212 protein-coding genes, 5 tRNA genes, 2 rRNA genes, 1 pseudogene, 2 riboswitches and 1 other annotated feature (2 of these 223 only partly in view) are annotated in these 228,262 nt (G+C 57.3%); of the genes and pseudogenes, 120 read left to right on the top strand and 100 right to left on the bottom strand.

All coding sequences use genetic code 11. The annotated features are described in order from the left end of the window. On the top strand, positions 1-503 hold the final stretch of the coding sequence (locus tag KI614_RS11870; RefSeq protein ID WP_226405938.1) for a type IV pili methyl-accepting chemotaxis transducer N-terminal domain-containing protein. 1,438 nt of this gene lie to the left of the window's left edge; the window shows 503 of its 1,941 coding nt (coding positions 1,439-1,941); its start codon lies off the left edge, out of view; it ends in the stop codon at positions 501-503. A gap of 2 nt (positions 504-505) precedes the next feature. Beyond that, positions 506-1,171 (top strand): response regulator, encoded by a 666-nt coding sequence (locus tag KI614_RS11865; RefSeq protein WP_226405937.1) that lies wholly within the window; start codon positions 506-508, stop codon positions 1,169-1,171. 118 nt (positions 1,172-1,289) lie between these two features. Here the strand turns inward: KI614_RS11865 and KI614_RS11860 are convergent, their stop codons facing one another. From KI614_RS11860 to KI614_RS11825, 8 genes are all read right to left on the bottom strand, one after another. Beyond that, positions 1,290-1,556 carry a hypothetical protein gene (locus tag KI614_RS11860; protein WP_203467235.1) on the bottom strand — a complete coding sequence of 89 codons (267 nt, stop codon included), beginning with the start codon at positions 1,554-1,556 and terminating at the stop codon, positions 1,290-1,292. Positions 1,557-1,703: 147 nt separating this feature from the next. Next, positions 1,704-2,480: a spermidine synthase gene (locus KI614_RS11855; RefSeq protein WP_226405936.1), complete on the bottom strand. Its 777-nt coding sequence runs from the start codon at positions 2,478-2,480 to the stop codon at positions 1,704-1,706. A gap of 160 nt (positions 2,481-2,640) precedes the next feature. Next, positions 2,641-4,668: a bacteriohemerythrin gene (locus KI614_RS11850; RefSeq protein ID WP_226405935.1), complete on the bottom strand. Its 2,028-nt coding sequence runs from the start codon at positions 4,666-4,668 to the stop codon at positions 2,641-2,643. A 2-nt stretch (positions 4,669-4,670) separates the two neighbouring features. Beyond that, on the bottom strand, positions 4,671-5,246 hold the full coding sequence (locus KI614_RS11845; protein WP_226405934.1) for a response regulator: 576 nt from the start codon (positions 5,244-5,246) through the stop codon (positions 4,671-4,673). After that, positions 5,243-6,559: an HD domain-containing phosphohydrolase gene (locus tag KI614_RS11840; protein WP_226405933.1), complete on the bottom strand. Its 1,317-nt coding sequence runs from the start codon at positions 6,557-6,559 to the stop codon at positions 5,243-5,245. The genes KI614_RS11845 and KI614_RS11840 overlap by 4 nt, the downstream gene beginning before the upstream one ends. Further along, on the bottom strand, positions 6,556-9,243 hold the full coding sequence (locus KI614_RS11835; RefSeq protein WP_226405932.1) for a PAS domain S-box protein: 2,688 nt from the start codon (positions 9,241-9,243) through the stop codon (positions 6,556-6,558). Before KI614_RS11835 ends, KI614_RS11840 begins: the two co-directional genes overlap by 4 nt. Continuing rightward, positions 9,240-12,191, bottom strand: a complete 2,952-nt coding sequence (locus KI614_RS11830) for an EAL domain-containing protein (protein ID WP_226405931.1) — start codon at positions 12,189-12,191, stop codon at positions 9,240-9,242. The genes KI614_RS11835 and KI614_RS11830 overlap by 4 nt, the downstream gene beginning before the upstream one ends. Before the next feature lie 202 nt (positions 12,192-12,393). Beyond that, a tRNA-Arg gene (locus KI614_RS11825) sits at positions 12,394-12,468 on the bottom strand. Between the two features lie 87 nt (positions 12,469-12,555). On the opposite strand from KI614_RS11825, the gene KI614_RS11820 reads away from it, so the two are divergent. From KI614_RS11820 to KI614_RS16380, 4 genes are all read left to right on the top strand, one after another. Continuing rightward, positions 12,556-14,598 carry a methyl-accepting chemotaxis protein gene (locus tag KI614_RS11820; RefSeq protein WP_226405930.1) on the top strand — a complete coding sequence of 681 codons (2,043 nt, stop codon included), beginning with the start codon at positions 12,556-12,558 and terminating at the stop codon, positions 14,596-14,598. A gap of 66 nt (positions 14,599-14,664) precedes the next feature. Next, positions 14,665-16,587, top strand: a complete 1,923-nt coding sequence (locus KI614_RS11815; RefSeq protein WP_226405929.1) for an ATP-binding cassette domain-containing protein — start codon at positions 14,665-14,667, stop codon at positions 16,585-16,587. Between the two features lie 38 nt (positions 16,588-16,625). After that, complete coding sequence (locus KI614_RS11810) at positions 16,626-17,831, top strand: MFS transporter (protein WP_226405928.1); 1,206 nt, start codon at positions 16,626-16,628, stop codon at positions 17,829-17,831. Next, on the top strand, positions 17,828-17,962 hold the full coding sequence (locus KI614_RS16380; RefSeq protein ID WP_264178066.1) for a hypothetical protein: 135 nt from the start codon (positions 17,828-17,830) through the stop codon (positions 17,960-17,962). The genes KI614_RS11810 and KI614_RS16380 overlap by 4 nt, the downstream gene beginning before the upstream one ends. Here KI614_RS16380 and KI614_RS11805 read toward each other — a convergent pair. Next, the gene (locus KI614_RS11805; RefSeq protein ID WP_226405927.1) at positions 17,950-18,891 is read right to left on the bottom strand and encodes an HDOD domain-containing protein; all 942 of its coding nucleotides are present in this window, start codon (positions 18,889-18,891) and stop codon (positions 17,950-17,952) included. The two genes, KI614_RS16380 and KI614_RS11805, sit on opposite strands and share 13 nt — an antisense overlap. A gap of 39 nt (positions 18,892-18,930) precedes the next feature. Between KI614_RS11805 and KI614_RS11800 the strand changes: the two genes are divergently transcribed. After that, positions 18,931-19,572, top strand: a complete 642-nt coding sequence (locus KI614_RS11800) for an MBL fold metallo-hydrolase (protein ID WP_226405926.1) — start codon at positions 18,931-18,933, stop codon at positions 19,570-19,572. On the opposite strand, the gene KI614_RS11795 is transcribed toward KI614_RS11800, so the two are convergent. Beyond that, positions 19,569-20,753, bottom strand: a complete 1,185-nt coding sequence (locus KI614_RS11795; protein ID WP_226405925.1) for an EAL and HDOD domain-containing protein — start codon at positions 20,751-20,753, stop codon at positions 19,569-19,571. The genes KI614_RS11800 and KI614_RS11795 overlap by 4 nt on opposite strands. A 122-nt stretch (positions 20,754-20,875) precedes the next feature. Between KI614_RS11795 and KI614_RS11790 the strand changes: the two genes are divergently transcribed. The 5 genes from KI614_RS11790 (at position 20,876) to bamC (ending at position 25,565) form a co-directional block, all read left to right on the top strand. Continuing rightward, positions 20,876-21,493, top strand: coding sequence for a DNA-3-methyladenine glycosylase family protein (locus KI614_RS11790; RefSeq protein ID WP_226405924.1), 618 nt, complete (start codon positions 20,876-20,878; stop codon positions 21,491-21,493). A 60-nt stretch (positions 21,494-21,553) separates the two neighbouring features. Then, entirely contained in the window at positions 21,554-22,522 is a 969-nt protein-coding gene (locus KI614_RS11785; RefSeq protein WP_203467222.1) for an acetyl-CoA carboxylase carboxyltransferase subunit alpha, read from the top strand. Continuing rightward, positions 22,491-23,462: a tRNA lysidine(34) synthetase TilS gene (gene tilS, locus KI614_RS11780; protein WP_226405923.1), complete on the top strand. Its 972-nt coding sequence runs from the start codon at positions 22,491-22,493 to the stop codon at positions 23,460-23,462. Before KI614_RS11785 ends, tilS begins: the two co-directional genes overlap by 32 nt. Positions 23,463-23,540: 78 nt before the next feature. Further along, positions 23,541-24,419: a 4-hydroxy-tetrahydrodipicolinate synthase gene (gene dapA / locus KI614_RS11775; protein WP_226405922.1), complete on the top strand. Its 879-nt coding sequence runs from the start codon at positions 23,541-23,543 to the stop codon at positions 24,417-24,419. A 15-nt stretch (positions 24,420-24,434) separates the two neighbouring features. Next, on the top strand, positions 24,435-25,565 hold the full coding sequence (gene bamC, locus KI614_RS11770) for an outer membrane protein assembly factor BamC (RefSeq protein WP_226405921.1): 1,131 nt from the start codon (positions 24,435-24,437) through the stop codon (positions 25,563-25,565). Positions 25,566-25,642: 77 nt separating this feature from the next. Here bamC and KI614_RS11765 read toward each other — a convergent pair. From KI614_RS11765 to KI614_RS11755, 3 genes are all read right to left on the bottom strand, one after another. Continuing rightward, a protein-coding gene (locus KI614_RS11765) for an IS3 family transposase (protein ID WP_226405920.1) occupies positions 25,643-26,886 on the bottom strand; the annotation gives its coding sequence in 2 pieces (ribosomal slippage) (positions 25,643-26,530 and positions 26,533-26,886; 1,242 coding nt in all). Between the two features lie 178 nt (positions 26,887-27,064). Beyond that, positions 27,065-27,319 (bottom strand): hypothetical protein, encoded by a 255-nt coding sequence (locus tag KI614_RS11760; RefSeq protein ID WP_226405919.1) that lies wholly within the window; start codon positions 27,317-27,319, stop codon positions 27,065-27,067. 139 nt (positions 27,320-27,458) lie between these two features. Further along, positions 27,459-27,935 (bottom strand): hypothetical protein, encoded by a 477-nt coding sequence (locus tag KI614_RS11755; protein WP_226405918.1) that lies wholly within the window; start codon positions 27,933-27,935, stop codon positions 27,459-27,461. Positions 27,936-27,985: 50 nt separating this feature from the next. Here KI614_RS11755 and rlmD point away from each other — a divergent pair, with 50 nt between their 5' ends. Beyond that, the gene (gene rlmD / locus KI614_RS11750) at positions 27,986-29,284 is read left to right on the top strand and encodes a 23S rRNA (uracil(1939)-C(5))-methyltransferase RlmD (RefSeq protein WP_226405917.1); all 1,299 of its coding nucleotides are present in this window, start codon (positions 27,986-27,988) and stop codon (positions 29,282-29,284) included. Positions 29,285-29,316: 32 nt separating this feature from the next. Here the strand turns inward: rlmD and KI614_RS11745 are convergent, their stop codons facing one another. Both KI614_RS11745 and KI614_RS11740 read right to left on the bottom strand, forming a co-directional pair. After that, positions 29,317-30,636 carry an IS4 family transposase gene (locus KI614_RS11745; protein WP_226405684.1) on the bottom strand — a complete coding sequence of 440 codons (1,320 nt, stop codon included), beginning with the start codon at positions 30,634-30,636 and terminating at the stop codon, positions 29,317-29,319. Between the two features lie 118 nt (positions 30,637-30,754). Next, positions 30,755-31,447 (bottom strand): Bax inhibitor-1/YccA family protein, encoded by a 693-nt coding sequence (locus tag KI614_RS11740; protein WP_226405916.1) that lies wholly within the window; start codon positions 31,445-31,447, stop codon positions 30,755-30,757. Positions 31,448-31,620: 173 nt separating this feature from the next. Between KI614_RS11740 and KI614_RS11735 the strand changes: the two genes are divergently transcribed. Beyond that, a tRNA-Ser gene (locus KI614_RS11735) sits at positions 31,621-31,708 on the top strand. A gap of 72 nt (positions 31,709-31,780) precedes the next feature. Next, positions 31,781-32,005 (top strand): type II toxin-antitoxin system HicB family antitoxin, encoded by a 225-nt coding sequence (locus tag KI614_RS11730; protein ID WP_226405915.1) that lies wholly within the window; start codon positions 31,781-31,783, stop codon positions 32,003-32,005. Positions 32,006-33,058: 1,053 nt separating this feature from the next. Here KI614_RS11730 and KI614_RS11725 read toward each other — a convergent pair. Beyond that, the gene (locus KI614_RS11725) at positions 33,059-34,585 is read right to left on the bottom strand and encodes an IS1182 family transposase (protein ID WP_226405325.1); all 1,527 of its coding nucleotides are present in this window, start codon (positions 34,583-34,585) and stop codon (positions 33,059-33,061) included. A 107-nt stretch (positions 34,586-34,692) separates the two neighbouring features. On the opposite strand from KI614_RS11725, the gene KI614_RS11720 reads away from it, so the two are divergent. Both KI614_RS11720 and KI614_RS11715 read left to right on the top strand, forming a co-directional pair. Beyond that, positions 34,693-35,283 (top strand): hypothetical protein, encoded by a 591-nt coding sequence (locus tag KI614_RS11720; RefSeq protein ID WP_226405914.1) that lies wholly within the window; start codon positions 34,693-34,695, stop codon positions 35,281-35,283. A gap of 798 nt (positions 35,284-36,081) precedes the next feature. Next, complete coding sequence (locus tag KI614_RS11715) at positions 36,082-36,891, top strand: NYN domain-containing protein (protein WP_226405913.1); 810 nt, start codon at positions 36,082-36,084, stop codon at positions 36,889-36,891. 380 nt (positions 36,892-37,271) lie between these two features. Here KI614_RS11715 and KI614_RS11710 read toward each other — a convergent pair. From KI614_RS11710 to KI614_RS11650, 13 genes are all read right to left on the bottom strand, one after another. After that, a protein-coding gene (locus KI614_RS11710; RefSeq protein WP_226405912.1) for an IS3 family transposase occupies positions 37,272-38,494 on the bottom strand; the annotation gives its coding sequence in 2 pieces (ribosomal slippage) (positions 37,272-38,206 and positions 38,206-38,494; 1,224 coding nt in all). Continuing rightward, positions 38,100-38,216, bottom strand: a sequence feature (AL1L pseudoknot). It overlaps the preceding gene by 117 nt. A 50-nt stretch (positions 38,495-38,544) precedes the next feature. After that, positions 38,545-38,757, bottom strand: coding sequence for a hypothetical protein (locus KI614_RS11705; RefSeq protein WP_226405911.1), 213 nt, complete (start codon positions 38,755-38,757; stop codon positions 38,545-38,547). A gap of 85 nt (positions 38,758-38,842) precedes the next feature. After that, a complete protein-coding gene (locus tag KI614_RS11700; protein WP_226405910.1) occupies positions 38,843-40,306 on the bottom strand; it encodes a virulence-associated E family protein in 1,464 nt (487 codons plus the stop codon). Positions 40,307-40,459: 153 nt separating this feature from the next. Continuing rightward, positions 40,460-41,233: a hypothetical protein gene (locus KI614_RS11695; RefSeq protein WP_226405909.1), complete on the bottom strand. Its 774-nt coding sequence runs from the start codon at positions 41,231-41,233 to the stop codon at positions 40,460-40,462. A gap of 120 nt (positions 41,234-41,353) precedes the next feature. Next, positions 41,354-41,773 carry an antirestriction protein gene (locus tag KI614_RS11690; protein ID WP_226405908.1) on the bottom strand — a complete coding sequence of 140 codons (420 nt, stop codon included), beginning with the start codon at positions 41,771-41,773 and terminating at the stop codon, positions 41,354-41,356. A 338-nt stretch (positions 41,774-42,111) separates the two neighbouring features. Then, complete coding sequence (locus tag KI614_RS11685; protein ID WP_226405907.1) at positions 42,112-42,279, bottom strand: hypothetical protein; 168 nt, start codon at positions 42,277-42,279, stop codon at positions 42,112-42,114. Next, complete coding sequence (locus tag KI614_RS11680; protein ID WP_226405906.1) at positions 42,276-42,755, bottom strand: hypothetical protein; 480 nt, start codon at positions 42,753-42,755, stop codon at positions 42,276-42,278. Before KI614_RS11680 ends, KI614_RS11685 begins: the two co-directional genes overlap by 4 nt. Before the next feature lie 70 nt (positions 42,756-42,825). Beyond that, complete coding sequence (locus KI614_RS11675; protein ID WP_226405905.1) at positions 42,826-43,008, bottom strand: hypothetical protein; 183 nt, start codon at positions 43,006-43,008, stop codon at positions 42,826-42,828. Positions 43,009-43,078: 70 nt separating this feature from the next. After that, positions 43,079-43,489, bottom strand: coding sequence for a hypothetical protein (locus KI614_RS11670; RefSeq protein ID WP_226405904.1), 411 nt, complete (start codon positions 43,487-43,489; stop codon positions 43,079-43,081). A gap of 196 nt (positions 43,490-43,685) precedes the next feature. Continuing rightward, positions 43,686-44,795, bottom strand: coding sequence for a ribosomal protein L7/L12 (locus KI614_RS11665; RefSeq protein ID WP_226405903.1), 1,110 nt, complete (start codon positions 44,793-44,795; stop codon positions 43,686-43,688). 426 nt (positions 44,796-45,221) lie between these two features. Then, entirely contained in the window at positions 45,222-45,536 is a 315-nt protein-coding gene (locus KI614_RS11660; protein ID WP_226405902.1) for a hypothetical protein, read from the bottom strand. A gap of 193 nt (positions 45,537-45,729) precedes the next feature. Then, positions 45,730-46,188: a hypothetical protein gene (locus KI614_RS11655; protein ID WP_226405901.1), complete on the bottom strand. Its 459-nt coding sequence runs from the start codon at positions 46,186-46,188 to the stop codon at positions 45,730-45,732. Positions 46,189-46,727: 539 nt separating this feature from the next. After that, positions 46,728-47,702, bottom strand: coding sequence for an integrase (locus KI614_RS11650; protein ID WP_226405900.1), 975 nt, complete (start codon positions 47,700-47,702; stop codon positions 46,728-46,730). 218 nt (positions 47,703-47,920) lie between these two features. Between KI614_RS11650 and KI614_RS11645 the strand changes: the two genes are divergently transcribed. Continuing rightward, a complete protein-coding gene (locus tag KI614_RS11645) occupies positions 47,921-48,172 on the top strand; it encodes a type II toxin-antitoxin system HicB family antitoxin (RefSeq protein WP_226405899.1) in 252 nt (83 codons plus the stop codon). A 35-nt stretch (positions 48,173-48,207) separates the two neighbouring features. On the opposite strand, the gene KI614_RS11640 is transcribed toward KI614_RS11645, so the two are convergent. The 4 genes from KI614_RS11640 to queD all read right to left on the bottom strand — a co-directional run bounded on the left by KI614_RS11640 (position 48,208) and on the right by queD (position 53,450). Continuing rightward, positions 48,208-49,359 carry a patatin-like phospholipase family protein gene (locus KI614_RS11640; protein ID WP_226405898.1) on the bottom strand — a complete coding sequence of 384 codons (1,152 nt, stop codon included), beginning with the start codon at positions 49,357-49,359 and terminating at the stop codon, positions 48,208-48,210. Continuing rightward, the gene (locus tag KI614_RS11635) at positions 49,338-52,082 is read right to left on the bottom strand and encodes an EAL domain-containing protein (protein ID WP_226405897.1); all 2,745 of its coding nucleotides are present in this window, start codon (positions 52,080-52,082) and stop codon (positions 49,338-49,340) included. The genes KI614_RS11640 and KI614_RS11635 overlap by 22 nt, the downstream gene beginning before the upstream one ends. Positions 52,083-52,102: 20 nt before the next feature. Then, positions 52,103-52,933, bottom strand: coding sequence for a phosphate/phosphite/phosphonate ABC transporter substrate-binding protein (locus tag KI614_RS11630; protein ID WP_226405896.1), 831 nt, complete (start codon positions 52,931-52,933; stop codon positions 52,103-52,105). 64 nt (positions 52,934-52,997) lie between these two features. After that, positions 52,998-53,450, bottom strand: a complete 453-nt coding sequence (gene queD / locus KI614_RS11625) for a 6-carboxytetrahydropterin synthase QueD (protein WP_226405895.1) — start codon at positions 53,448-53,450, stop codon at positions 52,998-53,000. Between the two features lie 41 nt (positions 53,451-53,491). On the opposite strand from queD, the gene KI614_RS11620 reads away from it, so the two are divergent. Then, entirely contained in the window at positions 53,492-54,328 is an 837-nt protein-coding gene (locus KI614_RS11620; protein WP_226405894.1) for a radical SAM protein, read from the top strand. Between the two features lie 39 nt (positions 54,329-54,367). On the opposite strand, the gene KI614_RS11615 is transcribed toward KI614_RS11620, so the two are convergent. Continuing rightward, entirely contained in the window at positions 54,368-54,673 is a 306-nt protein-coding gene (locus KI614_RS11615; protein WP_203467208.1) for a helix-turn-helix domain-containing protein, read from the bottom strand. 278 nt (positions 54,674-54,951) lie between these two features. Here KI614_RS11615 and KI614_RS11610 point away from each other — a divergent pair, with 278 nt between their 5' ends. From KI614_RS11610 to hflX, 23 genes are all read left to right on the top strand, one after another. Then, positions 54,952-55,398 carry a CBS domain-containing protein gene (locus tag KI614_RS11610; protein WP_226405893.1) on the top strand — a complete coding sequence of 149 codons (447 nt, stop codon included), beginning with the start codon at positions 54,952-54,954 and terminating at the stop codon, positions 55,396-55,398. A 245-nt stretch (positions 55,399-55,643) separates the two neighbouring features. Further along, positions 55,644-56,744 carry a chorismate synthase gene (gene aroC / locus KI614_RS11605; protein ID WP_226405892.1) on the top strand — a complete coding sequence of 367 codons (1,101 nt, stop codon included), beginning with the start codon at positions 55,644-55,646 and terminating at the stop codon, positions 56,742-56,744. A 55-nt stretch (positions 56,745-56,799) separates the two neighbouring features. Next, positions 56,800-57,066: a YdcH family protein gene (locus KI614_RS11600; RefSeq protein ID WP_226405891.1), complete on the top strand. Its 267-nt coding sequence runs from the start codon at positions 56,800-56,802 to the stop codon at positions 57,064-57,066. A 42-nt stretch (positions 57,067-57,108) separates the two neighbouring features. Continuing rightward, positions 57,109-58,296: an MFS transporter gene (locus KI614_RS11595; protein WP_226405890.1), complete on the top strand. Its 1,188-nt coding sequence runs from the start codon at positions 57,109-57,111 to the stop codon at positions 58,294-58,296. Positions 58,297-58,328: 32 nt separating this feature from the next. Next, complete coding sequence (gene leuC, locus KI614_RS11590) at positions 58,329-59,735, top strand: 3-isopropylmalate dehydratase large subunit (RefSeq protein WP_226405889.1); 1,407 nt, start codon at positions 58,329-58,331, stop codon at positions 59,733-59,735. 12 nt (positions 59,736-59,747) lie between these two features. Beyond that, positions 59,748-59,996, top strand: coding sequence for an entericidin EcnAB (locus KI614_RS11585; protein WP_203467202.1), 249 nt, complete (start codon positions 59,748-59,750; stop codon positions 59,994-59,996). Continuing rightward, positions 59,996-60,634: a 3-isopropylmalate dehydratase small subunit gene (gene leuD / locus KI614_RS11580; RefSeq protein WP_203467201.1), complete on the top strand. Its 639-nt coding sequence runs from the start codon at positions 59,996-59,998 to the stop codon at positions 60,632-60,634. The genes KI614_RS11585 and leuD overlap by 1 nt, the downstream gene beginning before the upstream one ends. A gap of 12 nt (positions 60,635-60,646) precedes the next feature. After that, positions 60,647-61,705 (top strand): 3-isopropylmalate dehydrogenase, encoded by a 1,059-nt coding sequence (leuB, locus tag KI614_RS11575; protein WP_226405888.1) that lies wholly within the window; start codon positions 60,647-60,649, stop codon positions 61,703-61,705. A gap of 52 nt (positions 61,706-61,757) precedes the next feature. Then, positions 61,758-62,891, top strand: a complete 1,134-nt coding sequence (asd, locus tag KI614_RS11570) for an aspartate-semialdehyde dehydrogenase (protein ID WP_226405887.1) — start codon at positions 61,758-61,760, stop codon at positions 62,889-62,891. A 272-nt stretch (positions 62,892-63,163) separates the two neighbouring features. Continuing rightward, the gene (locus KI614_RS11565) at positions 63,164-66,127 is read left to right on the top strand and encodes a FimV/HubP family polar landmark protein (RefSeq protein WP_226405886.1); all 2,964 of its coding nucleotides are present in this window, start codon (positions 63,164-63,166) and stop codon (positions 66,125-66,127) included. Between the two features lie 65 nt (positions 66,128-66,192). Continuing rightward, positions 66,193-66,786 (top strand): hypothetical protein, encoded by a 594-nt coding sequence (locus KI614_RS11560; protein WP_226405885.1) that lies wholly within the window; start codon positions 66,193-66,195, stop codon positions 66,784-66,786. Next, positions 66,783-67,571, top strand: a complete 789-nt coding sequence (gene truA / locus KI614_RS11555) for a tRNA pseudouridine(38-40) synthase TruA (protein WP_226405884.1) — start codon at positions 66,783-66,785, stop codon at positions 67,569-67,571. Before KI614_RS11560 ends, truA begins: the two co-directional genes overlap by 4 nt. Further along, on the top strand, positions 67,568-68,194 hold the full coding sequence (locus tag KI614_RS11550; protein ID WP_226405883.1) for a phosphoribosylanthranilate isomerase: 627 nt from the start codon (positions 67,568-67,570) through the stop codon (positions 68,192-68,194). Before truA ends, KI614_RS11550 begins: the two co-directional genes overlap by 4 nt. Then, positions 68,181-69,380: a tryptophan synthase subunit beta gene (trpB, locus tag KI614_RS11545; RefSeq protein WP_226405882.1), complete on the top strand. Its 1,200-nt coding sequence runs from the start codon at positions 68,181-68,183 to the stop codon at positions 69,378-69,380. Before KI614_RS11550 ends, trpB begins: the two co-directional genes overlap by 14 nt. After that, positions 69,380-70,186, top strand: coding sequence for a tryptophan synthase subunit alpha (gene trpA / locus KI614_RS11540; protein ID WP_226405881.1), 807 nt, complete (start codon positions 69,380-69,382; stop codon positions 70,184-70,186). Before trpB ends, trpA begins: the two co-directional genes overlap by 1 nt. Continuing rightward, positions 70,183-71,052, top strand: coding sequence for an acetyl-CoA carboxylase, carboxyltransferase subunit beta (accD, locus tag KI614_RS11535; protein ID WP_226405880.1), 870 nt, complete (start codon positions 70,183-70,185; stop codon positions 71,050-71,052). The genes trpA and accD overlap by 4 nt, the downstream gene beginning before the upstream one ends. 65 nt (positions 71,053-71,117) lie before the next feature. After that, the gene (gene folC / locus KI614_RS11530) at positions 71,118-72,425 is read left to right on the top strand and encodes a bifunctional tetrahydrofolate synthase/dihydrofolate synthase (protein WP_226405879.1); all 1,308 of its coding nucleotides are present in this window, start codon (positions 71,118-71,120) and stop codon (positions 72,423-72,425) included. 2 nt (positions 72,426-72,427) lie between these two features. Next, complete coding sequence (locus KI614_RS16375) at positions 72,428-73,171, top strand: SPOR domain-containing protein (protein ID WP_264178065.1); 744 nt, start codon at positions 72,428-72,430, stop codon at positions 73,169-73,171. Continuing rightward, entirely contained in the window at positions 73,168-73,659 is a 492-nt protein-coding gene (locus KI614_RS11520) for a CvpA family protein (protein ID WP_226405878.1), read from the top strand. The genes KI614_RS16375 and KI614_RS11520 overlap by 4 nt, the downstream gene beginning before the upstream one ends. Positions 73,660-73,671: 12 nt before the next feature. Beyond that, positions 73,672-75,213, top strand: a complete 1,542-nt coding sequence (gene purF, locus KI614_RS11515) for an amidophosphoribosyltransferase (protein ID WP_203467188.1) — start codon at positions 73,672-73,674, stop codon at positions 75,211-75,213. Position 75,214: 1 nt separating this feature from the next. After that, on the top strand, positions 75,215-76,396 hold the full coding sequence (locus tag KI614_RS11510) for an O-succinylhomoserine sulfhydrylase (RefSeq protein WP_203467187.1): 1,182 nt from the start codon (positions 75,215-75,217) through the stop codon (positions 76,394-76,396). Positions 76,397-76,447: 51 nt separating this feature from the next. After that, complete coding sequence (locus KI614_RS11505) at positions 76,448-77,725, top strand: DEAD/DEAH box helicase (RefSeq protein ID WP_203467186.1); 1,278 nt, start codon at positions 76,448-76,450, stop codon at positions 77,723-77,725. 3 nt (positions 77,726-77,728) lie between these two features. Beyond that, positions 77,729-79,060, top strand: coding sequence for a GTPase HflX (gene hflX / locus KI614_RS11500; protein WP_226405877.1), 1,332 nt, complete (start codon positions 77,729-77,731; stop codon positions 79,058-79,060). A 60-nt stretch (positions 79,061-79,120) separates the two neighbouring features. On the opposite strand, the gene KI614_RS11495 is transcribed toward hflX, so the two are convergent. The 8 genes from KI614_RS11495 to KI614_RS11455 form a co-directional block, all read right to left on the bottom strand. Then, the gene (locus tag KI614_RS11495) at positions 79,121-80,242 is read right to left on the bottom strand and encodes a GGDEF domain-containing protein (protein ID WP_226405876.1); all 1,122 of its coding nucleotides are present in this window, start codon (positions 80,240-80,242) and stop codon (positions 79,121-79,123) included. 112 nt (positions 80,243-80,354) lie between these two features. Continuing rightward, positions 80,355-81,989 (bottom strand): DUF2238 domain-containing protein, encoded by a 1,635-nt coding sequence (locus KI614_RS16415; RefSeq protein WP_319002656.1) that lies wholly within the window; start codon positions 81,987-81,989, stop codon positions 80,355-80,357. A gap of 2 nt (positions 81,990-81,991) precedes the next feature. Next, entirely contained in the window at positions 81,992-83,812 is a 1,821-nt protein-coding gene (gene recQ, locus KI614_RS11480) for a DNA helicase RecQ (protein ID WP_226405875.1), read from the bottom strand. Positions 83,813-83,834: 22 nt separating this feature from the next. Further along, the gene (locus tag KI614_RS11475; RefSeq protein WP_413464150.1) at positions 83,835-84,515 is read right to left on the bottom strand and encodes a UDP-2,3-diacylglucosamine diphosphatase; all 681 of its coding nucleotides are present in this window, start codon (positions 84,513-84,515) and stop codon (positions 83,835-83,837) included. A 53-nt stretch (positions 84,516-84,568) separates the two neighbouring features. Further along, a complete protein-coding gene (locus KI614_RS11470; RefSeq protein ID WP_226405873.1) occupies positions 84,569-85,060 on the bottom strand; it encodes a peptidylprolyl isomerase in 492 nt (163 codons plus the stop codon). 10 nt (positions 85,061-85,070) lie between these two features. Continuing rightward, entirely contained in the window at positions 85,071-85,643 is a 573-nt protein-coding gene (locus tag KI614_RS11465; protein WP_226405872.1) for a peptidylprolyl isomerase, read from the bottom strand. After that, positions 85,643-86,920 carry a L,D-transpeptidase family protein gene (locus KI614_RS11460; RefSeq protein WP_226405871.1) on the bottom strand — a complete coding sequence of 426 codons (1,278 nt, stop codon included), beginning with the start codon at positions 86,918-86,920 and terminating at the stop codon, positions 85,643-85,645. The genes KI614_RS11465 and KI614_RS11460 overlap by 1 nt, the downstream gene beginning before the upstream one ends. Continuing rightward, complete coding sequence (locus KI614_RS11455) at positions 86,890-87,987, bottom strand: tetratricopeptide repeat protein (RefSeq protein WP_226405870.1); 1,098 nt, start codon at positions 87,985-87,987, stop codon at positions 86,890-86,892. The genes KI614_RS11460 and KI614_RS11455 overlap by 31 nt, the downstream gene beginning before the upstream one ends. Before the next feature lie 104 nt (positions 87,988-88,091). Between KI614_RS11455 and cysS the strand changes: the two genes are divergently transcribed. Continuing rightward, positions 88,092-89,465, top strand: coding sequence for a cysteine--tRNA ligase (cysS, locus tag KI614_RS11450; protein WP_226405869.1), 1,374 nt, complete (start codon positions 88,092-88,094; stop codon positions 89,463-89,465). Positions 89,466-89,518: 53 nt separating this feature from the next. Here the strand turns inward: cysS and KI614_RS11445 are convergent, their stop codons facing one another. The 4 genes from KI614_RS11445 to grpE all read right to left on the bottom strand — a co-directional run bounded on the left by KI614_RS11445 (position 89,519) and on the right by grpE (position 94,671). Then, positions 89,519-90,664: an ABC transporter substrate-binding protein gene (locus KI614_RS11445; protein WP_226405868.1), complete on the bottom strand. Its 1,146-nt coding sequence runs from the start codon at positions 90,662-90,664 to the stop codon at positions 89,519-89,521. A gap of 199 nt (positions 90,665-90,863) precedes the next feature. Beyond that, a complete protein-coding gene (gene dnaJ / locus KI614_RS11440) occupies positions 90,864-92,000 on the bottom strand; it encodes a molecular chaperone DnaJ (protein ID WP_203467175.1) in 1,137 nt (378 codons plus the stop codon). Between the two features lie 96 nt (positions 92,001-92,096). After that, the gene (gene dnaK / locus KI614_RS11435) at positions 92,097-94,046 is read right to left on the bottom strand and encodes a molecular chaperone DnaK (protein WP_226405867.1); all 1,950 of its coding nucleotides are present in this window, start codon (positions 94,044-94,046) and stop codon (positions 92,097-92,099) included. 67 nt (positions 94,047-94,113) lie between these two features. Next, the gene (gene grpE, locus KI614_RS11430) at positions 94,114-94,671 is read right to left on the bottom strand and encodes a nucleotide exchange factor GrpE (protein ID WP_226405866.1); all 558 of its coding nucleotides are present in this window, start codon (positions 94,669-94,671) and stop codon (positions 94,114-94,116) included. A gap of 148 nt (positions 94,672-94,819) precedes the next feature. On the opposite strand from grpE, the gene KI614_RS11425 reads away from it, so the two are divergent. After that, positions 94,820-96,190, top strand: coding sequence for a protein kinase domain-containing protein (locus KI614_RS11425; protein ID WP_226405865.1), 1,371 nt, complete (start codon positions 94,820-94,822; stop codon positions 96,188-96,190). Between the two features lie 52 nt (positions 96,191-96,242). Here the strand turns inward: KI614_RS11425 and KI614_RS11420 are convergent, their stop codons facing one another. From KI614_RS11420 to hrcA, 5 genes are all read right to left on the bottom strand, one after another. Next, positions 96,243-97,862 (bottom strand): methyl-accepting chemotaxis protein, encoded by a 1,620-nt coding sequence (locus tag KI614_RS11420; RefSeq protein ID WP_226405864.1) that lies wholly within the window; start codon positions 97,860-97,862, stop codon positions 96,243-96,245. A gap of 31 nt (positions 97,863-97,893) precedes the next feature. Then, positions 97,894-98,673, bottom strand: a complete 780-nt coding sequence (locus tag KI614_RS11415; protein WP_226405863.1) for a VCBS repeat-containing protein — start codon at positions 98,671-98,673, stop codon at positions 97,894-97,896. A gap of 287 nt (positions 98,674-98,960) precedes the next feature. Further along, positions 98,961-99,404 carry a thioredoxin TrxC gene (gene trxC, locus KI614_RS11410; protein WP_226405862.1) on the bottom strand — a complete coding sequence of 148 codons (444 nt, stop codon included), beginning with the start codon at positions 99,402-99,404 and terminating at the stop codon, positions 98,961-98,963. Between the two features lie 58 nt (positions 99,405-99,462). Next, complete coding sequence (gene hemH, locus KI614_RS11405; protein WP_226405861.1) at positions 99,463-100,566, bottom strand: ferrochelatase; 1,104 nt, start codon at positions 100,564-100,566, stop codon at positions 99,463-99,465. Then, entirely contained in the window at positions 100,566-101,594 is a 1,029-nt protein-coding gene (hrcA, locus tag KI614_RS11400) for a heat-inducible transcriptional repressor HrcA (protein WP_226405860.1), read from the bottom strand. The genes hemH and hrcA overlap by 1 nt, the downstream gene beginning before the upstream one ends. 65 nt (positions 101,595-101,659) lie before the next feature. Here hrcA and KI614_RS11395 point away from each other — a divergent pair, with 65 nt between their 5' ends. Beyond that, positions 101,660-102,571, top strand: a complete 912-nt coding sequence (locus KI614_RS11395) for an NAD kinase (RefSeq protein ID WP_226405859.1) — start codon at positions 101,660-101,662, stop codon at positions 102,569-102,571. Continuing rightward, positions 102,571-104,226, top strand: a complete 1,656-nt coding sequence (recN, locus tag KI614_RS11390; protein WP_226405858.1) for a DNA repair protein RecN — start codon at positions 102,571-102,573, stop codon at positions 104,224-104,226. Before KI614_RS11395 ends, recN begins: the two co-directional genes overlap by 1 nt. 48 nt (positions 104,227-104,274) lie before the next feature. On the opposite strand, the gene KI614_RS11385 is transcribed toward recN, so the two are convergent. Both KI614_RS11385 and fur read right to left on the bottom strand, forming a co-directional pair. After that, on the bottom strand, positions 104,275-104,883 hold the full coding sequence (locus KI614_RS11385; RefSeq protein ID WP_226405857.1) for a TMEM165/GDT1 family protein: 609 nt from the start codon (positions 104,881-104,883) through the stop codon (positions 104,275-104,277). 6 nt (positions 104,884-104,889) lie between these two features. After that, a complete protein-coding gene (fur, locus tag KI614_RS11380; RefSeq protein ID WP_203467163.1) occupies positions 104,890-105,336 on the bottom strand; it encodes a ferric iron uptake transcriptional regulator in 447 nt (148 codons plus the stop codon). 94 nt (positions 105,337-105,430) lie between these two features. Between fur and KI614_RS11375 the strand changes: the two genes are divergently transcribed. From KI614_RS11375 to KI614_RS11345, 7 genes are all read left to right on the top strand, one after another. After that, positions 105,431-105,913 carry an outer membrane protein assembly factor BamE gene (locus KI614_RS11375; RefSeq protein ID WP_226405856.1) on the top strand — a complete coding sequence of 161 codons (483 nt, stop codon included), beginning with the start codon at positions 105,431-105,433 and terminating at the stop codon, positions 105,911-105,913. Positions 105,914-105,915: 2 nt separating this feature from the next. Further along, on the top strand, positions 105,916-106,722 hold the full coding sequence (gene dapB / locus KI614_RS11370; RefSeq protein WP_226409327.1) for a 4-hydroxy-tetrahydrodipicolinate reductase: 807 nt from the start codon (positions 105,916-105,918) through the stop codon (positions 106,720-106,722). After that, on the top strand, positions 106,722-109,274 hold the full coding sequence (locus tag KI614_RS11365) for a response regulator (RefSeq protein ID WP_226405855.1): 2,553 nt from the start codon (positions 106,722-106,724) through the stop codon (positions 109,272-109,274). The genes dapB and KI614_RS11365 overlap by 1 nt, the downstream gene beginning before the upstream one ends. 125 nt (positions 109,275-109,399) lie before the next feature. Beyond that, a complete protein-coding gene (carA, locus tag KI614_RS11360; protein ID WP_226409325.1) occupies positions 109,400-110,548 on the top strand; it encodes a glutamine-hydrolyzing carbamoyl-phosphate synthase small subunit in 1,149 nt (382 codons plus the stop codon). A 15-nt stretch (positions 110,549-110,563) separates the two neighbouring features. Beyond that, positions 110,564-113,770, top strand: a complete 3,207-nt coding sequence (carB, locus tag KI614_RS11355) for a carbamoyl-phosphate synthase large subunit (RefSeq protein ID WP_226405854.1) — start codon at positions 110,564-110,566, stop codon at positions 113,768-113,770. Positions 113,771-113,836: 66 nt separating this feature from the next. After that, on the top strand, positions 113,837-114,313 hold the full coding sequence (gene greA, locus KI614_RS11350; RefSeq protein WP_203467159.1) for a transcription elongation factor GreA: 477 nt from the start codon (positions 113,837-113,839) through the stop codon (positions 114,311-114,313). Between the two features lie 93 nt (positions 114,314-114,406). Next, positions 114,407-114,811 carry a DUF4149 domain-containing protein gene (locus KI614_RS11345; RefSeq protein WP_413464149.1) on the top strand — a complete coding sequence of 135 codons (405 nt, stop codon included), beginning with the start codon at positions 114,407-114,409 and terminating at the stop codon, positions 114,809-114,811. On the opposite strand, the gene KI614_RS11340 is transcribed toward KI614_RS11345, so the two are convergent. Beyond that, on the bottom strand, positions 114,812-115,174 hold the full coding sequence (locus KI614_RS11340; protein WP_203467157.1) for a YhbY family RNA-binding protein: 363 nt from the start codon (positions 115,172-115,174) through the stop codon (positions 114,812-114,814). Between the two features lie 32 nt (positions 115,175-115,206). Here KI614_RS11340 and rlmE point away from each other — a divergent pair, with 32 nt between their 5' ends. From rlmE to KI614_RS11230, 22 genes are all read left to right on the top strand, one after another. Beyond that, on the top strand, positions 115,207-115,824 hold the full coding sequence (gene rlmE / locus KI614_RS11335; protein ID WP_226405852.1) for a 23S rRNA (uridine(2552)-2'-O)-methyltransferase RlmE: 618 nt from the start codon (positions 115,207-115,209) through the stop codon (positions 115,822-115,824). A gap of 55 nt (positions 115,825-115,879) precedes the next feature. After that, the gene (ftsH, locus tag KI614_RS11330) at positions 115,880-117,763 is read left to right on the top strand and encodes an ATP-dependent zinc metalloprotease FtsH (RefSeq protein WP_319002655.1); all 1,884 of its coding nucleotides are present in this window, start codon (positions 115,880-115,882) and stop codon (positions 117,761-117,763) included. Between the two features lie 56 nt (positions 117,764-117,819). After that, positions 117,820-118,659: a dihydropteroate synthase gene (gene folP, locus KI614_RS11325; protein ID WP_226405851.1), complete on the top strand. Its 840-nt coding sequence runs from the start codon at positions 117,820-117,822 to the stop codon at positions 118,657-118,659. Continuing rightward, positions 118,652-120,004, top strand: coding sequence for a phosphoglucosamine mutase (gene glmM / locus KI614_RS11320; RefSeq protein ID WP_226409320.1), 1,353 nt, complete (start codon positions 118,652-118,654; stop codon positions 120,002-120,004). Before folP ends, glmM begins: the two co-directional genes overlap by 8 nt. Positions 120,005-120,087: 83 nt before the next feature. After that, the gene (gene tpiA, locus KI614_RS11315; protein ID WP_226405850.1) at positions 120,088-120,837 is read left to right on the top strand and encodes a triose-phosphate isomerase; all 750 of its coding nucleotides are present in this window, start codon (positions 120,088-120,090) and stop codon (positions 120,835-120,837) included. 9 nt (positions 120,838-120,846) lie between these two features. Beyond that, positions 120,847-121,221, top strand: coding sequence for a preprotein translocase subunit SecG (secG, locus tag KI614_RS11310; protein WP_226409318.1), 375 nt, complete (start codon positions 120,847-120,849; stop codon positions 121,219-121,221). A gap of 52 nt (positions 121,222-121,273) precedes the next feature. Next, a tRNA-Leu gene (locus tag KI614_RS11305) sits at positions 121,274-121,358 on the top strand. 61 nt (positions 121,359-121,419) lie between these two features. Continuing rightward, a complete protein-coding gene (gene ndhC / locus KI614_RS11300; RefSeq protein ID WP_203469410.1) occupies positions 121,420-121,794 on the top strand; it encodes an NADH-quinone oxidoreductase subunit A in 375 nt (124 codons plus the stop codon). A gap of 3 nt (positions 121,795-121,797) precedes the next feature. Next, the gene (locus KI614_RS11295; protein ID WP_203467153.1) at positions 121,798-122,274 is read left to right on the top strand and encodes a NuoB/complex I 20 kDa subunit family protein; all 477 of its coding nucleotides are present in this window, start codon (positions 121,798-121,800) and stop codon (positions 122,272-122,274) included. Between the two features lie 19 nt (positions 122,275-122,293). Beyond that, positions 122,294-122,899 (top strand): NADH-quinone oxidoreductase subunit C, encoded by a 606-nt coding sequence (locus KI614_RS11290; RefSeq protein ID WP_226405849.1) that lies wholly within the window; start codon positions 122,294-122,296, stop codon positions 122,897-122,899. After that, complete coding sequence (locus tag KI614_RS11285; RefSeq protein WP_203467151.1) at positions 122,892-124,145, top strand: NADH-quinone oxidoreductase subunit D; 1,254 nt, start codon at positions 122,892-122,894, stop codon at positions 124,143-124,145. Before KI614_RS11290 ends, KI614_RS11285 begins: the two co-directional genes overlap by 8 nt. Next, positions 124,145-124,618, top strand: coding sequence for an NADH-quinone oxidoreductase subunit NuoE (gene nuoE, locus KI614_RS11280; RefSeq protein WP_226405848.1), 474 nt, complete (start codon positions 124,145-124,147; stop codon positions 124,616-124,618). The genes KI614_RS11285 and nuoE overlap by 1 nt, the downstream gene beginning before the upstream one ends. Then, complete coding sequence (gene nuoF / locus KI614_RS11275; RefSeq protein ID WP_226405847.1) at positions 124,618-125,946, top strand: NADH-quinone oxidoreductase subunit NuoF; 1,329 nt, start codon at positions 124,618-124,620, stop codon at positions 125,944-125,946. Before nuoE ends, nuoF begins: the two co-directional genes overlap by 1 nt. 51 nt (positions 125,947-125,997) lie before the next feature. Continuing rightward, positions 125,998-128,328, top strand: coding sequence for an NADH-quinone oxidoreductase subunit NuoG (gene nuoG / locus KI614_RS11270; protein ID WP_226405846.1), 2,331 nt, complete (start codon positions 125,998-126,000; stop codon positions 128,326-128,328). Beyond that, entirely contained in the window at positions 128,329-129,378 is a 1,050-nt protein-coding gene (gene nuoH / locus KI614_RS11265; RefSeq protein ID WP_226405845.1) for an NADH-quinone oxidoreductase subunit NuoH, read from the top strand. Between the two features lie 10 nt (positions 129,379-129,388). After that, entirely contained in the window at positions 129,389-129,877 is a 489-nt protein-coding gene (gene nuoI / locus KI614_RS11260; protein ID WP_203467146.1) for an NADH-quinone oxidoreductase subunit NuoI, read from the top strand. 12 nt (positions 129,878-129,889) lie between these two features. Continuing rightward, positions 129,890-130,486 carry an NADH-quinone oxidoreductase subunit J gene (locus KI614_RS11255; protein ID WP_203467145.1) on the top strand — a complete coding sequence of 199 codons (597 nt, stop codon included), beginning with the start codon at positions 129,890-129,892 and terminating at the stop codon, positions 130,484-130,486. A gap of 13 nt (positions 130,487-130,499) precedes the next feature. Further along, on the top strand, positions 130,500-130,811 hold the full coding sequence (gene nuoK / locus KI614_RS11250) for an NADH-quinone oxidoreductase subunit NuoK (RefSeq protein ID WP_203467144.1): 312 nt from the start codon (positions 130,500-130,502) through the stop codon (positions 130,809-130,811). A 2-nt stretch (positions 130,812-130,813) separates the two neighbouring features. Continuing rightward, positions 130,814-132,889, top strand: a complete 2,076-nt coding sequence (gene nuoL / locus KI614_RS11245; protein ID WP_226405844.1) for an NADH-quinone oxidoreductase subunit L — start codon at positions 130,814-130,816, stop codon at positions 132,887-132,889. A gap of 35 nt (positions 132,890-132,924) precedes the next feature. Continuing rightward, positions 132,925-134,409, top strand: a complete 1,485-nt coding sequence (locus KI614_RS11240) for an NADH-quinone oxidoreductase subunit M (RefSeq protein ID WP_203467142.1) — start codon at positions 132,925-132,927, stop codon at positions 134,407-134,409. Positions 134,410-134,421: 12 nt separating this feature from the next. Further along, on the top strand, positions 134,422-135,900 hold the full coding sequence (gene nuoN, locus KI614_RS11235) for an NADH-quinone oxidoreductase subunit NuoN (RefSeq protein WP_226405843.1): 1,479 nt from the start codon (positions 134,422-134,424) through the stop codon (positions 135,898-135,900). Positions 135,901-135,967: 67 nt separating this feature from the next. After that, positions 135,968-136,510, top strand: a complete 543-nt coding sequence (locus KI614_RS11230; protein WP_226405842.1) for an NUDIX domain-containing protein — start codon at positions 135,968-135,970, stop codon at positions 136,508-136,510. A gap of 94 nt (positions 136,511-136,604) precedes the next feature. On the opposite strand, the pseudogene KI614_RS11225 reads toward KI614_RS11230, so the two are convergent. The 7 genes and pseudogenes from KI614_RS11225 to fabI form a co-directional block, all read right to left on the bottom strand. Continuing rightward, positions 136,605-137,834, bottom strand: a pseudogene (locus KI614_RS11225) (IS3 family transposase). Positions 137,835-137,949: 115 nt separating this feature from the next. Beyond that, on the bottom strand, positions 137,950-140,853 hold the full coding sequence (locus tag KI614_RS11220) for an adenosylcobalamin-dependent ribonucleoside-diphosphate reductase (protein WP_226405841.1): 2,904 nt from the start codon (positions 140,851-140,853) through the stop codon (positions 137,950-137,952). A 210-nt stretch (positions 140,854-141,063) separates the two neighbouring features. After that, complete coding sequence (locus KI614_RS11215) at positions 141,064-142,245, bottom strand: acetate/propionate family kinase (protein WP_226405840.1); 1,182 nt, start codon at positions 142,243-142,245, stop codon at positions 141,064-141,066. 1 nt (position 142,246) lies between these two features. Continuing rightward, positions 142,247-143,665, bottom strand: a complete 1,419-nt coding sequence (locus tag KI614_RS11210; RefSeq protein WP_226405839.1) for a bifunctional enoyl-CoA hydratase/phosphate acetyltransferase — start codon at positions 143,663-143,665, stop codon at positions 142,247-142,249. Positions 143,666-143,765: 100 nt separating this feature from the next. After that, entirely contained in the window at positions 143,766-144,254 is a 489-nt protein-coding gene (locus tag KI614_RS11205; RefSeq protein ID WP_226405838.1) for a hypothetical protein, read from the bottom strand. 52 nt (positions 144,255-144,306) lie between these two features. After that, positions 144,307-144,885: a hypothetical protein gene (locus KI614_RS11200; protein ID WP_226405837.1), complete on the bottom strand. Its 579-nt coding sequence runs from the start codon at positions 144,883-144,885 to the stop codon at positions 144,307-144,309. An 81-nt stretch (positions 144,886-144,966) separates the two neighbouring features. Next, positions 144,967-145,776: an enoyl-ACP reductase FabI gene (gene fabI / locus KI614_RS11195; RefSeq protein WP_413464148.1), complete on the bottom strand. Its 810-nt coding sequence runs from the start codon at positions 145,774-145,776 to the stop codon at positions 144,967-144,969. A gap of 353 nt (positions 145,777-146,129) precedes the next feature. Between fabI and KI614_RS11190 the strand changes: the two genes are divergently transcribed. The 9 genes from KI614_RS11190 to KI614_RS11150 all read left to right on the top strand — a co-directional run bounded on the left by KI614_RS11190 (position 146,130) and on the right by KI614_RS11150 (position 156,980). Next, on the top strand, positions 146,130-148,028 hold the full coding sequence (locus tag KI614_RS11190; protein WP_413464147.1) for an NAD(P)H-dependent oxidoreductase subunit E: 1,899 nt from the start codon (positions 146,130-146,132) through the stop codon (positions 148,026-148,028). Continuing rightward, positions 148,025-148,741, top strand: a complete 717-nt coding sequence (locus tag KI614_RS11185) for a 2Fe-2S iron-sulfur cluster-binding protein (RefSeq protein ID WP_226405836.1) — start codon at positions 148,025-148,027, stop codon at positions 148,739-148,741. The genes KI614_RS11190 and KI614_RS11185 overlap by 4 nt, the downstream gene beginning before the upstream one ends. Beyond that, the gene (locus KI614_RS11180; protein WP_226405835.1) at positions 148,734-149,285 is read left to right on the top strand and encodes an NADP oxidoreductase; all 552 of its coding nucleotides are present in this window, start codon (positions 148,734-148,736) and stop codon (positions 149,283-149,285) included. Before KI614_RS11185 ends, KI614_RS11180 begins: the two co-directional genes overlap by 8 nt. Positions 149,286-149,298: 13 nt before the next feature. Further along, positions 149,299-150,762 (top strand): Ni/Fe hydrogenase subunit alpha, encoded by a 1,464-nt coding sequence (locus tag KI614_RS11175; protein ID WP_226405834.1) that lies wholly within the window; start codon positions 149,299-149,301, stop codon positions 150,760-150,762. Then, on the top strand, positions 150,759-151,256 hold the full coding sequence (locus KI614_RS11170; RefSeq protein ID WP_226405833.1) for a hydrogenase maturation protease: 498 nt from the start codon (positions 150,759-150,761) through the stop codon (positions 151,254-151,256). Before KI614_RS11175 ends, KI614_RS11170 begins: the two co-directional genes overlap by 4 nt. Before the next feature lie 35 nt (positions 151,257-151,291). Beyond that, positions 151,292-152,278 (top strand): HlyD family secretion protein, encoded by a 987-nt coding sequence (locus KI614_RS11165; protein ID WP_226405832.1) that lies wholly within the window; start codon positions 151,292-151,294, stop codon positions 152,276-152,278. 6 nt (positions 152,279-152,284) lie between these two features. Further along, positions 152,285-155,026 carry a ribosome-associated ATPase/putative transporter RbbA gene (rbbA, locus tag KI614_RS11160; protein ID WP_226405831.1) on the top strand — a complete coding sequence of 914 codons (2,742 nt, stop codon included), beginning with the start codon at positions 152,285-152,287 and terminating at the stop codon, positions 155,024-155,026. 1 nt (position 155,027) lies between these two features. Next, the gene (locus tag KI614_RS11155) at positions 155,028-156,167 is read left to right on the top strand and encodes an ABC transporter permease (RefSeq protein WP_226405830.1); all 1,140 of its coding nucleotides are present in this window, start codon (positions 155,028-155,030) and stop codon (positions 156,165-156,167) included. 99 nt (positions 156,168-156,266) lie between these two features. Then, positions 156,267-156,980, top strand: a complete 714-nt coding sequence (locus KI614_RS11150) for a hypothetical protein (protein ID WP_226405829.1) — start codon at positions 156,267-156,269, stop codon at positions 156,978-156,980. 45 nt (positions 156,981-157,025) lie between these two features. On the opposite strand, the gene KI614_RS11145 is transcribed toward KI614_RS11150, so the two are convergent. Then, positions 157,026-157,469, bottom strand: coding sequence for a universal stress protein (locus KI614_RS11145; protein WP_203469407.1), 444 nt, complete (start codon positions 157,467-157,469; stop codon positions 157,026-157,028). A gap of 82 nt (positions 157,470-157,551) precedes the next feature. Between KI614_RS11145 and KI614_RS11140 the strand changes: the two genes are divergently transcribed. The 8 genes from KI614_RS11140 to KI614_RS11105 all read left to right on the top strand — a co-directional run bounded on the left by KI614_RS11140 (position 157,552) and on the right by KI614_RS11105 (position 164,675). After that, positions 157,552-158,961, top strand: coding sequence for an MBL fold metallo-hydrolase (locus KI614_RS11140; RefSeq protein ID WP_226405828.1), 1,410 nt, complete (start codon positions 157,552-157,554; stop codon positions 158,959-158,961). Between the two features lie 51 nt (positions 158,962-159,012). After that, entirely contained in the window at positions 159,013-160,743 is a 1,731-nt protein-coding gene (locus tag KI614_RS11135) for a PHA/PHB synthase family protein (protein ID WP_413464200.1), read from the top strand. A gap of 92 nt (positions 160,744-160,835) precedes the next feature. Further along, positions 160,836-161,459, top strand: coding sequence for a chemotaxis protein (locus KI614_RS11130; RefSeq protein WP_226405826.1), 624 nt, complete (start codon positions 160,836-160,838; stop codon positions 161,457-161,459). Positions 161,460-161,476: 17 nt separating this feature from the next. After that, the gene (locus tag KI614_RS11125) at positions 161,477-162,217 is read left to right on the top strand and encodes an MBL fold metallo-hydrolase (RefSeq protein WP_203467124.1); all 741 of its coding nucleotides are present in this window, start codon (positions 161,477-161,479) and stop codon (positions 162,215-162,217) included. A gap of 81 nt (positions 162,218-162,298) precedes the next feature. Further along, entirely contained in the window at positions 162,299-162,745 is a 447-nt protein-coding gene (locus KI614_RS11120) for a hemerythrin domain-containing protein (RefSeq protein WP_226405825.1), read from the top strand. Further along, positions 162,742-162,966, top strand: coding sequence for a DUF2249 domain-containing protein (locus KI614_RS11115; RefSeq protein ID WP_203467122.1), 225 nt, complete (start codon positions 162,742-162,744; stop codon positions 162,964-162,966). Before KI614_RS11120 ends, KI614_RS11115 begins: the two co-directional genes overlap by 4 nt. 30 nt (positions 162,967-162,996) lie before the next feature. Continuing rightward, positions 162,997-164,295 carry a hypothetical protein gene (locus KI614_RS11110; RefSeq protein ID WP_226405824.1) on the top strand — a complete coding sequence of 433 codons (1,299 nt, stop codon included), beginning with the start codon at positions 162,997-162,999 and terminating at the stop codon, positions 164,293-164,295. Continuing rightward, positions 164,295-164,675: a SirB2 family protein gene (locus KI614_RS11105; protein WP_226405823.1), complete on the top strand. Its 381-nt coding sequence runs from the start codon at positions 164,295-164,297 to the stop codon at positions 164,673-164,675. The genes KI614_RS11110 and KI614_RS11105 overlap by 1 nt, the downstream gene beginning before the upstream one ends. Here the strand turns inward: KI614_RS11105 and fnr are convergent, their stop codons facing one another. Further along, positions 164,676-165,422, bottom strand: coding sequence for a fumarate/nitrate reduction transcriptional regulator Fnr (fnr, locus tag KI614_RS11100; protein ID WP_413464146.1), 747 nt, complete (start codon positions 165,420-165,422; stop codon positions 164,676-164,678). It abuts the gene before it with no gap. 82 nt (positions 165,423-165,504) lie between these two features. Here fnr and hemN point away from each other — a divergent pair, with 82 nt between their 5' ends. The 12 genes from hemN to KI614_RS11030 all read left to right on the top strand — a co-directional run bounded on the left by hemN (position 165,505) and on the right by KI614_RS11030 (position 179,900). After that, positions 165,505-166,908 (top strand): oxygen-independent coproporphyrinogen III oxidase, encoded by a 1,404-nt coding sequence (gene hemN / locus KI614_RS11095; protein WP_226405822.1) that lies wholly within the window; start codon positions 165,505-165,507, stop codon positions 166,906-166,908. A 66-nt stretch (positions 166,909-166,974) separates the two neighbouring features. Beyond that, complete coding sequence (locus KI614_RS11090) at positions 166,975-167,640, top strand: sulfite exporter TauE/SafE family protein (protein WP_226405821.1); 666 nt, start codon at positions 166,975-166,977, stop codon at positions 167,638-167,640. 22 nt (positions 167,641-167,662) lie between these two features. After that, positions 167,663-168,088 carry a universal stress protein gene (locus KI614_RS11085; RefSeq protein ID WP_226405820.1) on the top strand — a complete coding sequence of 142 codons (426 nt, stop codon included), beginning with the start codon at positions 167,663-167,665 and terminating at the stop codon, positions 168,086-168,088. Then, positions 168,085-170,265, top strand: coding sequence for a heavy metal translocating P-type ATPase (locus KI614_RS11080; RefSeq protein WP_226405819.1), 2,181 nt, complete (start codon positions 168,085-168,087; stop codon positions 170,263-170,265). Before KI614_RS11085 ends, KI614_RS11080 begins: the two co-directional genes overlap by 4 nt. Positions 170,266-170,318: 53 nt before the next feature. Then, complete coding sequence (locus KI614_RS16410) at positions 170,319-172,046, top strand: putative bifunctional diguanylate cyclase/phosphodiesterase (RefSeq protein ID WP_319002654.1); 1,728 nt, start codon at positions 170,319-170,321, stop codon at positions 172,044-172,046. Between the two features lie 3 nt (positions 172,047-172,049). After that, the gene (locus KI614_RS11060) at positions 172,050-172,256 is read left to right on the top strand and encodes a heavy-metal-associated domain-containing protein (protein ID WP_226405818.1); all 207 of its coding nucleotides are present in this window, start codon (positions 172,050-172,052) and stop codon (positions 172,254-172,256) included. A gap of 33 nt (positions 172,257-172,289) precedes the next feature. Continuing rightward, positions 172,290-173,336 carry a selenide, water dikinase SelD gene (selD, locus tag KI614_RS11055; protein WP_226405817.1) on the top strand — a complete coding sequence of 349 codons (1,047 nt, stop codon included), beginning with the start codon at positions 172,290-172,292 and terminating at the stop codon, positions 173,334-173,336. A 261-nt stretch (positions 173,337-173,597) separates the two neighbouring features. Continuing rightward, the gene (locus KI614_RS11050; RefSeq protein ID WP_226405816.1) at positions 173,598-175,781 is read left to right on the top strand and encodes a TonB-dependent receptor; all 2,184 of its coding nucleotides are present in this window, start codon (positions 173,598-173,600) and stop codon (positions 175,779-175,781) included. A 60-nt stretch (positions 175,782-175,841) separates the two neighbouring features. Next, the gene (locus KI614_RS11045; RefSeq protein ID WP_226405815.1) at positions 175,842-176,525 is read left to right on the top strand and encodes a Fe2+-dependent dioxygenase; all 684 of its coding nucleotides are present in this window, start codon (positions 175,842-175,844) and stop codon (positions 176,523-176,525) included. Next, entirely contained in the window at positions 176,525-177,700 is a 1,176-nt protein-coding gene (locus KI614_RS11040; RefSeq protein WP_226405814.1) for an alpha-hydroxy acid oxidase, read from the top strand. Before KI614_RS11045 ends, KI614_RS11040 begins: the two co-directional genes overlap by 1 nt. Next, a complete protein-coding gene (locus KI614_RS11035; protein ID WP_226405813.1) occupies positions 177,697-178,713 on the top strand; it encodes a Fe(3+) ABC transporter substrate-binding protein in 1,017 nt (338 codons plus the stop codon). The genes KI614_RS11040 and KI614_RS11035 overlap by 4 nt, the downstream gene beginning before the upstream one ends. Before the next feature lie 62 nt (positions 178,714-178,775). Next, entirely contained in the window at positions 178,776-179,900 is a 1,125-nt protein-coding gene (locus KI614_RS11030; protein WP_226405812.1) for a DUF1513 domain-containing protein, read from the top strand. A gap of 127 nt (positions 179,901-180,027) precedes the next feature. On the opposite strand, the gene KI614_RS11025 is transcribed toward KI614_RS11030, so the two are convergent. The 17 genes from KI614_RS11025 to KI614_RS10945 form a co-directional block, all read right to left on the bottom strand. Continuing rightward, a complete protein-coding gene (locus tag KI614_RS11025) occupies positions 180,028-180,231 on the bottom strand; it encodes a (2Fe-2S)-binding protein (protein ID WP_226405811.1) in 204 nt (67 codons plus the stop codon). Positions 180,232-180,334: 103 nt separating this feature from the next. Next, positions 180,335-181,636, bottom strand: a complete 1,302-nt coding sequence (locus tag KI614_RS11020) for a DUF2325 domain-containing protein (RefSeq protein ID WP_226405810.1) — start codon at positions 181,634-181,636, stop codon at positions 180,335-180,337. Positions 181,637-181,711: 75 nt separating this feature from the next. Further along, positions 181,712-181,918: a hypothetical protein gene (locus KI614_RS11015; protein ID WP_226405809.1), complete on the bottom strand. Its 207-nt coding sequence runs from the start codon at positions 181,916-181,918 to the stop codon at positions 181,712-181,714. A gap of 218 nt (positions 181,919-182,136) precedes the next feature. Further along, a complete protein-coding gene (locus KI614_RS11010) occupies positions 182,137-184,920 on the bottom strand; it encodes an ATP-binding protein (RefSeq protein ID WP_226405802.1) in 2,784 nt (927 codons plus the stop codon). A gap of 4 nt (positions 184,921-184,924) precedes the next feature. Further along, positions 184,925-186,016 carry an NrtA/SsuA/CpmA family ABC transporter substrate-binding protein gene (locus KI614_RS11005; RefSeq protein WP_226405800.1) on the bottom strand — a complete coding sequence of 364 codons (1,092 nt, stop codon included), beginning with the start codon at positions 186,014-186,016 and terminating at the stop codon, positions 184,925-184,927. Between the two features lie 104 nt (positions 186,017-186,120). Further along, positions 186,121-186,603 carry a bacterioferritin gene (bfr, locus tag KI614_RS11000; protein ID WP_226405798.1) on the bottom strand — a complete coding sequence of 161 codons (483 nt, stop codon included), beginning with the start codon at positions 186,601-186,603 and terminating at the stop codon, positions 186,121-186,123. Between the two features lie 11 nt (positions 186,604-186,614). Continuing rightward, the gene (gene bfr, locus KI614_RS10995; RefSeq protein ID WP_226405795.1) at positions 186,615-187,100 is read right to left on the bottom strand and encodes a bacterioferritin; all 486 of its coding nucleotides are present in this window, start codon (positions 187,098-187,100) and stop codon (positions 186,615-186,617) included. 70 nt (positions 187,101-187,170) lie between these two features. Beyond that, complete coding sequence (locus tag KI614_RS10990; protein WP_226405793.1) at positions 187,171-187,428, bottom strand: ferrous iron transport protein A; 258 nt, start codon at positions 187,426-187,428, stop codon at positions 187,171-187,173. Positions 187,429-187,430: 2 nt separating this feature from the next. Beyond that, complete coding sequence (gene feoB / locus KI614_RS10985) at positions 187,431-189,380, bottom strand: ferrous iron transport protein B (RefSeq protein ID WP_226405791.1); 1,950 nt, start codon at positions 189,378-189,380, stop codon at positions 187,431-187,433. 15 nt (positions 189,381-189,395) lie between these two features. Continuing rightward, positions 189,396-189,908: a TlpA family protein disulfide reductase gene (locus KI614_RS10980; protein WP_226405778.1), complete on the bottom strand. Its 513-nt coding sequence runs from the start codon at positions 189,906-189,908 to the stop codon at positions 189,396-189,398. Then, positions 189,905-192,037, bottom strand: coding sequence for a TonB-dependent receptor plug domain-containing protein (locus KI614_RS10975; protein ID WP_226405775.1), 2,133 nt, complete (start codon positions 192,035-192,037; stop codon positions 189,905-189,907). The genes KI614_RS10980 and KI614_RS10975 overlap by 4 nt, the downstream gene beginning before the upstream one ends. Before the next feature lie 66 nt (positions 192,038-192,103). After that, the gene (locus KI614_RS10970) at positions 192,104-192,526 is read right to left on the bottom strand and encodes an ExbD/TolR family protein (protein ID WP_226405751.1); all 423 of its coding nucleotides are present in this window, start codon (positions 192,524-192,526) and stop codon (positions 192,104-192,106) included. Between the two features lie 2 nt (positions 192,527-192,528). Then, positions 192,529-193,272 (bottom strand): MotA/TolQ/ExbB proton channel family protein, encoded by a 744-nt coding sequence (locus KI614_RS10965; RefSeq protein ID WP_226405749.1) that lies wholly within the window; start codon positions 193,270-193,272, stop codon positions 192,529-192,531. 1 nt (position 193,273) lies between these two features. Further along, positions 193,274-193,906, bottom strand: a complete 633-nt coding sequence (locus tag KI614_RS10960; protein ID WP_226405747.1) for an energy transducer TonB — start codon at positions 193,904-193,906, stop codon at positions 193,274-193,276. Positions 193,907-194,013: 107 nt separating this feature from the next. After that, positions 194,014-194,187, bottom strand: coding sequence for a hemin uptake protein HemP (gene hemP / locus KI614_RS10955; RefSeq protein ID WP_226405745.1), 174 nt, complete (start codon positions 194,185-194,187; stop codon positions 194,014-194,016). Positions 194,188-194,321: 134 nt separating this feature from the next. Further along, positions 194,322-196,421 (bottom strand): TonB-dependent receptor, encoded by a 2,100-nt coding sequence (locus tag KI614_RS10950; RefSeq protein WP_226405733.1) that lies wholly within the window; start codon positions 196,419-196,421, stop codon positions 194,322-194,324. Positions 196,422-196,571: 150 nt separating this feature from the next. Further along, positions 196,572-196,769: riboswitch (cobalamin riboswitch) on the bottom strand. 185 nt (positions 196,770-196,954) lie between these two features. Beyond that, positions 196,955-197,377, bottom strand: a complete 423-nt coding sequence (locus KI614_RS10945; RefSeq protein WP_226405730.1) for a hypothetical protein — start codon at positions 197,375-197,377, stop codon at positions 196,955-196,957. 281 nt (positions 197,378-197,658) lie between these two features. On the opposite strand from KI614_RS10945, the gene KI614_RS10940 reads away from it, so the two are divergent. The 7 genes from KI614_RS10940 to KI614_RS10910 all read left to right on the top strand — a co-directional run bounded on the left by KI614_RS10940 (position 197,659) and on the right by KI614_RS10910 (position 202,258). Further along, complete coding sequence (locus KI614_RS10940) at positions 197,659-198,354, top strand: Crp/Fnr family transcriptional regulator (RefSeq protein ID WP_226405728.1); 696 nt, start codon at positions 197,659-197,661, stop codon at positions 198,352-198,354. Positions 198,355-198,414: 60 nt separating this feature from the next. Then, positions 198,415-198,609 (top strand): hypothetical protein, encoded by a 195-nt coding sequence (locus tag KI614_RS10935; RefSeq protein WP_226405726.1) that lies wholly within the window; start codon positions 198,415-198,417, stop codon positions 198,607-198,609. A 492-nt stretch (positions 198,610-199,101) separates the two neighbouring features. Next, positions 199,102-199,458: an ArsR/SmtB family transcription factor gene (locus KI614_RS10930; RefSeq protein ID WP_226405724.1), complete on the top strand. Its 357-nt coding sequence runs from the start codon at positions 199,102-199,104 to the stop codon at positions 199,456-199,458. Beyond that, complete coding sequence (locus tag KI614_RS10925) at positions 199,458-199,871, top strand: arsenate reductase ArsC (protein ID WP_226405721.1); 414 nt, start codon at positions 199,458-199,460, stop codon at positions 199,869-199,871. Before KI614_RS10930 ends, KI614_RS10925 begins: the two co-directional genes overlap by 1 nt. A 9-nt stretch (positions 199,872-199,880) precedes the next feature. Further along, entirely contained in the window at positions 199,881-200,948 is a 1,068-nt protein-coding gene (arsB, locus tag KI614_RS10920; RefSeq protein ID WP_226405718.1) for an ACR3 family arsenite efflux transporter, read from the top strand. Between the two features lie 19 nt (positions 200,949-200,967). After that, the gene (locus KI614_RS10915) at positions 200,968-202,011 is read left to right on the top strand and encodes a permease (RefSeq protein ID WP_226405716.1); all 1,044 of its coding nucleotides are present in this window, start codon (positions 200,968-200,970) and stop codon (positions 202,009-202,011) included. A gap of 16 nt (positions 202,012-202,027) precedes the next feature. Continuing rightward, positions 202,028-202,258 (top strand): thioredoxin family protein, encoded by a 231-nt coding sequence (locus KI614_RS10910; protein WP_226405714.1) that lies wholly within the window; start codon positions 202,028-202,030, stop codon positions 202,256-202,258. A 189-nt stretch (positions 202,259-202,447) separates the two neighbouring features. Here KI614_RS10910 and KI614_RS10905 read toward each other — a convergent pair whose 3' ends face one another. The 16 genes from KI614_RS10905 to KI614_RS10830 all read right to left on the bottom strand — a co-directional run bounded on the left by KI614_RS10905 (position 202,448) and on the right by KI614_RS10830 (position 217,007). Beyond that, a complete protein-coding gene (locus tag KI614_RS10905; protein WP_226405712.1) occupies positions 202,448-202,813 on the bottom strand; it encodes a (2Fe-2S) ferredoxin domain-containing protein in 366 nt (121 codons plus the stop codon). Then, positions 202,810-203,820, bottom strand: a complete 1,011-nt coding sequence (gene cobJ, locus KI614_RS10900; RefSeq protein ID WP_226405710.1) for a precorrin-3B C(17)-methyltransferase — start codon at positions 203,818-203,820, stop codon at positions 202,810-202,812. Before cobJ ends, KI614_RS10905 begins: the two co-directional genes overlap by 4 nt. Continuing rightward, a complete protein-coding gene (locus KI614_RS10895; protein ID WP_226405708.1) occupies positions 203,817-204,212 on the bottom strand; it encodes a cobalamin biosynthesis protein in 396 nt (131 codons plus the stop codon). Before KI614_RS10895 ends, cobJ begins: the two co-directional genes overlap by 4 nt. Continuing rightward, complete coding sequence (locus tag KI614_RS10890) at positions 204,209-204,952, bottom strand: cobalamin biosynthesis central domain-containing protein (RefSeq protein ID WP_226405706.1); 744 nt, start codon at positions 204,950-204,952, stop codon at positions 204,209-204,211. Before KI614_RS10890 ends, KI614_RS10895 begins: the two co-directional genes overlap by 4 nt. Positions 204,953-204,989: 37 nt before the next feature. Beyond that, a complete protein-coding gene (gene cobI / locus KI614_RS10885) occupies positions 204,990-205,778 on the bottom strand; it encodes a precorrin-2 C(20)-methyltransferase (RefSeq protein ID WP_226405704.1) in 789 nt (262 codons plus the stop codon). Beyond that, a complete protein-coding gene (gene cbiE, locus KI614_RS10880) occupies positions 205,775-207,067 on the bottom strand; it encodes a precorrin-6y C5,15-methyltransferase (decarboxylating) subunit CbiE (RefSeq protein WP_226405702.1) in 1,293 nt (430 codons plus the stop codon). Before cbiE ends, cobI begins: the two co-directional genes overlap by 4 nt. Next, positions 207,064-208,242, bottom strand: a complete 1,179-nt coding sequence (locus KI614_RS10875; RefSeq protein ID WP_226405700.1) for a cobalt-precorrin-5B (C(1))-methyltransferase — start codon at positions 208,240-208,242, stop codon at positions 207,064-207,066. The genes cbiE and KI614_RS10875 overlap by 4 nt, the downstream gene beginning before the upstream one ends. A 6-nt stretch (positions 208,243-208,248) precedes the next feature. Continuing rightward, positions 208,249-208,926 carry a precorrin-8X methylmutase gene (locus KI614_RS10870; RefSeq protein ID WP_226405697.1) on the bottom strand — a complete coding sequence of 226 codons (678 nt, stop codon included), beginning with the start codon at positions 208,924-208,926 and terminating at the stop codon, positions 208,249-208,251. Positions 208,927-208,942: 16 nt separating this feature from the next. After that, positions 208,943-209,860 carry a sirohydrochlorin chelatase gene (locus KI614_RS10865; RefSeq protein ID WP_226409309.1) on the bottom strand — a complete coding sequence of 306 codons (918 nt, stop codon included), beginning with the start codon at positions 209,858-209,860 and terminating at the stop codon, positions 208,943-208,945. Further along, on the bottom strand, positions 209,856-210,647 hold the full coding sequence (gene cobM / locus KI614_RS10860) for a precorrin-4 C(11)-methyltransferase (RefSeq protein WP_226405695.1): 792 nt from the start codon (positions 210,645-210,647) through the stop codon (positions 209,856-209,858). The genes KI614_RS10865 and cobM overlap by 5 nt, the downstream gene beginning before the upstream one ends. 32 nt (positions 210,648-210,679) lie before the next feature. Continuing rightward, positions 210,680-211,555, bottom strand: coding sequence for an energy-coupling factor ABC transporter ATP-binding protein (locus KI614_RS10855; protein WP_226405693.1), 876 nt, complete (start codon positions 211,553-211,555; stop codon positions 210,680-210,682). Continuing rightward, complete coding sequence (gene cbiQ / locus KI614_RS10850; protein ID WP_226405691.1) at positions 211,555-212,298, bottom strand: cobalt ECF transporter T component CbiQ; 744 nt, start codon at positions 212,296-212,298, stop codon at positions 211,555-211,557. The genes KI614_RS10855 and cbiQ overlap by 1 nt, the downstream gene beginning before the upstream one ends. After that, positions 212,288-212,638: an energy-coupling factor ABC transporter substrate-binding protein gene (locus tag KI614_RS10845; RefSeq protein WP_226405688.1), complete on the bottom strand. Its 351-nt coding sequence runs from the start codon at positions 212,636-212,638 to the stop codon at positions 212,288-212,290. The genes cbiQ and KI614_RS10845 overlap by 11 nt, the downstream gene beginning before the upstream one ends. Next, positions 212,635-213,312: an energy-coupling factor ABC transporter permease gene (locus KI614_RS10840; protein ID WP_226405686.1), complete on the bottom strand. Its 678-nt coding sequence runs from the start codon at positions 213,310-213,312 to the stop codon at positions 212,635-212,637. Before KI614_RS10840 ends, KI614_RS10845 begins: the two co-directional genes overlap by 4 nt. 123 nt (positions 213,313-213,435) lie before the next feature. Then, positions 213,436-213,649, bottom strand: a riboswitch (cobalamin riboswitch). A 104-nt stretch (positions 213,650-213,753) separates the two neighbouring features. Continuing rightward, the gene (locus KI614_RS10835; protein ID WP_226405684.1) at positions 213,754-215,073 is read right to left on the bottom strand and encodes an IS4 family transposase; all 1,320 of its coding nucleotides are present in this window, start codon (positions 215,071-215,073) and stop codon (positions 213,754-213,756) included. A gap of 119 nt (positions 215,074-215,192) precedes the next feature. Beyond that, positions 215,193-217,007 (bottom strand): DEAD/DEAH box helicase, encoded by a 1,815-nt coding sequence (locus KI614_RS10830; RefSeq protein ID WP_226405680.1) that lies wholly within the window; start codon positions 217,005-217,007, stop codon positions 215,193-215,195. A gap of 371 nt (positions 217,008-217,378) precedes the next feature. Here KI614_RS10830 and KI614_RS10825 point away from each other — a divergent pair, with 371 nt between their 5' ends. Beyond that, the gene (locus KI614_RS10825; protein WP_226405678.1) at positions 217,379-220,258 is read left to right on the top strand and encodes a response regulator; all 2,880 of its coding nucleotides are present in this window, start codon (positions 217,379-217,381) and stop codon (positions 220,256-220,258) included. Here KI614_RS10825 and KI614_RS10820 read toward each other — a convergent pair. From KI614_RS10820 to KI614_RS10810, 3 genes are read right to left on the bottom strand one after another with little or no spacing between them, the layout of a single operon-like run. Further along, a complete protein-coding gene (locus tag KI614_RS10820; protein WP_226405676.1) occupies positions 220,255-221,052 on the bottom strand; it encodes a ferritin-like domain-containing protein in 798 nt (265 codons plus the stop codon). The two genes, KI614_RS10825 and KI614_RS10820, sit on opposite strands and share 4 nt — an antisense overlap. After that, positions 221,049-222,086: an aldo/keto reductase gene (locus KI614_RS10815; RefSeq protein WP_413464199.1), complete on the bottom strand. Its 1,038-nt coding sequence runs from the start codon at positions 222,084-222,086 to the stop codon at positions 221,049-221,051. Before KI614_RS10815 ends, KI614_RS10820 begins: the two co-directional genes overlap by 4 nt. Before the next feature lie 36 nt (positions 222,087-222,122). Next, complete coding sequence (locus KI614_RS10810; RefSeq protein ID WP_226405672.1) at positions 222,123-222,485, bottom strand: hypothetical protein; 363 nt, start codon at positions 222,483-222,485, stop codon at positions 222,123-222,125. A gap of 75 nt (positions 222,486-222,560) precedes the next feature. Here KI614_RS10810 and KI614_RS10805 point away from each other — a divergent pair, with 75 nt between their 5' ends. Then, entirely contained in the window at positions 222,561-223,199 is a 639-nt protein-coding gene (locus KI614_RS10805) for a DUF47 domain-containing protein (protein WP_226405670.1), read from the top strand. Between the two features lie 56 nt (positions 223,200-223,255). Further along, positions 223,256-224,221 carry an inorganic phosphate transporter gene (locus KI614_RS10800; RefSeq protein WP_319002653.1) on the top strand — a complete coding sequence of 322 codons (966 nt, stop codon included), beginning with the start codon at positions 223,256-223,258 and terminating at the stop codon, positions 224,219-224,221. Between the two features lie 150 nt (positions 224,222-224,371). Here the strand turns inward: KI614_RS10800 and KI614_RS10795 are convergent, their stop codons facing one another. Further along, positions 224,372-224,593: a YdcH family protein gene (locus KI614_RS10795; RefSeq protein WP_226405665.1), complete on the bottom strand. Its 222-nt coding sequence runs from the start codon at positions 224,591-224,593 to the stop codon at positions 224,372-224,374. 68 nt (positions 224,594-224,661) lie between these two features. Between KI614_RS10795 and KI614_RS10790 the strand changes: the two genes are divergently transcribed. From KI614_RS10790 to KI614_RS10765, 6 genes are all read left to right on the top strand, one after another. Further along, positions 224,662-224,970: a hypothetical protein gene (locus tag KI614_RS10790; protein ID WP_226405663.1), complete on the top strand. Its 309-nt coding sequence runs from the start codon at positions 224,662-224,664 to the stop codon at positions 224,968-224,970. After that, complete coding sequence (gene greB, locus KI614_RS10785; protein ID WP_226405661.1) at positions 224,970-225,527, top strand: transcription elongation factor GreB; 558 nt, start codon at positions 224,970-224,972, stop codon at positions 225,525-225,527. Before KI614_RS10790 ends, greB begins: the two co-directional genes overlap by 1 nt. Before the next feature lie 377 nt (positions 225,528-225,904). Continuing rightward, positions 225,905-227,442 (top strand): 16S ribosomal RNA (locus tag KI614_RS10780). Positions 227,443-227,502: 60 nt separating this feature from the next. Continuing rightward, positions 227,503-227,579 (top strand) — tRNA-Ile (locus KI614_RS10775). Positions 227,580-227,591: 12 nt separating this feature from the next. Further along, positions 227,592-227,667, top strand: a tRNA-Ala gene (locus tag KI614_RS10770). 208 nt (positions 227,668-227,875) lie between these two features. Then, positions 227,876-228,262 (top strand): 23S ribosomal RNA (locus KI614_RS10765); it runs 2,494 nt beyond the window's last position. Together the 16S and 23S rRNA genes with 2 tRNA genes alongside form the textbook arrangement of a ribosomal RNA operon.

The following is a 228,262-nucleotide window of genomic DNA, read 5'->3' as shown; positions in this document are numbered from 1 at the left end:
AAACAGCCGGGCAACTCCGCGAGGGGGTGCAGGAAAGCTACGACGATGTGCGCGAGTTGCTGGTCCACTTCCGGACACGTGTGCACCAGTCGGACCTCGATTCTGCGATTCAGGCGGCGCTGGAAAAATTTGAAGGACAAACCGGTATCAATACAGCCTTCGAGCGTATTGGCAGCGGCTCGCCGTTTGGCTCGACAGATGAAGTCCAGATCATGCACATTGTTCAGGAATCACTTTCGAATATCCGCAAGCATGCCCGTGCGTCAAATGTTAATGTCATGCTTCATCGAGACCAGGGGCGCCTGACAGTCGAGGTCAAGGATGATGGTGTTGGATTTGATACGGTCAACGAGCCGAATGTGCTGTCTGATCGTCATGTCGGTTTGAAAATCATGCGCGAACGCGCTCACCGGGTTGGCGGCGAGTGTCGCGTCGACTCCGAAATCGGGAGAGGCACCCGTGTTACGCTGAACTTGCCTCGGGAAACTATGGGAGCGACCTGAAAATGAACGAAAAAATACATGTACTACTGGTCGACGACCACACGCTGTTTCGCAGTGGCATCAAGTCCCTGCTGCAACGCAATGAGGATTTTGTTGTTGTCGATGAAGCCGGGGACGGCCTCGAAGGCATCAAGCGGGCTCGTTCGCTGAAGCCGGATGTGGTCCTGCTCGATTTGCACATGCCAGGGGTTTCCGGACTCGAAGCCGTCAAGGTGATTACCGAGGAAAATCCCGAAGTCAGGGTGCTCATGCTGACGGTGTCGGAAGATGCGCAAGACCTGATGGAGGCCTTGCGCGCCGGCGCGAGCGGCTACCTGCTGAAAAACATCGAAACCGATACGCTGGTCGATGCCATTCGCCGGGCGGCGCAGGGGGATTCGATCGTTTCGCCACAAATGACCGCGAAGCTGATTCAGGGCGTACGCAACCAGCCGAAACAGGCACCGGCCTTGCCCGAGCGGGACAAGTTTTCACCGCGTGAGCGCGATATCCTGATTTGTCTGGCGCAAGGGGATAGCAACAAGGAAATTGCCCGCACGCTCGATCTGGCTGAGAGCACGGTCAAGATTCACGTACAGAATATTTTCAAGAAGCTGAACATGACCAGCCGCGTTCAGGTTGCGCTGTATGCGGTCGAACACGGTTACGGACAAAATCGCAATTCTTGACGCAACGTGATGTGCTGGCTGGTCACCCCGGCCGCACTTCCCTGACCGGTAAAGAAGCAAGCGTCGATGGCAATGCAATGTTGCGGTCGACGCTTGTTTTTGTTTGATTTTGCAGATTTCAGTGCAGGGGAATGGGGTGCGTCCGCTGCAAGTGCTGGTAGGTCTGGGCCAGATCCTTGACGTGCTCGAAATGTCCCTCCTGAAGCGCGTGCTGCATGTTTTCGATGATCATCGCATGCAGTTGATAGACGCCCTCCGGTGAGCACAGCAGAAGCTCTCCCATCTCTGCAGCGATCGTCATCGGGATGTGCTGGTGTTCGGCAATGGCTTCGATTTCGCCGCGATCAAGGTCGCAATAATCAAGAACATCTTGCATGGAAAGCATGGTCTCCTCCTGTGTTCAAACAAGAAATCCAGATTGATAGACTGCTGCTTCATCAGTTTTGTTCTGTCCGCCCCGATGTTTTTTTCAAGGCAGGGGATGCTTTATTTATAGCCTGATTTGCAGCTTAATCAAGCGACGGTCGACGACCTAGATCTGCAGTTTTCCTTCAGGGAAAGCATTGCTCAACTGCAAACGGGTAATCGTCGGCAGCAAATCCAGTTTCAGATCCTTCTTGAACTGCGTTGCCCGTGCCCGCATGTCGTCCAGCGAGACCTCGACGTGCTTGCCCGACGTGGCAAAAGCAATGGTGTTGCCGCTGTCGCAGGAGGGGAAAATCACGGTGCGGCCATCGAATGCCTGGCGGATTCGTGCCACGCTGGCTTCAAAACCTTTGTTTCGACCGAGCAGATTGACGCACAGCAATCCATCGTCGCTCAATCGGCTGCGACATGCCTGGTAGAACGGTTCGGTGTCGAGGACGCCGGCGCGTGCGTCGGGGTCGAAACCGTCGACCAGGATGTAATCGAACTGACGGTTGCCGCTCAACATGTAGTCGGCGCCGCAGCCGATCACCACTTCAAGACGCAGCGGATCGTCCGGCAGCTTGAAATAATGGCTGGCGATCATCTCGACCTGCGGATTGATCTCGACGGCGGTGATACGACAATCGGGCAGGTGGCGATAAATGAACTTGGCCAACGAGCCGGCCCCCAGGCCGATCAGCAAGGCGCTGCGCGGCCACTGACCGTTCGGACGGAGTAGCAGACCTGCCATCATCTCCCGTGTGTAAGCCAATTCGAGCGACCATGGCCGGGCGACGCGCATTGCCCCTTGCACCCATTCCGAGCCGAAGTGCAAATAGCGAACGCCGGATTCTTCGCTGATATCGACCGAGTGAGCCGGTGCCGAACTACGTTTTTTCATCGAGATGACCTGATTGTGCGAGTTTGCGATTTCAAGCGCCGGATTTTAGCGTGAGCGGCGATCGATCGACCCGGAAAACACCGGATGCGTCAGATTGCCTTTTACTGTAGGTGCTCCGCACGCTGAAGCGCGGCAGCCACACCGTGGCTGAGAGCCCTACTCAGTGCTCTCCGAAGGTGAGCGGTAGCCAGATGCGGAAACAACTGCCTTTGCCGGGTTCGCTGCGCACATCCATGCGTCCCCCGTGTTTTTTGACAATGATGTCATACGAAATGGACAGGCCGAGCCCGGTGCCTTTGCCGACGGGTTTGGTGGTGAAAAACGGCTCGAAAATACGACGCCGGATTTCTTCGCTCATGCCGATGCCGTTGTCTTCGATTTCAAACCAGACGTGGCTGTTCTCACTGCCGGATCGAACGTGAATCTGCCCACGTTCGGGAATCGATTGCGCTGCATTGACCAGCAGGTTCATGAACACCTGGTTTATTTGGGCTGGAACGCAGTCGACCGCAGGAATCGCACCCAATTCGCGAATCACATCAGCCTTGTACTTCAATTCGTTCCAGACCACATTCAGCGTGCTTTCCAGGGCGGCATTCAGGTCGGCTTGCTGGTGTTCGGCTTGGTCAATCCGGGAGAAGTCCTTGAGGTTCTGAACAATCTTGGTGACGCGAACCAGCCCTTCCTGCGACTCGGCGAGAAGCGATGGCAGATCATCCTTGAGAAAATCGAGGTCGGCTTGCTGGCGGGCCAGCTCGATTTTGGCCGGATCGCCTGCCTCGTAGGACTCAATGACTGAAAACAGGCTGGTGCTGTAGTTCTTGAGTGTGCACAGGTTGGAATTGACGAAGCCGACCGGATTGTTGATTTCGTGCGCAACGCCGGCTGCCAGTTGGCCGATGGCCGCCATTTTTTCCGATTGCAGCAATTGTTGCTGGGCTTCTTCGACCTTGGCGAGTAATTGTTCCAGCTCGCGTCTGTCGTTTTCCAGCGCCGTATTGGCGCTGGCGAGCTCTCGCGTGCGCGTCGCCACCAGTTCTTCCAGATGATTCTGATATTCCCGGAGATCATCTTCGGCCCGGCGTCGGTCGGTGACATCCTGCAGCGTTTCAATGGCCCCAACCAGCTTGCCGTTGGCGTCGCGCAGCGGGGCGGCGGTAAAGAACAGCCAGCGTCCACCGTGTTTCAGGTCGGGGAAGTACGCCTCGCCTTCGAAGGCGCCGTCGATCGTCCTCGAGCGTTTGTATTTGTCGTGGTAATAGGTTTCGAACTGGTCGTTGATGCTGCCGTCGACGATCAGGTCGGCCATCACCGGCCGGGCGCTTGGATAGAACGCACACCATTGCTGGTTGCTGCCGATCATTTCAGTGGCCGTCATGCCGCTGATTGCGGCGCATGCCCGGTTCCAGTGCGTGATTTTGTGGCTGGCATCGATGACGAATGTCGGAACCGGGTCGCCATCGATAATCTGGCTTAGAAACAGCTCCATGTGCCGGGCCGCCGCTTCGCTGCGCTTGTGCTCCGATTCGAGCAGTTTTTGCTGGGTGGTCTTGACGGTCTGGATGGCGACTTTCAGCGATTGCTGCTCTTCCAGCAAGGCGGCATTGGTTTTCGACAAATCCTGGGTTCGTGCTGCCACCTGCTGTTCAAGGCTCTGGTTGAGTGTCAGCAGGCTGTCGTTGCGCGCGGCGATCAGGCGGTACAGCGAGTTCATCGCATCAAGCAGGCTGGATGTGGTCGGGTCAGCTGCACGTTTTTGTTCCTCAAGATAAACTGTCTCGGCCGAGCCCCCCGACCGGATGCTCTGGACCTGCCGGGCCATCGATTGGTCGATGCCCAGGATGTGGTGTGCCAGCCAACTGGTCAGAAAACGCAGCAAATCCTCGGTGTCGGTGCCGGGAATTTCCCGCATCTTGGTGACTTGACGGGCAAACTCGATATGAATCTGGGTGTGTTCGGCGATGAAGCGCGGGTCACAACCGACCTCCATCATCAGTTCTTCTTCGTGACGGAAGTGCACAACTGCGTATTTGACGAGTTGGGACAGGATGCTTTCAATTTCCGTGGCCGGCGTTGCGCGCGATACTTTTTCGACCACCAGATTGATGATGCGGACCAGTTCCTGATGCTCGGTATCAACAATCGACTCACCGGTCATGTAACGCTGATCCCAGATGAACGCATCCATGGTCACACCTCGCTCTGATTTTCCGGGAAGTCGGTATCTAGCAGGATGGAGCCGTCCGGGCCCCAATTCACCTCGGTAATGCCAGGTTCGATGCGCTCCAGTCGTTCGGCTTCAAGTTGCTCAGGCGTGAGATCGCCCATTTCCAGGCGAACCAGATTCGCTAGTTCCCTGTTTTCCAGCTGCAATTCACGATGTGCCAGAATCTGGGCAATGGCCGAGAGCAGTTCGTATTCGTTCCACGGCTTGCCGATGAAACGTTCGATCCCGACCTCGTTGACCGCACGAAGCAGGGCGTTGAGGTCGGCGTATCCGGACAGGATCAGGCGCGCGGCATCGGGCTGGATAGCCTTGGCTGCCTTGAGAAACTCGATGCCATCCATGAACGGCATGCGGTAATCGCTGATGAAGAGATCGAATTCTTCGGTGCGGGCGGCTTCAAGCGCGAGCAGCGGCGAGTTGAAGGTGCGGACGTCGAGGTGAAATGTTTTGGCGCCGAATGAGCAGGGAGCAACGCGTAACAGTCGTTGCAAGGATTTGAGGATGGATTCCTCATCATCGACAATCAGGATACGGCTCATTTGTCCTCCTGGCGGATGTAGAGAGTCAGCGTGTGCTGCTCGGCCTGTTCCATCTTGATCAGTTGCCCGATAATTTCGCTGTTCAGCGAGCTGCCTTTGGCCAACAGCATGTAGCCGTCGCGGTGTACCAGGTCGCGGCTGAGTTGCATGCCCGGCTTGAGGTGCATCGTACGCAAGGGGCTTTCCCTGACATCCGGTTTGTGTGTTTCGGAAATATAGGTGGCGAACGCGTCGACCGCGGCAGGGTCGTAGCGCTTGCCCCGGTTCTCGATCAGAAAGCTCATGGCCTCGCCCGGCTTGAGTGGGCGCTGGACCAGTGTGCCAATTTGCAGCGCATCGTAATCGTTGACCACGCTGAGAATCCGGCTGCCTTGCGGAATGGCGATGCCGGACAGCCGGTCGGGATAGCCGCTGCCGTCGTAGCACTCATGGTGATGGCGGACGAGCAGGGCGGCGTCCTTGAACTTGTCGATGCCGAGCAGGATGTTCTGGCCGATGACCGGGTGCTTCATGACCTGGGCGCGCTGTTCGCCGCCGAGCGTGTTGTAAGGCTTGGTCAGCAGGTCATCGGGCAAGCCGAGTTTGCCGATATCGTGCAGCAGGCCGGCCAGCATCACATTCTGGACTTCGCTGTCGGCCAGGCTCATGCGCAGCGCAACCTGGCGGGCCGCCTCGGCCACCCGCCTGCCATGTCCGGTCATCTGGCTGCCGGCCGGGCCGCTGCGCAGTTCGATCAGTCCGGCAAAGACCTGAACGCTGGTCAGAAAGGATTTCTTCAGTTCGCCGTGCGCCTGTTCGACAAAGCTGAGTGCTTGACGCAACTCGGCCGTACGCTCGGCCACTTTCTGCTCCAGGCTGGCGTTGAGGGCTTTCAGCTCGTCGTTCTGGGCCTGGGTCAGGGCCGTCAGACGCAGGTTCTCAGCTTCGAGCCGCTGGCGCTCCAGTGCTTCGCGGACGACGGTGATGATTTCGCTGTCATCCCAGGGCTTGGCGATGTAACGATAAATCTCGCCCTGGTTGATGGCGGCGACGGTCGATGTGATATCCGCATAGCCGGTCAGCAGCAGCCGCATGGTTTGCGGCCAGCGCCCTTTGGCGTGCTTGAGAAAGGTGGCGCCATCCATTTCCGGCATGCGCATGTCGGAAATGATCAGATCGACGTGTTCTCGTTCAAGTATTTCCAGTCCTTCGGCGCCGCTTTCCGCCGTAAAAATACGGTAGCCCTGCGGCCGGAAAAGACGTCGCAAGGATGACAGGATGCTGGGCTCATCATCAACGAGCAGCAGGGTGGAGGCAGTGCTGGCCTCGGTCATGGAAAGGTCTCCGGTGTTTTGGCTTGGGTTTCAGGGCTTGGATGAATCGGCAGCAATATCCGAAATGTACTGCCGTGTCCTGGCTGACTGTCGACTTCAATGCGGCCAGAATGGCGTTTGACGATGCTGTAGGACAGGGAAAGTCCCAGCCCCGTGCCTTTGCCGACCGGTTTGGTGGTGAAGAAGGGTTCAAAGATCCGGTTGATATGCTCGGGCGAGATGCCCTTGCCGGTATCACTGATTTCGATGCTGACCATATCGGTGCCGCTGCGCTGTGTCCGGATGGTGATGGTGCCTTGCGTTTCAATGGCATGCCCGGCGTTGACCAGCAGATTCATGAACACCTGGTTGAGCTGCGAGATCAGGCAGTAAATGTGCGGTAGGTCACCATATTCCTTGACCACCTTGCATTTGTATTTGAGCTCGTTCCAGACAATGTTCAGGGTCGAATCAATCCCTTGGTGGAGGTCGGCCTCCTGCCATTCCTGCTCGCCAACATGCGAGAAGCTCTTCAAATCCTGAACGATCTTGCGGACACGACTCAAGCCATCCTTGGATTCGCCCAGCAGGCTGAAAATGTCTTTTTCGAGAAATTCGAAATCGTATTCGGTTTTCAGGCGCCGGATGATCTCTGCATGCGCTGCATCGGCCGGTGCACCGAGTTGCTCTTCGTAAGCGCTGATGATGCTCATCAAATCGTGAACGTAGCCGTCGAGCGTGCCGAGATTGGAGTGTACAAAGCCAATCGGATTATTCAGTTCATGTGCAATGCCGGCTGCGAGCTGGCCGATTGAGGCCATTTTTTCGGATTGCAGCAACTGGTTGTTGGCTTCTTCAAGACGCTTGTTGAGTTGTTGCTGGTGATCCAGATTCTCTGCCAGCATCAGTTGCTGTCGTTTGCGCTCGGTAATATCGGTCAAAACACCATCGTAGAAAATGATGTCGCCAGCCTCGTTACGCAGGACAATCGTACGGTCGACGACCCAAATGACCTTGTTTTCGGCTGTAAGCAGGCGATATTCCTGTTCATAGCCAGGCAGCCCGGCGGCCGATTTCTGGCTGACTTCTTCGCTGACACGGCGCAGGTCATCCGGGTGAATCAGGCTGCTGAACGAAGGTGTGCCGGCGATGAGTTGGGCCGACGTGTAACCCCATTGCTTGACGTTGTCTGAAACAAAAACGACCGGCCAGCCTTCGCTGGCCGACCAGCGGAAGCAGACGACCGGGCTGGCATTGACGACCTGCATGGCGAGTCGCAGCGCGCTTTCAGTGCGTTGCCGGCGAACGATACGCCAGATTTCATTGCTGATCAGCTGGACGGTTTCAACATCGAGATCCGTGTAATCACATGGCTTGTTGCCCAGGCTGGTGAGCATGCGGACTTTTCCGGCATTGAGGACCGGGACGCTGAGCAGGCGCTTGAGGCCGGTATATTCCTCGGGCAGGCCGGGTTTGCATGGCATCGCCGCGTAGTCGTTGATGACGGCGGGTTGCATCTGGCGCAGCGAATCGGCCCAGAGGCCTGCCTCGCTGAGCGGGTACTGGCTGGCGGAGGCCGCCGTGCACTCTCTGTCTTCGGTACAGTTTGACCATGCCACCAGTTCGAGTTGCTGGCCATCGTCGTTGATAAAATGAATCGAACCGATCCGGCTTTGCGTCAGTTCTTCGGCTTGTTCCAGTGCGTATTGCATGAACTCGCACTCTGGCAGAGCCTCCGCTTTGGCTGGCAACTCAAGCAGGACGCTTGAACGTCGTGCCTGGTGTGCCAGCTGGAGTTCGGCTTTACGCCGCGCGGTAATGTCGATCGTGATGCCGCCCAGATCGGCCGGGCCATCGTCCCTGGGGATGACGAATTTGGTGGATTCGTAATGGCGTCCGTCGAATGAGTCGTCAATGACTTCTGTCTTGCCGCTGGCGAGAATTCTGGCGTCATCGATGGCGATTTTTTGGCCAATCGATGCCGGGAAAAACTCTTCCGAGGTATGCCCGATCATTTGTCGCGGATCAACGCCCAGCAGATTGGTGAACCCTTTGCCGGCCACCAGGATTCGTCGGTCAGCATCCTTGATGTAGGCTGTTCCCGGCATGTGATCGACAAAGCGTTGCAGGGTTTTGGCCGAGCGTTCCCATTCCTTCTCGGCCAGAATCCAGTTCGATAGATCCTCGACAACGATTGCCAGGCAGTCGAGCTGCCCGTTCGGCTTGCGTATGGCGTAGGTCGACATGAAGGTGTGGATGATCAGTCCGTCGTCACAGACAAAGCGCCGTTCCATCGAATAGCCGTTTGATTCGCCGCGCAGGATGGCTTCGAAATGTATCAGGCTGCCGGGCAGGTCGTCCGGGTGGGTCATTTCCGCCCAGGTTTTGCCCAGCAAGGTTTGGGCATTGCTGCCCAGTATCCGGCACAGCGCCGGATTCACTTCCAGCCAATATTTATCAGCCGAGGCACGTGCCATGCCGACAGTCGAGTGATCGAAAATGGCGTGGTAGCGCTGTTGGGCCAGGGCTTCTGCCGCTGCGCTCTTGAGTTGCGAGCCGAGTATCCAGGCATAGGCGGCGAGCAGTAGAAAAGCGAATCCCCAGGATTGCCAGTCATGGGCCGGGTTGCTTATCCAGCTGCCGAGAATGACCAGTGCGGCGGCTGGCAGAAAGGCGCGCAGGAAGTTGGCGGAGATATCTTTCATGCTTCATTCCGGCTGTGCTGGGGGCGTATGTCTTTTGCCAGACGGAAGGCGTCCCGGATTTGTTCGCGCAACTGGTCGTCGTCCCAGGGCTTGGTCAGGAACTTGTAAATTGCGCCGCGGTTGATCGCCCCGGTGACTGATTCAAGGTCGGTATAGCCGGTCAGGACGATGCGAATCGTGTCCGGGTGCAGCTGTTTGACGCGTGCGAAGAATTCGGTACCGCTCATTTCCGGCATGCGCTGATCGGACAGGATGACCTGGATCGGGTGCTTGGCCAGATATTCGAACGCTTCGCTTGGCGAGTTGGCGGTCAGAACCTGAAAGCTTTCTCGACGGAGCAGGCGCGAGAGCGATGCCAGTATGTTCGGTTCATCATCGACGATCAGTAGCGTCTGGGCGCTTTCGCGGGGAGCGTCGGCGATCGGCAGGCGTTTGTTCGCCGTCATGAGTTGGGCAAATTCACTGGCCGGCAGGGGGCGGCTGAACAGGAAGCCTTGCATCGCATCGCAGCGGCGGCCGCGAAGGAAACTTGCCTGGGCTTCCGTTTCGACGCCTTCGGCAAGGACAGCCAGGTTCAGGCTGCGCGCCATGACGATGGTGGCCGTCGCAATCGCAGCGTTGGCGGGATTTTCGATGATGTCGCGGATGAAACCTTGATCGATTTTGATCTTGTCGAAGGGAAAGCGTGAAATGTAGGCCAGCGATGAATAGCCCGTTCCGAAGTCGTCGAGCGAAAGTTTGGTGCCCAGCGCCTTGAGCGCCCGGCATTGGGCAATGGCTTCGTCGACATCGTCGATGAACGCACTTTCGGTAATTTCAAGTTCCAGCGCCTGAGGCGGCAAACCGCTTTCGATCAGCGCACGTCTTACCTGGTCAATCAGGTTGCGCTGGCGAAATTGCCGTGTCGACAGGTTGACCGCAACTCTCAGGCTGGCCAGCCCCAGGTCCAGCCACTGGCGGGTTTGCTGGCAGGCTTGCCGCAGGACCCAGTCGCCGATCGGTACGATCATCCCGGTTTCTTCTGCGATCGGGATGAACTCGGCGGGTGAGACCTGCCCGAAGGCCGGTGTGTTCCAGCGCAGCAGTGCTTCCATGCCGAGCAGGTTGCCACTTTCGAGACTGACCTGCGGTTGATAAAAAACGGTGAGTTCGTTGTTGTGCAAGGCATCGCGCAGGGCGGCTTCCAACCCCAGGCGGCGTGCGGCATTGGCATTCATCTCCGGGGAGTAGAAGCGGAAGGTGTTGCGGCCGCCTTGTTTGGCGCGCAGCAGGGCGACATCGGCATTGTTGAGCAGGGTTTCTGCGCTGCCGCCGTCACGCATCGAAACGCTGATCCCGATGCTGGCCGTAATGACCAGCGCGTGTTCGCCGATGGTGAAGGGAACGGCAATTGCATCGAGCATGCGTTGCGCCAGCGCAATCGCATCGTGTTCATGGCTCAGGTTGGCCATCACAAAGCCAAATTCGTTACCCGAACGACGTCCTATCGTGTCTCCATCGCGGACTTGCAGATTCAGACGGCGGGCTACCTCCATCAGCACGCTGTCGCCCGCTGGAGGCCCGAAGGTATCGTTGATCGTTCTGAATCGATCCAGATCGAGCAGGATGACGGCTGTTTCACGTTCAAAGCGGCGGGCCACGATCAACGCCTGATCGAGCCGGTCGCCAAACAGATTGCGGTTCGGCAGGTTGGTCAGCGGGTCGTAGCTGGACAGATACTGGATTCGCTCGGCAGCCGCTTTGCGTTCCGAAAGGTCGCTGAAGATTCCGACGTAATTGGTCAGTTGACCGCGGGAGTCGCGGACCGCCGAAATACTCAGCCATTCGGTGACCAGTTCTCCATCCTTGCGACGATTGGTGATTTCACCTTGCCAATTGTCATGCTGCTGGATGCTTTCCTGCATTTCCTGGTAAAACGCTTCGCCATGCAGGCCGGAACGCAGTATTTCAGGTGTCTGACCAATGATTTCTTCCGGCGAGTAGGCCGTTACCTTGGTAAAAGCCTTGTTGACCAGCAGAATGTTCTTGTCTTGATCGGTGATGCAAATTCCGTCGTTAATCCCCGTGAAGACAACCGAGGCAAGGCGTTCGGCAAGCTCGGTCGATTTTCGCTTGCCGATATCGGACATCGTGCCCGTGGTGATTCGCGCTTGTCCGTCGCTATCCCGCTGGGTGACTTTGCTGCGTACTTCCAGCCAGACCCAGTGGCCGTCTGCGTGGCGCAGGCGGAATTCCTCGATATGTATGTCATGCTCGCTCGCATCCTGCCCGGTCAGGCTGCTTTGAACCTTGAGGCAATCCTCGGGGTGCGCACGTTCCAGGATGTCGGCCAGTAAATTTGGGCTTTGCGTCAAACCCAGAATCTGGTTGAGCGATTCGCTCCAGCGCGAAATGCCGGTCGTCCGGTCGTTTTCCCAGGTGCCAAAGCCTGTCAGTGACAGCGCGACTTGCAGGCGAGTATCGAGCAGATTGTTTTCGGCAATGCGGCGATTGACCTCTTGCTCCAGCCAGTTCTTCTGTCCGCGAACCAATTCCCGGGCACGTTTCAGTTCCAGCTGCAAATGGACGCGTGCCATCAGGATGGCTGGATTGATCGGTTTGGTGATGTAGTCGACCGCACCTGCCCGTAAAGCCTTTTCCTCATCCTCGGTCTGGTTGCGGGCGGTGACGAAGATGACCGGAATGTCGCGTGTTTCAGGGCTTCTGCGCAAAGCCTCCAGAACCGCATAGCCGTCCATGTCGGGCATCATCACATCAAGCAGGATGAGGTCGGGACGCGGCTCAAGGTGCGCATAGTCCAACGCGGTCCGGCCATCGCCAGCCAGGCGAACATCGATCCCCTCGGGTTCAAGTCGTGCCGCCAGAATCGTCAGATTGATCGGGACGTCATCAACCGCCAGAACCAAGGGTCGGGGAGCGTTCTGCTGATTGCAATCCTGAAGTGTCACGCCGCACCCTCCTCAGCGGGGTTGTCTTTTTTGCCACGTCTTCTGCTGGCATGGCGTTCCGTATTCGTTATGCCGAAAACGCTGCATTCAGCGTATCGCACTGCATAAGATTTTACGAATACATTGTGCGATGCTATATTCGTTTTTGACAAAAATAACATATTTTGTCGTTACGGGGTGGGGCTGCGCAGCGTGGAGGGGCTGGTACCCCCAGGTGGAATCGAACCACCAATTCGCCCTTAGGAGGGGCGTGTTATATCCATTTAACTATGGAGGCAGCGCGCGACAGGGCCGCATTGTACCGGTCCATGGCGTGCTTGTGCAGTTTGCCTCGTCAAACAGAATGAGAATGAGGAGTGAGGCCATGTTCCGTCGGTTTTCGTGTCGCCCGATTGCCCAGCAGCTGATTTTGGTCAGCGCCCTGGCTTTGTTCGTCGTATTTTTAATCATGACCCTGATGGTTCAGCGCAATGCGGATCGTGCTGCGGTTGTGGTGGCCGAGGCCAATCTGGGGCATGAGGCGAAAATGATGGCGGGCATGCTGGATGCCACGCATGAAGCGGTGCGTGATCGGGGTGAGCGTCAGTCGAGTTTTTTCCTGAAGCACCTGGGGGGGACGCCTGTGCTTTCTCCTGGGGTACTTAAAACAGGAGATGTCGATTTGCCGATCATGCGCATCGGGAATGAAGTCTTGAATGCCAACGAGCGGGTTTTACAGAATTTCAAGGATCTGACGGCGGAAGAAGGCGCTTTTCTGGTGATCAAGGACGGTCAGGTGTTTCGTCTGGCCACCTTGCTGAAAGATAAAAATGGCAAATCGATGAACGGTGTGCCGATCGGTCAGGGGGATCCAGTCAGCAAGGCGGTACTGGCCGGGCAGGACTACACCGGGCTGACTATTCGAGGCGGGAAATACAATTTCAGCACGGTCAAGGTTTTCAAGGGGGCGGATGGCAAGGTGTGGGGGGCTTATTCGGTGCGTATCAGCCTGGATGCCGAATTGAAGCGTTTGCGCGAGCAGTTCGGCAGCCTTGTCGCGGGCAAGACCGGCTACGTTTACATCATTCGGCCGACCGATGAGAAAACCATTGGTGAATTTGTCCTGCACCCGAAATTCCAGGACAAGATGGTTGCCGAGGTCGATGTTGCTGCGCCGGTCAAGGAGAGCCTGCGCCAGATACTGGTCAACAAGAGTGGCTTGTTCCGCTACACCATGCTGACGGAAAGCGGTGCCGAGCGCGAAAAAATCATTTATGCCGAAACGGCCAAAACCTGGGGGTGGACCGTAGCAACCGGCAGTTGGACGGATGAGTATCTGGAAGAGAGCTATCGCCTGCGCAATTTGCTATTGGTGATCAGCGCAATTTCGGCCTTGGTGCTGATGTTCCTGATGTACTGGCTGGTCCGTTCGCGCTTGAGCGGGCTGGCCCTGCTGGTTGGTGAAGTCCGGCGCATGAGTGCGGGAGACCTCCGGGTGGCGGTGCAGGACATCGAGCCGCACAGTCGCAACGAGGTGCATGAAATCGGCCATGCCTTCAATGCCATGTCGGAGAGCGTACGCAGCCTGGTGCAGGGAGTTTCGGCGACATCGGCACAAGTCGGTGTTGCAGCCAATGAATTGCAGGGCGCGGCGCGCTTGGCGCTGGAAAGTTCGCAACAGGCATCGCAGTCAGCCTCGGGGATTGCTGCCTCAGTCGAGGAAATGTCGGTCAGCATTGCCCAGGTGGCGGATAACGCCAACCAGGCGGCCCATATTTCGGAAGAGGCCAAGGCCGTGACCGAAAACGGGCGCAATGTCGTGGGTCGTGCGATGGCTGAACTGGATGTGGTTGCCGGTGACATCAAAGAATCGGCCAGCCTGATTGAGTCGCTTGGCGAGCGCTCAAAGCAGATTTCCAGCGTTGTGGCCGTGATTCGTGAAATTGCCGACCAGACCAATCTGCTCGCTCTCAATGCCGCGATCGAGGCGGCACGGGCCGGCGAGCAGGGACGCGGTTTTGCGGTGGTGGCCGATGAAGTGCGCAAGCTGGCTGAACGTACCGCTTTGTCTACGCAGGAAATTTCGACGACTGTTCAGGCCATTCTTGAAGAAACCGGGCGTGCCGTGCAGCGCATGCAGGTGGTCAGCAACAACATGAGTGAAAGCGTCGGCCTGGCTCGGGCTGCCGGTGAGTCACTGGCCAATATCGATGAACGGGCCAGCCTGACGGTTGAAACCGTGCACAGCATTGCAGACAGCACGCGTGAGCAAAGTTCTGCCAGCCAGGAGATTGCGCGTCTGGTCGAACACATTGCACAGGCGGCGCAGGGGAGCAACAGTCGGGCGCAAAGCAACAGCGAGCGGGCGCAAAATCTGCAACGTCTTTCCGCCGAGTTGCAGGCTCAGTTGTCCCGCTTCTCGACATAAGACGTTAGAATTGCTGCATTGCTTCCCAACACGGCGCCTTGCGGGGCGCCGTTTTTAATTGGTCCCATGCCTTACCTCAAACTTTCCGATGCCTGTCTCGCCTACGGCCACGTGCCGCTTCTTGATCACGCCGATTTTTTGCTCGATCCGGGTGAGCGTGTTGCCCTGATCGGCCGCAATGGTACTGGCAAGTCCTCCTTGCTGGCGGCACTGGCCGCCGGTAGTGGTCGTGGCAAGCTTGATGATGGCGAAGTCTGGGTGCAGCCCGGGATTCGCGTCGGCTATGTGCCGCAGGAACCGCCTTTTGACATGGCGTCGACGGTTTTCGAAGCAGTGGTTTCCGGCATGGGCGAAACCTCCAAAATCCTCGCTGAATACCATGAAGTCGTGCATCACTTGTCCGATGGAACGGGCGACCAGGACGCGCTGCTGGCGCGCATGGAAACCTTGCAGCACGAGCTTGAAAGCCGCGGTGCCTGGGCTTACGAGGCGCAGGCCGAGAAAGTCATCGATCGTTTCGGTCTGGACCCTGAGGCCAGTGTCGGGAGTTTGTCCGGCGGTCAGAAAAAGCGTCTGGCGCTGGCTCAGGCGCTGGCGGTTGCGCCTGAGGTTCTGCTGCTCGACGAACCGACCAATCACCTCGATATTGCCGCCATCGAATGGCTGGAGACGATGCTCATTGAAATGGGCGTCACGCTGTTCTTCATTACCCACGACCGTTCTTTCCTCGATCGCGTGTGTACCCGCATCGTTGAACTGGATCGCGGCAAACTGGCCAGCTTTCCCGGCAGCTTCAAGGAGTACCAGGTCCGCAAGGAAGCCTTGTTGCACGATGAAGGGCTAGCCAACGCGCGGGCCGACAAGCTGCTGAAGGAAGAGGAAGTTTGGATTCGCAAGGGTGTCGAAGCGCGCCGGACGCGGGCTGTTTTCCGCGTTCAGCGGCTCGATCAGCTGCGGGCTGAACGTCAGGCGCGGCGCGAGCGGATGGGCAAGGTCAATCTGCAGATCGATGCCGGTGATAAAAGCGGCAAGCTGGTTGCCGAGCTGGAACACGTCAACAAATCCTACGGTCAACGGCAAATTGTGCGCGATTTCTCGGCGCGTATTCAGCGTGGCGACAAGATTGGCGTGATTGGCTCGAACGGCGCTGGCAAGACGACGCTGTTGCGGATGATCCTTGGCGAATTGCAGCCGGATTCCGGCATTGTTCGCCAGGGCACCAAGATTGACGTCGCTTATTTCGACCAGTTCCGTACCCAACTGAATCCAGACTCTTCGCTGAGCGACATCATCTCGCCCGGATCCGACTGGGTTGAAATCGGTGGTGCGCGCAAGCATGTCATCGGCTATCTGGAAGATTTCCTCTTTGCCCCGGAACGCGCCCGCTCACCGGTCAGTTCGTTGTCTGGCGGAGAACGCAATCGCCTGCTGCTGGCGCGCCTGTTTGCCCGGCCGGCCAATGTGCTGGTCCTCGACGAGCCGACCAACGACCTCGATATCGAAACGCTGGAACTGCTCGAAGAACTGCTCGCCAAGTACGACGGCACGCTGTTCCTGGTCAGTCATGACCGGACCTTCCTCGACAATGTCGTGACGCAGACCATTGCCGCAGAGGGCGATGGTTTCTGGAAGGAATATGCCGGTGGTTACACCGATTGGGCGACCTACCGGGTGAGCCGTGCCAAGGAAAACGCCGACAAGGCAAAGAACGAATCGCGCCCGGTGGCCAAGGCCGCCGAGCCGGCCAAGGCCAAGGTTGAGAAACTGTCGTGGAAAGAGCAACGCGAACTCGAATCGCTGCCTGAAAAGATTGCCGGCCTGGAAGCCGAGCAGGCCGATTTGTCGAAGCGCCTCGAAGATGCCTCGATTTACCAGACCGACCCTCGTGCGGCCCAGCAGGCTGCTGACCGGCTTGCGGCCATCGATGATGAATTGCTGGTCCTGCTCGAACGCTGGGAAATTCTTGAAGCACGCGGGAACCCGGCGTAATTGCCGCGTTCGAATAGGGCCCCAGAGGAATCACGCAAATGAATGCATCACTCAAAACCTGGCGTACGCCGCTTGTCATCATGATTGTCGGCTGCATCATCCTGACGCTGTCGATGGGGGTGCGCCATACCGCTGGTTTGTTCCTGCAGCCGATGACTGCCAGTCACGGCTGGACTCGGGAGACGTTTTCCTTTGCCATCGCCCTGCAAAATCTGGTCTGGGGTTTGGCTTCGCCATTCGCCGGGGCGCTGGCCGACCGTCATGGTGCCGGTCGGACCGTTGCCGGGGCTGCCGTGCTGTACGTCATCGGCCTGGTTCTGATGTCGCAGGCGGCTTCTCCCTTGGCGCTTGATTTGTCGGCCGGTGTGCTCATCGGCCTCGGGCTTTCCGGAACGACTTTTGCCGTGATCATGGGCGTCATCGGCCGTCACACCACGCCGGCGAAGCGCAGCATGGCACTGGGTATTGCCAGTGCCGGCGGTTCGTTCGGGCAATTTGCCGTGCTTCCGGTCGGGCAGGCAATGATTTCTGCCTACGGCTGGGAAATCGCGCTGGTCTTGCTGGCTGTCGGCATCGGCCTGATTGCACCCCTGGCCAATGCCATGGCCGATGGTCACAAACCGGCTTCAGGCGCGGGGCAGTCGGTCGGGCAGGCATTGCGCGAAGCAGGGGGCGAGCGAAGCTTTCACTACCTGTTCTGGGGCTATTTTGTTTGTGGTTTTCAGACCGCGTTCGTTTCGCTGCACTTGCCGTCTTATCTGGTCGATTCCGGCTTGACGGCTAATGTCGGGATGACGGCGGTGGCCTTGATCGGCTTGTTCAATATCTTCGGCTCTTTCCTGTTCGGCTGGGGCGGCGGTTGCTACAGCAAGAAAAACCTGCTGGTCCTGATTTATGCCTTGCGTGCCGTGGCGATCACCATTTTCATGTTGGTCCCGATGTCGACCGCGGCAGCCTGGATTTTTGCAGCGGTGATGGGCTTGCTGTGGCTAGGAACGGTGCCGCTGACCAACGGTCTCGTGGCGCAGATTTTTGGTTTGCGCTACATGTCGATGTTGACCGGGGTGGTCTTTCTTGGCCATCAGTTGGGCAGCTTCCTGGGGGCCTGGCTGGGCGGTAGGATTTTTGATCAAACCGGATCGTATTTCCTGGCCTGGGCGCTGGCTATCGGGCTTTCCCTGATTGCCGCCTGGTGTTCCTGGCCGATCAACGAAAAGCCACTGGAACGGACTGCGGCGGCATGAAAGCCCAGTGGCGCTGGTTCTTGATCGGGGCTGGCCTGGCGCTGGCCCTGTGCGTGCTGGTGCTGCTTTTTGCGGCCTACCAGATGCCTGAGTTGTTGCTCGACTGGGCGAATCTGCGCTACTGCGCCTGATCGTTGTCGGCTTCGCGGGCTGGCATCGGGTCCAGACCAAGGCGCTGGCGAACTGCTTCCGGCGTGATGTTGAGCAATTGGCCGATGTCACGATAATCGTCGGGCAAGGCGGCATCCGTCCAGCCATGCGCCGAGTGTCGTGCCAAGCGAACCGCCAGCGCGACGTTGCGAACGCGCGGATTGTCGGTGCTTTCGTCGTCAATCAGGTGCAGCAACAGTTCCGGTAAATGCCAGACCCGGCAGAGTGCTTGCTGGATGTCCTGGAAGGTGAAACCAAGAACCTGCGTCTGGGCTTCGGCGCTGCGCAAGGTCGGGTCGGCTTTCTGTCTGGCCAGAATATCCAGGCCCAGCTTGGGGGCCGAGCACCAGACAAGGATTTCGGCCAGATCGTGCAACAAGGCTGCAATCCGGATTTCTTCCATGTTGATGTCGTGGCGCCAGATGGCCCATTCCTGAGCGTAATCGGCGGCTCGCTGGGCCCGGCGAATGATCTGCAGAATGCCCAGCAGGGCATGCCGGTCGGCATCCTGAAGCTGTTCTTCAATAGTCAGCAATTCATTGAATCGATTGAAGAAAGGCTCAATGCCCGCCATCATCACGGCACTGGCGATGGTTGTGATGTCGTGCTGCAGGGCGCGTCCGTGCAAGGGCTGAATGAAAGCCAGGACGCGTACGGTCATGATCGGATCCTGGAGGATCAGCTTGGCCAGTTCGCGTGCATCAACCCGATCAAGGTTCTTGCGCATTTCGCCGAGGCGACGCTCGGTCAGGCGCAGCACCGGCAGTGTATTGCTGTTGAAAAGCAACACCCAGGCGTCAATGTCATGCAGCGGATGGTCGATCATGCAGGGCGGGTCCTCGAAGTACGGCGGGTCACGAACGGCTCCGAGTTTAAGGGCGCGGCGCAGCGTGGGCAAGGGCGCTGGCATGCGATAATTTCAGCCTCCCCAATCATTCCGGTTTTTGTCATGCGCTACGCCATTGTTCCCGTCACGCCATTCGATCAGAACTGCACTGTTTTCTGGTGCGAAAAGACCCGTCAGGCGGCCGTGATTGACCCCGGCGGCGACGTCGACCGCATCATGCAGGTGCTGAGCGATGAAAACCTGACGTTGGCCAAGATTCTGGTTACGCACGGCCATATCGACCACGCCGGCGGTGTGGCGGCCTTGGCGGAACGTTGCCCGGTGCCTGTCGAAGGGCCGCATGAGGACGATCGTTTCTGGATCGATGGTATGCCGCAGCAGAGCAAGATGTTCGGCTTTCCGAATGTCGCCAGTTTTACGCCGTCACGCTGGTTGAACGATGGCGATAAAGTCAGTTTTGGCGAGGTCGAACTGGATGTCTTGCATTGTCCCGGTCATACGCCGGGGCACGTCGTTTTTTACCATGCGCCGACGCAACTGGCGCAGGTCGGCGATGTGCTTTTCCAGGGATCGATCGGTCGAACCGATTTCCCGAAAGGCGACCACGCCACCCTGATTCGCTCGATCAAGGAACATTTGTTCAAGCTGGGTGATGCGGTCGACTTCATTCCGGGGCATGGTCCGATGTCCACGCTCGGTGAGGAACGGCAGTACAACCCCTTTCTCAGCGGTCGTTTTGGCTAGTCCTGGCTGGGGCGGATTTTTGCCGCCCAACTCAAGGCGGTCAGTTGGGCGTTGAGGAAAAGCGTTCCGTCAATATTCAGCTTTTCAAGTTGGCCATGAGCGAACTTCAGGTCACCGCCTTCAGCTGAACTGATGGCGCGTAGCAGTTCGCCAAGCGGGCCTTCGTGCTCGGCCAGCGCCTTGTGGACGACTTCAGGCAGCGGGAGTTGCTGCAGGATTTCGCTCATCGACATGTTGAGCAGTGTGTCGAGTAGTGAAAACACCCCGATCATGAATGCGGTATCCCCGATTTCATCGGCGCTCTGGCCAGCAATGGTCGGCGCGAGCAGTTCGAGCAGGCGGCCACGGGCGGCAGCTTTCTGGAGCAGGGGGTTGGGTTGCTGGCCGTTGTTCGGATCGGCATAAACCAGCAGTTGCAGCCAGCGTTGCAGTTGTCGCCGTCCAAGCAGGTTGATTGCCTGAGCAAAGCAGGTGATCGGTGTGCGCGGTGCAATGGCGGCCGAATTGACCAGGCGCAACAGGCTGTAGGACAGCTTGGCTTCCTGTCGGAAAATGGCTTCCAGGGCACCGGTGTCGGCATCTTCGGCAAGCAGGCCGAGCATTTCGAGCAATTTCAAACGGGTCGTATCGGCTTTTTTGCCCTGCGTGTTTCTGGCCAGCAGATATTCTCCGGTGGACAGGCTGCACGCATTGGCCTGCCCCCAGGTGTGATCGGCGTGGCTGTGTACGCTGGTGATCAACACGGTTGTCCGGCTGGCCATGCCGAGCAGCGTATAAGGCGGCAGGGAGCGGGCATGGCTGGCGCTGATCAGCAGGTAATCCCAGGCGCCGGTTGCCGGCAGCTTGTCTTCCGGGCGCACGGTGATGCCGGTTTTGCAGCGCAATTGGCGCAGGTGTTCCTCGAATTCGCTGAGCGCCTCGTTATCCTTCAGTCGCGCCGAGCCAGCGGCAAAAACATTGACCAATCGACTGTTGACCGCGGCATTGTGGCTTGCCTCAGGCATGGCCGGAATGAACCATGGGTGGCGCAAGTCAAATTCGGTGAGCAGTGGGTGGCTGCAGCAAGCACTCAGAATTTCGCTGTTGGCAGCTCGTTCGGGGGGGAATTCCGCGTGGTAACCCGCCCAGGCATCATCGGGGCCGAGAAGAGGGTGGATGAACAGAAACTCGGATTGCTGCATTGCTTACTTTCCAGATTATTTTCTGCCGATGGTAGCAAACTCGCCCGTGGAGCGTCATGCTCGTTTGCCCTGATTGGCCGATTTGCTGCGGTCGACCGCAGCATCTTCATATAATTGGCGACATGGCTCCAAGCTACTGGTCGCTCGCTACCGCTGAATTATCGTCCGCCGATCCGGTCATGGCCGACCTCGTGTCGCGCTATGGTGATCTGGCGCTGGTTTCGCGCGGCGATCCGTTTGCCACACTGGTTCGTTCGATTATCGGCCAGCAGATTTCCGTCAAGGCAGCCGAGGCTGTCTGGGGGAGATTCATTGCACAAATCGGTACGTTGATGCCGGCCAGATTGCTCGAACTGGGGCCGGAAGGCTTGGTTGGCTGCGGTTTGTCGCAGCGAAAAATAGAGTATCTACTTGATTTGTCGGCGAGTTTTGCCAGTGGCAGGCTTTGTCCCGACGATTGGGGCGGGCTTGACGATGAGGCGCTGATTCTTGAATTGACGACGGTGCGCGGTATCGGTCGCTGGACGGCTGAAATGTTTCTGATTTTCAATTTGCTGCGTCCGGACGTGTTTCCGTTGGACGACATCGGTCTGCAACGTGCCGTCTTCCAGCATTATTTTGCCGGGGAAAAGTGCTCCCGGCAGGCTTTGGCTGATTTTGGCGAACGCTGGCGTCCGTGGCGTTCGGTGGCGACCTGGTACCTCTGGCGCAGCCTTGATCCCTTGCCTGTCGAGTATTGATGAACTGGTCTGGCAAACCTTTAGGGTAAAATACCCGCCGATCTAGAAAACGAGCTGTCCATGAAAACAAGTTTCCTCGACTTCGAGCAATCCATTGCCGACCTCGAAGCAAAAATCGAAGAGCTGCGCTTTGTCCAGGATGATTCCGCCGTTGATATCTCCGACGAAATCGATCGGCTGGAGAGCAAAGGCGCTCAATTGACCAAGGATATCTACGCCAAGCTCACGCCCTGGCAGATTTCGCAGGTTGCCCGTCATCAGCAGCGTCCTTACACGCTGGATTACCTGTCGCTGATCTTCACCGATTTTGAAGAGCTGCACGGCGATCGCGCTTTTGCCGACGATCACGCCATCGTTGGTGGTCTGGCACGCTTCAATGGCCAGCCAGTCATGGTCATCGGGCACCAGAAAGGTCGCGATACCAAGGAAAAGATTTATCGCAATTTCGGCATGCCGCGCCCGGAAGGCTATCGCAAGGCGCTGCGCCTGATGAAGCTGGCCGAGAAGTTCGGCATTCCGGTCATGACTTTTGTCGATACGCCGGGCGCCTATCCCGGCATCGATGCCGAAGAGCGTGGTCAGTCGGAAGCCATTGGCCGCAATCTTTATGTGATGGCCGAACTGAAAGTGCCGGTCATCGTCACCATCATCGGTGAAGGCGGTTCCGGTGGTGCGCTGGCCATCGCCGTCGGCGATATTGTCCAGATGCTGCAATACTCGACCTACTCTGTGATTTCGCCCGAAGGCTGTGCATCGATTCTCTGGAAGAGCGCCGAACGGGCGCCGGATGCCGCCGAAACCATGGGGATCACGGCGCAGCGCCTGAAAACGCTGGGTCTGATCGACAAGATCGTCAGCGAACCGCTGGGTGGCGCTCATCGCGATCACGCCGCCATGGCGCAGAATCTGAAGAAAGCGTTGCAGGACGCGCTCAAGCAGTTGTCCGCACTGTCTACTGATGAATTGCTGGCCACGCGCTACGAGCGGCTGATGAGCTATGGCCGCTTCAAGGAACAAGCGCAACATTGATTTGCCGGCCCAGGTAAGCCAGCAACTGGCTGCCCGGCTTGCTGGACCGGAAAACCTGTGTGTCGGGCTTTCCGGCGGTTGCGACTCGGTCGTTTTGCTGCACCTCCTGTCGCGCCAGCCCTGTCAGGGGCGTTTGTCAGCCATCCACGTGCATCACGGACTTTCGTCCAACGCCGACGCCTGGGCTGATTTTTGTGCCGGTCTCTGCGCACAACTCGGTGTTCCCTTGCGGGTTCATCGCGTTCAAGTTGATCGCACGACAGGGCTCGGGCTTGAAGCGGCTGCTCGACAGGCGCGCTACCAGGCTTTTTCCGTCATCGAGGCGGATTGTCTTTTGCTAGCCCATCATCGTGGCGATCAGGCCGAAACCCTGCTGTTCAATCTGTTGCGCGGTACCGGCATCGTGGGGGCGGCCGGGATGCCGGGCGAGCGTCAGATGGGGCGTTATCGCTTGCTCCGTCCCCTGCTGGGTGCGTCGCGTGCCGAAATCGAGTGCTATGCCCGGGCTCATGGCCTGTCCTGGGTTGATGATGAAAGCAATCGTGATCTCTCTTTGAGCCGCAATTACCTGCGGCATGAAGTGTTGACCGTGGCAAGCCGGCACTTCCCGGCCGCAGAGTCTGCTTTGGCGCAGGCGGCAGAAAATTTTGCCGAAGCAGGCGTATTGCTGGATGAACTGGCCGCCGCAGATTGGCTGGCTGTGGCTGAGCGGGACGAGGCGCGTCTCGATGCTTTGCGCTTGCTTTCGGAGGCGCGCCTGAAAAACTTGCTGCGTTATCACCTGCGCTCTCTCGGCTGGCGAGTTCCTGTTGCGGCGCGACTCGATGAATTTGCCCGCCAGCTTTGTTCGGCCGGGCCTGATCGCCATCCTGAATTGCGCTTGCCCGACGGCGTGATGCGTGCCGGTCGTGGTCGTTTGTGCTGGCTCGTCGAAAAATAACAATCTGTTACCAAGCGTCTTTCCGCTCAGGATAGCCTTCAGTTACAATCAAGGGATTACCTTTTTTAGAACAAGGCCATGATTACCGGATCCATTGTCGCCATCGTCACCCCCATGCACGAGGATGGCAGCCTCGATTTGAACTCGCTGCGCAATCTGGTCGATTTTCACGTGCGCGAAGGCACGGATGCGATCGTGATCGTCGGGACAACCGGCGAGTCGCCGACGGTCAATGTTGACGAGCATTGCGAGTTGATTCGTGTCACGGTCGACCACGCTGCAGGCCGTATTCCCGTGATTGCCGGGACCGGCGCCAACTCGACAGCTGAAGCCATCGAACTGACCAGGTTCGCCAAGAAGGCTGGCGCCGACATGGCGCTGTCGGTGGTTCCCTATTACAACAAGCCGACCCAGGAAGGCCTCTATCGTCACTTCAAGGCGATTTCTGAGGCCGTCGAACTGCCGATCCTGCTTTATAACGTGCCGGGCCGTACGGTGGCCGACATGTCGAACGACACCATCCTGCGCCTGGCCGAGTTGCCGGGTATCGTCGGTGTCAAGGATGCGACCGGCAACCTCGATCGCGCCTGCGACCTGATCGTCCGCGCACCCAAGGGTTTCGCGCTCTATAGCGGTGACGACATGACCTGTGTCGCCTCGATCATGCTTGGCTTCCACGGCAATATTTCGGTTACCGCAAACGTTGCGCCGCGCCTGATGCACGAAATGTGTGTCGCTGCCGCGGCTGGCGATGTAGCCAAGGCGCGTGAAATCCAGTTCAAATTGCTCGGCCTGCACCGCGATCTCTTCTGCGAAGCCAATCCGATTCCCGTCAAGTGGGCCGTTCAGCAACTGGGCCTGATGCCCGGTGGCATTCGTCTGCCGCTGACAACCCTGAGTGAAGCCAACCAGCCGCGCGTTCTTGCTGCAATGCGCCTGGCCGGTGTCCTCGCCTGACGGATCGGAGAAAACATGAATCGTCGGCTTTCCAGCCTTACCCTTTCCTTGCTGGCCATATCGCTGGCCGGTTGCAGTTTGATTCCAGATTCCCGCAAGATCGATTACAAGTCGGCAGGCAAGGCGCCTACGCTTGAAGTGCCTCCGGATCTGTCGCAGATTGCCAGAGATGACCGTTTTCTGGTGCCTGATGCAGCTGGCAAGGGGAGTGCTACCTTCTCGGCCTACAGCGCAGACCGGACTCCCGGTGCTCAGGCACAGAATTCGGCTGTTTTGCCTCAGGTTGATAAGGTGCGTGTCGAGCGCTCTGGCAACCAGCGCTGGCTGGTCGTTGCTGTACCGGCTGACAAGCTGTGGGATACGGTCAAGGATTTTTGGCAGGAAACCGGCTTTATCATCAAGACCGAGCGTCCTGATGCGGGGGTAATGGAAACCGATTGGGCTGAAAATAGGGCCAAGATCGGCGACGATATCATTCGACGGACACTGGGCAGTTTCCTGGATTCGCTTTATTCGACCGGCGAACGTGACAAGTTCCGTACTCGCCTGGAGCCGGGTGCCGAGCCTGGAACGACCGATGTATTCATCAGCCATCGCGGCATGGAGGAGGTTTATACCTCGTCTTCCAAAGAGGATACGCGTTGGCAGCCGCGTGCTGCCGATGCTGAGCTTGAAGCGGAGATGTTGCGTCGCCTGATGGTTCGCCTTGGCTCTGAAGAAAAACGTGCCGAAGCGTTGGTTGCTGTTACAAAAGCTGAGCCCCGGGCCAAGTTGGCTGCAAAGGACGACGGTTCAGGCACCCTCGAAGTGTATGAACGCTTTGACCGTGCTTGGCGTCGTGTTGGCCTGGCGCTTGATCGCGTTGGCTTTACGGTTGAAGATCGTGACCGGTCGCGAGGTCTTTACTTCGTTCGCTACGTTGATCCCGAGGTGGATAACACCAAGAAGGATCCTGGCTTCCTGTCGAAGCTTGCTTTTTGGAAAAGCTCGGAACCGGTTGCCAGTTCAAAGGTGCAATATCGTATCCACGTCAGTGATGATGGAAGCAGCAGGAGCGGCGTCCAAGTTCTCTCGGCAGAAGGCGGGGCTGATCGCTCTGAAACATCGAAGCGGATTTTGGCTTTGCTTTTGCAGCAGCTGCAATAATTTTCTTGTCGATGCCTGTCTTAGGCAGTTGACCCGTCCTAATCTAGGTTGACACCTGTTGCGACGGATTGGCCAGCTTAATTGCTGGCCTTCAAAGACGCCCGATGAACCTCATCGGGCGTCTTCAATTGTAGCGAGAAATGCGGTCTCTCCTGGTTGTAGATGGCGATGGATTGACTGACCATGCGGCGTGCCTGATCGAGATCGTCGGGCTGCTGGAGTAGAAACTCCTGCTTGAGAATGCCATTAACCCGCTCTGCCAAGGCGTTCTGATAGCAATCATAGCCGTCCGTCATTGAGCAGATCACCCCGTGTTTCTGATGAATAGCTTGGTACTCATTAGCGCAGTATTGGACTCCACGGTCTGAATGATGGATCAGCAGCCCATTTCCCTGACGCCCCTTTAACGCCATCTTCAAAGCCTGGCTTACCTCAGTCGTGTGCAGGCGGTCATGGACGTGGTAACCCACAATCTTGCGTGAATAGGCATCGGTAATCAGACTCAGATAGGCACTGCGCTCACGGGTAGGCAAATAGGTGATATCGGCAACCCAAACCTGCTCGCTCGCCTCGGCGCTAACCTGATCCGGTCCCGCTTTCAGCAAATTGGGATGACGCCGGAAATGGTGGTGGCTGTCGGTCGTCTTGTGATACGCCCGCTTGGTTGGCACCAACAGGCGATTCCAACGCAACAGATCGAACAAGGCATCGCGCCCAAGGCCACGCCCTTCGGCCGCTAGCGTCGGGCCAAGCAGGTGATGTAGCTTGCGCGTCCCCAGTCTGGGCTGATGCAAGCGCTTGGCCTTTACCAACTCAAGAGCCCGTTCGTACTTGACCTCATCGTGCACTCGACGCTGCTGCCACTGGTAATGTGCCTGCCGGCTGATGCCCATATAGCGGCAAGCCCTCGATACACTCAGTCCTTCGACGGACTTTTGCGCGAGGACTTGCCCACAGGCTTTTTTACCACACGAACTCCATAGTCCTTCTTCAAAACGTCAATGACCGCTTCGAAGAATTGGGATTTCTCTCGGGCTTCCTTGAGTTGGACTTCCAGCTCCTTGATCCGCTGTTCCGGCGTCTGGCCCTGGCTGCTCGCTGATGTTCGGGTTGGCTCACTCATGCGGCCGTATGATGCCATCGGCCCCCAGTTCTGGCGACCATGCTTGCGTAACCAAACCAAGACCGTCGATCTGCCCTGGATACCGTAACGCTGCTGGGCTTGCTTGTAGCTCAGTTCGCCTTTTTCTACCTGCTCAACAACGGCCCGTTTAAAAGCCAGCGTGTAGTCTCGCTGTGTCCTCTTAACCCCTGACTCCATCTGACTGCCCCTTTCGTTCTAGAAAAGGTGTCAACTTCATTCAGGACGGGTCAAGTCCAATAAAAAAGCCCGGTTAATCCGGGCTTTTTTATTGCTGGAAGTTGCCTCGAGTGAGTATGTGCAAATTTCCGGGCAATAAAAAACGGGGCCGAAGCCCCGTTTTCTGGAAGCAAGAATATTACTTCTTGGCTTCTGCGGCCGGAGCAGCAGCTTCAGCCGGCTTGGCTTCAGCAGCCGGAGCAGCAGCTTCAGCCGGCTTGGCAGCTTCAGCAGCCGGGGCAGCAGCCGGAGCAGCGGCTTCAGCCGGCTTGGCAGCTTCAGCAGCCGGAGCAGCGGCCGGAGCCGGAGCAGCAGCCGGAGCGGCAGCTTCTTGCTTGCCGCAAGCGGCCAGGGCGATAGCGATCAGAGCAGCAGCGAGGATGGACTTATTCATGGGGGAGTTTCCTTATCGACAAGAGACAACAAAAGCTAAAAATTTTTAGAGACCAGGAACAACCTAATCAGCGCAAGATTATAGCAATATTTTTATTTGTTTGGCGTGCTGTGCTGCACTGCGGCATTGTTTGCTGATGCTAGAGTCCCAAGGTGCCACTGCCGATGGTTTCGCCTGACTCATCGATGATTTCCTGAAACCGATGATAATAAGGGCGCAATTCACCAGCTTCTTCAATGAGTAGTTTGCTGCGTGGTTGTTCCCGGTCGAAGCGGATCAGTCCGTGCTTGCCATCAACCAGGATCATGCTGTCGCGAAGATGGGCGAGGGTAGGTGGTGTTTGCCTGGCTTTGGTCTTGTGGTTGTAGACTGTCAATAAGTTGAGAGTTTGAGGGTTGTTGCGGGTCATTGGCTGCGCGTTGCGTATTGCGATCTGCAGACAATCACTTTTTCCGACAAGTAATATGCGTTTGATTTGATCGAGTCTGGCCGGGCTTTCCAGTTTGAGCAGACCAAGGTCTTCGTCGTAGATGAAGACATGTTCGTTCGCTAGTTGCAGAATCTGGTCGATTGCTGCCTGGTAGTCAGCCCAGGATGTCATTAATTCGCGCGCCATGGCAATCAGTGTAGCCGATTGCTAAAATTCGCGCTTTTTTGGAGTAGACCGTGCCAGTCGGAGTTATCGAATCCCTGGATCATGAGGCAAGAGGTATTGCCCGCCAGAATGGCAAGACGGTGTTCGTCGATGGGGCTTTGCCCGGCGAAACGGTTGAATATGCAAGTTTTCGCAGAAAACCAAGCTATGAGCTGGCTCACTTGGTCAAGATTCTCAAGCCATCAAATGCTCGTGTCGAACCGTTGTGTCCGCATTTTGGCGTGTGTGGCGGCTGCGTGATGCAGCACATGGAGCCGGCGGCTCAGGTTGCTGCCAAGCAACGTGTGCTTGAGGACAGTTTGTGGCGCATTGGCCGTGTTCGCCCGGAATCGATGTTGCCGCCAATTCACGGAGCACCATGGGGCTATCGGCACCGGGCGCGGCTGGGGGTACGGAAAATTGATGCCGAGAAGGGCGTCATGATCGGCTTCCATGAATGGCGCAGCAGCTATATTGCTGATATCAAGCAATGTCCTGTTTTGCGTCCCGATGTGTCCCGCTTGCTTTTGCCGCTGCGCGAGTTGTTTGCTTCGCTTTCGGTGGCGGATCGTTTGCAGCAGCTTGAAATCTCAGTCGGTGAGCATTGTGTCGCCTTGCTGCTGCGCATACTGGTGCCACTCACGGCCGATGATCAGCGCTTGCTGCGTGAGTTTGCCGATCCTCATCAGGTTGTTTTTTATCTGCAACCGAAGGGGCCGGACAGCATTACTCGGTTTTATCCGACTTCCGGCCCTCGGTTGTCCTATACCTTGCCTGAATTTGATCTTGAATTCGATTTTTTGCCCACCGATTTTACGCAAGTGAATCATGCGGTAAATCAGGTAATGGTGCGCCGTGCTTTGCGTTTGCTTGATCCGCAGCCCGGTGAGCGGATTGCCGATATGTTCTGTGGGCTGGGTAACTTTACGCTTCCGATTGCGCGTTCCGGTGCCCATGTTCTTGGTGTCGAAGGGAGTCAGGGACTGGTCAAGCGCGGGCGTGAAAGTGCCCGGGTTAATGGTTTGGCTGACCGGGTTGAGTTTGGTGTGGCCAATCTGTTTGAGTGCACCGAAAAAACGATCAGGGCATTTGGCGCGTTCGACAAAATGCTGATTGATCCGCCGCGTGAAGGGGCTATTGAACTGGTCCGGTCACTGGGTGAGTGCAAACCGGCGCGCATCGTCTATGTCTCTTGCCATCCAGGGACTCTGGCTCGCGATGCGGCAGTCTTGGTGAATACCCACGGTTATCGATTCGTTACGGCCGGGGCGGTCAATATGTTTCCCCATACTGCGCACGTTGAATCAATCGCTGTTTTTGAGCAGCCGTAAAAAAAGGCAGCCTCGGCTGTAATGCAGTTCAGTTAAGGCTCTTTTAGGTGACGAACGGCGTAACGAGCCGGTCTGGCTTTGACGACACGGGGGCATTTTCGCCCCCGTCGTTTTTCCACGATAGCCATCTGCAACTGCAAACGCAGGCGCGCCAGATGGGACGGCAGTTTCCCCGGACTCATTCCCGCCGCCCAGATCAGTTCGTGCTGGATGATGTGCAGTGCGCGCAGGAAGCTCAGATCGGTCGGAGCGACGCGCGCTTCAGTGGCCGCCTTGGCGATTTCAAGTCTGATCAGGTTGTAGGCAATTAAGGCCCCCCAGATTTCCTGATTGACCCCTTCGGGCAAACGCGAGCGCAAGGTCAGCGCTTCGCCCAGCATCGATTGCTTGAGCTCGCGGTAGCTGGTTTCAATTTCCCAGCGCCGGCGATAGCAGTCCGCCAGATCCTGCGCTTTGAAGCGGCGGCGATCGAACAATGAGGTCAGCAGTACCCGGCTTTGACCATTGGCCGACTCGACTCGAATGGCACGGGCCTCCCAGGCCTCGGGCAGATCAGGGGCCTTGACGCGCGCTTGAGGAGATATACGCAAACGAACCCGACAATCCTCGGGCGTTCCCGACAGGACTTCGTATTGCGTGTTGGACTTGGCGGGGATCAGGTAATGCCGCTCGGTGCCCGCAGCACTCAAGCCCAACAATATTTCCGCAGAAACAAAGCCCTTGTCGAAGACGGTCAGGGAATGGTCCTCGATCCGACCGATCAGCGCCTTGGCGTAAAGCATTTCGTTCTGGCCGTATTGGCCAAACTCGATGGCCGAGACCAGATGGGTGGGCAGTGCCGTCAGGCTGACGGCACGCACCTGAGGATAGGAGGCCACTTTGCCGCTGGCGTAGCGTTGGGCACCAAAGAATTCGCGGTTCTCGGGGCTGTCCGGCACCCGAAAGGTGGTGCCATCGACCGCCCATAGCGAAAGTCCCTTCCACTGATTCGCGACCTTCTCCTGTGCGCACCAGGCTTGGGCCGTTTGCTCGAACAACCATTGCAGCGGGGCTTGGCCAAGGCGAGCCCGCGCCTGCGTGATCGCACTCTTGCAGACCGCCTCGATTCGGGTGTCGGGCAAGGCCAGATCCAGGGTGCTGAGTACTTCTTCCATCGACTGGCGACGAAACAACGCCAGGGCGATCACCAGCCAGACCACTTGCTCCGCCGGCAAACGACGGCGGCGAACACTCGCCACCCCATGCGCGCTGAGCGCCTGCTCAATCCACTCATACGGCAAATGAGCCGCCAGACGATCGAATCCGATCGTCGGCATGACATCTGTCGTAATGGAGAGCTGGCTGGACAACATCGTTCGCCACGTTAACCATTCGGCGAACTGTCCACAAGCCCCAAAATGAAAAATGCCGCTCACCTAAGTGAACGGCATTACAGCCTCGGCTGCCTTTTTTGTTGGGTGTCTTCCAAACTTAGTCACGTTCGCCGGTGAGTGCCATAATCAGTTGGAGCAGGCTGACGAAAACGTTGTAAATATCCAGGTAGACCGCAAGCGTGGCGCTGACGTAGTTGGTTTCACCGCCTTGAACGATACGGCTGATGTCATACAGGATATAAGCCGAAAAAATAAGTGCGACAGCCGCGGAAATGGTCAGGGATAGCGCGGGAATCTGAAAGAAAATATTGGCGATTGCTGCCAACAGGACAACGATCATCCCGATGAACAGGAATTTTCCCATGCTGCTGAAGTCGCGCTTGCTGACCGTTGCAATGCTGGCCATGGTGAAGAAAATCGCACCGGTTCCGCCTGCGGCCAGGGCAATCATCGAACCACCATTGGTAAAGCCAAGGGCAACCTGAAGAATGCGTGACAGCATCAGGCCCATGAAGAAAGTGAAGCCAAGCAGCAGTCCGACGCCCAGGGCGCTATCCTTGTTCTTTTCGATGCCCCACATGAAGCCAAAAGCGATGCCCATGAACAGCAGGAAAGAGATCAGAGGGCTGCTCGCCATGAAACTGAACTTCATTTGAACACCGATCAAGGCGCCGAGAACGGTCGGTGCCATGGAAAGGGCCAGCAGCATGTAGGTGTTGCGCAGCACGCGATTTTGCTGCAGCGCAAGCTCTGGAGAACCCTGTCCGGCGATCTGGAAGTTGGTGGTCATGCGGGAGGCTCCTTCTATTATTTGATGATCAATAAGACTAACGGACCTTCGCGAAAGTTTCAATCATTGTCATGCCGCCAGGCGGGGTCGTCTTCCGTTAAGCTGTGCTATCATGCCGGCCTTCCCGAGTTTCGTCGCGACGGCGAAGCGCCAGGAAAGTTTGAAGTAGTTGCGGGTCTGTGGCAGAGCGGTTGAATGCACCGGTCTTGAAAACCGGCGTGGGGAAACCCATCGTGAGTTCGAATCTCACCGGACCCGCCAAAACTCCCTTTAAAGGGATCCAGGGTTCCGCGCCCTGATTGTCCAATGCAGACCATCATTACGCCTTCTCCCGTGAACCAACCTGCTCCCTACAGAATCAAGTACGAGGTTTATCCTGAAGACGGGATGTTTGTTGCTCGTTGTCTGGATATTGATGTAACCAGTGATGGTGCGAGCGATGCCGAGGCGGTGGCTAACTTGCGCGAAGCGATCCAGCTGTATTTCGAGCGTAATGCCGAGGCGATGGTCGCTCAGGTGGCTGAAGAGGATGGCGAGCAGGAAGACATCGACGGCTGAGGCTGTCGGACGAAGCACAAAAGTCAGTTGCTAACACTTAGTCCTGCTACAGAATTGCAGGTTAAAAGGACCGTAAAAGGACCGATGTCGGTCGGGTTCGAGATTTACTTCAGTGCAAACTGATAGTCATGCTGTGTGCATCTACCTACAGATGCCTGCCATGCATGATCAAACTTCAATTCCGCTTTTATATGTCAGAACTCCTTTCGATTGATTGAGATAGGGGGCAGCTGAGTTGCGCTTGATGCCCGGAGGGTGGGGCCGGGTTTCGGCGTGCGGGTGCTGAGAGTGACGCTGGGGCTGGCCGATGGGGGTGATGATGGCTGGCCGGAGGTCGGCGCGAGGCGGGTAGCCTGCGTGTGACTCTGGGGGGCTGGGTGCGGCGCGGCTACCCAGCTTCTGAGATGGCTTTCCGTGACACAAATTGGTACGTGGGGGGAGGGGGAGCAGCCTATGGTGAATTTCCGGAATCGGCCACAACCGGACACTTGTTTGCCCTTCCCAAAAGCAGACATTGCCCTACGAAAGTTGTGCGGCATATTTTAGTTGTTATACTGACAGCCAATATTCCAATCGACTAACGACAATGGACTTATAGCAACACATACAGCGTCCACGATATCAATTGGTATACGAACCCATGCGTCCGTGTAAACACTGTTAGAAACCCAATGAATCATCTTGATCACATCCTTTCCGAGGTCGCGGCTCACGGTTCCTACGAAGAGCCGTGGGATGTCCTTCTTAACGCATATTTCAGGGGTGACGACGGATTCGAGAAAATCGAGGCATGGGCCAAATCGGTAGGCCTTCGCGTTTCATTCAGCAATCAATACCAGTCCTGTACTTTTCAGGCATCCCTAAGGGCTCCGGCGGTCCCTCAAGCTGAACGTTGACGCTGTAGAAAAACCCTTTTCCAGCCAGATTTCCGGCAAAGACATGGCGCAGGTTTGATCTGCGCCATTTTCGTTTTCAGGCTTTTTCCAGGTTGACCGTGTGATTCTCGATGCGAGCTGTTTCGGCCCCTTCAGGTGAATTTCCCTTCTTTTTCCTCTACTGCCCGAACCCGTGATGCGCCAGTTTCTCGATGTTGTGCACCAGGCAGTACAGCTTCCACTGCGTATCAACCTTCTTCCGCCCACGTAGCGTGAAGTGATCCAGTCGCTTGTTGTGCCTCAAGTTGCCGAACACCGGTTCGACGGTGGCGAAGCGTCGCCCATAACGGGCTCTGCCTGCTTCGCTGTCGAGGGCTTTCTTCATCCGGTCGGTCTCGCTTTCTTCGGTTGTGTCGGCTTTGCCTCGAAAGAACGCAACTTGCCGGACTTGGGTTTTCTCCGGCGTGCGCAGGCATTTGGTGCGTTGTTCGCAGGGCAGGCAGTCGCGCAGAGTGCCGCTGTATTTGGTGGCGAGGTGGCCGTTGTGGATGCAGTTCGTGCCATTGCGGTAGAGCTGCTTGCCGGCTGGACAGGTGCAGATGCCAGTTTCGGGATCGCGTGTGAAGTCCTGCGGACGGTAACGCCTGGCGGCTTTCTTCGGGTTAGCCTTGTCGTAGAGGGGATCAGGCTTCACTTTGTGTTTGCCTTGGTCCTTGAAGCGTTCGTCACGTTGGCGCATGCCGTTGTCGGCAATCAGGGCGTTGATGTTCTCTTGGGCCAGGGCTTTGAGGTTGCGTTCAGAGTGGTAGCCGGCATCAGCCGTGTAGAGCGTGTCCGGAGTGGCTTGCGCCTGAGTAGCGCGCACGACCGGCAGCAGTAGCTCTTGTTCCGAGCCGGTGCCGTGGGCCTGGGCTTCGATGATGATCTGGTGCTTGGCATCGACGGCTGCTACGCCGGTGTAGCCTTGAATGACGCCTTTGCTGGTGGCCATCTTGGCGCTCTCGGGGTCGGTGCGATTGCTTTTGCGGATGGCGCCTTTACTGCCCTTTCTGTCTTGAGGGTTGGCGGTCAGCCATTGGCGGAGTTGGGCGGCCTCTTGCTGCAAGCTTTCGGACCGTTGCCGGGATTTCTCGGCGAGGTCAGGTTCGACGGACTGGCGGTCGTTCTCGCGGTGGCGGGCCAGCATCTTCTTGGCGGCAGCTTCGAGTTTGTCGGCTTGATGGGCGAAGTCGGCTCGCGTGCCGCTCTTGGCCTTGGAGGCGTTGCTGGGCAGCTTGACGCCGTCAATGGCGAACATTTCCCGGCCGATCAGACCTTGCCGATGACAGAGGTAAAGCACCTGTGCAAAGAGGCGGGCGACTTCTTCGTCGAGGCTGGAGACGAAGGCCGCCAAGGTGGTGAAGTGCGGTGCGGAGTCGCCGCTGAGGGCGATGAAGGTGACGTGTTCGCGGCACAGCCGCGCAATGCCCCGGCTGCTAACCACGCCCTGGGCGTAGGCGCAGAGGATGACTTTGAGCAACATCCCCGGGGGATAGGCGCTGGCGCCGTTCTGATCGTTGCGGTAGCGACTGTCGAAAAGGGAAAGATCGAATTCGTGGTCGAGCAGGTGATGCACGGCATGCTCGAAACTACCGGGCAGCAACTGCTTCTCCAGATCTACCGCGAGAAACCTCGGGCTGGTGTCGATTGCTTTGTAGCGGGCCATGGCGCCTCCCTGATTTCAACTTCAGGTTGGAGCCTTGTTATTCCATATGGTTCACGGCACGATGCGGGCATGAATACACTTTTTCTACACCGTCGTTAGGTATCGACATGTGGTCATCAAATGTGGCTGTGCATCCTTGGGTCGGAAGTAACTATCGCAATCCGATCTACTTCAAATACAAGACCCTGATCCTTGGTGAGTCCAACTTCACAGATCCACCAGAAAATTTCAATTCGAGTCTAGTCACCCGCTGTGTCGAAGATGATCTTGCTATCGGAGATCAGAATCGAGACACCAATGGTTTTTGCAGATTTTCCACAAAAATTCGCCGAGTCATCTTCGGGCTCAATGAATCACTTGGTCCCTCGGGACTTTGGCAAAATGTCGCCTTCTACAACTTTGTACAATGTCTTGTAGGCGATCAGGCTCGCATCAGACCAACATACAAAATGTGGGAAGAATCTGTACCGGCATTCTTTGAGGTTGTTGAGAAGCTACAGCCAACAAGAGTTTTGGTCCTAGGCAAAGCCAACTGGGACAATCTCCTACTGCATGTTCAGAGCAAGCTCGAAAGTCATCACATCGCCACACTGACTGTTGGTCCCAACTTGGTAACAGCTGGGTACATCAATCACCCGTCGTCAAATTTGGCTTATGCAACTTGGCACCCCGTAGCTCGTCAGCTACTTCTCACATAGGACCAGTGTCTCTGATATGAAAAGCCATCTTGCCGCACGAAAACTAACACGGCGCCCCAAGGGACTTAGGCCTCACTGTGACCGAATGAATCTCGACAAACAATTGCCAGACGGCACGGTTGTGGAGGCATCACCGTTTACCCGTTCTGTGATCCACGGAATACCGGTGGTATTTCAAATAACTGAGTGGCTGCTATTCATCGTTGCATTTCAATACGTCGACCTGAGGTTCCAGTCATTTCCCGCAAAGGTAGTCTGGGGGGGGGCTCGCCATTTGCCTAAGCCTGTACATCGGCGTGCTTTCGTCGAACGTAGCTTGGCGGTGCTTGGCCGATCCGTTCAAGAACAGGTTCTGGTCCACGGTAATGTATTTCATTATCCCTGCTTTAACAGGCTGCCTCGTCTTCTGGCTGCTCAATGTGCTGGTCAAAGACATGGTAGCCGCACAGATTGGGCAAGGCACCTAACAGTACAGTCAACCGGACACCAAACCACTGAGCTCCTATGCCGGTCACTTTCAACGCCCCTGAACGTCCGCCTTCCAAATCTAGTAACGTCCGCAAAGGGCACGGAGCTGCCGAAGAAGCGCGACTCACGCAGCATGAGACAACAAACGGCCATGAGCTGCCAGTCGCTATTCAAAGTGTAACGTCTGCAATGCAGCGATTGCTGCCATTGACCCCAGAAGACTTTCTGAATTTGCTCGGCGAAAACTAGTCAATGGATATGCGATATGATCAGATCATTTTCTAACTAAATAGCGGATTCGGATCACTGAAGTACCGCAGGTAACCAAAAATGATTGCACTGCTAATTGATGCAGATAACCTTTCGTCGCCGGAATGGGTTCAGGAAGCTGTAAATATACTTGAGCAAAACGAAGGTACCGTAGCCATCCGTAGGGCATATGGCAGCGCCGAAAACATGAAGGGGATCACAGAAGTATTGCGAATGAAAGCTATACGCCCATTCGTCAATCTGCACTTGTCAAAAAACACCACTGACATTTCATTAGCAGTAGATGCGATGGAGTTGGCCTGCATGACGCCACGCCCAAAGATGATCGTTATTGCATCCGGAGATTTGGATTTCGTTCCCTTGGTCGTGCGGCTACGGGAGCGCGGCATTAGAGTTTGTTGTATTAGTGAGCGTAGTAAGTTGTCTCAAGATGCGATCCCCGCCTACGATCAAGTCATCTATGTTGGAGCGGAAAAAGCGCCTACTTCCGCGCCAAAAGTACAAGGAGTTGTACCGACTACAGAGAAAATTTCTAGCGCGCCACCTAAAAAAGCGATAGCGAATACATCGCAAACCAAAAAAGTCGCACCAAAAGTGGTAGCTAAAAGTAAAGATGCGCCGAAAAAGGCGACCAAGACCGCCGCTGCGAGTTCCAAAACAGCTGTCAAGACTCATCAGGCGATTATTGCGGCACTACCAAAGATGCATGAGGGGCAATGGTTGGAGTTGTCCGAAGTAGCCAAGATACTTCACGACCAAAAAATCCTCGCCAAGAATGCGACTTCAACGAAGTTGTTTAGGCAATTCCCCCACCACTTCGAATTGATGCCAGTTGGCAAGCCCAATAAAGTCCGATTGATTAAACCTTAACTTTAGCCAAAAACGGCTGAATTAAAGTTGATGATGTGGAATACGGAATGGCAGCATTCAGTCTGAAGCGGCCGTTACTGGAAAGTCACCCAACGTCAACAAAGGGCACAAAGCAGGCATTCAATAACTCCAAGAATGAATCTGGGGGGAGTGGGCTAGATGATTTCTGACATCTGGCGCATCTCACCCCGTGCTAGTCGCTACTGTCCTTTCCGCTTGTAGAACCGTTTACCTTTCTTGCCTGGATTGGCCACCTCGATTGGCAGCATGTTGTGGACACTAAAGTACTTGATACAGCGTCCAAAATTGAGTCTGCTTATCCCCCAGAATTGGTGCCATATTGAATCGCCCCGGGAATCGCGGAGGCCATTTGATTTGAGTCAGGCGGTGACGGCCTGCTCGGTTTGACAGCGGTAGTAGTTTGCCTCAGCTTCGGCCGGAGGAATATATCCGATAGGCTCAAGCAATCGATGATGGTTGAACCAAGAGACCCATTCGAGCGTTGCAAGCTCGACGGCCTCCTTGGACTTCCACGGGCCGCGCCGATGAATGATTTCCGCCTTGTAGAGGCCGTTGATGGTCTCGGCGAGGGCGTTGTCATAGCTGTCGCCCTTGCTGCCGACGGAGGGCTCGATGCCGGCCTCGCCGAGACGTTCCGAATAGCGAATCGAAACATACTGGGCACCCCGGTCGCTATGGTGGATCAGCGTATTTCGGTCCGGTTGGCGGGCGTACAGGGCCTGCTCCAGCGCATCCAGAACAAAGTCCGTGTGCATGTTCTGGCTGACGCGCCAGCCGACGATGTAGCGTGCGTAAACATCGATGACAAACGCGACATAGACGAAGCCCTGCCAGGTCGAAACGTAGGTGAAATCCGCGACCCACAACTGATTCGGACGAGTCGCCGAAAACTGCCGATTGACGCGATCCAGTGGGCACGGCGCTGCCGGGTCCGGGCGTGTCGTCTTTACGGGTTTGCCGCGCATGACACCGCGCAACCCTTGCTGGCGCATGAGGCGCTCAACGGTACAACGGGCGACAGCAATGCCTTCCCGGTTGAGTTGCCGCCAGACCTTGTCCGCGCCATAGACTTGTAGATTGACCTGCCAGACGCGTTCTATCTCGCTGACCAGTATTTCATCGCGCCGGGCACGAGCGCAACGCAATTCCGGATTCCGCTGCCGGGCGGCATGGCGCCGATACGCGGACGGGGCAACCTGCAACTGCTGACAGATCGGCTCGACCCCGAAACGTTCCCGGTGCTCGTCGATAAAGGCCTTCACGATTTGAAGCGGCGGTCGAGCTCCGCCTGGGCGAAAAACGCACTCGCCAGCCGCAAGATCTCGTTGGCCTTCTTCAGTTCGCGATTCTCGCGCTCCAGTTGCTTGATCCGCTCCGCCTCCGCGGTGGTCGTCCCGTCACGCTGCCCGGTATCCCGCTCGTACTGCCTCACCCAGTTGCACAGCGTCTGCGTGCTGCAACCGATCTTCGGGGCAATCGATTCAATGGCTGCCCACTGCGATCCGTGGTCCCCGCGCGACTCGAACACCATCCGTACAGCACGCTCCCGAACCTCGGGGGAAAACTTCGTCGATTTCTTCATCATGGCTCCATCTTCTCAAAGAAGGGAGCCTCCTCAAAACCCGGGGCGATTCATATTTCCGTAGTGAAGAACGTCTCTGAGGAGACTTTTTTCGTCCAGTCTATACTGGGCAAATGTGCCTTGGCGATTTCCCATGCGAGATTGAAATCTGCTTCCGGAACCCAGAATTTTCCGGGCATGTACATACCGCGTTGCTTGCCAAATTTGCCACCGTGTTCATCAAATCTGATGCCATCCATTGGGTACATTGCGCGCTTTTCCATTCAATTCAGTTTTTGCGAAGGTGCTACCCCCCCACCCCCAACGGGGGGAGGAGTGGTAGGACGCTGATAAAATTTCGGCCGTTTATCAGTACAGATCGTCGTCCTCATCAGGATCCCGGAAGTGCTTACTGAACTTGTCCGGCTTGTCCTTTTTGAACGGAATTCGCCATTTATAGATTCCCTGAATTTTCTTTGGGTCGCCGTAGAGTTCGCGAAGAATGCTTCCGGCTTCCTTGCATTGCGGATTGCTAGGGCGGTCGATGCCGGTTTTTTGTAGTGCCTGTGTAGCGCTGTAGGCCTTCGGTTGCGTGATGTTGCCCGATTGATCAATTTCACCCATTAGGCGCTCTCGGACTGCACTGACAGCGCGATGCTCTTGGTTGAGTTTCTCCAGCAGAGTTTCTTCATGACGATCCAACCACCACCGTTCGCCATTCTGGAAATCCACGGCGATTTGTGCCCATAGTTGCTGCATGTCAATGGTATGTTGGTAGTCGATTTTCGTCACCGGAATGGTCCAGAAACGCGTATTCCCTGTCGCATCTACCAAAAACGCGTGGTCATTGACGGAGGCACAGAACACCGTACGACGCTGGTACTCCGAGTCACCACGTGCATATGGTTTCCTTAGTTTGTCACGATCAGTGGTGATGAAGCCCTTCAGCCTTGCCACGTCTTTCTTCAGGCTACTATCGAGTTCGCCGATTTCGACGATCCAATGGCTTACAGCAGTGATGATCGTGTCCTTGTTGCCTGCATCGAGGTGATGATCCAGCTTCAAGGCCAGTTCTCGAAGGATTAGATCGGTGATCAGCGCACGAAACCAACTGGTTTTGCCTATCGATTGGGGACCCTGGAGCGTGAGGATGCCACGCCCATAGAATCCTTGCGGCATCAAAGCGGCAGCAACACAACTAATCAGCCATCGATAGATCAGCACGTCTTTTAACGGCTTCGGATAGTCCTCTCGTTCCACCAACGTATTCAGGAATGGCTCAAGTCGATCAATACCGTCCCACCGCTTGCGCATGATCCAGTCGGCTACAGGATTGTGTGGGCTTCTATCAGCAATCGTTTCCAGGATGGCTGGTACAGGACCGGTACTCATCCGATTCAGCGACACCAGGCTGAGGATCGTGGTCAAGGCAACCTTGTCCCGATTGTCAGCGGTGCCCAACTGCTTGGCCCACATTACCTCAAGCTTCTTCTTGATGACGTTGTAACGGATGCCGATCCCATACATCTCGAGGAGATAAATGATATTCCCGATGGTTACTGGCGGAATGCCTTCATCCTTCAGCGGAGAATTTGGAAAGCTTGAAGGCTCCAGCGCTTGTACATGGTCAAGGTCTTGGCTTGTGATGCCTAAACTTGATGTGAAGACTGGAGAGGCTTCGATCGGTTGTGATGCGCTTTCGGCAATCTGCTCGAGGGGAAGGGGGGACCTCGGTGGATTGATTTCCCCTATGGTCGGTGAGACTTCGACTGCTACTTGCTTGTTCGGAGCTGAAAAGGAAAATTTGCTGATGTTGAACTTAGGGGACTCCATATTTGCCTCTTTCTTGGCGTTGTTAAGGAGCCTCTATTGGACTTGAGCGTTTAACGCTTCAAAGACCTACCGGTTATTTTCCGAAAACCATTGTGGCAGAAGGGAAAGCGAGCGAATTTTATGAAAACTTTCAGCGAAAGTTTGAAAGTTTCGTTAGAAACCCACTTTGTTGAAGGCTCTTTTGATCGTAGCTGGGTCAAGTGGTTTCACTCCTCCCCGCTTCATGATGCCAGCAGCAGTGAGTGATTGACCTACCTTTTGAGCAAGTAAGTCTTTTTTTATAAGCAGGGTTGGATCGTCAATGATCAACTGTCTGGCAAAGTATCTTGCTGGCGTGTACCAGGGGTACTCGGGTTTGGGGTCGTTTGGATCAGCAACCAGCCATAGTTTTATCGATGGCTCCGCTGGAGGGGTATCTTTGGGTTCAGATGACGAATCGCTTACGAGGGGTTGGTTGTCGAGTATCGAAATTTCATACGTTTTGAGTGCCCACTGATGAAGACTTTTCAGTGTGATGTGTATTTTGCCTGTCGCCAGAGTGGCACTTTGGTCAATACGCAGCTTCGGTTTGGGTTGTGACAGTTCATCTGCAATGTCGATCATGTATCGGCAGGCAAGTCCGGCCATGTTTTCCCAATTCTTGACCTCATTTTCCACTTCCAGAGCCAGTTCAAAATCATAGGCATTTACTGCATCAATATATTTTTTGCTGGCTTGCTCACGAAACTCCTGGATAAGAACTGCCACAGGGTCGGGGAGTTCAGGGAGATAGGGGAGTTGTTCTGCATCAGAAAGGCCATCGATCGTTACCTTTATTTTCTGGAGACGCGTACTTCCGCGAAGCCAGCCAAGCATTTTCGCTACTGCTTCATCTTGAGTACAACTTGGTCGGAGGTCAAAGAGTGCTGTGTCTTCTGTTTTCAGCATTTTCAAAGTTATCTGTTTCAATATGTGGATTTTAATCTAGGCACTAGAATTCATATTGCTGCATCCCTCTCCCCCTAATACGACAGGGAAGAAGAGGGGACACATCTAAGGACGTAGGTTTCAGTCAATTGCACCACGAATTGCCATTGATTCCGAATGTCGCATCGCAAACTCATACAGCCAGTGGTAGTGCTCCGCACATGTCTCGCCGAAAGCACATTCACCAAAGGATAGATTGCTGTATGCGTACAGACACGCAGTGATGCCGAGAGCCTCCGCCGACATGGTGCCTTCGTAGCCGTTGTCTGCAGTGATCTTAAACACATCATCTAGCGTTGGGGTCATCAGGAATCCGCCATTGCTGAGCGTATGAAATTCCCAATATCCTCCCTTGTAAGCAGGGGCAAGTTGGGTTGCGAATTGATACACCATAGGTTCGACGACCAGTGGATAGCGGATGCCGAAATGCGTGTCGGCAACATTCATACGTTGTGACTCAGGGACGATCTTGGCGGTGATGCGTTGGGATTTCGATTGCATGGTGACTCCTAGAGTTTGGTGAAACTGCTACCCCTCCCACCCCCAGCGGAAATCCAAGACGAGCGTATGCCTCCGGTCGATGCCGGATATGCTCAGGGTAGAACTTGGAATTGGCGCTACAGGGGGGGAGGGGAGGCAGCTTCGGGGGAGTTGCCTGCATTAGTGTCAGGCGCGCGCTACTTCGTCGGCTTTGGGAGTGGCCGAGCGGGTTGGTGCAGGTCAGTCTTGATAACGCAGGACTGCAAGGGAATGGACACAAGAGAATGCCGAGTCCAAATGCCAGTTTGCGATTGTGTTGACGGCGTTGATGATGCAGATGTCGTACATGATGCTTCCTTTCAGCGGGTGTAGAAAAAAATGATCCCCAAAATCATCAGCAGGACGATGAAGACGGGTAAAGAGACATAGAACAGAGCAGCCATGGCGATAAAGGCTAGGATGGTCTTGAAAGTGGCAAGGCAACTGATGACACAAAATCCAAGTAGTGCGGCGATGATCAATGTCATGCAGCATCCTTACTGGAGCGCTTCTTTTTCGACTGCTCAGCGGGGGGCTCAGCTTGCGCTGAGAGATCCGTATCACTGGCGATCATGGCTAACACCGATTGCCGAAATGCCTCGATGTTGCCGAGGATGTAGCCACTATCTTTTTCCGTGCCCGCCAGTACCAAGCCTTCTGACTTGAGTGCCGCGAACAGAAATGCCGGGCTGTTGGAAGACTTGCTGCGGAAGATCGGTTGCATGGCGCGAGAGGTAATCGGCTGGTCTGCAGCGTGCGCACTCAGCAGTTTCTCTATCAGTGCAATCGGCACCCAGTCGGCATTGAACTGTCCGTTGCCAGAGTTCTGGATGATCCGCACATGGATCTCATCAGCATGGCGGCCAATGTGGTAAGTCAGTTGAGAGCGATCGGATAGGCTTGGACAGGTGCCAATTTTGAGGATTCGGATTGGCAATTCAGGAGTAGCTACTTTCTTCTGCATACAATTTCCTTTGTGTGAGATGGCCGAAATTGGCCTTCATATAAGATGCTCCAATTCCCGATCGTCATTTCTACTGCCTTGGTGGCCAGCCATGTAGGCGGATGATTTCGAGTAGTGCCAATGCTTCGGCAAATGGGCGATCCAGACCGGCATCGAATTCCAGAATCCCGGCACGCTCGTGGAACTGCTCCTGCTGCTGAGTATCGAGACGACCAAGTAGATCGACGACTATGGGGTGCTGCTGTGTAGGCATGCCAGCCTCCAAATGAAAAGAGCCATCACTTGGATGGCCCTTGGGAGTGGGTGAATTGATCTTCGGTTGGTCATGGGCGGCTCACTGCTGGAGTTGCCCATGATCGACACATAGCCAACAGATCGGCGTCGATGCCTTCTTCGTCAGGGATAAGGAGGCAGGTAAAAGCCCCATCGTCACTGCTAATGAAGACCATTTCGTAGATACAACTGTGTTCATTTCGGTGTTCCTCCAAGATTTCGCTACAGGGTTGAAAGTCAGGATCGGTGTATGCCAAGTCATCGAACAGACCGGTCAGGATTGGGAATCCCGCCGCCAGCTCAATTTCAGAAACTGCCTCCCCTCCCTCCACAACGATGAATTCGCAGGGGGTGGCAGGGGGTGCATCCGGAGCCAACTGCCGGAATCTGAGTGCTACCAACTGTTGGATGGTTTGACTGGTGATCAGGGGTATATCTGATGCTTCGGTCACGATGATCATGTTGTTTCCATATATGGATTGCTGGGGTGGAAAGCGGGTAGGTGATTACGGCGGTGTCTCCTATGCCTGAGGTTAAAGAGCGGGCTGGTTATATATGTAGGTTGCATTGGTATTTCCTTTCTGATTGGACGAAAGAAAACGCCCCGAGGATTTCTCCAGGGGGCGCTGAGTTAGAAAGTGTTAAAGATGTTTTTGGTTAGCAGTTTTCGATTTCTACAGATGCTCCTGCTTTCATTAATTTATATTTGATGGTTGTTATTTCAGACGCCGATAGGCCGGAGGCTATTATGCAAGGTTGGTTCTTTATCAAATCGTTTGTGTCGTTAATTCCAAGTTCTAGGATTTCCCGGATGGCTGCCTTGACTTCTTTCTCATGGTTTCCGGTTGTTACAAGTTTAAGGGCATAGGTGTCGGAAGAGGTGAGTTCAATATGTGATCTTGGTCTTCCTGCGATTGGAATAGAGTTTTCTTGAAGTGATTTCTTAAACGATTCGATGGAGATTTTTATCGTTTTTGTATTTAATCTGCTGCTGAAGATTGCTCGAAGTATTATTATGATTGGACCAATTATTAATAATAACCCGAACGCTGTGTAGCTGTTGGTGATTGCAGATATGACGATTGCTACAAGTAAAATTCCGATTGATGACCAAGTGCTCATTTCCTCAAGATAGTCTATTTTTACAAACCATTTTTTTCCATCTATATGTGACAGGGTTGCCTCTGCGTAAATCGATTTACCTTGAAAATATAGCAGACTATCTTTCTGGAATCCTTTGATTGAATTGCTCAACTCATTCGCTAGGATTGTTCGAATTTCGTCAAAATTTAATGGGGTACTAAATTCTTCTGTAAATGATCTGTTGAATTCGGATCTATTGACTTTTGGCGATACTAGTGGGGGTGATTTGGCTGGAGGTGGCTCTGACCCCAGCACTTGTGTTGGATTAGTGTCTTGGTTGGGAGCAATGTTGATGGTAGGAATGGGAGTTTGAGCTTCGGGGATTGTGCTTTTGCAATGCTTGCAAAGCTTTGCATCTTTTTTGATAAGCTCCGCACAAAACGGGCATTTTATTTCGTCTGAATTGGAAGTGTTGTCTGTCGATTGGTTTTCGCTGTTCTTGAAATTTACAAATAGACCGGCAACGACCAATAGTGCACCTAATAGAAGGTACTTGCTGCGGTCTGCCATTAGACCAATATTATTGACTCGACCGTATCCACTTTCAACGGATACATCCATATTTAATGCCACAAGGAGAGTAATTGCTCCTATTATTATCAAAGGTTTTCCAAATCTATTCATTTTTGATGTACTCCTATGCGGAATGGGTTTCTTTGGGCTGATTGTAACGATTAACATGACTACGCGCTTGTTCTTTGTCACGAGACTTGCAACATGTCTCTTGTCGTCAAACAGTCATCTCTTCAAAACATTACTGGTCGCCTTATTCGTGCGCTTCGTGAGGATTTAGGCTGGTCGTAAGAGAAGCTGGGTGTTGCAATTGGTATCTGATGCTTTGGTAACGATGATCATGTTGTTCCCGTGTATGGGGTGCTGGGGTGGAAAGTGGATAGGTGGTTACGTTGGATTTTCTTTTGCGTCGTGCAATTGACTGGCTGCGGCTGATTTGTGGTTGATGCTGGGTGTGACATGGAGTGCGCCTTTCGGATAGGCAAAAAAAAGCCCCAAGGATTTCTCCTGGGGGCGTGGATGAGCTAGTTTGGATTGTCATGGCGGTCCGCCAGTGATCAAAAATGGAATTCCCAAGGTAACCATTAGGAAAACGAGCAGTCCGGATAGTGCGCAGCCAACAACTGCGAAGATGAAGCGTAGCGTGATTTTCAGGCAGCTATCCCAGAAACCTAGTGCTGGCATTTTGAGTAACGCCTGGCTAAATCCCGTATGGTCGGTAGTTACCCATTGCGCGAGGCTGACACCAGCTTGCTCTAGGTGTGGGATGGTTTTCTGAATTGCTTTTCCTGTACTAACAGTACAACGCTTCATCATCGGGCTAAGGTTGGATTTCTTGGCGCGAGGGGGCATGGTTTATGGACTTCTCATAAAAATGCCCCAGGCATCACAAGGATAGCTGGGGCTTCGTGGGGCTGCTTAAACTGAACGTCAGTCGATTAACCGGCAACGCCCGGCTTGCCGAGTGAGGTCCGGTTGATTGACTGGTTAGGCAACGCTCTCTGCTTTTGCGTTCGTAAATACGCACTTTTTGCTTGGCGTGTGGCTATCGAAAACCCTGTGCCATTTTAGCTTCGAGAACAGCTTGCCTTCCTTCTTCGTCATCTAGTTTTCGGATATCTCCAACGCGCATGCTGGACCATCCAATCGTTGAGCTCACCCCAACAAACACAACGCTCCCTGGTGTTGTGACAAGCCGCAGAACTCGTTCGTTCTCTGTAGCTGAAGCGGCAATCATCTGCGTGCCGGGCGCAGCAGATATTCGATGGTAGGTTTGCCCCGAAAGAGATCCTTGTGGCTGCCCGTTCAGCGTGATTTGGAACAGAGCTCTGGCTGAGCTATAGCCGCCGTTTTGAACAACATAGATAACAGACTTTCCTTCCTCGCCTTTGAACGTCTTAGCTTCGCTGTCAATTGCTGAAGGTGCTAGATCAATTGATGAACACGCTGAGAACAGTAGCGCAACGAATATGGTGAATGTATTTTTTATGGTGTGTGAGTTCATACTTTTCTCGTAAGCTGCTTGGGTTCGGGTGATCTGAAATTGGCCTAGCGTGCTAGGTAAGCTGCGCGTCCCAGCAGCCGAAGGCCGCGCCTTGACAGAAATTTTACGATTCAGTTACTTGGTATGCTGACTATCAGTATAACAACTCAAATATGCTAGCCGCGTTTTCAATTTCGCACTATGGGACAAAAATATGCGTATGACCGCTTATAGGATGAATGCCTGAATGCCTGAATGCCTGAATGGCTGCTTCTGGCTGCGGATGCGATTCGGCCAATAAAAAACGGACTCCCTTGCGAAAGTCCGTTGGGTAGTACCCGCCACAATTCCCGACTGAAAGTTACTTCCAGCCGAGACGCTTACATATCTCAGTGGTGAGCGCGGCCTAGTTTATGCAATACAAGTCCAACTTGGATCACACATCGACTCCGGAGGCAGTGTTTTTCCTGGAACTCTGAGCGCACTGCTACCCCTCCATCCCCCATGCTGCAGGACGGTAGGTTTCCAAAATTTCAGCTTTCAGTTTCTCGGGGTGGTGGTCAGGCCAGCTTTTCAGCCAGTCGCTCAACTTTCATGTGGCTATACCGTGCGAGGCAAGCCAATGTCTTGTGGCCGGAAATTGCAGCTACCTCGACCGTACTCAATCCACGTTCGTGCAAGCGGCTGACAGCCTCATGCCGTAGATCATGCCACCTCAGATTTTCAATTTCGGCACGTTTGCAAGCATGTTCAAATGCACTACGGACTGTCGGCATCGGTACAGGGAAGACATTGCCTTTTAGATCCCTAGGTAGTGCAGATAGAACTTGCACCGCCTTTCCGGACAGAGGGATCACTCGGTTGTCGCCATTCTTGGTGCCACGGAGAACCGCAATTCGTTTGCCAAGATCAACATCTGCCCATTTCAGCTTCAGTGCTTCACTTCTCCGGCAAGCGGTTTCGATGGAGAACTGGAACAGGGGCTTGATCCAACTGCTACGGCAGTTTTGGAATGTGACCAGTAGTCTTTCTTCTTCGTTGCCATTCAGTCTGCGATCTCTGCCTTGTCCTATAGATGGCTTACGAATTCCCCTGACTGGGTTGGTGATCGGATACGACCATTCCAGCCGGGCATGTTCAAAGACTGCTGACATGGCGCATAGATCATGTCTTGCCGTAATGGGTTTTACCGTGGTCAGACGACGATCACGAAATGCTGCCACGTCTGCTGATGTGATGGTTTTGATGTTCATTGTGGCTACCTTGTCGGCCTTGATGACGCCGAGACGATACTTTTCTTGAAATGCACCTCGTTTCGTCGGAGTGACTTCTTTCAGGTATCGATCGATTAGGTCGGTAAGGGTGGTTGTGGTGGTCTCGGCAACTTCATACTCGCCAAGATCCATTGAGCGTTCGATACCTCGTGCCCATCGCTGAGCATCCTCCTTTGTCTCAAATGCCTTGGAGAGCGCAGGGAAGCCTTGCCGTTGTATGCGGCACTGCCATTTGTTGGTTCTAAATCTGATTGATGCCATTGCAGACCTCCGAAAAGGACGTAGGCAGGACCGAGCGTGCTACTGACTTCGTGTGCTTTTTGATAACTGTTGCGAGGCATGTGCCATTGCGGTGGCGCTACCGGTGCTTCCCTAGAACTTGAAAACCGGCGTGGGGAAACCCATCGTGAGTTCGAATCTCACCGGACCCGCCAAAACTCCCTTTAAAGGGATCCAGGGTTCCGCGCCCTGATTGTCCAATGCAGACCATCATTACGCCTTCTCCCGTGAACCAACCTGCTCCCTACAGAATCAAGTACGAGGTTTATCCTGAAGACGGGATGTTTGTTGCTCGTTGTCTGGATATTGATGTAACCAGCGATGGGGCTACGGATGCAGAGGCAGTGGCCAATTTGCGCGAGGCGATTCAGCTGTATTTTGAGCGTAATGCCGAAGCCATGACCGCGCAGGCAGCAGAGGAATCGACTGATCAGGAAGTTTCAGGCGACTAGGTTTGTGACGGTCTGACTCGCTTTGCGGGATAAAGTCAGAGCTCCAGAAAATCGCCGACTTCCGTACTGCGGGCCATGGTGTCGGCGTATCCCAGGTCGATCAACGCCCGTGTATAAGGCTTCTCAAATAGCAGGTAGCTGGTCAGGGCGCCGCCACGTCGGTTCATTGCTCCGATACCGGTCAGCAGAGCCTTGACGGCCCACGGGAGTGCGGTTGCGTGTTCGGCGGCAATGCGATCAAGCCGTTCGGAGGGCGAAATCACCAAAGTTTTGATCGGACGCAGGCTGATCCCCGCGGTTTGGCGTACGTCGGCTGGAATTTTCGACAGGGTGTTGTTGATTCGCTGCATGCGCTCAATATCAACGGCCAATCCATCCAGGAAAATACTGGAAAGTGCATGGCCGGCAATTTGGGCAAGCGAGGGGTGTGTTTCAACGTGTCGTCGCTCCTGATGTTCGTTTTTTCTTCCCGCGCCAACGACCAGAATACGTTCTGCGCCAAGATGGATTGCGGGTGAGATAGGCGCTAGTTGGCGCATCGAGCCGTCACCGAAATACTCCCGGTGAATGCGTGTGGCAGGGAAAATGAAAGGGATGGCACTGGATGCAAGAAGGTGTTCGACGCCCAGTTCTGCGCGCAATCCGTGTCGCTGGATTCGTTCCCAAGGCTCGGCCGAAGGGTGCGCCTGAAAAAAGCTGATGCTTTCGCCTGACTCGTAGCCGGAGGCCGAGATGCTGACGGCGTGGAGGGCTCCTTTGGCGATGGCTCGGTCGATTCCCTTGAAGTCGAGGTGTCGGCTCAGTAGTTCCCGGAGTGGTGCATTGTCGAGCAGCGAACGTGGCGGATTTTGAACGATCCAGCCAAAGGCGAGCATGGATAGCCAGCGAGCTCCCGAAGCGCCAATCCCGAGAGGGTCTGCCCGATAAATATCGCCAGCATGCATGTTGCGCCAGATGTTGGCGAGCCGTGAGGCTGCTTTGCCGAAATTGTCAGCCAGGCAGGCAATCCCTGCTGCATTGATTGCACCAGCCGATGTTCCGCAAAGAATGGGAAAAGGATTGTGTCGCCGGTTGCTCGATAGTTTTGCGACTGCGAGCAGGAAGCCGGCCTGATAGGCAGCCCGGGCCCCGCCGCCGGTTAAAATGAGGGCGGTCCTGTCCCTGTTCAGCGTACCTGTTCGATCCATGATGGGTCTGGCCTGAAGTTTTCAATCCAGCCCGGTAATTGATTGGCAGGCATGGGGCGGGCGATACCGTAGCCTTGGGCGTGGTAGCAGCCCATTTGCATGAGGCGGCAACCGTGTGCCGCAGTTTCTACACCTTCTGCAATGACTGTGCGCTGGAAGGCTTTGGCTAAACCGATGATGCCTTCGACAATGGCCAGATCTTCCGGGTCGGCCAGCATGTCGCGAATGAAGGATTGGTCGATCTTGAGGGTTCGTGCGGGCAGGCGCTTGAAGTAGGTCAGCGATGAGTAGCCTGTGCCGAAATCGTCGAGCGCAAAGGAGACGCCGAGTGCCTCACAGCTTCGAATGATGTTGCTGACTTCGATGATGTCATCCAGCGCGGCTGTTTCGACAATTTCCAGTTCCAGCCAGGAGGGGGGAACGTGACGGTAAAGGCTGAGCAGTTCCTTCAGGCGGGCAACAAATGTTTCTGCCTGGAATTGTCGGGCGGCAATATTGACGCTGATCGGAACCGTGAGCCCCATTTTTTGCCATATCGCCATTTGTTTGAGGGCTTGCTCAATCACCCAGTCGCCCAGAGTGACGATTGTTTCGGTGTTATCGATCAAGGGCAGGAATTCGCCAGGTGGAAGCAAGCCCTGCTCGGGATGTTGCCAGCGGATCAATGCTTCTGCCCCTGTTATCCGACCGTTTCGCATGTCTACCTTGGGTTGGTAGAACAGTACAAACTCTTCGGCCAGAAGTGCCGACTGGATGCGCGAAATTTGTGCGTGCTCCGAGCGCATCTTGTGGTCAAGGTCGGCATCGAAGAAATGGTAACGGTTCCTGCCAGCCTGTTTGGCCACATACATTGCCTGGTCGGCATGGCGTAGCAGGACATCGGGTTCGGAAGTGTCATTGGGATAGAGTGTGACGCCGATGCTGGCCGAGATCAGAATGTTCTGGCCCTTGATGCGATATTCACTGGAAAGTGCCCCGAGTACCCGAAGCAAGGCAGCTTCGCATTCGCCAAAATCATCGGCGCGCAACAGCAGTGCAAATTCGTCGCCACCCAGGCGAGCTACCGTATCGCCGCTGCGTACCGTACTGCGCAAACGGTTGGCCACTTCGATTAACAGGGCGTCGCCTGCATCGTGGCCAAAATTGTCATTGACCGGCTTGAATCCGTCGAGGTCAAGATAAGCAACAGCCAGAAGTTCATTCATTCGCTTGGCCTGCTGCAGTGATTGCTGCATCCGGTCTGCCAGCAGGGCACGATTGGGCAGGCGGGTCAGGCTGTCGTAATGAGCCATTGCCTCCAGTTTTGCCTGGTGCTCCTTGAGTGCCGTGCTGTCGGAGAAAATGAATATGTAGTTGGTGGTTTCGCCCGCAAGATTACGCACGGCGCTGGCCGTGAGCTGTTCCGGAAAGTGGCTGCCTCCCTTTCGTGTGCCGGTGACTTCGCCCCGCCAGTGCCCTTGTTCGTGCAGTGTCTGCGCGATCTCATCCTGGAAACGTCGGGTGTCATCGTCAACATATTGCAGACGCAAATCCTGGCCGAGTAGCTCGCTGCGACCGAATCCGGTCAACTCGCTGGCCATCGGATTCAGATCGATGATCTGCCAGTTCGGGGCGGTGATGATGATGCCTTCGTGTGCTTCGGCAAAAACGCTGGCCGAAAGTCGTAATGAGTCTTCTGCCAGTTTGCGCTGGGTGATGTCGTTAGCCGTACCGCGGTAGCCGGCAAAGGCGCCGGCGTTATCGAAGAAGGGCTCGCCGTGGACCTGGAAGTAGCGTAATGAACCGTCCGGGAAATAGAGGCCGTATTCCAGGCGGCGGAACGATTCGTGAGCTTCAAGTTGGGCCCGGTGGGCGGTCCATTGTTCGGCGGTCAGCGTGGTCTTGAGTTCCCAGCGCTGCTGCCCGCGCAGCCATTCGGCAACATGCTGGAACTTGTTGTTCAGGCTGCCTGAAGGAGGGACTGAAAAACGGAAATCGCTGTCCTGTTCCCAGTAGTGGTCGGTAGACAGGTTGAGCAGGCTTTTGAAGCGGGCTTCCGAATTGCGAAGCGCCTTCAGCTGCTGCTCGATTTTCTGGGTCATCTGGTTGAAGGTGCTGGCCAGTTGGCCGACTTCGTCGTTTGATTCGATATTGAGGTTGAAGTTGAACTGGCCTTTGCCCACCGCTTCGCTGGCTTGCTGCAAGCGCCGCAGGTGGCGGGTCAGCCAGATGGCCAGCGCCGAAAGCAGGGCGATCGAGAGCAGGATTTCGAGGGCGGCAATACTCAGGCTTTGCCGGCCAAGGTGCTGCCTGGCTTCGTGCAGGAAGCTGGTCGAGACGCCGAAATGTAGCTGGCCGTAGATCTGCCCGGAAAGGGTGATCGGAATGCGCGTGTCAAAGCGTTTTTCCTGTGTGCCGAGATTGATTTCTGGCTGTTCCGGGGGCGGCGGTGTTTCGAGGTCCCAGCCATCGGCGAGCAGCACCTTGCCTTGGGGGTCGGTCAGCAGAAAATACTGGATGCCATCGCTCCGCCGACTCTGGCGGAATACATCGGCAATCGGCGCATAGTCCTGGCTGGCCAGCGCCGGCCCGAGCGATGCATTGAGTAGTACGGAAATTTCCTGAAGACGAACCTGCGATTGCTTTTGCAGGGTTTCGTCCATCAGCCTCAGGCCGTTCCAGACAAGCATGGCAAGCATGACAACTTCGACGAGCACGCTCGCCAGCACGAGTTTCCAGCGCATGGAAAGGCCGCTTGCTTTGCTCATAGGCCGAGTTGCTTCCGGGTTTCCGGCAAATAGCTGTCAAGGCGCTTCATGAAGGCTTCGTCAGTGGCTTGTATGCCAAGGTAGCGACTTTTTTCCAGGAAGTTGCTGCCCTCGGTGGTTGCCGGAAAGGCGAGCAGGGATTTTTGGGCCTGTTCGCGGACCGTCGTATCAAGCAGCGGGCTGGCCAGAAGAATGACGTTGGGCAGCGCTTCCGAGCGGAACATGCTGCGTACCGCGTTGCGTTGGTCCTCGGGGCTCTGGTCAAGAGTGAAATGGGCAATGATGGCTGCGTCGGCCTCGCCGCGGGCAACCGCGAGAATGCCGCTATTTTGTGAGTTGACCGCAATATATTGCACATCCTTTTCCTGGATGCCCTGATCAGCAAGAATCTTGCTCATGGCGATATTGACCAGAATCGAGCGGTCGGTCACGGCAATGCGTTTGCCGCGTAATTCGCCGAGGCGCTGGATCGGCGAATCCTTGCTGACTACCATGGCGGCATGCAGCGGGCCGGTAAACCGCGTCAGCGGGAGATAGCCGCCTTCCACCTGGGCCAGCCGCGCTTGGTGTGCTGCGGTAATGATCAAATCAAAGTCGGGTTTGAGTGTGCGTCGAGCAAAGCTGCGGACGTCGGGGGCCGTGAACAGGGCGACCGAGCGCCCGGTATCTTTTTCCAGTTGCAGTCGCAAGGGTTGGAACAAGGCAATCAGGACGTTGGGTGTCAGGTAGGGAATGACACCGATCCGCAGGGTTTCCTGTTGCGCCTGTATTCCCGTCATGCCGAAGCAGAGCGCGATGAGCGCACCCCAGTAGCGTATTGCTTTCATTGTCCCTCCTGGTGGCATCTTCGCCGATGCTTTTGCAGCAGTATAGGAGGAACGTCCGGCCAGCTCAATCCAGGCGGGCGCGGACGGCATCCGCCCAGCAGTTGGGCGTTTCGTAGAGACGAACTTGTTCCAGTTGCAGGTGATTGCCGTAGGTGTCGCGGTAGACCGCATCAAGACGCTCAAAAGCGATTCGGGCAAGATTTTCGGCGGTGGGGACCCGGTCGAGAATGACCGTTTTGTGGCCGGGCAGGGCGTTCAGGAAATCAACAATCGCCGTGTCGCCCGAGAAGGCCAGGAAAGCGTGATCCCAGGCGTCCACCAAATGCGTTTTGGCCAGGTCCTTGACCTGTGAAAAATCCATCACCATGCCGTTGGCTGCGTCGCCGGCCTTGTTGATGATGCCGCCGGAGAGCGTGATTTCGATGGCGTAGCGGTGCCCGTGCAGGTGGCGGCACTGGCTTTTGTGATCCGGGATGCGATGCCCGGCATCGAACTCGAGGCGGCGAGTGATGAACATGGTAGTGGCCTTCAAATGGGGCGCTGATTATACAATGCGCCATGCTTACAACAGACGATCATCGCCGTGACAGCGCCGGGCTGCTTTATGTCTACCCGGTTATTTCACGCCGCGCCGGCGGGGTTTCCGTTGGTATCAACCTGAATATCAACAATGCCTGCAATTGGGCGTGCCTTTATTGCCAGGTTGACAACCTGACACGCGGCGGCCCGCCGCCCGTTGATTTGTCGCGCCTGGAGCGCGAGTTGCGGTTGTTTCTGGATGATGCGCTGCACGGTGACTTCATGCAGCGCCAGGTGCCGGCAGAGGCGCGACAACTGGTCGACGTGGCTTTTTCGGGTAACGGAGAGCCGACCAGTGCTGCCGAGTTCAGTGAGGCAATTGATCGTGTCGGACAGGTCATGGCTGATTACGGTCTGCAGGGCAAGCTCCCGCTGCGCCTGATCACCAACGGCAGTTTCCTGCATCGTCCCGAAGTGCAGTCCGGAATCCGCCGGCTTGGCTCTCTGGGGGGCGAGGTCTGGTTCAAGGTTGACCGGGTTGATGCGCCGGGTGTCGAGTTGGTCAATGGTGTGCCGATGTCGGCCGACAAAATTGCCCGCAACCTTGCCATTTGTGCTGCGCAGGCGCCGACCTGGGTGCAGACATGCTGGTTTGCGCTGGATGGCGAGGCGCCTCCGGCTTCCGCCAGGGAAGCATATTGTGCCTTGCTCAACGGCTTGGCTGGCCAGCTGGCCGGTGTTCATCTCTACGGTTTGGCCCGTCCCTCGATGCAGCCCGCGGCACCGCGTCTGGGGCGACTGCCGACGGATGTGCTTGAGTCCTTCGCCGGGCAGATCAAAAAAGAAACGGGCATCCGGGTGGTGCTTTCCCCGTAATGCCCGTTGTTGCGGTCGACGGCCTTTACAGGCCGAATTTCACGCGGCCTTCTTGGTACGCGTGCGCGCCGATTTCTTCAGGGACTTGAACAGCTCCGGTTCCTGAGCCTTCAGGTACTCGAGGACTTCCCAGTCGTCACGCTTGATCGACTTGATGTCGATCTGTTCAACGTGCACCAGGCGGAGCAGTTCGCGCACCGGCTTGGGCATGTTGCGGCCGCTCTCATAACGGGAACCGCCGCTCTGCGTCACGCCGAGGGTGGACCAGAACTGCTGTTGGTTGAGGCCAAGCTTGCGACGAATTTCACGAGCGTCGATTTTTTCGATGGTCTTGACTGCGGTCATATCCATTCTCCATACGCGATTGTTGTAGGGGTACCCAAGCCGACTAAAGTGATATGACTTAGGTAATATGACCAAGTGTATAGATGCTTATGACGTACCGCAAGTGCAAATGCCATATTTTTTGACGTTTTTTTTGTAAAAAACCATTCCATTCATGGGGTTGATCCTGCGCTTTCCTGCTCTTGCCTTGCAGCAGCGGCTTTTTGGGAGGCGGCCTTTGCGAAAACAGCCTGATGCACTAAGATCGCCACGATATAAATTATTTTGGAGACGCCGCCATGCAAGTGCGCGAAATCATTCAGCTCAAGGGCGGAACCCTCTACACCGCAACGCCCCAGCAATCGCTGGCCTCGGCAATCGATACCATGGCTGATCTCGACGTCGGTTCTCTGGTAGTGATGGATGCCGGAAAAATGGCCGGCATGCTGACTTTCCGTGAGGTGCTCAAGGCCATGAAGGCCCATGATGCCTGCCCGGTTGGCGTGACGGTCGGAGATGTCATGGTCAAGGATCCGGTCACAGCCTTTCCTGATATGCCGGCCAACGAATTGCGTCGTCTGATGATCGAAAAGCACTCGCGTTATTTGCCGGTGCTCGATGGCCACCTGCTGATGGGTGTGATTTCCTTCCTTGATGTTGCCAAAGCCGTGCTTGAGGAACAGAGCTTCGAAAATACGATGCTCAAGAACTACATCAAGAACTGGCCGGACGAACCGTCTGCTTGATCGCCCGATCGAAAAAAGCAGCTTTGGCTGCTTTTTTTATGCCCGGCTTTTAGCGGCTATCCCAGCCGTAGCGCTTTGTTCGTTGCCAGCGATTATCGGGTTGCTGGCGTGGGTTTGGCCCGGCTTGCGATGCTCTTTTGCCGGTGGGTGGCATGGTCGATGGCTTTGCTGCGGTCGACGGGGCGGGCGGGGGCTTTTTGTTGGGCATGTTAAACTCCTGCTTCCATTTTAGATTCCAGCCTCCCATGTCCGGCAATACTTTTGGCACGCTTTTCACCGTTTCGTCCTTTGGCGAATCCCATGGTCCTGCAATCGGTTGCGTGGTTGATGGTTGCCCACCCGGACTTTCGCTGTGCGAGGCAGATATCCAGGCTGAACTGGATCGCCGCAAGCCGGGTACTTCGCGTCATGTCACGCAACGTCGCGAACCGGATACGGTGGAAATCCTCTCTGGCGTCTTTGAGGGCAAGACCACCGGCACGCCAATCGCTCTGCTGATTCGCAACCAGGATCAGCGCAGCAAGGATTACGGCAATATTGCCGAAACCTTCCGGCCCGGCCATGCCGATTACACCTATACCCAGAAATACGGGTTTCGCGACCCTCGGGGTGGCGGCCGTTCTTCGGCGCGCGAAACGGCCGTGCGCGTTGCCGCAGGGGCAATTGCCCGCAAGTGGCTGAAAGAGCGCTACGGTGTGACGATTCGCGGCTGGATGAGCGCACTTGGGCCGATTGAAATTCCCTTCCTGAGCGCCGATGCAATCGATGGCAATGCCTTCTTTGCACCGAATGCCGATATCGTTTCCGACCTCGAAGCCTATATGGACAGCCTGCGCAAATCGCTGGATTCGGTCGGGGCCAAAATTACCGTGACCGCCACCGGCGTCCCGCCAGGTTGGGGTGAGCCGGTCTACGATCGCCTTGATGCTGAAATTGCCTACGCGATGATGGGCATCAATGCCGTCAAGGGGGTCGAAATCGGGGCTGGTTTTGACTCGGTGGCTCAAAAAGGCAGCGAACATGGCGATGAAATGACGCCGCAGGGTTTTGCCAGCAATCACGCCGGCGGTATTCTGGGTGGTTTGTCCACTGGTCAGGAAATCATCGTCAATATGGCGATCAAGCCGACATCGTCGATTGCCCAGCCGCGTCGTTCGATTGATGTGCACGGCCAGCCCATTGAAGTAGCGACCCAGGGGCGGCACGATCCCTGTGTTGGCATTCGTGCGACGCCGATTGCCGAAGCCATGATGGCGCTGGTGCTGATTGATCATGCCCTGCGTCATCGTGCTCAGTGTGGCGATGTCGTCTGCTCGACGCCGCGGATTCCGGGCGAAATCGCCTAAGATTTTTAGTTCTGCGCCGCTTTCGAGTGGCGTTGTTGAAAATAGGGAGAAAAAAATGCAAGTCGAACATCACGACCTCCATCATGAATTTCCTGAGATGGTTGACGCTATTCATGCCCTCAAGGTTGGCAATGCGCATTTTGCCAAGCTGTTTGCTTCATATCACCGCCTGACCGGCAAGGTGGAGGATCTTGAAGAGCACGACATGCCGGTGGCTGATTTCACCATCGAAGACATGAAGAAGCAGCGCGTCAAGCTCAAGGATGAGCTCTATCACATGCTGCTGGCCTATCGCTCCGGTCAACAGGCGATCAAGGCCTAAATCGGGAGGCTGCCGATTCGATGCATCCGGTAAAATCGCCGGATGCATGCACTGCCTCACTGGCGCCTTTCGGGCTACTACTTTTTCTACTTCGCCTTCATCGGTGCGTTCTCGCCCTATTTCGGGCTCTATCTCCAATCCCTGAATTTCTCTGCCTGGGACATCGGCCTGTTGATGTCGCAGATGCAGTTGATGCGCCTTTTTGGTCCCAATCTCTGGGGCTGGCTGGCCGACCGTTTTGGTTACCGGGTCGGCATCATCCGTCTGGCTGGCATCATGGGGCTGACCGGTTTCTCCGCCTTTTTCTGGATCGATCGCCTGCCCGGCATGTTACTTGCCATGGCAGTACTGGCTTTTTTCTGGAGTGCCGCACTACCGCTGGTCGAGACGTTGACTTTTGACCATCTACGCGAAGAGCGCGGGCGCTACAGCCGGATTCGGCTTTGGGGTTCGGTCGGCTTTGTCGTTGCTGTCATGGCAACGGGGGCCATTCTTGATTATGCCCCGCCGATCGCTGTGCTCTGGGTTTGCTGGGCAGTTCTCTGCGGCATTCTTGGTTTGGCAGCCACGTTGCCGGAAGCGCCGCAAATGCCGCATGCCCGCGGTGAAATTCCGATTCGCACTATTCTCCGTCAGCCCAGGGTCGTGGCTCTGATGGCCGCCTGCTTTGCCATGTCGGCTGCGCATGGCGCCTTCTATGTCTTCTATTCCATTCATCTCTCCGGGCATGGCTACAGCAAGACCGAAGTCGGGGCGCTGTGGTCGCTCGGTGTGCTGGCCGAGATTGTTGTTTTCATTCTGATGGCACGTTTGTCGCGCCGGTTTTCGCTGCGTGTCATCCTGCTTGCCAGTTTTGCCGCTGCCGTCTGGCGTTTCCTGATGATGGGCTGGGGCGTCGAGTCGGTAGCTGTGATGATCCTGGTTCAGTTGCTGCATGGCCTCACCTTCGGCTCGTATCACGCGGCGAGCATTGCGGCGGTCAACCTGTGGTTTCCGGGGCGCGCCCAGGGGCGGGGGCAGGCGCTTTACTCCAGTTTGTCGTTCGGCGCTGGCGGCCTGCTTGGTGCGCTGATCGCCGGGCGAACCTGGGATCAGGTCGGCGCTGGCTGGACGTTTACGCTGGGTGCGGTCTTTGCGCTGGGCGGATTTTTGCTGGTCTGGCGCTGGGTGCGTGGCGATGCCGCGGTCGACATGCCCGGCCGGGCAAAAAAAGCTGATCCTGTGACATAATTCAACGCTTTACGGCCCCTTTGAAGCGATCCATGTCGAAGACCCTTTACGACAAGCTCTGGGAGAACCACGTTGTCCACGTAGAAGCGGATGGCACGGCGCTCCTTTATATCGATCGTCACCTCGTGCACGAAGTGACCAGTCCGCAGGCTTTTGAAGGCCTCAAACTGGCCGGGCGCAAGCCTTGGCGCGTTTCCTCCATTGTTGCCACGCCGGACCACAACACGCCGACCGACCATTGGGAAGAGGGGATCAAGGATCCGATTTCCCGTCAGCAGGTTGAAACGCTGGATGCCAATATCCGCGAAGTCGGTGCCTTGGCGTATTTCCCGTTCAAGGATCAGCGCATGGGGATTCTCCATGTCGTCGGCCCTGAAAATGGTGCGACGCTGCCCGGCATGACCGTTGTTTGCGGCGATTCGCACACCTCGACGCACGGCGCTTTCGCCTGCCTGGCGCACGGCATCGGTACCTCCGAAGTCGAACACGTGCTGGCCACCCAGTGTCTGCTGCAAAAGAAATCCAAGACCATGCTGATTGCCGTCGAAGGCAAGCTCGGCAAGGGCGTGACAGCCAAGGACGTGGCGCTGGCCGTGATTGGCACCATCGGCACGGCCGGTGGTACGGGTTATGCCATCGAGTTCGGCGGCAGCGCCATCCGTGGCCTGAGCATGGAAGGTCGGATGACCCTGTGCAACATGGCCATCGAAGGCGGCGCCCGGATGGGCTTTGTCGCGGTCGACGACAATACGATCAATTATTTGAAGGGTCGTCCCTTCTCGCCGACTGGCGAAACCTGGGACAAGGCCGTGGCCTACTGGCGCACGCTGCACTCCGATGCCGGCGCACAGTTCGATCGCGTCGTTACCCTGAAGGCTGAAGAGATTCGCCCACAAGTGACCTGGGGAACCTCGCCGGAAATGGTCGTGGCGATCGACGCCACGGTGCCCGATCCGGCCAAGCAGGCCGACCCGGTCAAGCGTGAAGGCATGGAGCGGGCGCTGCAGTACATGGGCCTCAACCCGAATACGCCGATCAACCAGATTGCAGTCGACAAGGTATTCATCGGCTCCTGCACCAATTCCCGTATCGAGGATTTGCGCGAAGCGGCATCGGTGCTCAAAGGGCGCCATATTGCCGCGAACATCAAACTCGCACTGGCCGTGCCGGGTTCTGGTCTGGTCAAGCGTCAAGCCGAGGAAGAAGGGTTGGACAAGGTTTTCGTCGCAGCTGGTTTCGAGTGGCGTGAGCCAGGTTGCTCGATGTGTCTGGCGATGAATGCCGACCGTCTGGAGCCGGGCGAGCGTTGTGCTTCGACGTCGAACCGCAATTTCGAAGGCCGTCAGGGTCCTGGCGGCCGGACGCATCTGCTTAGCCCAGCCATGGCAGCGGCTGCCGCCATCGCCGGCCGTTTCGCCGACGTGCGCGAAGTGCTTTAACGGAGTCGGGTCATGCGCGTTGTCTTGTTCGCATGGATGGCGTTGATTCTTTCCGCTTGCAATACAGCGCAGGGCGTCAAGAAAGATGTCGAGCGTGGTGCGGAAGTGACTGGCGAAGCGCTGCAAAAAGGGGGCGAGGCCGTCGGTAACGCCCTGAATAAAACAGGTGAAGTCGTCGGCGGCGCTCTGCAAAAGAGCGGCGAGGCGGTGGGCAGCGCCTTGAAGAAATCAGGCGATGCCGTGCAGAAAGTGGTGGAGTAATGGATAAATTCGTTCGTCTGGAAGGTTTGGTAGCACCGCTCGACCGTAACAACGTCGATACGGATGCCATCATCCCCAAGCAATTTCTCAAGTCGATCAAGCGTTCCGGCTTCGGTCCGAATGCCTTCGACGAATGGCGCTATATGGATGTCGGTCAGCCTGGGCAAGATAATTCTGGCCGTCCGAAGAATCCGAATTTCGTGCTCAACCAGGAACGCTACCAGGGCGCGCAGGTACTGCTGACGCGGGCCAATTTCGGCTGCGGCAGTTCGCGCGAACACGCGCCGTGGGCATTGCTGGATTTCGGCTTTCAGGCAATCATCGCCGAGTCGTTTGCCGATATTTTCTTCAATAACTGCTTCAAGAACGGTATTTTGCCGATTGTCTTGCCGGCCGCTGAAATCGAGGCGCTGTTTCAGCAAATCGAAGCGACTCCGGGCTACAAGCTGGTCGTCGATTTGCCGTCGCAAGCGGTGATTCGTCCGGATGGCTATGGCATTCCGTTCGAAATCGATGCCTTCCGCAAGGAATGCCTGATCAACGGCTGGGACGATATCGGCCTGACCTTGCGTCATGCCGAGATGATTCGCGAATTCGAAGCCAAGCGTCGTATCAGCCAGCCCTGGCTGTTTGCCTAACAAGGAAAAGCAATGAAGATCTGTGTTTTGCCGGGTGACGGCATTGGTCCTGAAATTACTGCCGAGGCAGTGCGTGTTCTCAACTCACTTGATCTCAAGTTCGAGATGGAGGAGGCGCTGTTGGGCGGTGGCGCGGTCGACGCAACCGGCAACCCTTATCCTGAAGCAACGCAAAAGCTGGCGCGTGAAGCCGATGCCGTGCTGCTCGGCGCCGTTGGCGGGCCGCAATGGGATACGCTGCCGCGTGAAAAGCGCCCGGAGCGCGGTCTGCTCGGGATTCGCAAGGACCTGAACCTGTTCGCCAACCTGCGTCCGGCAATTCTCTACCCCGAACTGGCCAATGCCTCGACGTTGAAGCCGGAAGTGGTCGCCGGTCTGGATATCCTGATCGTTCGCGAACTGACCGGCGACATCTACTTCGGCCAGCCGCGCGGCGTGCGTGAGGAAAACGGCGAGCGCGTCGGTTTCAACACCATGGTCTATAGCGAGTCCGAGATTCGTCGTATCGGTCATGTTGCTTTCCAGGCTGCGCAAAAGCGCAACAAGAAGCTGTGCTCGGTCGACAAGATGAACGTGCTGGAATGCACCCAGCTGTGGCGCGATGTGATGATCGAAGTCGCCCACGACTACCCGGATGTCGAACTCAGCCACATGCTGGTCGATAACGCCGCGATGCAATTGGTCAAGGCGCCGAAGCAGTTCGACGTGATGGTCACCGGCAACATGTTCGGTGACATCCTGTCTGACGAAGCATCGATGCTGACCGGTTCGATCGGCATGCTGCCTTCCGCTTCGCTGGATGACAAGAACAAGGGCTTGTACGAGCCATCGCACGGTTCCGCCCCGGATATCGCCGGCAAGGGCGTCGCCAATCCGCTGGCGACCATCCTGTCGGCAGCGATGATGCTGCGTTACACTTTTGGTCTGGAAGAACAGGCACTACGCATTGAAACTGCGGTCAAAAAGGTGCTCGCTCAAGGTTATCGTACCGGCGACATCTACGAGCGTGGCACCAGCAAGGTGGGCACCAGGGAAATGGGCGACGCCGTGCTTGCCGCGCTGGCGTCGTAAACCAAAACACCGGTTCGTGCGTTAAACGAAGGTTATATACGGAGAGTAAGTCATGAAGAAGGTTGGTCTGGTCGGTTGGCGTGGCATGGTTGGTTCCGTGCTGATGCAGCGCATGGTTGAAGAGGGCGATTTTGCCTACATCGATCCGGTGTACTTCTCAACGTCCGCTGCTGGCGGCAAGGCACCGGTGTTCGGCGGCAAGGAAGCCTCCCTGCCGTTGCAGGATGCTTCCTCGGTCGACGCGCTGAAACAGTGCGAAATCATCATCACCTGCCAGGGTGGCGACTACACCAAGGAAGTTTTCCCCAAGCTGCGTGCGGCTGGCTGGAATGGCCACTGGATCGATGCTGCTTCGGCATTGCGCATGGCTGATGATGCCGTGATCGTGCTTGACCCGGTCAACATGAACGTCATCAAGGACTCTCTGAGCAAGGGTGGCAAGAACTGGATCGGCGGCAACTGCACCGTATCCCTGATGCTGATGGGCCTCGGCGGGCTGTTCCAGAACGATCTGATCGAATGGGCTTCGTCCATGACCTATCAGGCCGCTTCCGGTGCTGGTGCACAAAACATGCGCGAGTTGATTTCGCAAATGGGCGCCATCCACGCCTCCGTGGCCGATCTGTTGGCCGACCCGGCTTCCGCCATTCTCGATATCGACCGCAAGGTTGCCGAGACGATTCGTTCCGATGCCTTCCCGAAGAAGAACTTCCGCAACACCCCGCTGGCTGGTTCGCTGATTCCGTGGATCGATGTGCCGGTCGAAGGCGGCCAGTCCAAGGAAGAGTGGAAGGGCGGCGCCGAGTGCAACAAGATTCTCGGCAAGCCGGCTTTCCGTAGCGCGGGTTCGATCCCTATCGATGGCCTGTGCGTGCGTATTGGTGCAATGCGTTGCCACAGCCAGGCGCTGACCATCAAGCTCAAGAAGGATGTGCCGCTCGATGAAATCAGCGACATGCTGGCCAAGGCCAATCCGTGGGCCAAGGTCGTGCCGAATGATCGCGAGATCTCCGAGCGCGAACTGACCCCGGCCGCCGTGACTGGCACGCTGACCGTGCCGGTCGGCCGTCTGCACAAGATGGCGATGGGCCCGGAGTACCTGGCAGCCTTCACCTGTGGCGACCAGTTGCTGTGGGGCGCGGCCGAGCCGCTGCGTCGCATGCTGCGCATTCTGCTGGATGCCTGATCGGCCAGATTGATCCTGTATCGTCAAAACCGGGGCCAAGTGCCCCGGTTTTTGTTGTTGGGTTCGCGTCATATCGCCGCTCGCTCAGAAGGCGGTTTAGCTTGCATTGCTAAGTCCATGATGTTAATTTGAAAGTCCCAAAATTCGACGCTCAGGGTTTCGCCGTGAACGAAACTAATCGCTCCAAATTCAAAAAGCATGCAATGGCGCTCGCAGTCGCTTCTTGCATGTCGCTCGCGCCATGTATTTCCGAGGCTGCGGGGCTAGGAAAATTGACTGTACTTTCCGGTCTCGGACAGCCTTTGCGGGCTGAGCTCGAGGTTGCCGCCAATCGTGAAGAACTGGTTGGCATGACGGCTCGTCTTGCGCCGCAGAGTGCATTCCGTCAAGCCGGAGTGGATTATTCGTCGGTGTTGAATGACCTGCGCTTTAATGTGGAAAAGCGTCCTGACGGGAAGTCTGTTGTAAAAGTTACTTCGGAAAAGCCGATCAACGAACCTTTCCTCGATTTCTTGATGGAATTGAACTGGCCGGCCGGTCGTCTTGTTCGTGAATACACTTTCTTGCTGGATCCACCGGAAATTGCTGCAAAACAGGTAGCCCGACCTGTTGCTGAGGCGCGTGTGGTTGAAACGGTACGTGGTGGCGGTGCTCAGGTCGAGCGAACCGAGCGTGCCGAACGCCCGCCTGAGATTGCCGAGCGCCCCAAGGTCAGCAAACCAGCTGCCCGCCCTGTTGTGGAAGACAAGCCCCAGCCGGTGCCGGAGAAAAAAGCGACAGAGCCTGCTGATGGGCGCGTCGTTCACTCGGGCGATACCTTGCGCAAAATTGCAGCCGAGACACGCGTCGAAGGTGTTTCTCTCGACCAGATGCTGGTCGGGATTTTTCAGAAGAACCCCGATGCCTTCATCGGCAACAACATGAATCGCCTGAAAGCCGGCGCAATTCTTGGTTTGCCTGAAAAGACCGAGCTTGAATCCCTGTCGGATGCCGATGTGAAAAAGGTGCTGGTCGCTCAATCGGGTGACTGGAATGCCTATCGCCAGAAACTGGCCTCCGCAACAGCCAAGGCGCCAGTCAAGGAAGAGTCGCTGGGTCAGGGCAGCAGTGGAAAGATTGCCGCCAAGGTTGATGAAAAGGCTTTGCCATCAGAGCAGGCCAAGGACCAAGTCAAGGTTTCGCGGACCGAAATGCCGGTCAAGGGAAGTGCGGCCAGCAAATCTGTCTTGGGCACAGAAGCTGATCTGATTGCGCGGGATCGTTCCCTGAAGGAGGCTCAGGAACGTCTGGCTTTCCTTGAGAAAAATGTGGGTGAGCTGCAGAAGTTGCTGGAAATGAAAAACCAGAAGCTTGCCGAGTTGCAGCAACAGGGGGCGGTCAAGAAAGAGGAAAGCAAGCCGCTTGAACCGGCCAAGGTGATTGAGCCTCCGAAACCGGTTGAGCCAGCCAAGCCTGTTGAGCCTGTCAAGGTAGTCGAGCCGCCGAAGGAGGCTGCAGAGGCAAAGCCGGCGGAACCAAGCAAGCCGGTCGAGGTGAAGCCGGCTGTCGAGGCGCCAAAGCCAGCGGCTGTCAAGAAACCGGAGGCCGTCAAGCCGCCTGAGCCTGAGGAGGAGCCTGAGCCTGGTTTCGTCGAAACCCTGTTGGCTGATCCACTGCCATTGGCTGGAGGGGGCGGGATTCTTGCCCTGCTGGCCGGTTATCTGCTTTTCAAGCGTCGGCGTGATCACAACGCCTCGGTTGAGACAACGGCGGCTCCTGTTTCGCCCAGCTCCGGCGGAAACTCTGTTTTCCGGATGACGGGCGGGCAGAGTGTCGATACCAGCAATACGCCGCCGCAAACGGGTGACTTCAGCCAGGCGGGGCCGGGCAGTATCGATACCGATGAGGTTGATCCGGTTGCAGAGGCCGATGTGTACATGGCCTACGGTCGTGATGCTCAGGCTGAGGAAATCCTGCTCGAGGCTTTGCAGAAAGATCCGAACCGGATTGCAATTCATGCCAAGCTGCTCGAGATTTATGCGAATCGCAAGAGTGTCAAGCAGTTCGAGACGCTGGCGAGTGAGTTGTATGCGCAGACGGCGGGTGTTGGTCCGGAATGGGCCAAGGTTGCTGCTATGGGGGTTGGGCTGGACCCGGGTAATCCGCTTTACTCCGGTGTGCAGCGTCAGGCTTCGGCATTCAATGCAGATGCCACCATGGTGGTAACGCCGGAAGTGGCCCGTCAGGCTGCACAGTTCATGCCTGAAGATACCCCTGCTGAGGCAGTGCCTCCGGCTATTGAGTCGGTTGATACGTTTGAGCGTGACACGCTTGTTTTACCCGAAGTCGAGCCGGCAGAGCCGGAAGCGGCGGTTGTCGAAGTCGCCGATGAAGTCATGAGCCTCGATTTTGATTTGGGGGCGCCAGCGGATGAAATGCCTTCTGCACCGGCTGAGAATATCGACCTGCCAGCACCGCCGGCTGTCGAATCGCTGGCTGATGCATCGGATGCGCTTGATTTCGATCTGGGGGCGAGTATCCCGGCCCAGCCGGCATTGCAGGATGATGTGCTGCGCGTAGACGACAATCCGGTGGCTGATGATCTGGATTTCGAGCTGGATATTGCCGAGTCTTCTGCGGTCGACGATGCATCTGAGCCGTTGCCCGATTTTTCTCCGGGTGGAACGCTGGTCATGCCTGCACTTGGTGAACTGGCGGATTCTTCTGAATTGTCGCCGGCAGTATCTCCAGTGGCAGAGGCTGTACCTGAGGCTCCACTCGGCGACTTCAGTCTCGATCTTGATGCACCGCCTGCAGCCGCTGCTCCTGCTGAAAGCTACGGGACCGATACCGTTGTTAACACGATGTTGCTTGATCAGGCTGTCGATATTCAGAATCCCTCTCTGACCGATGCTACGGCCGATGAGAATGCCGTCGAGTTTGACGTCAAGCTGACCGATTCTGTGTTCCTTGGTCAGCCTGCCACCCCGGAGTTTGATATCGGGGCGATCAATCTTGATCTGTCGGCTGAGCCAGCCGAGAGCGCTCCTGCAGAATCCGCTGTGGCACCTGCTGCTGCGGCCCCGTCGGATAATGCACAGTGGGAAGAGGTCAATACCAAGCTCGATCTGGCCAAGGCCTATGAAGAAATGGGCGACCTTGAGGGAGCGCGCGAACTATTGCAAGAAGTTGCGAGCGAGGGGCCGGTTGATCTCGTCGAGCAAGCGCGCGAGATTCTTGCACGTATCGGTGGATAAACAAGGGTCGGTTTTTGACCGGTACATGGCCCCGTAAGGGGCTATGTGCATTTTGAGGGCTTGATTTGCATCCTTCTGCGGCCTTGATCATCTGGCTGGCAGCGGTTTTTGCCATACAGTTCGTTGGTTATGCCGGGCTCGGCGCCTTGCTTGTCGCAGCCCTGTTGCTGACGCCGCAAGCTGTGGTCCAGTGGTTGTCCTACCTGCGCCGTGCCCGCTGGTTGTTGGTTTCCCTGTTCTTGATTCTGGCCTACAACACGCCAGGGGAGGCGCTGAACGATCTGGCGTGGGCGCCGAGCTACGAAGGAGTCGATGAGGCAGGCCGGCAGGCGACCCGGTTGGTGGTGACACTCGCCTGTCTTGCGGTACTTTTTGTGCGACTGGAACGTGATGGTCTGATCTGTGCGTTGTGGGGCGTGCTTCAGCCGCTGCGCCGTTGTGGGCTGGATGTCGACCGACTGGTTGTGCGCTTGTCGCTGGTTCTGGAAAATCTGCAGTCGCCTGGTTTGCAAAAAGACTGGCGCAGCATGCTGGCACTGGATGCCGAATTGCCGGGAGGGGCGAGTGTCGTGTCTTTGCATTTGCCGCGCTGGGCGTTTCTTGATGTGTTGTATTCGATACTGGCAGCCGGTTTGCTGGTGGGGGCGATAGTGCTGTGAGAGTTGCGCTGGGAGTTGAATATTGCGGCACCGCATTCCATGGTTGGCAGAGCCAGCCGGGCGGAGAAACGGTTCAGGATGCGCTGGAAAAGGCGCTGGCCTCGATTTGCGGCCAGCCTGTCAGCGTTATCTGTGCCGGGCGAACCGATGCGGGAGTTCATGGAACCAACCAGGTCGTGCATTTTGATGCGCCGGTTGAACGGCCAGTGACGGCCTGGGTTCGCGGCGTCAATGCGCATTTGCCGGAAACCGTCGCTGTACGCTGGGCTCAGCCGGTGAGCGACGAGTTTCATGCTCGCTTCAGTGCGCGTGGTCGTCGCTACCGCTACTTGCTGCTCAATCGGCCACAACGCCCCGGTCTGTGGCAGGGACGGCTCGGCTGGTTCCATTTGCCGCTGGATCTGGCAGCCATGCAGGATGCTGCCGGTCGACTGCTCGGTGAGCACGATTTTTCGGCTTTCCGGGCGGCGGGCTGCCAGGCAAAAACGCCGGTCAAAACCATGTGGCGGGCCGATGTCCGTCAGTTCGGCAATCTTTTCGTTTTCGATTTTGAAGCCAGCGCCTTTCTGCATCACATGGTGCGCAATCTGGTTGGCAGCCTGGTTTATGTCGGCAAAGCCAACCAGTCGCCGGCATGGATCGATGCCTTGCTTCAGGCCAGGGATCGAACGCAATCAGCGCCGACTTTTTCGCCGGACGGCCTTTATTTCCGCGGGCCGATCTACGAGCCGCACTGGGATTTGCCCGATCCGGACGATGATTTCCTCGACGGAGTGTTCAAGTGAAAACCCGAATCAAGATTTGCGGCCTGACGCGTGAGGCGGATGTCGATGCCGCGGTGACGGCCGGTGCCGATGCCATCGGTTTCGTCTTCTATCCGCCCAGCCCGCGTTACGTCACGCCGCAGCGGGCGGCCGAGCTGGCCCGGCGAATTCCGCCTTTTGTCGATGTGGTTGGCTTGTTCGTCAATGAAGCGCCGGAAACGGTGCTTGCTGTCTGCGATGCCTTGCCGATCAATGTCCTGCAGTTTCATGGCGATGAAGATGCCGCCTATTGCCAGCAGTTTGCGCGTCCCTATCTTCGGGCCGCGAGGGTGAGGCCGGGGCTTGATCTGGTAGAATTCGCCGGCTCATTTCCCGATGCGCGCGGTTTGCTGCTCGATGCTTTTGTCGAAGGCTACGGCGGTGGCGGCCATGTTTTTGACTGGACGCTGATTCCGTCAGGCTTGCCGGGCTTTTTGGTGCTTTCCGGCGGGTTGACCGCAGAGAATGTCGGCGATGCGGTGCGGCGGGTTAGTCCTGTTGCGGTCGACGTCTCTTCCGGGGTCGAAATGAGCAAGGGAATCAAGGATCACTCGAAAATCGCTGCCTTTGTGGCGGCAGTACGGAAAGCTGATGAATCAATATAACTTCCCCGATGCCAAGGGTCATTTCGGTCCCTACGGTGGTGTATTTGTTGCCGAGACGCTGTTTGGGGCGCTCGACGAGCTCAAGGCTGCCTACGCAGCAGCACAGGCCGACCCGTCTTTCCGTGCCGAATACGAATACGAACTCAAGCATTTCGTCGGCCGTCCGTCGCCGATTTACCACGCCAAGCGCTGGTCGGAACAACTGGGCGGTGCGCAGATCTACCTCAAACGTGAAGACCTGAACCACACCGGGGCACACAAGGTTAACAACTGTATCGGCCAGGCCATGCTCGCCAAGCGCATGGGCAAGCCGCGCGTCATCGCTGAAACCGGTGCCGGTCAGCATGGTGTGGCGACAGCCACGGTGGCTGCACGCTACGGCATGGAATGTGTCGTCTACATGGGCGCCGAGGACGTCAAGCGTCAGGCGGCCAATGTCTATCGCATGAAATTGCTTGGTGCGACGGTCGTGCCGGTCGAGTCCGGCTCGAAAACCTTGAAGGATGCGCTTAACGAAGCGATGCGCGACTGGGTGACCAACATCCACAATACCTTCTACATCATTGGTACGGTGGCCGGCCCGCACCCTTACCCGATGCTGGTCCGCGATTTCCAGAAAATCATTGGCGAGGAATGTCTCGAGCAGATGCCGGAAATGGCCGGTCGCCAGCCGGATGCGGTGATTGCCTGTGTCGGCGGCGGTTCGAATGCGATGGGTATTTTCTACCCGTATATCAACGTGCCGGATGTTCGCCTGATTGGCGTCGAAGCGGCCGGTGACGGCATGGAAACCGGGCGTCATTCGGCCTCGCTGACGGCCGGTGTGCCTGGCGTGCTGCACGGCAACCGGACCTATCTGCTACAGGACGAGGACGGCCAGATCATCGAAACGCACTCGGTTTCGGCCGGCCTGGATTATCCGGGCGTTGGTCCGGAACACGCCTGGCTCAAGGATCTCGGTCGTGCCGAATATCAGCCGGTGACCGATGCCGAAGCACTGGCAGCCTTCCATACGCTGTGCCGCATTGAGGGCATCATTCCAGCGCTCGAATCGAGCCATGCCCTGGCCTATGCCGCCAAGCTGGCCCCGACGTTGCCGAAGGACAAGATTCTGCTGGTCAACCTCTCCGGTCGAGGTGACAAGGACATGCATACCGTGGCCGAAAAATCCGGGATCACTTTCTGATGTCGCGTATCAAATCTGCTTTTGAACGCCTCAATGGCGAAGGCCGCAAGGCGCTGATTCCTTTCATTACGGCTGGCGATCCGGATGCCGATCTGACCGTGCCGCTGATGCACGCGCTGGTCGAGGCAGGTGCCGATGTGATCGAGTTGGGTGTGCCGTTTTCCGACCCGATGGCTGATGGCCCGACCATTCAGCGCGCTTCCGAGCGTGCTTTGGCGCGTGGCATGACCTTGCGCAAGGTGCTTCAGTTGGTGACGCGTTTCCGTACCGACGACGACAAAACGCCGGTCGTGCTGATGGGTTACGCCAATCCGATCGAGGCCATGGGCCTGCAGAAATTTGCCGAAAAGGCTGCGCAATCGGGCGTTGATGGTGTATTGGTCGTCGATTACCCGCCGGAGGAGGCCGAGAATTTCGGCGCGGCGATGAAGGCGAACGGCATGGATCCGATTTTCCTGCTTGCGCCGACGTCGACCACGGCGCGCATCGAACAGGTCGCGGCGATTGCCAGCGGCTATGTCTATTACGTGTCGCTGGCCGGCGTGACCGGTTCCGGGGCATTGAATGTTGACGCCGTGGCCGAACGTCTGCCGCTGATCCGCGAAAAGACCGGCCTGCCGGTCGGTGTCGGTTTCGGCATTCGCGACGCGTCGACCGCAGCACGCATTGCCGCTTTTGCTGATGCAGTCGTCGTCGGCAGCCGAATTATCGAAGAAATTGAAAAATCCACGGCCGAAACTGCCTGTGCCAAGGTCAAGACCTTGGTTACAGACATTCGTCGCGGTGTAGATGAGGTGAAAAAATGAGTTGGCTGACCAAGCTTCTTCCCCCGAAGATCAAACGTGAACAAGGCGCCCAGCGCCGTAATGCGCTGCCCGAAGGCCTGTGGAGCAAGTGCCCGTCCTGCGAAGCCGTGCTTTACGCCACCGATCTGGAAAACAACCTCCAGGTTTGCCCGAAATGCGGCCACCACCACCGGATCAACGCGCGTCAGCGTCTTGATGTGCTGCTCGATGCCGAAGGCCGTTTCGAGATCGGCGCCGAGGTTCTCCCGGTCGACTCGCTGAAATTCAAGGATTCCAAGAAGTACCCGGATCGCCTGATGGAAGCCAACGAGAGCAGTGGCGAGAGCGATTCCCTCGTTGTGCTGCAGGGCGCGATCAAGACCATGCCGGTTGTTGCGGCAGCCTTCGAGTTCGATTTCATGGGCGGTTCGATGGGTTCCGTGCTTGGCGAGCGCTTTGTGCGCGGCGTGCAAGTGGCTGTCGAGCAGAAAATGCCCTTCATCTGCATCACTGCTTCCGGCGGTGCGCGCATGCAGGAAGGCTTGTTTTCGCTGATGCAGATGGCCAAGACGACGGCGGCGCTGACCAGGCTTTCCCAGGCTGGCCTGCCGTTCATTTCCATCCTGACCGATCCGACCATGGGCGGTGTTTCGGCTTCCTTCGCCTTCGTCGGCGATGTGGTGATTGCCGAACCGAAAGCCTTGATCGGTTTTGCCGGTCCGCGCGTGATCGAGCAGACGGTGCGCGAAACCTTGCCCGAAGGTTTCCAGCGTTCCGAGTTCATCCTCGAAAAGGGCGCCATCGACATGATTGTCGACCGGCGCGAAATGCGCGATCAGGTTGCTCGCGTCCTGGCGTTGCTGCAAAAGCTGCCGGTAGCTGCCTGAAGCAGCGCACAGGCTGGCGGGGCGGGTGTATTGCCCGGTCCCGCAGCCGATTGATTGATTCCAAAATGAATTTATCCGACTGGCTGGCTCACCTCGAAGGCTTGCATCCGAAGGGGCAGGCCGGTATCGAGCTTGGCCTGGACCGTATTCTTCAAGTCAAGGCGGCGCTCGGCCAGGTTCAGCACTGTCCGGTGATCGTTGTCGGGGGCACCAACGGCAAAGGCTCGACCTGCGCCTACCTCGAAAACATCATTGATCGGGCCGGGTATCGCGTCGGCTCCTATAGTTCGCCGCACTTGCTGGCTTATAACGAACGGGTTCGCCTGAACGGGCTGCCGGCCAGTGATGAGGCGCTTTGCGCCGCGTTTGCCCGGGTCGAGGTGGCGCGCCAGCAAGCAGGCAATGTCGCGCTGACTTATTTTGAGTTCGGCACGCTGGCCGCTTGGGAAGTTTTTGCCGAGGCGGGCATCGAGGCGGCTGTGCTGGAAGTCGGCCTGGGCGGACGGCTTGACGCGGTCAACGCCTATGAACCGGACGTTTCCATCGTTACGACGGTTGCGCTCGACCACACCGACTGGCTGGGCCCGGATCGGCAAAGCATTGGTTTCGAAAAGGCCGGTATCTACCGTGCCGGGTGTCCGGCATTTTGTGCCGATCCCAACCCGCCGCAACGCCTGCTCGATCATGCTGCAGCAATCGGGGCCGATTTGCGCTTGCTCGGCCGGGATTTCGGCTTCGAACGCCCGAGTGCCGAAACCAATGAGAACCGGCTGCAATGGCGCTGGTGGTGCCGTTCCGGTGAGCGCGTAGTCAAACGTGCGCTGGCGTATCCCGGGCTGCGCGGCCCGACCCAGCTGTTCAATGCGGCAGTTGCCCTGGCGGCGCTTGACGCGCTGAGCGATAAATTGCCGGTGACCATGCAGGCGATTCGGCCCGGTCTGATCGAAACAGAATTACCCGGTCGTTTCCAGGTAGTGCCGGGCAAGCCGGCGATCGTCCTCGATGTGGGCCACAACCCCCAGGCGGTCAAAGTGTTGGCCGATAATTTGTCGAGCATGGGCTTTTTTGACCGGACGCATGCTGTCGTCGGGATGCTTGGCGACAAGGATATTGTCGGCGCGCTGCAGCCGCTCAGGGACAAGGTCGATGTCTGGCATGTGGCAACGCTGGAGGGCGTGCGCGGCACAACTGCCGAAGCGCTGGCACAGATCATTCGGCAGGCCGGGCTGGGTGGTGAAGTGCTTTGCTACGCTTCGCCGGAGCTTGCGATGCATGCAGCCAAGGGGCTGGCCTCTGAAAGTGATAGAATTCTGGCCTTTGGATCGTTCTACACGGTAGCCGGGGCGCTTCAGGCGCTGCGCAAAAAGACCTGATCATGGAAGACACTGACGTTCAGTTGCAACTCAAGAAACGCGCGCGCCGCCGCCTGGTGGGGGCCGTCGCCTTCGTTTCCGTGGTTGCGGTCGTTCTGCCCATGGTGATGGATCACCAGCCGCGACAGCCGGTTCAGGATGTCGAGATCCGTATTCCCGGGCAGGATGAAAAGCCGTTTGCCCCCAAATTTGCTGCCGCGCCCGTTGAAAAAGCGGTCGAAAAAACGCCTGAAAAACCAGTCGACAAGCCGGTTGCTGTAGCGCAGGCCAAGGTTGAGGTGCCTGAGTCCAAACCGGTGCCGGAGCCTGTTGCCAAAGTTGTTCCGCGGGCGGTGGAACCTGAGCGAGAAAAGCCGGTCGAAAAGCCCGTTGCCAAACCTGAGAAGCCGGCAGCAAAACCGGAAAAACCTGTTGAAAAGCCGGCCGAGAAGACTATTGCCAAGCACGACGATGCCAAGCGCGCAGCAGCCATTCTGGCTGGACACGCTGCCGATGCGTCGCCGGCGGCCAAGTCCGGTGAATACCTGGTCCTGATTGGTGCATTTGCCAATGAGGCCAATGTGAAGAATTTGAAGGCCAAGCTGGGTGAGCAGGGGATCAAGACAATCAGTGAACCGCTGGATACCCCGCAAGGCAAGAAAACGCGCTTGAGGGCCGGGCCTTTTGCCAGTAAGGATGCGGCTGACAAGGCGCTAGACAAGATGCGCAAGATTGGTGTCTCCGGAGTGGTTGCGGCAAAGCAATGACGATTTTTGACTATGTCGTCATCGGCATCGTCGGCCTGTCGCTGTTGTTTGGCTTGTGGCGCGGCGTGGTGAGTGAAATCGTGGCGCTGGCTGCGTGGTTCATCGGGATTTACGCCGCCGTCGAGCACGGCAGTCAGGCCGGTAATCTGGTTTTTTCCGGCGTAAGCGACCCGTCGATGCGGGCGCTGGCCGGTTGTGTATTGATTTTTGTTGGTGTACTGGTGGCAATGTCGCTGGTTCGCTGGGCAGTTCGCAACATGGTCAAGGCCCTCGGCCTGAGTGTGTCGGACCGCTTGTTGGGGATGGTTTTTGGTTTAGTGCGCGGCGCACTGATCACCATGATTCTGGTCGGACTGGGCGGCATGACTGCTGCGCCTAGCCAGCCATGGTGGAAAGAGTCGACGCTTGCAGCACCCTTGGAAACAGCCGTCCTGGCAGCCAAACCCTGGCTGCCGGATGATTTGGCAAAACGAATTCGATTCAGCTAGGCAGGAAAAAATATGTGCGGGATTCTCGGTGTGATGGCGACAACGCCGGTCAATCAATTGCTTTACGATGGTCTGATGGTGCTTCAGCACCGCGGCCAGGATGCAGCAGGGATTGCCACGGCAGAGGGTAATACTTTCCATCTCCACAAAGGGCCGGGTCTGGTCCGTGACGTGTTCCGTACCCGCAATATGCGGGCGCTGCCCGGTAACTGCGGGATCGGTCATGTGCGTTACCCGACCGCCGGCTCGGCTTACAATTTTGCCGAAGCCCAGCCGTTTTATGTCAATTCGCCGTTCGGCATCGTGCTTGGCCACAACGGTAATCTGACCAACGCCGAGCAGCTCAAGGACGAGATGTTCCGGATGGACCGCCGGCACATCAATACCAATTCCGACTCCGAAGTCCTGCTCAACGTGCTGGCCCATGAACTGCAGGCCGCATCGCATGGCTACGAACTCGACGTCGATAGCATTTTCCAGGCAGTCGCCGGGGTGCATCGTCGCTGCCGCGGCGCCTATGCCGTCGTCGCCCTGATCGCCGGCTACGGCCTGCTGGCTTTCCGCGACCCACACGGTATCCGTCCTCTGGTCTACGGCCAGAACGAAACGCCGCAGGGCATGGAATACCTGATTTCCTCGGAGTCGGTTGCGCTTGATACGCTGAATTTCCAGGTTGTGCGCGATATCGAACCGGGCGAGGCCGTCTTCATCGACCTCAACCACAACCTGCATAGCCGTCAGTGCGCCCAGCAGCCGATGTACGCGCCGTGTATCTTCGAATACGTTTATCTGGCCCGTCCGGACACCGTGATCGATGGCGTTTCGGTGTACGAAGCCCGTCTGGCGATGGGTGAGCTGCTGGCTGAAAAGGTCAAGAAGACGATCCCGGTCGACGAGATCGACGTGGTCATTCCCATTCCCGACTCCAGCCGTCCGTCGGCCATGCAACTGGCCCACGCGCTGGGCATTCCGTTCCGCGAAGGTTTCGTCAAGAACCGCTATGTCGGTCGGACGTTCATCATGCCGGGCCAGGCCATGCGCAAGAAGTCGGTGCGCCAGAAACTGAATACCGTTGGCCAGGAGTTCAAGGGCAAGCGTGTTCTGCTGGTCGACGACTCCATCGTGCGCGGTACGACCAGCCGCGAAATCGTTGATATGGCCCGTGCTGCCGGTGCAACCAAGGTTTACTTCGCTTCTGCTGCGCCGCCGGTGCGTTACCCGAATGTCTACGGGATCGACATGCCGACGCGTGCCGAATTGATCGCCACCGGTCGTACCGATGCGCAGATTGCGGCTGAAATCGGTGCCGATGCGCTGATTTATCAGGATATCGCCGCGCTCAAGCAGTCGATTACCAAGCTGCGCAGCGATCTGACCGTATTCGATGCATCTTGTTTCGACGGTCAGTACATTACCGGCGACATCGACAGCTATTACCTCGATGCCGTCGAAGGCAAGCGTAGCAGCGGCAAGCCGGCCAAGAATGATGACGAGCATGACGCACCGAATTCGGAACAGATGGTGCTTGGTCTGGCTAACGGTGGGCAGGAATAAAATGAGCGACTCGCCGAATTACCGCCCGGAGACGCTGGCGGTTCGTGCCGGCCAGGAGCGCAGCCAGTTTGGCGAGCATTCGGAAGCGCTTTATCTGACCTCCAGTTTTGTTTTCCAAAGTGCTGCGCAGGCGGCTCGCCGGTTTTCCGGTGAAGAGGAAGGCAACGTTTACGCGCGTTTTTCAAACCCGACGGTCAGCATGTTCGAGGATCGTCTGGCTGCGTTGGAAGGCGCCGAGAACTGCGTGGCAACCTCAAGTGGGATGGCTGCCATCATGGCGGCGGTGCTGGCGCACCTGAAGAATGGCGATCACATCGTTGCTTCCGGCAGCTTGTTCGGTGCCACGGTTCAGCTCTTCTCGAATATCCTGGCGCGCACCGGCATCACCACCAGCTTTGTGTCGCAGACTGATCCGGCAGCCTGGGAAGCGGCTATCCGGCCGGAAACCAAGCTGTTCTTCCTCGAAACGCCATCCAATCCGCTGACTGAAATTGCCGATATTCGTGCGTTGACCGCGATAGCCCACGCCAAGGGCATCCTGGTTGCCGTCGATAACTGTTTCTGTACGCCTATCCTGCAGCGTCCGCTTGAAATGGGCGCCGATCTGGTGATCCATTCGGCGACCAAGTATCTCGATGGCCAGGGGCGCGTGCTGGGCGGTGCAGTATGTGGCTCGAAGAAACTGACCGAAGAGGTTTTCAAGTATCTGCGTACGGCCGGTCCGACCTTGTCGGCCTTCAATGCCTGGGTGCTGCTCAAGGGACTGGAAACCCTCAAGCTGCGCGTCGAAGCGCAATCGGCTGGTGCTGCACAACTGGCCACCTGGCTTGAAGCGCATCCCAAGGTGGCACGGGTTTTCTATCCCGGTTTGCCATCGCACCCGCAACATGCGCTGGCCAAAACCCAGCAGAAATCCGGCGGAGCGATCGTTTCCTTCGAAGTGAAGGGCGCCCGCGATCAGGCCTGGCAGGTTGTCGATAACTGCCGCTTGCTGTCGATTACCGCCAATCTTGGCGATACCAAGACCACCATCACCCATCCTGCCTCTACCACCCATGGCCGCGTTTCCCCGGAAGTCCGGGCTGCCGCCGGTATCAGCGACGGACTACTGCGCATTGCAGTCGGTCTCGAAGCCGTAGAGGATCTTCAAGCCGATCTCGAACGCGGACTGGCTCTCATCTGATTGACACGCGGCTCCCGGCGCCAGGCGTCGGGTTGCCCGCACGGAGTTCCCATGCAATTCACCGACCTCGGCCTCAAGGCCGAACTGCTGCGCGCTGTCAGCGAGCAGGGCTATGACACGCCGACGCCCATCCAGCAACAAGCCATTCCTGCCGTGATGACCGGCAAGGACTTGATGGCCACGGCCCAGACCGGGACCGGCAAGACCGCCGGTTTTACGCTGCCCATCCTGCACCGTCTGGCAAGCGGCGCAAATGACCGCCTGAGCCGTGTTTCCAAGACGCCGCGCGTGCTCGTCCTGACGCCGACGCGCGAACTGGCGATCCAGGTTGAAGAAAGCGTCCGTACCTATGGCAAGCATCTGCCGATCAACTCGCTGGCCGTGTTTGGCGGCGTCGGCATCAACCCGCAGATCGCCAACCTGCGTCGTGGTGTCGACATCCTGGTGGCGACGCCGGGCCGTCTGCTCGATCACGTCCAGCAACGCACGGTCGACCTCTCGGCGATCGAGATTTTCGTTCTCGACGAAGCCGACCGCATGCTCGACATGGGCTTCATCCGCGATATCCGCAAGGTCATCGCCCTGCTGCCAAAGCAGCGTCAGAACCTGATGTTCTCGGCGACTTTCTCGCCGGAAATTCGTGAACTGGCCAACGGCCTGCTCAATAATCCTGTCTCGGTCGATGTCGCGGCGCGCAATACGGCGGCTGAAACAGTCACCCAGCGGATTATCGAAACCGATCGCGAAAAGAAGAAGGAACTGCTCTGCCATCTGTTCGAGACGCGCGGCTGGCATCAAGTGCTGGTTTTTGCCCGGACCAAGCACGGCGCCGATGCCTTGGCCCGGACGCTGGAAAAGGCCGGCATCAAATCGGCTGCGCTGCACGGCGATAAATCGCAAGGTGCGCGGACTCGCGCCCTGAATGATTTCAAGGACGGCAAGCTGGTCGCACTGGTCGCCACCGATATCGCAGCGCGCGGCATCGATATCGATTCGCTGCCCTACGTTATCAACTACGAACTGCCGAACATCGCCGAAGATTACGTGCATCGCATCGGCCGTACCGGTCGGGCTGGCATGGAAGGCGAGGCGATTTCTCTGGTTTGCCACGATGAGCGCCCGTACCTGCGCGACATCGAAAAGCTGATCAAGCGCACGCTGGAACGTGTCGTGATTCCCGGTTTCGAACAATCGGCCACCGCTTCGCCGCGTCCGCCGGTGCCGCCGCGCGGTAATCGCAATCCGCAGCCGGGACGTCCGCAAGGTCAGAAATCGGCTCAAAAACCGGGTGGACCGCAGCAACATCGTACCGGCAGCAGGCACCGCTAAGGCATGCAGAACGATCTCAAGGAAAAACCCAGTTACGCGGTTGCGGCCGCGGTTCAACTGCCGCATGTCAGTGATTTTGAATTCGAGGCATCGCTGGCTGAGTTGCGTGAGCTGGCCAAGACGCTGGGTTTTACCGTCGTGCGCACCTTCATCCAGAAACGCACCGGCTTCGACGCGACGGCTTATCTGGGTGTCGGCAAGCGCCAGGAAATTCACCATTATGTGAATCATGAAGCGGCGATGGCTGAGCCCGGGCATCCCGACGGTTACGAGATCGATGCCATTCTGGTCGACCATGAGATTTCACCGTCGCAGGCACGGAATCTCGAAAAGGAAGTCGGTTGCGAGGTGATGGACCGGACGATGGTCATCCTCGAAATTTTCCATCGCAATGCCCGCTCGCGCGCCGCTCGTGCGCAGGTTGAAATTGCCCGTCTGGGCTACATGGCACCGCGCCTGCGCGAAGCCGCCAAACTGGCCGGGCCACAGGGCCGTCAGCGTAGTGGTGTCGGCGGGCGAGGGGCGGGTGAGTCGCATACCGAGCTTGATAAACGCAAGATTCGCGACCGGATTGCCGAGCTTCAGCTCGAAATCGTGGCCATGGAGGCCGAGCGCAAGACGCAGCGCGCCCGTCGCCAGGAACGTCAGGGGCTGGCCGCCGTGGCCCTGGTCGGTTACACCAATGCCGGCAAGTCGACGCTGATGCGGGCGCTGACTGGCAGTGAAGTGCTGGTCGCCAACAAGCTTTTTGCCACGCTCGATACCACGGTGCGTACGCTGCATCCGGAAAGCGTGCCGCGCGTACTGGTCAGCGATACGGTTGGCTTCATCAAAAACTTGCCACACGGCCTGGTTGCTTCGTTCAAATCGACGCTCGATGAGGCGCTTGATGCTTCCTTGCTGCTGCATGTAATCGATGCCAGCGACCCTGGTTTCGAACGTCAGCTGGAAGTGACCGATCACGTTCTGGCGGAAATCGGTGCCGACGAGGTGCCACGCATCCGCGTCTTCAACAAGATCGATCATGTCGGCGACGCGGCGGCTCAGGCTGAGTGCGAAGCTGCGTTACGGGCAAAGTACCCGGATTGTGTCGTGATGAGCGCCCGCCGGCCGGAGGAAGTGGCTGCCTTGCGCTTGCTGATCATCGCTTTCTTCCAGCAAGGCCTGATCGAGGATGAGCTTTTCCTGCCGTGGACGGCCCAGCAATTGCGCAAGGATATCTACGCGGACTGCGAAGTCCTTGAGGAGCGTGCCGACGAGGCGGGTGCATTTTTCCGGGTGCGTGGCGAAGGCCATATCGTGACCGGGCTGCGCGAGAAATTCGAAGCGCTCTGAGCTTCGAATCATCGAAGCAGGGATGGTCGGTGCTGCTGCCGCGTGCAGCACCCCGGCCGTTCAGCCAGCCAGGGCGGTTTCCAGCACGGGGGTGACCTGGCTCAGCGACGAGACACGGTTGCGGCCTTTTTTCTTGGCCTCATACATTGCCTCGTCCGCCTGTTGCTGGATTTCTTTCATGCCCTGATCGCCCTTGCTGCATTCGGCAATGCCAATGCTCGCGGTGATTTTCAGCGGTCCACAGGCAATCACCGGGCACAGGTTTTCAATTTTCTCCCGAATTGTTTCAGCAAGCTGCAGGGCGCCGGCCAGGCTGGTGTTGGGCAGGAAGATCGAAAACTCCTCGCCGCCGACCCGGCCCAGTGCGTCGCTGCCTCGTATCGATTGGGCCAGCGTGCCTGCGACTGCCTTCAGAACAATGTCACCGGCAGCATGCCCGTAGTTGTCGTTGACTTGCTTGAAATGATCGAGGTCGATGAACAGGATCGAGAACGGCGAGGCGTGTCTTCGGGCGAAATGAATCATGTGCTCGCAGCTTGCGTAATAGGCACGGGCATTGAGCGAGCCGGTCAGCGGATCATGGGTGGCAAGATGGTGCAGTTTTTCGTGCGATTTGCGCATGCGCACAAAATAGGAAATCGACCGATTCCCATAAATGTGGAAAAAAGCACCTTGATACGCCATGGCGACGATCAGCGTGGCCAGGCCATTGGGTGAGTAAGGTGCCGACAGGTAGGCGTTGCCGAAGGCCAGTCCAATGATGCTCAGGCTGGTAACGATCGCGCCGGGGCGCTGACCGAGCAGAATATAAACGCCGGGGATATTGGTAAAGAACCAGAGAATCCTCAGCTCATCCTGCGGGACGTACAGCAAGGCCGAGATGTATTCGAGAATGCACAGGATCTGATAGCTCCAGGCAATCTGCCGGTAGCGTTCTTTCCTTCCCCTGAGCAGCAGCCAAAGCAGCAGGGCGCCCGCCGAAAATACATTCATCGAGTAAAAGTGAATGCTGCCGCCGAGTGGATTGAGCTTGCTGATTTCGCCAATCAGGAAAAGTGCGGTGAAGAGCGCACCGGAAAGCAGCACGATGATCAGCAGCTTGTACTGAAACGCCAGGTACTCTTCACTTTCGAGAAATCTGACCCGACCAAACAGCAGGTGCCTGAGGAGGGGTTTTGGCATGCGGCATCGGCCTGTAAGTATTTGAAGAGGTTTTATTTAACCCCCGCTTGGTAGCGATTTCAAGGTGGCCGGGCAAGCCTATGCCTATTCCCCTGTAATTCGCTGCGGCAAATCAGCGTCGCCAGGCAAGTAGCAGGGAGCCTTTTTCTTGCGGGTCGAGATCGATACGTTTCAGCGCGACGAAGCCAGCGGCTTCCAGCCAGCCCGCATAATCAGCGAAGGCATGGGTTTGCGTGCCGGTTTCGAACAGCAAGGTCAGGCGGAAAGCCGCGTTGAGTGCATTGTTGGGCGATTCGGCGAGATATTCGTGGATGACCAGCAATCCGCCCGGATTGAGTGCATCGTAAATCCGCTGGATGACCCGACGGTTGTCATCGGCCGTCTGATTGTGGGCAACCGAGAGATAGAACACGACGTCATGCCCGGTTCCCCAGTCGTGGTCGAGCAGGTTGCCCGGACTGAGTTCGATGCGCTGGCTCAGCCCTTCGCCGGCCAGGGTCGCTGGCGTATTGCCGAGGGCGCTGGGCAGGTCGACGATCCGGCTGTTCAGTTGCGGGTAATGTTGGCAGAAGCGCACTGAGTGCAAGCCATGCGAACCGCCGAGATCGAGCAGACTGCGGTATTGCGGTGTCATCGGGACATGTTTCAGCAAATCCGGGCCGAGATCCTGGGCGAAGGCGCGCATGTAGGCCGAGAACAATTCGCCCAGTTCGGGACGGTCGACCATGGCATCCCACAGCGTGCTTTCCGGTAGGCCGCTTCGCACGGCATCATCGAGTCTGGCCATCATCGGCCAGGCTTCGTAGGTCCACAAGATGCCGGGGGTGTAATCGACCTGGCCGAGGCGGGTCAGCCAGCGTTGCGTGCTGGCACTATTGGCAATCCCTTCGGGATACTGTTCGAGATAGCCGATGGCGATCAGGAAGTCGATCAGTGTTGCTGTACCGCGTTCGCTAGCCTGAATTTTTCGGGACAGGTCAGCGCTGTCGAGCGGGCCTTCGGCCAGCGCCTGAAACAGGCCGAGCCGCCCGGCGGCGATGATGGCTGCAGTCTTCATCATCGGCATGTAGATGTCGAGCATGGGCAATTCTGCATTGCCGGTCGGTTGGCAAACGTCGGGCTTGCGGCGGCGTGCGCCGGGCAGTCTGGCCAGCTGGCGGTCATGCCAGCCTGAAAGAAATGCCATGGCGCTACTGGAGCCGATCAGGGCCATGAACATGTCGGACTGGGTATCCCAGACATCGCCCTGGGTGCCGAGAAACTCGTCGGCGCCTTGGCCAAGCGCCAATGCGGCCGCCCATTCGATCAGTTCGTAAGTGGCGCTGATCGCCAGTGCAATGCTGGTGCACAGGAAGGCAGTCATCTTGCGGCCTTTGATATAAGCGCCGCGTAGCAGGATTTCACGGGCAATCAAGGCGGGAACGAAGCCCTGCATGAAGTGCCCGATTTTGTCGTAGGGATTGCGGTCGACCGCGAAAACCTCCTGCAGCCAGAAACCGAAAGGGACGCGCGCGTAGCTCCAGGCGCCACCGGCAATCAGCACCAGCATGTGCAGGGCGATCAATACCGTGAGCAGTAATGTCAGCGGATAGTTTTTGCGTGTGACAACGATCAGTGGCAAGGCAATCAGTACCGGGGCAACTTCCATCAACCAGGTTGTCCGGTCGAACGGAGCGACGCCCGAAGCGAGCAGTGCGGCAACAACGATGCTGCCGAGTGCGGCATTGAGGGTATTGCGGGTATCCATGGTCAAGCCTCGTGGCGGATCAGGTTGAGCAGTTCTTCGCCGTAATGGTCGATCTTGGCCGTGCCCATGCCGGTGATGCTGGCCAGCAGGCCGTGGCTGACCGGGCGGACTTCAGCCAGCTCGCGCAAGGTCTTGTCGTGCAGGATGACGTAGGCCGGTACGCCTTGTTCGCGCGCTGTGTCGGCCCGCCATTTGCGCAGCAACTGGAATAAAGCATCATCGGCCGGCGACAAATCACTCTGCACGACGCTGCTCCGGCTGGTCGTCGATTTGCGCTTGGCCGGGCGACGCAATTGAACGCGGCGCTGGCCCTTGAGCACTTCGCGGGCGGCATCGGTCAGTTGCAAGGCGCCATGTTCGGCCATGTCGACATGGACCAGCCCGGCGGCGGCGAGTTGGCGGAAAACGCTTTTCCAGCCGTGATCGTCGAGTTCATTGCCGACGCCGAAAGTTGGTAGTTTGTCGTGACCGTACTGCTGCATGCGTTCATTCATCTTGCCGCGCAGCACGTCGGTCAGGTGGGTGACACCGAAGCGCATGCCGGTGCGAAAAATGGCCGACAAGGCTTTTTGCGCCGCTTGCGTGCCATCCCACAACTCAGGGGGATCGAGGCAGACGTCGCAATTGCCGCAGGGCTCACGGTTTTCGGCAAAGTAGTTGAGCAGCACCTGGCGACGGCAGCGCGGCGCTTCGCAATAGGCGAGTAGCGCGGTCAACCGTTGGGATTCGAGGACTTTCTGGCCTTCGGCGGCACCCGATTCGGCAATCCGGGCGTGCTGCAATGCGACGTCCTGCATGCCATAAGCCATCCAGGCTTCGGCTGCTTCGCCATCGCGGCCGGCACGACCGGTTTCCTGATAATAGGCTTCGATGCTTTTCGGTAGATCAAGGTGGGCGACGAAGCGGACATCAGGCTTGTCGATACCCATGCCGAAGGCGATCGTCGCACACATGATGAGGCCTTCCTCGCGCAGGAAACGGCGCTGGTTGGCGGCACGCTCCGGTGCCGGCAGGCCGGCATGGTAGGGCAGCGCCGGGTAACCTTGAGCCGACAGCCACTCGGCGGTTTCCTCGACCTTCTTGCGCGACAGGCAATAGACGATGCCGGCCTGGCCGCGTCGTCCGGTCAGGAAGCCGAGCAACTGCTTCTTGGCATTGTCCTTTTCGACCACGGTGTAGCGGATGTTCGGGCGGTCGAAGCTGGAGAGAAAAACCCGTGCTTCGGTCAGGCCGAGGCGGGCCAGCATTTCGTTCTGCGTCGCCGTGTCGGCCGTCGCCGTCAGGGCGATCCGGGGGACGTTCGGGTAACGCTGGTGCAGCGTCGACAACTGCAAGTATTCCGGCCGGAAATCGTGGCCCCATTGCGAAACGCAGTGCGCTTCATCGATGGCGAACAGTGACAGCTTGCCGGCTTCGTAGAGGCTGTCGATCATCGCCAGCGTGCGGTCGAGCAGCAGGCGCTCCGGGGCGATGTAAACGAGATCGAGTGTGCCGTTGAAAATGGCCTGTTCGATGGCCTGGGCTTCGCGCCAGTCGAGCGTCGAATTCAGGCAGGCGGCGCGGACACCGAGTTGGGTCAGGGCATCGACCTGGTCCTGCATCAGCGCGATCAACGGTGAAACGACAATGGCGCAGCCGGGGCGGAGCAGGGCAGGGATCTGGAAACAGAGACTCTTGCCGCCGCCGGTCGGCATCAGCACCAGGGCGTCGCCACCCGTGCTGACGTGCTCGATGATTTCGGCCTGGGCGCCACGGAAAGCGGGATAGCCGAAAACATCGCGCAGGATATCGAGCGCATTTCTTGCCCCGGTGGGGCTCTGCATGCTTGCTGCGGTCGACACCGGATTAAGGCCGATTTTCAGGCAGGATGGCTTCGCGGCTCAGCGCCTCGCCATCCCAGATCAGGCATTCACCGCGTTCTTCATGCCAGTCGGCGAGCACCCAGCGTTCGACATGGATGCCATCGACGATGTGGTCGTGCTTGGCCGGTTGGTGCGTGTGGCCGTGAATGAAGGTGGCGTAACCGTGTTCGCGCAGGAAATCGTCGGTCGCATCGGCCTGCAGGTCAGTGTAGGGGTTGTCCTTGTCGCGCTGGCTGGACTCGCTGACCTCGCGCATGTGGGTGGCGATGGCGCGGCGCTCGGCGAGCGGCTTGGCGAGGAGGGCCGCCTGCCAGTCAGGATTGCGGACTTGCGTCCGGAAAGTCATGTAGGCCGTGTCGTCCAGGCACAGGGCATCGCCATGCGAGAGCACAAACTGCCATTCCGCGGTGGACAGGACATAAGGGTCGGAAATCAGCCGAATGCCGCTGGCTTCGGCAAATCCTGCACCGAGCAGGAAATCGCGATTGCCGTGCAGCAGGCTGATGCGCAGGCCGGCATCGCTTGCGGCGCGCAGGGCGGCGACAATTTCGGCGTTGAACTCGTCGTCGATATCGTCGTCACCGATCCAGGCTTCAAAAAAATCGCCCAGGATGTACAACTCATCGGCTTGCCGTGCACGGCTGCCGATGAACTGGAGAAACAAACGAGTCGCCCCGGGAGACCGGGGCGACAGGTGCAGATCGGAGATGAAGAAGATCAAACGATCTCGGCCTTCTCGATGATCACGTCTTCCTTTGGCACGTCCTGATGGAAACCCTTGTTGCCGGTGGCCACGGCGCGGATCTTGTCGACCACATCCATGCCTTCGACGACTTCACCGAAAACGCAGTAGCCCCAGCCCTGGCCGCTCGGTGCCTTGAAATCGAGGAAGTCGTTGTCGACGGTGTTGATGAAGAACTGGGCGGTCGCCGAGTGCGGGTCGTTGGTGCGCGCCATGGCGATGCTGCCACGCTTGTTCTTCAGGCCGTTGGCGGCTTCGTTCTCGATCGGTGCCTGGCATTCCTTCTGGTTCATGCCGGGTTCCATGCCGCCGCCCTGGATCATGAAGTTCTTGATCACGCGGTGGAAGATGGTGTTGTTGTAATGGCCGGCTTCAACGTAGGAAATGAAGTTGGCAACCGTCTTCGGGGCCTTCTCGGCATCCAGATTGAGGGTGATGACACCGTGGTTGGTGGTGAGCTTGATCATTGGGTAATCCTTACTTTTCGGAGATGATTTTGACGTTCTGAATAGTGACAGGCGTCGTCGGAACGTTCTGGTAATAGCCTGCGTTGCCGGTTGGCACCTTGGCAATCTTGTCGACCACATCCATGCCCTGGACAACCTTGCCGAATACGGCATAGCCCCAACCGCGCGGGTCGCCGGTGGTTTTGTGGTTGAGGAAATCGTTGTCCTTCAGGTTGATGAAGAACTGGACGCGGGCCGAGTGCGGATCCTGGGTGCGCGCCATGGCAACCGTGCCACGATCATTGGTCAGGCCATTGGTCGCTTCGTTCTGCAGGGCCGGTGTGCGGGTTTTCTTTTCTTCCATGGAAGAATTGAAACCGCCGCCCTGGATCATGAAGCCATCGATCACACGATGGAAAACGGTGGCTTCGTAGAAGCCGTGCTTGGCGTTGTAGAGGAACATCTCAACGGTCTTCGGTGCTTTCTCCGGAAACAGTTCGAGGGTGAATTTGCCCAGATTGGTCGTCATTTCGACGGTCGGGGCTGCAAGGGCGATGGCCGAGACCAACAGGCCGGCTGCCAGTGCGGATACTTTTTTCAACATCAGGCACTTCCTTCGTAAATGATTTTCCATTTGCCATCTTCGCGCAGCCAGTACTGGCGTTTTTTCATCTGATTGTTCAGATTGTTGCTGCGGTAATCCTGATCGAAGGTGACGACGACAACTTCTTCCTTGCCCGGATTGCGGAAGACCGACAGTTTGTCGAGCTTGACCTTGATCCATTCCTTGCCGGCATTGACCTGGCGCTTCTGGGCGGCAAACTGATCGAAATTCTGCTCGGCCGACTTGAATCGCTTCGAATAATGCTTGAGGTAGCGTTCGGTGTCGCGGCTTTCCCAATCGGCGCGCCAGGCGTCGATGGTCTTGTTCAGGTCGTTGCGTTCCTTGTTCCAGTCATCCAGCGACAGCCATTCGACCGAATTGCTGATGATGACGGGCGTCAGGCCAACCTGAAGGTTCTTGGCGACAGCTTCGAGGTCCTGGTTGGTCAGTACGACACAGCCATCGGAGGCGCGCGGCGGACGAGCAAAAGTATCGGACGGTGTGCCGTGCAGCCAGATGCCGCTGCCGCCCCGTCCCTGCCGCTTGTCCCACTCATTGGGATAGTTGATCGGAAAAGCGCCGCTGCCATAAAGGTCAGCCAGTTTTTGCTTGGGCAGATTGGCCGTGACGTGATAAACCCCGATCGGTGTTTTCTTGTCGCCTTCAGACAGTTTTTCTGCACCCAGCTTGCCTTGGGTGACGTAATAGTCAGCGACAAACCGCGGGCGTCCGCCGTTTGCGACATCGTTCTCATAGACGTAAAGGCGCGAGCGCTTGGTGTCGACGACGATGGCAAAACGCTGGTCGGCCGGCATTTGCAGGAGGTAGCGGGGAATGAAGCTGGCTTCCGGCTTCTCCCGGTATCCCTTCAGGCGAGCAATGGCCTCGCCGCGCAAGTCGGCGACCTTGTCGCTGGGCGCATCGCTCAAGGCGCCAAAAGTCTGGATCGGCTTTGTTCGGGCCAGCAACAAATCGCCCCGGATCAGGTGAGCCAGGCGATAGTTGGGATGCTGCTTCAACAAGGCTTCGGTCTGTTGAAGCGCATTGTTCAGGCGATTTCCTTCGATTTCCTTGAAAATCCTGGCCAGTTGCGCTTCCGGACCGGCATCCGAGACGGTGACCGGAAGACTTTGTCCGCTGCGTTGCGGATTATTTCCAGCGATGTCCTTGGCGAAGGATTGCCCAGCCGGCATGAAGCCGGCCAGGCAGGTTGCCAGCCAGATACTGATTAACTTGCGGCCCTGCATCAACGAGAGTTTTCTTCCTTGATCAGCCACTTGTTACCCGAGCGGACGAGAACCAGTGTCTTGGTGGTCGAGGTGCTCAGGTTGGTTGCCTGGTAATGCTGGCGGAACTTGGCCGTTGCCTTGTCGCCATTGACCGAGATCTGCGGCGTGTCGTAGGTCACGGAAATCTTGCCGGACTTGCCTGCAATACGGTCTTCGCGTTCGCTTTCCCAGACCTTGCGGCTGACACCCTTGGGGGTGTTGAAATCGGCCGCATAGGCCCCCAGGTAGGCGCGCATGTCCTTGCGCGACCAGGCGCTGGCCCAGGCAGCAACAGCCTTGGCTACATCATCGTTGGCGCTGTCGGCACGGGCTGGCTCGGCAACCGGCGCCGGCTTGCTTTCGGCTGTCTTGACCGGTGCGGCAGAGGACGTCGATGCGGCACCCGGGGTGCTTGAAACGACGCTGGCCGTTGGTGCTGCAGTCGGTGTGGCAGGCTTGGCCGCTGCGACGGGGGCGGGTGCCGGCGCTGCGGCGACCGGTGCGCTTGCCGCTTGCGGTTTGCTGCCCGGTTTGCTGGATGTTGTGATGAGGTCGCGAATCAGCGCCAGTTTGTTTTGCGTCGTGGCATTCGAATTGTCGAGTTGGAGTGCCTTGTCATAAGCCTGGCTGGCCAGCTTGGCGTAAATGTCACCCAGGTTTTCGTAGGCGATGGCGTAGGAAGGATGAGTCCTTATGGCCATTTCAAGTGCTGTGCGGGCTTTGTCGTATTGCTTCTGCTGGGCGTAAAGAACGGCCAGGTTGTTATACGGCTCCGGGAGCTCCGGGTAGTCTTCGGTCAGCTTGGTGAATACGCCGACGGCTTCCGGCAGCTTGTTCATTTCGGTGAAGATCAGACCCTTCAGGAAGCGGCCTTGAGCGTCTTTCGGACGGCTGCTCAGATAGGCATCCACTTTTTCGAGCGCCTGCGGATATTGGCCTTGTTTGATCAGTCGCTGGACTTCCGGCAGGTTGTCGGCAAAGGATGGCGCGGCAAAGCCGATGGCCAAGCCAATAGCCAGTGCACGCAGCGTCTTGAGCTGCTGAAAGCGGGGCTGGGGCAGGATTTTCGAGGTCATCGCTATGTTATACTTTGCGTGGTTTGACAATCCTCAAATTCTACCAAACATACTGCTCTTTCCATAGGGAAAGCAGCCTCGCAGCCAGACGAATTTACCCCCGCATGCTCAAAATTTACAATTCCCTCAAGCGGGAAAAACAACTCTTTACCCCGATCGAACCTAACAAGGTTCGCATGTATGTTTGCGGGATGACCGTCTATGATTATTGCCATCTCGGGCACGCCCGGGTCATGGTTGTTTTCGACATGGTTTATCGCTGGTTGAAGACTTCCGGTTACGACGTGACGTATGTCCGGAACATTACCGACATCGATGACAAGATTATTCGCCGGGCTGCCGAAAATGGCGAAACGATTCTTCAACTGACCGATCGTTTCATTGCCTGCATGCATGAAGATGCCGATGCGCTGGGTGTGCTGCGTCCGGACCACGAGCCGCGGGCTACCGAATTCGTTCCGGAAATGCTCGACCTGATCGACAAGTTGCAGGCGCGTGGCCTGGCCTATCAGGCGCAGGATGGCGATGTGAATTACGCCGTTCGCAAGTTCGAGGGGTACGGCAAGCTGTCCGGCAAATCGCTCGATGATTTGCGGGCTGGCGAGCGGGTCGAGGTCGATTCTGCCAAGCAGGACCCGCTCGATTTCGTGCTCTGGAAGCATGCCAAGCCAGGCGAGCCGGCTTGGGAGTCACCGTGGGGCAGTGGGCGGCCGGGTTGGCACATCGAGTGCTCGGCGATGAGCTCGAAATTGCTCGGCAATCATTTCGATATTCATGGTGGCGGCCAGGATCTGCAGTTCCCCCATCACGAAAATGAGATTGCCCAGTCGGAAGGCGCGCATGAGTGCTCTTTCGTCAATTACTGGATGCATAACGGCTTTGTCCGGGTCGACAACGAAAAAATGTCGAAATCGCTCGGCAATTTCTTCACGATTCGTACCGTGCTTGAAACCTACGATGCCGAAGTGGTGCGTTTCTTCATTCTGCGCGCTCATTACCGGAGTCCGCTGAATTATTCCGATGCGCATCTCGATGATGCGCGGCGCAGTCTGGATAGCCTGTATTTTGCTTTGCGCGATGTGCCGCCTGCCGCGGTCGACATCGACTGGACGCATGATTTCGCAGCTCGTTTTGCTGCAGCCCTGAATGAGGATTTCGATTCGCACGGCGCTATTTCGGTTCTTTTCGAACTGGCCGGTGAGGTCAATCGTCAGCGCAGCGCCGAGCTTTCCGGTCTGCTCAAGGCTTTGGGGCGCGTGATCGGCCTGCTTGAACGGGATCCGGTGGCTTATCTGCAGGGTGGTCCGGTGGCTGAAGGCGGTCTGGATGAGGCCGCGATCGAGGCCATGATCGCCGATCGTGCTGCCGCCAAGCAGGCACGCAATTTCGCCGAGGCCGATCGTTTGCGCGATGTCCTGAAAGAAGCAGGCATCGTGCTGGACGACAGTCCGCAAGGAACAAGCTGGCGACGCGCCTGACAATAAAAAACGGCCCGTGAAAACGGGCCGTTTTTACAGGTCGACCGTGCGACTTACTTCAAGACCTTGCCGCCAGCGCCGATCACGGTCAGTTCGACAAAGCGCGAGCCAAGCCGGTTGCTGGGGCCGTAATTGATCCGGTATCCACCCAGATCGACATTGTTCATGCCTTCCAGTGCCGCCATCAGTTTTTCACGGCTCAGATCCTTGCCGGCACGTCTCAAGCCTTCGACCATCGTCTTGGCCGTGATGAAGGCTTCGATCCCGTAGTAGGAGTTCGTGCCGGGCTTGCTGAGCAGCTTCTGGTATTCACGGACGACCGGAACGACATCGTTCCACGGGTAGGGAGCAACCTGCGAAATGCCGATGCCACGGGCGTCCGGGCCGAGTTCCTGGACAAGTTGTTCGGTGCCGACCGGAGAAAGCGTCATGAACATCGGATTCTGGCCGATTTTCTTCATGCCTTTGACGAAAGCCGCGGTTGGTTTGTAGAGCGTGACCATTACCACGGCCTGCGGATTGGCTTTGGTGATCGGCTCAATTGCTTTGCTGACATCAAGCGAGTTGCGTTCGACGGTGCCAACGGCCGAAGGTGTCAGGTTGTGTTTCTTGAGTGCTGCGGTCACGCCATCCAGACCGGACTTGCCGAAGCCGTCATTCTGGTAAAACACGGCAATATTCTTCAGGCCGAGCGAAACAAGCTGATTGACGATGGCTTCGGTTTCGTCGGCGTAACTGGCGCGCACGTTGAACATGTAACGGGCATTCGGGTTGCTGGTCGTGCTTTCACGCAGCGATGTGGCCCCCGAAATCGTGCCGACCAGCGGAACCTTGGCGGGGCCGAAAACGGTGTTCATGGCTTCGGTGGTCGGGCTCGAGCCATAATAGGCGAGCAGGGCAAAAGCGTGTTTTTCACCAATCAGGGTTTTGGTGTTGGCCAGAGTCCGGTCTGTTTCGTAGCCATCATCGAGGGCAACCAGTTCAAGCTTGCGGCCATGGATGCCGCCGGTCTTGTTGATGTGCTCAAAGTAGGTCTGGATGGTCTGGCGCATGTCAATGCCGTAGGCACCGGTCGGGCCGGAAAAGGGGGCTGACATGCCGAGGGTGATGGTGCTGTCGGTGATGCCCGGATCAGCGGCCCAGCCCAGTGCTGAAAAGGCGATTGTGCCAACGGTGATGAGCCGCTTCAGTAGTCGCATTGTTCATCTTCCCCTAAATTGTTTTGACGATTCTAACAGCCGGAAGTGGCTGGGGGGAACAGGTCGTACCTTTACTTTGGTAATAAGTTGATCCTGCGGTCGACGCCATGCAAAGGGCCAAAATGAAATTGCCCCGCCGATGCAGAACATTCTGTGGGCGGGGCAATGCGTCAGGTCAGCGATCTGGCCTGCGAGCGGATCAGTCGCCGAAAAATTCCTTGACCTTGTCCATCCATGATTTGGCGCGTGGGTTGTGGCTGGCGTTGTTCTCGCGGCTGGATTCTTCCAGCTCCTTAAGCAACTCCTTCTGACGGTCGGTGAGATTGACCGGCGTTTCGACCACGACATGACACATTAGATCGCCGTGCGTGTGGCTGCGGACACCTTTGATGCCCTTGCCGCGCAGGCGGAAGACACGACCGGATTGCGTTTCGGCCGGAATCTTGATCGCTGCGGCACCGTCCAGCGTCGGGATTTCGATCTCGCCACCGAGTGCTGCGGTGGTGAAGGAAATCGGCATTTCACAATGCAGGTCGTTGTGATCACGGGTGAACACGGCGTGCTGCTTGAGGTGAATCTGGACGTAAAGATCGCCCGGCGGGCCACCATTGACGCCATGTTCGCCTTCGCCGGCCAGCCTGATGCGATCGCCCTCGTCGACACCTGCCGGAATCTTGACGGCCAGCGTCTTGTGCTGCTTGATGCGTCCGGCGCCGCCACACGATTTGCAGGGGTCGGCAATGAAGCGACCGGTGCCGTGACACTTGTGGCAACTTTGCTGGATCGAGAAGAAGCCCTGCTGCAGGCGAACCTGGCCGGAGCCCTGGCAGGTCGGGCAGGTTTTAGGCTGGGTGCCGGCTTTGGCGCCGCTGCCATTACACGGTTCGCAGACTTCCATGGTCGGAATGCGAATCTTGGTTTCCGTCCCGTGAGCAGCCTGTTCGAGCGTGATTTCAAGGTTGTAGCGCAGGTCGGCGCCACGATAGATGTTCGAGCGGCCACCGCCGCCGCCACCTGCACGGCCACCGAAGATTTCATCGAAAATGCCGCCAAAGGCATCGGCAAATCCACCGCCACCACCACCGAAGCCGCCGCCCATGCCGGACTGCGGGTCAACGCCGGCATGGCCGTACTGGTCGTAGGCCGCGCGTTTCTGGCCATCCGAAAGAATTTCGTAGGCTTCCTTGGCTTCCTTGAATTTTTCCTCCGCCGCCGGATTGTCCGGGTTGCGGTCGGGGTGGTGCTTCATGGCCTGCTTGCGATAGGCCTTCTTGATCTCGTCTTCGCTGGCGTCGCGGTTGACGCCAAGAATTTCGTAAAAATCGCGTTTTGACATAGCTGTTTCCGACTGAGGCTGTGCAAAGGCCGGATTAAGCGGTGCGATCGCATCCGCTTGAATCCGGCCACTTAGAACGGCGCGATAGCGTCCGTTTTAAGCCTTCTTGTCCTTGTTCACTTCCGTGAATTCGGCATCAACCACATCGCCTTCAACCGTCTTTTCACCTTGCGGCTGAGCGCCTGCTGCACCACCGGCGGCACCGGCAGCGCCAGCTTCAGCCTGTTGCTGGGCGTACATCTTTTCACCCAGCTTCTGGGCTGCAGCAGAGAGTGCTTCGGTCTTGGCGGTGATGACTTCCTTGTCGCCGTCGCGCAGCACGTCTTCGACGTCCTTGATGGCCTTTTCGATGGCTTCCTTCTCGGCCGCATCGAGCTTGTCGCCGTACTCGGTCAGCGACTTCTTGACCATGTGCACCATGCCGTCAGCCTGGTTGCGGGCATCGGCCAGCTCGTGCACCTTCTTGTCTTCCTCGGCGTGCAGTTCGGCATCCTTCACCATGCGCTGAATTTCTTCTTCGCTCAGGCCGGAGTTAGCCTTGATGGTGATTTTGTTTTCCTTGCCGGTGGCCTTGTCCTTGGCGGTGACGTGCATGATGCCGTTGGCGTCGATGTCGAAGATGACTTCGATCTGCGGCGTGCCGCGCGGTGCCGGCGGGATGCCTTCGAGGTTGAACTGGCCGAGGCTCTTGTTGCCGGAAGCCACTTCGCGCTCACCCTGCAGCACGTGGATGGTTACGGCGGACTGGCTGTCGTCGGCGGTCGAGAAGACTTGCGACGCCTTGGTCGGGATCGTCGTGTTCTTCTGGATCAGCTTGGTCATGATGCCGCCCAGGGTTTCGATACCGAGGGAGAGCGGGGTAACGTCGAGCAGCAGCACGTCCTTGACTTCACCTTGCAGCACGCCGCCCTGGATGGCTGCGCCAACGGCAACGGCTTCGTCCGGGTTCACGTCCTTGCGCGGTTCGCGACCGAAGATTTCCTTAACCTTCTCCTGCACCTTCGGCATGCGTGATTGACCGCCGACCAGGATCACGTCGTCGATATCACCGATCTTGCAGCCGGCGTCCTTCAGAGCGGTGACGCAAGGGGCGACGGTACGCTCGACCAATTCGTCGACCAGCGATTCGAACTTGGCACGGGTGATCTTCAGTGCCAGGTGCTTCGGACCGGAAGCATCGGCGGTGATGTAGGGCAGGTTGACTTCGGTCTGCTGGCTGGAAGACAGCTCGATCTTGGCCTTTTCAGCGGCTTCCTTGAGGCGCTGCAGGGCCAGCACGTCAGCCTTGAGGTTGACGCCGGATTCCTTCTTGAATTCCTCGATGATGTAGTCGATCAGGCGCTGGTCGAAGTCTTCGCCGCCGAGGAAGGTGTCACCGTTGGTGGCCAGCACTTCGAACTGCTTTTCACCGTCGACATTGGCGATTTCGATGATCGAGATGTCGAAGGTGCCGCCGCCGAGGTCGTATACGGCGATCTTGCGATCCTTGCCGGCGGCCTTGTCCATACCGAAAGCCAGTGCAGCAGCAGTCGGCTCGTTGATGATGCGTTTGACTTCCAGGCCAGCGATGCGGCCGGCGTCCTTGGTGGCCTGGCGCTGGCTGTCGTTGAAGTAGGCCGGTACGGTGATGACCGCTTCGGTCACTTCTTCGCCGAGGTAGTCTTCGGCGGTCTTCTTCATCTTGCGCAGCACTTCGGCGGACACCTGTTGCGGGGCGATCTTCTTGTCACGGACGGAAACCCAGGCGTCACCGTTGTCGGCCTTGACGATGCTGTACGGCATCAGGCTGATGTCCTTCTGCACTTCCTTTTCTTCGAAGCGGCGACCGATCAGGCGCTTGACGGCGTAGAGCGTGTTTTTCGGATTGGTCACGGCCTGACGCTTGGCCGGAGCACCGGACAGGATTTCGCCATCTTCGGCGTAGCCGATGATCGACGGGGTGGTGCGTGCGCCTTCGGCGTTTTCGATGACTTTCGGCTGGCCGCCTTCCATGATGGCAACGCAGCTGTTGGTGGTGCCAAGGTCAATACCAATGATTTTGCCCATGATGTGTTCCTTTACTAAATACGAATAAATTGGTGATGTTCTGGAGTTGGGGACGATGCCCCGAATTTCAAGACTTCGGCTTGGCAACCATGACCAGGGCCGGGCGCAGCACGCGCTCGGCGATCAGGTAGCCCTTCTGGAGGACGGTGACGACGGTATTTGCATCTTGTTCCGAGTCGACCATGCCAATCGCCTGGTGCTTGTGCGGATCGAATTTTTCGCCGGCCGGATTGACCTCGTTCAGCGCGTTTTTCTCAAAGGCGGCAACGAGTTGCTTGAGCGTCAGTTCGACACCCGACTTGAAGCTGTCGACTGTTTGCTCCGGGACGGCCAGTGCGGCTTCAAGGCTGTCCTTGACGGCCAACAGTTCGCCGGCAAATTTTTCGACGGCGAACTTGTGCGCCTTCGAAATGTCTTCCTGTGCACGACGGCGGATGTTTTCGCCTTCGGCCTTGGCGCGTAGCCATGCATCGTAGTGTTCGGCCGCTTTCAGTTCAAGCTGGCGGAATTGCTCCTCGATGCTGGGCAGGGTGTCGACGTTGTCGCTGGTCGGTGTTTCAACGGCCGCTTCGGCCGTCGCTTCGTTGCCGAGCGGGAGTTCCTGGGTGTGTTCTGGGTTGGACATCTATGTTTCTCCAAAAAAGCTGCTTCAATACATCGGGGCGAGTTGGTCGAATTCAAGAGCCGCGTTAAAGATTCTTTACTGTTCATGAAATGCGCGCGAACGCCTCGCGTGCTACGATAAAAACCTTGGAAAGCGTTGCAGGGATTGAATGGAAACGATCGGCAAATATCGGGTGGTGCGTGAATTGGGCAAAGGGGCGACTGCTACGGTCTACCTCTGTGATGACCCTGATTCCGATCGCCAGCTTGCCGTCAAGGTGATCCGCTTCGGCAAGGATTCCGCCGCCATGTCGCGCCGTTTGCGCAAGCTTTTCCAGAACGAAGGCATGGTTTCGAAAAGGATGAATCACCCGAACATCGTTCAGGTTTATGACGCGGTGGTCGAAGAGGATTTCGCCTATCTCGCCATGGAGTACGTCAAGGGCTTCAGCCTTGAGGAGCATTGCAGCATTGATAATCTGCTGCCGATGCACCGGGTCATTGGCATTATCTTCAAGTGCTGCATGGCGCTCGATAGTGCTTATCGCCAGGGCATCATTCATCGTGACATCAAACCGGCCAATATCATGATCGGCGAAGATGACGAGCCGAAGATCGCCGATTTTGGCCTGGCCTTGAATATGAACAAGGACATGGATCGGGATTCGACTTTCATCATGGGGGTCGGCTCTCCTGCCTATATGTCGCCGGAGCAGATCAAGGGTTATCCGCTGAACCAGAAAACCGATCTGTATTCGCTCGGCGTGGTGATGTTTCAGTGCCTGACCGGGCGCTTGCCGTTTCGTGCGGCGAATCAGGCGACGCTGGTTTTTCGGATCATCAATTCAGAGGCGCCGGCGGTCACCGCGCTCAATCCGAATTTGCCGGAAGGCCTCAACGCAGTCATGCGCAAGGCGCTGGAGAAGGATCTCTACAGCCGCTACAAGAATGGTGCCGATTTCGCCAAGGATCTGTCTGCCGTGCGCTATCAGATTCTCGAAGAAGATGAAACGGCCCAGGATGACCGTCACTTCGAAATGCTGCGCCGGCTCGATTTTTTCACCGAGTTTGAAAATATCGAAATCTGGGAAGTCCTGCGCGTTGCCGTCTGGCGTGAAGTGGGCCCGAATGTGGCGATTGTCCGTGAAGGCGAGCGCAACAAGATGTTCGGCATCATCATTTCCGGCTGTGTCGAAATCTCGATTGAACGCAAAGTGCTTTGCCGTCTTGGCGCCAGCGAGCCTGTCGGCGAAGTGGCGTTTTTGCATCCGGCAAGCGATCAGCGCCATGCCAGTGCGGTGACGCTGGAGCCGACCCTGTTCCTCGAAATCAATGCCTCAGCGCTGGCTTTGTCGTCGGAAGAGTTGCTTGAGCGCATGCGCAACGCCTTGCTGGCCAGAATGATTCAGCGCCTGCGCGAGGTTAACCGGATTGCCGCTGCTCAAGGGCAGCCGGCGGTGGAGGTCGGTGCCGGTTCGATTACAGCCATGACCCGTTCCCGTTTGGGCGGTGGCTTGGATTTTGAACTGACGCCGATGTGAAAACCGCCTCCTGAGAGGCGGCTTTCAACGTTGTCGCGGCAGGTTCGCCGGATCAGACCTTGAATCGACCGACCATCGCCGCCAAGCCTTCTGCCAGGCGCTTCAGGTCGTGTGCTGCCCCTGCCGTCTGCTCAACCGTGCCGGTATTGTCTCTGGCCATGCCGGCGATCGCTTCGATGCTGGCTTCAACGTCGCTCGATACGCGGCGCTGCTGATCGGTCGCCGAAGCGATTGCATCCAGACCATGGCCTACTTCTGTGACTGAACCATTGGTCGCCTGGAGTACGTTCGATACCGTGGATACCGCGCTCTGGCTGCTTTCCAGGTGATCCAGGCCTTCCTCGATACTGCGTCGCACGGCAACCGATTGGGCGCTCAAGCTGGCCGTGATCGCATCGATCTCACTGGCTGAGCGGGACGATTTTTCAGCCAGCTTGCGGACTTCGTCGGCCACCACGGCAAACCCTCGGCCTTGTTCGCCGGCTCGGGCTGCTTCGATGGCGGCGTTGAGTGCCAGCAAGTTGGTTTGCTCGGCAATGTCTTTCACTTCCCGTGTCATCAACGTGATCGACTCTGTATTGCGCACAAAGTCATTCACCGAATTGGCCATTTCCTTGACGGCACGTTCGACAACGCTCATTTCGTCAAGCAGGACCTCGAGGTTGCGGCTGCCTTCGTTGGCGCGTGCCAGGCTTTCCTGTGACTGGTGCTGCACATGGCCGGCACTTTGGGCGATTGAAGAAATGCTGGAGACCAGTTCTTCGACGGCCGAAGCAGCCTGTCCGGATTTTTCGTTTTGCAGATGGGAGCTTTGCGAGACGCGGTCAGCACTTTCCGAGAGCGATGCAACACGCGCCGAAACCTGTGTTGCCGAATCGCGAACCTGGCTGACCAGTTGCTGGAAATTGTCCATCATTTCGTTGAAGACAAAGGCGGACTGGCCTACCTCATCCTTGCCTTTGACCGGCAGGCGGCGCGTCAGGTCGCCTTCGCCGCGGGCAATGTCACGCAGGCCCTTGCGCAGTTCTTCCAGCGGTACGGTGACGAAGTGCTGGGTCAGCAGGTAAATGATGACCAGCAGGGCACCCAGAGCGCCCAGGGCTACGCCGGCAATTTTCAGCCGGAAGGCGGCGACTTCTGCCTCGACCGAATCGAGTGATACTTTCATGCTGACCACGCCGAGTACCGTGCCTTCCGGAACCTGATGGCAGAGTACGCAATCCTTGCCGAGATAATTTTTCGATGCCTTGGTCGGGTTGATGACATGCAGGGATGAGCTGCCGTTCTCCGACTCCAGCGAGACATACGGCGTACCGGAGGTCATGACCTGCTGTTCCAGCGGGGTGAGTTCGCGTTTGGCTTTGGCATCCGGACCGTAAAGTTTCGAAACGGCTTCGCTGCGTGCAACGTGCAGATCCTTGATGATGGTCAGTTGCTTGATCTGGTCGAGGAAAACTTCGCGCTGGCCAACAGTGCCGGTGATCATCATGCCGGTCAGGCCGGCCATGGTCATTTCATGAATGCTTTGGGAAAAATCCTGTGCCTGGCGAATGGCGGTTTCTCGATTGACCTGGGTGGTCCAGATAATTGCTCCGACCCAGATGATTGCCAGAGCGAGCCAGATTGCGGCCGTTAGTCGTACCCAAATCTTCAAGTCGGCAAAGCGCGGCATGGTTGAATCCCTTGTTATGAAGCTGCGTTTATCAGGCAGTCAGGTCTATTTGCTGGATTGTGCCAGCCCTGCCATCTTCCTGCAAAAAAATTCCAGAACTGCGAACCTGTCCCAGTAATTCATTGTTCTGGTTTTTCAGGTCGAAGGGTGATGCGATGTGATTTAAAGCGATGGCCCCGACATTGGCTTCGGCCAGCGATTGAAAAGCATCCTCGCCATTGGCTTTGTGTGACCATATTTGTAGTTTTTTGTAATAACTGTCATTTTCGTCAATCCAGCCGTTTCTGTCACTATCCAGCGCGTTTAATTCTGAAAAACCATCACCTGTCGTCGGGCCGAAAAGTTCTTGGCCGTTATTGATTTTCCCGTCCTCGTTACGATCGAAAACCAGGAATCCGCTACCGGGAGCGACGAAGTTGATGTTTTCTGTTTTTCCGTCGGCATTCAGGTCGAAGGCGAAACGTTGATCGATCAACTGCGCCGCCGGTCCGGCAAAATTCAGCACAAGTGGGTCTGTTTTCTGGGCTGCGTTGCCCAAGTGCAGGTTCGTCTCGCTTTCCTCGTGGTAATGGCGTGCCATCGTCCATTGGAGGTCGAAGCTGATTTCCTGGCCATCGGCTGTCTTGACGCTGCCGCTGATCAATACCGCCGTCTGTTCGGATTCTGTATAGGACTCGTGGCGTTGGTAGTCGATGGCGTAGTCGGCAGCCAGTGTATTGCTGGCTGTTTGGCCTGCATCATCGTTAACCCGGGCCTGGAGCTTGGCGGCATCGAAAACTCGAATTTTGTATCCCGTCAGGAATTCGAGCATGCGACGAATCAAATTCAGTTGCGGATCGCGGTCGACCGCGGAATCGCTTGTGGCACTCCCTGATTCAGCCGCCTGGATGTTTTTCCCCTGGTCTGACAGATCAACCGGGTCGTTGGCGGGCAAGGTCGAACGGGGCGATCCCGTGGTGATTCTCAGGGATTCGCTCCGCTTGTATTGTTCCTGGCTGGCGTGTGCTGACGCCATGGTGAGGTTGGCGCTGGCGATTTTCATGGCAATTCCATCCAGTGTGTTTTGACACACTGTTAACGGCAGCCATGGGGAAAAGCTTAATTTTTGGGCAGATTGGCCATGCCCCAGCGCTTCAGGGCGTTCAGATCGAGTGCGCCGCTTTGTCGGGCAATTTCGCGTCCGCTGCTGAACATGATCAGGGTTGGAATGCTTCGAATGCCGAAGCGGGCGGCCAGGCCGGGGGCGCGTTCGGTGTCGACCTTGGCCAGGCGCAGTACCGGTTCCAGTTCGCTGGCGGCCTGGGTGAAGGCCGGTGCCATCGAGCGGCAGGGGCCACACCATGGCGCCCAGAAATCAACGAGCATCGGGACATCGTTGCGGCTGATCCAGCGGTCGAAGTCATTTTCGCCGAGTTCTTGCGGTCGACCGCAGAAAACGGGGTTTTTGCATTGCCCGCAGCTTGGCGATTCGTGCTGGCGAGCGATCGGCAAACGGTTGACTGCTGCGCAATGGGAGCAGACGAGGTGGATGTTTTCTGGCATGGCGCGCTCCCCGTACGGTGTGTTCATGGCACCCGATGTGGGGTTGGCATGGCCAATCTCAAGTTCGGGCGCCGTGTTTGAAGGCTTCCCTGGCGCCGATTTCGAGTTGTCGGGGATCGAACGGCTGGCGTGTGTCCCAGCCGCCTAATTGCCGTTCAACCAGGTTGGCCAGGGCAGCAATCCATGCGGCATCTTCGTTCAAGGCTGGAATGTAGTGATATGCCTGGCCGCCCGCCGCGATGAAGTCGTCACGCCCTTCCAGGGCGATTTCTTCCAGTGTCTCGAGGCAATCGGCCGTGAAGCCAGGGCAAATTACATCCAGCCGTTTGGTGCCTTCCTTGCCCAGTGCATGCAGGGTTGGGGCGGTATAAGGTTGCAGCCACTCGGCTTTGCCGAAGCGCGACTGGAAGCAGAGGCGGTATTGTTCGGGCTTGAGCTGCAGGCGTTCGGCCAGCAGGCGGCCGGTTTTGTGGCATTCGCAGAAATACGGATCGCCGAGGTCCAGGCTGCGCTTGGGCAGGCCATGGAAGCTGATCAGCAGGCGATCATCCGGGCCGAGCGGTCCCGCTGTCTGCCAATGTTGGCGGACCGACGTTTCAAGCGCGGCAAGATAGCCTTCGTCATCATGGAAGTTGCGCACGAAACGCATTTCCGGCTGGTTGCGCAATTGAAGCAGCCAGCGGCAGGCTTCATCGACGACCGTAGCTGTCGTGCTCGCCGCATACTGCGGATACATCGGAACCAGCAGGATGCGTGTTGCGCCGTTGGCTTTGAGGTGTGCCAGCATTTCCGGAACAGAGCGCGTTCCATAGCGCATCGCCCAGTCGACCGTGACATGATGACCCCGTTCGCCAAGCAGGCCTTTGAGCAATTTGGCCTGGCGTTCGGTATGAACACGCAGAGGCGAGCCTTCCTTCATCCACACGGAAGCGTATTTTGCCGCCGACTTTTTCGGGCGGATATTGAGGATGATGCCGTTCAGAATCAGCCACCAGATTGCCTTGGGAATTTCGACAACACGCGGGTCGGAAAGAAATTCCTTGAGGTAGCGACGCAGGGCTGGAGCACTGGCTTCGTCGGGCGTGCCAAGGTTAACGATGAGAATGGCGGTCGACGACGGCGTGCCGTGGCGATGTGGCGGTTCCGGCAGGTAACGGGACATTAGTTGTTGCTCTGGTAGGTAAGGGCGCTGGACAGCAGGCGGGCGGTGATGTCGACGATGGGAATGACGCGTTCGTAAGCCATGCGGGTTGGGCCGATGACACCGACCGAGCCGACGATCTGGCCATCGACCGTGTAGGGGGCGGTAACGACGCTGCATTCATCGAGCGGGGCAATGCCCGATTCGCCACCGATATAGATCTGGACGCCTTCGGCCCGGTTCGAGACTTCAAGCAGGCGGATCAGGCTGGAGCGCTGCTCGAACAGGTCGAACAGTTCGCGCAGTCGCTTCATGTTGGAGGACAGGTCTTCAACGCCGAGCAGGTTGCGTTCGCCGCTGATGACGTAAGGTGTCGCGTTTTCGGACATGGCAGCATCGCCGGCTTCGAGCGTCATTGCCATCAGCGGCTTGATGTCTTCGCGCAATTGCTGGATTTCAACCGACAGGCGCTGGCGTATTTGTTCGAAATCCAGGCCGGCAAAATTCTGGTTGAGGTAATTCGCGGCGCTGACCAGTTCGGCTGGCGAATAGGATTTTTCGCTGGTCAGGATGCGGTTTTGCACATCGCCGTCTGTTGTGACGATGATCAGCAGGATGCGTTTTTCGGACAGGCTGAGGAATTCGATCTGGCGAATCCGGCTGCTTGCCCGGCGCGGCGCGATGACTACGCCGGCGAACTGGGTCAGGCCGGAGAGCAGTTGCGAGGCGCTGGAGATGATTTGCTTGGATGGCTGGCCTTGCAGCGCTTCTTCCATTTCACCCATCTGGCGCGCTTCGAGCGGGCGCACGGTGAGCAGACTGTCGACAAACAGGCGATAGCCGCGGGCGGTCGGAATGCGGCCGGCCGAGGTGTGCGGGCTGGCGACAAAACCGGCGTCTTCCAGGTCGGCCATGACGTTACGGATCGTCGCCGGCGACAGGTCGAGACCGGAAAAGCGTGAAAGGGCGCGCGAACCAACCGGCTGACCATCAGCGATATAGTGTTCGACCAGCGCCTTGAGAAGGGTTCTTGAGCGTTCATCCAGCATGGCAGAGCATTGTACAAAAAAGCAGAGTGCGCGCGACAAGGCATTTTTATGCAAAAATCCCGAACATGAATAGAAGCTTCGCTTCCTGTCGCTCGCCCCGGACCATCGCGCTGGTCGGCAAATATCACAGCATGGAAATTGCCGAGTCCTTGCGTCGACTGGCTGAATACCTGCACGAACGCGGAGTTTCGGTCTTTATCGAACGAGAAACTTCGGAACATATCGGGCGCAAGGTCGATTTGTCGCGCTGGGTCACCTGCGGATTCAACGATATCGGGGCGCATGCCGACCTGGCCATCGTGCTCGGCGGCGATGGCACCATGCTCAATGCCGCTCGCCGCCTGGCCCGCTATCGTGTGCCTTTGGTCGGGGTCAATCAGGGGCGGCTCGGTTTCATGACCGATATTGCCCGGGACGACATGTTGACCTGCATGGACGATCTGCTCGACGGTCGTTTCCAGGAAGAAAAGCGGATGCTGATTTCCGCCGAGGTGATTCGCGACGGCAAGGAAATCGCGTCGAACATGGCATTGAATGATGTCGTGATCGACAAGGGCGCCATTGGCCGGATGATCGAATTCGAACTGTTTATCGACGGCGAATTCATTTATAACCTGCGTTCTGACGGCCTGATCGTCTCGACGCCAACCGGTTCGACGGCGTATTCGATGTCGGCCGGCGGGCCGATCATGCACCCGACGCTGGCCGGTATTGCGCTGGTCCCGCTTTGTCCGCATGCCTTGACCAATCGCCCGATCATCGTCAACGACAGTGCCGATATCGAATTGCGTGTCGTCAACGCCGATGATCCGCGTGTGCACTTCGACGGCCAGGTGACGCTCGATCTGGCGCGTGACGATTGCGTCCGTCTGAAACGTTCTGAATACACCATCTGTTTCCTGCATCCGCCGGGCTACAGCTATTTCGCCATGCTGCGCCAGAAACTGCACTGGAGCGAACGGCCCAAAGGTCCCTGATGCTGCGTCACCTGACTATTCGCGATTTCGTCATCGTTGATCGCCTTGAGCTTGAGTTTTCGACTGGTTTTGGCGCGTTGACCGGGGAAACCGGGGCCGGCAAGTCGATTTTGATCGATGCTTTGGCACTGGCGCTTGGTGAGCGTGCCGATGCCGGGGTGATTCGCTCCGGCTGCGAAAAAGCCGAAGTGGCGGCGACTTTCGATGTGGCCCGCCTGCCGGCAGTGGCTGCCTGGCTCAAGGCCAATGATCTTGAGGGTGATGATGAGTTGCTGCTGCGTCGCGTGGTTGACGCTGGCGGTCGTTCGCGGGCCTACATCAACGGATCTCCGGCAACGGCGCAACAATTACGCGAAGTGGGTGAATGGCTGGTCGATATCCACGGTCAACATGCACACCAGTCGCTTTTGCGCAGCGATGCCCAGCGTAATCTGCTCGATGCACATGCCGGCTTGGGCGGACTGGTCCGTGACGTCGGTGCGGCTTTTCGCCAGTGGCGCGAGCTGGACCAGACGTTGCGCGCAGCCAGCGAAGGGGCCGAAGCGCTGCAGCGCGAACGTGAGCAACTCGAGTGGCAGGTTCGTGAGCTCGATACGCTGGCTTTCACGGTCGACGAGTGGGCAACGCTTGATCTTGAACATCGTCGCCTTGGTCATGCGGCCAGCCTGATTGAAGGCGCACAGTTTGCAATTGGGTTGCTTTCGGACGACGACGGGGCGTGCGAACGTCAGATCGATAGCGTAGCCACACGTTTGTCCAGTCTTGCCGAATACGATCCGGCGCTGGAAGAGGTGGCCGGATTGGTTGCTTCGGTTCAGGCCGAGCTTTCCGAGGCTGTTTCGACCTTGCGGCGTTACGCCGATCGGGCCGATCTGGACCCGGCCCGCCTGGCCGAGGTCGAGCGGCGGATGGATGCCGTCATGGCGGCGGCGCGCAAGTATCGCGTTCAGCCGCAGGAATTGCCCGCGCTATTGTCGGGGTGGCGCGAGCGTTTGGCCGCATTGCAGGCGTCGGCTGATTTGCTGGCTCTTGAAAAGCGCGTCGCTGCGGCACGGCAGGCCTTCCTGCAGCAAGCCGGCGAGTTGTCCGGCGGGCGCCGTCAGGCGGCCGAAGCAATGGGGCTGGCGGTCAGCCAGGTCATGCGCCAGTTGGCGCTTTCGTCCGGCCGTTTCGAGGTCGCCTTGCTGCCGGTCGGCGATGGCGCGGTCTACGGGCTTGAACAGGTTGAATTCCGTATCGGCGGATTGGCGGGCAATGAAGCCAAGCCGCTGGCCAAGGTGGCATCCGGCGGCGAATTGTCGCGTATCAGTCTGGCGATCCAGGTGCTGACTTCGCGCTCGGCCAGCGTTCAGACCCTGATTTTTGACGAGGTCGATGTCGGGATTGGTGGCGGCGTCGCTGAAATCGTCGGCCGCTTGCTCAATGAACTGGGCGGCGAACGCCAGGTTTTGTGCGTCACGCATTTGCCGCAGGTCGCAGCTCAGGCCAACTGGCAGTGGCAGGTCAGCAAGGCCTTGCGCGATGGCGTTACGCTAAGTGCCATCCAGTCGCTTGATTCAGCCGGGCGTGTTCAGGAAATTGCCCGGATGCTGGGCGGAGTCGAAATTACCGACATCACCCTTCAACATGCGCGCGAATTGCTACGTTTGAAATAAGGCATATTTCCCCGGTCGACCGGGGAAATTACCCAAATCCTGACTATCTCAGAGAATATTCTGGATCAGCCGGATAGCAGCGAGTACTGCCAGCACCAGGAAAAACGCCCCGCTGACTCGGTGAATCCAGACCAGGGGCAGGCGATGCAGGAGTTTTTGGCCGGCCATTACGCCAAGAGCGGAGGTCGTTGCCAGCGCCAGCGTTGCTCCCGTCCAGACGGCCAGCGTATTGCTCGTGCTCCCCATGCCGGCCACGGCAATCTGGGTTTTGTCACCGAATTCGGCCAGAAAGATCAGCAGGAAAGTTGTGGCGAAGACATTGTGGCCGGATTTTTCCTCAATATCCTCGTCGTCCTCTTCTTCCTTGTAGCGCAAGGCGCTGATGCCGAACACGGCAAACAGCAAACCAACCGCCGCGGTGACGACCCACTCGGGAAGCCAGGCAGCAACGGCGGCGCCAAACAGGACGGCCAGCAGGTTCAGAATGGCAAAGGCGGCTACTGCGCCGAGAATGACTGGGAGAGGACGATGGCGCGCGGCCAGGGTCATGCAGACGAGTTGGCTTTTATCGCCGAATTCAGCCAGTGCAATCAGCAAAAAAGTGGCTCCTGCCGAAGAGAGCCAGGCTCCCGCCAGCATGCCGGAAAAATCAGTCATCAGAATTTACTCAGACTTCTCTTCGGTCTTGCTGCGATGCGGGCAGGCTGTCTTGGTGCATTGGGCGTAGAGATACAGGGCATGATCCTGAATGGCAAAACCACGTTCTTCGGCGATGGCATTCTGGCGCTTTTCAATTTCGGGGTCGTAAAACTCTTCGACCCGCCCGCAATCGATGCACACCAGATGATCGTGATGCTTGCCGTGGTTGATTTCGAAAACCGCCTTGCCGGATTCGAAGAAGTGGCGCTCAAGCAGGCCGGCTTGTTCAAATTGCGTCAGAACGCGATAGACAGTGGCCAGGCCAATATCCATGTTTTCATTGATGAGCATGCGATAGACGTCTTCCGCCGTCATGTGGCGGACATTGCTTTTTTCGAAAAGCTCAAGAATTTTCAGGCGCGGAAAGGTGGCTTTCAGGCCCATATTCTTAAGGCTTTGGGGGTCGCTCATCGTTAAATATCCAAAAATTGTTGGGGCAGGGCCAGGGGCGAATTCGGGTATGATATACCGCTTCAAAGGTGTTTGAGAAACTCCGGAATCCCGCATGCTCCGCTCCCGCTTACTGCTTTCTGTCGCATTCTGTGCGCTTCTGGGGGCTTGTACTTACAAGCCCGGCTTTATTAACGAGTACAAGATTGATATCCAGCAGGGCAATGTCCTGTCACAGGAAATGGTCGCCCAGCTCAAGCCGGGGCAGACGCGAGACCAGGTGCGCTTTCTCCTTGGCTCACCCATGATCACCGATGTTTTCCATCAACAGCGCTGGGATTACGTCTATCGCTACCAGAATGGCCAGACTGGCAAGGTCGAGTCTCGCAAATTCGCCGCATTCTTCAATGCGGATGGCTTGCTTGAGCGTGTCGGCGGCGATGTGGCTGTGGCCGATGTCGCCGAATTGACGGCACCGCCTCCGCAGTCGCGTTTGGTCGATCTGGGATCCCTGCCGGAAGATCTTGCTGACAAGCCGCTGCCGCCGCGCGAGGAGCCAAGCTATTTTCGTCGTTTCATGAATTTGATGGGGTTTTGATGATGGGTGCAACGCGTATTGGCATCGTTGGTGCTGGTGGTCGTATGGGGCGGATGCTGATCGAGTCTGTGTTGAAGGACGATCTGGTTGCTCTGGGCGCTGCGTTTGATGTTCCGGGCAGCCCGGCGATTGGCAAGACGGCGGGCGAACTGGTCGGAATGCCCTGTGATGTGCTCGTGACCGATGATGTTGCTGCAGGGTTGCAAAATATCGATTGCCTGATTGATTTCACGCGTCCGCAAGGAACGCTGGTCCATCTGGAACTGTGTCGCCAGGCCGGAGTCGGCATGATTATCGGGACGACAGGTTTTGAGGCTGAGGGCAAGGAAATCATTGCTGCTGCAGCGCGGGATATCCCGGTTGTTTTTGCCCCGAACATGGCTGTTGGCGTCAATGTCGTTTTCAAGCTGCTTGATGTGGCTGCCCGGATTCTGAATGAAGGCTATGACATCGAGGTGGTCGAGGCTCATCACCGAATGAAGATCGATGCCCCATCGGGTACGGCGTTGCGCATGGGTGAGGTGATTGCCAATGCGCTTGAACGGGATCTCAAGGATTGTGCTGTCTACGGTCGTGAAGGTGTGACCGGTGAGCGGGATCCATCAACCATCGGGTTCGCAACCGTGCGTGGTGGCGATATTGTCGGCGATCATACGGTGATGTTCTGCGGTATCGGTGAGCGCGTTGAAATAACCCACAAGGCAGCCAGCCGCATGCCCTACGCACTGGGAAGTTTGCGTGCTGCACGCTACATTGCCGGGCGGAAGAGTGGTTTGTTCGATATGCAGGACGTTCTCGGGTTGCGCTAGTGCCGATTAAATCTCCGTTGCTTGCCCGTCAGCTTCAAGAAGCCTTCGGTGCCGATGGCGAGCAGAGTCTTGCGCGATTGTTGGCGCAGGCAGGCGGAAGTGGCAATGGAGATTTGGTCAAAGGGGTTGAGGCGTTGCTTGGCTTGGTTGATGCCGGCTACGCTGCTTATACCGGATTGAATAAGTGGCAGACCCTGCTCTCCGGCGATGCGCTGAGTGACTGGAACCTGCGGACAGGCAACATCGAGTCGGGGCGCCAGTGGAAGGGCTTGCTCGGCTATGCCTCCAGTGAGCTGGATAACTCGATTGCCCAGTGGCAGAAACTGGTTCATCCGGATGATCTGCGGATTTTGCAGGCCCAGATTGCGGCTCAGGGGCAGAGCAACGAACGTTTTTTCCAGATAGAGTGCCGGATGCGTGCCCGCGATGGGCTGTGGCGCTGGTTGTTGCTGCGCGGCGCCGTGGCGGCTCGTGATGGTGATGGCGAGCCTGTTCGCATGCTGATTCTCCAACGCGACATCAGCGAAGTGAAAAGCGGCGAGGCCGACTTGATTGCCGCCAAAGAGTCGGCTGAGTCGGCCAACAAGGCACGGGGAGCTTTTCTGGCCAATATGAGCCATGAAATCAGAACCCCGATGAATGGCATTATCGGCATGACCGAACTGGCGCTGGATACCGAGCTTGATGCCGAGCAGCGACACTATCTGCGCACGGTCAAATCGTCGGCCGAGGCTTTGCTGACCATCGTCAATGACATTCTCGATTTTTCCAAAATCGAAGCCGGAAAAATGGAGTTCGAGGCGGTCGGCTTCTCCGTGCATAACACGGTGCTTGAGGCGGCCAGGGTGCTGGCTGTCAGTGCTCACAAGAAAAACCTGGAATTGATTGCCAATGTTCGGCCTGAGGTTCCTCTGCGTGTTATCGGTGATCCAACCCGCTTGCGTCAGGTGATCATCAATTTGATCGGCAATGCGATCAAATTCACCGAGCAGGGTGAGGTGATTGTCGAGGTGGTGGTTGAGAAGTCGACTGAAAACTCGGTCTTCCTCCATTTCATGATTCGGGACACCGGTATCGGCGTTCCGGCAGACAAGCAAAAAGCCATTTTCGATGCATTTTCCCAGGCGGATGTTTCGACGACCCGGCGCTTTGGCGGTACCGGACTGGGCTTGGCCATCTGCGCCCGATTGGTTCAGTTGATGGATGGGAGAATCTGGCTCGACAGTACGCCGGGTGTCGGTTCGGTATTTTCATTTACGGCCCGCCTGGGGATTGAATCCGTTGCCTCTCCAGTTTTGCCGGATGCCGCTTTCAAGGGGCGGCGTGCCTTGGTTGTGGAAGATAATGCGGCGGCAGGCGCTTATCTGGTGGAGCTGCTTGAGCGACTGGGAATTCAGGTCACCTTGCTGCCAGATTCGATTGCTGTGGCTGATGCGATAGAACGGATGCGTGCGGTCGACTTTCCGTTTGACTTCATTTTCGCTGATGCGGGTATGGCTGCACCGGCAGGTTTTGCTTTGGCTGAAAGTTGGCAGGCTGCGGGGCGGCCCGAGAAATTGATTTTCATGCTGACGACCGAGAACCAGCGGCAGGATCTGGCTCGTTTGCGTCAGCTGGAAGTCTCAGCTCATCTGGTTAAGCCGATCGGCGTTGATGACCTTGCCGATGCGTTGTCCCTGGCGGTAGGCAAGGCGGGGCAGGGGCATGATCTTGCTGCCGATTTGCTGCCGGCAGCGGATCAATCACAGGCGGGGCAGGGTGTTTCGATTCTGCTTGTTGAAGATAATCCGGTTAATCAGGAATTGGCGATTCGTTTGCTGGAGCGCCATGGTTACAGCGTTGTCGTCGCCAACAATGGCGCAGAGGCGGTTGAGCAGTTTGATGGAAACCACTTCGACCTGATCTTGATGGATATGCAGATGCCGGTGATGGGCGGGATCGAGGCCACAGAGGCCATCCGCTCGCGGGAAATGCGTCGCAGTTGGGTGGTTTCTCATGAATTTGAGCCCGTTTACATTATTGCAATGACAGCCAATGTCATGGCCAGCGATCGTGATCGCTGCCTTGAGGCTGGCATGAACGATTTTGTTCCGAAGCCTTTGCGGCCGGATGAGCTTTTTGCGGCGCTGGCCAGGGCGGGTGTTGGTCAGGCCGATGTGGTGTTTTCTGCACCGCCTGAACCGGTTCGTAAAGAACGGGTTCGCCTTGATCTGGCAGCTGCGCTGCGGGATATTGGTGATGCGGATTTGTTTGTCACCATGGCGGGGATGCTGCTCGGTGAATGGGATGAGCATCTGGCGCGGGTTGAGCGGGCGCTGGGGGCGAATGATCCGCACGAGTTACGCATGCATGCGCATACTCTGAAGAGCCTTTTGGCCATGTTCCATGCCGATGCGGCCCGGCGTCATGCCATGGAAATCGAGAGTGCGGTGCTCTCCGTGGAAAATGTCGACTGGCCGCACTGCCATCACCTTTATCTGTTGCTGAAAGATGAGATGGCTCACATTCGGCCGGATCTCCAGCGTTTTGTCGAGACTCGCGTAATACCTTGAATTTGCCTGAAAAGGTAGTTTTCGGCTAGAATAGTAAGGTTAAAAAGCACAAGCGGGGAGGCGCAAGCCTTCCCGCTTGGCACATGAATAAGCAGAAAATACTAGGAGAGCCGGTCGTGTCATTGCTGCCCTCATTTACCCCCGCCATTCTCGCCCTCGCCGACGGAACGGTTTTCAAGGGCCAATCCATCGGCGCAGATGGTGTCACCAGTGGCGAGGTGGTGTTCAATACCGCCATGTCCGGTTATCAGGAAATCCTCACCGATCCATCCTATAGCCGCCAGATCGTTACATTGACCTACCCGCATATCGGTAATACCGGTTGCAATGCAGAAGATTTTGAATCAGCGGCCAATTACGCAGCTGGCCTGGTCATTCGTGACCTGCCGCCGCGCGCATCAAATTGGCGCATGCAGGACGATCTTTCGTCTTATCTAAAGAAGCACGGCATTGTTGCCATTGCCGGTATCGATACGCGCAAGCTGACTCGCATCCTGCGTGAAAAGGGTGCTCAGGCAGGCTGCATTCTGGCGGGTGAAGTCGATGAAGCAAAGGCTTTGTCGATGGCTCGGGCTTTCCCGGGGCTGGCTGGAATGGATCTGGCCAAAGTGGTTTCCGTCAAGGAAAGCTACGAGTGGACTGAAGGCGAATGGACGCTGACTGGCTACAACGCCGGTCCGGCACCGCGCTTCCACGTTGTTGCCTATGATTTTGGCGTCAAGCGCAACATCCTGCGCATGCTTGCCGAGCGCGGTGTAAAGCTCACCGTCGTGCCGGCCCAGACGCCGGCCGCCGATGTGCTGGCCATGAAGCCGGATGGCGTGTTCCTGTCGAATGGTCCGGGTGATCCGGAACCCTGCGACTATGCCGTGACCGCGATTCGTGAGTTTCTCGACCGCGGCGTGCCGACGTTTGGCATCTGCCTCGGCCACCAGTTGCTGGCCCTTGCTTCCGGCGCCAAAACGCTGAAGATGAAGTTCGGTCATCATGGGGCCAATCATCCGGTCAAGGACATGGATACCGGCCAGGTGCTGATTACCAGCCAGAACCACGGTTTCGCGGTCGACGCTGATTCCCTGCCGAAAAACCTGCGCGCCACGCACGTTTCGTTGTTCGACGGTTCCCTGCAAGGCATCGCTCGGACCGATGTGCCGGCCTTCTCCTTCCAGGGGCATCCGGAAGCCAGCCCGGGCCCGCACGATGTCGCTTACCTGTTTGACCGCTTCCTCGATGCCATGACGCGTGGCGTTGCGGCGCTGAACAACGCGCAATAAGGCGAGAGTAAAGAAATGCCGAAACGTACAGACATAAAAAGTGTTTTGATTATTGGCGCCGGCCCGATCATCATCGGTCAGGCCTGCGAATTCGACTACTCCGGCGCGCAAGCCTGCAAGGCGCTGCGCGAAGAGGGTTACAAGGTCATCCTGGTTAACTCCAATCCGGCGACGATCATGACCGACCCGGAAATGGCCGACGTCACCTACATCGAGCCGATCACCTGGCAGGTTGTCGCCAAGATCATCGAAAAGGAACGCCCGGATGCGCTGCTGCCGACGATGGGTGGTCAGACCGCGCTGAACTGCGCGCTCGATCTCGATCGCGAAGGCGTGCTGGCCAAGTTCAACGTCGAACTGATCGGTGCTTCCAAGGAAGCCATCGACAAGGCCGAGGACCGCCAGAAGTTCAAGGACGCGATGACCAAGATCGGTCTCGGTTCGGCTCGCTCGGCCACTGCGCACAGTATGGAAGAGGCTTACCAGGTGCAGGCGATGATCGGCTTCCCGACCATTATTCGCCCGTCCTTCACGCTGGGCGGCACGGGCGGCGGTATCGCCTACAACATGGAAGAGTTCGAGACCATCTGCAAGCGCGGTCTTGAAGCTTCGCCGACCAACGAGCTGCTGATCGAAGAATCGCTGCTCGGCTGGAAGGAATACGAGATGGAAGTGGTCCGCGACAAGGCGGACAACTGCATCATCGTTTGTTCGATCGAAAACCTCGATCCGATGGGCGTGCACACTGGTGACTCGATTACTGTTGCGCCGGCCCAGACGCTGACCGACAAGGAATACCAGCTGCTGCGCAATGCCTCGATTGCCGTGCTGCGCGAGATTGGTGTTGATACCGGTGGTTCGAACGTGCAGTTCTCGATCAATCCGAAGGATGGTCGCTGCATCGTCATCGAAATGAACCCGCGCGTTTCCCGCTCGTCGGCCCTGGCCTCCAAGGCGACCGGTTTCCCGATCGCCAAGATTGCTGCCAAGCTGTCCGTCGGTTACACGCTGGATGAATTGACCAACGATATTACGGGCGGCAAGACGCCGGCTTCCTTCGAACCGTCGATCGATTATGTGGTTACCAAGGTGCCGCGTTTCGCGTTCGAAAAATTCCCGCAGGCCGACAATACGCTGACCACGCAAATGAAGTCAGTGGGCGAAGTGATGGCCATGGGCCGCACTTTCCAGGAGTCGCTGCAGAAAGCACTGCGTGGCCTGGAAGTGGGTGTCGATGGTTTCAATTTGAAATCGGTTGACCCGGAAACCATCGATGAGCAACTGGCGCGTCCGACTCCGGATCGCCTGTGGTATGTCGCGGATGCCTTCGGCGTCGGCATGTCGGTCGAGAAGGTTTTCGATCTGACCAAGATCGACCCGTGGTTCCTCGTTCAGATCAAGGAAATCGTTGATCTGGAACTGGAAGTCGAAAAGCGCGAATTTTCGTCGTTGACCGCGGAAGAGCTGCGTTTCCTCAAGAAAAAAGGCTTCTCCGACCGTCGTCTGGCTTATTTGCTGAAGACGAATGAGTCCGACTTCCGCAAGCGTCGTCACGAATTGGGCGTGCGCCCGGTGTACAAGCGTGTTGACACCTGCGCCGCCGAGTTCTCGACCAACACCGCCTATATGTACTCGACCTATGAGGACGAGTGTGAGGCTAATCCGACGGACAAGAAGAAGATCATGGTGCTGGGCGGTGGCCCGAACCGCATCGGCCAGGGCATCGAGTTCGACTACTGCTGCGTGCATGCCGCGATGGCGATGCGTGAAGACGGTTACGAAACGATCATGGTCAACTGCAATCCGGAAACCGTGTCGACTGACTATGACACGTCAGATCGTCTGTATTTCGAGCCGCTGACGCTGGAAGATGTGCTGGAAGTCGTCGCCATCGAAAAGCCGGTTGGCGTCATCGTCCAGTACGGCGGTCAGACGCCGTTGAAGCTCGCGCTGGCGCTCGAAGCCAACGGTGTGCCGATCATCGGTACCTCGCCGGAATCGATCGACGTTGCAGAAGATCGCGAACGTTTCCAAAAGCTGCTGCATGAGCTCGGTCTCAAGCAGCCGCCGAACCGTACCGCGCGTACCGAAGAGGATGCACTGCGTCTGGCGGCTGAAATCGGTTATCCGCTGGTCGTTCGCCCGTCTTACGTGCTGGGCGGCCGGGCCATGGAAATCGTTCATGAACAGAAGGATCTTGAGCGTTACATGCGCGAAGCCGTCAAGGTTTCCCATGATTCGCCGGTGCTGCTCGACCGTTTCCTGAACGATGCCGTCGAGTGCGACGTTGATGCCTTGTCGGATGGTGACGAAGTCATCATCGGTGGCGTCATGGAGCATATCGAACAGGCCGGCGTGCACTCTGGTGACTCGGCATGTTCGCTGCCGCCGTATTCACTCGGTGCCGAAGTGCAGGCTGAACTGCGTCGTCAGACCAAGTTGATGGCCAAGGCACTGAATGTCTGCGGCTTGATGAACGTGCAGTTCGCGATCAAGGATGAAGAGGTTTACGTCCTGGAAGTGAATCCACGCGCTTCGCGTACCGTACCTTTCGTTTCCAAGGCCACCGGTCTGCAACTGGCCAAGATCGCCGCACGCTGCATGTCGGGTCGCAGCCTGAAGGACCAGGGCGTGACGAAGGAAGTCATCCCACCGTATTTCTCGGTCAAGGAAGCCGTCTTCCCGTTCGTCAAGTTCCCGGGCGTCGATACCATTTTGGGCCCGGAAATGAAGTCGACCGGCGAAGTCATGGGCGTCGGCAAGACCTTCGCTGAAGCTTTCGTCAAGTCACAGCTGGCCGCCAGCGTCAAGCTGCCTTCGTCCGGCAAGGCTTTCCTGTCGGTCAAGGATAGCGACAAGGTCAAGGCTGTCGATGTCGCTCGTCATCTCCATGAAGCCGGCTTCCAGCTGGTGGCGACACGTGGGACGGCCCATGCCATCGAAGCGGCTGGCTTGCCGGTTCAGGTAGCCAACAAGGTGACCGAAGGTCGTCCGCACATCGTCGACATGATCAAGAACAATGAAATTGCGCTGATCATCAACACGGTTGAGGAAAAGCGTCTGGCGATCAACGATTCGCGCTCGATCCGGACTTCCGGCCTGCAGGCACGGGTCACCATGTACACCACGATCTGGGGTGCAGAAGCTGCGGCAGAAGGCATTCGCAACAGCGGTGAGCTGGTTGTTTACCCGATTCAGGCGCTGCACGAGCAACTTCACTAAGAGAACCCGAGAACCGCCGGGTAGCCCAATTGGGGCGCCGGCGGTTTTCCTTTTGCTGGAAAAATTATGAGTAAAGTCCCGTTGACCGTGGCAGGTGCCGAAAAGCTCAGGGAAGAATTGCATCGTTTGAAAACGATCGAGCGCCCCAGCGTGATTGCCGCCATTGCCGAGGCACGATCGCATGGCGATTTGTCTGAAAATGCCGAATACGATGCCGCCAAGGAACGCCAGGGTTTCGTTGAAGGGCGCATTCAGGAGGTTGAAGGAAAGCTTTCGAATGCACAGATCATTGATCCGAAAGTCCTCGATGCGGATGGTCGCTGCGTTTTTGGGGCGACGGTGGATATTGAAGATCAGGATTCCGGCGAGTCCGTGACCTATCAAATCGTGGGTGAGGATGAGGCGGATATCAAGTCGGGCAAATTGTCGGTTGCATCACCGATGGCCCGTGCCTTGATTGGCAAGTATGCCGGTGACGTTGCGCAAGTGCAGGCGCCGGGCGGTTTGCGCGAATACGAAATTATTGACGTTCGGTACGAATAAGGATTGCCGGACTGAAAACAGCCTTGCAGGTCTGCTGTGCGTAAATTTTCCGACGCTTTGTATCTCTCTTGCCTGACCTTGTGGATAGGCGGCATGTGGTCAATCGGTTATATGGTTGCCCCGGTTCTCTTTGCCAATCTGGCTGATCGCCAACTGGCTGGTTTGCTGGCTGGAAAAATGTTTGCCCTGATTGGCTGGCTGGGTTTGGGCTGTGCCGCTTACCTGCTGATTTTTCTTGTTGTTCGCGGTGGCGTGCGTGCTTTCAGGTCAGCCATGTTCTGGCTGATTCTGGTGATGATGCTGCTAACGGCAGCCAGTCAGTTCGGTATCCAGCCTTTGATGGCGCAACTCAAGGCGAATGCCTGGCCACGCGAAGTGATGGAGACGGTATTGCGTGACCGCTTTGCGGCCTGGCATGGCATTTCCAGCATTCTCTACCTGGTGCAGAGTATGCTGGGCCTGTGGGTCGTTGTCTGGAGTGGGCGAGGGCTGAAGTGATCAGCCTTGGAAAGCGCGCTTGGTCTTGCGCGGTTCGGAGGCCGGGCGACGCGATTTTGTGCTGCCGGGTTTGTTGACCGCAGGCGTGCCTGCCGGGGCGGGGCGGTACACAATCAGCAGCTTGCCGATGTGCTGGACAGGAGCGGCGCCGAGATTGGCGCAGATTTGCTCGTAGTAGGCAAGGCGGTTTTCTCGGCTGTCGCCATAGACACGAATTTTGATCAGTTCGTGTGCTGCCAAGCAGACTTCGATTTCCTTGAGAACAGCCTCTGTCAGGCCATTTTCGGCAATCGAGACAACGGGATTGAGGCTGTGGGCCCGGGCGCGTAATTCGCGGCGTGCATCGGAAGATAATTGCAGCATGTGTAAACCTTTCAAAAGCGGCATTTTACCGAATGAAAAGAACCAGAACCAGTAAAGCATGGATGCGTGAGCACATTAATGATACCTATGTGCAACTTGCGCGCAAGGAAGGCTGGCGTTCGCGTGCCGCTTTCAAGTTGATGGAAATCGACGACAAGGACAAACTCCTGGCAAGGGGCGCGGTCGTCGTGGACTTGGGGGCGACGCCCGGAGGCTGGTCGCAAGTGGCGGCCAAGCGAGTTGGTGGCGGAGGCATGGTCTTCGCGCTTGATTTGCTGGAAATGGAACCGATTCACGGTGTCGACTTCATTCAGGGCGATTTTCGGGAGGATGAAGTACTGCATCAACTCGAAGAAAAACTCGATGGCCGGACTGTGGGGCTTGTAATGTCGGACATGGCCCCCAATATGTCAGGAGTGCCTTTGGTTGACCAGGCTCGGGTGATGTACCTGGCTGAGTTAGGTCTGGAGTTTTGCAAGGCACACTTGAAACCGGAAGGTGCTTTTCTGGTCAAAGTATTTCAGGGCTCGGATTATGAGAATTTCCTCCGGGCCATGCGTGAGGTTTTCAAGACGGTTGTTGTACGTAAACCCGATGCTTCGCGCGACCGAAGCGCCGAGCTTTATTTGCTCGGTCGTGTGTTGCGCTGACAGTTGTGTATAGAATGGCGTTTTTGTCGCTCGGCGCCGTAGAAGGAGAGCAAGCTTGAACAACATGTTCAAAAACCTCGCAGTCTGGCTGGTTATCGGTCTTGTACTGATGACGGTTTTCAACCAGTTCAACAGCCGTCAGGTTGCGACCGGTTCTGTCGAATATTCGCAATTCATCGAAGAGGTGAAGCAGGGGCGCATCTCCAAGGTCGTTATGGAAGGACGTACGCTCAAAGCGACGACGACTGAGGGCAAGCGCATCACGTCGTACGCACCGCCTGATTTGTGGCTGGTTTCCGATCTGCTCAAGAGTGGCGTCAAAATTGAAGCCAAGCCGGAAGAAGAGCCATCTTTCCTGATGAATCTGTTTGTCAGCTGGTTCCCGATGCTGTTGTTGATCGGCGTCTGGGTATTCTTCATGCGTCAGATGCAGGGTGGCGGCAAAGGTGGTGCATTCTCCTTCGGCAAGTCACGCGCCCGGATGACGGACGAGGCTCAGAATGTCATCACCTTTGTTGATGTTGCTGGTTGTGACGAGGCCAAGGAAGAAGTTCAGGAAATCGTCGATTTTCTGCGTGACCCGTCAAAATTCCAGAAGTTGGGCGGCCGGATTCCCAAGGGGGTGCTAATGGTTGGCAACCCGGGTACGGGTAAAACTTTGCTTGCCAAGGCGATTGCCGGTGAGGCAAAAGTGCCTTTCTTCAGTATCTCCGGTTCCGATTTCGTTGAAATGTTTGTCGGTGTCGGTGCGGCTCGTGTTCGCGACATGTTCGAAAACGCCAAGAAGCACGCACCGTGCATCATCTTCATCGATGAAATCGATGCGGTTGGCCGTCACCGTGGTGCGGGTGTCGGCGGCGGCAATGACGAGCGCGAGCAAACGCTGAATCAGTTGCTTGTTGAAATGGATGGTTTTGAAGGTCACTCGGGGATCATCGTGATCGCTGCGACCAATCGTCCTGATATCCTGGACCCGGCTCTGCTTCGTCCGGGGCGCTTCGACCGCCAGGTTGTCGTCCCCTTGCCGGATATTCGCGGCCGTGAGGAAATTCTCAAGGTTCACATGCGCAAGGTGCCAATCGCCGGTGATGTCAAAGCCGATGTGATTGCTCGTGGTACCCCCGGCTTTTCGGGGGCGGACTTGGCTAATCTGGTTAATGAAGCAGCCTTGTTTGCTGCTCGCCGTAACAAGCGCCTGGTTGATATGGACGACTTCGAAATGGCGAAGGACAAGATCATGATGGGCAGTGAGCGCCGCAGCATGGTGATGTCCGAAGAAGAAAAGATGAACACCGCTTATCACGAGTCTGGTCATGCCGTGGTTGCCAAGATCATGCCTAAATCCGACCCTGTTCACAAGGTGACGATCATCCCGCGCGGTCGTGCGCTTGGCTTGACCATGCAACTGCCCGAGCAGGACCGCTATGCGTATGATCGTGTCTATCTGATGAGTCGCATTGCCGTTCTCTTTGGTGGTCGCATTGCCGAAGAGTTGTTCATGAACCAGATGACGACGGGCGCTTCCAACGATTTCGAGCGTGCAACCTCGATGGCGCGCGATATGGTGACCCGCTATGGCATGTCGGATGCGCTGGGCCCGATGGTGTATGGCGAAAACGAAGGTGAGGTTTTCCTCGGGCGCTCGGTCACGACCCACAAGAGTGTTTCGGAAGCGACCATGCAGCAGGTTGATGCCGAAATTCGTCGGATTATTGACGAGCAGTATGCGTTGGCCCGGAAAATCCTTGAAGAAAATCGTGACAAGGTGGAGGCGATGACCAAGGCGCTGCTTGAATGGGAAACCATCGATGCCGAGCAGATCAACGACATCATGGAAGGCAAGCCGCCGCGTGCGCCGAAGCCGAGCCAGAGTACGTCGCGTGCCTCGAAGCCCGATGACTCCCATGACGCCGAGCCGAGTGCTGCTGCGCCGGCCTGATCGGGCTGATTCACCAACAAGCCGGGAGCCTGTTCCCGGCTTTTTCGTTTCTTGCTATGTCAATTCTTCAATGTGGTTCTTATCAGCTTGATCTGACTATTCCCAAAGTCATGGGGATTGTTAATGTGACGCCGGATTCTTTTTCCGGTGATGGTCTGGCAGGCGATGTTGACCGGGCAATTATGCATGCCCGCGCGCAACTGGAAGCAGGGGCGGATATTCTCGACATCGGTGCCGAGTCTTCGCGCCCAGGTGCGATTCCAGCATCTGAGGCGGATGAGTTGGCGCGTCTCGTTCCTCTCCTGAAAGAAGTGACAGCTTGGGGGGTCCCCGTGTCGGTGGATACCTACAAGCCTGCCGTGATGCGTTCAGCCCTGGCACTGGGGGCTTCGATGATCAATGATATCGCTGGCTTGTCCCATCCGGGGGCTCTGGAGGCGGTTGCCGGGAGTGAATGTGCAATTTGTCTGATGCACATGCAGGGCGCCCCAGGCACGATGCAGTCAGCACCGGTCTATGGCGATGTTGTGCGTGAGGTACATGATTTTCTCGCGCAGCGAATTAAAGCCTGTCGGGCGGTGGGCATTGATGATCGGCGGCTGGTCCTTGATCCTGGTTTCGGATTTGGCAAAACGCTGACGCATAATTTACAGCTTTTTCGTCAGTTGACCGCGGCAGTTCCCGCGGGTTTTCCTGTGTTGGCGGGGATTTCACGTAAGACGATGCTTGGGCAGATAACCGGCCGTTCGGTTGAGGAGCGCCAGGTTGCCAGCGTGGCTGCTGCACTTCTTGCTGCTCAAAAAGGTGCGAAAATATTGCGTGTGCATGATGTTGGCGCAACCAGGGATGCCTTGGCTGTCTGGTTGGCAATTGAACGGGAGCTTGATGATGAGTAGAAAATATTTTGGGACTGACGGCGTGCGTGGCCGTGTTGGTCAGGCACCAATCACGCCGGATTTTGTCATGCGGCTTGGTTATGCGGCTGGCAAGGTGTTGATGGAGAATTGCAAAATGCCGGCGGGTGAGCGCCCATCTGTGCTGATCGGTAAAGATACCCGTCTGTCGGGGTATATGCTTGAGTCGGCGCTGGAGGCCGGATTTTCTGCGGCGGGTGTTGATGTCTGTCTGGTCGGGCCGATTCCGACGCCGGCTGTGGCTTACCTGACGCGTGCTCTTCGGCTGCAGGCCGGGATTGTTATCTCGGCATCACACAATCCGTATTACGACAACGGGATCAAGTTCTTTTCGGCACAGGGCACCAAGCTGCCTGATGAGGTTGAGTCTGCCATTGAAGCAGGTATCGATCAGCCGATGGTGTGCGTGCCGGCAGCCGAGTTGGGGCGAGCTACCCGCATTGATGATGCCCGTGGCAGGTATATTGAATTCTGTAAAAGTACCTTTCCAAACGATCTGGATTTGCGCGGTCTGAAAATTGTAGTTGATTGCGCACACGGTGCTGCCTATCACACAGCACCTAGCGTTTTTCATGAGTTGGGTGCAGAGGTTGTTGCCATTGGTGCTCAGCCCAATGGCCTGAATATCAATGATGGGTTCGGAGCGACAGCGCCTCGCGCCCTGTGTGATGCTGTTCTTGCTAATCGGGCGGATTTGGGTGTCGCGCTGGATGGCGATGCGGATCGAATCCAGATGGTCGATGCGGAAGGTAATCTCTACGATGGTGATCAATTGCTTTACGCCATCGTGCGAGGCCGTGCGCGTCTGGGCAAGGTTGATGGTGTGGTTGGAACGCTAATGACCAATCTGGCGCTCGAGCACGCCTTGGGGAAAATGAATATTCCGTTTGCGCGAGCCGCGGTGGGCGATCGGTATGTGGTTGAAATGCTCAACGCAAAAGGCTGGTTGTTCGGCGGTGAGAATTCGGGGCATATCCTTGCCCTTGATCGTCATAGTACGGGGGATGGGTTGGTTGCTGCATTGCAGGTTCTCGCCGCCATGCGACAGTCGGGGGAGGATTTGAAATCACTGCTTGGCGGATTGCGTCTCTATCCGCAAAAGTTGATTAATGTGCCAATCAGCAAAGGATTTTCATGGAAGGAAGATCCTGAAATTATGGCGGGCTTGGCGATGGTTGAGTCTGAGATTTCAGGGCGGGGCAGGGTTTTGCTCCGTGCATCAGGGACCGAGCCTTTGCTGAGAGTGATGGTGGAGGGCGATGATGCTGCGCTGGTCCAGTCCGCTGCCGAAAAACTGGCTGAGATAGTCCGGCGGGCAGCACACTAGCGTGCTCATGGACATGGATATTGCCGTGCCAACGTGCTGTCGCTATAATCCAAAGGTTTTTGCCAATCAAAATAAGCGAGCTTATGCGTAAAAAGTTTGTCGCCGGGAACTGGAAAATGCATGGCAGCATCCAGCAAAATGCGGCACTGCTTGAGCGCATAAGGCATGAGATGTTGGGTGGTGCGTGCGATGTTGCTGTGTGCGTACCTTATCCCTATCTCTCGCAGGTTCAGCAGCTTCTTGGTGGGTCTTCTGTTGCCTGGGGGGCTCAATCAGTCAGCCAGCATCCGCTGGGCGCGTTTACCGGCGAAGTTTCAGCCTCGATGCTCGTGGAGTTTGGTTGTCGCTACGTGCTGGTTGGCCATTCTGAGCGACGCAGTTTGTTTGCCGAGTCAGATGCTGTTGTTGCTGAAAAATTTTTTGCGGCGCAGGAGATGGGGCTGGTTCCAATCTTGTGTGTTGGCGAAACGTTAGCTGAGCGTGAGGCTGGTCGGACTGTGGCAGTGGTTTCGCGTCAGTTGACGGCCGTGCTTGAGCGTTCGGGGGCTTCTGCTCTGGGGGGGGTGATTGTTGCTTATGAGCCGGTCTGGGCGATAGGTACGGGGGTTACGGCCTCTCCTTTGCAGGCTCAGGAAGTTCATGCGGCGATCCGGGCGTTTGTGGCTGGGTTCGATAAGGTAGTGGCTGAAAAGCTTCGCATTCTTTATGGGGGGAGTGTGAAGCCTGGTAATGCAAAAGATTTGTTTGCGCAGTTGGACATTGATGGCGGTTTGATCGGTGGAGCTGCGCTGGTTGCGGACGATTTTCTGGCGATTTGCCAAGCGGCAAATTGATAGGCGTAAATAATGAATTGGTTATTCTCTGTTGTTTTGACGGTCCATATTCTCGTGGCTCTGGCGATTGTCGGGTTGGTGCTGATGCAGCACGGCAAGGGAGCAGACATGGGGGCGGCTTTTGGTAGCGGAGCTTCGGGTAGTTTGTTTGGCTCGTCGGGCTCGGCAAATTTCCTGAGTCGTGCAACCGGAGTTCTTGCTGGCGTGTTCTTTGTGACGAGTTTGACCTTGGCATACGTCGCGTCAAATAAGCCAAAAACGACTGGTAGTGTGATGCAAGAGACGGTACAATCGCAGCCGGTTTCGGGGTCCGTGTCTGCGGGCGTTGAGGCGCCAGTGGTGCCGGTTGATGCGGCTTCCAAGGCAAAAGATATTCCGAAGTAACGCAAGGCTGTTTGCCTGGCAACGAGTCCTCGCCGGGTAAGCGGATGGTAGTGCCGACGTGGTGAAATTGGTAGACACGCTATCTTGAGGGGGTAGTGGCGCAAGCTGTGCGAGTTCGAGTCTCGCCGTCGGCACCAATATTGGGGCAGTGGCCGTAAGGCGCGCTGTTTCGTACAAGAAACTGAAAATTGGCGGCGGATCATGGAAAACTACTTTCCAATCCTGATGTTCGTCCTGGTGGGTGTTGCGGTTGGCGTTTTGCCGGTTGCAATGGGGTTCCTGCTTGCACCCAGCAAGCCGGATCCGGAGAAGCTTTCTCCCTACGAGTGCGGCTTTGAGGCTTTCGAAGATGCACGTATGAAGTTTGACGTGCGTTACTACCTGATTGCTATCCTTTTCATTCTTTTTGACCTGGAAATTGCGTTCCTGTTTCCGTGGGCAACAATTTTCAAGGATATCGTCGCGACTGAATCGATCAAGTTGTTCGGTTTTGTCGAAATGCTGGTTTTCGTTACCATCCTGGTTATTGGCTACGTGTATGCCTGGGCCAAGGGTGCGCTGGAATGGGAATAAAGCATGGCTATTGAAGGTATTCTCCAGGAAGGTTTTGTCACCACGACGGCTGACAAGCTAATCAACTACATGCGCACAGGTTCGATGTGGCCAATGACTTTTGGTCTTGCCTGTTGTGCGGTTGAAATGATTCATGCGGGCTGCGCCCGCTATGACCTTGACCGCTTTGGCGTGGTTTTTCGCCCGAGTCCGCGTCAGTCAGATGTAATGATCGTTGCTGGTACGCTGACCAATAAAATGGCGCCGGCCTTGCGTAAGGTTTACGACCAGATGGCAGAGCCGCGTTGGGTTATTTCCATGGGTTCCTGTGCCAATGGTGGTGGCTACTATCATTACTCGTATTCCGTAGTGCGTGGTTGCGACCGAATTGTGCCGGTCGATATCTATGTCCCCGGTTGCCCTCCGACGGCGGAGGCTTTGCTGTACGGCATCATCCAGTTGCAGAACAAGATTCGCCGTACTAACACCATTGCTCGTTAATTGCCAAGGCTGATTGACTATGTCCGCCAAGCTGGAAACGCTTAGCCAGAATTTGCAAAAGCACTTCGGTGAAAAACTGAAGTCGCTGACGCTTGCGTTGGGAGAGGTGACTATTGAAGTTGCTTCCGCCGACTATTTTTCCGTGATGCAGACGCTGCGCGACGAAGCTGATCTTGGCTTCGATGAGTTGATCGATCTTTGCGGTGTTGATTATTCGACCTATGGTGATGGTGCGTGGCAAGGCAAGCGGTTTGCCGCTGTCTCGCATCTTCTGTCCATTCCGAACAATTGGCGTCTGCGGGTTCGTGTCTTCGCCGAAGACGATGCTTTTCCTGCGGTCGACTCGGTGACGTCAGTGTGGACCAGTGTTAACTGGTTTGAGCGCGAGGCATTTGATCTGTTCGGTATCGCCTTTGTCGGTCACGATGATTTGCGTCGTATTCTTACCGACTACGGTTTTATCGGTCATCCTTTCCGTAAGGATTTCCCGATTTCCGGTCATGTTGAAATGCGCTACGACCCGGATCAGGCACGAGTTATTTACCAGCCGGTAACCATCGAGCCACGTGAAAATACCCCGCGCATTGTGCGCGAAGATACTTACGGGGACCCCGCACATGGCTGATATCCGCAATTTTACGCTTAATTTCGGCCCGCAGCACCCGGCCGCACACGGTGTGCTCCGTCTTGTTCTCGAACTTGATGGCGAAGTCGTCCAGCGTGCCGATCCGCACATTGGTCTGCTACACCGTGCGACTGAAAAACTGGCTGAAACCCGTACTTGGGTCCAGTCCGTGCCCTATATGGATCGTCTCGACTATGTGTCGATGATGTGCAATGAGCATGCTTACTGTCTGGCGACCGAGAAATTGCTCGGCATCGAAGTACCTGAGCGTGGCAAGTACATCCGTACCATGTTTGACGAAGTGACGCGTATCCTGAACCACTTGCTCTGGATTGGTTGTCATGCGCTGGACGTTGGCGCGATGACCATGGCGCTCTATACTTTCCGCGAGCGTGAAGACCTGATGGATGCTTACGAGGCTGTATCCGGTGCTCGTCTGCATGCTGCCTATTACCGTCCGGGCGGCGTTTATCGCGACTTGCCGGATCGTATGCCGCAATACGAAGCTTCAACCTGGACCAGCGCCAAGAGAGCCAAGGAACTGAATGGTAATCGGGGTGGTTCGTTGCTTGATTTCCTGGAAGACTTTACCGACCGCTTCCCGACGTATCACGCGGAGTACCACACGCTTCTGACCGATAACCGGATCTGGAAGCAGCGTCTGGTTAATGTCGGCGTCGTGACGCCAGAGCGTGCGCGCCAGATGGGGTTCTCCGGTGCCATGCTGCGTGGTTCCGGGATTGCTTGGGACTTGCGCAAGAAGCAGCCGTATGCCGCCTATGACAAGATGGATTTTGACATCCCGGTCGGTGTGAACGGCGATAGCTATGATCGTTATCTGGTTCGCATGGAAGAAATGCTCCAGTCGAACCGTATTATCAAGCAGTGTATTGACTGGCTCCGCAAGAATCCGGGGCCTGTGATCACTGATAATCACAAGGTTGCTCCGCCATCACGTGAAAATATGAAAACCAACATGGAGGAGCTGATTCATCACTTCAAGCTCTTCACTGAAGGGATTCACGTTCCGCCGGGTGAGGCTTATGCAGCTATCGAACACCCGAAGGGTGAATTCGGCATCTACTTCGTTTCGGATGGTGCAAACAAGCCATACCGCATGAAGATTCGTGCGCCGGGTTATGTTCACCTGGCCGGTATGGACGAAATGTCCCGCGGCCACATGCTTGCCGACGTCGTTACGATTATCGGTTCCCAGGATATTGTTTTTGGCGAGATCGACCGCTGATGTTTTCCGCTGAAACCCTCGAGAAGTTCGCGCGTGAAGTTGCCAAATACCCGGCTGATCAATCTCAGTCGGCAGTTATGGCCTGTCTCGCGCATGCCCAGGAAGAAAAAGGCTGGTTGCCCCCTGAGGCAATCGAAGCCGTCGCCAACTATCTTGCTATCGCTCCGATGGCAGCTTACGAGGTCGCTTCCTTTTACAACATGTATGATCTCAAGCCAGTCGGGAAGTACAAGATTACAGTTTGTACCAACCTGCCTTGTGCGCTTTCCGGTGGCTATCACGCCGGTGAATACCTGCAGAAGAAGCTGGGTGTCGGCTACGGTGAGACGACCAGCGACGGCAAGTACACCCTGAAAGAAGGGGAGTGTATGGGTGCCTGCGGCGATGCTCCAGTATTCATTGTCAATAATCGCTCCATGTGCAGCCACATGCATCCGGAACAGATCGACAAGCTGCTTGAGGAGTGCAAATAATGGCAATGCTTGGTTCGATCAACGGCGTCCTGATGGAAGGCCTGAACGGCGACAATAGCTGGGGCCTGAATGATTACGTGGCACGTGGCGGTTATGCGCAACTCAAACGTATTCTGGAGAGCAAGATCACCCAAGAAGACGTGATCAGTGAGGTCAAAAAATCCGTTTTGCGTGGTCGTGGTGGTGCAGGTTTCCCGACAGGCTTGAAGTGGTCTTTCATGCCACGTTCGTTTCCTGGCGATAAATACGTTGTTTGCAACACCGATGAAGGTGAGCCCGGGACATTCAAGGACCGGGACATCATGCGCTACAACCCGCATGCAGTCATCGAGGGTATGGCCATTGCAGCCTATGCGATGGGTGCCAACCGTGGCTATAACTACGTGCATGGCGAAGTCTGGCTTGAGTACAAGCGTTTCGAGGAGGCTCTTGACCAGGCTCGTGCCGCCGGTTTTATCGGACAGAATATTCTTGGTTCGGGTTTCAATTTCGAGTTGTTTGCTCACCATGGCTACGGTGCCTATATCTGCGGCGAAGAAACTGCGCTGCTTGAGTCAATCGAAGGCAAGAAAGGGCAGCCGCGCTTCAAGCCACCCTTCCCGGCATCTTTCGGGTTGTATGGCAAACCGACGACAATCAACAATACCGAAACCTTTGCGAGCATTCCTTCCATTCTGAAAATGGGGGGCGAAGATTTCCTTAACTTGGGCAAACCAAACAACGGTGGCACCAAGCTGTTCTCGGTGTCTGGCCATGTCAATCGTCCGGGTAACTATGAGATTCCCCTCGGTACACCGTTTTCGACCTTGCTCGAAATGTGTGGAGGAATGCGTGGTGGTCGCAAGCTGAAGGCAGTTATTCCGGGTGGTTCGTCCGCCCCTGTAATGCCAGCGGATGTGATCATGGACTGCACCATGGATTACGACTCGATCAGCAAGGGCGGTTCGATGCTGGGTTCGGGGGCTGTCATCGTCATGGACGAGACGGTATGCATGGTCAAGGCGCTTGAGCGTTTGTCTTTCTTCTACTACGAAGAGTCATGCGGTCAGTGCACCCCATGTCGTGAGGGTACGGCATGGATGTACAAGATTATTCACCGGATCGAAAACGGTCTGGGCAAGCCCGAAGATCTCGATCTGCTGGGTAGTGTTCTTGGAAATATCTCTGGTCGCACGATCTGTGCGCTTGGCGATGCTGCAGCCTTTCCGGTGCAAAGTTTCCTCAAACACTTCCGTAGCGAGTTTGAATACCACATCGAGCACAAGAGCTGTCTTGTGCCCAAGGATGTGCAATGGGCGGGTAGTGGTTTCCACAAGGTTGCGGCTTAAGCCCAACCTTCCAAGCGATAGATACGAAAGAACTGGCTACAAGGTAGCGACATGCTAGAAATCGAGATCGACGGCAAGAAGGCGCAAGTACCCGATGGCAGCACGGTGATGGATGCCGCGCAGCAGGTTGGGGTTTATATTCCGCACTTCTGCTACCACAAGAAATTATCGATTGCCGCCAACTGCCGGATGTGTCTGGTGCAGGTTGAGAAGGCACCGAAACCCCTGCCTGCCTGTGCGACTCCGGTCACAAACGGCATGAAGGTGTTCACGCATTCGGAACTGGCCGTCAAGGCACAGAAGGGCGTGATGGAATTCCTCCTGATCAATCACCCGCTGGATTGTCCGATTTGCGACCAGGGTGGTGAGTGTCAGTTGCAAGACATGTCCGTTGGTTACGGCCCGATGAAGAGCCGCTATACCGAGGAAAAGCACGTTGTTTTCCACAAAAATGTCGGTCCGCTCATTTCGATGGAGGAAATGAGCCGCTGCATCCACTGTACGCGCTGTGTCCGTTTCGGTCAGGAAATTGCAGGGATCATGGAGCTTGGCATGGCCAATCGCAACATGCATTCCGAAATCACGACATTCCTGGGGCGCACGGTCGACTCGGAATTGTCGGGCAATATGATTGACCTCTGCCCGGTAGGTGCGCTGACTTCCAAACCATTCCGCTACACCGCGCGTTCGTGGGAGCTGCAGCGTCGCAAGTCGGTCAGTCCGCACGATTCCGTTGGTGCCAATCTGGTTGTTCAAGTCAAGCACGATAATGTGATGCGTGTTCTGCCGCGTGAAAATGAGGCGGTCAATGAATGCTGGATTTCCGACAAGGAACGTTTCTCCTATCAGGCGCTTAATTCCGAAGAGCGTTTGACCAAGCCAATGGTGAAGCAAGGCGGCGAGTGGCGTGAAGTTGACTGGAATGTTGCACTCGACTACGTCGCTCATGGTCTGAAGGATGTTGCCCGTACTCACGGCGGAGATTCGATTGCTGCGCTGGCATCGCCAAATTCGACTCTGGAAGAGTTGTTCCTGCTGGGTAAGGTTTTCAAGGGCCTGGGCAGCGGTAACGTCGATTTCCGTCCGCGCCAAAGTGACTTTGGCACTGATTTCAAGCGTGCTGGTACACCTTGGCTGGGTATGCGCCTGGCTGAGATCAAGGATCTCGATGCCGCGCTTGTGATTGGCTCTTTCCTGCGCAAGGATCACCCGCTGATTGCTCAGCGTTTGCGTCAGGCTGCCAAGAAATATACCAAGGTCAGTTCATTGTCGGTTAGCTCTGACGACCAACTGATCAATTTCCATGCCAACATGGCAGTAGCGCCTTCCAAACTGGCCAGCACTCTTGGTGGGGTCGTCAAGGCGGCAGCTGAACTGAAAAATGTTGCAGTTCCTGCTGGCCTGGAAAGCCTCTCCGTCTGCGAGACCTGCAAAAAAATCGCACAAAGCCTGGTTGAAGGTGAAAAGCGCGCAATATTCCTCGGTAATGTGGCAACACAATCTGCCCAGGCCACGCAGCTGCATGCCCTGGCCCTTCAGCTCGGTCAGCTGACTGGTGCCACTGTTGGTTTCCTTGGTGAGGGTGCCAATGTGGTTGGTGGGCATGCGGGCTGGGCCTTGCCTTCCGGGGCAAATGCACGCCAGATGTTTGAGCAGCCGCGCAAGGCTTATGTTCTGATGGGGATTGAGCCGGAATTTGATTGCGCTAACCCGCAACTGACTCTGGGCGCGCTTAAACAGGCCAACCTCGTTGTTTACGCTTCCGCATTCAAGCACGCAGCAGCACTTGAATACGCTGATGTGATTCTCCCGATTACGCCTTATACCGAGACGGCGGGTACGTTCGTCAATATCGAAGGCCGTATCCAGAGCTTTAACGGTGTAGTCAAAGCACGCGGCGACGCACGTCCAGCCTGGAAGCTGCTTCGTGTTCTCGGGAATGTCCTGAATCTTGATGGTTTTGACTACCAGTCCAGTGAGGCCGTGCGTGACGAAGTGCTGGGCGCAGGGGCCGAATTCGTTGCCGGTCTTGATAATGGCCTGAATGGTGTGGCTATTGCTCTACCGGCAAGTCAAGATGGGATTGAGCGTATTGCCGATGTGCCGATCAACTTTGCCGACGCCATGGTGCGTCGCTCGCCTGTGTTGCAGCAGACAGCAGACAGCGTTGCACCGACTGCACGGATGAATGAACAGGTTCTGACTCAGTTGGGGCTGGTTGCCGGCGCTCAGGTTCGCGTCAAGCAAGGCTCCGGCGAGGCGCTTCTTGTCGCCAAGCTTGACAACAACGTGCCGGCTGGCTGTGTCCGTGTTGCTGCAGCGCATGCCTCGACTGCCGCACTGGGCGAGATGTTCGGTACCCTCTCCGTGGAGCGTGCATAAATGGACGCACTGATGAATTTTGGTTCGGGCATCTTTGGTGGCGTTTGGCCTGCAGTCTGGGCCTTGGTCAAGATTGTTCTGATCGTTGCTCCGCTGATGCTCAGCGTCGCTTATCTGACTTGGGCCGAGCGCAAGGTAATCGGTTACATGCAGGTTCGAATTGGCCCGAATCGTGTTGGTCCGTGGGGCTTGATCCAGCCAATCGCTGACGGCCTGAAGCTGCTGATGAAGGAAATTGTCGTACCGAGCGGTGCGAACAAGGCTATCTTCATCATCGCTCCGATGCTCGCTATTGCACCTGCTCTCGCTGCTTGGGCGGTCGTGCCGTTCAATGAGACGCTGGTCTTGGCTAATATCGATGCCAGCCTGCTTTACATCATGGCGATCACCTCGATGGGTGTGTACGGCATCATCCTGTCCGGCTGGGCCTCCAACTCCAAATACGCCTTCCTCGGTGCGATGCGCGCTGCGGCCCAGATGGTTTCCTACGAAATCTCGATGGGTTTTGCGCTGATTTGTGTGTTGATGGTGTCGAACAGCCTGAATTTGATCGATATCGTCCATGCCCAGCAACAAGGTCGCTTCGCCAGCTGGGGTCTGAGTTTCCTCTCCTGGAACTGGCTGCCGCTGCTGCCAATGTTCCTGGTGTACCTGATCTCCGGTGTGGCTGAAACCAACCGCGCGCCGTTCGACGTTTGCGAAGGCGAATCCGAAATCGTTGCCGGCTTCCACGTCGAATACTCCGGTATGGCGTTCGCTGTCTTCTTCCTGGCTGAATACGCCAACATGATTCTGGTGTCGACGCTGACGTCGATCATGTTCCTCGGTGGCTGGTCTTCCCCGGTCGGCTTCCTGCCGGACAGCGCGCTCTGGCTGTTCGCCAAGGTCGGCGCCATCCTGTTCCTGTTCCTCTGGTTCCGTGCCACTTTCCCGCGCTATCGCTATGACCAGCTGATGCGCCTCGGCTGGAAGGTTTTTGTGCCGGTTTGTCTGGTCTGGCTGGTTGTCGTTGGCGTCTGGATGATGTCACCGCTGAATATTTGGAAGTGAGGAGATAAACATGGGTTCGATGAAGGAAATCTTCAACAGCCTCCTCCTCAAGGAGTTGTTGAAAGGCATGGCGGTGACCGGCAAGTATTTCTTTGCCAGCAAGATCACCGTGCAGTACCCCGAGGAAAAGACCCCGCAGAGTTTCCGCTTCCGCGGCCTGCATGCATTGCGCCGTTACCCGAATGGTGAAGAGCGTTGTATCGCCTGCAAGCTGTGCGAAGCAATTTGCCCGGCCATGGCGATCACGATCGAAGCCGAGCCGCGCGATGATGGTTCGCGTCGTACGACACGCTATGACATCGATCTGACCAAATGTATTTTCTGTGGTTTCTGTGAAGAAGCCTGCCCGGTCGACGCTGTGGTTGAAACGCGCGTTTTTGAATACCACGGCGAGAAACGTGGTGATCTGTACTACACGAAGCAGATGTTGCTGGCTAACGGCGACCGCTACGAGAATCAGATTGCCAAAGATCGTGAACTCGATTCTGCTTACCGCTAACAGGTACAAGTGATGGATTTTCAGACACTGGTCTTCTTTTTTCTCTCGGCGATTCTGATCGTTGCCAGCCTGCGGGTGATTACTGCCCGTAACCCGGTTCATGCCGCGCTGCATCTGATTCTCGCTTTCTTTACCTGTGGCGGTATCTGGTCACTGCTTCAGGCTGAATTCCTCGCTATCGCGATCATCCTGGTCTACGTCGGCGCGGTCATGGTGCTATTCCTGTTCGTCGTGATGATGCTTGATATCAACATGGACCGCATTCGTCAGGGGTTCTGGAACTACCTGCCGCTGGGTGCCTTGCTTGGCATTCTAATGGTTCTCGAAATGGGGCTGGTGCTGGGTAGCAAGTACTTCCAGGTACCTGCCGCTGAAGCAGTCGTTGCCGCAGGAACATCGAACACCAAGAGCATTGGTGCCTTGATGTTTACCGACTACGTCTTCCCGTTCGAATTGGCTTCGATTGTGCTGCTGGTTGGCATGATTGCAGCGATCGTCCTGACCTATCGTGGTCCCAAGAAATCCAAGTACACCAATCCGAATCAGCAGGTTTTCGTCAAGGCGAAGGATCGTATCCGCGTCCTGCAGATGCCGGCTGAAAAAGACTGAACCCGGGAAGACTATGCTTACTTTGTCACTCTCGCATTTCCTGATTCTGGGCGCGATTCTTTTCGCGATCAGCGTAGTCGGCATTTTCCTTAACCGGAAAAACCTCTTGGTGCTTCTGATGGCCATTGAGTTGATGCTTCTCGCGGTCAACATGAATTTTGTCGCTTTTTCGCATTACCTCCAGGATCTTTCCGGTCAGATTTTTGTTTTCTTCATTCTGACTGTCGCCGCTGCCGAATCAGCGATTGGCCTTGCCATTCTGATCGTGCTGTTCCGCAACCTGAAGAGCATCCATGTGGATGACCTGGACAGCCTTAAGGGTTAAACATGGAAATGCAGAAACTTTACCTGCTCGTACCGCTTGCACCCTTGGTTGGTGCGATCATCGCCGGCCTCTTTTGCCGAGTGATTCCACGTTGGGTTGCTCATACGGCAACCATCGCGGGCGTTGCGATTGCCTTCATTACTTCGTTCATCATTTTCAAGGATGTACTGGCGGGGCACACCTACAACGGCACGGTCTACACCTGGATGACCAGTGGCGACTATCGCTTCGAAGTGGGTTTCCTGATTGATACCCTGACAACGACAATGATGCTCGTTGTGACCTTCGTTTCCTTGATGGTCCATATCTACACCATGGGCTACATGAAGGAAGATCCGGGCTACAACCGCTTCTTCAGCTACATTTCATTGTTTACTTTCTCCATGCTGATGCTGGTGATGAGCAACAATTTCATGCAGCTCTTCTTCGGCTGGGAAGCTGTGGGCTTGGTGTCGTACCTGCTGATCGGTTTCTGGTATACGCGCCCAACCGCAATTTTTGCGAACATGAAGGCATTTCTGGTCAATCGCGTTGGCGACTTTGGTTTTATTCTCGGTATCGGTCTGGTTCTGGCGCATTTCGGGTCGCTGGACTACGCCACTGTTTTCCAGAAGGCCCCGGAACTGGCTAACACGACAATTTCCCTGTTTGCTGACCGCGAATGGGCAACTGTCTCGTTGATGACAGTGACCTGTATCTGCCTGTTCATCGGAGCCATGGGTAAATCGGCCCAAGTACCGTTGCATGTTTGGCTGCCTGACTCAATGGAAGGCCCGACCCCGATTTCTGCCCTGATTCACGCAGCAACCATGGTTACTGCTGGTATTTTCATGGTGTCCCGCATGTCGCCGTTGTTCGAGTTGTCGACGACAGCGTTGTCCTTCGTGATCGTGATTGGTGCAATCACTGCATTGTTCATGGGCTTCCTGGGCATCATCCAGAATGACATCAAGCGTGTCGTTGCGTACTCGACACTCTCTCAGCTTGGTTACATGACTGTTGCGCTAGGTGCATCTGCTTACTCTGTGGCTATCTTCCACCTGATGACGCACGCTTTCTTCAAGGCCCTGCTGTTCCTTGCCGCGGGTTCCGTCATTATTGGCATGCATCACGATCAGGACATCCGTAACATGGGTGGCTTGCGCAAATACATGCCGATTACCTGGATTACCTCACTAATCGGTTCGCTGGCCCTGATCGGTACGCCGTTCCTCTCTGGTTTCTACTCCAAGGACTCGATTATTGAGGCGGTTGCACTGTCGCATATTCCTGGGGCTGGTTTCGCATACTTTGCAGTGATGGCCGGTGTTTTCGTGACTGCCTTCTACTCCTTCCGCATGTATTTCCTGGTGTTCCACGGGGAAGAGCGATTTGGCAAGGCACATGAAGGTCACGATGCGCACCATGATGCTCATCACGACGATTCCCATGCTGATGCGCACGGTGATGACCATGGTCATGACGATCACGATCATCATCACGGTCTGGCGCCGGGCCAGAAACCGCACGAGACGCCCTGGGTCGTTACGTTGCCGTTGGTCCTGCTGGCTATCCCATCAATGTTCATTGGTTTCATTGCCATTGGCCCGATGGTCTTCGGTGACTACTTCAAGGGCGTGATCTTCATCGATCACCATGCCCATCCGGCGATGGAGCATCTGTCCGAGCACTTCCATGGTGCCGTTGCGATGGGTATTCATTCATTGACCAGTCTGCCGTTCATTCTGGCTCTGTCCGGCGTCGTGCTGTCGTGGTTCTTCTACATGAAGCGCCCGGATATCCCGGCTGCGATTCAGCGCAGATTCTCGGCAATCAACACCCTGTTCGAAAACAAGTATTACTTCGACAAGGTTAATGAGCTGGTGCTCGCCGGTGGCGCGCGTCTCCTCGGCAAGATCTTCTGGCGTGGTGGCGACGTTGCGATCATTGACGGCTTTATTGTCAATGGTTCCGCCAAGCTGGTTGGCTGGATTGCCTCCGTGACTCGTTTCTTCCAGACCGGTTACGTTTATCACTACGCTTTCACGATGATCATTGGCTTGTTTGTGCTGATGACCCTGTGGATCAACCGCGCCTAGTAGCGTGATCAGTTCGCAGAAGAGCAAGGAATAACATGTCGAATTACCCGCTGCTATCTTTCGCCGTTTGGATTCCGATCGTTACCGGTCTGGTGGTACTCGCCACCGGTTCGGACCGGAATGCACCTCTGGCACGGATGCTTGCACTTTTTGGTGCCATCGCCGGCTTCCTGATCACCATCCCGCTCTGGACCGGATTCGATCTGGCTAATCCGGGGATGCAGTTTGTCGAACTCAGATCCTGGATCCCACGCTTTAATATTAATTACCACCTTGGTGTTGATGGTATTTCAATGCTGTTCGTGGTGCTGAACGCCTTCGTCACGATCATCGTGGTTGCGGCAGGCTGGGAAGTCATTCAGGAGAAGGTCGCCCAGTACAATGCCGCCTTCCTGATCATGTCCGGCCTGATGAACGGGATCTTTACTTCGCTTGATGGCGTCCTGTTCTACGTCTTCTTCGAAGCCTCGCTGATTCCGCTCTATCTGATCATCGGTGTCTGGGGTGGCCCCAACCGTGTTTATGCAGCGTTCAAGTTCTTCCTCTACACGCTGTTCGGTTCGCTGTTGTTCCTGCTGGCACTGATGTATCTGTTCATTCAGTCCGGCGGTAGCTTCTCCATTCTTGAGTGGCACAAGTTGCCGATTGCTCTGGGCGCTCAGACCTGGTTGTTCCTTGCATTTCTGGTTGCCTTCGCTGTCAAGGTTCCGATGTGGCCGGTGCACACCTGGTTGCCGGATGCCCACGTTGAAGCACCAACCGGTGGTTCAATCGTGCTGGCAGCCATCGGCCTGAAGCTTGGTGCCTACGGTTTCCTGCGTTTCTCGCTGCCGATCGCCCCTGATGCTTCGCACGAGTTGTCCGGCCTGGTTATCGCCATGTCGCTGATTGCCGTGGTCTACATCGGTTTTGTCGCCCTGGTTCAGGAAGACATGAAGAAACTGGTGGCATATTCATCGATCGCCCACATGGGTTTCGTCACGCTGGGCTTCTTCATGTTCAGCCCGATGGGTATCGAAGGTGCATTGGTGCAGATGGTTTCGCACGGTTTCGTTTCCGGTGCAATGTTCTTCTCGATCGGTGTCATGTACGACCGTGTGCATAGCCGTCAGATCGCCGATTACGGCGGTGTGGTCAACACCATGCCAAAGTTTGCAGCCTTCTTCATGCTGTTCTCGATGGCTAATGCTGGTTTGCCTGCAACCTCCGGTTTTGTCGGCGAGTTCATGGTGATCCTCGGTGCCGTCAAGTTTAATTTCTGGGTAGCTTTTGCTGCAGCCAGTTCGATGGTGGTTGGTGCTGCCTACACCCTGTGGATGTACAAGCGAGTGATTTTTGGTGATGTTGCAAATCATCATGTTGCCGAGCTGAGTGACATCAACAAGCGCGAATTCGCCATCCTGGGCATTCTCGCCATCTGCACGCTGTGGATGGGTCTCTACCCGCAGCCTTTCACGGAAGTCATGCATGCATCGGTCAACGACCTGCTGCGTCACGTCGCCATCAGCAAGATTCAATAAACGGTAGCCGACATGTTCGACAATTTCGTTATTCCCGACCTCCTGCCCGCTGCACCGGAAATTTTCCTGGTGGTGATGGCTCTGGCCATTCTGATGATCGATCTTATGGTCAAGGACAGTCGTCGTACGGTGACCTTCGTTCTTAGCCAGCTCACCCTCGTAGGGTGCGCGCTGATCCAGTTCTCGACCAGCACCGGTGAGATCACCTACACGTTCAGCAATATGTTCGTCGATGATCTGATGGCCGATTTGCTGAAGCTGTTCCTCTACATGACCGTGATCATGGTCATGTTCTACTCGCGTGCTTATGTGACTGCCCGCGAAGCGATGAACAAGGGCGAATATTACGTTTTGACGCTGTTTGCCACGCTGGGCATGATGGTCATGATTTCGGCCAATCATTTCCTGACCGTCTATCTCGGCCTCGAACTGCTCTCGCTGTCGCTTTATGCGATGGTTGCGATGAATCGTGACTCCGTTGTGTCCACCGAAGCGGCGATGAAATATTTCGTTCTTGGCGCTTTGGCCTCAGGGTTGCTGCTCTACGGCATGTCGATGATCTACGGTGCTACCGGTACCCTTGAAATCACCGGCGTAGCCGAGCGGCTCTATGGTGGTGGCGTCAACAAGTCGGTTCTTGTTTTCGGTCTGGTTTTCCTGGTTTGCGGCTTGGCCTTCAAACTTGGTGTCGTTCCCTTCCACATGTGGATTCCGGACGTCTATCACGGTGCGCCGACCTCGGTGACCCTGCTGATCGGTTCTGCACCCAAGCTGGCTGCCTTCGCCATCGTCATGCGTTTGCTGGTCAATGGCCTGATCACCATGGCCGCTGACTGGCAAGCCATGCTGATCATCCTGTCAGTCCTCTCGATGGCAATTGGTAACCTGGCTGCTATCGCCCAGACCAATCTCAAGCGCATGCTGGCTTATTCGGCTATCTCGCACATGGGTTTCATGCTGCTCGGCATTACGACCGGCGTGGTTAGCGGCGATGCCCGCTATGCGCTGAATGCCTACAGTTCGGCAATGTTCTATGTGATTGCCTACGTGCTGATGAGTGCCGGTACCTTCGGCATGATTCTGCTGATGTCGCGCGCCGGTTTCGAAGCTGACAATCTGGAAGACTTCAAGGGCCTGAACAAGCGCAGCCCATGGTTCGCCGGCATCATGCTGATGCTGATGTTCTCCATGGCTGGTGTGCCGTTCTTTATCGGTTTCTTCGCCAAGTTTTCGGTTCTGCAGGCAGTTGTCGCTGCGGGTTACCTCTGGCTGGCCATCGTCGCAGTGCTGTTCTCGTTGATCGGTGCCTTCTACTACCTGCGTGTGGTCAAGCTGATGTACTTCGATGCGCCGACAGACGATACGCCGCTCACCGCTGGCATGGACATGCGTATCCTGATTTCTGCCAATGGACTGGCTGTCGCTTTCCTGGGTATCTTCCCGCAGATGATCATGTCCCTGTGTGCATATGCACTGTTGCGTTCGCTCTGATACGCAAGACTGCAACTAGTTATTCAAACGCCCCGTTGATCGGGGCGTTTTCTTTTGGGGGAATCAAATGAACCAAGATAGCCATCTGATTGAAACTGAAATTTCGTCCGAAACCGTTTTCAAGGGCGTTTTACTGGAAGTGCGCAAGGATAACGTCCGGCTACCTAACCAGGCCGAATCTGTGCGCGAGTACATTGTTCATCCTGGAGCAGTCGTTATTCTGGCTTTTCTTGAAAACGGGAATCTTCTCTTCGAGCGCCAATTCCGTTACCCGCTGCGGCGCGTTTTTCTTGAATTGCCGGCCGGGAAAATTGATCCGGGTGAGGCTATCCTCGATACAGCACGGCGCGAACTACTGGAAGAGACAGGCTATGTCGCTGCGCGTTGGGAATATCTTGGCGTGATGCACCCCTGCATCGGCTATTCCGATGAGCGGATTGAGATTTTTGAGGCGCGAGATTTGAAACTTGCCGGCGAGAAGCAACTGGACCATAACGAATTTCTTGATGTGGTTGAGTTGGCTCCTGCCGCTGCCAAGGAGGCGGTGTGGAATGGGGAAATTACCGATGCCAAATCGATTACGGCGCTGTTCTGGCTCGACCGACCATAAGCCGATCGTTCAAATTTGTCCGGATTTTGCGGTCGACCGTGAAATCTGACCCGTCCTAATCTAGGTTGACACCTGTTGCGACGGATTGGCCAGCTTAATTGCTGGCCTTCAAAGACGCCCGATGAACCTCATCGGGCGTCTTCAATTGTAGCGAGAAATGCGGTCTCTCCTGGTTGTAGATGGCGATGGATTGACTGACCATGCGGCGTGCCTGATCGAGATCGTCGGGCTGCTGGAGTAGAAACTCCTGCTTGAGAATGCCATTAACCCGCTCTGCCAAGGCGTTCTGATAGCAATCATAGCCGTCCGTCATTGAGCAGATCACCCCGTGTTTCTGATGAATAGCTTGGTACTCATTAGCGCAGTATTGGACTCCACGGTCTGAATGATGGATCAGCAGCCCATTTCCCTGACGCCCCTTTAACGCCATCTTCAAAGCCTGGCTTACCTCAGTCGTGTGCAGGCGGTCATGGACGTGGTAACCCACAATCTTGCGTGAATAGGCATCGGTAATCAGGCTCAGATAGGCACAGCGCTCACGGGTAGGCAAATAGGTGATATCGGCAACCCAAACCTGCTCGCTCGCCTCGGCGCTAACCTGATCCGGTCCCGCTTTCAGCAAATTGGGATGGCGCCGGAAATGGTGGTGGCTGTCGGTCGTCTTGTGATACGCCCGCTTGGTTGGCACCAACAGGCGATTCCAACGCAACAGATCGAACAAGGCATCGCCCTTCGGCCGCTAGCGTCGGGCCAAGCAGGTGATGTAGCTTGCGCGTCCCCAGTCTGGGCTGATGCAAGCGCTTGGCCTTTACCAACTCAAGAACCCGTTCGTACTTGACCTCATCGTGCACTCGACGCTGCTGCCACTGGTAATGTGCCTGCCGGCTGATGCCCATATAGCGGCAAGCCCTCGATACACTCAGTCCTTCGACGGACTTTTGCGCGAGGACTTGCCCACAGGCTTTTTTACCACGCGAACTCCATAGTCCTTCTTCAAAACGTCAATGACCGCTTCGAAGAATTGGGATTTCTCTCGGGCTTCCTTGAGTTGGACTTCCAGCTCCTTGATCCGCTGTTCCGGCGTCTGGCCCTGGCTGCTCGCTGATGTTCGGGTTGGCTCACTCATGCGGCCGTATGATGCCATCGGCCCCCAGTTCTGGCGACCATGCTTGCGTAACCAAACCAAGACCGTCGATCTGCCCTGGATACCGTAACGCTGCTGGGCTTGCTTGTAGCTCAGTTCGCCTTTTTCTACCTGCTCAACAACGGCCCGTTTAAAAGCCAGCGTGTAGTCTCGCTGTGTCCTCTTAACCCCTGACTCCATCTGACTGCCCCTTTCGTTCTAGAAAAGGTGTCAACTTCATTCAGGACGGGTCAATCCATGTAAAAAAGCCCCGGAGAAATCTCCGGGGCTTTTTTGTCAGCAGTGACTTATTGGCTTAGCCGCAGGTCCCCACCGCGCCACAGGCGGTACAGAAATCACAGCCATCCTTGCGGATCATCGTGTGGTTGCCACATTCGCCGCACAGCTTGCCCTGGGTCGGCAGGACCTTGTTGCTGGTCGTATCTTCCGGGGCTTCGAGAATGCCCATCTGCTGCAACGGGAAACCCTTGTCATCAAGGATGCCGAGCATGCAGTAGCGGTGGATGATCAGATTGGCGATGTAAGCCACGGTCGACGGGTAGGTCTGTTGCTTGCGCGAACCTGGTACGAAGGCCATGAAATCGCCGAGCGGCTCGGAGTAGTCAATCAGCTTGCGCAGTTTCATGCCGATCCAGGCAGGGTCAAGAACGCGCATGTCGAGCGACAGCAGCTTGGACAGACCATCGAGGGCACGCGGGTAATTGCCCGAAAGCCACATCGAATACGGGCGGGTAACACCATCCGGCAGGGTGATTTCCTTGAGTCCGAGGACGAAGTCTTCACCGGTCGAGGGATTGTTGACGTCGACCGTCCAGGACAGCGTGCCGTCGGTACCGGTCTTGGGCTCCTTGGCACTGAACAGGGCATCCTTCACTGGCGTCGGGCCTTCGTGCTTGAATGCGCCGAGTTGTTCGCAACGCCAGGCAATAACTTGGGCCATGGCGGAAACGACGGACGGAACGCGTTTGCGCTCACCGTGCGGCGGCATCGGCATTTCGAAAGAGTCGCCCGGCGTCTTCGACAGGGCTTCCAGTTTCATTTCAAGCCAGCCATGGTCCTTGGCGCGCATGTCCATCGACAAGGTCTTGGCGACGGCGCCCAGGCCGCGCGGTTCAGCCGGGCCGTTGGCCCATACTTCGAACGGCCAGGCACGGCCTTCCGGCTCGACGTGGCCGACAAACAGGGCAAACTTGCCGATTGGCGAGTCAAGCATGTAGGTCCAGCACAGATTACCTTCCGGCAGGCTCGGACGACCCGGCCAGCGCAGGCTGGAGAGCACCGGGGCTGGCAGGTTCTTGATCGACAGACGGCGGTTGGCGTCGGAAACGAAATCCTGCGGAGCCTTGGCATCCGTCGACGTTGCATCGGCCTTGGCCGGTTCGACTGTGGCAACCGACAGGACGGAGCCCAGCACGCTGTTCGGACGGTAAGTGGCCAGTCCCTTGAGGCCGGCCTTCCAGGCGCTCATATAGAGATCCTGGAAATCTTCGTACGGGTAGTCAGCCGGGACATTGACCGTCTTCGAGATCGAGGTGTCGATGTGCGGCGCAACGGCGGCAACCATGTCAGCGTGTGCTTGTGCCGAAATTTCGAGTGCCGTGACGAAATAGTCCGGCAGCTTGGTGACATCGCCACCCTGATGTTTGTACAGGCGCCAGGCGTAATCTTCAACCGAATACTCTTTCAGCGTGCCGTCCGGCATGCGCTTCTTGCGGTTGTAGGTCCAGGAGAACGGCGGTTCGATGCCGTTCGAGGCGTTGTCGGCGAAAGCCAGCGAAATGGTGCCGGTCGGGGCGATCGACAGCAGGTGCGAGTTGCGCAGGCCATGCTTGCGGATTTCAGCCTTGACGTCGTTCGGCAGGCGCGAAGCAAAGTTGCCGCCGGAAAGATAAAGCTCGGCGTTGAACAGCGGGAAGGCACCACGCTCCTTGGCCAACTCGACGGAGTAGAGGTAGGCGGCATCACGCATGCTTTCGGTGATGCGCGTTGCCATGGCACGGGCTTCGACCTTGTCGTAGCGCAGGCGCAGCATGGCCAGTGCGTCACCGAGGCCGGTGAAACCGAGGCCGACGCGACGCTTGTTGGCGGCTTCCTGCTGCTGGCGTTCGAGCGGCCAGTGGGTCGCATCCAGCACGTTGTCGAGCATGCGGGTCGAAATGCGGACGACTTCCTCGAAGGCGGCGAAATCGAATTCAGCCTTGTCGGAGAAAGCATCACGGACGTACAGCGTGAGATTGATCGAGCCCAGGCAGCAGCAACCGTATGGCGGCAGCGGTTGTTCGGCACAAGGATTGGTCGCCTCGATCACTTCGCAGTAATTGAGGTTGTTGTCCTTGTTCATCCGGTCGAGGAAGAGGATGCCCGGTTCGGCGTGGTCGTAGGTTGATTTCATCACCTGGTCCCACAGATCGCGAGCCCGCACCTTGCGATAAACCCACAGGCCGTCTTCGCGCTGGAAAGCACCGGCCGAGCGCATGTCGGCATTCGGTTCGGCACGATGCAGCAGCTCGACATCAGTGTCGGCATCGACGGCTTCCATGAAAGTGTCGGTGACACCGATGGAAATATTGAAGTTGGTCAGGTCGCCATGATCCTTGGCGTGGATGAATTCCTCGATATCCGGGTGATCGCAGCGCAATACGCCCATCTGTGCACCGCGGCGGGCACCGGCCGATTCAACCGTTTCGCACGAACGGTCAAAAACGCGCATGTAGGAAACCGGACCGGAGGCACGCGACTGGGTGCCCTTGACGCGGGCGCCTTGCGGGCGGATCGATGAAAAGTCGTAACCGACGCCACCGCCGCGACGCATGGTCTCGGCAGCTTGGGCGAGTGCGGTGTAGATGCCCGGCTTGCCATCGGTGTTTTCGACGATCGAGTCACCGACCGGCTGGACGAAGCAGTTGATCAGCGTTGCTTGCAGGTCAGTGCCGGCTGCCGAGTTGATCCGGCCGGCCGGGATGAAACCGTTTTCCTGGGCCCAAAGAAACTTCGATTCCCAGTGGGCGCGATCTTTTTCCTGTTCAACCTGGGCGAGCGCGTAGGCAACACGACGACGTACGTCGTGCACATTGGTTTCCTTGCCCTTGGCGTATTTTTCGATCAGGACTTCGGCGGAAATTTCCTGCTCGGGCAGGGGCGCAAACTGCGGCGGCGCCGGGATGTCGGTCAGTGACAGTTGTTCGGAGACTGGGCTCATTTTTTGCTCCTCAGCATGGCTTTGTGAATTGAATTTGTTAATCTTGGTATAGGCGTAAATCTACTATATCTAGTAGGTCAAGGCAATCCGTTGACTAGATACGGTGTTTTCTGCTCGTTGGCTCAGTGTTCTGTCATGGCATAAAAAAAGCCCGAAAAAACAAAGCCCCGGCACCTTTCGGGGCCGGGGCCTGGGGCTGAAAATATTTTTTTAGAGGGCCAGCAGCGTCTGTGCGTGATGCGCAATCATCCACTCTTCGTTGGTCGGAATGACCATGACGTCGACCGTACTATTGCTGGTTGAAATACGCAGTTTGTCGTCGTTATTGGCCGCCTCGTCGAGGTCGACGCCGAGCCAGCCAAGACGGCTGCAGACGCGGCGGCGAACTTCCGCCGAATGTTCGCCAATCCCACCGGTGAACACCAGGGCATCGACGCCTTCGATTGCGGCCGCAAGCGAACCGATTTCGCGCAGGATGCGGAAGCAGTAAAGCTCAATCGCTTCTTCGGCTTCCGGCTGGTCGGAGGCGAGCAGGGTGCGCATGTCCTGGCTGATGCCGGAAACGCCGAGCAGACCCGATTCCTTGTAGAGCAGGCGCGTCAGATCCTTCGAATTCATGCCCTTGTTGTCCATCAGGTAGAGCAACACGCCCGGGTCGATGGCACCGGTCCGGGTGCCCATCATCAGGCCGTCGATGGCGGTGAAGCCCATCGTCGAGGTGATGCTCTTGCGCTCGAGCATGGCGCACATCGACGAACCGTTGCCGAGGTGAGCGACGATGACCCGGCCGTTGGCCTTGCTGCTGTGTTCCGGCAGGACGCGGGCAATGAATTCGTAGGACAGGCCATGAAAGCCATAGCGTTTGACGCCTTCCGCGGTCAACGCCCGTGGAATGGCAAAAGCCTGGGCGACGGGCGGGTTAGTCCGGTGGAAGGCGGTGTCGAAACAGGCGACCTGGCGGACTTGCGGCAGCAGTTTGGCGATCGCCTTGATGCCGTTGAGGTTGTGCGGCTGATGTAGCGGGGCGAGGGTGATGAACTGTTCGAGCTGGGCTACCGTGTCGCGGTCAACCGCCATCGGGGCCGAAAAAAGCTCGCCGCCGTGCACCACGCGGTGGCCGACGGCGACCAGTTCGGTGCCGGTCTGATGTTCCTGGATCCAGGTCAGCAGGAAATCGAGCGATGCCTGATGCTGGGCTTCCTGCTCGCCGCTCAGCTTGAGTTCGATTTCATGCTTGCCGGCCGGGTCCTTGGCGATCAGCTTGGCGCTGGCGCCAATGCCGTCGATCTGGCCGGAGAGAGTCGGCTTGGCGGCCAGGCCGCCATTCAATTCGTAGAGTGCAAACTTGATTGATGACGAGCCTGCATTAATGGTCAAAATGCCTTTGTTCATATCAGGCAGTTCCCTTCTTTCGGTTAGCGTGTGCGATGAGTGCTGCAATGACGCAGGAGGCAGTCCGCGTTTCGGCGGAGTCGGCACGGCTGGTCAATACAATCGGGACGGTCGTGCCGAGGACGATGCCGGCGGTCAGCGCGTTGGCCAGATATTCCAACTGCTTGGCGACCATGTTGCCGGATTCGAGATCGGGTACGACAAGGATTTCGGCGTGGCCGGCGACGGCGGACTTGATGCCCTTGGTCTTGGCCGCGACGATGGAAACGGCGTTGTCGAAGGCGAGCGGACCATCGAGAATGCCACCGCGAATCTGTCCCCGGTCGGCCATCTTGCACAGGGCAGCGGCATCGAGCGTGGACTGGATCTTGGGATTGACGGTTTCGACGGCGGAAAGAATCGCCACCTTGGGTTCGGGGATGCCGATGATGTGGGCCAGGTCGATGGCGTTCTGGATGATATGCACCTTGTCTTCCAGCGTCGGGGCAATGTTGATTGCCGCATCGGTAATCAGCAATGGCCGGTGGTAGGTGGGCACATTCATCAGGAAAACATGGCTGATCCGGCGCGACGTACGCATGCCATTGGCTCTGGCCACTACTTCGCTCATCAGCTCATCGGTGTGCAGACTGCCTTTCATCAACGCTTCGGCGTCGCCGGTGCGGACAAGCGATACGGCGAGTGCGGCCGAGTCGTGGCTATGCTTCGAGTTGACGATGCGGATGCCATGCAGATCAATGCCGAACTCTTCAGCCACCGCCCGGATTTTTGATTCGGGACCGACCAGGATTGGCTCGATGATGCCTTCCTGGAACGCGATGACCGGCCCCTTCAGCGACTCGCAATCGCACGGATGGGCAACTGCGGTCGGAATGGGTTCCAGTCCCTTGACGCGGGAAAGCAGGTGTTGGTAGCGCTCATGCTTGTCGTCGATGCGGATTTCCGGGAAGTGGACGTCCTGCATGTGTGAAACTTTTTCCGAGGGCGCCAGTACTTCGGCGGTGCCGCGCACCACCTGCAAACCTTCCTGGTTGGTACATACGCAATCGAAAATGACGTGCTGGTTATGGTCGAATTTCTGTTTGACCGTGACGGTAATGGTGATCGTGTCGCCAATCGTGACCGGGCGGGCAAAGTGCAGGGTCTGGTCAATCAGGTTGGTGCCGGGGCCGGGAAACTGGGTGCCCAGCACTGTCGAAATCAGCGATCCGCTCCACATGCCGTGGGCGATAACCTCGCGAAACATGCCGCTTTCGGCATATTCGCGGTCGACCACGGCAGGATTGATATCACCGGTCAGGACAGCGAAGAGTTTGACGTCTTCCGGCATCAATGTTCTGGTCAGGCTGGATGTGTCGCCAATGTGTATCTCGTCATAAATTTTGTTGACGAGCAAGCGCCGTTGATTGGACTCCTGCATGGTAGTGCTCCCGAAAAATGACATGAACCATTCGGTTCTGCTGGGGGTTCTGTGTGGAGGCTGTCGCCCCAGGAATTTGCGTGCTTTGGCCCGGTGTTCCTCAGGAGGCTCTTTGCCGGGTACGCCGATCGCTGGCTGCGGTCATGGGCGGAATGTCGACTTGCAGTCCGGGAATGAGTTGCGACAGGCGTTCAAGCACCCATTGGTTGGCTTCGTAGGTGAACTCGCGGGCCGTCAGTGGCGCACCGGAAAATGCCTCGACGAACAGGGCGACCGCGGCAGAGCGACTGACGCCGTATTCGCAGTGCACCATGACCGATATTTCAAACGGTGCAGCCTGCAGTTCAGCCACAAAATCGTGGATGCGGCGCGCCATCTGGTGGTCGAACAAGCCGGGAATGGGGGCCGGGAGGTATTCATCAGCCGGCTGTGCGTCGTAGAACGACAGGCGCAGCACATGGTGGAACATGGGGTCGAGCTTGGCATCGGCCTGACCTGGATCAGTGATCGAGATGACGGCCATGTAGGGATTGCCGGCCAGTGACTCGGCGAGTTCGCGGGAGGCGAAATGAACTTGATTGATGGTCATGATCCGGAGTGGCCGGCAGGTTGCTGAGGCAGTGTGGTGCGCAAGAAGTGATTCATTCCATGAAAACAGGGTCAGAAAAAACCAGCGTTCCGTCCAGGCGCATCATCAGGTTGTCGGCCTTGATCAAGTCGGGCAGGGCGCCGTATTCGCTGGAAAATTCCTCCAGCGCCTTGAGCGACTGCTGGACGGTTTCGGTCCAGCCCATGGGGGTGACAACCAGATGGTGCAAGGCGATGCGCCCCATGTCCTGCGCCAGATTGCGCCAGATCATGCAGGCGTCGAAATACGACGATGAGATTTTGGTGGCAACTTCGGCGGCTTCGCCCGCGACTGGCAGCGGATAGAGTTTTTCGACTTCGACGATATGGAACGGGAAACCGCGGGAAGAGCGGCCAACCGTGCCGTGATCGGCAAATACGACAGGAAAATGCCGACCTGTCGGCCTGTCCTCTGCCGTGTAATAGGCATAGTCGGTCGGTGAAGACAGTACCTTGAAGACACGGGCTTGTCCGTCGATCACATCGCCATCCAGCACGATGGTATTTTCGCCGCGACCGATTTCCGGCCTTCCGTTGAGCAAAGGATGGTCGGGAACGGGGTCTGGAATGATGCCGGGACAAATGTCAGTCATGGTCAACTCCGCCTGTCTTCCTGGTTGATGGCCAGAAGCATGGCACAAGACGCAGCGTGGCTGCGTCTTGTTACACCTTGCTTAAGCGACGATATGTGCTCCGCCATCGACATAGATCGTCTGGCCGGTCATGCCGGAGGAACCCGGCGTGCACAGGAAGGCCGTCAGGGCGCCGACTTCATCGATGGTCACGGTACGGCCGAGCGGTGCTTTCATCGCATCGGCTTCGAGCAGCTTGTTGAAATCGGCAATGCCGGAAGCGGCACGCGTCATGATCGGACCGGGCGAAACGGCAAAAACGCGGATGCCTTTGGGGCCGAGGTCGTAGGCCATGTAGCGGACGGCCGATTCAAGCGCTGCCTTGATGATGCCCATCACGCCATAGTTGCGCACGACGCGCTCGGCGCCGAGGTAGGACATGGTGATCAGCGAGCCGCCGTGGGCCATCAGCGGCTCAAGGGCCTTGGCCATGCGCAGGAAGCTGTGGCAGGAAATGTTCATGGCTGAATCGAAGCCGGCTTCGGAGGTGTCGATGACACGGCCGTGCAGATCGTCACCGTTGCAGAAAGCCATCGAATGAATGGCGAAGTCGAGTTCGCCGAATTCCTTGCCGCACTGTTCAATGGCAGACTCAAGGCTGCCTTCTTCGGTCACGTCGAGCTTCAGGAACAGCTTGGCACCCAGTGCTTCAGCCAGGGGCTGGGTATATTTTGCCGTCTTGTCGTTCTGGTAGGTCAGCGCAATTTCGCCGCCGAGTTCGCGAATGGCCTTGGCAACGGCAAAAGCGATCGATTTGTCGTTGGCGACACCGGTGATCAAGCCTTTCTTGCCGGCCAGCGGGAGCATGGCGTTCGGTTTAACCAGCGGGGATTGTTCATTTATTGTATTCATGCTGTTCTTCCTTCCAATGTCAGGCCGGAGATGGTGCGATGCACCATTTCTTAGCAATAACAACGATTTAACGTGGGTTTTGGATTGCTGTAATGCAACATCATTGTTGCACAGTCCGATTTCACTTTGTTGACAATCACTACTCCTTTTGAGCTAGGTCAACCCTTGAGCATCCTGCAGTTTACTTGTCGGCATTTTTGGCCTTCAGGCCGTGTCGACCGCGGGCTATCGGGATGCTGTGACGAATGCTGCCAAGCCCTTGAATAAAAGTTCTAGGTTATTGATCTTTCTCAACAAACCTTGTTTTGTTGGTGCTAGCCTGAGGTTGAACCAATAACTTCCGGGAGGTTGTTGTGGCACTTGGCGAAATGCATGGCGAAGCGATTGCCGGAATTGTCGATCGGGTCATCGCGCGTTACCGTCGCGATTCAACCTGCATGGTGCAGATTTTGCGCGAGGTGCAGGAGGCTTGCGACTGGATTCCTCCCGAGGCGATTGACCGGATTCAGTCCGTGCTGGGCGTGGCGCGTGCCGAGATAGAGAGCGTGGCCGGGTTTTACAGTTTTTTGTATCTCCGGCCACGCGGTCAATACCGGATTCTGTTTTCGGACAATATTACCGACCGGATGCAGGGCAGCGAAGCCTTGCTCGAACAGTTGTGCCGCAGTTTGTGGGTCGAGCCGGGCAAGGTTTCCGAAGACGGCCTGCTCAGTATCGACCGGACATCCTGCACGGGCATGTGTGATCAGGGACCGGGCATGCTGGTCAATAACCGGGCAATCACGCGGTTGACCGCAGCACGCATCGAACAGATCGCCGAACTGGTTCGCAATCGGCGGCCACTGAGCGAGTGGCCGGCCGCGTTCTTCGATGTCGCTGATCATATTCGTCGGGCGGATATTCTGCTCGATCAGACAATGCAGCCGGGTGATGCGCTGCGCGCTGCCCGTGAGCGTGTGCCGAGCGATGGCCTGATTGCTTCCAACATGCGTTCCTGGCGGGAGGGATTGCCTTCGGGCATCGGCGGGCCGGCGGCAATGCTTGATGAAATCAAGCGAGCCAATCTGCGTGGTCGGGGTGGGGCTGGTTTCATGACCGGCCTGAAATGGGAGGCTTGCCGCAATGCACCACTGAAAGCCGGGCAGCAGCGGATCATCGTCTGCAATGCCGACGAAGGGGAGCCGGGTACCTTCAAGGACAGGGTGTTGCTCAGTTCATATGCCGATCAGGTGTTCGAGGGCATGACTGCAGCTGCCTATGCCATCGGGGCGCAACGCGGTTTCCTCTATTTGCGTGGCGAGTATCGCTATCTGCTTGAGGCGCTGAATGCGACCTTGAGTGCCCGGCGCAAGGCAAATTTGCTGGGCCGCGATATCCTGGGAATTCCGGGCGCTGATTTCGATATCGATATCCACCTCGGGGCGGGGGCTTATGTCTGCGGCGAGGAGTCGGCGCTGATCGAATCGCTTGAGGGTAAACGCGGTACGCCGCGCAATCGGCCTCCATTTCCGGTCACAAATGGCTATCTCGATCAGCCGACGATCGTCAATAACGTTGAAACCTTTGCCGCTGTTGCCCTGATTGCGCTGAAAGGTGGCGACTGGTATGCCTCGTTCGGTACCCGGCATTCGGCCGGCACCAAGTTGCTCTCCGTTTCTGGCGATTGCGCCCGTCCGGGTATTTATGAGTATCCCTACGGCGTGACGGTGCGCCAGGTGCTGGAGGATTGTGGCGCGAGCCAGACACAGGCAGTCCAGATCAGCGGTCCATCCGGTATTTGCCTGAGCGAAGCGGAGTTCGACCGGATCATCGGTTTCGAGGATATTCCGACCGCCGGTGCGCTGACGATCTTTGATCGCAGCCGTGACATGTTTGAAGTGGCACGTGCTTATGTGCATTTTTTCCAACATGAGAGCTGCGGTTTCTGCACACCTTGCCGGGTTGGGACGTCGTTGCTCAAGAAGCTGATGGATAAATTGCATGACCGGCACGGCTCGCCTTACGACCTTGGTGAAATCGAAAAACTCAACCAGTTGCTGCAGTCGATGAGCCACTGCGGCCTGGGGCATACCGCCTGCAATCCGGTGATCGACACCATCGTCCGCTTCAAGCCGGCTTACGAAAAGCGCATGGTGCACGATCAATTTGTCCCGGCGTTCGATCTTGACCGGGCCTTGTCGACCGCCAGGCAAATGACCGGACGCGATGATTCACAAGCGCATCTGGACGTTGAACAAGGGAGAAGTGCATGAGCCAGACTTTCACGATCGACGGCAGAGTCATCCCTTTCGAAATCGGCCAGACCGTCATGCAGGCCGCCAGCCAGGCCGGGATCTATATTCCCCATCTGTGCTACCACCCGGCGTTCAAGCCGAACGGTTCGTGCAAGCTATGCACCGTCAAGGTCAATGGGCGTCAGAGTGCCTCCTGCACGCTGCGTGCGCAGTCCGGAATGGTGGTGGAAAGCGATACGGAAGAAATCAACGCCGAGCGCCGGACGCTGACGCAGATGCTTTTTGTCGAAGGCAATCACTTTTGTCCTTCCTGCGAAAAGAGCGGCCATTGCCAGTTGCAGGCCACGGCCTACCATCTCGGCATGATGTCGCCGCATTTCGATCATTTTTTCCCGGATCGCGCGGTCGACGCCTCGCATCCGGATATTTTGCTCGACTTCAATCGCTGCATCCTCTGTTCGCTGTGTGTTCAGGCCAGCAGGGAGGTCGACAAGAAGCAGGTTTTTGCCCTGTCCGGGCGAGGTATCGGGACGCACCTGATCGTCAACGCTCGCTCAGGGCGTCTGGCCGATACGGATTTTTCGCTGGCTGACAAGGCCGCACAGGTTTGTCCGGTCGGCGTCATCCTCAAAAAACGCACCGGTTTTGCCGTGCCCATCGGCCAGCGGACTTACGACCAGCAGCCGATCAGTGCGCCGGGCAAGGTGGCCGAGGAGATTCGCCATGATTGAGCCAAGGAAAAAGATCAAGGTGGCCACCACTTCGCTAGCCGGTTGTTTTGGTTGCCACATGTCCCTTCTCGATATCGATCAACGCTTGTTCACCTTGCTGGAGCACATTGAATTCGATCGCTCGCCGCTGACCGATATCAAGAACTGCAGCCCGGATTGCGATATCGGGATTGTCGAGGGAGGCCTGTGCAATACCGAAAACATTCATGTGCTGCGTGAGTTTCGCCGGAACTGCAAAATCCTGATTGCACTTGGGGCTTGTGCAATCAATGGCGGCTTGCCGGCGCAGCGCAATCATTGGCCGCTGGCGGTGCTGCTCGAAGAGGTTTATCACACCAGTCCGGGGCCGGCCAACGGGATGATTCCGAACGATCCGGAACTGCCTTTGCCCCTGGATCGTGTCCATCCGATCCATGAGGTGGTCCATGTCGATTACGCCATTCCCGGCTGCCCGCCATCCGGAGACGCCATCTGGAAGGTGTTGACCGATCTGCTGGCCGGTCGCGAGCCCGAATTGGGGCATGGTTTGCTGCATTACGATTGATTGAGGTGGGACGATGACTTATTCGCTGGAATCAGCCGAACACCCGGAGCGCTTGCGCCGCGTGGCAATCGATCCTGTTTCGCGGGTCGAAGGGCATGGCAAGGTAACGATCCTGCTTGATGAGCACAACAAGGTGCATCAGGTACGCCTGCATATCGTCGAGTTCCGCGGCTTTGAAAAATTCATTCAGGGGCGGCCTTATTGGGAAGTGCCGGTGATGGTTCAGCGCCTGTGCGGTATTTGCCCGGTTTCCCACCATCTTGCAGCCTCGAAGGCGCTTGATCAGGTTGTCGGTGCAAAGCGCCTGACGCCGGCGGCAGAAAAACTTCGTCGCTTGATGCATTACGGCCAGATGCTGCAGTCGCATGCGCTGCATTTCTTTCATCTCTGTTCGCCGGACCTGCTTTTCGGTTTCGATAGCGATGTCAGTCGGCGCAACATCGTCGGTGTTGCGGCAGAGCATCCGGAAATAGCCCGACGCGGTGTGCTGCTGCGTAAATTTGGCCAGGAAGTGATTCGCCTGACCGCAGGAAAACGGGTGCATGGAACGGGGGCGGTACCCGGCGGCATGAACAAATCATTAACACCGGCCGAGCGCGACGAATTGCTGGGTGAGATTTACCAGATCGTTGCCTGGTCGCGCGATGCCGTCCATTTGATCCAGAAGGTGCATAGCCAGAATCCGGCCTTGTACAACAGCTTTGCGACGGTTCGTTCCAATTTCATGTCGCTGGTCGGCGATAACGGTCAGCTCGATTTTTACCATGGCTCGCTGCGTGCGCGTGACGAAAATGGCAAACCGATCTTCGATGGCATCGATTATCAGGATTACGCACGTCATATTGAAGAGGAAGTGAAGCCGTGGAGCTACATGAAATTTCCCTATTTGAAATTGCTCGGCAAGGAAGACGGCTGGTACAAGGTTGGCCCGCTGGCCCGGGTCCAGAACTGCGACCAGATATCGACGCCATTTGCTGAACATGAGCGCAAGGAGTTCATCGATTACGCCGGCGGAACACCGATGCACGCGCCATTGGCCTATCACTGGACGCGGATGATCGAAATGCTGCATGCCGCCGAAGTCATCAAGGAGTTGCTGCACGATGATGATCTGCTGGGCAGCGACCTGATGGTCGAGGGCAAGCGGCAGCGCGAAGGCATTGGCGTGATCGAGGCGCCGCGCGGCACTTTGCTCCACCATTACCAGATTGATGACGATGATCTGGTCACGATGGCCAATCTGATTGTGTCCACGACCCACAATAACCAGGCCATGAATGAAGCCGTCCGGCAGGTCGCCAGGCGTTACCTGAACGGCCATGAAGTGACCGAAGGCTTGTTGAATCATGTCGAGGTTGCCATTCGCGCCTTTGATCCCTGTTTGTCTTGCGCAACGCATGCCCTCGGGAAAATGCCCCTGAGTGTCGAATTGCGCGATGCCGAAGGACGCTTCCTGCATGCCTTGAGTCGCCAATGAAAGCCCCGGTTCTCGTTGTGGCGACGGGAAATCCGAGTCGTGGCGATGATGCGCTCGGCCCGCTGCTGTTGGCCAGAATCGCCGACTGGCTGGCCGGGTCGCCGCTGGCCAGCCGTTTTGAACTGATTGAGGATTTTCAGCTGCAGATCGAACATGCGCTGGATCTCGCTGGGCGGCAACGGGTCTTGTTCATCGATGCCGGTATGCGGACGCCGGGGCCGTATCGTTTTTTTGAAATCCAGCCGGCAGGAGACATGGCGCACACCACGCACGCCCTGTCGCCGGAGGCGGTGCTGGCCGTCTGTTGCCGGATCGGGAACGAAGCTCCTCCACCGGCTTTCGTCCTTTGTTTGCGGGGTGAGTCGTTCGTGCTTGGAGAGCCGCTGAGTGCTGCAGCAAGCCACTCACTGGCGGCGGCTTTTGCCTTCCTGGTCGGGGTTTTCGAGAAAACAGAGGTGGCTGACTGGAGGGCGGCGTCGTATAATTCGAATTAATGACTTTCTGGTCAGTAATTCGAATGAGGTGGTATATGAACCGTTCTCGTCTGATCAAAATGCTGTTTTTCCTGGCTTTGGCCGGGTCGACCGCAGCATTGGCCTACTTTCTTTACTTGCAGCGCCCCATCGGGCTGCCGACCGGCCTGGCGGCCGGAAATGGGCGACTCGAAGCGATCGAGGTTGATGTCGCTACCAAAATCGCAGGGCGACTGGGCCGGGTCGATGTTCGCGAAGGCGATCAGGTGCAGGCGGGGGCCGTGCTTGCCCGACTTGATGCCGATGATCTGCGCGCCCAGTTGCGGCTGGCCGAAGCGCAAGCCCGTCAGGCCCGGCAGGCCGTGAATGAGGCGCGGGCAGGCGTACGCAAGGCGGACAGCGACGTGTTGCTGGCCGGAAAAACACTGCAGCGCTCAAGGGAACTGGTGGGGCGTGGCTTCATCAGTGGCGACAAGCTCGACCGGGATAGCAGCGGTTTGCAGGGCGTGCAGGCCGGCCGGTCGCAGGCGCAGAGCCGTGTGGCCGAGGCGGAAGCAGCGGTCGCTGCAGCCGATGCCCGGGTGGATAGCCTCAAGGTCAATGTCAACGATACCGATCTCAAGGCGCCGATCAGTGGCCGCGTACTTTACCGGCTGGCTGAGAGCGGCGAGGTCCTGGCGGCTGGTGGCAAGGTGCTGACCTTGCTCGATTTGTCGGATATGTACCTGACTATTTACTTGCCGACCGAAATTGCGGGGCAGGTCGCCCTGAACAGCGAAGCCCGGATTGTGCTCGATGCCTTGCCAGGGCAGGTGATTCCCGGTCGGGTCAGTTTTGTTGCGCCGAAAGCCCAATTTACGCCGCGCGAGGTCGAAACCCGGAGTGAGCGGGAAAAGCTGATGTTCCGTCTGAAAATCAAGCCGGATCCGGCCTGGCTGGAAGCGCATGCCGATCTTGCCAAGGCAGGGATGCCGGGGGTGGCTTATGTCCGTCTGCAGCCTGACGCCGCCTGGCCGGCCAATTTGCAGGTGAGCGGAAAGTAGGGCGCCATGGAACGTCAGCCGGTGGCTTGTTTGCAGGGCGTGAGTCATCGCTATGCAACATCCGTCGCTCTCGACCGGATGGACATAGCCTTGCCGGCGGCTTGCATGGTCGGTTTGATCGGCCCTGACGGTGTAGGCAAGTCATCATTGCTGGCCTTGGTTGCGGGGGCGCGTCAGATTCAGTCGGGGCGGGTCGAGGTGCTGGGTGGCGATATTGCCAACGCCCGCTTCCGGGCGCAGATCCAGCCGCGCATCGCCTACATGCCGCAAGGCCTGGGCAAGAATCTCTACCCGACTTTGTCGGTTTTCGAAAATGTCGATTTCTTCGGCCGCTTGTTCGGGCTGGGGCATGCCGAGCGCGAGCAGCGCATCGCTGTCCTGCTGGAAAGTACCGGCCTGAGCTCGTTCCGCGATCGTCCGGCGAGCAAGCTGTCCGGGGGCATGAAGCAAAAGCTCGGCTTGTGCTGTGCGCTGATCCACGATCCCGATCTGCTTATTCTGGATGAACCGACAACGGGGGTCGATCCGCTGTCCCGCCGCCAGTTCTGGCAACTGATCGCGCGCATACGCCAGCACCGGACGGGGATGAGCGTACTTGTCGCAACGGCCTATATGGAAGAGGCCGAGCAGTTCGACTGGCTGGTGGCGATGGATGCCGGCCGGGTGATCGGCGAGGGTGCGCCTTCCGACTTGCTTGATGTCACCGGGCAAACCTCGCTTGATGCCGCATTCATTGCCCTGTTGCCCGAAGCCCGGCGCCAGACGCATCGCCAATTGATCATTCCGCCGCGCAGTACGCAGAGCGGAGGGCTGGCCATCGAAGCGGAGGCCTTGTCGCAGCGTTTTGGCGATTTTACGGCGGTCGACCGCGTCAGTTTCCGGATTGAACGTGGTGAGATTTTTGGTTTTCTCGGGTCGAATGGTTGCGGCAAGACGACGACGATGAAAATGCTGACCGGACTCTTGCCGCCGAGTGAAGGGCTGGCCCGTTTGTTCGGCCAGCAAGTCGATGCGACCGACCTCGAAACGCGCAAGCAGGTTGGCTACATGTCGCAGGGTTTCTCTTTGTACGGCGAATTATCGGTTCGGGCCAACCTTGAATTGCATGCCCGGCTCTTTCATCTGCCGGATGATCGGCGTATTTCGCGTATCGCCCTGCTGATGCAGCGTTTCGGCCTGGAAATTTATGCCGATGTGCCGGCGCTCGATTTGCCGCTGGGTATCCGGCAGCGTTTGTCGCTCGCCGTTGCGGTGGTGCACGAACCGGCCTTGCTGATTCTCGATGAGCCGACTTCCGGGGTTGATCCGGTGGCGCGCGATGCCTTCTGGACGCTGCTGGTCGAGCTTTCCCGCGAGCAGGGTGTGACCATTTTCATCTCGACGCATTTCATGAACGAGGCTGCCCGCTGCGACCGGATTTCCTTGATGCATGCCGGCAAGGTGCTGGCCAGCGATACGCCGGCCGGTTTGTGTGCGGCACGGGGCAAGGCAACGCTCGAAGAGGCATTCATCGATTACCTGGAGGTCGCTACCGGCGCGAGCAAGGAAGTTCCGCAAACGGTCACTGCCGCGGTCGACCTTGCTCAAAGCCATGAAACCAGGCTCGCCCCTTTGCCACCCGCCTGGTTCAGCCTGCGTCGCCTGCTTGGCTACGCCTATCGCGAAACGCTCGAGCTGCGTCGTGATCCGATTCGCCTGGCGTTTGCCTTGCTCGGCTCGGTGCTGTTGATGTTCGTGCTCGGTTTTGGTATTTCACTGGATGTCGAAGGCTTGCGTTTTGCCGTACTCGATCGAGACCAGTCGCCGGAAAGCCGGGCGTACATCGCCAATATTGCCGGTTCGCGCTATTTCATCGAGCAACCGGCAATCATCGACGATGCCGATCTCGACCGGCGGATGAAGAATGGCGAATTATCGCTGGCGATCGATATTCCTCCGCGTTTTGGCAGCGATTTGCGGCGCAGTCATTGGCCGGAAGTCGGTATCTGGGTCGATGGTGCAATGCCTTATCGCGGCGAAACCGTCCGCGGCTACGCACAAGGCGTCCATCTGCAATATGTCCAGCAGATGATTCGCGAAGCGAGCGGTATCGAGACAACTTATCCGGCCAACATCATTTCGCGCTATCGCTACAACCAGGATTTCAAGAGTATTTACGCCATGGTGCCGGCGGTCATTCCCATCCTGCTGATTTTCATCCCGGCCATTTTGATGGCGCTCGGGGTTGTCCGCGAAAAAGAGCTTGGCTCGATTACCAATCTCTATGTAACACCGGTGACTCGGCTTGAATTCCTGCTGGGCAAGCAATTGCCTTATATCGGCGTGGCCTTGATCAGTTTTGTCCTGCTTGTCATTCAGTCGCAGCTGATGTTCCATGTGCCGATCAAGGGCAGTTTGCTTGCGCTGTGCTGCGGTGCATTCCTCTATGTGATTGTCACGACCGGGCTGGGTTTGCTGATCTCGACCTTTACGCACACCCAAATTGCGGCCTTGTTCGGAACGGCCATTCTGACAATCTTGCCGACCGTGCAGTTTTCCGGGCTGACCACGCCGGTCGCTTCGCTTGAAGGATTCAGTTACTGGATAGGCCAGTTTTTCCCGGCCAGTTATTTTCTGGTGATCAGTCGCGGTGCCTTTACCAAGGCGCTGGGCATGCTTGACTTGCTGCCGCAGTTTGTCGCGCTGGCCGCTTTCATTCCCCTGCTCACCTTGCTTTCCGTGCTTTTGCTCAGGAAGCAGGAGAAATAGCATGCATGCGCTGCTGCACAGCCTGAGCAATATCTATCGTCTTGGCGTGAAAGAGCTGAAAAGCCTGTGGGCCGACAAGGTTTTGCTGGCGCTGATTGTCTGGGCTTTCAGCGGAGCGATTTATACCGCGGCAACCGGCGTCTCCCAAGAGTTACACAATGCCCCGCTGGCGGTCGTCGATGAGGACCATTCACCGCTGTCTCGACGCATTGTCGATGCTTTTTACCCGCCTTATTTCAGTACACCGCAGCAAACCACGCTGGCTGAACTGGATGCCGGCATGGATGCTGGGCGTTACTCGTTTTCACTGGTTATCCCGGCCAATTTCCAGCACGACATCCTGGCCGGTCGCCATCCGGAAATACAGTTGAATATCGATGCGACGATCATGGCCCAGGCGTTTATCGGTGCCAGCTACATCAAGAGCATCGCCCTCGGTGAAATCAGCGAATACCTGACCGGTACGCGGGAGGCCGGCGCAACGCCAATCAGGCTGACGACGCGGGTACGTTTCAATCCGAATCTGACCGGCGTGTGGTTCGGCGGCGTCATGGAGGTGATCAACAATGTGACCATGCTGACCATCATTCTCGTCGGTGCAGCATTCATCCGAGAAAGAGAACACGGCACCATCGAGCACTTGCTGGTCATGCCGCTGACTCCCTTTGAGATCATGATGGCCAAGATCTGGGCCAATGGCCTGGCCGTTCTGCTCGGGGCAAGCTTCGCCCTGATCGTGATGGTCGAACAAGTGCTCAAGGTGCCGATTGCCGGTTCGGTACCACTTTTTCTCACGGCGGCCGCCTGCTATCTCTTTGCGGCCGCCTCAATCGGTATTTTTCTCGGCACCCTGGCCCGTTCGATGCCGCAACTGGGTTTGTTGATCATCTTGTCGATCATCCCCTTGCTGATGCTGTCAGGCGGTATCACGCCGCGCGAAAGTATGCCGCAGCTGGTCCAGCATCTGATGCTGGCAGCACCGACGACTTACTTTGTCCGGCTGGCCCAGGGCATTTTGTATCGTGGCGCAGGTTTTGACGTTGTCTGGCGTGATCTGCTCGCGATGAGCCTGGTCGGCAGCTGTTTTTTTGCCGTTGCCTTGGTCCGCTTCCGCAAGGCCGTCAGCCAGACGCAAATCTGAATTGCATCAGAAAATGTTGATATGCATCATGGGCTTGATGCTGCCCAAAGGCGCACTATCGGCCCCGTGATTCGCCCTAATGGCGACACAATATGCGACATGATCTCCCTCAGATATATCTTCACGGCGGCCACGGTCGCCGCCTTTTTTGGCTCACTGCATGCCGCCGAACCTGCCGACCGGCAGTTCGAGGCCATGGCGCGTCTGTCCGAGCCAGAACTTCAGGCAAACATTGGCCGCGTGGTTGAAGTTGCCGTCGATCTGACGAATGCCGGCTTGAGTTTCGAGCCGGATGGCGATCGGGTCGAAGCGCGTTATCGCATGGCATTCAATCAGATTGCTGAGGGCTGGAGTTGGCAGCCCAATGTGAATCCTGCGGTCGACGACTACTATCGCTACAAATTCCTGCCGCTCCAGTCGGTACAGGTTGAACGTGGTGCTTATGCCTTTGAAGACAAGATCGGCGAAACGCAGAACATGAAGGTCAGTTGGCGCTACGACTACTTTCTGGCCTTTGCGAATCTCTACGATTTTTATCCGCGCAAAGTTGATGACGATGCCGGTTTCGTTGCAGATCTGCCGGCAAGCGCCAGCGAACATGTCGGCCTGATGGCGACGCTCAGTCTTGAAGCGCCACTGCTCAGCGAGAGCACTACCTTCTGGAAGGCAACATACAGCAGACCGACCGACTTTACGTTGAAAAAACGCTATCTGATCGGGCGGCTGACTTCACTCAGCTTTATCGATACACAAAGCGGCAAACTGCTCTGCCGTATCAAGCCTGAAGACAATGGGCGCTGTGTAATGCGCTGAGTCGACAGCGCGAGTCAGCCCTCTGGGGACTGACTCGCGGTTTGGTCAACGATAGACCAGCACCGGAACCTTCGAATGCGTCAGCACCTTGTTGGTTTCACTACCCAGCAAAAAGCCGCTGATCCCGCGTCGACCGTGGGATGCCATGAAAATCAGGTCACATCCTGAAGTTTCTGCCGCCTGAATGATGGCTTCGTAGGGAACATCGCTCGTTGCCGAGGTGATGCTGCATTCGACGCCATTTTCAGCACAGAACTTCTGCACTTCGCCCAGATATTCCGTGGCTTGCTGGTCAGCCATTTCGGCAAATTTTTCCGGCGTTGTCGGATCGATCAGCGCCCCTTCGCCAAAATAGGCGATCGGGTACTCCGGTTTGGCAAAAAAGACGGTTACCCGGGCACCAGCTTCCTTGGCAAAGGAAACAGCACGTTGTGCCGTGGCGCGCGAGAGTTCGGAACCGTCGGTTGGGACAAGAATATGTTTGAACATGGTCACCTCCTGAAACTGTGCAATGCCGTTGCATTCGGCCTTCTTGAGGTTCATGCTACGCCAAGTCAGGAGGAAATCAACCATGCGACTCGGTTTTCTGGGGGCGGCAGGCGAGGTCACCGGTTCCTGTTATCTGGTCGAGACAGGAAATACCCGCTTTCTCGTTGACTGCGGCATGTTTCAAGGGGGTCCGGAGGCTCGCCAGAAGAATCAGCGAGCCCTCAATTTCGGCTTCGATGTCCGCAAGATCGACTTTGTTTTGCTGACGCATGCCCACATCGATCATGCCGGATTGCTGCCTCGTCTCTCGATGCTGGGCTACAAGGGGCCGATTTACGCAACCCCGGCAACGATCGATCTGCTTGAGGTTTTGCTGCCCGATAGCGCCCATATCCAGGAAAAGGAGGCCGAGTGGCAGTTGCGCCACCGGCATCGTCGCGGCATGGGCGAGCGGGGTATTCCTGCGCCGCTCTATTCCGTTGCCCAGGCCTTGTCGGCACTTGAGCAGTTAAAGCCGGTGTCTTACGGTCAAACGTTCAATCCGGTCGAAACAGTTAACGTCGTTTTTCGTGATGCTGGCCACATCCTGGGTTCGGCCCAGCTTGAAATTACGGTTTCCGGTGAAGGTCGACCGCGGAAAATGATTTTTTCCGGCGATCTCGGTATGCCGGGGCGGCCGGTTCTCTGCGATCCTGCTCAACCGACCGAGGCGGATGTGCTGCTGGTCGAATCGACTTACGGCAACCGCATGCATCGTTCGATGATTGAAACGGAAGAGGAAATCGTCGATGCCTTCGAGCGTACACGCGCTGCGCACGGCAACCTGATCATTCCGGCTTTTGCGGTCGGGCGAACCCAGGAGTTGCTGTACATGCTGGCCGATCTGGTTCGACGCAAGCGGATCAGCCCGCTCAAGGTTTATGTCGATTCACCCATGGCCAGCAAGGCGACACATATCACGATGGCGCATCGTGAATTGCTCGATCCTGAAACGCGGGATCTGATCGACTGGCTTGGTTCGCATCCGGACAAAATGCACATTGAGTTCGTCTCCGATGCCGATCACTCCAAGGCGCTGAACGATATTCGCAGTGGTGCCGTGATTGTTTCTGCCAGCGGCATGTGTGAGGCCGGGCGCATCAAGTATCACCTGCGTGAAAATCTGCCACGCAGCGAATGTACGATCCTGATCACCGGATTTCAGGCGGCTGGCACTTTGGGGCGACGCTTGGTCGATGGCGCGCGACTGGTTCATATCTTTGGTCAGCCTGTTCCTGTCCGGGCCCGTATCTATACCGTCGGCGGACTTTCAGCTCATGCCGATCAGGGGGCATTGCTCGGCTGGCTGGGCGGTTTTCGTCATCCACCAGGGCAAACCTTCGTCGTCCATGGCGAGGCTGGTGCCTCGGCCGACCTGGCGCAAGCCATCAAGGATAAACTGGCTTGGTCAAACGTGCAGATGCCTCGTCCTGGCGAGTTCGTGACACTGTAATATGCATTCGGAAAATGAGAAAAGGTGAAGCAAATGGCGGGTAATGGAGCAATGCAACGCGGCGGGATCGATATCAACACACTGAGTCCGGCCGAGTCTGTCAGCAAGGCAATTGGTGCCGCACTTGATCCGTATGGCGTGACGACTTCGCTGCTGTCTGCCCAGATGGCGTGGATGATGCACCCTCAGGAGTTGACCCGTGCGGTCAACGCGCTGTCGAGCGATCTTTTCGCCTTGCAGTCCCATGTCTTGCGTCGCGCCATGGGGATTCCTTCCGAAGATGTGATCCAGCCGAATGCCGATGATGCCCGATTCAGCAAGCCGGTTTGGACTGACTCGGCCAGTTGGGACATTATCAAGGAGTGGTACCTGGCCTTCACTCACCGTTTGCAGGACATGTATTTCGAAACGCCCGGCCTGTCCGACAAGGAGCGTCGTCGGGCGGCGTTCTGGTTGCGCAAGTGGCTGAATATGGTGGCTCCGACCAATTTCTTCTGGCTCAATCCGGAGGCGATGGAGCGGGCTGTCGAAACCAATGGCGAGAGCCTGCGCCAGGGCTGGGAGAATTTCCAGCGGGATGCCAAGGCCAAGAATATCCTGATGGTCGAGCCGGATGCTTTTGTTGTCGGTAAGGACCTGGCAACCACGCCGGGCAAAGTGGTTTTCCGCAATCGCCTGCTTGAAGTCATCCATTACACGCCAACGACCGAGAAAGTCCGGGCGATGCCGATCGTCATTACGACGCCGTGGATCAACAAGTTCTACATCCTTGACCTGACGGCCAAGAAAAGCATGGTCAAGCATCTGACCGACCAGGGTTTTTCAGTCTTCATTACCAGTTGGAAAAATCCGACGCCGGAAATGTCGGATGTTCGTCTTGACGACTATCTGCTTGATGGCGTCAATGAAGCGGTTCGCGTGGCAACCGAGTTCTGCAAGGTGGAGAAAGTTCATCTCGTCGGTTACTGCATTGGCGGTACGCTGGTCAGCACTTACATGGCCTGGGCCAACAAGCGTTTTGCCCCAGGCAAGGTGCCTGTGGCGCACTGGACGCTATTCACCACCCTGACGGATTTCTCGCATCCAGGCGATATCGATGTCTTTATCGACGAAGCCTGCATCAATGCGCTGGAGGAATCGATGGCCAAGAAGGGCTATCTGGATGGTGCCGAAATGGCCAGTTCCTTCCGTCTTTTGCGCTCTAACAGCCTGATCTGGCATTACTGGGTCAAGAGCTATCTGCTTGGCGAGAAGCTGCCGCCATTCGACGTGCTGTTCTGGAACATGGATACGACGCGCATGCCGCAGGCCATGCATGCCTATTACCTGCGTGAAATGTACCTGCACAACAATCTGATCAAGCGCGACAAGCTGAATATCGCCGGAGAGTCGATCGATCTCGACCAGATCGTCCAGCCGCTTTACGCCGTCACGGCAGAAGATGACCATATTGCTCCGTGGAAGCAGTGCTACCGCATCCGCAAGTACATCAATGTCGCGGCGCCGGTCCGTTTCGTATTGTCTACCTCTGGCCATATCCTCGGTATTGTCAATCCGCCGGCCAATCCGCCCAAGCGGGCTTACTGGATTGCCGAGCCTGAGCGTAACGAGCATTGGGAGCACTGGATGGAGCGTGCCGAAAAGAAACCGGGAACCTGGTGGGATGACTGGACCGCATGGCTTGGCGAAAGAACCGGCGAACTGGTTGAAGCCTATCCGGCGGCCAGTCGCAAGTTCCCGTCTCTGGCCGATGCGCCCGGGACTTACGTTCTCGAAAAGTAGGTCCCGCTTTCTGTGAATCGACCGTGGGCTATGCGTCCACGGTACGAATTGGTACATTAGCCGCTGACTGGGGACTTCACGGTAGAACATAAATGACAGATGCCTTGATGGCAGTGAATGCCAAAACATCGCGGGCTGGTGCCGATCTTTTGCGCATCGTCCGGATCAATGAAGAAATCAAGCGGGTTGTCGGTGTTTCCTTCAAGATCAACATCATGGCACTGAATGCCATCTTCCTGGCCAAGCGGGCGGGAACGGCCGCACTTGGCTTCGGCGTCCTGTCAAATGAGCTGCGTGTGTTTTCCCAGGATCTGAGGACCTGCATGGAATCTCTTACCGGCCTGATTCACGGTTGTGTCGATGAGGTTTCGATCGTTCTCAAGGACATTCGTTTTACCCGGTTGTTGCGCCAGACCGATCAACTGACTGCCAATGGTTCCGTGGCGCCTGTCCTGCGCCAGCGGGAAATTGAAAACGATCAGCATGAGCGCCGCCTGAGCAGTTTGCGCAAGCAGTTGAAACGCGCGCTTGAAGATGCCTTCAGAATGGTTGAATTGGGCGGTGTACTGGCTAAATCGGCCAAAATTGAAGCCGCCTACGGGCAAAGTTTTGCCCCGGCGCTGGCTCAGGTTTCCGGTGAGTTTGACGGGATTGTCGAAGAAATTCGCGACTCACTCGAGTCGTTGCGCCGTTCGGCTTTTTTCACCGGACATTGAAATCAAGCGAGGGATCGATGAAAACAACAAAAACCATTTTCCAGGAAGGCAACCACAAATGGATTGCCATTGTCCGTGACCCCAACAAGCCCGGCTACATCATCGATACCAACGAGTATCTGGTGACACATGGCGGGCGCGGCCTGTTGCTTGATCCCGGTGGTGCAGAGGTCTTTCCTGCGGTTTTTTCGGCGTTGTCTACCGAATTCGACCCCTCCTTGCTGAGCGGTATTTTTGCCTCGCATCAGGACCCGGATATTTGTTCATCTCTGGCCTTGTGGCTCGAATTCAATCCCCAGATGCGCTGCTATGTCAGTTGGTTGTGGAGCAGCTTCATTCCGCATTTTGGCGGTACGGCGGAAACGTTTGTTGCAATTCCGGACGAGGGAATCGATATATCCCTCGAAGGGCTTCATCTTCAGGCTGTCCCTGCCCATTTCCTGCACTCGTCGGGAAATTTCCACCTGTATGACAAGATTGCCAAGATTCTCTTTTCCGGCGATGTCGGTGCAGCTTTGCTGCCGCCGTCAGAGGATGCCTTGTTCGTCGAGGATTTTGATAAGCACATCCGCCACGCCGAGGGTTTTCACCGGCGCTGGATGGGCTCGAATGAAGCCAAGCGCCGCTGGTGCGAGCGTGCCGCGAAAATGGAAATCGACATGTTGTGTCCGCAACATGGTGCGATCTACCGTGGCGCGGATGTGCAACGTTTCATCAATTGGTTTGACGAATTGCAGGTCGGTATTGTTGCCGCCTGATTTTTTGTGATTTGACGGCGGTCAAGGTGGCTGCGTAGTGCAGCCCCGAAAATGAAGCCATCCAAACGCCGTGAGTGAATCATGACCAGTATCCGCAGTTTTATGACCGATGATCATCGCCGCTGTGATGACCTGTTCGCCGAAGCCGAGCAAGCTGTAGCCAAAAAGGATTTCAATCTTGCTCAGGCCAGTTTCGGGCATTTTCGTTCTGCTGTGCTGGCGCATTTCGATACCGAAGAAAAAACCCTGTTTCCGACCTTCGAAGCCAAGACCGGAATGACCATGGGGCCGACCCAGGTGATGCGCATGGAACATGCACAGATGCGTTCCCTGCTCGACGAGGCGAATGCCTCTTTGGTAGCCGGCGAGGCCGAGGATTATCTCGGTCAGGCAGAAACCTTGCTGATCATGATGCAGCAGCACAATATGAAAGAAGAAAACATTCTCTACCCGATGTGTGATCAACACTTGTCGGCAGAGTTATCCGCCGTTCTTGAACGGCTTGAAGCAGAACTCTCAGAAGCATGACTCATCCTAAAACTCCTCATGTCGTTGATGCCAGGTTCATGGAGCCACCCGAGCCATTTGTCCAGACCATGGAAATGCTCGATACGCTGAAGGAAGGGGAAAAAATGCTCCTCCTTCTTTACCGCGAACCCCACCCGCTTTATAAGGTGCTGGCCCAGAATGGCCATTCGCACGAAACCGAACTGATGCCGGACGGCACATTCGAAATCCTCATCTGGTGAGGATTGACCGGTTTTTTTTCGGGGCTTTGAATGCAAGCACTGCTGGCCTTTGAAAATGCGCCGCCTTTGATGGCGCCTTTTCGTTTCTTTATCACGGCTCCCTTGTTTGGCGTGCTGGCCGGTCTGTTACTGATCGTAGAAGGACCTTCGCTGTTTTCCTCGCGCTGGATGCCGGGGACCTTGGCCGTAACGCATTTGTTGACCGTCGGCTTCATGCTGCAAGTCATGCTGGGGGCGCTGGTCCAGATTTTTCCTGTCGTGGCGGGGGCCAATCTGTGGCGCCCCTTGCGCCTCTCGGCCATGTTGCATATCGGGCTGACGCTGGGCGCTGGCCTGCTGGCTGGCGGCTTCTATTTCGGAAGCCCGCTGTTGCTCAGCGTTGCGGCCGGAGTGCTTTTGTTGACGGCTCTGCTGATCCTGGGAGCGACAACTCATGCCCTGATTGGTGTCCGCTCCACCAGCCCGACGATTCTTGGCTTGAAGCTTGCGCTGGCCGGGTTGGCCGGCGTGGTCGGACTTGGCGTGCTGATGGCTTGGGGGCTGGCTCATGGCTGGCCTTTGCCGCTGCCCGTGCTGGCGGATTTACATGCAGCCTGGGGGCTTGGGGCTTGGGCCGGAGTCCTGCTGGCAGCGATTGCTTATGTGGTTGTGCCGATGTTCCAGCTGACACCAGGTTATCCCGCACGTCCAGGCTGGCTTTTCCCGTGCTGCATGTTGCTCATCGTCCTGCTTTGGAGCGGTGCCGTATTTTTCGATATGCCGAACATGATCCGCGTTGTCCAGGGGATAACTGCATTGCTCGGACTGGCTTTTGCTGTGCTGACCCTGCGTCTTCAACTGAAGCGTCGGCGGGCGAGGGCTGACGCCACCTACCGGTATTGGCAAATCGGTTTAGCGGCCAGCATTTTTGCACTTTTGATGTTGTTGACCGCAGCAATGTGGCCGGCTGCTTCAGAAATCGATGGTTGGACCCTGTTTTTTGGCATTACATTACTTGCTGGCGGATTTGTCCCATTCATCATCGGGATGCTCTACAAGATTGTTCCATTCCTCGCTTGGCTTCACTTGCAGAACCAAGGGCAAGCCAAGGTGGTTGCGCCAAACATGAACAAGATCCTGTCTGATGTCGACATGCAGCGGCAGATGAAATGCTATGCACTGGCCGTGGTGCTTTTGCTTGGCGCTGTGCTTTTCCCGGAATGGCTGGCACGTCCCGCCGGGGTGGTTTTTGCAGTGGCCAATGGCTGGCTCGGATTTAATTTGAGCCTCGCCATTTCCCGCTATCGCAAGCATTCGGCTGAAATAGCGCTCAAGCTGGCGGCTCGGTGATGAGTTATCTGGCACTCAAGCACCTACACGTTACGTGCGTGCTGCTCAGCGGTCTTGGCTTTTGTCTGCGGGCAATCTGGATGCTTGCCGATTCGCCGTTACTGAAGCATCGCCTGGTCAGGCTGCTTCCCCATTTTGTCGACACGACCTTGCTCGGGAGTGCCGTGCTGCTGGCGATATTGAGTGGGCAATATCCATTGGCCAACAACTGGTTGACCGCGAAACTTCTCGGGCTGCTGGCTTATATCGTCTTTGGAACGTTTGCCCTCAAGCGGGGCAGGACAAAGGCGATTCGCGCCGTATTTCTGGTTTTTGCGCTGCTCGCCTACGCCTACATCATCAGTGTTGCGCTGACGCGTAATCCACTGCCTGGCTTGTAGTCAGTTGGGATGATGATTCATCAGGGCTTTCAGCCCGTTAACATTCAATATCCGGATATGTTTTTGCTGGACGGCGATATGGCCTTCTTCCTGGAACCGGGAGAAGGCCCGCGAAACCGTTTCGAGCTTGAGGCCGAGGTAGCTGCCGATTTCTTCGCGCGTCATGCGCAGATAAAACTCGGCGTGAGAAAAACCGCGTGCCGTGAAGCGCTGCGAGAGATTGAGCAGGAAGGCGGCCAGTCGCTCCTCGGCGCGCATGGTGCCGAGCAGCATCATGACGCCGTGGTCGCGGACGATTTCGCGGCTCATCACCTTGTGAAAATGGTGCTGCAAGGTATGGATTTCACGCGACAGGCTTTCCAGTTGCGAGAACGGAATGGCGCAGATTTCGCTGTCTTCGAGGGCGATCGCGTTGCAGGTGTGGTGTTCGGTGCTGATGCCGTCAAGTCCGAGCAACTCGCCAGCCATCTGGAACCCGGTCACCTGGTCCCGGCCATCTTCAAGCAGCACATCGGTTTTGAAGAAGCCGCTACGGATGGCGTAAATTGCATCGAATGTTTCACCGGCCCGGTAGAGGTGGTCGCCACGCTTGATGCGACGACGGGTCGAAACCAGGTCATCCAGGCGTTCGAGCTCGTTAATGTTGAGTCCGAAGGGCAGGCAGAGTTCGCGCAGATTGCAGTTCGAACACGCTGTCTTGATGACCGAAAGAGAAATTTCCTGTGAAGCTGTTTGTTGGGGCATCATCAACCTGCGTTCGCTTGATCCATGTCAACCATGATTTGGCACCATCCGAACATAATCCGTGCAACTCTTGGTGGTATGTTTAATGAATTTCGCAACTGAAAACCTCGTATTCGATCCTCAGATCATTCGCCGCTTCGACGTCAACGGCCCCCGCTACACTTCGTATCCGACGGCCGATCGTTTCGTCGAAGCTTTCGATTCTGACGCTGCCAAACTGTGGCTCGGCAAGCGCAACATCGGCGGTATCAGCCGTCCGCTGTCATTATACTTCCACATACCGTTCTGTAACACTATCTGCTATTACTGTGCCTGCAACAAGATCATTACCAAGGATCACGGGCGCAGCGCCAAATACCTGAAATACCTTGCCAAGGAGCTTGCCCTGCAGAGCGCCAGCCTGGACGGTCAGGACGGTGAGCATGAAGTGATCCAGCTGCATTGGGGTGGCGGTACGCCGACTTTCCTGTCGCATGACGAAATGCGGCAGTTGATGAGCGAGACCCGCAAGCATTTCAAGTTGCTCGATGGCGGTGAGTACTCGATCGAAGTTGATCCGCGCAAGGTCGACACGGCAACCGTGGCTTTGCTTGGCGAGCTGGGTTTCAACCGGATGAGTGTCGGTGTCCAGGACTTCGACGAACGTGTTCAGATTGCCGTTAATCGCGTCCAGACCGAAGAAGAAACGGCGAATGTGATCAATGCTGCGCGGGCCAACGGTTTCAAATCGGTTTCGGTCGATTTGATCTACGGTTTGCCGCACCAGTCGGTCATGGGTTTCAACCGGACACTGGAACGTGTTCTGGCGATGGATCCGGACCGCCTGTCGATCTACAACTATGCGCACATGCCCAGCCTGTTCAAGCCGCAGCGGCGGATTGCCGAACCGGATTTGCCCTCGGCCGATACCAAGCTGCAAATTCTGGCCCTGGCGATCAAGAAGCTGACTGAAGCCGGTTATGTCTTTATCGGCATGGATCATTTTGCCAAGCCGGATGATGAATTGGCCATTGCTCAGCGGCAGGGGCGCTTGCATCGCAATTTCCAGGGGTATTCAACCTACGCTGACTGCGACATGCTGTCCTTCGGTATTTCGTCGATCAGCAAGGTCGGACCAACCTACAGCCAGAACGTCAAGACGCTCGATGAGTACTACGATCGGCTCGACGAGCAGATGCTGCCGGTGTTCCGCGGTATTGAACTGAATGCAGACGATATTCTGCGTCGTTCGATCATTCAGGCGCTGATGTGTCACTTCGAGTTGTCCATCGAGAGTATCCAAAGCGCTCACCTGATTGATTTCCACAAATATTTCGCAGCCGAGCTGGAAGATATGCGCGAAATGGAGCGTGGCGGTCTGCTCAAGATCGAGCGCGACTGGATTACCGTCCTGCCGCCAGGACGCATGCTGGTTCGTGCCATCTCAATGGTCTTCGACCGTTATCTGCGCGCCGATCGCCAGCGGACGCGCTACTCGAAAGTCATCTGAGCACTGCGTTCAGCAGAGGCGGACAGGTTAAACTGTCCGCCTTGTTTTTTTGGATGTTGCGCAGCCATGCCTGATTCCGGCTACCTTGCCCTTTTCCTTGTCGGACTGCTTGGCGGTACGCATTGTGTCGGCATGTGCGGTGGAATTGTCGGCGCTCTTTCGATGGGGGCTCCCGGTCGTTGGTCCTTGCTGCTTGCCTACAATGCCGGGCGTATTCTGTCTTATTCCGCAGCAGGGGCAATAGCCGGTGCGCTGGGGGCTGCCAGCCTGGGGCTGGAAGGCCAGGTTCCGGTTCGGCTGGGACTTTATTTGCTGGCCAATCTGATGCTGATCGCGCTCGGTCTTTACCTGCTCGGTATTACACGTGCCCTGGCCTTTACGGAGCGAGCCGGGCAATCCTTGTGGCGCTTGATCCAGCCTCTGACCCGACGTTTTTTACCGGCCGGCAATGTGCTGCAGGCCTTTCCCCTGGGCTTGCTCTGGGGCTGGTTGCCCTGCGGGCTTGTCTATAGTGCATTGGCCACCTCATTGGCGGCTGGTTCTGCCGGTCGGGGGGCATTAACCATGCTGGCTTTCGGTTTGGGTACTTTGCCCAACCTTTTGCTGGCTGGCATTGTGCTGGCCCGGCTGAATGAGTTTGTTCGCCGTTCCGTCGTGCGTCTGGTGTCCGGATTGCTGGTCCTGGGATTCGGGGTTTATGGCATGCTGGGTTTGATCCGCTTGCTTCGCTGAATTTTGTTTGGGAATGCCACTGATGAAAATTTTATTGCCCGTTGATGGCTCCGATTGCGCCTTGCGTGCCGTTGATCAATTGATCGCTCATTCCTCGTGGTACCGGGAGATGCCGGAAATCCACCTGCTCAACGTGCATCCGCCGATTCCGATGGGCCGTGTGCAGGCGCATATCGGGAAAGAGACTTTGCATGACTATTACCTTGAAGAAGGGCAGCGAGATTTGCTGTCGGCACAAGAGGCACTCAATCAGGCGGGGCGTTATCACACCAGCCACATTCATGTCGGACAGCCGGCCGAGGTGATTGCCAAGGTTGCCGCCGAGCTTGGCTGTGACCTGATTGTCATGGGGTCGCATGGCCGCAGTGGCATTGCCGGCTTGATCGCCGGCTCGGTCGCCAGCCGTGTGTTGCACCTGGCGCATTGTCCTGTGCTCTTGGTCAAATGAGCGACGATAACGCAGGCAAGGTTGTCGAATTTGCCATTGCAGGCATGACTTGTGCCGCTTGTTCTGCGCGCCTTGAGAAAGTGCTGAATCGCCAGCCGGGCTTGCAGGCCAACGTCAATCTGGCGGCCGAACGTGCCCGCGTGCGTTTTTCCGGGGCGGCAGACGAGGCGCAGGTCATCGCCGCGGTGGCCAAGGCGGGCTTTTCCGCCACTCGGGTTGATAGTCAGACGCGCGAGCGCGAAAAAGCCGAGAAAAACCGTGTTTACCGCAGCGATCTTCGTCGTTTCTGGATTTCGGTTGCGTTGACCTTGCCCTTGCTTGGCCAGATGTTGTTCATGTTTGGCGAGCATGGTCACCAGAATGAACTCCCTCGCTGGCTGCAGTTTGCGCTGGCGACACCGGTTCAGTTCTGGATCGGCTGGCGTTTTTATGATGGCGCCTGGAAAGCGTTGCGTGGCGGCGGTGCCAATATGGATGTGCTGGTTGCCCTGGGGACGACCATGGCCTGGTTGCTGTCCAGTGTCGTGACCCTGCTCGGGTTGGCGCAGCACGTTTATTTCGAAGGCGGTGCGGCAGTCATTACGCTGGTCCTGCTCGGTAAATTACTGGAGGCACGGGCCAAGTCGCGAACATCGGAGGCGATCGAGGCGCTGGTTCGCCTGCAACCGCGCATGGCGCGGGTCGAGCGTGATGGGCAGTGGGTTGAAATGCCGGTTGAAGCATTGATGCCGGGCGATATTTTCATGGTTCGTCCGGGCGAGAGCGTCCCGGTCGATGGCGAGGTGATTGACGGCGAATCCAGCCTGAATGAGTCGATGCTGACTGGGGAAAGCATGCCGGTCGGTAAAAAGGCGGGCGACAAGGTTTTTGCCGCGACAGCGAACGGGCATGGTGCGCTGCATTGTCGGGCAACCGGCGTCGGTGAGCACACTTTGCTTGCCGGCATCATCCGGATGGTGGGCGAGGCTCAGGGCTCCAAGGCTCCGGTACAGCGCCTGGCCGATCAGATTTCTGCCATTTTTGTTCCGGTTGTCTGCGCAATTGCGGCCCTGACCTTGCTTGGCTGGTGGTTGCAGAGCGGCGATTTTTCTGCCGCCTTGATCAATGCCGTGGCTGTGCTGGTGATCGCCTGTCCGTGTGCCCTTGGTCTCGCAACGCCGACGGCAATCATGGTCGGGACGGGGCAGGGGGCTCGGGCCGGAATTCTGGTCAAGAATGTTGAAGCGCTGGAGCGGGCTAAAAAAATCAGGGTTCTGGCGCTCGATAAAACTGGAACGCTGACCTGCGGCCAGCCGCAACTGACCGATATCGTCCCGCGTCGCATGGCGAGTGATGAGGCATTGCGTCTTGCCGCCGCCCTTGAACAGCATTCCGAGCATCCGCTGGCGCGAGCCGTGCTGGCAGCCCTGGGTACGGTCGACCTCGAAAAAGCGCAGGATTTCAAGGCATATCCCGGTCATGGGGTGAGTGGCATCCTGGCTGGCCGGGCGCTTCGCCTCGGCTCGCCCGACTGGCTCGATTGTTCAGCCGATCCCGAGGTGCTGGCTTTGCAGCAAGCGGGCAAGACGGTGATCGTGCTGGCCGATGAGCGGCAAGTGCTGGCTTTGCTGGCGATTGCCGATGCGTTGCGCCCAACCTCCCGCCAGGCGGTGGAAATCCTGCTGGCTCGCGGTATTCGGGTCGTCATGCTGACCGGAGACAATGAGGCAACGGCCGCCGCCATTGCTGCGCAGGCCGGTATCGTCGAGTTTCGTGCCGGTATCCTGCCGGGTGATAAGGCCAGCGCGGTGACCAGCCTGAAAGCGGATGGCTTGCTGGTGGCGATGGTCGGCGATGGTATCAACGATGCGCCGGCGCTGGCGGCTGCCGATGTCAGCTTCGCGATCGGGGCTGGTTCGGATGCGGCAATCGAGGCGGCCGACCTGACCCTGATTCGTAACGACCTGCTCGGTGTAGTCGACGCAATCGACCTATCCACGGCCACCTTGGGGAAGATACGGCAGAATCTTTTCTTCGCATTCATCTACAATGTGGCAGGTATTCCGCTGGCTGCACTCGGTTTGCTCAACCCCGTTTTTGCCGGGGCTGCAATGGCCATGAGTTCGGTTTCGGTGGTGTCGAATTCGCTTCTTCTGAAACGTTGGCAGCCGAATGCGCTGCGGCAGGAGAAAAAATAGGGCTTTGAGAGGAGTTTTGATGACCGTTAAGCACAGGCAGAAAGGGCCGGAAAATGATTTTCGGTGATGCTGCCAATGTGCTCGCCGGGCATCAAGGTGGCGAGGCGGAGTACGACGCCCTGTTTGATGCCGCGATGGCGGCAGCGCAGGTCGGGATTTTCATCCATCAGGATGGCCGTTTCAAATATGCCAACGCTCATTTGCTCCAGTTGATCGGCTATTCGGCCGATGAACTGATTGACCGGATGGGGCCGCTTGATCTGCTGGTGCCGGGTGAGCAGGCGCTTTTCCTGCAGCACCTTGCTGAGGAGACTGCGGGCATCTCCAGCCATCAATACGAACTTTCGCTTCGTCACAAGGATGGCGAATCGATTCCTGTCAGCCTGCTGGGGCGATCCACCCGGTTCAATGGCCGGACGGCATCGGTCGCCAGTGTCCTCAATATTTCAGCCCAGCGCGCGGCTGAAAGGCAGGCGCGGGAGCTGGCTGATTTCGATGCGCTGACCGGCTTGCCGAACCGTCGTCTGCTGGCCGACCGGATGGTTCAGTTGCTTGCTGTCGCCGAGCGCGAGCAAGGGGCTGCGGCGCTGATTTTTCTCGATCTCGACCATTTCAAGCGGATCAATGATTCCCTGGGGCACAGCCTGGGCGATGAGCTGCTTTGCGCGGTTGCCCAGCGTTTGTCGACTGTCGTCCGGCGGGTCGATACGCTGGCCCGCCTGGGCGGCGATGAGTTCGTCTTTGCGTTGCCATCGACCCATTCCGGGGCTGCGGCCGAAATTGCCCGGCGTCTGGTCGAAGTCTGCAATGAGCCCTTTTTTGTCGGTGGGCACGAGTTGACCGTGACAGCCTCGCTGGGCATCAGCCTTTATCCGCAAGATGGAAAAGATGCCGAAACCCTGCTCAAGAACGCCGATACAGCGATGTACAAGGCCAAGGAGCAAGGGCGTAACGCCTTTCAGTTCTACGCCAGCGCAATGAACACGGCGATGCTGGAGCGTTTGCTGATCGAGAGCGATCTGCGGCGGGCGCTTCGCCTGAATGAATTCACGCTGGATTACCAGCCGCTGGTCAGCCTGCAGAGCGGATTGATCGTCGGTGTTGAAGCGCTGGTTCGTTGGCGGCATCCGGAACTCGGCATCATCATGCCGGACAGCTTCATTCAGGTGGCCGAAGAAACCGGGATGATCAACCGGCTGGGGGATTGGGTGCTCGGTGAAGCTTGCCGCCAGGCGCAGGCTTGGTGCGATGCCGGTTTGCCGCAGATGATTGTCGCGGTCAACGTTGCGCCGGTGCAGTTTCGCCAAGCCGGTTTTGTCGAGGCGGTGGCCGGTGCGCTGGCTGCCAGCGGGCTGGAGGCCGGCTTGCTTGAACTGGAGGTGACTGAGCGGACGGTGATGCATGATGCCGAAATCCATCTCGGTACCTTGTCGTCGCTCAACCGGATGGGGGTGGAGCTTTCGCTCGACGATTTCGGCACCGGCTATTCATCGCTGGCTTACCTGAAACGTTTCCCGGTCGGTAAATTGAAGATTGACCGTTCCTTCATCCGCGATCTGGAAAGCGATCCGGATGACCGGGCCATTGCCTCGACCATCATCAGCATGGGGCGTAATCTGCGTCTGACTGTGTTGGCCGAAGGGGTGGAGAATGCACAACAACTTGCCCTGTTGCGCGATATGGGCTGCGATATGGTCCAGGGCTATTATTTCAGCCGGCCGCTGCCTGCCGGTGAGATGACTGCGTTGCTGCGTCAGCAACCGTTTTTGAACAAGGAGTAAAGCATGGAAGAAACGTTGATCAAGGTCGGCGGCATGAGTTGCCAGGGTTGCGTCAAAAATATCAATCAGCTGTTGCTGGCCATGCCAGGGGTGAATTCAGCCGATGTGTCGCTTGAGGCAGGGGAGGCGAAAGTTGTTTTCGACCCGGCAAAAATCCAGCGCCTTGCCTTGCTTGAAGCCATCGAGGACGCCGGCTTCGATGCCGAATAATCCATTTTGAACATTCGTAACGAGAAACCAGCCGTGTCAGACGAAAAACCCAGACTTACCCAACTTTCCCACGGCGGCGGCTGTGGCTGCAAGATTGCACCGGCCGTGCTCCAGAAAATCCTGGCCGGCATGCCGCCAGGCATCGTCCCGCCCCAGTTGCTGGTCGGTACCGAAACCAGCGACGATGCTGCGGTCTACCAGATCAATGCACAACAAGCGATTGTCGCAACGACGGATTTCTTCATGCCTATCGTCGACGATCCCTTCGATTTTGGCCGCATCGCTGCGACCAACGCCATTTCGGATGTCTACGCGATGGGAGGCACGCCGCTTTTCGCACTGGCGCTGGTCGGCATGCCGGTCAATGTCCTGCCGCTCGAAACCATCGGCCAGATTCTTGCCGGGGGCGATGCGGTGTGTCGTGCGGCAGGGATCCCGATCGCCGGTGGCCACACCATCGATTCGGTTGAGCCGATTTACGGTCTGGTTGCCATCGGTCTGGTCAATCCGGATCATCTCAAGCGCAATTCCGGAGCCAAGGCCGGGGACAAGCTGATTCTCGGCAAGCCGATCGGTGTCGGTACCTACAGCGCCGCGCTCAAGAAGGACAAGCTTCATCCGGGCGATTACGCCGCCATGGTGGCCAGTACCACGCAACTCAATACGCCGGGGCCGGTCCTCGCCTGTCTGGACGGCGTGCATGCCGTGACCGATGTCACCGGATTCGGCTTGCTGGGGCATTTGCTCGAAGTCTGCAAAGGCAGCAAGTTGCGCGGCAAAGTCAAATTTACCGATATTCCGCTCTTGCCCAGGGCGCAGGAGTTCGCCGAGGCCGGTGTGATTACCGGTGCTTCCGGGCGCAACTGGGCGAGTTACGGACAGGATATCGTCTTCGATCAGGCCTTGGGTGACACTGCCCGCCACCTGCTGACCGATCCACAAACCTCCGGTGGGCTGCTCGTTGCCTGCGCTCCCGATACCGTCACGGAAGTGTTGTCGATCTTCCTGCAGCAAGGCTTCAGCCATGTTTCGGTGATCGGCGAAGTGCAGGAGGGGCAACCGGGTATCGAGGTGTATTGAGCGTCTTCCACGCTGTTCCTGCGGGTCGGTCTTGAGCTTTTTTTACAAATGAGATACATTCTCGTTTCTATTTATGAACTAGCCAGCCAATTCTGCACAGCCAGCCAGGTTCTCAAAGAAACTGTTTGAGCCTGTCCGGTATTTTTCCAGCAGGGTAGTCCACTGACTGCCCTGCTGCGGTCGACCGATTCTCAAACGCAGAATTCGGCAAGCCAGCCTTTCGCCAGCCAGCCGCCTCAATGACTCGCTAAAGGACTGTCCGTGAAAAAAACCAAGTTGCTCGCCCGGGAAAAAGCCGGGCCTTTGTCTTCAACTCCCTGTTCGACTGATCGCTCCAGCCCGGTTTTGCCGCTGGGGGCCGCCATGTTCGTCGGTCTGATGGGGGTCACAGGGGTGGCTGTCGCCCAGGAAGCGACACTTGCCCCGGTGACCGTCAAAGCCAATGCCGAGCAGCAGGATGGCTATCGGGCCAGCAAGACCCGTGTCGGCAAGGTGGTTCAGGACCCGCACGATGTGCCGCAAGCAATCACGACGATTACCCGTTCGCTGATGGAGGAGCAGGAAGCCAATTCGTTGCGCGAAGCGTTGCGTAATGTCTCCGGTCTTTCGTTCAATGCTGCGGAAGGCGGTCGTTCGGGCGACAACATGATGTTGCGCGGTTTTTATACCTTCGGCGACATGCACCTCGACGGTATTCGCGACACGGCGCAGTACGACCGTGAGGTATTCAACCTGGAGCAGGTCGATGTGCTGCGCGGTGCGGCCGCCATGCTGTTTGGCCGCGGTCAGGCCGGCGGTGTGATCAACCAGGTCAGCAAGACCCCGATGCTTTACGGTATTAACAAGGTCAGCGCCGGTTTCGGTACCGATGGTTTCTTCGAAACCAAGGCCGACCTGAATCAGCGGATCGGCGAAACAACCGCGTTGCGCCTCAATCTGATGAATCGTGACGAAGGTAGTTCGCGCTCCAACCCGGTGACCGGGACGACGCCGGAAATCCATCGGCAGGGCATTGCCCCGAGCATCGCCTTTGGCCTGGGTACGCAGCATGAACTGACCTTGAGCCATTTCTGGTTGCAGACCAATGATCGTCCGGATTATGGCGTGCCCTTCAACGGTCAGGCCAAGAAGCCCGAATCCAACTACGGCAAGTCGGGGGCTTACTGGGGTGTCAGCGGTCAGTTCGATGAAAGCCAGACCAATGTCACGACCCTGAACTACCTGTTCAAGATTTCGCCCGATACGCAATGGCGCACCGTCATGCGTGCCGCAAATTACAAGCGCTCCTACTGGGCTGGCGCGCCGCAGAATGGTGCTCCATCGGTTAACGGCGGCAGTGCAAAAACGCGTGAATTCGATACCGACAACTTTGTCATCCAGAGCGATTTCAATACTGCATTCAATATCTTCGGCATGCGTAACGAACTCGTTACCGGCGTGGAGTATCTGAAGGAAGATTCAAAGCGCTGGGCTTTGCGTAATCTCGGGACGGCAGCCAATCCGGTGTACAAGTCCGGTCATTACACCTCTGCCTCGCCGAATACCTATAACGGCGATACCTACAGTGCTTATGTCCAGGATACGCTCGAATTTGTCCGTGACTGGAAGTTGACCGCAGGTATCCGCCGCGATGAAATGCGTTCCGGTTATCAATCGGTCAGCAATACCGGCGTGGTCAGCAACTTCAGCGGTGATTTCGGCGAAAACAGCTACCGTACCGGCCTCTCGTGGCAGCCTTCGGCGGCGCAGCACTACTACCTCGGCTGGAGCGATTCGTTCAGCCCGACGGCCGATCTCTACCAACTGTCGGGTAACCAGTATCCAGCCGAACGTTCCAAGGTGACGGAAATTGGCGCCAAGTGGTTGTTGCTTGACGGCAACCTGGCTTTCCGCACGGCTCTCTACACGGCGACCAAAAACTGGGAGCGCAACACCGATCTGGAATCCACTTCTTCGATCCTGACCAAGAAACGTCAGTCGGATGGTCTGGAGCTGGAACTGGCTGGCCGGATTACCGATAAGTGGGAGGTTTTCAGCGGTTTGTCGTTGATCGATGCTGAAATTCTTGAGGTTGCACCGACGACTGGCAATGCGAACTTCATCGGCCACAATGCCCGTAATACGCCGAAGCAAACGTTCAATTTGTGGTCCACCTATCAGTTGCCGATGGGCTTCAAGGTGGGTGGCGGCATGGAGTACAAGAGCAAACGCTACGGCGGTGCCCCGACCGGCAACAGCGCAACGACGCCGTTCAACCCGAACTTCGTGCCGTCCTATACGCGCTGGGATGCCATGGTGGCTTATGAACAGCCGAAGTACACGATCAAGCTCAACATCCAGAATGTCTTCGACACGCTGTATTACGACGCGATCTACGACAACGGTGGCTTCACTTATGTTGGCCAGCCGCGCCGCTTCATCCTGAGCACGGAATACAAGTTCTAAGACTCGTCTGACCCAACGCCTCCGACCGTAAAGTCGGAGGCGTCTTTGCTTGAGGAAGCGATGCTGATCACTATCGATGACGTTTTGACCCCGGAAGAGCTGTCGACCGCGAAATCGCTGCTGGCACAATCGACTTGGGCGGATGGGCAAATAACCGCTGGCTTGCAGGCGGCCAAAGCCAAGAACAATGAGCAACTGGCCGAAAACGCAACGCATCTGCCGGCCTTGCGCCGTCTGGTGCTGGGCGCACTGAACCGCAATGCGACTTTTTTCACGGCGGCGCTGCCGCTGAAAATACTGCCGCCATTCTTCAATCGCTACAGCGGTGACAGCAACTACTACGGCTTCCATACCGACAACGCCATGCGCCAGATGCCGGACGGCAGCGGCTATGTCCGGGCCGATGTTTCGGCCACACTGTTTCTTTCCGAACCCGACGAATACGAAGGCGGCCTGCTGACCATTGAAGACACCTTCGGCAAGCACGGCCTGAAGCTCAAGGCGGGCAGCATGGTCGTCTATCCCTCGACCTCGATCCACGAAGTGGCACCCGTTACCGCGGGCGAGCGCGTCGCCTGCTTCATGTTCATGCAGAGCATGGTGCGCGACCCCGGTCAGCGCCGCATGCTGTTCGATATGGACATGGCGCTGCTCAGCCTGCGCGAGACGCAAGGCGACAGCGAGCCCGTCGTCCGTCTGACCGGCTGCTACCACAATCTGCTGCGTCGCTGGGCTGACAGCTGATGTTCCAGGCGCCGTTGCTCGACGGCATTCCGCGCGACATCGTTGCGCTGGCCGACTATGAAGCCTACGCCCGTCGCCGGCTTGACGATAATGCCTGGGCTTACCTCGATGGTGCGGCAGCCGATGAGCTGACGCAGGCCTGGAACCGCGCCGCCTTCGATCGCCGTGCCTTGCTGCCGCGGGTGATGGCCGATGTCGCTGGCGGGCATTGCCGGACGACGCTGCTTGGCCGCGAACTGCCGAGTCCGGTGCTGCTGGCGCCGGTTGCCTGGCAAAAACTGTTTCATCCGGATGGCGAGTTGGCAACCGCCTATGCCGCCTCGGCGCTGGGTGCCGGCATGGTGCTCAGCACGCTGGCCAGCTGCCAGATCGAGGATGTGGCTGCCGCAGCCCGGCGGGGCGGCGATGGGCCGCGCTGGTTCCAGCTTTACCTGCAACCAGAACGCAGCCTGAATGCCGAGTTGGTGCAGCGGGCCGAAGCCGCCGGCTACGAAGCCATTGTTTTTACGGTCGATGCGCCCTTGCACGGCATACGCAATCGCGAACAGCGTGTTGGTTTCCAACTGCCGCCTGGCATTGAGGCCGTAAACCTGCGTCGACCGCAGCAGGCCGACGATGTTGAAGGCATGGCCCGGCGTCGGCGTTCAGATGCTGAAAAGCGGGCGCAGCGCGGCCCCAGTACTGTGTTCGATGACTTGATGCCGCATGCGCCGACCTGGCGTGATCTTGAATGGCTGCTGGCGACGACCCGCTTGCCGGTCATCGTCAAGGGCATCCTGCATCCGGACGATGCCGTCCGCGCGGTCGATCTCGGGGCTGCCGGCATCGTTGTCTCGAACCATGGCGGCCGCACGCTCGATACCTTGCCGGCCAGCCTCGATGCCTTGCCGGCCATTGCCGAGCGTCTGCTCGGTCGCGTCCCCATCCTGCTCGATGGCGGCATCCGGCGCGGTACCGATATTTTCAAGGCCATTGCCCTCGGGGCATCGGCCGTCATGATTGGCCGTCCCTATATCCACGCGCTGGCGGCTGCCGGCCCGCTGGGTGTCGCCCACGTCCTGCGCCTGTTGCAGGATGAGCTCGAAGCCTGCATGGCCTTGTGCGGCGTGGCCAGCCTCAGCCAGATTTCTACCGATTATTTAAAAGCACCTTCTTTCAGGAGAACCGACCCATGAACAAGAAAATGACCTTGATTGCCCTGTTGCTGGCAACGACCGGCTTTGCCGCCCAGGCTCAGGAAAAGGTTTTGAACCTCTATTCAGCCCGCCACTATCAGACCGACGAAAAGCTCTACGACAACTTCACCAAGCAGACCGGCATCAAGATCAACCGGATCGAAGGCAAGGAAGAGGAATTGATGGAGCGTATCCGCAACGAAGGTGCCAACAGCCCGGCGGATGTGTTTATCACGGTCGACGCCGCCAGATTGGCCAAAAGCGATGAGTTGGGGCTGTTCGCACCAGTCAAGTCGAAGCTGCTCGAATCGCGGATTCCAGCCCATTTGCGCAGCGATACCTGGTTTGCCTTTTCGACCCGGGCGCGCGTCATCATCTATAACCGCAATGTACTCAAGGCAGAGGATGTCGCCACGTACGAGTCGCTGGCCGATCCGAAACTGAAGGGCAAACTGTGCAGCCGCTCCGGTTCGCACCCCTATAACCTGTCCCTGGTTTCTTCCTTGATCGCCCACGATGGCGAAGCCAAGACCGAGGAGTGGGCCAAGGGCGTTGTCGCTAACTTTGCCCGTGCGCCGAAGGGTGGCGATACTGATCAGATCAAGTCGGTGGCGGCCGGTGAGTGCGGCGTGGCCGTTTCCAATACCTATTACCTGGCCCGTCTGATTCGTTCCGACAAGGTGGACGAGCGCCGGATGATGGAACGGGTCGGCATCGTCTGGCCGAATCAGGCCGGGCATGGCGCGCACATCAATATTTCCGGTGGCGGCATGGTCAAGACGGCGAAGAATCAGGAAGCCGCCGTCAAGTTCCTGGAGTACCTGGCCAGCGACGATGCCCAGCGTTATTTCGCCGATGGCAACAATGAGTGGCCGGTCGTGGCCAGCGTCCAGACCAATAATCCGGCGCTTGATGCGATGGGCAAGTTCAAGGCCGACACCCTGCCGATCAGTGCCCTTGCAAAGCATGTTGCAACGGCGCAAAAGCTGCTTGACCGAGCCGCCTACCGTTAATTACAAGGAGCAGCCGGCAAGTGCCGGCTGTTGCTGTTGAACCTGTTTATCGTGGAATGAAAATGAATCGTCGTCACATGCTGCTGGCCCTGCTGGGCATGGCTGCTTTGCCTAAATTGTCGCTGGCTGCGTCGGCCATCCAGCAAGCAACGCTAGGTGCAGCCTGGCGCGGGCCGAACAAGAACGACCCGTATTTTGCCGGTGCGCTGCGGGCTGACTGGGATCGCAAGAAAATTGATATCGCCTACGCCGTGCCTTTGCCAACCCGTCCGCATGGCTTGCTGCCCGAACCTGACGGCGGCCTGCTCGTGGTCGGCGCTCGGCCGGGTGGCTGGATATTGCGCTGCGACGCAGATGGCAAGATTGTCCAGCAAATCGACATGGCTGAAGAAAGCGCCTCCGTTCGTCTGAACGGCCACGCCGTTGTCTCGGCCAACGGCAACTTGCTCTACACGACGGAAACAAATCTGACGACCGGGCAAGGGAAAATTGGCGTTCGTGAGCTCAAGACGCTGAAGAAAGTCGCCGAGTGGGAAACCCGTGGTATCGATCCACATCAACTGCTGCTCGATCATCAAGGCAATCTGATCGTTGCCAACGGCGGTGTGCCGCGGACCTCGGCAGATAAAAAATACGACCTGCACCGGATGGACCCGTCATTGGTCCGCATCGATCAGCGCAACGGCCAGTTGTTGCGCCAGTGGCGTCTTGATGATCCGAGGCTCAGTTTGCGTCACCTGGCCTGGAGCCATGCGCCGCTTGATGCCGACGCCTATCTCGGGATTGCCATCCAGGCTGAGCACGACGATGCCGGCAAACGTTCTTCTGCCCCGATTCTGGCCGTTCTTGAGGGTGATGAACTGAGCGTGCCGACGCGTGCCAATGATGGTTTTGGCTATGCGGGCGATATAACGGCGGCCTATAACGGCGGCTTTGCCTTGTCGAGCAATCAGGCAGGGTTGGCTCAGTTGTGGCATCCGGCGACGCCCGACAAGCTGACGCACATCGTCGAGCTTGAAGAGGCCTATGCCCTGGCCGGCTGGAATGGTCCGGGCAAGGGTGGGGGCGTGCTGGTTGCGACGGGGCTGGGTCTGGTTCGCTGGCATCCGACTGCCAAGGCAGCGCTGTTGCCATGGCCGAAGCCAATGGCGCTGGATAATCACTGGGTCTTGCTCAACGAAGCATGATCGGCGTGCGATGGGTGCCTTGCCAGCAAGGTGCCCGTGGGCCAAATTGGCGGTAACGCCAAGACGTTTTGTTTCAGATTGGCTGAATGGGTCGCCGGGCGGTGTATTTGCCGGGAAAGACGTCAACTCAGGCTGTTTTGCGCATCGCCTTGCCGGGTTTTTTCTGGTTGCCGTTTGCTTCCTGCAGGCAGTCGTGGGCGCATGAGGCGCAGCGACCGCAGTCGCGGGTCACACCAAGGTCGCGCCGCAGGTCTTTCAGGGTTCTGGCCCCGCCTTGCGCGGCTTCACGAATCTGGCGATCGGTCACTGCGTGGCAAACACAGACGTACATGGCATCAATTCCGAAGAAAGATTAAACAATGAGAACCATTCGCATTGTATATAAATGCGAATGAATGTCAATTGTGTTTCGTTGGCTTTAAGTTGTTTTGGAGTTATTCGAGCTCGGCCGTATCGGGTGTGCTCAGTCGATTGATGTTTTCAGCAAGCGATCTGGCCAGGCTTGATGCTCCAGTATTTTTCATGAAGATGCATGGCTTGCCAGTCCGCTTGCACTGTTCCTTGACCCGCCAGTAAGCGTTGTGGCTGATGCAGCCGGCTTGGCAGATGACCAGATCGGCCGCGGCCAGTGCGCCATCGATCCGGTGCAGGCTTTCTTCAAGGCCGCCATCGTGGTGCAGAAAGCGTCCACCATGCTGCTCAATGATGCCGCGGTAGGCCTCGATCGATCCTGCCCGCCCGCCGACGCACAGCACATTTTTGCCATCCAGCCGTTCGTGGCTGGCCAGTTGGGTGAGATCGCAGGCCGGTACGGCGGGTTTTTCATCCATCTCGATGTCGGGCAACCCATTCTGGCCATTTCGGCGCAGTGCGTTGTTTTCCATTTCGAGCCGGGCGGCATGGGCGGAAATGGCCAGTGCGCGCGCTTCTGCATCACTGGCTCGACGGGCCAGCGCCTGCCTGTTCTTGAGTTCGGGAATGCTGCTGCGCAGGGTGTCCAGCTCGCCTGCCTGACGCGCCAGGCAGGCGTCCTTGCCGGCAAGTTCGATGCGTAATTCGCTGATGCACTGTTCCTGGCGTTGTGCTTCGCGCAAGCGTTCTTCGCGGATCTGGGCAATTTCCTGACGGGCGAGCATGACCTGGCGTTCGAGCTCCAGATTTTCTTGCTGCAGTTTGGCGAACGCTTTCAAGTCGGTCCTGGTGCCGGTCCCGATCTGGTGCTGAAGCATGTGGATGTCGCCATAAATTTCCTGCTCAAGTGCTTTGTCACAGGACGGATGCGACCATGTCGCCCAGAGAGCGGCAGGAATGGCCGTTCCGATCCGCCGACTTTCCTGCCAGAGTTGTCGAAGGCTCGGCGTATCCCTGGCGGCGGCAAAGCGACGGATGTCCGTCTGATAGCGGCGTTCCAGTGTTTTGTAGAGCAGTTCAGCGAGCGGAGTCCGATGCTCGCAGGCACCGACGGCACTTGTGTGCAAAACGAAATCGCTGGTGTCACCCGGAAAGTGCATCACTTTTTTCATCAGGCTGCGCAGTTCATCAACGGCAAAGCAGACACCAATGATCGGGCAGTGGAATTTGTGCGAAATTTCCCACAGGCGTCGGCGTCGCGAACCTCTTGCGAGCTGTTCGCTGGCTTCGGGCAAACTGAAGTCAAATGGCTTGGGCAAGCCGGGAAATGCCGGGGCGGCGGGAAGGCTGCCGCCAGCGACGTGGAAAGGGAATTGTTTGGGCATGGCCTGATCCGGTTGGCTGGCTGGCTAACCCGTTCGGGCGTGGCTGGCTGATGGGCAAATGAAGCGTGTTGCGGTCTACTTGAAAAATCCGGGATTTTTGCTGCTCTGACTCAAGCGGATGCTGGCCCGGTCACACAAGGCCCGGGTTGCTTCGTCCAGGTCGCTGGCATCCGAAATGCATTCGAGCAAACGGGCGGCCTGACTGGCGGCATGGGGGCAGGCGGTTTCCGAATGATGGAGCAGGAGGCTTAATGCGCCGGCCCACAGTTCTGTTTTTGGCATGCTCGACTCCTTGCTTAAAGCCAGTTATGCGCAGACATCAAGACCCACAGGACAAATCCGGCAAACGACAAGTTCAGGATGCTGCTCATGACATTTTCCTATACAAGAATTGTTCTCATTGTATAGGTGGGATGCAGTCGTTGTAAATAGGAATTATTCCTATTTATGGCTCGGTTTTCGAGCTTGGTGCCTGTGCTGCACGAAAGAGGTACCGCCGTTTATTGTCGGGCGGCAGTTTCAAGCCAGCGCAGCAGCGTGGCAAAAAGGATGTCGGGATCAACCGGCTTGGCAATGAAGTCATCCATCCCGGCTGACAGACAGGCTTGGCGGTGATCTTCGAAGGCATTGGCGGTCATCGCCAGAATCGGTGTTTTGCTGTTGCGTGGCTGCGTCCGAATCAACCGGGTGGCCTCCAGACCATCCATTTCCGGCATTTGCATGTCCATCAGGATGATCTCGAAACGGCCATTTTCGGCCTGGGCGACGGCTTCACGTCCGTTATTGGCGATGTTGACCGAGAAGCCAAGCACGTCCTGCAACAGTTCTTTGGCGACTTCCTGATTGATCAGGTCGTCCTCGGCCAGCAGGATGTGCGTGCCGGGGAAACGGGATTTCAGAATGCCTTCCGCATCGATCAAGGGATGTGGACTCCCTGCCGTAGGCTGCGCACTGGCCTCCAGTTTGCCCAGCGGAACAGAAAAACGGAACGAACTGCCGCAATCCGGGGTGCTTGTAACGTTGATTTCACCGCCCATCAGTTGCACAACCCGTTTGCTGATTGCCAGACCGAGTCCGGTGCCGCCGTATTTGCGGGTGGTTGAATCATCGGCCTGCTCGAAGGGATTGAATAGCCGGGCAATCGCTTCCTTCGAAATGCCAATCCCGGTATCCCTGATTTCAAAGCTGACAAGAAGCTGGTCGTCGATTTCTTCCTGCACGGTAACGATGATCGAAATACTGCCGCGTTCGGTGAACTTGATCGCATTCCCGACCAGGTTGAGCAGTACTTGCTGGATGCGAAGCGAGTCGCCCCGGAGTACGCGATTGGCCAGATCGGGCTCGATCTGTTTGTTCAGAACCAAGCCCTTGGCCCCGATCCGGTCTATCGAAAGACTGTCGATGTTGCTCAGGATGGTACCCAGGCGGAATTCTGTTTTTTCCAGAACCAGGTGATCGGCCTCGATCTTGGACAAGTCAAGAATGTCGTTGAGCAAATGCAGCAGATGATTGGCCGACATGCCGATCTTGCCGAGTCGTTCGCCCTGCGCCTGGTCGTGATTGTTGCGACTGACGATGTGGGTCAGGCCGATGATCGCATTCATCGGCGTGCGCAATTCGTGGCTCATGTTGGCCAGGAAGGTGCTCTTGGCGCGGTTGGCCATTTCTGCGCTTTCCTTGGCTTTCGACAGGTCGGTGGTCCGTTGTTCGACCAGTTCTTCAAGGTGGTTTCGATGACTGATTAGTTCAAGCTCAGCCTGCCGGCGAAGGGTGATGTCTTCACCGGACGACAGCGTGCCGACGATCTGGCCGGAAGCATCCCTGAGCAGCGTATTGCTCCAGTGGATCAGGCGCAGTTCGCCCCGGCTGTTGATGATCTGGTTCTCATGGTTTTCAGGAATGTCGGTGTCACCGGCAATCATCCCGGCAAACAGGCAGCACACCTCCTGCACTCTCTCGGGAGGCAGGAAATTCTCGAACCAGTTCATGCCGAGCAACTCTGCACTGGGGCGGCCGATGATTTCCGCCCCTTTTCGATTGATCATGGCAATCCTGCCCTGCGTATCGAGTGCAAGCAGCATGACCATGGCAATGTCCAGATAATGCTGGGCCAGATCACGCTCCTGAGCCAGTGCGGCGGTTCTGGCCGCGACGTCCGCTTCGAGCAGCATGTGCGATTGCTGGATGCGGTCGGCCATGCTGTTGAAGGTGTCGGCCAGTTGTACCGTTTCCGCACTCTTGCCCGATTCCATACGGACATCCAGTTGTCCCTGGCCCAGCTGCTCGGCGTTGGCGGCCAGCGTTTCCAGCGGCAAGGTCAGCCGGCGGGCGGCCAGCACGACAAGCACCAGGGCCAGTACGGCAAGCAGTGTTCCGAGCGTGAGCAGGTGGTGTGCCTGGATATTCAGCGAGGTCAGGGCGGAGTCGACCGTTTGCAAATGCACCAGACTCCAGCTTTGAGCCCCGCTCAGCGGGATGTGGCGGTAGACCGTGATGAATGATTGGCCAAAGGGATCCTGTTCAATCAGCGAGCCTTCAAAACCGCTGGCAATCATGGTGCCCGGCCGGTAGTTGTCGTAGGCCGGATTGTTCGACGGGTGGCGTGCCAGCTGACGGCCGGTGTTGTCGAACAGCAGGGTCGTGCCGGGATGGCTGGCGTGTACGCCCTGAATGAGAAGATAAGGGGTATCGAGTATGGCAATGACAATGCCGACCAGGCGGTCATGCTCATCAGAGTTGTGGACCTGGCGGAGAATGGCCAGGCTGGGCCGGTCGGAATAATTGACTTGCTCGATCAACTCCGTCACGCCAGGCCGTGAGGCGCGCTCGATCAATGCTTCGCGCGCAAAGCGCTGGCCGACCTCGTTGGTTTTTGACGAGGCACGAATTCTCATGGAGCTCGGGTCGACCAGGGAGATTTGCAGGTAACGATCTGGATAGGCACGCTGAAGACGTTCAAAAACCCGTTCCAGATTCTGTTGCAACTCACTTTCGACCTTGCCTGAAGTCGTGGCGAGCTGGGTTTCCAGTGTCCGGCTTTCGGCCAGCACAAGAATGTCGCCCCGGCGCTCGTTGATCGATTGCGAAAAATATTCGCGTTGTTGATCGGCCGAGGCTTCGAGCAGTCGCGATGATTCAGCCAGTTTTTGTTCGCTCGCCCCTTGCAGGCTGATCAGTGGCAGACCGTTGAACCACAGCGCAAACAGAATGCCGAGGACGAGCAGAAAAAGTCCGCAAAAGTAGATCGAAATTCGTGTCGAGAATCGGAAGGGTACCGATTGCATGGGCTTACTCGGCATAGTCGAATTGTTTGGTCTGGTACTTGCGCTGATCGGACATGACACGTTCAAGGCCATCGTAGTTCAGTGCCGTAACCACCTTTTCCCAATCTCCGTGTTTGGGAATCTTGTTTTTGCCTTGGAGGAAAGTGAATTCACTACGCAGGACAGGTGGTGAGCCGGGCGATGAAATAATGGTCGGTGCCGAGGGAACGTTCAGTATTTCGCGGCGGGTGATGGCCACGATCTGGCTGATCGGCAGCGTGGCCGGTTTGCCCGAGAATTTCTCGACATCGGCGATGGCCCACCGGGCGGCCAGTTCGGTATTTTTCTGGCTGCGTCGCATCCACTCGATGGATCGGACAAAGCCGGCTACCAGAACACGGGCGGCCTCAGGGTCATGTTTTTCGAAACTGCGACTGATCACGAAGTAGTCCGAACTCAGACCACGAAACACGATCCGGTGCTTGTCATTCTGGCTGAGTGCAATTGACGGTGCCGGCTCCCAGGCAGCAAATGCGTCGATTTCGCCGCGCGCTAGCGCATTCGGCATGTCATCGACCCGCATCGGGACGAGCGTGACATCGTTTTCCGTCAATTTGGTCGACGCCAGCCCCTGCAGCAAGGTGTGATGGGCGCTGGAATTCTCGACATAGCCAATGCGTTTGCCGGCCAGATTGCGCACCTGGATTTCACCTTTGGCAACAATCGAGGTGGATGTTTGCTTGACCAGGCCGACAATCAGCACGTCACCGGTTGCTGCACTCAGAATGGTCGGGACATCGCCGAGCAAGCCGGCTTCAAGGCGTTGGTCGGCGAGCAGTGAAAGCATGTCCGCGCCGCGTTGAAAGGGGTGAGCCTTGAGCGGGTGCCCCAGTTTGGCGAGTTGCTCGGTCATCAGCCGGTCTCGGCTCATGACGGCACTGATCAGGCCGGAAGGGTAGCCGAGCGGCTGAATTCCCAGATCCAGAGGGGGCGAAGTGGGGCTTAGCCCGTAGCGATCGAAATAGGCTTCGGCCAGCACTTGTCCGGCCGGCAGGAGCAGTGCTGCGGTCAACAGCGCACCTGTACTGAAAAATCGCCAGCGAAAATCAGCCTTCATCAAGCGGTCTCCACATTATCGATTGCGTAACGATTTGAATAATCGTTATGTCATGTTAGTCGAAAAATGTGGAGACCACAGCTTGTTTCACTGCAGACGGCGAATCAGTCGCCGCCGGCTTCCATGTGGGCTTGAAGATAATTGGGCAGCGTCACGTTGGCGATCAGGCTGTGTTGCGTTTCCAGCCAGTCGATTGCTTCTTCGCTGTGCTCAAGCAATTCTTCCAGCAAGTCCCGGCTGACATAGTCCTGCAGGCTTTCGCAGAGAGCAATGGCATCGATCAGCAGCGGACGCTGGATATCGCGTTCGTAATTCAGATCGCCTTGCAAGCATTCGACGACATGTTCTCCAATCATCAGCTTGCCGAGGTTTTGCAGATTGGGCAGGCCTTCGAGGAAAAGAATGCGTTCGATGACTTCGTCGGCTTCCTTCATGACGCGAATCGACTGTTTGTACTGGTAATCATTGAGCTTTTCCAGCCCCCAGTTGCGGAACATGCGAGCGTGCAGAAAATATTGGTTGATCGCGGTCAACTCGTTTTTCAGCACCTTATTCAGGATCTCGATGACTTTCTTGTCGCCTTTCATCGTGTTGCTCCTTAAGCCGGGGTGCCGGAATTCATCTGGCTCTGCTGGTAATTCTGCAGACCCACCAGTTCGATCAGTCGAATCTGTTTTTCAAGGTAATAGGCGTGATCCATCTCGGTATCTTCGAGCTGGATGGCAAGCATGTCGCGGGTCACGTAATCCTGGGCCTTTTCACAGGCCGCCATGGCTTTTTTCAGTTCGCCAACCACCTTGTATTCGACGGCAAGGTCGGACTTCAGCATGTCCGGCACCGTCTTGCCGACCTTCAGCGCGTCGCGCTTGGCCAGGTTGGGCGTGCCTTCGAGGAACAGGATGCGCTGGATCAGCGCCCGGGCGTGCTGGCGTTCATGGTCCGACTCATGGAGTGATTTTTCGGCCAGGTGGGCCAGACCGAAGTCGGCATACATTTCGCCGTGAATCAAATATTGATCAACTGCGGTCAGCTCTCCGGCCAGCAGGTTGTTCAGGATGTCGATGATTTTTTTGTCGCCCTTCATGGCATTCTCCGTAAATGGGTGGAACTTATGGCTGGCTGGTAAATTCAACTGGCTTGCCCGGAGGGCTATTCTAGGTGGTGGGGAGAACCTTTTCCACCCAGATGTGTCTTGCGACAGCGTGTTCCAGTGCTAGTTCCACTTCATCCGCCAAAATAACCGTCATCGGCCGCTGTTGCAAAACCCGCAGCGGGCGGTTTTCGGCCAGGCCGTAGGCGGTCAGTTGTTCGCGCTGGAGCGGGTCGATTTCGTCGCCGAGCGCGGCCAGGCGGACTTCGCTGCCGGCGGGAATGAAAGCGAGCGGCAGGCGGGCTTCGTGTTTGGGTGACATGCTCAGCTCCAGAGGGCGCGCAGCGCGATGTTGAACAGGCCGCCGATGAAGAAGGCGAAGGGCACGATCAGGCCGACCATGAGCAGCGCCGTCTTGGTACCTTGCTCCTTGACCATCATCATCAGGCTGGCAAAGCATGGGATGAACAGCGTGATGGTGATCATGCCGACCACGGCCTGGATCGGCGACAGGCTGTGGGCCATCGCGAACAGGCCGGTAGCGCCGAAGTCGCGGCGCAGGAAACCCATGACGAAGGCGGCCGAGGCTTCCTTGGGCAAGCCGAGCCAGCCGGTGACGAGCGGTTCGCCGGCTTCGATGATGGCGGGCAGGGCGCCGGTCTTGTCGAGCCCGTACATGATGAAGGTGCCGAGCAGGAAGAGCGGGATGACTTCGATCAGGTACCACTTGAGCCGGCCGCCGGTTTTTTTCAGCACATTGCCAAGGATCGGCAGGCGCATTGGCGGCAATTCGGTGACCAGCGGAATGCGCCGGCCGGGGATCAGCCGGGCGGCGAGGAAGCCGGCCAGCAGCAGGACGCCGACCATGGCCAGGGCCCAGATCAGCACGGCCGTGAAGGAGACGCCGCCCAACATGCCGAGGACGACGCCCAACTGGGCCGAGCACGGGATGGCGAGGGCGAGCAGGAAGATGGTGATCAGCCGTTCGCGCGGCGAATGCAGGATGCGTGTCGTCAGTGTCGCCATCGTTACGCAGCCGAGGCCGAGCACCATCGGCAGCACGGCGCGGCCGTTGAGGCCGATCAGCGCGAACAGGCGGTTGGCGATCACCGTCAGGCGTGGCAGGTAGCCGGAGTCTTCGAGTACGCCGAAGGCGAAGAAGAAGGTGGTGACGATGGGCAGGATCAGCGCCAGCGCGTAGGTCATGCCCATCGTCCACAGGCCGTACTGGCCGACCAGCAATTCCTGCAACCAGGGGAGGTCGACCGCAGCGGTGACGAAATGCGTGAAGGCCGGGTTCAGGATGCCTTCGAAGAGATCCTCTTCCATCAGGCCGACTAGCGTCGTCGCGCCGAAGACGCCGACGAATTCGTAAACGGCGAACAGGACGCCGAGCAGGATGGGAATGCCCCACAGCGGATGCACGACATACTGACCGATGCGTTGCGAGAGCAGCGGGCTGCTCTTGACGGCGCGCTGGATGACGCTGGCGGCCAGCGCATCGGCCGCCTCGGTGCGTTCGCGGGCGAGCAGGGTCGGCAGGTCGCCTTCCGCCCGGCTGGTCGCCGCCTGACGGAGTGCTGCCAGTTCGGCGAATTGGTCGCCGGCCGTTTCGCGCAACCAGTCGGCGACTTCCGAATCGCCGCCGAGATAAAGGATGGCCAGGCCGCGCGCTGCCAGGTGCGGGTGGGCGGCATGGCGGCTGATCCAGGCGCTGACCCGGCCGATGTCGTCCTCGATTGCCGCGTCGTAGCGGAGCAGGGCTTGCGGCACCCGGGCTTGGCCCAGGCTGGCCGTCAGTTCGCCGATGCCTTCGCCGCCGGTGGCGACGGTGGCCAGGACCGGCGTGCCGAGTTCCTCGGCGAGGGCGGGGATGTCGACGGTGACGCCGCGCGCCGCCGCCTCGTCGTGCATGTTCAGGGCGAGCACCATCGGCACGCCGAGTTCGGCGAGCAGGGCGGTCAGGGTCAGTGTCCGGCGCAGGTTCTTGGCATCGCCGACCTGGACCAGACTGCGTGCATCTTCATTGAGCAGGGCGCGCATGGTTGCTCGCTCATCGTCACTGCGTGATGGCAGTGCCAATACACCCGGCGTATCGAGCAAGCTGATTTCTGTATTGAAGCGGGCACTGGCCCGGGTGACTTCAACAGTCGTACCGGGATAGTTGGATACATTGACGTAGGCACCGGTCAAGCGGTGAAAAAGAACTGATTTGCCGACATTGGGATGACCGACGAGGAGGATGGCAGTATTTGCGTTTTTGATTGAAGGCACGTGATTTTGAAGATTTTATGAGGATGAGCAACGAGCAAGCATCGTGTTCAGCCAGTAGGGCGTTATCTCGCCAGTGAACTGGCCGCAGGTGCGACGTTCAGCATTGAGTACGACGGTATGCGGTATTGCACCGCGCGGGTTGCCGAAGCGGGCAAGCAGGCCGCGCGGGTTTTGAGGGCCGTGTAGCGCAAGAACGGGGGGGGTCAGTGCATCAAGGATGGTCGCGGGGGCGGCAGCTGTTTCTGCTGGACGCTGCAATGCGATGGTAATGACCCGGGCTTTGCCGCTACGCGCAAGCTGAGCGAGCAGCGGCATTTCACGCAGGCAGGGTGGGCAGTCGGCTCGCCAGAAATTGATGACAGTGGTTTGGGCTGTCAGGGTCGAGAGCTGAATGAATTGCCGATTATCCGCAAGCTCGAAGTCGAGTGCGGTTTTCGTGCTTTCCTGGTGGTCGACCGCAGCCATGGCCAGCGGCCCTGTTATCAGGGCAATGCCTAGCGCCAGTGAGTTGCGGAGACGGGATGTCACAGTGCGAATTTTACGCCGCCATAAATGAAGCGGCCACGATTCGGCCCCCAGATTTGTGTGACATCGATCGAGCCGGCAGCGTCGACCCACAGCATGCTTTCCTTGTCCGACTGCTTGAAGTCAAAGACATTGTCGACGCCGAGGAAGGTGCTCCATTGCTTGTTGACGCGATACTCGCCGCGCATGTCGGCAATCCAGTAGGACGGGCTCTTGTCCATCTTGCGCGAGCCGTCAAAGTTGTAGCGCTGGTTGTTGGCGTAGTCGTAGAAGCGGGCCAGGTCCATCGGGCCGGTCCAGGTGCCACGCAACATGCCGCTCCATGGGCCGCTTTCGTAGTCCAGGCGCAGGTAGGCTCGTGTTTCCGGACGGGCAAAAGCGAGCGTTCCAGCTTCCGAGAAGTTGTAGTGGAAGCGTTCGGCAGCGACCGTCGTTTCCAGCTGAGGCGTCAGCTTGTAGGTGATCGTGATGTCGGCGCCTTTGACGGTGACCGGTTTCTGGGCCGAGGTGAACAAGGTGATCGCGTCGCCGGTGGCCGCATCGGTGGCGCCCGAGTCGAGCAGCGCCATGTTCTTGATGCGGTTGTAGTTGAGCGAGCTGACCATGGCCAGACGATCGCCCGCGTAGGACAGGGCGTAGGACGCATTGTCGGAAATTTCCGCCTTGTCGATCCGGCGAACGATCCGGGTTGTATCGAGGATGCCGTGGTCTTGCTCGAAGAACGAAGTCGGCGCACGGAAACCGCGACCGACCGCGAAGCGGCTGCTCAGCTCATGGCTGTGATTCCAGAGCACGTTGAGGCGCGGCGTGTTGATGCCGCCGAAGACATTGTGCTGGTCGTAGCGCCACGAGCCATTGACTTCGAACAGGCCGTCGAAGAAGGCTTGATAAGCTTGCAGGAAGCCGCCCGGGGTACGGTATTTGTAATTGTCGATACCGTTGTTGCTGCGTCCGCTGGCGTCGGTGCCCTGGCTGTTGAGGTCTTCATAGCGATAGGTGACGCCGGCCGTGACGAGCGATGAGCCGATCGGCTGCTGGGTGCTTGCTTCGAGGTAGTACTGCGTCTGGTCGGCCTTGTAGACTGCTTTTTCGTAGAACGAATCCTGCTTGTGGCTGGCATAGCCGGCGGCGAATCGAAGGCTGCCGTCGCCCAGCTTGCGCGTTGCGCTGCTGATCCACTGCTTGCGGTCGGTGTAAATGATTTCCGACATGCCGGCCAGCCCGTCGTTGTAGAACTTGCCGGCCTGGCCATTGGCCAGCGTGTCGCCGCCGGAACCATCCGGTGTGACCCAGCCCCGAGCGTCGGGCGATCCGCCTTGGCCCTTGCTCCAGTCAAACGGATTGCCACTGGTGCTTGCCTTCGTGCCGTTGTAATTGCTACCCATGGCGCCGCCCATGCGCTTTTCATCGACGATGTCGAAGCGTCCACGGAGCTTGAATCCGCCGAGGTCGTCGGCAAAGAAGCCGATGCCGCCGAGGTTGCGCTTGTAGCCGGTGTATTCCGAAATCCTGTTGTCGTCGCCGTCGACCGTGTCATGCTGGTTGTGGCTGAAATTGGCGGTCAATGCACCGCCTTCAAAAGCCTTGGCACCAAAGAGGTCGGTGTTTGTCTGGCCGTACTGGCCGAATTGATGATTGGCGAGAAACTCGTCCTTGATCGGGCGGCGTGTGACGATGTTGACCGAGCCGGCCAGCGCTTCGGGGGCGATCAGGCTGGTGCCCGCACCGCGCGAAATATCAATGCGCTCCAAGCCACCAAGGCTCACGCTATCCAGTCCGTAGGCTGAGGAGACTGACGAAAAAATCGGAATGCCGTCGATCAGCAGGGTGGTGTAGCGGCCCGGCAGGTTGTTGAGGACCACATTGCGCACATTGCAGATCGAGCATTCAACCTGCATCGCGATGCCCGGGCGCTTGTCGAGTGCTTCGGTCAACGTCGTTGCACCGGTCTTTTCCAATTCGCGTGCACCAATGGATTCGGTCGCGATGATTTCGTCGCGCAGGACGGGTTTGGAACCGAATGATTTGCCACCGGAAACGGTGATTTCGCCGAGAGTCTTGTCGGCCAGGGCGTGGCCGGAAAATGCGAGTAGCAAGGCCGCAGTGAACGGCTTGATCTGAATTTTTGACATCTGCTGCTTCCCTGAATATTTTTGTTATTACGATGAAAAAAGCCGCCTGCTGGCGGCTTTTTTCAGTTACGAACCTTCTCCGGGTTGCGTGACGAAACCAATCTTGGTCAGTCCGGCCCGGCGGGCGGCGCTCATGGTTTCGGCGACGGTTTCGTAGCGTGTGGCGCGGTCGGCCTTGAGATGCATCTCGACATGAGCATCCTGAGCGACGGCGGCCTTGAAGCGTTCTTCCAGCGTGCTGCGGTCGACCCCTTCGGAACCGATGAAAATGCGGTTTTCAGCATTGATTGCTACTTGCAGCGTCATCGGCTTTTCCGGTGTCGGCGTGCTGGCGGCGCGCGGCAGGTCGACCGGTACCGAATGCGTCATCAGTGGTGCGGTGATGATGAAGATGATCAGCAGCACCAGCATCACGTCGACCAGCGGCGTCATGTTGATTTCCGCCGTCGGCATCTGGTTCTGTTGCGAATTGAAACTGCCCATCGCCATGATTACGCGACCTCGACAGCAGCGCGGGCGCGCATCGGGTGGATCTGGGCGCTGTTGGCGACAAACGGCTTGCCGACTGTGAAGAAGGCGTGCAGGTCGTGGGCAAAGGCGTCGAGATCGGCCAGGATGACGCGGTTGGCACGGGTGAAGGCGTTGTAGGCGAAGACGGCGGGCAGTGCGACGGCCAGGCCGGCGGCGGTCATGATCAGTGCTTCACCGACCGGGCCGGCAACCTTTTCCAGTGCAGCCTGGCCGGAGATGCCGATTGCCACCAGCGCGTGGTAAATCCCCCAGACGGTACCGAACAGACCGACGAACGGGGCCGTGGCGCCGGTCGTGGCAAGCAGCGTCAGGCCGTTTTCCATGCCGGCCTGGGTGCTCGACAGTTGCTGGCGCAGGGCGCGTTCCATTTGCTCGGCCGGGTCAAAGCGGGAGGCCAGACGGCCAGTCACGGTTTCGCAATCGTGGTTGCAGCAGTTGGCCTGCTCGGCCAGTTGCGCATAAGGACTGTCGCTGCCGGCATCGCGCAGGCGTTCGATGCCTTCGGCGACGCTGCTGGCCGCCCAGAACTGGCCGACGGCGCGGGCCGAACGACGGACGGTCCACCAATCCCAGGCTTTGGCCAGGATCAGGTACCAGCTGGCAATCGACATGATCGCCAGAATGATCGCGACGCTATGTGAGATGGCGTCGCCTGCCGCCCAGAGGTGGGCGAAGCCGAAAGCGTTTTGCGTGGTTTCCTGCATGTTATTGCTCCAATTTGAAAATGATGGGTACCAAAACCCAGCTTTGAGTCGGGGTGTCGCCACGGCGGGCGGCGATGAATTTCCAGTTTTTGACGGTGTTGACCGCAGCATTGTCGAGGCGCTCACTGCCGGAGGAGGTCTTTACTTCGACCTGCTCGGCTGTTCCCTGTAGGCTGACCAGAACGCGCAGTACAACCTTGCCTTCTTCACCCATGCGGCGTGACAGCGGCGGGTAGGGCGGGGCCGGGTTGCGCAGGTAATCGGCATCGAAACGGGCTTGCGTCACCGCGAGTGCGGCCGGTGCCGGCGGGGCCGGTTTGACTTCGGGCGGGGCGGCGACCGGAGCGCTGGGCGCCGGAGCGGTACTTTGTGTGGCTTCAATCTGGGGCGCTGGGGCTTTGGGGGCCGGGCTGGGCTGCCTGACCGGTTGCGGCTTGACGACTGGCAGCGGCTTGGGTTCCGGCTTGGGTTCGGCCGGTTGCAGCAGGTCGACGACCAGCGGCATTTCCATGATCTGGGGGACGACTGTCTTGGCTGCAAAAATCAGCAGGAAGATGCCGACGTGCAAGCCGATGACAATGGTCAGCAGGCTGCTGCGTCGGCTGGTTGAAGCCTGGGAAAGGGTGTAACTCATGAATATCGTTTTCCGGATTGTCCCGAGCCGGCCGGAAAAAACCCTTGGCTGGCTGTACATGCTGGCTACGGGAACGAGAGGTACAACGGAGATCGTTGGTGGCTGGCCTATTTGGTCAGGATCAGCTTGTTTTCACGCGTCACGCGCAACAGATAGCGTTGCCCGGCGTGCATGATTTCGAGCGTCGCAGCTCCACGCAGTAATTCGCTGGTATCTATCCGGGGCAAGCTGGTGCTGGAAAGCGGTGGCGTCGATGGTGACGGCTGGTAGGGCGGGTTCATGATATTCCTGCAAATGAGAACTTGTCGCAATTTTACGTAAACGCGAATCGTTGTCAATTACATTTGTTTGCAATTTGTCGATTAATTGCTATATCAGTCGCCTGCCATTCCCCGTCAAAGCGCTCCGTGGTGCCTTAGAACGTGAAGCGCATGCCCAAGCGCAGGGTGCGCGGTTCGATCGGATGCACCAGGCGGCCATCGATGCCGCCGCCGCAACTCCCATTGGCGGCTTCGCTACGTGTGCAGGCACCGCCCCAGTATTCGATATCGTTGGCTTTTTTGTCGAACAGATTGAGTACATCGAGCGTGAATTGAAGCTGGCGATCGTAGCGATAGCCGGCTTTCAGGTTGGTCATCCAGAAGGCCGTCGATTTTTCATGCGCCGTTTCTTCAAGGGCATAGGCCCCGATATAACGCAGACGCAGGCCGCCAAAATAGCGGCCGCCCTGGTCGGCGGTCAGCCCGAGCGAGGCGGTCAGCGGGATGGCGTTCGGCACATGGCGTCCGCCGTTGTCGGCGTTGGCTGTCTTGAAGCGGGCTTCGGACATGGCCAGATCGGCATCGATGATCAGGCCATCGGTCGGCACGATGTAGTTGGACCATTCGATGCCGTGCCGCTGTGAGGCGCCTTTGGGTTCGGTAATGCCTTCATCGCCGATGAATACCAGCTCGGAGGCCAGATCCATTTGCCACAGTGACAGGCTGGTGTTCCAGCCACGCAGCGGTGCGGCACGCAGGCCGATTTCCGAGCCGCGGGCCTTGACCAGCAGCGGGACGGCCATCGTCGCTGAACCGTCCTGCGGGTTGGTTCTTGCTGTTGCACCACGCACATCGTTGCTGTGGAAGCCATTACCCCAGTTGGCGTAAAACTCGGTGGCGCCGAGCAGGTTGAAGGGGCCGATGGTGACGCCGAGTTTGGGACTGGTCTGGCCGGCACTGATATCGCCGCCATTGCTCATGTTGTTGGCGCCACCCAGGGCGCTGGCCTGGGCCCGGATTTCGTCGCGGCGCAGGCCGATGTTGCTGCGCAGCCACGGGGTCCACTGGCTACGCGCTTCGAGATAGAAACCGAGTGCCGTCTCGTTGATGCGGTCTTCGCGAACGGTGTTGGTGCGCTGGCGATTTTCCGTGCTGTACAGGCCGACATGGCTGATCCGATCCTGACGCAGCGAGATGCCGGCGGTGATTTCGCTGTCCTTGAACTGTGGACCGAGAAACCAGCTGCGGCTGGCCTGGCCGCCCCAGATGCGTCGCTCGTCAGCCTGCTCGTGCTGGTCGCCGTTCAGGCCGTTGATGTAACCGGACGGGGCAGAGAAAAGATTGAGCCCGTAGTCGATGAGATAAACATTGGCTCGCGTCGCACCCTCTTCACCGGTTCTGGCCCATTCGCCGGATAGGCTGTAGCGGTGCGTTTTGCCGCCATCGTTGGCCGACAGTGCACCGTAGCGACCGATCTCGCCGTTCTGGATGGCACGTTCGGGAACATGTTCGGTCGCCGTCCAATCCGCCTTGTAAGCCATTGCTGTGATGGCGTAGCCATTGTTCGTCGTACCGTTCGAGAGACGCAGCACGATATTTGTCTTTTTCAGGTTTTCCGGCTGATCCCAGGGGCCGTCGTTGCCGGCGAGCTCTAGTGCGCCGAGCAACTGGTGACCGGCTAGTTCACTACTGCCGGCCGTCACCAGGCGGCGAGAACCGTTGCGGCCGATACTCATGTCGACAAACGGGCTGGCCAGGCTGCGCTGATAGTCGATCCGGGCCGAGCCGGCCGTCGCGAAATCGCCATCATCCGCCGCATAGACGCCCTTGCGGTATTTGACGCTGGAGATCAGTTCCGGGATCAGGAAATTCAGATCCATATAACCCTGACCATGGCCATGGCTGACCATGTTGGCCGGCATGCCCATGACGTGGGTTGAAAAGTCGCTGCCGTGATCAAGATTGAACCCGCGCAGGAAATACTGGTTGGCTTTGCCGTCACCCGAGTGTTGTGTGACGATCATCCCCGGCACCACTTCGAGCACTTCGGCGGGTCGCAGCAAGGGGCGATTGGCCAGTTGTTTGGCGGTGACCGTACCTTCGGTGGCCGAATCGGCAACGCCGATCAGATTTTGCTGGCCACTGCTGACGGTCACTTCTTGCAGTGTCGGCACACCGGCAGCCTGGGCGCCACCCGAAAACGCAAACAGCAGGGCAGCTGTCAGGGGCGATGTTCTAAACAATTTCACTGGCATGGCGAGTCTCCGCAGGCGGGGTAGACTCGAAGGGGCGCACTTGACGCAGCGCAATCGCCACAACGGGGATTTCCCGTGAGCAGACAAGCCGGACGAACGAAAAATGGCAGCACGCACAAACCTTTCATCAGGGACACCCCGCCCCATCATTGGTTGGAAAGTTGTTGCGGCAGGTCTCCTGGCTCTCGGTTCATCGCGCTTCGCAGCCTTCCCGGGGTGAACCAGTGGCAAGAGTGGCGAAGCGCTCGCCGATAACAGTTGCGGGGGCAGCCCCGGATTTCGAGTCAGACTCGGCACCGGATTCCCTTTTAATCCCCAGCGTGGGGAACCTTCAACAGTCTGGATTCTAACGGCATGGTCGCTGGGGCGTCAATGATGTTTCTACTATGGGTAGTGGTTATGCTTGTTGTTTTCTACTGTATATGGTGTTTTTTGAATGCAGATTCCCTATCCCTGAGCCGGTCGATGTGCCGGGATCGTCGGTGGGCAATATTGGCCGCCCCCAGGCTTTGGCAGCCGTGGGGGGAAACGGCTCAGCGCTTTGCCGTAGGCGCCGGTGCGTCAATCAACTGATGAAACGCCTCATGGACATCAAAAAACGCCGCATCCACATCGATCAGTTTGCCTTTGCATTTGCCTTGCAAAGCGTTGATCGTGGCGACTAGCGGTGTCGCGTCCGAAGACTGGATGCCCTTGGCCAGTTTCTCCATCTCGGCAGCCTTGTTGCAAGCGTTGCGCGAACGTTCCTTGCCGGGACGTGCATGCCAAATCGGCGCCAGCACTGCATGAAACGCATCAACGTCTTGGGGAAATTCGTGATGGTGCTTGTGCCCCGGATTTTCGGCCAATGCGGTTGTGAGCCAAAGTGCCGACGAAACGGTAAAAAGTATCCTGCTAAGTTTGTTGATCATGACATTCCTGAAAAAGTAAAAATTTCGACATTCGGGACGATCCATACGCTATCCGAACTGTCGTATCAAATCGTCCGGCCTGGCTTTCAAAATTGACCTTGCAAAGCCACCATCGTTGGCTGGTTTGGATTGAAGCGCGGGCCAATGGAGAAGCGGCAGGATAGCAAAATGTTGCGAGAGCCTCCGAAATCCCGAATGAAAGGTAGTTATTTGGTATGGGACACACCTAGGGCCTTCGGATTGTTTTGATCCAAATCAAGCTGCGCCAAAACATCAGAGGCACATTGCACGCTCAACTGTTCCCACAGCCTGAGCCAGGAGAAGCAATGCGCGATGTAAAGTCTGTCCAGATTGATACCCTGTTGGGTCGAATCCCTTTGTTTGGAGGACTTTCCTGCGACGAGACCTTCGAAGTTGGCAAGGCCTGCCAGACGCTGAATCTCCAAAAAAACGACATGCTGTTTCGATCAGGGGATGGCTGTTCTGGTCTGATGATCGTGATGTACGGCCAGGTGAAAGTGGCATTCTCATCACCCCAGGGCACCGAGAAGGTCGTCACCATACTGGGCGCAGGGCAGAGCTTTGGACAGACCGAGCTTATTTTGGATCAGCCCTACCGTGCTCATGCGCAAGCGCTGGATGACACGCTGGTGCTACAAATCGCGAAGACGACAATTCTCGACCTGGTCACCCGTAATCCGGGCTTCACCCATAATTTGCTAAGTTCTCTGTCGCAGCAAACGCATGACCTGATGGTCGATTTGGAAGGGTATACGCTGTGCTCCGGCGCCAAGCGCGTACTAACCTTCCTGCTGCGTGAAGCAACCAATCAGGAATCATGTCAGGAAACCACTGTCATCAGGCTGTCTGCGCCTAAAAGCGTCATTGCCTCTCAGCTAAGTCTGAGCCCCGAACATTTCTCCCGGACTCTCCACGAGTTGAGCGCCCAAGGTCTCTTTACCATTCAGGGCCGCGACATTCACATCAACAGCATCTCCCGATTACAACTGGATTTGGCCTAATCAGGATTGGCGAGCGCTTGTACCCAATCCCCCCTTCCTCCCACTACCCTGGCTCGATCAATGATTGCTCTCGAGACTAATGCGATTTACACCATTGAACTGTGCAGCGGAGCTGCCCAGCAGTGGAAATACCTTGGTCAAGACAGCCGGGGATTGGTCTGGTGGATGGATGTGGAAACCAAGCAGGAATTCAACGAGGCTTCCCTGATGTATGCGTGGAGCGTGAAAGAAAAAGCACCTTCACACAGGCGGTAGTGAAATTACTGCGCACAGAGATGGGGCAGGGAATAGCAGCGAGAAGCGTATTTCCAGGCTGGAGTATTCCTCTTTCTCGACGGCTAGAGGGGTGAGTTCCTGATGCAGCGAGTCAGGAGGGGCGTCTCATCAGGCCGCGTGACTTAATCAAATTCAAGATAGTCAGCTTCATACCTGCATGATTGAACAGCAATTTAGCGTCAGCCGCATCCCAGAGTTGTTTTGTGAGTGGGTTATCGGCTACATAGCCGATGACTGACTCCATGAAGCAGTTATCTCAAGATCAGCTAGGCTTCTGAGCCTGTCTTTGGGGATGCTTGCTCGTAGCTGACTTACGGCAGACAGCTTGATTTCAATAGCCGCACATCGGACAGTTGGCTGAACGGGTGTTCTCGGCCAGAAGCGGTAATTGCCTGCCCAGCAGACCAAGGTCCGCAATCCATAACAAAAGAGTCACTGGACTTTCATCAACATTTCGACAATACTCGAATCATGGAAACCTTAAACGCCGCTGAACTTCTCGCCGCTCTGGGTCATGAATCCCGTCTGGCTATCTTCCGATTGCTGGTTGAAGCCGGGCCGGATGGCATTAACGCCAGTGCAATTGGCGAGCAACTGGGGATGGCGCCCGCCACGCTGTCGTTTCACTTGGCACACCTCAGCCGGGTGGGCTTGATTACGGGCGAACGCGAAAGCCGCTTCATTCACTACTCCGCCAACTACAGCACGATGGATGACCTCATTGCCTTCCTGACCAGCAACTGTTGCCAGGGCAATGCCTGCCTTCCCAAGACTGCTTGCTGTGACACCACCGAGAAGCGCCGCACCAAAGCTGGAAAGAAAGCCTGATGTCGAACCTCAAAACCGTGCTGGTGCTGTGCACCGGTAACTCCTGTCGCTCCCAGATGGGTGAGGCCATCCTGAATCATGACCTCGCAGGTCTAGTGCGTGGTATCTCTGCTGGAACTAGTCCCCAACCCAAAGTGGCTGACGGCGCCATCGAGGCACTGAAGCTGGCTGGCCTGCCGACCGATGGCCTGACACCCAAGACCTTCGAAGCCGTCATGCATGAAGACATCGACCTCGTGGTTAGTGTCTGCGACAACGCCAGGGAAACCTGCCCGGTCTTTCCTCGCCCAGTGAAGCGCATCCACGTTGGTTTCCATGACCCGCATGGCGAGCCACTGGACAGCTTCATTGCCGTTCGTGACGACATCCGCACTCGCTTGGTGCCGGCTGTTCGTGACGCCTTGGGGCTGTGAGGAAATAAGATGTCCGCCCAATGTGAAATGACCGCCAAAATCGCCGCCGGCGCTCCGATGAGCGTATTCGAACGCTTCCTGACTGTCTGGGTCTTCCTCTGCATCGTCACCGGCATCGCTTTTGGCCAGATGGCTCCAAGCGTATTCCAGGCTATCGGCCGACTTGAAGTGGCGCAGGTCAATCTGCCGGTCGGCTTGCTCATCTGGGTGATGATTATCCCGATGCTGGTCAAGGTCGATTTCGGCGCCCTAGCCGAGATGAAACAGCATGTGCGCGGCATTGGTGTGACGCTGTTCGTCAATTGGCTGGTCAAGCCGTTCTCGATGGCTTTTCTCGGCTGGCTGTTCATCCGCAACCTGTTTGCGCCGATGTTGCCGGCCGAGCAACTCGACAGTTACATCGCTGGCCTCATCCTGCTTGCGGCTGCTCCCTGTACGGCCATGGTCTTCGTCTGGAGCCGTCTGACCAACGGGAATCCACTATTCACGCTGTCGCAGGTCGCCATCAACGACACCATCATGCTCTTCGCTTTTGCGCCGTTGGTCGCCTTTCTGCTCGGCATTTCGTCGATTACCGTGCCGTGGAACACGTTGCTGACCTCCGTTTTGCTTTACATCGTGATTCCGGTCGCGCTCGCCCAACTCTGGCGGAAGTCGCTGCTATCCAAGGGACAAGAAGCTTTCGATGTTGCCATGACCAAGATTGGCCCGTGGTCCATCTCTGCATTACTGGCGACGCTGGTGCTGTTGTTTGCCTTCCAGGGAGAAGCCATCCTCAGACAGCCGCTGGTCATTGCTCTGCTGGCGGTGCCAATTCTGATTCAGGTGTTCTTCAACTCTGCACTGGCCTATTGGTTGAACAAGGCGGTCGGTGAGAAGCACAACGTCGCCTGCCCCTCCGCACTGATAGGTGCATCCAATTTCTTCGAGTTGGCCGTGGCCGCCGCCATCAGCCTGTTCGGGTTCGAGTCGGGGGCTGCGTTGGCTACCGTGGTCGGCGTCCTCATTGAAGTGCCGGTGATGCTGCTGGTGGTGAAGGTCGTGAATGCTTCGAAGGGCTGGTACGAAGCCCGATAAAACATAAGGAGGAAGAGTCATGACAACCCATACGCAAGCGCAAGGGCGTTTAGCTCAGTGGTGGGTCGTTGTTGTATTGGCCAGCGGTCTCTGGGTGGCCGCTTACAGCCACCTCACTGATTTTGCCAATGCCCTGCTCGCGCTGCTCGGACTGACGCGTGATACCCGATTGGGCGAGGCCATTCACTTCTTCCTTTACGACACGCCCAAGGTGTTGTTGCTCCTGACCGGTATCGTCTTCGTCATGGGTATCATCCAGACGTTCTTTGCACCGGAGCGCACTCGTGCGCTTTTGGCTGGTAAGCGTGTCGGCGTGGGCAATGTTCTGGCTGCATCACTGGGTATCGTGACGCCGTTCTGCTCCTGTTCCGCCGTACCGCTATTCATCGGCTTTCTGTCCGCTGGCGTGCCCTTGGGTGTCACCTTCTCGTTCCTCATCTCGGCGCCGATGGTCAATGAGGTCGCACTGGCACTGCTGTTCGGCATGTTTGGCTGGAAGGTCGCAGCCCTCTATCTGGGGCTTGGGCTGGCAGTAGCCATCGTCTCTGGGCTAGTCATCGGCCAGTTGAAGATGGAAAAACACCTTGAGGACTGGGTGCAGCAAATTCAGAACGGACAAGCCGCCAGCTACGAGGGTGACGAACTGGATTGGGTCGCCCGCTTCGAGGCCGGACGAGACCACATCAGGAACATCGTCGGCAAGGTCTGGCCGTACATCCTGGCCGGTATCTGTGTCGGTGCAGGCATTCATGGCTATGTGCCTGAAGATTTCATGGCCTCGTTCATGGGTAAGGATGTCTGGTGGGCCGTCCCGGCTGCCGTGCTGCTTGGCGTGCCGATGTACACCAACGCGGCCGGCATCATCCCAATTGTTGAGGCGCTGATTGGCAAGGGGGCCGCACTAGGCACCGTGCTGGCTTTCATGATGAGTGTTATCGCCTTGTCGGCGCCGGAGATGATTATCCTGCGTAAGGCTCTCAAACCCCGGTTGATTGCCACCTTCGCGGGCGTTGTTGCGACCGGAATTCTGCTGGTGGGCTACGTGTTCAATCTGGTCTTGTAACAAAAGGGAGCATCAAATGAAAAACATCAAAGTATTGGGTACGGGATGTGTAAATTGCCGCAATACCGTCGCATTGATTGAAGCGGTAGCCAAGGAACGGGGCACTGAGATTGCCTTAGAAAAGGTCGAGGACATGGCTGCCATCATTGGCTATGGCGTGATGTCCACGCCTGGCGTCGTGGTCGATGGAAAAGTCGTCCATGCTGGCGGCGTGCCGAACCGCGAAAAGGTTGAAGGTTGGTTCTGAGATAGGTGGGTGTGTCCGCTTCCAATGGATAAGCGGCGAGGAAACTCTGGATAAATGAAGGGCTGCATTGGGTCGTTTGTTCTCAATCAGGTCTTACTGTCCAGATGTCCGGAACGGACACGTTCCGGCCATATCAATTCCTCTTGCGGTGTTCGGCCGACGATCGGGGCGCCGGCCGGGTATGGCCGGTTAGCCGGAAGCTTCTTCCGTGCAGCTCGGTTTTCCTTGATGGAAAACCAGTTCATCGACGACTTTGCCGTTCTTCAGATGCGACTCGATGATCCGGTCCATATTGTCGTCGGTTACGTTGTAATACCACGTTCCATCCGGCTGGACGCCGAGAATCGGGCCGCCTTTGCAGGCTGCGACGCAGCCGGTCCGCGTCCGCTTGACGCGCAGCGGCCCGGCATCGACGCCGAGCCCGGCTACGCGTAGTTTGTGTTGCAGGCTGTCGAACAAAGCCTGACCTTCGCCGTTCAGCGTGCACCGGTCGCCGGTGCACACCAGCAGATGGCGGCTATATTCGCGGAATTTTGGCTTGGCGACGTCGCTCATGCTTCGATCTCGTTGGCCTCGCCTTCTTCCGGCACGTCGCTGATCAATACGGCAGCGATGTAATCCTCCGGCAGGCGGTACTCGACGGCCAGTTCGGCGGCACTTTTGCCGCTAGCCTGAATCGCTGCCATCCAGCCGTTCAGGCCAGTGGACAGCGAGCGACCGGCCTGTTCGCCGTCGTGCGTGTTGCGCTCGCCGTCTTCAACGGCGTACTTGTTGGCGTAACCGCGCGGGGTGACCATCAGGCCGTGCTTGACGAAGGTGTTGGAGTTGCCGATCAGCACGGTCGACAGCATGCCGATGTCGCATTCGTTCATCTTCTCCAGCGTGGTGAATTCGATGCGCTGCTTCGGGCGGTAGCCGGATTTGACGATGGCGACCGGCGTTTGCGGATCGCGGTGGCGCAGGAAAAGGCGTTGTGCTTCGACGATCTGCTGGGTGCGGCGGCCGCTCTTCGGGTTGTAGAGGGCGACGACGAAATCGGCGTAGGCCACGGCATCGAGCCGGCGGGCGATGGTCGGCCACGGGGTCAGCAGGTCGGATAGCGAAATAGCGCAGAAATCGTGGGTCAGCGGCGCACCGACCAGCGCGGCGCAGGTGTTGAGCGCCGAAGCACCCGGTACGATCTCGACCTCGATGTCCGAATCCGGCGTCCAGCCAGCCTGGAACAGCACCTCGAAAGTCGGTCCGGCCATGCCGTACACACCGGCGTCGCCAGAGGAAATCAGCGCCACCTTCTTGCCCTGGCGGGCGCGGTCGAGCGACTCGATGGCGCGATCCAGCTCCTCGGTCATCGACTTCTTGATCACTTCCTTGCCAACGACCAGATCGGCCACCAGGCGGATATAGGTAACGTAGCCGATGATCGTGTCGGCTTCGGCAATGGCGGCCCGGGCTCGGGCGGTGAGGTGGTCGTTGCTGCCCGGGCCGAGGCCGACGAGCATGATTTTTCCGGTTTTTTTCTGGGGTTCAGGGGCGCTGAGTGGTGTGTTGAGTGAGGTGTTCATTCGGGAATCCTTGCAATGGAGACAGTGGCGTTGCGCCCGTCCGGGCCGCGCAACTTGTGTTTTTCGATGATCAAATGAGTGGCGTCGGCATTGGCGGCGAGCAGCGCTGCGGCTTCCGAGACCGATGGTGTGCCGGTGTACTGGCGCACGGTTTCCGACGGATTCGGCACGTCGACCGCAGCAAGGGCCACGGCCGGGTAAAACAGGCAGGGCCAGCGGTGTGCCTCGATGACGTGAAGCAAGCCGGTTTCATTGGCTTTCAGGTCGATGCTGGCGGCCGCCCAGACGTCGCTGAAGCGGCCGCCGCACAGTGCCAGTGCCTCGGCGATGCATTGCTCGATGGTCGTGGCCGGGGTGTTCCGGTCGCAGCCGAGGCCGAGGGTGATTTTCATGCCTGGTCGGCCGGCCGGTAAATCACCCGTTTACCGGCCAGGCGGGCGGCCAGCCCGGCAGGCAGGGCACGCTGGCTGATCCACAGGACGGCGGCAAAATGCTCGGGGTCAATTTCCTCGATCCGGCTGAACCGTTGGATATTGGCGGCCAGAGGTCCACTTCGGCCATTGGCGTGATTCGTCCACCAGTCCTCGCTGCCGCTTTCCTGAACCAGCGCGACGGCCTCGTCATTGACCACGGCGGCGCTGCAACGGACGATTTCGTCGTGTGTCGCTTCAAAAGTCCAGCCCAGTTCGCGGCCGAGCAGGTCGACGGCCAGCGTCTGGCGTGCATCGGATGCCGTGGTCAAGACCGGTGTCGCGCCGAGGGCGGTGGCGAGATGGCCGGCCAGCGAATTGGCGCCGCCGAGATGGCCGGAAAGCATCGGAATGACGAATTTGCCAGCTTCGTCGATAACGACGACCGCCGGATCGGTTTCCTTGTTTTTCAGGTGCGGAGCAATCAGCCGGACAACCGCTCCGAGCGAGACGATGCAGACAATCCCGTCGAAAGCGGCGAATAGGGCCGGCACTTGATCGCCGACCTTGCCGGTATAGCAATGGAAAGTGCCGGGCGCTGCGGTTTCTGCATCGGCCCGGAATTTTTCGGGGCAGAAAAGTTGAGCGCCGGGCAGGGCGGCGACGACTTTGCCGGCCAGCGCGATGCCATGTTTGGTGATGGAGACGACGGCGATTTTCATATTGGGGTTCTCTGTGGGGCTTGGTTTTTTGTCTTTTTCAGGCGTCGACCGCAGCAGCATCCTTGCGCTTTCGGCAGCCACGGCGCAATTCGCCGCGCACGCGTTTCGGGTTCTGGACCAGCATCAACGACAGGTAATTGACCTTTTCGCCCTTCAGGCTGGTGATATCGCGGATCACGCGCTCGTCCGGCGAGCCGACCTTTTCGATGAAGACCGAGGTGGCCAGCAGTTCGCGGCGCTCGAGCAGCTCGATGACCTCGTCGACCAGCGGCTTGACCTTGAGCAGGGCCAGCGTGTCGAACTCGTCGAGCAGATGGTCGATCACCTCGACACCGTAGGCCGCCGGGATGATGGCGAAGGTTTCGTCTTCCTCGGCGAGTACGGTGCCAGTGCTGGCGGCAGCGGCGGCGAAGGAGGAAACGCCGGGGATCGTCTCGACTTCAACGGCCGGCACCAGTTCGCGGACGACGCGGGCGAGGTGGCCGAAGGTGGCGAAAGTCGAGGCATCGCCTTCGACCAGGAAGACCAGATCACGCCCTTCGGCGAGCAGTTCCACCGTCTGAACGGCGGCGCGGCTCCAGGCCTTGGCGAGGATTTCGGCATCGCGCGTCATCGGGAAAACCAGTTCGACGGCATCGCCCGGCACGGCAATCCCGCCGCGTTCAACGATCGACAGCGCGTAGGAAGATTCCTCGGCTTTCTTGACCGGATACAGCCAGCGTGCGCCTGATTGCAGTGCGCGCCAGGCGCGGCGGGTGATCAGTTCGGGATCTCCGGGGCCGAGCGAAGCGCCGATCAGTTTGCCGTAGGTTTTGGGTTCAATCATGTGTTTTCCTTGCTTGCGGTGACGATCCAGACGGGGTTCTGGGCCGCCATCCGGTGCATGTCGAGAATTGGTTGCGAGCGGCTGGCCTGGAGCTGGACGACATCCCAGGCTGCACCGTTTTCCTTGAGCGATGCGGTGGCGGTGGCGAGGTTTTCCAGCGTCACGAAGTTCATCACCAGCCGGCCGCCGGGTTTCAGGCGGGCGAGGATGAGCTTGATCAACTCGCTGAGTTCGCCGCCCGAGCCTCCGATGAACACCGCATCCGGGTCAGGCCAGGTGTCGAGCAGAGCCGGGGCTTTGCCCTGGCTCAGCGTGTAGTTGCCGACCCGGAAACGCGCGGCGTTGGCGCGGGCGTTGGCCGCATCGCCCTCGTTTTTTTCAATCGCCCAGACGTGGCCGTGCGGCGCCAGTCGGGCACATTCGAGGCCGACCGAGCCGGAACCGGCGCCGATGTCCCAGACGATGGCGTCGGGTTTGAGACGCAGCTTGGCGAGCGACAGGGCGCGTGCTTCCTGCTTGGTGATCAGGCCCTTTTCCGGCGAACGCTGGATGTATTCGAGGTCTTCCAGCCCGAAGCTCGGTGCACTAGCGTCCGGTGTGCGTTCGACGAGCACGACATTGGGTTGCGGAAATTGCATTTGGGCGGCGTCGACCGCAGCAAGTCCGGTGAAGATGATTTCATCGTCGAGCAGCAGGCGACAGGCGACCGAAAGCCTCGCCTGGTCGCCGTAACCCGCGGTGATCAGCGCCCGGGCCAGCCGGTCGGGCGTGTTTTCCGGGCCGGTGAACAAGGCGACGCGCGGATGTTGCGCAATCGCCCGCATCAGTTTGTAAAGACCGTGTTCCGGCGTGGCGCCGACGAACCACTCGCCGGCATCGGCACTGTGGCAGGTGGCAATCCGGATGTCCTGCCAGGCTGTCTTGAAGCGGGCGAAAGCCAGTTGCAGGGTGGACACGGCGGGCATGATCTCGAAGCCATCGCGGCCGAGCTTGCCGGTCAGCCACGAAGCGATGCCGTGGCAGAGCGGATCGCCGGTGGCCAGCGCGACGCTACTTTTGCCTTGTTGGCGCGCTTCCAGAATCCAGCCGGCAACCTGGCCGAGCTTGCCGCCCATATCGAAAATTTCGGCGCTGGCGGCCAAATGCGGGCGGACCAGCTCAAGCGTGCGTCCGGCGCCGATCACCACATCGGCCGTCGCCAGGCGCTGGCGGGCGGTATCGGAAAGACCGGCCCAGCCGTCATCGAGCATGCCGAGCAGGGTGCATTGTTCAACGGGTTTGATGGTCATGCTTCCTCTTCATCGACGCGACAAATGAACTGGCCTTCGAAATCGCAAACCAGCACGGCGAGGTGGTAATTGCCGGGGTAGTGTTTTTTCAGGCTGCGGATGGCCTTTTTGGCCAGTTGTTGGTGGAATGCCACGGTCAACCCCATTCCGGCGAGCTTTTCGGCGGCAAAGCGGGCTGTTTCGGCGGCGCGGATTTCTTCGACCAGATCGGGCGGTGCACCGACTTCCTGCGCCGATTCGGCAAGAATGTCGCGGTCGACTTCGGCTTTCCAGGCATGGGTGACGGCAAGGCCCTGGCACATTTTGGTCAGCTTGCCGACCATCGCCCCGACGTACACCTTGGGGAATTCGCGCTTCACCGCGCTGCTGAATGCCGCTTTGACGAAATCGCCCATCTGTACGAAGCAGGATTCATCGAGTTCCGGCAACTGCTTCATGGCGAATTTTTCGGTTCGTCCGCCGGTTGTGAAGATCACGCTGGTCTGGCCCTGACGGGCAGCCACATCGACCGCCTGCACGACGCTGGCCCGAAAGGCGGCGGTCGAATAGGGGCGAACGATGCCGGTCGTGCCGAGAATCGAGATGCCACCGAGGATGCCGAGCCGGGCGTTGAGTGTCTTTTTCGCCATCTCGTCGCCGCCGGGGACCGAAATGGTGATTTCCAGCCCATCGTGATCGAGCAGTTCGCCGGCCACCGCCCGCACGTTGTCGACGATGTTGCGGCGCGGCACCGGGTTGATCGCCGGGCCGCCGACTTCCAGCCCGAGACCGTCCTTGGTGACCACGCCGACACCGAAGCCGCCCTTGAGGATGACTTCGCCGGCGCGATGCCTGAGCAGCCGGACATCGGCCGTCATGTGGGCGCCATGCGTTGCATCGGGGTCGTCGCCGGCATCCTTGACGATGACGGCGTGGGCCAGTCCGGCCACTTCTTCGACATAACCGTCGATCACGGTGAAGCTCACTTCGCTGCCGTTCGGCAGGCGACAGACCACTGTCTCGGCGACTTCGCTGTTGAGCAGGCCGAGTGTTGCTGCACGGGCCGCGGCGGCCGAGCAGGCGCCGGTGGTGAAACCGGTGCGGTTGCCGCGTTCGCGCTTGGCGTCACCCTTGCGGACCTTGGCTTTGGTTTCAGCCGGCGCGGGATTGTCGACGGGGATGATTTCCGGAGGCATCGAGAATCAGGCGGCCAGTTCGTTTTGCTTGGCTTCAGCCAGCGAGAGCATGGCGTGGATCGCGGCAACGACCAGTGTCGAACCGCCTTTGCGCCCCTTGATGGCGACCCATGGCACGTCGTTGACCGTCATCATCAGGTCCTTCGATTCGGCGGCGGAGACGAAACCGACCGGCATGGCAACGACCAGTGCCGGACGTACGCCTTCTTCACGAATCAGGCGAACCAGCTCGATCAGTGCAGTCGGTGCATTGCCGATGCCGACAATCGCGCCATCCAGCTTGCCCAGCTTGTGCGCCTTGCGCATTGCCTGCACGGCGCGGGTGCTGTTCTCTGCCTTGGCCTGCGCGATGACGTCTTCGTCCGAAATGTAGTGGTGCGTGCTCAGGCCGAAGTGGGCCAGGCGCGGTTTGGAGAGGCCGACGCAGATCATTTCGACATCGGCGACGATCGGCGTATTGCCCTTGAGCACGGCCTCAAAACCGGCCCGCATGGCTTCCGGGTGGAAGGCCGTCAGGCCATTGAATTCAAAATCGGCATTGGCGTGGATCATCCGGCGAACCAGCGGCCATTGTTCATCGGTGTAGTCGTGCGGGCCGGCTTCGGCATCGATCACGGCAAACGATTCGTGTTCGATGGCGCGGCCGGCGGCGGTCAGTTGTTCGGTAGCGGTATTGGGATTCATGCTTGTCTCCGTGCGATCAGTCGTGTTTGTGGGCGCAGCCGTGGGCATGGCTGGTGTCATGGGTATGGCCGTGACTGCAGCCATGGTGTTCGCCATGTACCGCCGTGTGGCTGTGGTCGTGCAGATGTTCTGCCTCGGCCGCTTCGCGGTACTTGCAGCCATCGCATTCGAGCATCCCGCCGGCTTCTGCATCGCCGTCCGCCTTGCGGTCGAGCAGTTCGAAAATGCCTTTGTCGAAGCCGAAATGGGTGCCGAGCGCGAAGCTGATTTGCGGATACTGGCGCTGCAGGCGCTCGACTTGCTCCTTGATGCGCTCGATGAGTACGCCGGTGAACAGGTAGACCGGGACAATGGCAATTTGCATCATGCCCAGCCTGACCTGGCGCTGGACGACGGTTTCCAGGCGCGGCCAGGTCACGCCGGTAAAGGCCAGGTCGACCAGCTCATGATCGTTGTCCTCGAAAATCCAGCGCGCCATCTTGGCCAGTTCGCCATTGGCGCCGGCGTCCGACGAGCCGCGACCGAGCAGGATGACGCCGGTGGTCATCGGGTCGGGGACGGCCAGTTGTTTCATCAGGTGGTCGAGCTGTCCCTGCAGGACAGCAAAAATCTCGCGCCCCATGCCGAGGTGGCGAGTGACCACGAACTCGACGCCGGGGTGGCGCAGTCGGGCTTCTTCCAGCGCATGCGGCAGTTCCATCTTGACGTGGCCGGCGGCGTTGAGGATGAAGGGAATGGCTACGACGCGTTTTGCTTCACGCGCCGCGCGGTCGAGGCCGGCATCGAGTAGCACTTCGGCGTGCTCGATGAAGCACACCTCGATGCGCCAGTCCGGGTGCTGTTCGCGCCACTGCGCGGCGAAATTGATCGTTTCCTTGTTGCCCTCACGGCCGCGTGAGCCGTGGCCGACGAGAAGCAGGGTGGTGTCGTTAATCATTGGGTTTCTCGGTTGCCTTGCGGAAGCGGTGGGTGAAGCTCGGGTCGTAGAGCTTGGAGCGGATCAGGTCGGGCCAGTCGGCGGCGCCCAGGGTCGGGCTGGCGACGATCATTGCCTGGCTGGCGATCTTCTCGTCCTGGCACTTGCGTTTGATGTCCTTGATCGTGCCGCGCACGATCTTTTCCTCATCCGGCCAACTGGCTTTCTGGACGACGAGAATCGGCGCATCTTCCGGCCAGCCGGCGGCGAGCAATGCTTCCTGAACCTTGTGCAGCAGCGTGATCGACAGGTAGATGCACAGAGTCGATTTGTGTGCGGCGAGGGATTCGAGATCTTCGCCCGGCGGCATCGGCGTGCGGCCGGCAACGCGGGTCAGGATCACCGTTTGCGTCACTTCGGGCAGGGTCAGTGTTTCGCCGGCCGCAGCCATCGAAGCCATCGCCGAGGATACGCCGGGAACGACGGCCCACTCGATGCCGGCGGCGGTCAGTGGGCGGGTCATTTCGATCAATGCACCGTACAGGCCGGGGTCGCCGGTCTGCAGGCGGATCACCGTCTGGTGCTTTTCAGCAGCGCAGATCAGCCAGTCGGTCATTTCCTCCAGCGTCATGTCCTTGGAGTCGCGGATGTCGCAGCCTTCGGGGGTAAACAAGGTTGCCGCCTGATCGACCAGTGAACCGGCAAAGAGCACGGCTCCTGACTGTTCGAGCAGCTTGCGGCCTTTGACCGTGATCAGGTCGGGGTCGCCGGGGCCGGCGCCGATGAACCAGATTTTTCCGGGCATTTATTGGCTCCCGGCGCGGTCGACCGCGAAAATCAGCTTGTTTTGCATAAATTCTCCTTGGTGGAGTCAGTGGCTGCCAGCAAGGCCAGCAGGCTGGTGGTGCAGCGGGGGCGCGGTTGGCTCGGCAGGATGCCGCGTTCGACCAGGCTTCGATGCAACACGATGGTTTCAGGGAGTGGCAGGCCGGCTGCCGCCAGCATCTCTGCCTGGCTGGCGAGTTCGCTTGCGGCGAGCGATGCCATGCAGCGACCGTCGGCCATCACATGGATGTGTTCGGCCCAGCGGTAAGCGAAATCGATGTCGTGCGTCGCCAGCAACAGCGTGATGCCGCTTTGCTGCAGGCTGTCGAGTGTCTTTTCGAGTTCTTTCTGCATGGCAGCATCGAGGCCGGCCATGGGTTCGTCGAGAATCAGCAACTCGGGCTGCATGGCCAGAACCCCGGCAATGCAGACCCGCTTTTTCTGGCCGAAACTGAGGTTGTGTACTGCTTTGTCGGCCAGCTCGGTCAGGTCGACCAAGGCCAGTGCGGCGGCGACTCGCCGTTCGACGACATCAAGCTTGAGGCCGAGGTTGAGCGGGCCGAATGAAACATCGTCTGCAACGCTGGACGAGAATAGTTGCCGGTCCGGGTCCTGGAATACCAGCCCGACCCGGCTGCGCAGGTGGCGCAAGCCACTGCGGTTGTACTCGACCGGCTTCCCGGCATAGTGAACGACGCCGGAGGACGGTTTGAGCAAACCGTTGGCGTGCTGGAAGAGGGTCGTCTTGCCGGCGCCATTGGCGCCGATCAGGACGTTGCGTGTGCCACGCCGGATACGCAGCGAGCACTGCGCCAGGCCGCGGCTGCCATCCGGGTAGCGATAGGTGACCTGGGCTAGTTCGAGCAGGATGTCGTTTTGTTCGGGCATCACAAGGCGATCGCCATCAGTATCAGCAGGCTGCTGGCCAGCACGGCGACCAGGCAGTCGCGCCGGGTGTTGGCGTAAGATTTCTCGATAAATCGCAGCGGCCCATCGTTGTTGCGTGCCTGTGCGGCAAGGTGAAGATCGTGGGCGCGTTGCCAGATTTGCAGGCTCAGGCTGGCAGCCAGTTCGCCAAGCGAGCGCAGCGAGGTTCCCGGGGTGGCATAACCGAGGCGCGCGGCCTGGGCTGTGTGCGTGCTCTGGCATGCGTCGGAAAAAACGAACAGCATGCGGTGGCAGAGCAGCATGATGTCGAGCAGCAGGGGCGGAGCCTTGAGGCGTTGCAGCAGACCCAGCAAATCGTTGAGTGGCGTGCTGGAAACAAGGAACAGCAGTGCGGCCAATGCCCCCAGCGAACGATTGCCGAGCGCGATGATTGGCCCGCTGGATTCAGGTATCAGGACGATATGCGGCAGGCTGCTGGCAGGGTTCGTTTCGAACGAGAACGCCAGCGACAGGCAACCAGGGATCAGGAACAGCGCAGCTGGGACGGCCACACGCACATACGAGCGCCAGCCAACGCCGGGGCCGAGCAGGCTGGTGGCGATCAGGAGCAGGGTGATGCCTGCTGCGGTCAACGGCTGCCGAACGGCAAAAACCGCGATCAGGCCGCCAATCGAAAAAATGCTTTTTGCGGCCGGCGAGACGTGGCGCCAGCGATTGTTCGCTGCCATTTGGTCAATCAGCATCGGGTTGCTCCACGGATTTTTGCTGATCGATTCGCTGCTGCTTTTCGCGGCTGAGCGAGACTCCCAGGTAGTAACCGATGAAGCCGGCGCCCAGTGCTGCCTGCAAAGCAAACAGCAGTGACGCGATTTCGCTGCTGGCGGGTTGCAGCAGCGGCGTAAACCAGGGCTTGTAATCCGGCGATATCTGGCTGATCAAGACTCTGGCCTTGTCATCCGTCCCCGTGAAAATGCCTGACGGCTGGCTTGCGTCGGCCGGTATCGGCGCTTTGACCAGCCAGAGCGGCAAGGCTGCGAGCAAGACAACGACCAGCAAAAGCAGTGCATTCTGATGTCGCTTCATGCGCCGCTCCGCTTTGCGGGCAAAACAGCCATGTCGCGCAACTCTTGCGGATTGAAGCGTGCCAGGGCGTTGAAAATCACGACGCTGAGCAGCCCTTCGCTGATCGCCAGCGGTATCTGGGTAATGGCAAAGATGCTGGAAAATTTGAGCAGGGCGCCGCTAAAACCGCTGACTGAGTCGGGGAATGCCAGTGCCAGCTGGACGGAAGTGGTCAGATACGTGAATAAATCGGCCAGGGCCGCAGCACAAAATACGCTGATAGAGAACGAGCAATGCAGCCCGCGCATCGTGCGAAAGGTCATGCTGGCCACCAAGGGGCCAACGATTGCCATCGAAAAGACATTGGCGCCAAGCGTAGTCAAACCGCCATGGGCCAGTAGCAACGCCTGAAACAGCAGGACAACCGTACCAATCGGGGCCATCGCGACGGGGCCGAAAAGCAGCGCGCCCAGTCCCGTACCTGTCGGGTGCGAGCTGCTGCCTGAAAGCGAGGGGAGTTTCAGGGCCGACAACACGAAGGCGAAGGCAGCGGCCACCCCGATCAGCATGCGCTGTTCCGGCTTGTCGCGAATACGCTTGCCAAGCGCCAGCAGGCCCCAGCCAATAAACGGTGCAGACGCCAGGCTCCAGCCAATGGCGTGCTCGAAAGGCAAAAAGCCCTCCATGATGTGCATTCTTCTCTCCCACAGCGAGAAATGGCAAACAGCAACAATGCGGGGAGAAGTACAGATCGGAAGAAATATCGCCGGCCAATGCCTGCGCAAATCAACAGAACCTTTCCCATCACCCCGGGGATTGGTACAGCAGTTGATTTAGGCCGGTCTTCTGGCTCGCCTTCAATCTAGTTTGCCAACCTTCCCGTGCGAACACAGTGGCGTAGGGCAAATTCGTCAGGCTTACAGCAGCGGGGGCTGCGCCGGAATGGTTGAGCTGTTGGCTCGAACGTCACCGGCTTCCCGTTTCACCCGCCCCACGACTGTGGAGCAAGGCACCTAAAACGGCGCGAGTATAGGCTGATCTGATTGCAATTGCATAGCGCAATTTTGCCGCTCTGCGGGTGGCGGGCGATTTACAGGCAATAAAAAAGCCACGGTTTGATCCGTAATGCAGTTCAGTTAAGGCTCTTTTAGGTGACGAACGGCGTAACGAGCCGGTCTGGCTTTGACGACACGGGGGCATTTTCGCCCCCGTCGTTTTTCCACGATAGCCATCTGCAACTGCAAACGCAGGCGCGCCAGATGGGACGGCAGTTTCCCCGGACTCATTCCCGCCGCCCAGATCAGTTCGTGCTGGATGATGTGCAGTGCGCGCAGGAAGCTCAGATCGGTCGGAGCGACGCGCGCTTCAGTGGCCGCCTTGGCGATTTCAAGTCTGATCAGGTTGTAGGCAATTAAGGCCCCCCAGATTTCCTGATTGACCCCTTCGGGCAAACGCGAGCGCAAGGTCAGCGCTTCGCCCAGCATCGATTGCTTGAGCTCGCGGTAGCTGGTTTCAATTTCCCAGCGCCGGCGATAGCAGTCCGCCAGATCCTGCGCTTTGAAGCGGCGGCGATCGAACAATGAGGTCAGCAGTACCCGGCTTTGACCATTGGCCGACTCGACTCGAATGGCACGGGCCTCCCAGGCCTCGGGCAGATCAGGGGCCTTGACGCGCGCTTGAGGAGATATACGCAAACGAACCCGACAATCCTCGGGCGTTCCCGACAGGACTTCGTATTGCGTGTTGGACTTGGCGGGGATCAGGTAATGCCGCTCGGTGCCCGCAGCACTCAAGCCCAACAATATTTCCGCAGAAACAAAGCCCTTGTCGAAGACGGTCAGGGAATGGTCCTCGATCCGACCGATCAGCGCCTTGGCGTAAAGCATTTCGTTCTGGCCGTATTGGCCAAACTCGATGGCCGAGACCAGATGGGTGGGCAGTGCCGTCAGGCTGACGGCACGCACCTGAGGATAGGAGGCCACTTTGCCGCTGGCGTAGCGTTGGGCACCAAAGAATTCGCGGTTCTCGGGGCTGTCCGGCACCCGAAAGGTGGTGCCATCGACCGCCCATAGCGAAAGTCCCTTCCACTGATTCGCGACCTTCTCCTGTGCGCACCAGGCTTGGGCCGTTTGCTCGAACAACCATTGCAGCGGGGCTTGGCCAAGGCGAGCCCGCGCCTGCGTGATCGCACTCTTGCAGACCGCCTCGATTCGGGTGTCGGGCAAGGCCAGATCCAGGGTGCTGAGTACTTCTTCCATCGACTGGCGACGAAACAACGCCAGGGCGATCACCAGCCAGACCACTTGCTCCGCCGGCAAACGACGGCGGCGAACACTCGCCACCCCATGCGCGCTGAGCGCCTGCTCAATCCACTCATACGGCAAATGAGCCGCCAGACGATCGAATCCGATCGTCGGCATGACATCTGTCGTAATGGAGAGCTGGCTGGACAACATCGTTCGCCACGTTAACCATTCGGCGAACTGTCCACAAGCCCCAAAATGAAAAATGCCGCTCACCTAAGTGAACGGCATTACGGTTTGATCCGTGGCTTTTGGATTCAAGCGGGGCGTGCTTAGTAGGTGCCCGGCTTTTTCTTGAATTTGCTGCGGTCGCCATCGAACTTGCGTTCGCCACCGCCATCCTGGCGTCCTTCGTCCGGACGCAGGTTGATCGGGACGCCACGAACACGGGTGCGTTTCAGGGCGTTGGCAGCTTCGCCCGGCATGCCGGCAGGCAGTTCGACCGTGCTTGATTCTTCGTAGAGCGCGATGCGACCGATGAAGCGGCTTTCAATCCCGGCTTCATTGGCAATGGCGCCAACGATATCCTTGACCTGAACGCCATGCTCCCGACCCACATCGATCCGGTAACGAATGACATCGCCAGCCGGCGCGGCGCGGCGCGGCTTCTCGCTACCTTCGAAACGGGGGCGTTCACCACGATCTTCGAAACGCGGCTTATCGCTGCCCTCAAAGCGCGGCTTGCGATCACGCTCGCCAAAGCTGCCCGGACGGGCACGGCTGTCGCGGTTGTCGTAGGCGGCAGCCGGGGCAGGACGCGGGTCTTCACCGGCGATCTGCAGCGGCTTGCCTTCCTGGGCCATCATGGCCAGTGCGGCGGCGACTTCTTCGGCGCTGACATTCTGTTCTTCGGCAACTTGCGAAACGATGTTGGCAAAGAAATCCAGGCCTTCAGCATTGAGCACTTCGGCGACCTTGGCCTTGAAGTCGGTGACGCGCTTGTTGGTCACGTCGGCACGGCTTGGCAGGGTCAGCGGGGCGATCGGTTGGCGGGTGGCGCGCTCGATGGTGCGCAGCATGCGAATTTCACGCGGTGCAACAAAGAGGATGGCGTTGCCGGTACGGCCGGCGCGGCCGGTACGGCCGATGCGGTGCACATAGGCTTCGGTGTCGTACGGAATGTCGTAGTTCACGACGTGGCTGACGCGCGGCACGTCGATGCCGCGGGCGGCGACGTCGGTCGCGATGACGATGTCCAGGGCGCCGGACTTCAACTGCTCGATGACGCGTTCGCGCATTTGCTGGTTGAGGTCGCCGTTCAGTGCGGCAGCGGCATAGCCACGGGCGTTGAGTTTGTCGGCCAGTTCGACGGTGGCGGTCTTGGTGCGGACGAAGATGATGGCAGCGTCGAAGTTTTCTTCAACTTCGAGGATGCGGGTCAGGGCGTCCAGCTTGTGCATGCCGGAAACCTGCCAGTACACCTGACGGATGGCGGCAACGGTGGCGGTGGCCGACTTGATCTTGATTTCGCGCGGTTCAACCAGGTATTTCTGGGCGACGCGGCGAATCTGCTCAGGCATGGTGGCCGAGAAGAGGGCGGTCTGGTGCTGTTCCGGCGTGCGTTCGAGAATCCACTCGACGTCGTCGATGAAGCCCATGCGCAGCATTTCGTCGGCTTCGTCGAGAACCAGGGTTTTTAGGTTGTCGAGGTTGAGCGTCTTGCGCTCGAGGTGGTCCATGACGCGACCCGGCGTGCCAACGATGACGTGGGCGCCGCGCGACAGTTGCTTGAGCTGGATGGTGTAGCTCTGACCGCCGTAGATCGGCAGGACGTGGAAACCGGGCAGGTTCTTGGCGTAGCTTTGCAGCGCTTCGGCAACCTGGATGGCGAGTTCGCGGGTCGGCGTCAGGATCAGGGCCTGCGGCTTGGCGACTTTGACGTCGATCTGTTCCATCAGCGGCAGCGCAAAGGCGGCGGTCTTGCCAGTGCCGGTCTGGGCCATACCGATGATGTCATGGCCGTCAAGCAGAATGGGAATGCACTGAGCCTGAATGGGCGACGGTGTTTCGTAGCCGATTTCGGTCAATGTCTGAAGTAGCGTGGAGCTTAAGCCGAGATCGGCAAAGCTGTCAGCGGGTGATGTCATGCTGTTTCCTTTCGACGTCGCTGCTTGCTTTTATTGGCTTGCGACGCGTATGCCCGATGGTCGGGCGGCCTGAGTTCCCCTGACGCAGCTATGCCGAGGGGGCGATTCAATGGTGCGACCTGTAAGTGAACTGCAAACGAGGGATGAAGCGGTAGCTGCTCGGGGGCCCTGCGGGCAATGGATCAACGCATTGATATTATTAGTTTACTCTATTTTTGCCTGGCCGGAAACCGCTAAGGTCGATATTTGCCAACTACGATGCGCTGGCGCATTATTGCGAATACATGAAGCTCGACGCCAAGCGCTTGCTGGGGCGGCTTTTCGGGCCATAGGGAGAGAGCATCATTTTTCTGGGAAAAGTCGGATCATCATTGGCTGCCCGCTTTGGCTTCAGTCAGCTGAAGCTGCGTCTTTGGGCGCTGGCGCTGTTGCCGGTACTCGTTTTGCCGGTTGTTGCCGGAATCTTTTTGATCATTGGCAACGAATACTTCGAGCGGATGCTGACCCAGAAAGTCATTGGCGATTTGTCGATGGCTCGCTCGCATCTCGAGCACATTCAAAATGAAGCCAGTGCGTCGGCACGTAGCCTGGCTGATTCAAAACGAATTAACCGTCTCTTGCGGGGTGAGGCAAAAGATACGCCATTGGGCGATGTTCTTGCCTCCCGTCAGGAGAATGTGGGGTTCGATTTCCTGGCCATTCTTGATCGTGACGGACGGATTGCTGCATCGGCCCAGAAAAATGGTGAAACCAATCCATTCGCAGACATTGGCGTGGTGCGTCGGGCGTTGAGCAATCCTGCGCAGGCGACGGTTGGCCTCGAAGTATTGCCGAGAGAATGGCTGGCTCGCTTGTCGGCCAGCTTGCCGGAGCGGGCAAAAATCGATTTGCTCCCGACGCCAATGGCTGCACCGACCGATCGCACTGCCGAAACCCGCGGCCTGCTTGTTGTGGCCACGGCGCCAATGCACGATGAAGCCGGTCAAGTGATCGGTCTGGTGGTCGGCGGAACGTTGCTGAATCGGGATGATGCTTTTGTCGATTATTTGTCAGGCATTGTTTCGGCGGGTTGGCTGAAGCAACTGGGGGCCCATGGGTCGGTAACCCTGTTTCTTGGTGATACGCGCATCGCGACCAGTGTCCGGCTTGATAGCGGGGCACGGGCAATTGGTACGCGCGCTTCCCAGGTTGTCAGCGAGGCTGTTTTCGGGCGGGGTGAAACTTGGGTTCGTCGAGCTTTCGTCGTCGATCAGTGGGCCATGACGGCTTATGAGCCGGTTCATGATTTTGCCGGTGAACGGATCGGGATTCTGTATGTGGGTATTCCCGAGGCCCCTTTCTCCGACTTTCGCTGGCGAGCCACGGCTATTTTCCTGCTGGCCTTGGTGATTGCTTCCGGTCTGGCTACCTGGATTTCATGGCGCCTGGTTCGCAGCATCGTTCACCCTCTTGCCCACCTTGAAACAACCATGCGCCAAGTAGGGCAGGGGCAGATGGAGGTGCGCGTCGGCGCAATGCCAGGTGACGATGAACTGGCGCGCCTTGGCGAACTATTCGACCATTTGCTCGACACCATTGGCCAGCAGACGGCGGATTTGCGGGAGTGGGGCGAGTCGCTGGACAGCAAGGTTGTGCAACGCACCCAGGATCTGGCCGATGCGAATCAGGCGCTGGCTTTGGCACGGGATGAGGCAGAGAGAGCCAATCGGGCAAAAAGCTCCTTTCTGGCCAATATGAGCCATGAAATACGTACGCCGATGAATGCAATCGTTGGCCTGACTCATCTGCTGCAGAAAGAGCTTCACGATGAGCGCCAGGTGGACCGGCTCAAGAAGATAAATGCTGCGGCACAGCACTTGTTGTCGGTGATTAACGACATCCTCGATATTTCAAAAATCGAGGCCGGCAAACTGCATCTCGAGCACAGCAGCTTCGATATGGACAAGGTATTTGATTCGGTTTGTGCCATGACCGCCGAACGCGCTTGTGCAAAAGGCGTTGAATTGGTGCGCGATGTAGCGCCCGAGATGGTTGGAGCATTCCAGGGGGATGCCCTGCGACTGAAGCAGATATTGCTCAATTTTGCTTCGAATGCCCTCAAATTCACCGAGCAGGGTGCAATCGTCATCCGCTCGTCGGTTGTTGAAGATCGCGGAGGTCAGGTGCTAGTTCGTTTCGAGATGAGCGATACGGGCGTTGGCATTCCCCATGATGCCTTGCCTCGCTTGTTTTCGGCCTTTGAGCAGGCGGATAGTTCAACGACGCGCAAATACGGCGGGACGGGGCTGGGGTTGGCGATCAGTCGTCGCCTGGCCGAGTTGATGGGCGGGCAGATCGGTGTTGAAAGCGAACCGGGGCGCGGTAGCATCTTCTGGTTTACGGCGCTTCTTGGGCGGGATGGTTCAACCGTACGGGCTACGCCGCCGCTTTCGATGCTGGCAAATCGTCGGGTGCTGGTTGTGGACGATCACCCGGTCGCGCGTCAGGTGCTGGCCGATATGTTGGGCCTTCAGGGAATGCGTGTCGAGCAGGCTGAAGGGGGTGAGGCCGGTTTGGGTCTGATCAGCGTGGCCGATCGGGATGGCGATCCTTTTGAATTGGTACTGTTTGATTGGCGTATGCCCGGTATGGATGGCCTGGCGGCGGCTGAGGCGTTGGCACGGATGCCGTTGCGGCATCGCCCGATGCATCTGCTGGTCACGGCTTACGATAATGAATTGACGCGCGACCTGTGGGAACCTGCCGGTTTTCATGTCGTGCTGGCCAAACCGGTTTCTTCCTCGAGTCTTTACGATACCTTGCTCGGTCTGCTCGGGCGCGGCCAGATTGCCGTGCCGCTGGAAGCTGCGGCTGTTGAGCGCTTGTTGATTGAGCAGCATGCCGGGCAGCGCATTCTTCTGGCGGAAGACAACGAAATCAATCGGGAGGTGGCCATGGAGCTGCTTTCCACGGTCGAAGTCGAATTCGATGTTGCCGAGGATGGTGCCGAGGCTTTGGCCAAGGCCGCCTCCGGACGTTACGACCTGATTTTGATGGACGTCCAGATGCCAGTCATGGATGGTTTGGAGGCAACACGCCAGATTCGCCTTTTACCTGGTTACAAATCGGTCCCGATTCTGGCGTTGACCGCGAATGCCTTCGAGGAAGATATCGCTGTTTGCCTGGCAGCCGGGATGGACGCGCATGTCGCCAAGCCGGTGGATCCCGATCTGCTTTTTGCTGCCTTGCTGGCCTGGTTGCCTGAGCGTTAAAGGCGTGCGGGGCGAAGTTCAGCCAGTTCGCTGGCCGAGAATCCGGCGGCCAGTCTGGCGCTTTCATTCAGCGGGGCAGATGGACGCGGCGCCTTGAAGTCGTTGAGTAATTGGCGATAGGTGCTTTCCGGCGCCAGTTGTCGCGCCGTGCATAACGTCCGGAACCAACGGTCACCCAGGCCGACATGGCCGATTTCATCGTGCAGGATGATGTCGAGCAGGCGTGCACTTTCGTGGTCGCCGCATTGTTCCAGTTTGCGCTGGATCGGTGGCGTGGCATCCAGGCCGCGAGCTTCGAGCAGGCGAGGAACCAGCGCCATGCGTGCCAGAGCGTCATGGTTGGTTTTTTCAGCCATCTGCCACAGACCGGCATGTGCTGGAAAATCACCATAGTCGTAACCCAGCGTCAGCAGACGCTCGCGCAGGATGGTGAAATGATAGGCTTCCTCGGCTGCGACACCGACCCAGTCAGCGTAGTACTGGCGTGGCATGTCACGGAAGCGGGCTGCATGATCGAGGGCCAGGTTGATGGCGGAAAATTCGATGTGGACAATTGCATGCAGCAGCCTGGCCCGCCCTTCCGGGGTTGAGATATTGCGTGTTGGCACTTCTTTGGGCGGGATCAGCTCAGGTTTTGCGGGAATGCCGCAAGCAAGTGCCACGGCAGGCTGATTTTGCCAGTCGAGCTTGTCAGCCTGCCAATCTGCCGCAAGTGCTGCGGTCAACCGTAGTTTTGAGCTGATTTCTGTGCAGGCCAGTGCTTCGGCCAGTGCCGCAAAGAGCGATTTTTTCATGGGGCGGGATTGGTGTGTTGCAGGTGAATGTTGTCGATTTCGGCAATGATTTCCGGCGACATGATCGTGTGCGCGGCAGGTAGTGTTTCCTGGAGTTGCGACAGCGATGACGCACCAATGATCGTGCTGCTGACAAACCAGCGCGAGCGAACAAAGCCCAGCGCCAGCTGGGTCGGGGTCATGTTGTGGCGACGGGCGAGGGCGACATAGGCGCTGACTGCCGGCGCGACATTCGGTTTGGTGTAGCGTTGGCCGAAACTGGGCCACTGGGTCAGGCGCCCCGGTGCCGCCGGATTGTCCAGGTATTTCCCGGTCAGGTGGCCGAAGGCGAGAGCTGAATAGGCGAGCAGGCCGACTTGTTCGCGATGGCAGACTTCGGCCAACCCTGTTTCAAAGGTGCGATTGAGCAAGTGGTAGGCATTTTGGGTTGAGACGACGTGAGGCAGGCCCAGCTCATCGGCCAGCCGGGTAAATTGCATGATGCCCCAGGGGTGTTCGTTCGAGAGTCCGATCTGACGGACTTTGCCTTCCCGGACCAGTTCGGCCAGCGCTTCAAGTTGTGTGCGGATCGGCGTGCATTCGCGTTCGCTGTCCGGGTTGAATTGCCATTGGCCGAACATCGGTTGGTTGCGCTCCGGCCAGTGCAGTTGGTAAAGGTCGATATAGTCTGTCTGCAGACGACTCAACGATCCTTCGACGGCTGCACGAATATTGGCCCGGTCAAGTGCCGGTGGGCCGCTGCGTATCCACTGCAGGCTGCGGGCAGGGCCGGCCACCTTGGTTGCAACGATCACCTTGTCGCGTGATTGCCGGCTCAGCCAGCGGCCAACGATGCTTTCCGATGCGCCACAGGTTTCGGCTCGCGGCGGGACGGCATACATTTCGGCCGTGTCGATGAAGTTTACGCCGGCGTTCAGCGCAAAATCGAGTTGCGCATGAGCGTCGGACTCGGATGTTTGCTCACCAAAAGTCATGGTTCCCAGGCAAATATTCGGCACGCTGAAACCATTTTTGCCCAGAAGGCGTTGCTTGATTGAATTCATTCCATGTCTCCGAAAAATGCCAGAAATTCAGGGTTGACCGCAGAGAACGCCATAAATAAGCACGTGGCGCTTTAAAAGAGGATCGAAACTGGCTGGCACGATGGCCAGGTTGTGTTCTTGATTGATCATGCCGTGCTTATGCACCCATTCGCTGGCTGCCTTGTGAGCCTGGTCGAAGCTGGGGTACAGCCCTTGCAGGCTGGTTGAGCGGACGGATAAAAAATTGCCGCTGGTTTGATCGAGCAAGGTATCCGTATCCAGCTTTTGAACCGCGTAGCCAGAAGCCGAGCGGGGCAGAGGGAGTACAGCCAGGTCGAAACTGTCACCAAATGCGTCCGGAGGCATGATTGTGTTGGGCATGACGTATTTTAACGGGAAGATCTCGTGCAAACCCGAGTTAGGCTAAGGCGATTCGGTCCGACGTGGTAGAATTTTGCGCTGTAATAATTACTCAACAGGACTGTCATGTTCGGACGGCTGATGCCCAAAGAGGGCAAGTATTTCGATCTTTTCAATTCCCACGCAGATCTCATCGTGGAGGGAGGCAAGGCGCTTTCAGGTTTGATTGGCGCATTGGTGGATGAACCGGGGAAGGCGGCGGTTCATGCCGAAGAGATCGATGTGCTAGAACGCAAGGCAGACGAAATTACGCACAGCACACTGGCGCAATTGCACACTTCATTCATCACGCCGTTTGACCGTGATGAAATTCATCAGCTGATCAACAGCATGGATGACATTCTCGACATCATTCAGGATGTCGCCGAATCAATGACCCTGTACGACATTCATCGCGTTCCGCCAGAGGCCAAAGCGCTGGCTGACGTGACCGAAGCCTGCTGTGCACGGGTCCAGTCCCTGGTCAAGTTGCTGCACAGCATGGACAACGCCCCTCAGATTCTCAAGTTCTGCCACGAAATTGCCGACCTTGAGTCCGATGCGGATCGTATTTTGCGTGAAGCCATGTCCAAGCTCTTCCGTGAAGAGCCCGATGTTCGCCAGGTGGTCAAGCTCAAGGAAATTTACGAATTGCTCGAGTCTGTCAGTGATCGGTGCAAAGACGTGGCGGGTACTGTCGAAGCCATCGTTCTCGAAAATTCCTGAGCGGGTAGCTCGGCATGGAATCCATACATATCAGCCTCGGGGTCGTTGTTACCCTGGTGATTGTTGCTTTGCTGTTTGACTTCATGAATGGGTTTCATGATGCAGCAAATTCAATTGCCACCATTGTTTCAACCCGCGTCCTGAAACCCCATCAGGCCGTTATCTGGGCTGCAGCATTCAATTTTCTGGCCTACTTCATGTTCCAGTTGAAGGTTGCCAGTACTATCGGCAAGGGCACCATTGATCCCAGTATCGTCGATCACTACGTCATCTTCGGCGCCCTGATTGGTGCCATCATCTGGAACATCATCACCTGGTACTACGGAATACCGTCATCGTCATCGCATGCGTTGGTGGGCGGGTTGGTCGGGGCGGCAGTGGCCAAAGCCGGATTTGCAGGTTTGATTTCGGCAGGTGTCCTTAAGATCATCGCCTTTATCTTTGTCGCTCCGCTGCTCGGTTTCTTTATTGGCGGGGCGTTGATGGTCGTCGTTTCGTGGATTTGCCGGAATATGGCGCCGCGCAAGGTAGACAAGTATTTTCGCCGTTTTCAGCTTTTGTCTGCTGCAGCCTACAGCTTGGGGCATGGCGGTAACGACGCACAGAAAACTGTGGGGATCATCTGGATGCTCTTGATTGCGGCTGGCATGTCCCAGTCCAACGAGCCGATTCCGGGCTGGGTTGTTTTTGCCTGCTATACGGCAATGGGGCTGGGAACGATGTTTGGTGGTTGGCGGATCGTCAAGACGATGGGTAACCGCATTACCAAATTGAATCAGGCCCGGGGCTTTTGTGCCAATAGTGGCGGTGCTATTACGCTTTTCATGGCAACAGCCCTGGGAGTTCCTGTGTCAACGACGCATACCATTACCGGTGCTATTGCCGGGGTGGGGTCTACTCGGGGTGCCCGGCGTGTCCGCTGGGGGGTTGCCGGTGGGATCGTCTGGGCCTGGATTCTGACCATTCCATGTAGTGCCGGTATGGCTGCGTTGGCTTGGTATTTGGGTCGCCTGATCCTTTAGGCTTCAGTCGGTCACCGTTGTCATTTTGTTGTTTTTGCTCCTGCCGGTTCTTTTGGCAGGAGTGGTTTCTGTAGTTCTCCCTCTCCTCGAGGGTTGCCACTGCCGATTTGGCGCTGCGCACTGAAGATTTTAAGTGCGCTTAAACAGGATCTAAGCCGGAATGTCCGGCGTAAGCAACTGCTCGAGTTGCATGATCTTGTCTTTCAATCCCAGTTTTCTTTTTTTGAGTCGCCTGATCAGTAAATCATCCGGAGGCGGGTTTTCGCTAAGGTGGGTGATTGCAAGATCCAGGTCGCGATGTTCTATCTGCCGTTGACTTAGTTGAACTCGAAGCAAGTTTGCGGCTTCTTCATTGGGTGGTTGAAGTGACATCTCGAACTCCTGAGGCACTGACGATGTTTTGTTAGAATAACCCGAACAATTCAAAGGAGGAGAGCAAAATGCAACACCACGTAATCGTGTCTTTTGGCAAAGACAAGGAATTTGATTTCAAGCTGACAGGCGGAATGCCGGCTGATGAGGCTCGCAAATGGTTTGATCATGAATTCACGGTTCTCGAGTGTGACGTGGCGACGCCAACCGGGAAAATCCTGGCAGTTGATCGTATTTTGAGCGTTGCCAAGTATGCAGGAGAGGCTGCGTTTCGTGAGGGAGGTGGATGGGCAGAATCATTTGCCAAGTGCACGGGGTCAATACTGGGGCGCGAATTGATTCGTGTTGATGTCGAGCACTACAGTATCGGGTACTGATGAACAAGGCGTTTGTCAGAGAGACGGAGAGCGACGAGGATGAAGAACTTCCGAAGTCGCTGGTTCTTCCCTCGGGGACACGTAACTACATAACGCCATCCGGTCATGAGCGCCTAAAGGCTGAGTTGGAAAGTCTTGTGAAGCGCGAGCGGCCACATGTGGTCGAGATCGTCGCTTGGGCTGCTTCAAATGGTGATCGTTCTGAGAATGGTGACTATATATATGGCAAGCGACGGTTGCGCGAAATTGATCGGCGGATACGTTTCCTGACGAAACGCCTTGAAATTGCGGAAATTGTTGATCCGCTCCGCCAGGGAAGCAATGACCAGGTTTTTTTTGGTGCCAGGGTTACGGTTGCAAGTGAACGCGGTGATGAAAATACCTACACCATCGTAGGGGTTGATGAGGTTGATGTTGCCAGAGGGCGTATTAGTTGGATATCACCTTTGGCGCGTGCTTTGCTCAAGGCAAGGGAGGGTGATTCGGTAAGATTTCAGAGTCCTCACGGGGTTCGTGAAATAGATATCGTTGAGGTGCTGTACCTTGAGATCGACTAATTGACTCTGCTTTCTTATTTGTTTGACCGGTTTTTCACAAAGTAGTTGACTGCGATTTTGGTGTGTATATAATTCGCCCTCTTCGCTGCTGCCGGGGTTTCCGGCGGAAGGGAAGGAGAAGTTGGTAGGAAAAAAGAAGTGAGAAAGTGCTTGACGAGATGTAGGAAGTGCTTCATAATCTCGCTTCTCTGCTGCAGACGAATCGAAAGAAACGGCGCGGTAGCGATCTTTAAAAATTTGAACAACCGATAGGTGTGGGTGCCTTGATGCGAAGCGACGCAAGTCGCAAAAAGTATTAAGGCAATCACACGGATGGAGAGATCCATCGAGGTAGGAGTAAAAATTCTACCGTCAGTGAATTGCGAGTGTTTTGGATTGAACTGAAGAGTTTGATCCTGGCTCAGATTGAACGCTGGCGGCATGCCTTACACATGCAAGTCGAACGGTAACAGGGAGCTTGCTCCGCTGACGAGTGGCGAACGGGTGAGTAATGTATCGGAACGTACCTTTCAGTGGGGGATAACGTAGCGAAAGTTACGCTAATACCGCATATTCTGTGAGCAGGAAAGCAGGGGACCTTCGGGCCTTGCGCTGATTGAGCGGCTGATATCAGATTAGCTAGTTGGTGAGGTAAAGGCTCACCAAGGCGACGATCTGTAGCGGGTCTGAGAGGATGATCCGCCACACTGGAACTGAGACACGGTCCAGACTCCTACGGGAGGCAGCAGTGGGGAATTTTGGACAATGGGGGCAACCCTGATCCAGCCATGCCGCGTGAGTGAAGAAGGCCTTCGGGTTGTAAAGCTCTTTCGGCCGGGAAAAAATCGCATGGGCTAATACCCTGTGTGGATGATGGTACCGGAATAAGAAGCACCGGCTAACTACGTGCCAGCAGCCGCGGTAATACGTAGGGTGCGAGCGTTAATCGGAATTACTGGGCGTAAAGCGTGCGCAGGCGGTTTTTTAAGACAGGCGTGAAATCCCCGGGCTCAACCTGGGAACTGCGCTTGTGACTGGAAGGCTAGAGTACGGCAGAGGGGGGTGGAATTCCACGTGTAGCAGTGAAATGCGTAGAGATGTGGAGGAACACCAATGGCGAAGGCAGCCCCCTGGGTCGATACTGACGCTCATGCACGAAAGCGTGGGGAGCAAACAGGATTAGATACCCTGGTAGTCCACGCCCTAAACGATGTCAACTAGGTGTTGGGTGGGTAAAACCATTTAGTACCGGAGCTAACGCGTGAAGTTGACCGCCTGGGGAGTACGGCCGCAAGGTTAAAACTCAAAGGAATTGACGGGGACCCGCACAAGCGGTGGATGATGTGGATTAATTCGATGCAACGCGAAAAACCTTACCTACCCTTGACATGTCCAGAAGCCCGAAGAGATTTGGGTGTGCCCGAAAGGGAGCTGGAACACAGGTGCTGCATGGCTGTCGTCAGCTCGTGTCGTGAGATGTTGGGTTAAGTCCCGCAACGAGCGCAACCCTTGTCGTTAATTGCCATCATTTAGTTGGGCACTTTAACGAGACTGCCGGTGACAAACCGGAGGAAGGTGGGGATGACGTCAAGTCCTCATGGCCCTTATGGGTAGGGCTTCACACGTCATACAATGGTCGGTACAGAGGGTTGCCAAGCCGCGAGGTGGAGCCAATCCCAGAAAGCCGATCGTAGTCCGGATCGTAGGCTGCAACTCGCCTGCGTGAAGTCGGAATCGCTAGTAATCGCGGATCAGCATGTCGCGGTGAATACGTTCCCGGGTCTTGTACACACCGCCCGTCACACCATGGGAGCGGGTTCCGCCAGAAGTAGGTAGCCTAACCGCAAGGGGGGCGCTTACCACGGCGGGGTTCGTGACTGGGGTGAAGTCGTAACAAGGTAGCCGTAGGGGAACCTGCGGCTGGATCACCTCCTTTCTAGAGAAAGCATCTCTGGCACCCACAACCTATCGGTTGTTCAGTAGTGGCAACAGACGAGGGTCTGTAGCTCAGTCGGTTAGAGCACCGTCTTGATAAGGCGGGGGTCGTTGGTTCGATTCCAACCAGACCCACCAACGTCTAAACACGGGGGATTAGCTCAGCTGGGAGAGCACCTGCTTTGCAAGCAGGGGGTCAACGGTTCGATCCCGTTATCCTCCACCAAAACCTAAAGATAAGCATGGCTGTTTATCTTTGGCTTTTGGAAACGAAATGCCACGCTCTTTAACAAATTGGAAGAAGGTTGTATTGCTGATGCTGATGAGGCATTAGCAATACGTTGTGATTGCATCGATCGTTATTTCTTAGTCGGGATAACGGTCGCACAAAGATTTGCCTGTAGCCGCTCTCGCGAGAGAGGACAAGGTTATAGGATCAAGCGACTAAGTGCATGTGGTGGATGCCTTGGCGATCACAGGCGATGAAGGACGTGCAAGCCTGCGAAAAGCGGGGGGGAGCTGGCAATGAAGCTTTGATCCCCCGATATCCGAATGGGGAAACCCGGCCAGCAATGGTCATCTTTATCTGAATACATAGGATATTGAAGCGAACCCGGTGAACTGAAACATCTAAGTAGCCGGAGGAAAAGAAATCAACCGAGATTCCCCTAGTAGTGGCGAGCGAACGGGGAAGAGCCTGCTAGTGATAGCGGAACTGTTAGAAGAACGGAATGGAAAGTCCGGCCGTAGTGGGTGATAGCCCCGTATTCGAAAACAGATCCGTGGTACTAAGTTAGCGAAAAGTAGGGCGGGGCACGTGA

This window comes from Dechloromonas denitrificans (assembly GCF_020510665.1).
Lineage (GTDB): Bacteria > Pseudomonadota > Gammaproteobacteria > Burkholderiales > Rhodocyclaceae > Azonexus > Azonexus denitrificans_B.
Note: the sequence above shows the minus strand (reverse complement) of the source record. Positions and strands in the feature narration are given on the sequence as shown.

What these genes read in the sequence shown, in the direction of transcription:
- KI614_RS11865 (WP_226405937.1), top strand. Translation starts at nt 506, where the DNA reads ATGAACGAAAAAATACATGTACTACTGGTCGACGACCACACGCTGTTT.
- KI614_RS11860 (WP_203467235.1), bottom strand. Translation starts at nt 1,556, where the DNA reads ATGCTTTCCATGCAAGATGTTCTTGATTATTGCGACCTTGATCGCGGC.
- KI614_RS11855 (WP_226405936.1), bottom strand. Translation starts at nt 2,480, where the DNA reads ATGAAAAAACGTAGTTCGGCACCGGCTCACTCGGTCGATATCAGCGAA.
- KI614_RS11850 (WP_226405935.1), bottom strand. Translation starts at nt 4,668, where the DNA reads ATGGATGCGTTCATCTGGGATCAGCGTTACATGACCGGTGAGTCGATT.
- KI614_RS11845 (WP_226405934.1), bottom strand. Translation starts at nt 5,246, where the DNA reads ATGAGCCGTATCCTGATTGTCGATGATGAGGAATCCATCCTCAAATCC.
- KI614_RS11840 (WP_226405933.1), bottom strand. Translation starts at nt 6,559, where the DNA reads ATGACCGAGGCCAGCACTGCCTCCACCCTGCTGCTCGTTGATGATGAG.
- KI614_RS11835 (WP_226405932.1), bottom strand. Translation starts at nt 9,243, where the DNA reads ATGAAAGATATCTCCGCCAACTTCCTGCGCGCCTTTCTGCCAGCCGCC.
- KI614_RS11820 (WP_226405930.1), top strand. Translation starts at nt 12,556, where the DNA reads ATGTTCCGTCGGTTTTCGTGTCGCCCGATTGCCCAGCAGCTGATTTTG.
- KI614_RS11815 (WP_226405929.1), top strand. Translation starts at nt 14,665, where the DNA reads ATGCCTTACCTCAAACTTTCCGATGCCTGTCTCGCCTACGGCCACGTG.
- KI614_RS11810 (WP_226405928.1), top strand. Translation starts at nt 16,626, where the DNA reads ATGAATGCATCACTCAAAACCTGGCGTACGCCGCTTGTCATCATGATT.
- KI614_RS16380 (WP_264178066.1), top strand. Translation starts at nt 17,828, where the DNA reads ATGAAAGCCCAGTGGCGCTGGTTCTTGATCGGGGCTGGCCTGGCGCTG.
- KI614_RS11805 (WP_226405927.1), bottom strand. Translation starts at nt 18,891, where the DNA reads ATGCCAGCGCCCTTGCCCACGCTGCGCCGCGCCCTTAAACTCGGAGCC.
- KI614_RS11800 (WP_226405926.1), top strand. Translation starts at nt 18,931, where the DNA reads ATGCGCTACGCCATTGTTCCCGTCACGCCATTCGATCAGAACTGCACT.
- KI614_RS11795 (WP_226405925.1), bottom strand. Translation starts at nt 20,753, where the DNA reads ATGCAGCAATCCGAGTTTCTGTTCATCCACCCTCTTCTCGGCCCCGAT.
- KI614_RS11790 (WP_226405924.1), top strand. Translation starts at nt 20,876, where the DNA reads ATGGCTCCAAGCTACTGGTCGCTCGCTACCGCTGAATTATCGTCCGCC.
- KI614_RS11785 (WP_203467222.1), top strand. Translation starts at nt 21,554, where the DNA reads ATGAAAACAAGTTTCCTCGACTTCGAGCAATCCATTGCCGACCTCGAA.
- tilS (WP_226405923.1), top strand. Translation starts at nt 22,491, where the DNA reads ATGGCCGCTTCAAGGAACAAGCGCAACATTGATTTGCCGGCCCAGGTA.
- dapA (WP_226405922.1), top strand. Translation starts at nt 23,541, where the DNA reads ATGATTACCGGATCCATTGTCGCCATCGTCACCCCCATGCACGAGGAT.
- bamC (WP_226405921.1), top strand. Translation starts at nt 24,435, where the DNA reads ATGAATCGTCGGCTTTCCAGCCTTACCCTTTCCTTGCTGGCCATATCG.
- KI614_RS11760 (WP_226405919.1), bottom strand. Translation starts at nt 27,319, where the DNA reads ATGAATAAGTCCATCCTCGCTGCTGCTCTGATCGCTATCGCCCTGGCC.
- KI614_RS11755 (WP_226405918.1), bottom strand. Translation starts at nt 27,935, where the DNA reads ATGGCGCGCGAATTAATGACATCCTGGGCTGACTACCAGGCAGCAATC.
- KI614_RS11745 (WP_226405684.1), bottom strand. Translation starts at nt 30,636, where the DNA reads ATGTTGTCCAGCCAGCTCTCCATTACGACAGATGTCATGCCGACGATC.
- KI614_RS11740 (WP_226405916.1), bottom strand. Translation starts at nt 31,447, where the DNA reads ATGACCACCAACTTCCAGATCGCCGGACAGGGTTCTCCAGAGCTTGCG.
- KI614_RS11725 (WP_226405325.1), bottom strand. Translation starts at nt 34,585, where the DNA reads ATGGCCCGCTACAAAGCAATCGACACCAGCCCGAGGTTTCTCGCGGTA.
- KI614_RS11720 (WP_226405914.1), top strand. Translation starts at nt 34,693, where the DNA reads ATGTGGTCATCAAATGTGGCTGTGCATCCTTGGGTCGGAAGTAACTAT.
- KI614_RS11715 (WP_226405913.1), top strand. Translation starts at nt 36,082, where the DNA reads ATGATTGCACTGCTAATTGATGCAGATAACCTTTCGTCGCCGGAATGG.
- KI614_RS11705 (WP_226405911.1), bottom strand. Translation starts at nt 38,757, where the DNA reads ATGGAAAAGCGCGCAATGTACCCAATGGATGGCATCAGATTTGATGAA.
- KI614_RS11700 (WP_226405910.1), bottom strand. Translation starts at nt 40,306, where the DNA reads ATGGAGTCCCCTAAGTTCAACATCAGCAAATTTTCCTTTTCAGCTCCG.
- KI614_RS11695 (WP_226405909.1), bottom strand. Translation starts at nt 41,233, where the DNA reads ATGCTGAAAACAGAAGACACAGCACTCTTTGACCTCCGACCAAGTTGT.
- KI614_RS11690 (WP_226405908.1), bottom strand. Translation starts at nt 41,773, where the DNA reads ATGCAATCGAAATCCCAACGCATCACCGCCAAGATCGTCCCTGAGTCA.
- KI614_RS11685 (WP_226405907.1), bottom strand. Translation starts at nt 42,279, where the DNA reads ATGACATTGATCATCGCCGCACTACTTGGATTTTGTGTCATCAGTTGC.
- KI614_RS11680 (WP_226405906.1), bottom strand. Translation starts at nt 42,755, where the DNA reads ATGCAGAAGAAAGTAGCTACTCCTGAATTGCCAATCCGAATCCTCAAA.
- KI614_RS11675 (WP_226405905.1), bottom strand. Translation starts at nt 43,008, where the DNA reads ATGCCTACACAGCAGCACCCCATAGTCGTCGATCTACTTGGTCGTCTC.
- KI614_RS11670 (WP_226405904.1), bottom strand. Translation starts at nt 43,489, where the DNA reads ATGATCATCGTGACCGAAGCATCAGATATACCCCTGATCACCAGTCAA.
- KI614_RS11665 (WP_226405903.1), bottom strand. Translation starts at nt 44,795, where the DNA reads ATGAATAGATTTGGAAAACCTTTGATAATAATAGGAGCAATTACTCTC.
- KI614_RS11660 (WP_226405902.1), bottom strand. Translation starts at nt 45,536, where the DNA reads ATGCCCCCTCGCGCCAAGAAATCCAACCTTAGCCCGATGATGAAGCGT.
- KI614_RS11655 (WP_226405901.1), bottom strand. Translation starts at nt 46,188, where the DNA reads ATGAACTCACACACCATAAAAAATACATTCACCATATTCGTTGCGCTA.
- KI614_RS11650 (WP_226405900.1), bottom strand. Translation starts at nt 47,702, where the DNA reads ATGGCATCAATCAGATTTAGAACCAACAAATGGCAGTGCCGCATACAA.
- KI614_RS11645 (WP_226405899.1), top strand. Translation starts at nt 47,921, where the DNA reads ATGCAGACCATCATTACGCCTTCTCCCGTGAACCAACCTGCTCCCTAC.
- KI614_RS11640 (WP_226405898.1), bottom strand. Translation starts at nt 49,359, where the DNA reads ATGGATCGAACAGGTACGCTGAACAGGGACAGGACCGCCCTCATTTTA.
- KI614_RS11635 (WP_226405897.1), bottom strand. Translation starts at nt 52,082, where the DNA reads ATGCGCTGGAAACTCGTGCTGGCGAGCGTGCTCGTCGAAGTTGTCATG.
- KI614_RS11630 (WP_226405896.1), bottom strand. Translation starts at nt 52,933, where the DNA reads ATGAAAGCAATACGCTACTGGGGTGCGCTCATCGCGCTCTGCTTCGGC.
- queD (WP_226405895.1), bottom strand. Translation starts at nt 53,450, where the DNA reads ATGTTCATCACTCGCCGCCTCGAGTTCGATGCCGGGCATCGCATCCCG.
- KI614_RS11620 (WP_226405894.1), top strand. Translation starts at nt 53,492, where the DNA reads ATGCTTACAACAGACGATCATCGCCGTGACAGCGCCGGGCTGCTTTAT.
- KI614_RS11615 (WP_203467208.1), bottom strand. Translation starts at nt 54,673, where the DNA reads ATGACCGCAGTCAAGACCATCGAAAAAATCGACGCTCGTGAAATTCGT.
- KI614_RS11610 (WP_226405893.1), top strand. Translation starts at nt 54,952, where the DNA reads ATGCAAGTGCGCGAAATCATTCAGCTCAAGGGCGGAACCCTCTACACC.
- aroC (WP_226405892.1), top strand. Translation starts at nt 55,644, where the DNA reads ATGTCCGGCAATACTTTTGGCACGCTTTTCACCGTTTCGTCCTTTGGC.
- KI614_RS11600 (WP_226405891.1), top strand. Translation starts at nt 56,800, where the DNA reads ATGCAAGTCGAACATCACGACCTCCATCATGAATTTCCTGAGATGGTT.
- KI614_RS11595 (WP_226405890.1), top strand. Translation starts at nt 57,109, where the DNA reads ATGCATGCACTGCCTCACTGGCGCCTTTCGGGCTACTACTTTTTCTAC.
- leuC (WP_226405889.1), top strand. Translation starts at nt 58,329, where the DNA reads ATGTCGAAGACCCTTTACGACAAGCTCTGGGAGAACCACGTTGTCCAC.
- KI614_RS11585 (WP_203467202.1), top strand. Translation starts at nt 59,748, where the DNA reads ATGCGCGTTGTCTTGTTCGCATGGATGGCGTTGATTCTTTCCGCTTGC.
- leuD (WP_203467201.1), top strand. Translation starts at nt 59,996, where the DNA reads ATGGATAAATTCGTTCGTCTGGAAGGTTTGGTAGCACCGCTCGACCGT.
- leuB (WP_226405888.1), top strand. Translation starts at nt 60,647, where the DNA reads ATGAAGATCTGTGTTTTGCCGGGTGACGGCATTGGTCCTGAAATTACT.
- asd (WP_226405887.1), top strand. Translation starts at nt 61,758, where the DNA reads ATGAAGAAGGTTGGTCTGGTCGGTTGGCGTGGCATGGTTGGTTCCGTG.
- trpB (WP_226405882.1), top strand. Translation starts at nt 68,181, where the DNA reads ATGAATCAATATAACTTCCCCGATGCCAAGGGTCATTTCGGTCCCTAC.
- trpA (WP_226405881.1), top strand. Translation starts at nt 69,380, where the DNA reads ATGTCGCGTATCAAATCTGCTTTTGAACGCCTCAATGGCGAAGGCCGC.
- accD (WP_226405880.1), top strand. Translation starts at nt 70,183, where the DNA reads ATGAGTTGGCTGACCAAGCTTCTTCCCCCGAAGATCAAACGTGAACAA.
- folC (WP_226405879.1), top strand. Translation starts at nt 71,118, where the DNA reads ATGAATTTATCCGACTGGCTGGCTCACCTCGAAGGCTTGCATCCGAAG.
- KI614_RS16375 (WP_264178065.1), top strand. Translation starts at nt 72,428, where the DNA reads ATGGAAGACACTGACGTTCAGTTGCAACTCAAGAAACGCGCGCGCCGC.
- KI614_RS11520 (WP_226405878.1), top strand. Translation starts at nt 73,168, where the DNA reads ATGACGATTTTTGACTATGTCGTCATCGGCATCGTCGGCCTGTCGCTG.
- purF (WP_203467188.1), top strand. Translation starts at nt 73,672, where the DNA reads ATGTGCGGGATTCTCGGTGTGATGGCGACAACGCCGGTCAATCAATTG.
- KI614_RS11510 (WP_203467187.1), top strand. Translation starts at nt 75,215, where the DNA reads ATGAGCGACTCGCCGAATTACCGCCCGGAGACGCTGGCGGTTCGTGCC.
- KI614_RS11505 (WP_203467186.1), top strand. Translation starts at nt 76,448, where the DNA reads ATGCAATTCACCGACCTCGGCCTCAAGGCCGAACTGCTGCGCGCTGTC.
- hflX (WP_226405877.1), top strand. Translation starts at nt 77,729, where the DNA reads ATGCAGAACGATCTCAAGGAAAAACCCAGTTACGCGGTTGCGGCCGCG.
- KI614_RS11495 (WP_226405876.1), bottom strand. Translation starts at nt 80,242, where the DNA reads ATGCCAAAACCCCTCCTCAGGCACCTGCTGTTTGGTCGGGTCAGATTT.
- KI614_RS16415 (WP_319002656.1), bottom strand. Translation starts at nt 81,989, where the DNA reads ATGGATACCCGCAATACCCTCAATGCCGCACTCGGCAGCATCGTTGTT.
- recQ (WP_226405875.1), bottom strand. Translation starts at nt 83,812, where the DNA reads ATGCAGAGCCCCACCGGGGCAAGAAATGCGCTCGATATCCTGCGCGAT.
- KI614_RS11470 (WP_226405873.1), bottom strand. Translation starts at nt 85,060, where the DNA reads ATGATCAAGCTCACCACCAACCACGGTGTCATCACCCTCAATCTGGAT.
- KI614_RS11465 (WP_226405872.1), bottom strand. Translation starts at nt 85,643, where the DNA reads ATGTTGAAAAAAGTATCCGCACTGGCAGCCGGCCTGTTGGTCTCGGCC.
- KI614_RS11455 (WP_226405870.1), bottom strand. Translation starts at nt 87,987, where the DNA reads ATGACCTCGAAAATCCTGCCCCAGCCCCGCTTTCAGCAGCTCAAGACG.
- cysS (WP_226405869.1), top strand. Translation starts at nt 88,092, where the DNA reads ATGCTCAAAATTTACAATTCCCTCAAGCGGGAAAAACAACTCTTTACC.
- KI614_RS11445 (WP_226405868.1), bottom strand. Translation starts at nt 90,664, where the DNA reads ATGCGACTACTGAAGCGGCTCATCACCGTTGGCACAATCGCCTTTTCA.
- dnaJ (WP_203467175.1), bottom strand. Translation starts at nt 92,000, where the DNA reads ATGTCAAAACGCGATTTTTACGAAATTCTTGGCGTCAACCGCGACGCC.
- dnaK (WP_226405867.1), bottom strand. Translation starts at nt 94,046, where the DNA reads ATGGGCAAAATCATTGGTATTGACCTTGGCACCACCAACAGCTGCGTT.
- grpE (WP_226405866.1), bottom strand. Translation starts at nt 94,671, where the DNA reads ATGTCCAACCCAGAACACACCCAGGAACTCCCGCTCGGCAACGAAGCG.
- KI614_RS11425 (WP_226405865.1), top strand. Translation starts at nt 94,820, where the DNA reads ATGGAAACGATCGGCAAATATCGGGTGGTGCGTGAATTGGGCAAAGGG.
- KI614_RS11420 (WP_226405864.1), bottom strand. Translation starts at nt 97,862, where the DNA reads ATGCCGCGCTTTGCCGACTTGAAGATTTGGGTACGACTAACGGCCGCA.
- KI614_RS11415 (WP_226405863.1), bottom strand. Translation starts at nt 98,673, where the DNA reads ATGCTCGAATTCCTGACGGGATACAAAATTCGAGTTTTCGATGCCGCC.
- trxC (WP_226405862.1), bottom strand. Translation starts at nt 99,404, where the DNA reads ATGCCAGAAAACATCCACCTCGTCTGCTCCCATTGCGCAGCAGTCAAC.
- hemH (WP_226405861.1), bottom strand. Translation starts at nt 100,566, where the DNA reads ATGTCCCGTTACCTGCCGGAACCGCCACATCGCCACGGCACGCCGTCG.
- hrcA (WP_226405860.1), bottom strand. Translation starts at nt 101,594, where the DNA reads ATGCTGGATGAACGCTCAAGAACCCTTCTCAAGGCGCTGGTCGAACAC.
- KI614_RS11395 (WP_226405859.1), top strand. Translation starts at nt 101,660, where the DNA reads ATGAATAGAAGCTTCGCTTCCTGTCGCTCGCCCCGGACCATCGCGCTG.
- recN (WP_226405858.1), top strand. Translation starts at nt 102,571, where the DNA reads ATGCTGCGTCACCTGACTATTCGCGATTTCGTCATCGTTGATCGCCTT.
- KI614_RS11385 (WP_226405857.1), bottom strand. Translation starts at nt 104,883, where the DNA reads ATGACTGATTTTTCCGGCATGCTGGCGGGAGCCTGGCTCTCTTCGGCA.
- fur (WP_203467163.1), bottom strand. Translation starts at nt 105,336, where the DNA reads ATGAGCGACCCCCAAAGCCTTAAGAATATGGGCCTGAAAGCCACCTTT.
- KI614_RS11375 (WP_226405856.1), top strand. Translation starts at nt 105,431, where the DNA reads ATGCTCCGCTCCCGCTTACTGCTTTCTGTCGCATTCTGTGCGCTTCTG.
- dapB (WP_226409327.1), top strand. Translation starts at nt 105,916, where the DNA reads ATGGGTGCAACGCGTATTGGCATCGTTGGTGCTGGTGGTCGTATGGGG.
- carB (WP_226405854.1), top strand. Translation starts at nt 110,564, where the DNA reads ATGCCGAAACGTACAGACATAAAAAGTGTTTTGATTATTGGCGCCGGC.
- greA (WP_203467159.1), top strand. Translation starts at nt 113,837, where the DNA reads ATGAGTAAAGTCCCGTTGACCGTGGCAGGTGCCGAAAAGCTCAGGGAA.
- KI614_RS11345 (WP_413464149.1), top strand. Translation starts at nt 114,407, where the DNA reads ATGTGGTCAATCGGTTATATGGTTGCCCCGGTTCTCTTTGCCAATCTG.
- KI614_RS11340 (WP_203467157.1), bottom strand. Translation starts at nt 115,174, where the DNA reads ATGCTGCAATTATCTTCCGATGCACGCCGCGAATTACGCGCCCGGGCC.
- rlmE (WP_226405852.1), top strand. Translation starts at nt 115,207, where the DNA reads ATGAAAAGAACCAGAACCAGTAAAGCATGGATGCGTGAGCACATTAAT.
- folP (WP_226405851.1), top strand. Translation starts at nt 117,820, where the DNA reads ATGTCAATTCTTCAATGTGGTTCTTATCAGCTTGATCTGACTATTCCC.
- glmM (WP_226409320.1), top strand. Translation starts at nt 118,652, where the DNA reads ATGAGTAGAAAATATTTTGGGACTGACGGCGTGCGTGGCCGTGTTGGT.
- tpiA (WP_226405850.1), top strand. Translation starts at nt 120,088, where the DNA reads ATGCGTAAAAAGTTTGTCGCCGGGAACTGGAAAATGCATGGCAGCATC.
- KI614_RS11295 (WP_203467153.1), top strand. Translation starts at nt 121,798, where the DNA reads ATGGCTATTGAAGGTATTCTCCAGGAAGGTTTTGTCACCACGACGGCT.
- KI614_RS11290 (WP_226405849.1), top strand. Translation starts at nt 122,294, where the DNA reads ATGTCCGCCAAGCTGGAAACGCTTAGCCAGAATTTGCAAAAGCACTTC.
- KI614_RS11285 (WP_203467151.1), top strand. Translation starts at nt 122,892, where the DNA reads ATGGCTGATATCCGCAATTTTACGCTTAATTTCGGCCCGCAGCACCCG.
- nuoE (WP_226405848.1), top strand. Translation starts at nt 124,145, where the DNA reads ATGTTTTCCGCTGAAACCCTCGAGAAGTTCGCGCGTGAAGTTGCCAAA.
- nuoF (WP_226405847.1), top strand. Translation starts at nt 124,618, where the DNA reads ATGGCAATGCTTGGTTCGATCAACGGCGTCCTGATGGAAGGCCTGAAC.
- nuoG (WP_226405846.1), top strand. Translation starts at nt 125,998, where the DNA reads ATGCTAGAAATCGAGATCGACGGCAAGAAGGCGCAAGTACCCGATGGC.
- nuoH (WP_226405845.1), top strand. Translation starts at nt 128,329, where the DNA reads ATGGACGCACTGATGAATTTTGGTTCGGGCATCTTTGGTGGCGTTTGG.
- nuoI (WP_203467146.1), top strand. Translation starts at nt 129,389, where the DNA reads ATGGGTTCGATGAAGGAAATCTTCAACAGCCTCCTCCTCAAGGAGTTG.
- KI614_RS11255 (WP_203467145.1), top strand. Translation starts at nt 129,890, where the DNA reads ATGGATTTTCAGACACTGGTCTTCTTTTTTCTCTCGGCGATTCTGATC.
- nuoK (WP_203467144.1), top strand. Translation starts at nt 130,500, where the DNA reads ATGCTTACTTTGTCACTCTCGCATTTCCTGATTCTGGGCGCGATTCTT.
- nuoL (WP_226405844.1), top strand. Translation starts at nt 130,814, where the DNA reads ATGGAAATGCAGAAACTTTACCTGCTCGTACCGCTTGCACCCTTGGTT.
- KI614_RS11240 (WP_203467142.1), top strand. Translation starts at nt 132,925, where the DNA reads ATGTCGAATTACCCGCTGCTATCTTTCGCCGTTTGGATTCCGATCGTT.
- nuoN (WP_226405843.1), top strand. Translation starts at nt 134,422, where the DNA reads ATGTTCGACAATTTCGTTATTCCCGACCTCCTGCCCGCTGCACCGGAA.
- KI614_RS11230 (WP_226405842.1), top strand. Translation starts at nt 135,968, where the DNA reads ATGAACCAAGATAGCCATCTGATTGAAACTGAAATTTCGTCCGAAACC.
- KI614_RS11220 (WP_226405841.1), bottom strand. Translation starts at nt 140,853, where the DNA reads ATGAGCCCAGTCTCCGAACAACTGTCACTGACCGACATCCCGGCGCCG.
- KI614_RS11215 (WP_226405840.1), bottom strand. Translation starts at nt 142,245, where the DNA reads ATGAACAAAGGCATTTTGACCATTAATGCAGGCTCGTCATCAATCAAG.
- KI614_RS11210 (WP_226405839.1), bottom strand. Translation starts at nt 143,665, where the DNA reads ATGCAGGAGTCCAATCAACGGCGCTTGCTCGTCAACAAAATTTATGAC.
- KI614_RS11205 (WP_226405838.1), bottom strand. Translation starts at nt 144,254, where the DNA reads ATGACCATCAATCAAGTTCATTTCGCCTCCCGCGAACTCGCCGAGTCA.
- KI614_RS11200 (WP_226405837.1), bottom strand. Translation starts at nt 144,885, where the DNA reads ATGACTGACATTTGTCCCGGCATCATTCCAGACCCCGTTCCCGACCAT.
- fabI (WP_413464148.1), bottom strand. Translation starts at nt 145,776, where the DNA reads ATGAATACAATAAATGAACAATCCCCGCTGGTTAAACCGAACGCCATG.
- KI614_RS11185 (WP_226405836.1), top strand. Translation starts at nt 148,025, where the DNA reads ATGAGCCAGACTTTCACGATCGACGGCAGAGTCATCCCTTTCGAAATC.
- KI614_RS11180 (WP_226405835.1), top strand. Translation starts at nt 148,734, where the DNA reads ATGATTGAGCCAAGGAAAAAGATCAAGGTGGCCACCACTTCGCTAGCC.
- KI614_RS11175 (WP_226405834.1), top strand. Translation starts at nt 149,299, where the DNA reads ATGACTTATTCGCTGGAATCAGCCGAACACCCGGAGCGCTTGCGCCGC.
- KI614_RS11170 (WP_226405833.1), top strand. Translation starts at nt 150,759, where the DNA reads ATGAAAGCCCCGGTTCTCGTTGTGGCGACGGGAAATCCGAGTCGTGGC.
- KI614_RS11165 (WP_226405832.1), top strand. Translation starts at nt 151,292, where the DNA reads ATGAACCGTTCTCGTCTGATCAAAATGCTGTTTTTCCTGGCTTTGGCC.
- rbbA (WP_226405831.1), top strand. Translation starts at nt 152,285, where the DNA reads ATGGAACGTCAGCCGGTGGCTTGTTTGCAGGGCGTGAGTCATCGCTAT.
- KI614_RS11155 (WP_226405830.1), top strand. Translation starts at nt 155,028, where the DNA reads ATGCATGCGCTGCTGCACAGCCTGAGCAATATCTATCGTCTTGGCGTG.
- KI614_RS11150 (WP_226405829.1), top strand. Translation starts at nt 156,267, where the DNA reads ATGATCTCCCTCAGATATATCTTCACGGCGGCCACGGTCGCCGCCTTT.
- KI614_RS11145 (WP_203469407.1), bottom strand. Translation starts at nt 157,469, where the DNA reads ATGTTCAAACATATTCTTGTCCCAACCGACGGTTCCGAACTCTCGCGC.
- KI614_RS11140 (WP_226405828.1), top strand. Translation starts at nt 157,552, where the DNA reads ATGCGACTCGGTTTTCTGGGGGCGGCAGGCGAGGTCACCGGTTCCTGT.
- KI614_RS11135 (WP_413464200.1), top strand. Translation starts at nt 159,013, where the DNA reads ATGCAACGCGGCGGGATCGATATCAACACACTGAGTCCGGCCGAGTCT.
- KI614_RS11130 (WP_226405826.1), top strand. Translation starts at nt 160,836, where the DNA reads ATGACAGATGCCTTGATGGCAGTGAATGCCAAAACATCGCGGGCTGGT.
- KI614_RS11125 (WP_203467124.1), top strand. Translation starts at nt 161,477, where the DNA reads ATGAAAACAACAAAAACCATTTTCCAGGAAGGCAACCACAAATGGATT.
- KI614_RS11120 (WP_226405825.1), top strand. Translation starts at nt 162,299, where the DNA reads ATGACCAGTATCCGCAGTTTTATGACCGATGATCATCGCCGCTGTGAT.
- KI614_RS11115 (WP_203467122.1), top strand. Translation starts at nt 162,742, where the DNA reads ATGACTCATCCTAAAACTCCTCATGTCGTTGATGCCAGGTTCATGGAG.
- KI614_RS11110 (WP_226405824.1), top strand. Translation starts at nt 162,997, where the DNA reads ATGCAAGCACTGCTGGCCTTTGAAAATGCGCCGCCTTTGATGGCGCCT.
- KI614_RS11105 (WP_226405823.1), top strand. Translation starts at nt 164,295, where the DNA reads ATGAGTTATCTGGCACTCAAGCACCTACACGTTACGTGCGTGCTGCTC.
- fnr (WP_413464146.1), bottom strand. Translation starts at nt 165,422, where the DNA reads ATGATGCCCCAACAAACAGCTTCACAGGAAATTTCTCTTTCGGTCATC.
- hemN (WP_226405822.1), top strand. Translation starts at nt 165,505, where the DNA reads ATGAATTTCGCAACTGAAAACCTCGTATTCGATCCTCAGATCATTCGC.
- KI614_RS11090 (WP_226405821.1), top strand. Translation starts at nt 166,975, where the DNA reads ATGCCTGATTCCGGCTACCTTGCCCTTTTCCTTGTCGGACTGCTTGGC.
- KI614_RS11085 (WP_226405820.1), top strand. Translation starts at nt 167,663, where the DNA reads ATGAAAATTTTATTGCCCGTTGATGGCTCCGATTGCGCCTTGCGTGCC.
- KI614_RS11080 (WP_226405819.1), top strand. Translation starts at nt 168,085, where the DNA reads ATGAGCGACGATAACGCAGGCAAGGTTGTCGAATTTGCCATTGCAGGC.
- KI614_RS16410 (WP_319002654.1), top strand. Translation starts at nt 170,319, where the DNA reads ATGATTTTCGGTGATGCTGCCAATGTGCTCGCCGGGCATCAAGGTGGC.
- KI614_RS11060 (WP_226405818.1), top strand. Translation starts at nt 172,050, where the DNA reads ATGGAAGAAACGTTGATCAAGGTCGGCGGCATGAGTTGCCAGGGTTGC.
- KI614_RS11045 (WP_226405815.1), top strand. Translation starts at nt 175,842, where the DNA reads ATGCTGATCACTATCGATGACGTTTTGACCCCGGAAGAGCTGTCGACC.
- KI614_RS11040 (WP_226405814.1), top strand. Translation starts at nt 176,525, where the DNA reads ATGTTCCAGGCGCCGTTGCTCGACGGCATTCCGCGCGACATCGTTGCG.
- KI614_RS11035 (WP_226405813.1), top strand. Translation starts at nt 177,697, where the DNA reads ATGAACAAGAAAATGACCTTGATTGCCCTGTTGCTGGCAACGACCGGC.
- KI614_RS11030 (WP_226405812.1), top strand. Translation starts at nt 178,776, where the DNA reads ATGAATCGTCGTCACATGCTGCTGGCCCTGCTGGGCATGGCTGCTTTG.
- KI614_RS11025 (WP_226405811.1), bottom strand. Translation starts at nt 180,231, where the DNA reads ATGTACGTCTGTGTTTGCCACGCAGTGACCGATCGCCAGATTCGTGAA.
- KI614_RS11020 (WP_226405810.1), bottom strand. Translation starts at nt 181,636, where the DNA reads ATGCCCAAACAATTCCCTTTCCACGTCGCTGGCGGCAGCCTTCCCGCC.
- KI614_RS11015 (WP_226405809.1), bottom strand. Translation starts at nt 181,918, where the DNA reads ATGCCAAAAACAGAACTGTGGGCCGGCGCATTAAGCCTCCTGCTCCAT.
- KI614_RS11010 (WP_226405802.1), bottom strand. Translation starts at nt 184,920, where the DNA reads ATGCAATCGGTACCCTTCCGATTCTCGACACGAATTTCGATCTACTTT.
- KI614_RS11005 (WP_226405800.1), bottom strand. Translation starts at nt 186,016, where the DNA reads ATGAAGGCTGATTTTCGCTGGCGATTTTTCAGTACAGGTGCGCTGTTG.
- bfr (WP_226405798.1), bottom strand. Translation starts at nt 186,603, where the DNA reads ATGAAAGGCGACAAGAAAGTCATCGAGATCCTGAATAAGGTGCTGAAA.
- bfr (WP_226405795.1), bottom strand. Translation starts at nt 187,100, where the DNA reads ATGAAGGGCGACAAAAAAATCATCGACATCCTGAACAACCTGCTGGCC.
- KI614_RS10990 (WP_226405793.1), bottom strand. Translation starts at nt 187,428, where the DNA reads ATGTCACCCAAACACGAAGCCCGCCTGCCGCTCGCTTTCATTCCCGCC.
- KI614_RS10975 (WP_226405775.1), bottom strand. Translation starts at nt 192,037, where the DNA reads ATGTCAAAAATTCAGATCAAGCCGTTCACTGCGGCCTTGCTACTCGCA.
- KI614_RS10970 (WP_226405751.1), bottom strand. Translation starts at nt 192,526, where the DNA reads ATGGCGATGGGCAGTTTCAATTCGCAACAGAACCAGATGCCGACGGCG.
- KI614_RS10965 (WP_226405749.1), bottom strand. Translation starts at nt 193,272, where the DNA reads ATGCAGGAAACCACGCAAAACGCTTTCGGCTTCGCCCACCTCTGGGCG.
- KI614_RS10960 (WP_226405747.1), bottom strand. Translation starts at nt 193,906, where the DNA reads ATGAGTTACACCCTTTCCCAGGCTTCAACCAGCCGACGCAGCAGCCTG.
- hemP (WP_226405745.1), bottom strand. Translation starts at nt 194,187, where the DNA reads ATGAACCCGCCCTACCAGCCGTCACCATCGACGCCACCGCTTTCCAGC.
- KI614_RS10950 (WP_226405733.1), bottom strand. Translation starts at nt 196,421, where the DNA reads ATGCCAGTGAAATTGTTTAGAACATCGCCCCTGACAGCTGCCCTGCTG.
- KI614_RS10945 (WP_226405730.1), bottom strand. Translation starts at nt 197,377, where the DNA reads ATGGATCGTCCCGAATGTCGAAATTTTTACTTTTTCAGGAATGTCATG.
- KI614_RS10940 (WP_226405728.1), top strand. Translation starts at nt 197,659, where the DNA reads ATGCGCGATGTAAAGTCTGTCCAGATTGATACCCTGTTGGGTCGAATC.
- KI614_RS10935 (WP_226405726.1), top strand. Translation starts at nt 198,415, where the DNA reads ATGATTGCTCTCGAGACTAATGCGATTTACACCATTGAACTGTGCAGC.
- KI614_RS10930 (WP_226405724.1), top strand. Translation starts at nt 199,102, where the DNA reads ATGGAAACCTTAAACGCCGCTGAACTTCTCGCCGCTCTGGGTCATGAA.
- KI614_RS10925 (WP_226405721.1), top strand. Translation starts at nt 199,458, where the DNA reads ATGTCGAACCTCAAAACCGTGCTGGTGCTGTGCACCGGTAACTCCTGT.
- arsB (WP_226405718.1), top strand. Translation starts at nt 199,881, where the DNA reads ATGTCCGCCCAATGTGAAATGACCGCCAAAATCGCCGCCGGCGCTCCG.
- KI614_RS10915 (WP_226405716.1), top strand. Translation starts at nt 200,968, where the DNA reads ATGACAACCCATACGCAAGCGCAAGGGCGTTTAGCTCAGTGGTGGGTC.
- KI614_RS10910 (WP_226405714.1), top strand. Translation starts at nt 202,028, where the DNA reads ATGAAAAACATCAAAGTATTGGGTACGGGATGTGTAAATTGCCGCAAT.
- KI614_RS10905 (WP_226405712.1), bottom strand. Translation starts at nt 202,813, where the DNA reads ATGAGCGACGTCGCCAAGCCAAAATTCCGCGAATATAGCCGCCATCTG.
- cobJ (WP_226405710.1), bottom strand. Translation starts at nt 203,820, where the DNA reads ATGAACACCTCACTCAACACACCACTCAGCGCCCCTGAACCCCAGAAA.
- KI614_RS10895 (WP_226405708.1), bottom strand. Translation starts at nt 204,212, where the DNA reads ATGAAAATCACCCTCGGCCTCGGCTGCGACCGGAACACCCCGGCCACG.
- KI614_RS10890 (WP_226405706.1), bottom strand. Translation starts at nt 204,952, where the DNA reads ATGAAAATCGCCGTCGTCTCCATCACCAAACATGGCATCGCGCTGGCC.
- cobI (WP_226405704.1), bottom strand. Translation starts at nt 205,778, where the DNA reads ATGATTGAACCCAAAACCTACGGCAAACTGATCGGCGCTTCGCTCGGC.
- cbiE (WP_226405702.1), bottom strand. Translation starts at nt 207,067, where the DNA reads ATGACCATCAAACCCGTTGAACAATGCACCCTGCTCGGCATGCTCGAT.
- KI614_RS10875 (WP_226405700.1), bottom strand. Translation starts at nt 208,242, where the DNA reads ATGCCTCCGGAAATCATCCCCGTCGACAATCCCGCGCCGGCTGAAACC.
- KI614_RS10870 (WP_226405697.1), bottom strand. Translation starts at nt 208,926, where the DNA reads ATGAATCCCAATACCGCTACCGAACAACTGACCGCCGCCGGCCGCGCC.
- cobM (WP_226405695.1), bottom strand. Translation starts at nt 210,647, where the DNA reads ATGCCCGGAAAAATCTGGTTCATCGGCGCCGGCCCCGGCGACCCCGAC.
- KI614_RS10855 (WP_226405693.1), bottom strand. Translation starts at nt 211,555, where the DNA reads ATGCCCGAACAAAACGACATCCTGCTCGAACTAGCCCAGGTCACCTAT.
- cbiQ (WP_226405691.1), bottom strand. Translation starts at nt 212,298, where the DNA reads ATGCTGATTGACCAAATGGCAGCGAACAATCGCTGGCGCCACGTCTCG.
- KI614_RS10845 (WP_226405688.1), bottom strand. Translation starts at nt 212,638, where the DNA reads ATGAAGCGACATCAGAATGCACTGCTTTTGCTGGTCGTTGTCTTGCTC.
- KI614_RS10840 (WP_226405686.1), bottom strand. Translation starts at nt 213,312, where the DNA reads ATGCACATCATGGAGGGCTTTTTGCCTTTCGAGCACGCCATTGGCTGG.
- KI614_RS10835 (WP_226405684.1), bottom strand. Translation starts at nt 215,073, where the DNA reads ATGTTGTCCAGCCAGCTCTCCATTACGACAGATGTCATGCCGACGATC.
- KI614_RS10830 (WP_226405680.1), bottom strand. Translation starts at nt 217,007, where the DNA reads ATGACATCACCCGCTGACAGCTTTGCCGATCTCGGCTTAAGCTCCACG.
- KI614_RS10820 (WP_226405676.1), bottom strand. Translation starts at nt 221,052, where the DNA reads ATGAAAAAATCGCTCTTTGCGGCACTGGCCGAAGCACTGGCCTGCACA.
- KI614_RS10805 (WP_226405670.1), top strand. Translation starts at nt 222,561, where the DNA reads ATGTTCGGACGGCTGATGCCCAAAGAGGGCAAGTATTTCGATCTTTTC.
- KI614_RS10795 (WP_226405665.1), bottom strand. Translation starts at nt 224,593, where the DNA reads ATGTCACTTCAACCACCCAATGAAGAAGCCGCAAACTTGCTTCGAGTT.
- KI614_RS10790 (WP_226405663.1), top strand. Translation starts at nt 224,662, where the DNA reads ATGCAACACCACGTAATCGTGTCTTTTGGCAAAGACAAGGAATTTGAT.
- greB (WP_226405661.1), top strand. Translation starts at nt 224,970, where the DNA reads ATGAACAAGGCGTTTGTCAGAGAGACGGAGAGCGACGAGGATGAAGAA.